The organism is Paraburkholderia sp. RAU2J (assembly GCF_003634845.1).
Taxonomy (GTDB): Bacteria; Pseudomonadota; Gammaproteobacteria; order Burkholderiales; family Burkholderiaceae; genus Paraburkholderia; species Paraburkholderia fynbosensis.
The window spans coordinates 3,671,209-3,836,450 of the sequence record NZ_RBXG01000001.1 but is presented as its reverse complement, the minus strand read 5'-3'; the positions used below and the strand labels follow the sequence as shown (position 1 = coordinate 3,836,450).

126 protein-coding genes, 1 tRNA gene and 6 pseudogenes (1 of these 133 running past the window's edge) are annotated in these 165,242 nt (G+C 64.6%); 96 read left to right on the top strand and 37 right to left on the bottom strand.

What is annotated here, in order from left to right:
• Window positions 1-193: 193 nt before the first annotated feature.
• Entirely contained in the window at window positions 194-1,087 is an 894-nt protein-coding gene (locus B0G69_RS17355) for a DMT family transporter (RefSeq protein ID WP_121318962.1), read from the bottom strand.
• A 537-nt stretch (window positions 1,088-1,624) separates the two neighbouring features.
• On the opposite strand from B0G69_RS17355, the pseudogene acs reads away from it, so the two are divergent.
• From acs to B0G69_RS17335, 4 genes and pseudogenes are all read left to right on the top strand, one after another.
• Window positions 1,625-3,606 (top strand): annotated as a pseudogene (gene acs, locus B0G69_RS17350) (acetate--CoA ligase).
• A gap of 167 nt (window positions 3,607-3,773) precedes the next feature.
• The gene (locus B0G69_RS17345) at window positions 3,774-4,184 is read left to right on the top strand and encodes a DUF4212 domain-containing protein (RefSeq protein WP_121318960.1); all 411 of its coding nucleotides are present in this window, start codon (window positions 3,774-3,776) and stop codon (window positions 4,182-4,184) included.
• 4 nt (window positions 4,185-4,188) lie between these two features.
• Entirely contained in the window at window positions 4,189-6,207 is a 2,019-nt protein-coding gene (locus tag B0G69_RS17340; RefSeq protein ID WP_121319511.1) for a sodium:solute symporter family protein, read from the top strand.
• A 60-nt stretch (window positions 6,208-6,267) separates the two neighbouring features.
• Window positions 6,268-6,358, top strand: a tRNA-Ser gene (locus B0G69_RS17335).
• 386 nt (window positions 6,359-6,744) lie between these two features.
• Here B0G69_RS17335 and B0G69_RS17325 read toward each other — a convergent pair.
• Window positions 6,745-8,400: a hypothetical protein gene (locus B0G69_RS17325; protein ID WP_147440735.1), complete on the bottom strand. Its 1,656-nt coding sequence runs from the start codon at window positions 8,398-8,400 to the stop codon at window positions 6,745-6,747.
• Window positions 8,401-8,472: 72 nt separating this feature from the next.
• Between B0G69_RS17325 and B0G69_RS42745 the strand changes: the two genes are divergently transcribed.
• The 5 genes from B0G69_RS42745 (at window position 8,473) to B0G69_RS17305 (ending at window position 13,923) form a co-directional block, all read left to right on the top strand.
• Window positions 8,473-8,601 (top strand): hypothetical protein, encoded by a 129-nt coding sequence (locus tag B0G69_RS42745; protein WP_277873545.1) that lies wholly within the window; start codon window positions 8,473-8,475, stop codon window positions 8,599-8,601.
• Window positions 8,602-8,664: 63 nt separating this feature from the next.
• On the top strand, window positions 8,665-9,927 hold the full coding sequence (locus B0G69_RS17320; RefSeq protein WP_121318954.1) for an MFS transporter: 1,263 nt from the start codon (window positions 8,665-8,667) through the stop codon (window positions 9,925-9,927).
• 284 nt (window positions 9,928-10,211) lie between these two features.
• A complete protein-coding gene (locus B0G69_RS17315; RefSeq protein WP_121318953.1) occupies window positions 10,212-11,129 on the top strand; it encodes a LysR substrate-binding domain-containing protein in 918 nt (305 codons plus the stop codon).
• 177 nt (window positions 11,130-11,306) lie between these two features.
• Window positions 11,307-12,614: an MFS transporter gene (locus tag B0G69_RS17310; protein WP_121318951.1), complete on the top strand. Its 1,308-nt coding sequence runs from the start codon at window positions 11,307-11,309 to the stop codon at window positions 12,612-12,614.
• Window positions 12,615-12,675: 61 nt separating this feature from the next.
• Window positions 12,676-13,923 carry an amidohydrolase family protein gene (locus B0G69_RS17305; protein WP_121318949.1) on the top strand — a complete coding sequence of 416 codons (1,248 nt, stop codon included), beginning with the start codon at window positions 12,676-12,678 and terminating at the stop codon, window positions 13,921-13,923.
• A gap of 189 nt (window positions 13,924-14,112) precedes the next feature.
• Here the strand turns inward: B0G69_RS17305 and B0G69_RS17300 are convergent, their stop codons facing one another.
• Window positions 14,113-15,027 (bottom strand): DMT family transporter, encoded by a 915-nt coding sequence (locus B0G69_RS17300; RefSeq protein WP_121318946.1) that lies wholly within the window; start codon window positions 15,025-15,027, stop codon window positions 14,113-14,115.
• A 131-nt stretch (window positions 15,028-15,158) separates the two neighbouring features.
• Here B0G69_RS17300 and B0G69_RS17295 point away from each other — a divergent pair.
• Window positions 15,159-16,089, top strand: a pseudogene (locus B0G69_RS17295) (LysR family transcriptional regulator).
• A 48-nt stretch (window positions 16,090-16,137) separates the two neighbouring features.
• On the opposite strand, the gene B0G69_RS17290 reads toward B0G69_RS17295, so the two are convergent.
• Window positions 16,138-17,109 (bottom strand): chemotaxis protein, encoded by a 972-nt coding sequence (locus B0G69_RS17290; protein ID WP_121318945.1) that lies wholly within the window; start codon window positions 17,107-17,109, stop codon window positions 16,138-16,140.
• A gap of 394 nt (window positions 17,110-17,503) precedes the next feature.
• Between B0G69_RS17290 and B0G69_RS17285 the strand changes: the two genes are divergently transcribed.
• The 3 genes from B0G69_RS17285 to B0G69_RS17275 all read left to right on the top strand — a co-directional run bounded on the left by B0G69_RS17285 (window position 17,504) and on the right by B0G69_RS17275 (window position 21,255).
• On the top strand, window positions 17,504-18,070 hold the full coding sequence (locus tag B0G69_RS17285; RefSeq protein WP_121318944.1) for a DUF4142 domain-containing protein: 567 nt from the start codon (window positions 17,504-17,506) through the stop codon (window positions 18,068-18,070).
• A gap of 287 nt (window positions 18,071-18,357) precedes the next feature.
• Entirely contained in the window at window positions 18,358-20,073 is a 1,716-nt protein-coding gene (locus B0G69_RS17280) for a tetratricopeptide repeat-containing glycosyltransferase family protein (protein WP_121318943.1), read from the top strand.
• A 156-nt stretch (window positions 20,074-20,229) separates the two neighbouring features.
• Window positions 20,230-21,255 carry an aldo/keto reductase gene (locus B0G69_RS17275; protein WP_121318942.1) on the top strand — a complete coding sequence of 342 codons (1,026 nt, stop codon included), beginning with the start codon at window positions 20,230-20,232 and terminating at the stop codon, window positions 21,253-21,255.
• Window positions 21,256-21,425: 170 nt separating this feature from the next.
• On the opposite strand, the gene B0G69_RS17270 is transcribed toward B0G69_RS17275, so the two are convergent.
• On the bottom strand, window positions 21,426-22,169 hold the full coding sequence (locus tag B0G69_RS17270; RefSeq protein ID WP_121318940.1) for an SDR family oxidoreductase: 744 nt from the start codon (window positions 22,167-22,169) through the stop codon (window positions 21,426-21,428).
• Between the two features lie 138 nt (window positions 22,170-22,307).
• Here B0G69_RS17270 and B0G69_RS17265 point away from each other — a divergent pair, with 138 nt between their 5' ends.
• Entirely contained in the window at window positions 22,308-23,219 is a 912-nt protein-coding gene (locus B0G69_RS17265) for a LysR family transcriptional regulator (protein ID WP_121318938.1), read from the top strand.
• Window positions 23,220-23,627: 408 nt separating this feature from the next.
• The gene (locus B0G69_RS17260) at window positions 23,628-24,566 is read left to right on the top strand and encodes a LysR family transcriptional regulator (RefSeq protein ID WP_121318936.1); all 939 of its coding nucleotides are present in this window, start codon (window positions 23,628-23,630) and stop codon (window positions 24,564-24,566) included.
• 431 nt (window positions 24,567-24,997) lie between these two features.
• Here the strand turns inward: B0G69_RS17260 and B0G69_RS42740 are convergent, their stop codons facing one another.
• Window positions 24,998-25,126 (bottom strand): hypothetical protein, encoded by a 129-nt coding sequence (locus B0G69_RS42740; protein WP_277873544.1) that lies wholly within the window; start codon window positions 25,124-25,126, stop codon window positions 24,998-25,000.
• 224 nt (window positions 25,127-25,350) lie between these two features.
• On the opposite strand from B0G69_RS42740, the gene B0G69_RS17255 reads away from it, so the two are divergent.
• A complete protein-coding gene (locus B0G69_RS17255) occupies window positions 25,351-25,668 on the top strand; it encodes a single-stranded DNA-binding protein (protein WP_121318934.1) in 318 nt (105 codons plus the stop codon).
• Here B0G69_RS17255 and B0G69_RS17250 read toward each other — a convergent pair.
• Window positions 25,638-26,564 carry a LysR family transcriptional regulator gene (locus tag B0G69_RS17250; protein WP_121318932.1) on the bottom strand — a complete coding sequence of 309 codons (927 nt, stop codon included), beginning with the start codon at window positions 26,562-26,564 and terminating at the stop codon, window positions 25,638-25,640. The two genes, B0G69_RS17255 and B0G69_RS17250, sit on opposite strands and share 31 nt — an antisense overlap.
• Before the next feature lie 109 nt (window positions 26,565-26,673).
• Here B0G69_RS17250 and B0G69_RS17245 point away from each other — a divergent pair, with 109 nt between their 5' ends.
• The 5 genes from B0G69_RS17245 to uvrA all read left to right on the top strand — a co-directional run bounded on the left by B0G69_RS17245 (window position 26,674) and on the right by uvrA (window position 38,953).
• Entirely contained in the window at window positions 26,674-28,440 is a 1,767-nt protein-coding gene (locus tag B0G69_RS17245) for an acyl-CoA dehydrogenase family protein (protein ID WP_121318931.1), read from the top strand.
• Window positions 28,437-29,681, top strand: a complete 1,245-nt coding sequence (locus B0G69_RS17240; protein WP_121318929.1) for a CoA transferase — start codon at window positions 28,437-28,439, stop codon at window positions 29,679-29,681. Before B0G69_RS17245 ends, B0G69_RS17240 begins: the two co-directional genes overlap by 4 nt.
• A gap of 72 nt (window positions 29,682-29,753) precedes the next feature.
• On the top strand, window positions 29,754-31,067 hold the full coding sequence (locus tag B0G69_RS17235) for an MFS transporter (RefSeq protein WP_121318927.1): 1,314 nt from the start codon (window positions 29,754-29,756) through the stop codon (window positions 31,065-31,067).
• 162 nt (window positions 31,068-31,229) lie between these two features.
• Complete coding sequence (locus B0G69_RS17230) at window positions 31,230-32,732, top strand: amino acid racemase (RefSeq protein ID WP_121319509.1); 1,503 nt, start codon at window positions 31,230-31,232, stop codon at window positions 32,730-32,732.
• Window positions 32,733-33,064: 332 nt separating this feature from the next.
• Window positions 33,065-38,953, top strand: a complete 5,889-nt coding sequence (gene uvrA / locus B0G69_RS17225; RefSeq protein ID WP_121318926.1) for an excinuclease ABC subunit UvrA — start codon at window positions 33,065-33,067, stop codon at window positions 38,951-38,953.
• 338 nt (window positions 38,954-39,291) lie between these two features.
• Here the strand turns inward: uvrA and B0G69_RS17215 are convergent, their stop codons facing one another.
• Window positions 39,292-39,666, bottom strand: a complete 375-nt coding sequence (locus tag B0G69_RS17215; RefSeq protein WP_121318922.1) for a hypothetical protein — start codon at window positions 39,664-39,666, stop codon at window positions 39,292-39,294.
• Between the two features lie 753 nt (window positions 39,667-40,419).
• Between B0G69_RS17215 and B0G69_RS17210 the strand changes: the two genes are divergently transcribed.
• The 3 genes and pseudogenes from B0G69_RS17210 to B0G69_RS17200 all read left to right on the top strand — a co-directional run.
• Window positions 40,420-41,415: a helix-turn-helix domain-containing protein gene (locus tag B0G69_RS17210; protein WP_121318920.1), complete on the top strand. Its 996-nt coding sequence runs from the start codon at window positions 40,420-40,422 to the stop codon at window positions 41,413-41,415.
• A gap of 107 nt (window positions 41,416-41,522) precedes the next feature.
• Window positions 41,523-42,074, top strand: a complete 552-nt coding sequence (gene rfbC / locus B0G69_RS17205) for a dTDP-4-dehydrorhamnose 3,5-epimerase (RefSeq protein ID WP_121318918.1) — start codon at window positions 41,523-41,525, stop codon at window positions 42,072-42,074.
• Window positions 42,075-42,164: 90 nt separating this feature from the next.
• Window positions 42,165-42,437, top strand: a pseudogene (locus B0G69_RS17200) (GNAT family N-acetyltransferase); the annotation flags it as partial.
• 203 nt (window positions 42,438-42,640) lie between these two features.
• Here the strand turns inward: B0G69_RS17200 and B0G69_RS17195 are convergent.
• Entirely contained in the window at window positions 42,641-42,802 is a 162-nt protein-coding gene (locus B0G69_RS17195) for a DUF1328 domain-containing protein (protein ID WP_007182451.1), read from the bottom strand.
• 297 nt (window positions 42,803-43,099) lie between these two features.
• On the opposite strand from B0G69_RS17195, the gene B0G69_RS17190 reads away from it, so the two are divergent.
• Complete coding sequence (locus tag B0G69_RS17190) at window positions 43,100-43,639, top strand: DUF523 domain-containing protein (protein ID WP_121319507.1); 540 nt, start codon at window positions 43,100-43,102, stop codon at window positions 43,637-43,639.
• Between the two features lie 81 nt (window positions 43,640-43,720).
• Here the strand turns inward: B0G69_RS17190 and B0G69_RS17185 are convergent, their stop codons facing one another.
• Window positions 43,721-44,137 carry a diacylglycerol kinase gene (locus tag B0G69_RS17185; protein WP_121318916.1) on the bottom strand — a complete coding sequence of 139 codons (417 nt, stop codon included), beginning with the start codon at window positions 44,135-44,137 and terminating at the stop codon, window positions 43,721-43,723.
• A gap of 354 nt (window positions 44,138-44,491) precedes the next feature.
• Between B0G69_RS17185 and bcsB the strand changes: the two genes are divergently transcribed.
• From bcsB to B0G69_RS17140, 9 genes are all read left to right on the top strand, one after another.
• The gene (gene bcsB, locus B0G69_RS17180) at window positions 44,492-46,912 is read left to right on the top strand and encodes a cellulose biosynthesis cyclic di-GMP-binding regulatory protein BcsB (protein WP_121318914.1); all 2,421 of its coding nucleotides are present in this window, start codon (window positions 44,492-44,494) and stop codon (window positions 46,910-46,912) included.
• A gap of 123 nt (window positions 46,913-47,035) precedes the next feature.
• Window positions 47,036-48,322: a cellulose synthase complex periplasmic endoglucanase BcsZ gene (bcsZ, locus tag B0G69_RS17175; protein ID WP_241991380.1), complete on the top strand. Its 1,287-nt coding sequence runs from the start codon at window positions 47,036-47,038 to the stop codon at window positions 48,320-48,322.
• Window positions 48,301-52,275 (top strand): cellulose synthase subunit BcsC-related outer membrane protein, encoded by a 3,975-nt coding sequence (locus B0G69_RS17170; protein ID WP_121318912.1) that lies wholly within the window; start codon window positions 48,301-48,303, stop codon window positions 52,273-52,275. The genes bcsZ and B0G69_RS17170 overlap by 22 nt, the downstream gene beginning before the upstream one ends.
• Before the next feature lie 92 nt (window positions 52,276-52,367).
• Window positions 52,368-54,401: a cellulose biosynthesis protein BcsE gene (bcsE, locus tag B0G69_RS17165; protein WP_241991379.1), complete on the top strand. Its 2,034-nt coding sequence runs from the start codon at window positions 52,368-52,370 to the stop codon at window positions 54,399-54,401.
• Window positions 54,398-54,607 carry a hypothetical protein gene (locus B0G69_RS17160; protein ID WP_121318910.1) on the top strand — a complete coding sequence of 70 codons (210 nt, stop codon included), beginning with the start codon at window positions 54,398-54,400 and terminating at the stop codon, window positions 54,605-54,607. The genes bcsE and B0G69_RS17160 overlap by 4 nt, the downstream gene beginning before the upstream one ends.
• A complete protein-coding gene (gene bcsQ, locus B0G69_RS17155) occupies window positions 54,604-55,392 on the top strand; it encodes a cellulose biosynthesis protein BcsQ (protein ID WP_121318908.1) in 789 nt (262 codons plus the stop codon). The genes B0G69_RS17160 and bcsQ overlap by 4 nt, the downstream gene beginning before the upstream one ends.
• Window positions 55,389-58,004, top strand: a complete 2,616-nt coding sequence (gene bcsA, locus B0G69_RS17150) for a UDP-forming cellulose synthase catalytic subunit (protein WP_121318906.1) — start codon at window positions 55,389-55,391, stop codon at window positions 58,002-58,004. The genes bcsQ and bcsA overlap by 4 nt, the downstream gene beginning before the upstream one ends.
• Window positions 58,005-58,045: 41 nt before the next feature.
• Window positions 58,046-59,596 carry a cellulose biosynthesis protein BcsG gene (gene bcsG, locus B0G69_RS17145; protein ID WP_121318904.1) on the top strand — a complete coding sequence of 517 codons (1,551 nt, stop codon included), beginning with the start codon at window positions 58,046-58,048 and terminating at the stop codon, window positions 59,594-59,596.
• Window positions 59,597-59,622: 26 nt separating this feature from the next.
• A complete protein-coding gene (locus B0G69_RS17140) occupies window positions 59,623-59,910 on the top strand; it encodes a hypothetical protein (RefSeq protein ID WP_241991340.1) in 288 nt (95 codons plus the stop codon).
• Window positions 59,911-59,985: 75 nt separating this feature from the next.
• On the opposite strand, the gene B0G69_RS17135 is transcribed toward B0G69_RS17140, so the two are convergent.
• A complete protein-coding gene (locus B0G69_RS17135) occupies window positions 59,986-60,603 on the bottom strand; it encodes a LysE/ArgO family amino acid transporter (RefSeq protein ID WP_121318902.1) in 618 nt (205 codons plus the stop codon).
• Between the two features lie 99 nt (window positions 60,604-60,702).
• Between B0G69_RS17135 and B0G69_RS17130 the strand changes: the two genes are divergently transcribed.
• A complete protein-coding gene (locus tag B0G69_RS17130) occupies window positions 60,703-61,596 on the top strand; it encodes a LysR family transcriptional regulator ArgP (protein WP_121318900.1) in 894 nt (297 codons plus the stop codon).
• 45 nt (window positions 61,597-61,641) lie between these two features.
• On the opposite strand, the gene B0G69_RS17125 is transcribed toward B0G69_RS17130, so the two are convergent.
• Window positions 61,642-62,592: a LysR substrate-binding domain-containing protein gene (locus B0G69_RS17125; RefSeq protein WP_121318898.1), complete on the bottom strand. Its 951-nt coding sequence runs from the start codon at window positions 62,590-62,592 to the stop codon at window positions 61,642-61,644.
• Between the two features lie 118 nt (window positions 62,593-62,710).
• Between B0G69_RS17125 and B0G69_RS17120 the strand changes: the two genes are divergently transcribed.
• A complete protein-coding gene (locus B0G69_RS17120) occupies window positions 62,711-63,883 on the top strand; it encodes a M20 aminoacylase family protein (RefSeq protein WP_121318896.1) in 1,173 nt (390 codons plus the stop codon).
• An 85-nt stretch (window positions 63,884-63,968) separates the two neighbouring features.
• Window positions 63,969-64,622: pseudogene (locus B0G69_RS17115) on the top strand (MFS transporter); the annotation flags it as partial.
• A 68-nt stretch (window positions 64,623-64,690) separates the two neighbouring features.
• Here B0G69_RS17115 and B0G69_RS17110 read toward each other — a convergent pair.
• Together B0G69_RS17110 and B0G69_RS17105 are read right to left on the bottom strand one after the other, a co-directional pair.
• The gene (locus B0G69_RS17110; RefSeq protein WP_121318894.1) at window positions 64,691-65,944 is read right to left on the bottom strand and encodes an MFS transporter; all 1,254 of its coding nucleotides are present in this window, start codon (window positions 65,942-65,944) and stop codon (window positions 64,691-64,693) included.
• On the bottom strand, window positions 65,941-66,906 hold the full coding sequence (locus B0G69_RS17105; RefSeq protein WP_121318892.1) for a PRC-barrel domain containing protein: 966 nt from the start codon (window positions 66,904-66,906) through the stop codon (window positions 65,941-65,943). The genes B0G69_RS17110 and B0G69_RS17105 overlap by 4 nt, the downstream gene beginning before the upstream one ends.
• A 483-nt stretch (window positions 66,907-67,389) precedes the next feature.
• Here B0G69_RS17105 and B0G69_RS17100 point away from each other — a divergent pair, with 483 nt between their 5' ends.
• Together B0G69_RS17100 and B0G69_RS17095 are read left to right on the top strand one after the other, a co-directional pair.
• Complete coding sequence (locus B0G69_RS17100) at window positions 67,390-68,772, top strand: NCS2 family permease (protein WP_121318890.1); 1,383 nt, start codon at window positions 67,390-67,392, stop codon at window positions 68,770-68,772.
• Window positions 68,773-69,133: 361 nt separating this feature from the next.
• Window positions 69,134-69,871, top strand: a complete 738-nt coding sequence (locus B0G69_RS17095; RefSeq protein ID WP_121318888.1) for a thioredoxin family protein — start codon at window positions 69,134-69,136, stop codon at window positions 69,869-69,871.
• 72 nt (window positions 69,872-69,943) lie between these two features.
• Here the strand turns inward: B0G69_RS17095 and B0G69_RS17090 are convergent, their stop codons facing one another.
• Both B0G69_RS17090 and B0G69_RS17085 read right to left on the bottom strand, forming a co-directional pair.
• Complete coding sequence (locus B0G69_RS17090; RefSeq protein ID WP_121318886.1) at window positions 69,944-70,126, bottom strand: hypothetical protein; 183 nt, start codon at window positions 70,124-70,126, stop codon at window positions 69,944-69,946.
• 109 nt (window positions 70,127-70,235) lie between these two features.
• Window positions 70,236-71,150 (bottom strand): NAD-dependent epimerase/dehydratase family protein, encoded by a 915-nt coding sequence (locus B0G69_RS17085; RefSeq protein WP_121318884.1) that lies wholly within the window; start codon window positions 71,148-71,150, stop codon window positions 70,236-70,238.
• A 441-nt stretch (window positions 71,151-71,591) separates the two neighbouring features.
• Here B0G69_RS17085 and hutH point away from each other — a divergent pair, with 441 nt between their 5' ends.
• The 7 genes from hutH to hutG all read left to right on the top strand — a co-directional run bounded on the left by hutH (window position 71,592) and on the right by hutG (window position 79,830).
• Complete coding sequence (gene hutH / locus B0G69_RS17080) at window positions 71,592-73,112, top strand: histidine ammonia-lyase (protein ID WP_199731240.1); 1,521 nt, start codon at window positions 71,592-71,594, stop codon at window positions 73,110-73,112.
• Window positions 73,113-73,136: 24 nt separating this feature from the next.
• On the top strand, window positions 73,137-73,832 hold the full coding sequence (gene hutC / locus B0G69_RS17075) for a histidine utilization repressor (protein ID WP_121318880.1): 696 nt from the start codon (window positions 73,137-73,139) through the stop codon (window positions 73,830-73,832).
• Between the two features lie 53 nt (window positions 73,833-73,885).
• Complete coding sequence (gene hutU / locus B0G69_RS17070) at window positions 73,886-75,574, top strand: urocanate hydratase (protein WP_121318878.1); 1,689 nt, start codon at window positions 73,886-73,888, stop codon at window positions 75,572-75,574.
• A gap of 20 nt (window positions 75,575-75,594) precedes the next feature.
• Complete coding sequence (locus B0G69_RS17065; protein ID WP_121319499.1) at window positions 75,595-76,212, top strand: HutD family protein; 618 nt, start codon at window positions 75,595-75,597, stop codon at window positions 76,210-76,212.
• An 88-nt stretch (window positions 76,213-76,300) separates the two neighbouring features.
• Complete coding sequence (hutI, locus tag B0G69_RS17060; RefSeq protein ID WP_121318876.1) at window positions 76,301-77,524, top strand: imidazolonepropionase; 1,224 nt, start codon at window positions 76,301-76,303, stop codon at window positions 77,522-77,524.
• Between the two features lie 35 nt (window positions 77,525-77,559).
• Window positions 77,560-78,954 carry a formimidoylglutamate deiminase gene (locus B0G69_RS17055; RefSeq protein WP_121318874.1) on the top strand — a complete coding sequence of 465 codons (1,395 nt, stop codon included), beginning with the start codon at window positions 77,560-77,562 and terminating at the stop codon, window positions 78,952-78,954.
• A 63-nt stretch (window positions 78,955-79,017) separates the two neighbouring features.
• Complete coding sequence (gene hutG, locus B0G69_RS17050) at window positions 79,018-79,830, top strand: N-formylglutamate deformylase (RefSeq protein WP_121318872.1); 813 nt, start codon at window positions 79,018-79,020, stop codon at window positions 79,828-79,830.
• 295 nt (window positions 79,831-80,125) lie between these two features.
• Here the strand turns inward: hutG and B0G69_RS42735 are convergent, their stop codons facing one another.
• Window positions 80,126-80,260, bottom strand: a complete 135-nt coding sequence (locus B0G69_RS42735; protein WP_255219733.1) for a hypothetical protein — start codon at window positions 80,258-80,260, stop codon at window positions 80,126-80,128.
• Between the two features lie 334 nt (window positions 80,261-80,594).
• On the opposite strand from B0G69_RS42735, the gene B0G69_RS17045 reads away from it, so the two are divergent.
• Window positions 80,595-81,260 (top strand): hypothetical protein, encoded by a 666-nt coding sequence (locus B0G69_RS17045; protein ID WP_121319497.1) that lies wholly within the window; start codon window positions 80,595-80,597, stop codon window positions 81,258-81,260.
• A 24-nt stretch (window positions 81,261-81,284) separates the two neighbouring features.
• Here the strand turns inward: B0G69_RS17045 and B0G69_RS17040 are convergent, their stop codons facing one another.
• Window positions 81,285-81,881, bottom strand: a complete 597-nt coding sequence (locus B0G69_RS17040; RefSeq protein ID WP_121318870.1) for a hypothetical protein — start codon at window positions 81,879-81,881, stop codon at window positions 81,285-81,287.
• 107 nt (window positions 81,882-81,988) lie between these two features.
• Here B0G69_RS17040 and B0G69_RS17035 point away from each other — a divergent pair, with 107 nt between their 5' ends.
• Window positions 81,989-82,912, top strand: coding sequence for an AraC family transcriptional regulator (locus tag B0G69_RS17035; protein WP_121318868.1), 924 nt, complete (start codon window positions 81,989-81,991; stop codon window positions 82,910-82,912).
• Window positions 82,909-84,852, top strand: coding sequence for a DUF3857 domain-containing protein (locus B0G69_RS17030; protein WP_121319495.1), 1,944 nt, complete (start codon window positions 82,909-82,911; stop codon window positions 84,850-84,852). Before B0G69_RS17035 ends, B0G69_RS17030 begins: the two co-directional genes overlap by 4 nt.
• A 72-nt stretch (window positions 84,853-84,924) precedes the next feature.
• Here the strand turns inward: B0G69_RS17030 and B0G69_RS17025 are convergent, their stop codons facing one another.
• The 5 genes from B0G69_RS17025 to glgC form a co-directional block, all read right to left on the bottom strand.
• Window positions 84,925-86,076: a branched-chain amino acid ABC transporter substrate-binding protein gene (locus B0G69_RS17025; protein ID WP_121318866.1), complete on the bottom strand. Its 1,152-nt coding sequence runs from the start codon at window positions 86,074-86,076 to the stop codon at window positions 84,925-84,927.
• A 440-nt stretch (window positions 86,077-86,516) separates the two neighbouring features.
• A complete protein-coding gene (locus tag B0G69_RS17020) occupies window positions 86,517-86,978 on the bottom strand; it encodes a hypothetical protein (protein WP_121318864.1) in 462 nt (153 codons plus the stop codon).
• Window positions 86,979-87,131: 153 nt separating this feature from the next.
• The gene (pdxY, locus tag B0G69_RS17015; protein ID WP_121318862.1) at window positions 87,132-87,998 is read right to left on the bottom strand and encodes a pyridoxal kinase PdxY; all 867 of its coding nucleotides are present in this window, start codon (window positions 87,996-87,998) and stop codon (window positions 87,132-87,134) included.
• A gap of 348 nt (window positions 87,999-88,346) precedes the next feature.
• On the bottom strand, window positions 88,347-89,807 hold the full coding sequence (gene glgA / locus B0G69_RS17010; RefSeq protein ID WP_121318860.1) for a glycogen synthase GlgA: 1,461 nt from the start codon (window positions 89,805-89,807) through the stop codon (window positions 88,347-88,349).
• A gap of 104 nt (window positions 89,808-89,911) precedes the next feature.
• A complete protein-coding gene (gene glgC / locus B0G69_RS17005) occupies window positions 89,912-91,180 on the bottom strand; it encodes a glucose-1-phosphate adenylyltransferase (RefSeq protein ID WP_121318858.1) in 1,269 nt (422 codons plus the stop codon).
• 458 nt (window positions 91,181-91,638) lie between these two features.
• Between glgC and B0G69_RS17000 the strand changes: the two genes are divergently transcribed.
• On the top strand, window positions 91,639-92,760 hold the full coding sequence (locus tag B0G69_RS17000) for an alpha/beta hydrolase (RefSeq protein WP_121318856.1): 1,122 nt from the start codon (window positions 91,639-91,641) through the stop codon (window positions 92,758-92,760).
• A 105-nt stretch (window positions 92,761-92,865) separates the two neighbouring features.
• On the opposite strand, the gene B0G69_RS16995 is transcribed toward B0G69_RS17000, so the two are convergent.
• Window positions 92,866-93,861, bottom strand: a complete 996-nt coding sequence (locus tag B0G69_RS16995) for an LLM class flavin-dependent oxidoreductase (RefSeq protein WP_121318854.1) — start codon at window positions 93,859-93,861, stop codon at window positions 92,866-92,868.
• A 278-nt stretch (window positions 93,862-94,139) separates the two neighbouring features.
• Here B0G69_RS16995 and B0G69_RS16990 point away from each other — a divergent pair, with 278 nt between their 5' ends.
• The 4 genes from B0G69_RS16990 to B0G69_RS16975 all read left to right on the top strand — a co-directional run bounded on the left by B0G69_RS16990 (window position 94,140) and on the right by B0G69_RS16975 (window position 98,537).
• Window positions 94,140-95,219: an LLM class flavin-dependent oxidoreductase gene (locus B0G69_RS16990; protein WP_121318852.1), complete on the top strand. Its 1,080-nt coding sequence runs from the start codon at window positions 94,140-94,142 to the stop codon at window positions 95,217-95,219.
• Between the two features lie 12 nt (window positions 95,220-95,231).
• The gene (locus B0G69_RS16985) at window positions 95,232-96,068 is read left to right on the top strand and encodes a class II aldolase/adducin family protein (RefSeq protein WP_121318850.1); all 837 of its coding nucleotides are present in this window, start codon (window positions 95,232-95,234) and stop codon (window positions 96,066-96,068) included.
• 211 nt (window positions 96,069-96,279) lie between these two features.
• Window positions 96,280-96,939, top strand: coding sequence for a cysteine dioxygenase (locus tag B0G69_RS16980; protein WP_121318847.1), 660 nt, complete (start codon window positions 96,280-96,282; stop codon window positions 96,937-96,939).
• A complete protein-coding gene (locus B0G69_RS16975; RefSeq protein ID WP_121318845.1) occupies window positions 96,936-98,537 on the top strand; it encodes a rhodanese-related sulfurtransferase in 1,602 nt (533 codons plus the stop codon). The genes B0G69_RS16980 and B0G69_RS16975 overlap by 4 nt, the downstream gene beginning before the upstream one ends.
• 49 nt (window positions 98,538-98,586) lie before the next feature.
• Here B0G69_RS16975 and B0G69_RS42960 read toward each other — a convergent pair.
• A pseudogene (locus tag B0G69_RS42960) lies at window positions 98,587-98,826 on the bottom strand (LysR family transcriptional regulator); the annotation flags it as partial.
• 333 nt (window positions 98,827-99,159) lie between these two features.
• On the opposite strand from B0G69_RS42960, the gene B0G69_RS16965 reads away from it, so the two are divergent.
• The 14 genes from B0G69_RS16965 (at window position 99,160) to B0G69_RS16900 (ending at window position 114,198) form a co-directional block, all read left to right on the top strand.
• Complete coding sequence (locus B0G69_RS16965) at window positions 99,160-100,062, top strand: ABC transporter substrate-binding protein (protein ID WP_121319493.1); 903 nt, start codon at window positions 99,160-99,162, stop codon at window positions 100,060-100,062.
• 652 nt (window positions 100,063-100,714) lie between these two features.
• Window positions 100,715-101,266, top strand: a complete 552-nt coding sequence (locus tag B0G69_RS16960) for a hypothetical protein (protein ID WP_121319491.1) — start codon at window positions 100,715-100,717, stop codon at window positions 101,264-101,266.
• A 24-nt stretch (window positions 101,267-101,290) separates the two neighbouring features.
• On the top strand, window positions 101,291-102,244 hold the full coding sequence (locus tag B0G69_RS16955; protein ID WP_121318843.1) for a patatin-like phospholipase family protein: 954 nt from the start codon (window positions 101,291-101,293) through the stop codon (window positions 102,242-102,244).
• Between the two features lie 280 nt (window positions 102,245-102,524).
• The gene (hisQ, locus tag B0G69_RS16950; protein WP_121318841.1) at window positions 102,525-103,214 is read left to right on the top strand and encodes a histidine ABC transporter permease HisQ; all 690 of its coding nucleotides are present in this window, start codon (window positions 102,525-102,527) and stop codon (window positions 103,212-103,214) included.
• 5 nt (window positions 103,215-103,219) lie between these two features.
• Entirely contained in the window at window positions 103,220-103,933 is a 714-nt protein-coding gene (locus tag B0G69_RS16945; RefSeq protein WP_121318839.1) for an ABC transporter permease, read from the top strand.
• Window positions 103,934-104,008: 75 nt separating this feature from the next.
• Window positions 104,009-104,800, top strand: a complete 792-nt coding sequence (locus B0G69_RS16940; RefSeq protein WP_121318837.1) for an ATP-binding cassette domain-containing protein — start codon at window positions 104,009-104,011, stop codon at window positions 104,798-104,800.
• A 34-nt stretch (window positions 104,801-104,834) separates the two neighbouring features.
• Window positions 104,835-105,884, top strand: coding sequence for a GlxA family transcriptional regulator (locus B0G69_RS16935; protein ID WP_121318835.1), 1,050 nt, complete (start codon window positions 104,835-104,837; stop codon window positions 105,882-105,884).
• 98 nt (window positions 105,885-105,982) lie between these two features.
• Window positions 105,983-107,218, top strand: a complete 1,236-nt coding sequence (locus B0G69_RS16930) for an aspartate aminotransferase family protein (protein WP_121318833.1) — start codon at window positions 105,983-105,985, stop codon at window positions 107,216-107,218.
• A 67-nt stretch (window positions 107,219-107,285) separates the two neighbouring features.
• Window positions 107,286-108,347, top strand: a complete 1,062-nt coding sequence (gene aruF, locus B0G69_RS16925; RefSeq protein ID WP_121318831.1) for an arginine/ornithine succinyltransferase subunit alpha — start codon at window positions 107,286-107,288, stop codon at window positions 108,345-108,347.
• On the top strand, window positions 108,344-109,381 hold the full coding sequence (gene astA, locus B0G69_RS16920) for an arginine N-succinyltransferase (protein WP_121318829.1): 1,038 nt from the start codon (window positions 108,344-108,346) through the stop codon (window positions 109,379-109,381). Before aruF ends, astA begins: the two co-directional genes overlap by 4 nt.
• Before the next feature lie 2 nt (window positions 109,382-109,383).
• Window positions 109,384-110,847, top strand: coding sequence for a succinylglutamate-semialdehyde dehydrogenase (gene astD / locus B0G69_RS16915; RefSeq protein ID WP_121318827.1), 1,464 nt, complete (start codon window positions 109,384-109,386; stop codon window positions 110,845-110,847).
• Between the two features lie 9 nt (window positions 110,848-110,856).
• Window positions 110,857-112,197, top strand: a complete 1,341-nt coding sequence (astB, locus tag B0G69_RS16910; RefSeq protein WP_121318825.1) for an N-succinylarginine dihydrolase — start codon at window positions 110,857-110,859, stop codon at window positions 112,195-112,197.
• Complete coding sequence (gene astE, locus B0G69_RS16905; RefSeq protein ID WP_241991339.1) at window positions 112,181-113,242, top strand: succinylglutamate desuccinylase; 1,062 nt, start codon at window positions 112,181-112,183, stop codon at window positions 113,240-113,242. The genes astB and astE overlap by 17 nt, the downstream gene beginning before the upstream one ends.
• A 161-nt stretch (window positions 113,243-113,403) precedes the next feature.
• Window positions 113,404-114,198 carry an ABC transporter substrate-binding protein gene (locus B0G69_RS16900; RefSeq protein ID WP_121318821.1) on the top strand — a complete coding sequence of 265 codons (795 nt, stop codon included), beginning with the start codon at window positions 113,404-113,406 and terminating at the stop codon, window positions 114,196-114,198.
• Window positions 114,199-114,304: 106 nt separating this feature from the next.
• Here B0G69_RS16900 and B0G69_RS16895 read toward each other — a convergent pair whose 3' ends face one another.
• The gene (locus B0G69_RS16895; protein ID WP_121318819.1) at window positions 114,305-115,063 is read right to left on the bottom strand and encodes an acetoacetate decarboxylase; all 759 of its coding nucleotides are present in this window, start codon (window positions 115,061-115,063) and stop codon (window positions 114,305-114,307) included.
• A gap of 264 nt (window positions 115,064-115,327) precedes the next feature.
• On the opposite strand from B0G69_RS16895, the gene B0G69_RS16890 reads away from it, so the two are divergent.
• Window positions 115,328-116,692: an EAL domain-containing protein gene (locus B0G69_RS16890; protein ID WP_121318816.1), complete on the top strand. Its 1,365-nt coding sequence runs from the start codon at window positions 115,328-115,330 to the stop codon at window positions 116,690-116,692.
• Window positions 116,693-116,886: 194 nt separating this feature from the next.
• Here the strand turns inward: B0G69_RS16890 and B0G69_RS16885 are convergent, their stop codons facing one another.
• Window positions 116,887-118,344 carry an HDOD domain-containing protein gene (locus B0G69_RS16885; protein WP_121318814.1) on the bottom strand — a complete coding sequence of 486 codons (1,458 nt, stop codon included), beginning with the start codon at window positions 118,342-118,344 and terminating at the stop codon, window positions 116,887-116,889.
• 91 nt (window positions 118,345-118,435) lie between these two features.
• Window positions 118,436-120,250, bottom strand: coding sequence for a sensor domain-containing phosphodiesterase (locus B0G69_RS16880; protein ID WP_121318812.1), 1,815 nt, complete (start codon window positions 120,248-120,250; stop codon window positions 118,436-118,438).
• A 305-nt stretch (window positions 120,251-120,555) separates the two neighbouring features.
• Between B0G69_RS16880 and B0G69_RS16875 the strand changes: the two genes are divergently transcribed.
• The 3 genes from B0G69_RS16875 (at window position 120,556) to B0G69_RS16865 (ending at window position 123,263) form a co-directional block, all read left to right on the top strand.
• Entirely contained in the window at window positions 120,556-121,893 is a 1,338-nt protein-coding gene (locus tag B0G69_RS16875; protein ID WP_121318810.1) for an EAL domain-containing protein, read from the top strand.
• A gap of 176 nt (window positions 121,894-122,069) precedes the next feature.
• The gene (locus tag B0G69_RS16870; RefSeq protein ID WP_121318808.1) at window positions 122,070-122,630 is read left to right on the top strand and encodes a peroxiredoxin; all 561 of its coding nucleotides are present in this window, start codon (window positions 122,070-122,072) and stop codon (window positions 122,628-122,630) included.
• Between the two features lie 168 nt (window positions 122,631-122,798).
• Window positions 122,799-123,263: a hypothetical protein gene (locus tag B0G69_RS16865; protein ID WP_121318806.1), complete on the top strand. Its 465-nt coding sequence runs from the start codon at window positions 122,799-122,801 to the stop codon at window positions 123,261-123,263.
• A gap of 70 nt (window positions 123,264-123,333) precedes the next feature.
• Here the strand turns inward: B0G69_RS16865 and B0G69_RS16860 are convergent, their stop codons facing one another.
• From B0G69_RS16860 to B0G69_RS16840, 5 genes are all read right to left on the bottom strand, one after another.
• Window positions 123,334-126,663, bottom strand: a complete 3,330-nt coding sequence (locus tag B0G69_RS16860; RefSeq protein WP_121318804.1) for an efflux RND transporter permease subunit — start codon at window positions 126,661-126,663, stop codon at window positions 123,334-123,336.
• Window positions 126,664-126,666: 3 nt separating this feature from the next.
• Entirely contained in the window at window positions 126,667-129,801 is a 3,135-nt protein-coding gene (locus B0G69_RS16855) for an MdtB/MuxB family multidrug efflux RND transporter permease subunit (RefSeq protein ID WP_121318802.1), read from the bottom strand.
• An 18-nt stretch (window positions 129,802-129,819) separates the two neighbouring features.
• Window positions 129,820-131,217 (bottom strand): MdtA/MuxA family multidrug efflux RND transporter periplasmic adaptor subunit, encoded by a 1,398-nt coding sequence (locus B0G69_RS16850; RefSeq protein ID WP_121318800.1) that lies wholly within the window; start codon window positions 131,215-131,217, stop codon window positions 129,820-129,822.
• A gap of 370 nt (window positions 131,218-131,587) precedes the next feature.
• Complete coding sequence (locus B0G69_RS16845; RefSeq protein WP_121318798.1) at window positions 131,588-132,424, bottom strand: IclR family transcriptional regulator; 837 nt, start codon at window positions 132,422-132,424, stop codon at window positions 131,588-131,590.
• A 1,062-nt stretch (window positions 132,425-133,486) separates the two neighbouring features.
• A complete protein-coding gene (locus B0G69_RS16840; protein ID WP_158608942.1) occupies window positions 133,487-134,773 on the bottom strand; it encodes an amino acid permease in 1,287 nt (428 codons plus the stop codon).
• A 214-nt stretch (window positions 134,774-134,987) separates the two neighbouring features.
• On the opposite strand from B0G69_RS16840, the gene B0G69_RS16835 reads away from it, so the two are divergent.
• Window positions 134,988-136,136, top strand: a complete 1,149-nt coding sequence (locus tag B0G69_RS16835) for a helix-turn-helix transcriptional regulator (RefSeq protein ID WP_121318794.1) — start codon at window positions 134,988-134,990, stop codon at window positions 136,134-136,136.
• 216 nt (window positions 136,137-136,352) lie between these two features.
• On the opposite strand, the gene B0G69_RS16830 is transcribed toward B0G69_RS16835, so the two are convergent.
• Window positions 136,353-138,005 carry a Na+/H+ antiporter gene (locus B0G69_RS16830; RefSeq protein WP_121318792.1) on the bottom strand — a complete coding sequence of 551 codons (1,653 nt, stop codon included), beginning with the start codon at window positions 138,003-138,005 and terminating at the stop codon, window positions 136,353-136,355.
• A gap of 438 nt (window positions 138,006-138,443) precedes the next feature.
• Between B0G69_RS16830 and B0G69_RS16825 the strand changes: the two are divergent.
• A pseudogene (locus B0G69_RS16825) lies at window positions 138,444-138,608 on the top strand (cation transporter); the annotation flags it as partial.
• 87 nt (window positions 138,609-138,695) lie between these two features.
• Here B0G69_RS16825 and B0G69_RS42730 read toward each other — a convergent pair.
• Complete coding sequence (locus B0G69_RS42730) at window positions 138,696-139,094, bottom strand: DUF3331 domain-containing protein (RefSeq protein ID WP_277873548.1); 399 nt, start codon at window positions 139,092-139,094, stop codon at window positions 138,696-138,698.
• Between the two features lie 865 nt (window positions 139,095-139,959).
• Here B0G69_RS42730 and B0G69_RS42725 point away from each other — a divergent pair.
• The 8 genes from B0G69_RS42725 (at window position 139,960) to B0G69_RS16785 (ending at window position 146,283) form a co-directional block, all read left to right on the top strand.
• Window positions 139,960-140,088: a hypothetical protein gene (locus tag B0G69_RS42725; RefSeq protein ID WP_277873543.1), complete on the top strand. Its 129-nt coding sequence runs from the start codon at window positions 139,960-139,962 to the stop codon at window positions 140,086-140,088.
• A 264-nt stretch (window positions 140,089-140,352) separates the two neighbouring features.
• Window positions 140,353-140,724 (top strand): response regulator, encoded by a 372-nt coding sequence (locus B0G69_RS16815; protein WP_121318788.1) that lies wholly within the window; start codon window positions 140,353-140,355, stop codon window positions 140,722-140,724.
• Window positions 140,725-141,100: 376 nt separating this feature from the next.
• A complete protein-coding gene (locus tag B0G69_RS16810) occupies window positions 141,101-141,769 on the top strand; it encodes a c-type cytochrome (RefSeq protein WP_241991376.1) in 669 nt (222 codons plus the stop codon).
• Between the two features lie 82 nt (window positions 141,770-141,851).
• The gene (locus tag B0G69_RS16805; RefSeq protein WP_241991375.1) at window positions 141,852-143,066 is read left to right on the top strand and encodes a cytochrome c; all 1,215 of its coding nucleotides are present in this window, start codon (window positions 141,852-141,854) and stop codon (window positions 143,064-143,066) included.
• Between the two features lie 7 nt (window positions 143,067-143,073).
• The gene (locus B0G69_RS16800) at window positions 143,074-143,265 is read left to right on the top strand and encodes a hypothetical protein (protein ID WP_121318784.1); all 192 of its coding nucleotides are present in this window, start codon (window positions 143,074-143,076) and stop codon (window positions 143,263-143,265) included.
• Window positions 143,266-143,307: 42 nt separating this feature from the next.
• The gene (locus tag B0G69_RS16795; protein WP_121318782.1) at window positions 143,308-143,877 is read left to right on the top strand and encodes a cytochrome C oxidase subunit II; all 570 of its coding nucleotides are present in this window, start codon (window positions 143,308-143,310) and stop codon (window positions 143,875-143,877) included.
• Window positions 143,867-145,489 (top strand): cbb3-type cytochrome c oxidase subunit I, encoded by a 1,623-nt coding sequence (locus B0G69_RS16790; RefSeq protein WP_121318780.1) that lies wholly within the window; start codon window positions 143,867-143,869, stop codon window positions 145,487-145,489. The genes B0G69_RS16795 and B0G69_RS16790 overlap by 11 nt, the downstream gene beginning before the upstream one ends.
• Window positions 145,486-146,283, top strand: coding sequence for a c-type cytochrome (locus B0G69_RS16785; protein ID WP_121318778.1), 798 nt, complete (start codon window positions 145,486-145,488; stop codon window positions 146,281-146,283). Before B0G69_RS16790 ends, B0G69_RS16785 begins: the two co-directional genes overlap by 4 nt.
• Window positions 146,284-146,297: 14 nt before the next feature.
• Here the strand turns inward: B0G69_RS16785 and B0G69_RS16780 are convergent, their stop codons facing one another.
• Window positions 146,298-147,281, bottom strand: a complete 984-nt coding sequence (locus tag B0G69_RS16780) for a helix-turn-helix domain-containing protein (protein WP_121318776.1) — start codon at window positions 147,279-147,281, stop codon at window positions 146,298-146,300.
• A 547-nt stretch (window positions 147,282-147,828) separates the two neighbouring features.
• Between B0G69_RS16780 and B0G69_RS16775 the strand changes: the two genes are divergently transcribed.
• From B0G69_RS16775 to B0G69_RS16715, 13 genes are all read left to right on the top strand, one after another.
• The gene (locus B0G69_RS16775; protein ID WP_121318773.1) at window positions 147,829-149,781 is read left to right on the top strand and encodes an ATP-binding protein; all 1,953 of its coding nucleotides are present in this window, start codon (window positions 147,829-147,831) and stop codon (window positions 149,779-149,781) included.
• 296 nt (window positions 149,782-150,077) lie between these two features.
• Window positions 150,078-150,752 carry a response regulator gene (locus tag B0G69_RS16770; RefSeq protein WP_121319487.1) on the top strand — a complete coding sequence of 225 codons (675 nt, stop codon included), beginning with the start codon at window positions 150,078-150,080 and terminating at the stop codon, window positions 150,750-150,752.
• Between the two features lie 698 nt (window positions 150,753-151,450).
• A complete protein-coding gene (locus tag B0G69_RS16765) occupies window positions 151,451-152,254 on the top strand; it encodes an enoyl-CoA hydratase-related protein (protein ID WP_121318771.1) in 804 nt (267 codons plus the stop codon).
• Window positions 152,255-152,345: 91 nt separating this feature from the next.
• Window positions 152,346-153,575 (top strand): CoA transferase, encoded by a 1,230-nt coding sequence (locus B0G69_RS16760; RefSeq protein WP_121318768.1) that lies wholly within the window; start codon window positions 152,346-152,348, stop codon window positions 153,573-153,575.
• Between the two features lie 81 nt (window positions 153,576-153,656).
• Window positions 153,657-154,394 (top strand): acetoacetate decarboxylase, encoded by a 738-nt coding sequence (locus tag B0G69_RS16755; protein ID WP_121318766.1) that lies wholly within the window; start codon window positions 153,657-153,659, stop codon window positions 154,392-154,394.
• A gap of 30 nt (window positions 154,395-154,424) precedes the next feature.
• Window positions 154,425-155,630 (top strand): acyl-CoA dehydrogenase family protein, encoded by a 1,206-nt coding sequence (locus B0G69_RS16750; RefSeq protein WP_121318763.1) that lies wholly within the window; start codon window positions 154,425-154,427, stop codon window positions 155,628-155,630.
• A 21-nt stretch (window positions 155,631-155,651) separates the two neighbouring features.
• Window positions 155,652-156,587, top strand: coding sequence for a 3-hydroxyacyl-CoA dehydrogenase NAD-binding domain-containing protein (locus tag B0G69_RS16745; protein WP_121318760.1), 936 nt, complete (start codon window positions 155,652-155,654; stop codon window positions 156,585-156,587).
• Between the two features lie 253 nt (window positions 156,588-156,840).
• Window positions 156,841-157,515: an NAD(P)-binding protein gene (locus tag B0G69_RS16740; RefSeq protein ID WP_241991338.1), complete on the top strand. Its 675-nt coding sequence runs from the start codon at window positions 156,841-156,843 to the stop codon at window positions 157,513-157,515.
• A complete protein-coding gene (locus tag B0G69_RS16735; RefSeq protein WP_121318756.1) occupies window positions 157,512-157,727 on the top strand; it encodes a hypothetical protein in 216 nt (71 codons plus the stop codon). The genes B0G69_RS16740 and B0G69_RS16735 overlap by 4 nt, the downstream gene beginning before the upstream one ends.
• Before the next feature lie 68 nt (window positions 157,728-157,795).
• Window positions 157,796-158,080: a YtcA family lipoprotein gene (locus B0G69_RS16730; protein ID WP_121318754.1), complete on the top strand. Its 285-nt coding sequence runs from the start codon at window positions 157,796-157,798 to the stop codon at window positions 158,078-158,080.
• 19 nt (window positions 158,081-158,099) lie between these two features.
• On the top strand, window positions 158,100-159,158 hold the full coding sequence (gene mdtN, locus B0G69_RS16725) for a multidrug transporter subunit MdtN (RefSeq protein ID WP_121318752.1): 1,059 nt from the start codon (window positions 158,100-158,102) through the stop codon (window positions 159,156-159,158).
• Window positions 159,159-159,167: 9 nt separating this feature from the next.
• Window positions 159,168-161,267 carry an FUSC family protein gene (locus tag B0G69_RS16720; protein ID WP_121318749.1) on the top strand — a complete coding sequence of 700 codons (2,100 nt, stop codon included), beginning with the start codon at window positions 159,168-159,170 and terminating at the stop codon, window positions 161,265-161,267.
• On the top strand, window positions 161,264-162,751 hold the full coding sequence (locus tag B0G69_RS16715; protein WP_121318747.1) for an MdtP family multidrug efflux transporter outer membrane subunit: 1,488 nt from the start codon (window positions 161,264-161,266) through the stop codon (window positions 162,749-162,751). The genes B0G69_RS16720 and B0G69_RS16715 overlap by 4 nt, the downstream gene beginning before the upstream one ends.
• Before the next feature lie 18 nt (window positions 162,752-162,769).
• Here the strand turns inward: B0G69_RS16715 and B0G69_RS16710 are convergent, their stop codons facing one another.
• The gene (locus B0G69_RS16710) at window positions 162,770-163,219 is read right to left on the bottom strand and encodes a hypothetical protein (RefSeq protein WP_121318744.1); all 450 of its coding nucleotides are present in this window, start codon (window positions 163,217-163,219) and stop codon (window positions 162,770-162,772) included.
• A 413-nt stretch (window positions 163,220-163,632) separates the two neighbouring features.
• On the opposite strand from B0G69_RS16710, the gene B0G69_RS16705 reads away from it, so the two are divergent.
• Window positions 163,633-165,242, top strand: partial view of a fatty acid--CoA ligase gene (locus B0G69_RS16705; protein ID WP_121318742.1) — the 5' portion only. It continues 34 nt past the right edge of the window; the window shows 1,610 of its 1,644 coding nt (coding positions 1-1,610); its start codon is at window positions 163,633-163,635; its stop codon lies beyond the right edge, outside the window.

The window sequence follows — 165,242 nt, the reverse complement described above, 5'->3', positions numbered from 1 at the left end:
CATCAGGCGCGCTATTGTACAGCGTCGGGTGAATTTGCTGCGGCGCGGCGGGCAGGGTGGGCCCGGTGAACCGCATGGGCCGCATGGGCCGCATGGGCCGCATGGGCCGCATGGGCCGCATGGGCCGCATGGGCCGCATGAGCCGCATTGGCCACATGAGCCACATGAGCCACGTCCTGGCCGGGCGGCGTGCTCAGGACGCCACCGGCGGCACCCGCCTCGTCTTCAGGCTCGCGAGCCCGATGCCCGCGACCACGCAAGTGAGCGCGAAACCGTGCGCGAGGGTGGGCCGTTCGCCGAGAAACGTGATGCCATAGATCGCGGCGGCCACCGGCAACACCGCGCTGAACACGCCCGCGAGACTGCCCGGCACATGGCGGATGCCCTTCATCCATAGCCAGAACGAGAAGATGCTGGCCGACAGCCCGTACCACAGCACCAGTGTCCAGAGGCCGACTGGCACCGCCTGATAGTCGAAGTGCACGAGCGCGCCGGCGCCGAGCGGCAGCATCAGCAGCAGGCCGAACAGGTGCGTGTACGCGCAGATGTCGATCGGCGCGAGCGTTTGCGTGAGGCGGCGTGACAGGATGATGTAGAGCGATTCGCAGCACACCGCGCCGAGCACCATCAGATTGCCGACGAACGAGGTCTCGCCGGCCGCGTTCTCGCCAACGTGCGCGAGATTGATCACGACGACGCCGACGATCGCCAGCGCGATCGACGCGAGCGCCCGGCCGTTCGGCCGCTCCTTGAGGATCAGCCAGGACAGCAACGCGACGACCGCGGGGATCGTGCTGGTGATGACGCCGGCCGCCACCGCGCTGGTGCGCTGCACGCCATTGAGCATCAGCAACGTGAACCCGAAGGTGCCGAACAGCGCCTGCAGAAACAGGTTGACCCATTCGTCGCGTTTGACGCGGCGCAGCTTCGCCACACGCAGGAGCGGCCAGAGCACCGCCATCGCGATCACGAAGCGCAGCAGCGCGAACAGGGGGACGGGGACGAACTCGACAATCGATTTACCGATGCCGACATTGCTGCCGACCAACAGCATCGAGGTGATGAGAAGAAGGGCGTAACGATTCAAGCTGGAGTCCGGGCGACTAGTTCAGTTAGCATTGTAAGAGGCCGTGCGAACCAGCGTAAGGGCACCCGGGCGGACACAAGGGCGGATGCCCGACGTCGCAACGCGTACGATGTGCAACACGGTATGCGAGTTCGAATACATAAACGTGGTGTAACGCGTAGCATGCGCGCTTGGACTTGCGTAGTGTCGAGTGCGCCGCTTGTACCTCATGTGCGTCACACTTGAGGCCTACGCGGTACGTCGCATGTCTGCTCGGCTAAGGGTTTTCGCGGGCACGCCGATGCGGCTCGCGTAAGTGGCTGGTAAGTTGCAACGCTTATGTTTGACCATGAGAGCAGCGAGCTCGTCGCACGCATCCATGCTGCAGCGCCGCATGGATAGATAGTACCGACAGGCTGCGGCGCGGCGCCCGGCGTTTCGCTGCGCGAGGGTTGGAGACAGCGCGCGTCGATCATCGAGGTCCGCGCCGACAGGACAGGGTGCGCCACGGGCGCGCCGGCACAGGTTTTACGTTTCATCTTCACCAAGGGGTTGTCGATGTCTGCGATTGAATCGGTTCTTCAGGAACGCCGTGTTTTCCCGCCCTCCGCTGAAGCAGCGGCAGGCGCGACCATCTCCGGCATGGACGCGTACCAGGCGCTGGCCGCCGAAGCGGAACGCGATTACGAAGGCTTCTGGGGGCGCCTCGCTCGCGAGACGCTGAGCTGGAACACCCCCTTCACCAAGGTGCTCGACGAATCGAAGGCACCGTTCTACACGTGGTTCGAAGACGGTCAGCTGAACGCGTCGTATAACAGCATCGACCGTCATGTCGAAGCCGGCAATGGCGGGCGCGTCGCGATCGTCTTCGAGGCCGACGACGGCACCGTCACCAACGTCACCTATCAGGATCTGCTGCAACGCGTGTCGCGCTTTGCGAACGCGCTGAAGAAGCGCGGCGTGAAGAAGGGCGACCGCGTGGTGATCTACATGCCGATGTCGATCGAAGGCATCGTCGCGATGCAGGCTTGCGCGCGGATCGGTGCGACGCATTCAGTGGTGTTCGGCGGCTTCTCGTCGAAGTCGCTCAATGAGCGGCTGGTGGACGTGGGCGCGGTCGCGCTCGTCACGTCCGACGAACAGATGCGCGGCGGCAAGGCCTTGCCGCTGAAGAACATCGCCGACGAAGCCCTCGCGATGGGCGGCTGCGAAGCGGTCACGAGCGTGATCGTGTATCAGCGCACCGGCGGCAAGGTCGCGTGGAACGAAGGCCGCGACCTGTGGATGCATGAACTCGCGCAAGCCGAGTCGGATCAATGCGCGCCCGAGTGGGTCGGCGCCGAGCACCCTCTCTTCATCCTCTACACGTCCGGCTCGACCGGCAAGCCCAAGGGCGTGCAGCACAGCACGGGCGGCTATCTGCTGTGGGCCGCGCTGACCCTGAAGTGGACCTTCGACTGGAAGCCCACCGACGTGTTCTGGTGTACCGCCGACATCGGCTGGATCACCGGCCATAGCTACATCGCATATGGTCCGCTGACGCTCGGCGGCACCCAGGTCGTGTTCGAAGGCGTGCCGACCTATCCGAACGCCGGGCGCTTCTGGGACATGATCGCGAAGCACAAAGTCACGCTTTTCTACACCGCGCCGACCGCGATCCGCTCGCTGATCAAGGCCGCCGAGGCCGACGCGAAAGTGCATCCGAAGAGCTATGACCTGTCGACGCTGCGCATCATCGGCACGGTCGGCGAGCCGATCAATCCGGAAGCGTGGGTGTGGTATCACGAGAATGTCGGCGGCGGCCGTTGCCCGATCGTCGATACGTGGTGGCAAACCGAAACCGGCGGGCACATGATCACGCCGCTGCCGGGCGCCACGCCGCTCGTGCCGGGTTCGTGCACGCTGCCGCTGCCGGGCATCATGGCGGCGGTTGTCGACGAAACCGGCCAGGACGTGCCGAACGGGCAGGGCGGCATTCTGGTGGTGAAGCGTCCGTGGCCGTCGATGCTGCGCAACGTATGGGGCGACCCGGACCGCTATAAGAAGAGCTACTTCCCGAAGAACTCGGCGGTACGCTGTATCTCGCCGGCGACGGCGCGGTGCGCGACAAGGAGACCGGCTACTTCACGATCATGGGCCGCATCGACGACGTGCTCAACGTGTCGGGTCACCGGCTAGGGACGATGGAGATCGAGTCAGCGCTGGTGTCGAATCCGCTCGTGGCCGAGGCCGCGGTGGTGGGCCGGCCCGATGCGACCACGGGTGAGGCCGTGTGCGCGTTCGTCGTGCTCAAGGGCGCGCGTCCGCAAGGCGAGGCGGCCGTGAAGCTCGCCATCGAACTGCGCAACTGGGTGGGCAAGGAGATCGGTCCGATCGCGAAGCCGAAGGACATCCGCTTCGGCGAAAACCTGCCGAAGACGCGTTCGGGCAAGATCATGCGCCGCCTGTTGCGCTCGCTCGCGAAGGGCGAGGCCATCACTCAGGACGTGTCCACCCTGGAAAACCCGGCGATTCTCGATCAGCTCGGCGAGTCGCTCTGAGCGGTGGTTGGTCCGGGTCGTGACAAGCGCGTGTCGAACGATACGTGCTTGACCTGACGCAAAGGGCGATCACTTGTCGTCTGCTTGGACCACTTAGACCACACCGTCGATGCCACCGCGCGGACAATCCCGATTGCCTGCCCGGTGGCTTTTTGTTAAATAGGCGCATGGCCGCGCCGCACCACTCCTCTCACGCTACGCTTCATCCCGCGCCCGAACCGCCCGCGGTCTCGGCGGCGATGGCGCGTGCGCATCAAACGTACTGGCGCTTCAATCTCGCGCTGATCGCGACGCTCATGACCATTGGCTTCGTCGTGTCGTTCGTGCTGCCTCTGATCGCCCTCAGGTTGGCGCACGTGCGCATCGGCGGTTTCAGTCTGCCGTTCTATTTCGGCGCACAGGGCGCGATCCTCGTCTACCTCGCGCTAATCGTCGTGTATATCGTGCTGATGCAGCGTGCCGACCGGCGCCTGCAACGTGCGTTCGATGCCGATGCCGATGCGAATGCGAGCGCGAGCGCCGCAGCCAGCGCAAGCACGAATGCCGATGCCAACGCGTCGACCGGGCGCGGACGCTGAGCCGATGAAACTCACGCATCGGCTGATCCGCTCCTACGCGCTATATACGCTTGGCTTCCTGCTGTTTATCTACGTGATGTGGCGTATCGAGCGCAACACCGGCCCGGGTGTATGGATCGGCTATGTGTTCCTGTTCGTGCCGATCGCGGTGTACGCGGTGATCGGCGTGCTGTCGCGTACGTCCGATCTGGTCGAATACTACGTGGCGGGGCGGCGCGTGCCGTCCGCGTTCAACGGCATGGCGACCGCGGCCGACTGGTTGTCGGCCGCGTCGTTCATCGGACTGGCCGGGTCGATCTATGCAACCGGATACGACGGTCTCGCGTATCTGATGGGCTGGACCGGCGGCTATTGCCTTGTCGCGTTCCTCCTTGCGCCCTACGTGCGCAAGCTCGCGCGCTACACGATTCCCGATTTTCTCGGCACGCGCTTTTCGAGCAACGCGGTGCGCGGGCTCGCCGCGCTGGCCGCGATCCTGTGCTCGTTCGTCTATCTGGTCGCGCAGATCCAGGGCGTCGGACTGATCGCGACGCGTTTTATCGGCGTGGATTTCGCGATCGGCATTTTCTGCGGACTCGCGGGCATTCTCGTGTGCTCGTTTCTTGGCGGCATGCGTGCCGTCACGTGGACGCAGGTCGCGCAGTACATCATTCTGATCGCGGCGATCCTGATTCCCGTGTCGATGATCGCGCATAAGGACGGCCTCGGCTGGGCGCCGCAAGTCAGTTATGGCCGTTTGATGGAGCGCATGGAACGCCTCGAGCAGCAGGTGCGCGACGAGCCGCTCGAACAGACCGTGCGCGACGACTATCGACGCCGCGCGACGCTGATGCAGATGCGCCTCGACGCGTTGCCGCAATCGTTCGTCGACGAGAAGCAGCGGCTCACGCAGGAAGTCGCCGATCTGCGCCGCCACAATGGTCCGCTGCGCGACATCAAGGAGCGCGAAAGGGCGCTCGAACAGTTCCCCCGCGACGCCGCCGCCGCGCAGATCGTCTGGACCCAGCATCGCGACGAAATGCTGATGCGCGCGGCCGCGCCGGTGCCGATGCACGAGCCGTTTCCCGCGGTCAACGACGAGGATCGGCGCATCCACGAGCGCAATTTTCTTTCGTTGCTGCTGTGTCTGTCGCTCGGCACGGCGAGCCTGCCGCATATCCTGACGCGCTATAACACGACGACTTCGGTGGGCTCCGCGCGCCGCTCGGTCGGCTGGACGCTGTTTTTCGTCGCGCTGTTCTATCTGACGGTGCCGGTGCTCGCGGTGCTGATCAAGTACGAGATGCTGAGCAACCTGGTCGGCCATCACTTTGCCGATCTGCCGCAATGGCTGATGCAATGGCGCAAGGTCGAGCCGAGCCTGATCAGCCTCGCCGATACGAACGGCGACGGCATTGTGCGGTGGAGCGAGATCCAGATGCAGCCGGACATGGTGGTGCTCGCCGCGCCGGAGATCGCGGGGCTACCGTATGTGATGTCGGGTTTGATCGCGGCCGGCGCGCTGGCCGCGGCGCTGTCGACCGCGGACGGATTGCTGCTGACGATCGCCAACGCGTTGTCGCACGACGTGTACTACCACATGGTCGATCCCGGCGCGTCGAGCCAGCGGCGTGTGACGATCTCGAAGATTCTGCTGTTGGGGGTGGCGCTGTTCGCGTCGTATGTGGCGTCGCTGAACACGGGGAATATTCTGTTTCTGGTGGGTGCGGCGTTTTCGCTGGCGGCGTCGAGTCTGTTTCCGGTGCTGGTGCTCGGCGTGTTCTGGAAGCGCACGACGCGGCTCGGCGCGGTGGCCGGCATGGTGGCGGGGCTCATGGTGTGCATCTATTACATCGTCTCGACCTATCCGTTCTTCACGCAGATGACGGGCTTCACGGGCGCGCGCTGGTTCGGCATCGAGCCGATCAGTTCGGGCGTGTTCGGCGTGCCGGCGGGGTTCCTGGTGGCGATCGGCGTGAGTCTGATCGACCGCAAACCGGATGCTTATACGATCGCGCTGGTGGATTATATCCGGCATCCTTGAGCGGGTTTTCGCATGGGTGTGGCGCACGGCGTGAAGTTTGCTATAATTCGGCTCCCCGCCGGAGAGATGGATGAGCGGTTTAAGTCGCACGCCTGGAAAGCGTGTATAGGTTAATAACCTATCCGGGGTTCGAATCCCCGTCTCTCCGCCACCCTTCCCATAAGGCTTTGCGGCCGATTCAAAATCAGAGCTGCGCCATAAAAGTAGGCTTTCGTCGAGGGCCAATCCTGACACGCGAAGGGAATCGGCCGGCCCATGCCCGACCACAACCTCGCCAGCACCATGCTAAACCGCTTGCGTAGTCTCGCATCCTGAAATTCGCTCGCCTGGACCTCCTTGTCGAACCCCGCTCGTTCGTCCGCCTGTCGGTTGCCGGCCATCTCGCTCGCACACGAAATATGACGAAGGCCAGGTTACCAGGTTTCGCAACAGAGTTGTGGGTAATTGCAAGGTCCGCAACACGCTTACTGTTCAACTAAATCCGAGGCAGCCTTTCACTCGCAGCAAATGAGACGACCGCGCAATGCGGCTCGCATGCTAGTGCTGAATTACTTCGATCATGGCGGGGTAGCCTGCACTGGCTGGTAACAGTCCACCTTCAACATAGACGTTACGACCATCGATCTCGACGATTCCGCGGACCGTGCCGTCGGCCAGCTTGACGACGTCGCACGGCTTCAAATCCGCCACTACCGAAGCATTGCTGACGAAGAAGCCCGCTCGCGTTCTCGATATGCCCCGGCTCCAATTCACGTCGGAGAAGTCGGCGGGTTGCACGCTGATGACGTGTTCCAGTATCGAGTCCCGCGAAAACTTGGTTTGCGCTCCTCCAACACAGGCGTTTTCGCTGGGAAGATTCGATACGCCGACTTCCCGCTGCCACCCGAATACCCTCGCGCTCCATGGACGAACTGAATCGACCGGCAGGCTCACGGCGCGCGAAAGCACACATGCGGAAACTTTCTCCAGACAACCGAAATTGTCGAGGACGGCGACTCGCGCGGAGAAGTCCGCGTTAGTCCGTTGAATCGCGGGAATTGAGCCAATGACGAGAAAGACGGCCGCCACCGCGGAGATCGCAGGCGCCACAACGCACACCGAGCGGGCGGCACTAATTGAATTCGCAAATGTTCCGATCCAGAAGAGGGCAGTCCACGGCAGATACCGAACCGCGAAAAAATAGCTGAAGTTCACATTCGCATTGCGCAAGTCCTCGTAGGCGATGTTGAGTGTGACACTCGTCAAACAGGCGAGCAGGCCGAGGGTCGAAATAAACACGAGGTGCGCACTGCCCTGTTTGAAGCGTACAAACCGGACGATCGAAAAGAAATAGGCGCAGAGTCCAACAGCACCCAGGATCGCATCGGCGGCAGTGCTCAGCGCTCCGAACGCCACTCCGTGTCCGAGCAGATACGAGACGTATGCCGGGATCCCGAGCCAGGCAGACGGCGCGTGGATCATTTTCGCTAATATCGCCGCCAGGTGGATATGAGGTGTCGTCGGATAGTGAGCCGCGTACACCGAAAATTCCACCGTCAGCAAAACCGCAATAACGGCGAAGCTCTTTCTGCGCATTATTAAAGCGAATGCGATCAGAACAGGAATCGCCAGAACGCCAGCCCCATGACTGATGATCGCGACAGCGAAGAGCAGCCCGGCGACGAATGACTTCGACACAGTTTGATCGCGCGTGAGTAAATACGAGGCTACTGTTATCAGAGACGCGGTGCCGATCAATGTGACCTGAAACGGCCACTCAAGGATGCCTATGTTTTGAGGGCCAAGCAGAAGGAAGGTTGCAAGACCAATCAGCGCGAAGCGTGTCGCGCGATCCCGTTCAGATTCAAAGATGGACACTGAGATTGTTGCGATGGTCGCCAAACAAAATGCAAAGCTGGCCGCGTACAGCAACCATGCGCGCCCCCCGAAGAACATGACATCCAGATACGCCAAGCTGAAGACAATGAAATGTGGGTGGTCAACCTGTCGGCGAAACACGAAGTCCGCGACGCTGATCTCTCCGTGCTTCAATTGAGCGGCGCGAAAAAAAACCTGCTCGTAATCGCTGGAGAAGAGGGGGAGATACGTCCGGGCGATTACCGCCAGGGTGATAGTTGCCGCCGCTATCCCCGCGAGAAAGACGAGGAACGATAGCAATTCTGTTGTACGATTTGTGGATTTAATTCTGTGCACTGGCGGCGGTCTCCGGTTCGAGCCGAAAGTGTAACGCACGGCAAATATCTACAGTTCAGGAGTATGCGCAGAATGGCCGCAGCCGGCGTGATCGCGGGCCTTTTCTACACCACGATGCCCCTTGCGATGAGCCGCCGCGACGTCGTCGTCGAGTCGGCCGGCAAGGTTCACGAGATAGCCGCAGGCGGTTCGACATCGTAGTGATGCGCATCTTGCACTAAACTAGCGCCCGCCCAAGCCCGCTACGTAAAGAGCAACCCACCGATGCCCCCGTCTCCCGCCGACCCCGCCGATTCCCCGACCTTCAGCCTCCCGAAACACCCCCCATTCCAGCGCTTCTGGTGCACGCGCATCCTGTCGTCGCTGTCATTCCAGATGCTCGCCGTGGCGATGGGCTGGCACATCTATGCGCTCACGCATAGCGCCTTCGCGCTGGGTCTCGTCGGCCTCGCACAATTTCTGCCGATGTTCCTGCTGACGCTGGTGGTCGGCCACGTCGCCGACCGCTACGACCGCCGCCGCATCGCAGCCATCTGCCAAAGCCTCGAAAGCGTCGCTGCGTTGCTGTTCGCTTTCGGCACCTTCGGCGGCTGGATCAGTGCGCCGGTCATCTATGTGCTGGCCGCCTGCGTCGGCGCGGCGCGCGCGTTCGAATCGCCCGCGGTCGCCTCGCTATTGCCCGCCGTCGTGCCGCGCGGCTATTTGCCGAAAGCGACCGCATGGGCTACCTCCGCGAATCAGACGGCGCAGATCGCCGGTCCCGCGCTGGGTGGTCTGCTGTATGGCATCGGTCCGGGCGCTGCCTACCTCGCGTGCACGCTGTCGTTCGCGGCCGCCGCCGCATCCGTGTGGAGCATCCCGCTGCAAACGAAACCCGCGAGCCGCGCGCCCGTGACGCTCGAGTCGATCTTTTCGGGCATCGCGTTTATCCGCAAGGAGCCAGTGATTCTCGGCGCACTCTCGCTCGATCTGTTCGCCGTGCTGTTTGGCGGCGCGACCGCGCTGTTGCCGATCTTCGCGCGCGACGTGCTGCACACTGGGCCGCTCGGTCTCGGTCTGCTGCGCTCGGGCACCGCGATCGGCGCGCTCGCGGGCACCATCTGGCTTGCGCATTTCCCGTTACGCAACCGGCCCGGCGCGGCGATGTTCGGCGGCGTGATCGCGTTCGGCCTGGCCACGGTGGTGTTCGGTCTGTCGCATCAATTCTTCGTGTCGCTGTTTGCGCTGATGGCGTTGGGTGCGTCGGACACCATCAGCGTGGTGGTGCGCCTCTCGCTCGTGCAATTGCGCACGCCCGACGAAATGCTCGGCCGTGTGAGCGCGGTCAATTCGCTTTTCATTGGCACCTCGAATCAACTCGGCGAATTCGAATCGGGCGTGACGGCGGGCTGGTGGGGTGCGCGGACGGCGGTGCTGGTCGGCGGCATCGCGACGATCACGGTCGCCTTGCTGTGGATGAAGCTGTTTCCGGCACTGCGCGACACCCGCTCGCTGGAGCGTGGAGAGGAACTGGCGCCAAGCAGTTGATCGAGAGTCGTGACAGCGTTCACCAGGATCGGCCGCGTGGCATGCAAATGCGCGCCTCGCGCGATTGAGGCCACCTCGAGTCCGCGCCAGGGCCGCATGACGCGCGACGATTTCGCGAGGCATCCGTGCGCGTGACACCTGCATGCTCCGCTGGAGCGCCACGAAGGGCAACCAGAGCCGGTGTGACGCGCATACCCCATCTGCCCATCGTCACACAACGACGACCCTGGAGCCGATGCCGGCACCCGCTATGATGGTGCGATCGTCACTCGGCCATCATCATCATGCGCATCGCCCCTTTACCTCCGCTCCAGTGTCTGGTCGCGTTCGAATCGGCCGTGCGGCATGCGAGCTTCACCAAGGCCGCCGCCGAACTGCATTTGACGCAAAGCGCGGTGAGCCGGCAGATCGCCCAGCTCGAAGACTTTCTTGGCCGCTCGCTATTCGTGCGCGAGCATCGGGCGTTGCGTCTGACGATCGCCGGCGAAGGCTACGCAAAGCACGTGCAGTGGCTGCTCGCCACCTGCTCCGAAGCCACGCTCGACGTGATGAAGCGCTACGGCGATCTCGAACTGACGATTGCGTGCTCGTCCGGCGTCGCGGTATTGTGGCTCACGCCCCGGCTTGGCGCGTTTCGTGCGGCGCATCCGAACGTGAAGATCAGAATGATCGTGCGTGACGGTCTCGCGTCGCTGTCGCCCGCGGAATTCGACGTGGGTCTGTACTACAGCCGTCAGCGTGCCGAACCGCATTTCACCGCACGCCGTATCTTCGACGAAGAGGTGTACCCGGTATGTTCGCCCGGATATCTCGCCGGGCGTGTGCTCGGACCCGCGGACCTCGCGCACGAAACCCTGCTGATGCAGGAGGACGGCCAGCGCCAATGGATGTCCTGGCCCGAATGGTTTCGTCTGAATGGTGTGCAGATGCCGACCGCGCCGCAGTCGGTCGTCGTCAATCACTATCCGCAGCTCGTGCAGATGGCGATTCTCGGCCAGGGCGTGGTGCTCGGCTGGCGGCATATGATCGACGCGTGCCTGAGCGAGGGGCTGCTGGTGCGCGCGACGCAGGCGTCGGCGAGTCACGGCGGCGGCTATTACGTGGTGTCGCCGAACGATCGCTCGCAGAACCAGGCGGCGCGCCTCTTCACGCGCTGGCTGTTCGAGCAGGCCGAAGCGCAGATGGGCAGGACGGCCTTTTAATTCCCTGAATCCCGCTTCGCATGCGCTACGCGCATGCGTGCATGCGAATCTTTCGTTTCGAAAACAAATCAGGTGTCTCTAGGATCGGTGTTATGCCTGCGAAGGCGCCGCTCGCTCATGGCGCGGCGCGTTGCCGACACTTTCGCCTGACAGGGCAGCCAGATGAGGAAAGAGACCATGCAGGGAACGCTTTCATCCAACGTCGCACTCTGCGTCGACTCGCTCGCGCGGCAACGGCGCCGCGCCATCATCGCCACCGTGCTCGGCAACGGGCTCGAGTGGTTCGACTTCACCGTGTACAGCTTTTTCGCGGTCATCATCGCGAAGCTGTTCTTTCCGACCGGCAATGAACTGAGTTCGCTGCTGCTCGCGGTCGCGACCTTCGGCGTGGGCTTTTTCATGCGGCCGGTGGGCGGCATCGTGCTCGGCGTGTATGCGGACAAGGTCGGCAGAAAGGCGGCGCTCTCGCTGACCATTCTGCTGATGGCGGGCGGCACCGCGTTGATCGGCCTCGCCCCGACCTACGACCAGATCGGCCTGTGGGCGCCGGTGCTGATCGTGATCGCGCGTTTGCTGCAAGGCTTCTCGGCGGGCGGCGAAATGGGCACCGCCACCGCCTTCCTCACGGAATACGCGCCGTCGAATCAGCGCGCTTTCTATTCGAGCTGGATTCAGTCGAGCATCGGCTTCGCCGTGCTGCTCGGCGCGGCGGTCGGCACCTTCGTGACCACCAACCTGAGCGCGGACGCGTTGCACTCGTGGGGTTGGAGAATGCCGTTCCTGATCGGCATTCTGATCGGACCGGTCGGCTATTTCATCCGCAGCCGCATGGATGAAACGCCGGCGTTCAGCGCGGTGGCCGACGAAGCGAAGAACGATTCGCCGCTCGCCGAAGTGTTCCAACGCTTTCCGCGCGAGACGTTCGCGAGCTTTTCGATGGTGATTCTGTGGACCGTCTGCACCTACGTGCTGCTGTTCTATATGCCGACCTACTCGGTGCGCACCTTGCATCTGCCGCAATCCACCGGCTTTTTCGCGGGCATGTTCGGCGGCCTGATGATCATGTGCTTCTCGCCGGTGGTCGGCAAGCTGGCCGACCGCTTCGGCCGCCGCGTGTTCCTGTCCGGCGCGGCCGTCTCGATCCTGCTGCTCGCATGGCCGATGTTCGCCTACATCAATCACACGCCGGGCCTCGCGTCGCTGATGGTGTTCCAGGGCGTGTTCGGCTTGCTGATCGCGGCGTACACCGGCCCGATTCTCGCTGCGTTCTCCGAACTGTTTCCGACCAAGGTGCTGTCGACCGGCTTGTCCGTCGCCTACAACTTCGCCGTGACGATTTTCGGCGGCTTCGCACCGTTCTTCATCACGTGGCTGATCGCCTCGACGGGCAGCAACATGGCGCCCGCGATCTACGTGATGATCGCCGCGGCCATCAGCCTCACCGGTACCTTCTTCGTGCGCGATTCGCGCCGACGCCGCGCCTGAAGCGGCGCGTGCGGCCCGCCGAGGGCCGGACGGTTTCCTTCATCCAGTCAGGAAGATATCAATGAGCATTACGGTAATCAGTGGCGGCAGCGTACTCGATCTCGCACAGGGCGTGTTGCTCGAACATCATCATGTCGTGATCGAAAACGGCCATATCGTCGAAGTCACCGATCGTCCCGTCGACCTGCCGAACGCGCGCGTGATCGACGCGCGCGGCAAGACGGTGATGCCTGGCCTGATCGACTGTCACGTGCACGTGCTGGCTTCACGCGCGAACCTCGGCGTAAACGCGGCGCAGCCGAACATCCTCACCGCGATTCGCGCGTTGCCGATTCTGAAGGCGATGCTCGGGCGCGGCTTCACGAGCGTGCGCGATGCGGGCGGCGCAGATTGGGCGCTGACGCAGGCACTCGAAAGCGGCCTGATTCCGGGGCCGCGAATTTTCCCGTCGGGCAAGGCGTTGTCGCAGACCGGCGGTCATGGCGATTTCCGGCCGCGCGGCGACGTGCTCGAACCGTGCTCATGCGCGTTTCGCGCGGGCGCGATTGCGCGTGTGGTCGACGGCGTGGACGCGGTGCGGCTCGCCGTGCGTGAAGAGATCCAGAAGGGCGCCACGCAGATCAAGATCATGGCGTCGGGCGGCGTCGCGTCGCCGACCGATCCGATCAGCAACACGCAGTATTCGGAGGACGAAATCCGCGCGATCGTCGCCGAAGCCCAAGCGGCCAACACCTACGTGATGGCGCACGCGTACACGGGCCGCGCCATCTCGCGGGCGATTCGCTGCGGTGTCCGAACGATCGAACACGGCAACCTCGTCGACGCAGCCGCCGCGCAACTGATGCGCGAGCATGGCGCGTTCGTCGTGCCCACGCTCGTCACCTACGACGCGCTGGCCAAACACGGCGCCGACTACGGCTTGCCGGCCGATTCGATCGCGAAGCTCGAAACCGTGCGCCAGGCAGGGCGTGATTCGCTGCAGATCTATGCGAATGCGGGCGTGCCAATGGGTTTCGGTTCGGACCTGCTTGGCGAGATGCACACGTTCCAGAGCGACGAGTTGCGCATTCGCGCCGAGGTGCTCGGTAATCTGGAAGCGCTGCGTTCGGCCACGACGATCGCTGCGGACATCGTCGAGTTGAAGGGCAAACTCGGCATCATCGAGGCGGGCGCGATTGCGGACGTGCTGGTGGTCGACGGCGATCCGCTGAAGGATATCGGCGTGCTGACCGGGCAGGGCGAGCGTCTCGCGTATGTGTTGCAGCGAGGCGAAGTGGTGAGCGAGCGGGGCGTCGTCGCGTCGCACTGATTCGCCATCGGGCGCCGCTTCGCGCAAGCTGCGCCCGGCTGTCATGGCACCGGCGCTTTCCCAGCACGGTGACGCTGCGGGCACGCAGCGTCAGTTTCTCCACGCCCAAGCGGGCGTTCGTGCCAGACGTGCGAGATGCGCCAGACCGGCCAGAGTGCCGTCGCCAGCATCGCGCCGGGACAGTTCCCGTCACGCCCGCGCGACGCTCGTGCGCCAGGCGCTCCAGCGCACCGTCGCCAGAATCGACGCGGCGACGATCAGCGCGCCACCGATCCACGCGGTCGCCGAAATCCGTTCACCTAACCAGATGCTCGCGAACAGCGCGCCGAACGCGGGCTCGCTGCCCATCAGCAGCGACACGCGCGTCGGACTGCTGCGCTTGATCGCGAAGTTCTGCGCGAAGAACGCAAACAACGTGCAGGCCAGCACCAGATACGCGACGTAGGCCCAGAACGTCGCGTGGCCGTTCAGCGTCGGCACCGCTTGCCATTGCTGATGCGGCGCAAACAGCCACGCCGCCGCCGCGCTGCCGAACGCCACCACACCCGACTGAACGGCAGTCACCGACAAGGGCGGCAGCGCCGAATCGCGCATCACGCGTTTGGTCACGCACACAGTCAATGCGCGCAGCAACGCGGCGAGCAGGATCAGTGCGTCGCCCGGATTGAAGCTCAGCGCGCCATCGCCGGCCAGCAGCCACGCGCCGAGCAGCGACAGCGCCACCGCGGCCCATTCGATGCGGCTCGGCCGGCGCTTGAGCAGCCACCATTCGACGAGCGGCGTCAACACCACGCACAGGCTGATCAGAAACGCGGCGTTGGCCGCACGCGTCATCAGGATGCCGAAGGTTTCGCACAGGAAGATGCCGAGCAGCAGCATGCCGGCGATCAGCACGCCGCGCAGCGTGCGGGCGTCGGCGGCGCGCAGGTGGCGCAACGCGGGCGACAGGATCACGAACGTGATGCCGAAGCGCAATGCCAGCAGGCCCAGCACCGGATAAAACACCAGCGCGCTCTTCACGACACCGTAACTGGTCCCCCATACCACTGCGACCGCGAGCAGCATCAGATCGGACTGCAGGAGCAGACGTTCTTGTTTCGACATTGAAAGACCTCGACCGCGAACTACGGAGCGCGTATTGTCGAGCTTTGCGCGTAAGGCGATAATCAGGTCGTCACGCACATCTTATATGTCGCAAACGCATTAATCGATGCCCCGCCGAGAGAGCCTCCCCAATGACCACCACCGAGCTTTTCGCGCTGCTGCCGGACATGGCAGTGTTTGCACGCGTCGTCGATGCCGGCAATTTCTCGGTGGCCGCGCGTCAGTTGGGCAGCACGCCGTCCACGGTCAGCCGGCAGATCAAGCGGCTCGAGGACGCGCTCGCGACCCGTCTGCTCGAACGGTCCACGCGCACGGTCCGGGTCACGGAATCGGGGGCGCAGGTGGTGCGGTTCTGCCGCGACATGGTGAGCGCCGCGTCGGGTGCGGTCGACGCCGCCGGGCAACTGGCTGGACGGCCGCAAGGCAAGGTGAGCGTGAGCGCGCCGACCCAGTTCGCGAAGGCGGTGATTCATCCGCTGATCGCCGGCTTCCTGCGTGCGTATGACGAAGTGGATCTGCAACTGCTCTTCACCGACCACGACGTCGATCCGCTCGCCGACGACGTCGATCTGGTGATCCGTCTGACCGAGCATCCGCCGCAAGGTCTGGCGGGCCGGCGGTTGGGCGCGGTGCGCTGGTTGCTGGTGGCGTCGCCCGGGTATTTGCGCGAGCGTGGCGCGCCTGCGCAGCCGCGCGATCTGCAGAAGCACGACTGCATCTATCTCGGCGAAACCGCCGACGACAACCGCTGGCGCTTTCGCCGCGGCACGGAAACGCAAAGCGTCGATGTGAAGGGGCGTTACATCGCCAACCATGCGCTCGCGCGGCTCGAAGCCGCGCAGCAGGACTTCGGCATCGCGAGCGTGCCGGAGTTTGCCGCCGTGCGCGCGTTGCAGAGCGGCGAACTGGTGCAGGTGCTGCCGGACTGGCGTCTCGAAGCGCGCGCCTACGAGGGCACGGTGTGGCTGCTGTATCCGCCGAACCGTTTTTTTGCCGCCGAAGGTGAGGGCATTGATCGATTACCTGGTCGAGCATCTGCGCGAGCGCCTCGATGCAAACTGACGCACCGGGCGCACGAGCGTAATCGACCTCGCGCCACCTCTTACAACCTCAGGCGGCCGCCGGCACCGCCCCCAGCGCATGCCGAATCGCATCGGCCAGTTCAGCCGCGGCGAACTTCGCCACGTACCCATTCGCGCCGGCATTCTTCACGTGCGCTTCGTTCGCCGCGCCCGTCAACGATGAATGGATGATCACCGGAATATCGCGGGTCCGTTCGTCGGCTTTGATCTGGCGCGTCAGCATGAAGCCGTCCATCTCCGGCATTTCGAGGTCGGTCAGCACGAGCGCGATATGGTCCTTGGCCCGCGCGCCGCTCGATTGCGCTGCGCACGCGACCTGCTGCAAGGTATTCCACGCTTCTTCGCCGGTCTTGGTCATCACGTAGTCCGCACCGATCGCGCTCAAGGCCTGCTCGATCAGCTTGCGCGCGAAACCGGAATCGTCGGCGGCGAGAATCTTCGCGCCAGGGCGGATGCCCAGCGCCTCACCGACCGAGGTGGGATCGACGCTCGGGTGCTGTGACGGAAACACGTCGCGCAACACCTGCTCCACGTCGATCACCTGCGCGAGCCGCGAATCGCCCGTATTGCCGTCGATGCGCGCGATGCTGGTGACGAGATTGCCGCCCGCGGTGCCGTCGGCGGACAGCACCTGGTTCCACTCCAGCCGCACGATATCGTCCACTTCCTCGACCGCGAACGCCTGCGTCGAACGCGCGAATTCCGTGACCAGCAGGATGTTCAGACCGCGGGTCGGCTCGCAGCCCATCAGACGCGGCAAGTCGATCACCGGGATGATCTGCCCGCGAATATCCACCGCGCCCATCACGAACGGCGACGAACCGGCGATCGGCGTGACCGGCGGCATGGTCGAGATTTCCCGCACTTTGAAGACGTTGATTCCATACAGCTCGTGTGCGTCGCTGCCCGGCACGCTGCCGAGGCGATACAGCAACAACTCGAATTTGTTGGAACTGGTCAGGTTGCTGCGTTCGTGATTGGCTCGCTGTTCTTCCGCCATCGAATCTCTCCAGGATTGCGCCGTGTGTCGTGCGCCATGCAGTGTTGCGTCGGCCCCTGGCGCGTGGCTTACCTTCGGGTTATCGGCGCGGTCTGAGAAAAATTCAGGGGTTCCGCGCTGTTTTAATCGCATCGTCCGGTTAACACGCACGCGTCGGGCCGAACGCGTGAAATGCGTGCGATACCTGCATGTCAAGGCATTGTTATGAAGGTTACCTAAGGTTACAGAAGCGACAGCACCGTTTCACATGGTCTTTCGCGCGCCTCCTAGAATCGACAGCGATAAAAGCGTGACGCCGTCGGCGGCCCCAGGTGGGGCTGCAATTTTGCCCGCAGTGTGTTGTTCGACGCGCACACGCATCGCTGTTGTTTCGCTTCCACCTCAAGGAGAACATATGATCCGCTTGCCTCTCGCCACCCTCGCCAGCGCCTGCATGACCGGCCTTCTGGCTGTCGCCACCGCGGCCAGCGCTCAGACCACAACAGCCGCACCGGCAGCGGCGGACACGGGCCGTCTGCATGCCGCCGACCAGACCTTCATCGCGGACGGCACCCAGGCCATCGCGACGCAGCGCGACGCCGCGCGCATCGCCACGTCGCGTTCCACCGACCGCGACGTGGAGGCATTTGCCGAACGCGTCTCGACCGATAACGCGAAGATCTCGGACGCGCTGCGCGCAGCGAGCCCGCGCGGCGTCGACGTGCCGAAGAACGATCCCGACGCGGCGGTGCTCGCGAGCATCAACAATCTGCGCGGCGCGGAGTTCGACAAGACGTATATCGAACAGGTCGCGCTTGCCGGCGAACAGAAAACGTTGTCGGCGTTCCAGGCGGAAATCGCCTCGGGTCGCGACGAGCAGTTGAAGGACGCGGCGAAGAAGGCGTTGCCGACCATTCAGCAGCACTACGCGATGGCGCAGGATCTCGCGAAGCGCAAGCATCTGTCGGGCACGGCGCAGTAAGGGGTTTGACGCGTGTTGCGTCATGTCTCGTCGCCGGTGCGTGACGCGTAAAACGTAATGCGCGCGGCGCGGGCCGGACGGCGGGAATGTCCGGCCCGGCGCAAAACCGGCGTGCCACGCATGCACGCCGCACGCCGCGCTTCGCGTGGCAGGCCAGCAGTGGTTCGAAGCGGTGCTTTCGACGATAATCGCTCTTTTCTTGCGTGCTACGCGCAGCGTCTCGCCCGACGCCTTGCGCATCGGCACCGCACCGGCGATTTCTCGCGCATCCCATCGAAGCTGACCGTATGAACAAGCCCGGCAATCTGCCGCAACAGTTGGAGTACATGCTTCGGCAAGCCGTCGCGCTGCAGCGGAACGGCGCGATCGTCGAGGCCGAAGAACTCTATCGCGAGATTCTCGAACTCAAGCCGCGCCATTTCGATGCATTGACATGGCTCGGCGAACTCGCGCTGCAAACGGGCCGTCCGCAAGAGGGCAGCGATCTGCTCAAAAAGGCGCTGGCCGTCAACGCGAAACAGGCGCCGGTTCATTCGAACCTGGCCTACGCGCTGAATGCATTGCAGCGCTACACCGAAGCCCTTGCCAGCGCCGATCGCGCGCTCGCATTGCAGGCGAATTTCCCCGACGCATTGAACAATCGCGGCAACGCGCTGGCCGGTCTGAACCGGCCGCTCGATGCGCTTGCCGCTTTCGATCGCGCCATCGCGTCGATGCCGCAGGCCGCGCCGTTCTGGAACAATCGCGCGTGCCTGTTGCGCGACATGGGCCGCGCCGGCGACGCGCTCGCAGACCTCGATCACGCCCTCGCGTTGCGCCCCGACTATGCCGCGGCGTGGAGCAATCGCGGCAACGTGCTCACCGACATGAACCGGCCGCAGGAAGCGGAGCACAGCTACCGGCGCGCGTTGGAACTGGCGCCGGCATTCGTCGACGCATGGAACAATCTCGGCCTTGCACAGACCGATCTCGATCAGCATGCGCAGGCCCTATCGAGTTATGAGCGCGCGCTCGCGCTCGATCCTGAATCGGTGGAAACGCGCTGGAACCAGTCGCTGTGTCTGCTGCGAATGGGGCGGTTCGAAGCCGGCTGGCGGCAATACGAATCGCGCTGGGAGCGCAGTCGTATCAAGGCGGCGAGGCGCGGTTTCGCGCAGCCGCTGTGGCTCGGTGATTTTCCGCTCGACGGCAAGACGATTCTGTTGCACGCGGAGCAGGGGCTTGGCGACACGCTGCAGTTTTGCCGCTATGCCGCGCTGGTGTCGAAGCTCGGCGCTAAGGTCGTGCTCGAAGTGCCGTCCTCGCTGATGCGCCTGATGACCACGCTCGACGGTGTCGGCCAACTGGTCGAAGCGGGGCGGCCGTTGCCGACGTTCGATTGCCACTGTCCGCTGCTGAGTTTGCCGCTCGCATTCAGGACCGACGAGGCGAGCATTCCGGCGTTCACGCCTTATCTGTTCGCGGATGCCGAGGCCGCGCGCGCATGGCGCGAGCGTATCGACACCCAGGCCGGTCGCCGTCTGAAAGTGGGCCTCGTGTGGGCGGGCGAAAACCGCTCGCACGTCGCGGAGTTGCGCAGGATCGACGAGCGCCGCTCGATCGCGCTCGAACGCTTCGCCCCCATCTTCGAGGTGCCGGACGTGTGCTTTTTCAGCCTGCAGAAAGGCGCAGCGGCGTCTCAGTTGCGGGTTAGCGCGCTGAGCGGGCGCGTCGTGGATTACACGGAAGACTTGCACGATTTCGCGGATACCGCCGCACTCGTTGCCAACCTCGATCTGGTGATTTCGGTGGATACGTCGACCGCGCATCTGGCCGGCGCATTGGGCAAGCCGGTCTGGATTCTGAACCGCTTCGACACCTGCTGGCGCTGGTTGCTGGAGCGCAGCGATACGCCGTGGTATCCGGGCGCGCGGCTGTTCAGGCAGCCTGCGTTGGGGGATTGGGACAGTGTGATGCGGGCCACGCGGGAAGCGTTGAGCGCGTCGGCGGGAGGGAGAGAGTAGGGAAGCCGGTTGCGCCTGTTCGTGGACGGTGAGGTTGATTCGCTCGTCGTGCATCGCGTTGCCGCCAATCGCCAGCCATCCCATCGACGCATTTATTCAGACACGCGTAGACTGAACGTCCGTTTTATCGACGGCTAGGCCACGGGAGAGTCAACAATGGAATACAGACATCTGGGTGCATCCGGTTTCAAGGTGCCGGTTCTGAGTTTCGGCACGGGCACGTTTGGCGGCAAGGGCGAACTTTTCGAGGCGTGGGGCGCCACCGACGTCGCCGAAGCGCGCCGCCTGATCGACATCTGCTTCGACGCGGGCGTCACGATGTTCGACACCGCGGACATCTATTCGAAGGGCGCATCTGAGTCGGTGCTCGGTGAAGCGCTCAAGGGCAAGCGCGACAAGGCGATCATCTCGACCAAGGCGACCTTCCGTTTCGACGACGACCCGAACGGCGTCGGCTCGTCACGCTTCCATTTGATCCAGGCGGTCGACGCCGCGCTCAAACGCTTGCAAACCGATTACATCGACCTGTTCCAGTTGCACGGCTTCGACGCCAGAACGCCGGTCGCCGAAGTCCTGTCGACGCTCGACGATCTCGTGCGCGCCGGCAAGATCCGCTACACCGGCGTGTCGAATTTCTCCGGCTGGCATCTGATGAAGTCGCAGGATGTCGCGGACCGCTACGGCTATCCGCGCTATGTCGCGAATCAGACCTACTACTCGCTGGTCGGCCGCGACTACGAGTGGGAGCTGATGCCGCTCGGCATCGACCAGGGCGTGGGCGCGGTGGTGTGGAGCCCGCTCGGCTGGGGGCGTCTGACCGGCAAGATCAAGCGTGGCCAGCCGCTGCCCGATTCGAGCCGGCTGCACAAGACCGCCGACATGGGCCCGCCGGTGCCGGACGAATATCTATTCCGCGTGCTCGATGCCATCGACGAGGTCGCCGCCGAAACCGGCAAGACGGTGCCGCAGATCGCGTTGAACTGGCTGCTGCAACGGCCGACGGTGTCGACGGTCCTGATCGGCGCGCGCAACGAGGAGCAATTGCGGCAGAACCTCGGCGCGGTCGGCTGGAACCTGACGCCCGAACAGGTTGCGAAACTCGACGCGGCGAGCGCCGTGCGCCCCGCTTATCCCTATTGGCACCAGGAAGGGTTCGAGGAGCGCAATCCGAAGGCGGTGTGAGCGCGCCGATGCCCGTACCGGCGCCCGTGACCAGGACGATGTTCTTGCCCATTTTTTCCTCCGATTCGATTCAGTTCAATTGAAAATGCGATGCCCGTGAAGGCCGCGCGAGGCGCGCTCGCGACGCGCTTGCCGCATGCGTCGCGGGCGCCCGCAGCGAGTCGGTCGCCTCAAGCGAGGCCGCCGTTCGCGCGCAGGATCTGACCATTGACCCAGCTCGCATCCGCGCTTGCGAGGAACGCCACCACCGAGGCGATATCGTCCGGCTGGCCGAGGCGTTGCAGCGGCGGCATCTTCGCGAAGTTCTGGATCTGTTCTTCGGTCTTGCCGTCGAGGAACAGCGACGTCGCGACCGGGCCCGGCGCCACCGCGTTGACGGTGATGTTGCGGCCGCGCAGTTCTTTCGCGAACACGTGCGTGAAGGCTTCGACGGCCGCCTTGGTCGCGTTGTAGATCGCGTAGCCCGGCATGTTCAGCGCGAGCGTGGTGCTCGAGAAGTTGACGATGCGCCCGCCGTCGTTCATCCGCGCGGCCGCTTCGCGCAGCGTATTGAAGGTGCCGCGTACGTTGATGTCGAAGGTCTGGTCGTACAGCGCGTCGCTGGTGTCGGCGAGCGGCACCGTCTTGAGCACCCCGGCGTTGTTGACCAGCACGTCCACCTTGCCGAGCTGCTGTTCGGTGACTTCGAACATGCGGCGCACGTCGTCGGCGTTCGATACGTCCGCTTGCACCGCGATCGCCTTTGCGCCTGCGGCGGTGAGTTCGGTGACCAATGCATCGGCTTCGGCCGCGCTGGATGCGTAGTTGATGGCAACCGCGAAACCGTCCTTCGCGAGACGTTGCGCGACCGCCGCGCCGATACCACGGGATGCGCCGGTCACGATGGCGACTTGAGCGTTGTTGAGCGTGTTCATGATTCGTTTCCTTCGAGGTGGTGAGTTAGCGAGGTGAATCATGGACGCTTTTGCGGCGTAGATAATCGGGTTAGACTGGGCATAATCATTCCATTTACTTTAATAATCGGCGGCATCTAACCGCCCGGGATGCCAACCATGGATCGCTTCGAGGAAATGCGGGTTTTCGTGCGGATCGCCGAGCGGCAGAGCTTCACGCGCGCGTCGGACGACCTGCAGATTCCGCGCGCGACCGTCACCAATCTGATGAAGCGCATGGAGCAGCGGCTCGGCGCGCGGCTGCTGGAGCGCACCACGCGCACGGTGCGGCTCACGCATGACGGCGAGGCGTATTACCGCCGCTGCGTACGGTTGATCGCCGACATGGAAGAGGCCGAGGGTTCGTTCTCGAATCTCGCGCCGAAGGGGCTGTTGCGGGTGAATCTGCAGGGCACGCTGGCGCGGCACTTCGTCGTGCCGGCGCTGCCGGCGTTTCTCGCGCGCTATCCCGAGATCGAACTGACAATCGGTGAGGACGATCGCCTCGTCGATCTGGTGCGCGAGGGGATCGACTGCGTGCTGCGCGCGGGCAATCTGCAGGATTCGTCGATGGTGGGGCGGCGCGTCGCGCAACTGCCGCAGGTGACGGTGGCGAGTCCGGCGTATCTCGCGAAATATGGCGAGCCGGCCGATCCGGCGGCGCTGTCCATGCACCGCGCAGTAAATTACGTATCGAGCGCGACCGGCAAGCCGGTGCCGCTCGAATTTCGCATCGACGGGCGGGATAGCGCGATGGTGCTGCCGTCGGCGGTGTCGGTGACGGGCGCCGAGCTTTATGCCGGGTCGGCGCTCGCCGGACTGGGGATCGTGCAGGTGCCGCAATACCGGGTCGCGGGGGAACTGGCGGCGGGGCGGCTGAAGGTCATCCTCGCGGATTTTCCGCCGCCGCCGATGCCGGTTTCGGTGCTGTATCCGCAGAATCGCCAGTTGTCGTCGCGTGTGCGGGTGTTTGCGCAGTGGCTGCGGGATATTTTCGAGGCGGCCGGCGGGGCGGCGCGGGGCGGCGTGTGAATGAGGCTGCGCGGACGGCTTGGTGGCGATACGGGGAGCGTAGGCGCGAGGCCGTCAGTCGGTGGCTCGCATGGATGCCTTATGGTGAGGCGATGCGAGCGCCACATTATCGACGCGCAGACCAGCCACGGACGAAGGAGCGACGGAATCTGTTTGCATGAGCGTCACGTCTTCACCAACTGCAGTTGTGACGCGGCCGCTGTAGCGAGGATCGGCGCCGCGCAATGAATGTTCCACCTTCCTGTACCGCCGTCGGGTTAAAGCGGGGCGGCGTTGTTCATGCGATTTTTCCGAAGGCACATCGCGCGATCTATTCGGCCCTTTGCCGGCCGCCATATCGCTATAGTGGACGCCCAGCAGCGCGTTGCCGTACCATCTTTTCGTCAAACTTGTTCGAAGGAATGGGACATGTTGTCCGAAGACGAACTGGCTTTGCTCGACGCGATTCGCGAGACCGGCAGCCTGTCGCGCGCGGCGGCGCGCCTCGGCAAGGCGCCGTCCACGGTGTCGCATGCCGCGCGGCAACTCGAAACCCGCTTTGATGCGCTGCTGTTCGACAGGCGTCGCTACCGGCTGCAACTGACGCCCGCCGGCCAGCTTCTCGCCGACGAAGCCGCGCGCCTGATGCTCGACATGGCGCGCATGACGCAGCGCGTGAAGCAGATCGCGAGCGGCTGGGAGGACCGGCTGTGGGTGGTCACCGATGAGATCCTCGAGTTCGAGCTGCTGATGCCGGTGGTGCGCGCATTCGATGCGCTCAACTCGGGCGTCAAGTTGCGCTTCACGCACGAAGTGCTGAGCGGCACATGGGAAGCGTTGCGCGACGGCCGCGCGGATCTGATCGTCGGCGCGACCAATGAGCCGCCGGCGATTCCCGGCCTGCGCTGGTTCGAACTCGGGGTGATGGACTGGGTGTTCGCGGTGTCGCCGCGTCATCCGCTGGCGGCTGTCGAAGGGCCGCTCGGCCGCGAGCGGATCCTCGAACATCGCGCGGTGGTGGTGGCCGATTCGTCGCGCACGACGGCGGGGCGGGCCTATGGCGTGATGGGCGGGCAGGCGTCGCTGGCGGTGCCGAGCATGCGGGCAAAGATTCTCGCGCAGCGCGACGGCTTGGGGGTGGGGTGGCTGCCCCGTCAGCGGGTGGCGTCGCTATTGAAGCAGGGCGAGCTGGTCGAGAAGACGACCGCCGATCCGCGCGAGCCGAACGTGTTGTACGTCGCGTGGCGTGGCGATCATGAGGGGCGCGCGTTGCAATGGTGGCTCGAACAGTTGCGGCAACCGCGGCTGGCGAAGCGGCTCGTGCGCGGGGTGGATATGACGCTTGGGTTGGGAGGCGTTCAGCGTTGAAGTGGGTGTGGGGGTGTTGCCGTTGCGGGGGCTCCTTGGCCGCGTTGGTCGTTTAACGTTGAGCCGGTATTCCGTTTGAGTTGCGAGCTGTCTGCGATCTGGTTCGCTTGACGTTGCGTCGAGCGTTCCTGCCGGGCCGTATTCCCTTGCGACTGGGGCAAAGCACGATCCGGTGACGGCAGCGAGTGACAGAGTGCAGATGGCGAAGACTATTCCAGGCGCGACGTTGCTGATGCTGCCCGCGGTACATCTGCCGAACGTTGAGTTTCCGCGCGGGAATTCGTCGACGCGCTCGTGTCGTTTGTACTATCGCCAACGGCCTGAGGTTTTGCGGCGGGCAGTCGGACTGGCAGATTTACCGCGATGCGATGGTGAGGCGCGCGAAGTGACTGCCCGCGATCAATCCACCTTGCGGCCTTCAGTGCGTGTCATCAGCAGAGGTCAACGTCCAGCGTGTCTCGACAAGTCGGCGCATGATGGTTGGCGATTGATGCGCGACGGCGCATGATGAACCGCTGACCGAAAGCGGCAAATCGCTGACAGGCCAGCAACAGGTCCATGGCGAGCGCGTCAGCGAGGCGCCATCCCTGCGGCAATCTGCCGACACCTGTTTTTCTGCGTGGGCCGCGCGGCTTCTCATGGGATCATACGCACCGCGTCAGGCGACAACCCTTTCGCACGATACACCCGAAGGAATGGCCCTTGAGGTGCGCCCGACAGCAGTATCCTCGGAACACGCCCAAAGAAAAACTCCCTCGGAACACGCAATAACTGGAGCGACACAATGATAGAAGGACTGGTGGGAGGACGTTTATACGGCGAGGCTCAGATCCGCACGGGGCAGAACGGCAGGCGCTTCGTCACCTGCAAGGTGCGCGCGGCCACCAACGACGGCGACACGATCTTCGTCAACGTGATTGCATTCGATGACGACGTGCAAACCGCGCTGCTCGCCTTGGGCGACGCCGACAGCGTCGCCCTGAGCGGCACCTTGACGCCCAAGGTCTGGACCGACAAGAACGGCCTCGTCAAACCGGCCATCGACATGATCGCCCACAAGCTGTTGAGCGCTTACGACGGGCGCCTCGACGGCGGCGAATGAGGCGCTTTGGCGGACTTGCCGGCGGCGTCGTCGAGGTACTCGACGAAGCGGTCGGCGACCGGCTCCGCATCGCCGCTCCTGCGCAACAGCAGCACTTGCGATAGCAGCGTCTCGCCGCGCAGCGGCAAAAAGCACACGCGCGGGTCCTGCACCTGCCGCAAGGTGTACGGCACCAGCGCGACCCCCATGCCGAAGCCGACCATCGTGACGACGGTCTGCCACAGGCGCGCCTCATGGCGAATCAACGGACTGAACCCCGCGCTCACGCACTGCGCGATGATCAGATCGTGATAATGCGGTGACACGGTGCGCGGAAACAGAATGAACGGCTCCTGTGCGAGCGCGCGCAGATCGACCCGGCGCTTGCGCGCGAGCGGGTGATCGGCCGGCAGGCAGCACAGGAACGGCTCGGCAAACACCGGCGTGGACGTGACGTCGGACGGGAAGTTGCCCCAATGCGCGCAACCCATGTCGATCTGCATTCGCTGGAGCGCATGCACCTGCTCGCTGGTGTTCATCTCCTTCAATTCGATTTCGACGCCCGGATAGTCGGCCTCGAAACGGCTCACCGCGTGCGGCATGCCGCGGTACAGCATCGAATTCACGAAGCCGATCCGCAGGCGGCCAGCGAGGCCGTGCGCTGAGCGCATCGTGATGCGTTCGGCTTCGCCTGCCTGCAATAGCAGGCGGCGCGCTTCGCCGAGCAGCACCTGACCGGCGTTGGTCAGCGCGACCGACTTGTTGGTGCGCGCGAGCAGTTGCACGCCGAGCTGTTCTTCGAACTTGCGGATGTCGAAGCTCAAGGCCGGTTGCGAGATGAACAGCCGCTTGGCCGCGCGGCCGAAATGCAGTTCCTCGGCGACCGCCACGAAATAGCGCAATTGCTTCAGGTCCACGGCAGTCTCCGTCGTTATCGATAAGCGGCGTCTATCGTACCGGATATAAGTTGTATTAGACGATTATCGAAGCCGCTTCTATGCTCCTCCCACAAGACAGGAGACAAGCATGAGCGAAATCATCGCGCAGCCGGCGCACGGCTCGTCCAACATTCCCGATAGCCGCGGCATCAACTTCTTCACGAGCGACCCGGATTTCGCGCGCCTCATCAGGCTGCATCTCGGCGACGAGCTGTACCACGAACTCGAAAGCCAGCTCGTTGAGCTAGGCCAGCGCGCATCCGGCGAACTCGACATATGGGCGCTATCCGCCGACCGGAACCCGCCGCAATTGCGTCATCGCACGCGCCGTGGCGAAGCGCTGCAGAGCATCGACAAGCACCCCGATTACGTCGCGCTGGAACGCGTCGCGTATTCCGAGCTGGGGCTCGCGTCGCTGAGCCACGACACCCGCGACGGCAGGACACCGCCACCGCCGCTCGTCAAATACGCGCTGACCTTCCTGTTCGTGCAGGCGGAATTCGGCCTGTGCTGCCCCGTCAGCATGACCGATTCGCTCACGCGCACGCTGCGCAAATTCGGCGCGCCCGAACTGGTCGCGCGCTTTCTGCCGATGCTGGCCTCGCGCGATTTCGACACGCTGTTTCAAGGCGCGATGTTCATGACCGAACAGGCGGCCGGCTCCGACGTCGCGCGCATCGCCACGCGTGCGGCGCTCGAAACCGATGCGAACGGCGACGCGGCGTGGCGCCTGTACGGCGACAAATGGTTCTGTTCGAATGCCGACGCCGATCTGGCGATGGTGCTCGCGCGTCCCGACAATGCGCCGCCCGGCATCAACGGCCTCGGCCTGTTCCTGCTGCCGAAGACGCTGCCCGACGGCTCGCGCAACCGCTACCGGATCGTGCGTCTGAAAGACAAGCTCGGCAGCCGTTCGATGGCGAGCGGCGAGATCGTGCTGGAAGGCGCGCTCGCGTATCTGATCGGCGAAGTGGGGCGCGGCTTTCATCAGATGGCCGACATGATCAACATGTCGCGCCTGTCGAATGGCGTGCGCGCGGCGGGGCTGATGCGTCGTGCGCTGACCGAGGCGCTGCACATCGCGCGCCATCGCGAAGCGTTCGGCCGCAAGCTGATCGACATGCCGTTGATGCAGCGGCAACTAATGAAGATGATGCTGCCCGCCGAGCAGGCGCGCTCGATGTTCATACGCATCGCGCTGCTGCTGCCGCGGGCCGACGCGGGCGATCGCGAGGCGGCGAAGTGCGTGCGCATCCTCACGCCGCTGATCAAGTTCCGCGCCTGCCGCGACGCGCGCCGCGTCACCGGCGACGCGATGGAGGTGCGCGGCGGCACCGGCTATATCGAGGAATGGAGCGACGCGCGGCTCGTGCGCGATGCGCATCTCGGCTCGATCTGGGAAGGCACCAGCAACATCGTCGCGCTCGACATCGCGCGGGCTGCGAAGCGCGACGGTGCGCTTGAACCGTTGCGTGCCTACTTGCAAGACCTGCTCGGTGCGGCTGCTTTGCCTGCGACCAGCCTTGCGCTGCTGCGCTCGACCCTGACGCGCGCTTGCGACGCGCTGGCGAGCGTCGCCGAGTCGGGTCGCGACGAATGGGTTCGCCAGGCCGGCTCGGCGCTGTATCACGCGAGCACGGCGGTGCTGATGGCCTGCGAAGGCGCGCGCCTCGCGCCCGATTACCGGCGTCTCGCGCTCGCGCATCTGGTGGTGCGGCACAAGCTGTTGCCGTCCGATCCGCTCGACGCTCGCAGTGCGACGGACGACAGCGAAGTGATCGGCGCGCTGGTCGACGGCCGCGACGTGACGCTCGACGAGGCGCTGCAACTGCTGCCGGCCGGAGGCGCGCAATGACCGCATTCGTGAACCATGCAACGCAAGACAAGCAAGCCACCCAAACCACCCAAGGCGCACTACAAGGCATCAAGGTCATCGACCTGAGCCGCGTGCTCGGCGGTCCTTACTGCACACAGGCGCTCGCCGATCACGGCGCCCAGGTGATCAAGCTCGAACCGCCCGACGGCGACGAAACGCGCGGCTGGGGCCCGCCGTTCTACGGCGACACCGCGTGGTACTTCGCGGGCGTGAACCGCAACAAGCAGGGCATCGCGGTCGATCTGTCGCGCGACGAAGGACGCGCGATCCTGTGGCGGCTGCTCGAAGACGCCGACGTGCTGGTCGAAAACTTCAAGCCCGGCACGCTCGCGCGCTGGGGCATGGACTACGAGCGCGACTTGCGCGAACGCTTTCCGACACTGATTCACTGCGCCGTATCGGGCTTCGGTCCGGACGGTCCGCTCGGCGGCTTGCCCGGCTACGACGCCGCGATCCAGGCGATGACCGGCCTGATGAGCATGAACGGCGAGCGTGACGGCCCGGCCACGCGTGTCGGCCTGCCGGTCGTCGACATGGTGACGGGTCTGAACGCGCTCGCCGGCATTCTGCTCGCGCTCGCCGAGCGTGCGAAAAGCGGGCGCGGCCAGTCGATCGACATCGCGCTGTACGACTGCGGCGTGTCGCTGCTGCATCCCCATCTGCCGAATTATTTCGGCTCGGGCCGCACGCCGCAGAGAAGCGGCAACGCGCATCCGAACATCACGCCCTACGACAGCTACCGCACCGCGAGCGCGCCGATTTTTCTCGCAGTCGGCAACGACCGGCAGTTCGCGAAGCTGTGCGCGCATCTCGGCGCGCCCGAACTCGCCGACGATCCGTGCTACGCCGACAACCGCAGCCGCTGCGCGCATCGCGAGCCATTGAAGGCCGCGCTCGAAAGCCTGCTCGCCACGCACGACTGCGAACCGCTCGCGCAGGCGCTGATCAACGCAGGCGTGCCGTGCGGCCCGGTGCAAAGCGTCGATGTCGTCGCCAGGCATCCGCATACGTTGCATCGCGGCATGGTGATCGAAATGGGCGAGTACCGCGGCACCGCGTCACCGATCAAGCTCTCGCGCACACCGGCGACCTATCGCAATGCGCCGCCGTCGCTCGGCGCCGATACGCGCGACGTGCTCGACGCGTTGGGTATCGACGCGGCGACCCAGCAGCGTCTGTTCGAAGCGGGCGTACTCAAGGCCGACATGGTCCAAAGCTGACGCGCGCGTTTTTCCGGCGACGGCACGCAGAAGCCGCGCTTCTCACACAAGAACGATCTCGGAGACACAGACATGCATCGCGAGCCAGACGATCACGCAGCAACCCGGCAACCCAGGCGCGCGGCGGCCGCCGCGTTCGTCGGCACCACCATCGAGTGGTACGACTTTTACATCTACGCCACCGCGTCCGCGCTGATATTCGGCAAGCTGTTCTTTCCCGGCAGCGATCCGTTCTTCGCGACGCTCGCGTCGTTCGGCACCTTCGCGGTGGGTTTCTTCGCGCGGCCGTTCGGCGGGCTGGTGTTCGGCCATCTGGGCGACCGCATCGGACGCAAGAAGGCACTGGTCGCGACGCTCGCGATCATGGGCGTGGGCACCGTCGGCATCGGCTTCCTGCCCACTTACGCGAGCGCTGGCACCTGGGCGCCGGTGCTGCTGGTGCTGCTGCGCGTCGCGCAGGGCATCGCGATCGGCGGCGAGTGGGGCGGCGCGGTGCTGATGGCGAGCGAGCATGCCCCCCAAGGCAAGCGCACGTTCTTCGCGTCGTTCGCGCAACTTGGCAGTCCGGCCGGTCTGATCCTGTCGCTGCTGGCGTTTCGCGCGGTGGCGTCGATGGACAAGGACGCGTTTCTCGCCTGGGGCTGGCGCCTGCCGTTTCTCGCCAGCGCGGTGCTGCTGGTGGTCGGGCTGCTGATCCGCTCGGGTGTCGGCGAATCGCCGGAATTCGACGCGCTCAAGGCGCAGCGTCGCGTCGCCGCACTGCCCGTCGCCGAAGTACTGCGCGACGCGTGGCGCACCGTGCTGCTGTGTCTGGGTGCCAACGTGATCGGTGTGGCGGGCGCGTGGTTCGTCAACACGTTCATGCTCAACTACACGACGCAGACGCTCGGGCTCGATCGTTCGCTGATTCTCGATGCCCTGTTCGTGGTCGCGTTCATCCAGTTGTTCACGCAGCTGGGTTCGGGCTGGTTCGCGCAACGCATCGGCACCGGACGCTTCCTGAAGGGCGCGGCGGCGCTGGCAATGCTGTCGCCGTATCCGATGTTCGCGCTGGTCTCGACCGGGCGGCCGGTGGCGATCGTGATCGGCATCGCGCTGGCGGTGATGTGCATGTCGAGCTCGTATGCGGTGATGGCAGGCTTCATGTCGACCGCGTTCCCGGTGCGCGTGCGCTATTCGGCCATTTCGCTCTCGTACCAGATGTGCGCCGCGCTGGCCGGCGGCCTGACGCCCTTGATCGGCACCGTGCTCGCGCATCACTATCCGGGCGCGTGGTGGCCGCTGGCGGTGTTTTATAGCTGTCTCGCGGGCGTGTCGCTGGTCAGCATCGGCACGCTCGAACGCCGCAAGCGGGGCGCGGCGCATGGCGTCGCCGAAGCGGCCTAGGCGGTTTTCCGGCACACGGCCCGGCAGGCGGGCCGCGAACCAAGGCAAAGAAATCGGATTTTCGTGGTTAACCCCACGTCATGCGCGGCCGACATAATGTCATCCTCAAGCGCAAAAGCCGCCTGCCATCAAGGCGGATAGACCATGACGGGGGAAGTCATCATGCATCGCTTTCGATCGCTGGGCGTGGCGGCGGGCGCGGCCCAGTTCGCCGGCGCCGACATCCTGAGCAGAATCAGCACCGCCGCACGCCGGCCCGGCGCGGCGGGGGCCGTCGATCTCGTGTTCGAGCCGCGCTGCTGGCAGGGCGCGAGCGCGCCGGACACAGCGAACGTCCAGTTCAAGATCCACATGTTCGACACGATGCGCGAGCTGGAAAAGCGCGGCGTCGATGCGATCGTGCTGCCGTGCTTTCTCAGTCATACCTTCATCGACGAACTCTCGTCGAATCTCGCCGTGCCGGTCGCCAACATCATGACGGCGCTTACCGCGCACGTGCGGCGGACGTTTCCGTCGGCGCGACGGATCGGCGTGCTCACCAGCGGGGTGATCCGCGAAAACGGCCTTTTTGAACGCCATTTCGATGCCGCGCGGTTCGACGTGCTGCATCCGCGTCACGGCGCGGGTGTCGACTGCGTGACGAACGCCGTGTATGGCGACGAGGGCATCCGCACCGGCCGTCTGCATGGCCGGCCGGTGGAATTGCTGCGCGCGGCTTGCGCCGATCTGCTCGCGCAGGGCGCCCAGATCATCCTGCCGGGGCTGGCGGAAATCGGCCTCGTCCTGCGCGCGCTCGGGCCGCTCGGCGTGCCGCTCGTCGACACCAATCAGGTCTACGCGCGCCATGTCGCGGCGGCCCGCTATGCGCGAGCGGCGCGGCGCTTCAAGCTGGGCGTGGTGGGCGGTATCGGCCCCGCGGCGACCGTGGACTTCATGGCCAAGCTGGTGCGCAACACGCCGGCCGAGCGCGACCAGGATCACATCAAGGTGATGGTCGAACAGAATCCGCAGATTCCGGACCGCACCGAGGCCCTGCTCGACGGCGGCGACGATCCGACGCTCGCGTTGTATGCCGCCTGCAAGACGCTCGAAGAAGGCGGCGCGGATCTGATCGCGATTCCGTGCAATACCGCGCACGCGTTCGTCGAGCAGATCCAGCCGGCGCTGGGTGTGCCGATCGTGAATATGCTGACCTGTACCGCCGATTATCTGCGCGAGACCTTTCCGGGCCTGCGCGAAGTCGGCGTGCTGGCGACGTCGGGCACGCTGGCGAGCCGTGTCTACGAACAGGCGCTCGAGACGCGCGGCTTCACGCAGATTGCGCCGGCCGCGCCCGCGCAGGCGCGGCTGATGAACGCCATCTACGGACCGCGCGGCGCCAAGGCGGGCTACACGTCGGGCGAGTGCAGCGACGACCTCGCGGCTGCGGTCGACGACCTCGTCGCGCAAGACGTGCAGGTAATCGTGCTGGCCTGCACTGAGTTGCCGCTGCTGCTGCGCGACGCGGTGCTGGCGTGTCCCGGCGGACGGGTCGTGCGGCTCGTCGATCCGACCGAGGTACTGGCGAGACGGTGCGTGGCGTATGCGCTTGGCGAGGGTGGTGCGCGAACGCAAGCCGCGGCACCGGCGGCGGGGACGGTTCGCGTAGAAAGCGCGTACGGGTAGGGAGGCGAGGCACGCCCCAACCCTGGTTGCCGCTCCTCGCGCGCTCGAATCCTCGTTCCCAGATCGGCACAACGCTTGCTGTCGGGTCCAGCAGCGCGCGTGCTTCGCCGCCCTTCACGTCAGGACGCGGCTTGACCGCGCATCTTGGCGTGTGTCATGGAAAACTGTATAGATATACAGTATAGTATCCCGCTGCAACCTGAGGGCTTCAATGCACGCGCGGCGTTCGTCGCGCGTGCGTGCCGCCGTTCCCGGCTGCACCGAACTTGCGCGGTCGCGAGGCGTCCGTGAGAGGTGGCCCACTCATTCAGACATTCAGACGGTCGGAAAAATTGTCATCTAACGGCACTATCAAGATTCGCGGCGCGCGCCAGCACAACCTCAAGAACGTCGACCTCGACGTGCGAACCGGCGAAATGACGGTCGTCACCGGGCCGTCAGGCTCCGGCAAGTCGAGTCTCGTGTTCGACACGCTGTACGCGGAAGGCCAGCGGCGCTATGTCGAAACCTTCAGCGCATATGCCCGGCAGTTTCTGGATCGCATGGACCGGCCGCAAGTCGACCGGGTGGACGGTGTGCCGCCCGCCATCGCGATCGACCAGACCAACCCGGTGCGCAGTTCGCGCTCCACCGTCGGCACCATGACGGAACTCAACGACCATCTGAAGCTGCTCTACGCGCGCGCGGCCGAACTGTTCGACCGCCAGACCGCGCAGCAGGTGCGTCACGACACGCCCGAAACGATCTACGCCGAGCTGCTCGAGCGCACCGCGCAGCACGAGCCGCGGCTGGTCGTCACGTTCCCGGTCGAACTGCCGGAATCGGCCTCCGAGCAGGAAGTCGAGCAGTGGCTGTCGGCGAGCGGCTACACGCGCGTGCAGGCGCAGCGCGAAGTCGATTCGCCCACCGGCAAGCGCAAGCTGCTCGACGTGGTGGCCGACCGTTTCCGGCTGCGCTCGGTCGACAAGCAGCGGGTGGTCGAGGCGATCGAGGCGTCGCTCAAACGCGGCGGCGGGCGCGTCAATATCTACGTGTTGCCCGCCGGGTCGGAGGGGCCGCAGAGTCAGGACGCCGAACCGCAAATCTGGCGTTTCTCCACCGGTTTGCACAGCCCGGAAAGCGATCTGCGCTACGCCGACCCGCAACCCGCGCTGTTCTCGTTCAACTCGGCCTACGGCGCGTGCGAAGTCTGCCGCGGTTTCGGCCGCGTGATCGGCGTCGATCTGGGCCTCGTGATTCCCGACGCGCGCAAGACGCTGCGCGAGGGCGCGATCAAGCCGATGCAGACGCCTGCGTGGAAGGAGTGCCAGGACGACCTGATGCGTTACGCGGCGAAGGCCGACATCCGCCGCGGCACGCCGTGGGGCGAACTGACGGAGGCCGAGCGCGACTGGGTCATCAACGGTTCGCCGGACTGGAACGGCAAGTGGCAGAGCCATTGGTACGGCGTCAAACGCTTTTTCGAGTACCTCGAGTCCAAAGCGTACAAGATGCATATTCGCGTGCTGCTGTCGAAGTACCGCAGCTATACGCCGTGCGAAACCTGCGGCGGCGCGCGTCTGAAAACGGAATCGCTGCTATGGCGTCTGGGCAGCAAGGCGAATGCAGACGACGTGCTGCCGGCCGCTCGGCGCTTCATGCCGCGCGGCGTGCAGTGGACCCGCGCGCAGCTCGAAAGGCTGCCGGGTCTGACCGTTCACGACCTGATGCTGATGCCGATCGAGCGCATCCGCCGTTTCTTCGACGAGATCAGCCTGCCGAGCGCATTGCTCGACGACGCGCTGAAACTGCTGCTCGCCGAAGTGCGCACGCGCCTTAAATATTTGTGCGACGTCGGCCTCGGCTATCTGACGCTGGACCGGCAAAGCCGCACGCTGTCGGGCGGCGAGGTGCAGCGGATCAACCTGACCACGGCGCTCGGCACGTCGCTCACCAAGACGCTGTTCGTGCTCGACGAGCCGAGCATCGGCTTGCATCCGCGCGACCTGAACCGGATCGTCGAGGCGATGCATCGGCTGCGCGACGCGGGCAATACGCTGGTGGTGGTCGAACACGACCCGTCGGTGATGCTCGCGGCGGATCGCCTGATCGACATGGGGCCGGGGCCGGGCGAGCGCGGCGGCTCGATCATTTTCGACGGCGCGCCCGAGGCGATCCGCTCGTCCGGCACGCTGACCGGCGAGTACCTCGGCGGCCGCCGCCATGTCGCCGACGCGGCGCACTGGTCGCAGCGCGCCGTCGATGCAAGCACGCCGCGCATCGTGCTCCAAGGCGCGACGCAACACAACCTGCGTGACGTGACGGTCGAGATTCCGCTGCAGCGGCTCGTCTGCGTGACGGGCGTGTCGGGCTCCGGCAAATCCACGCTGCTGCAGGACGTGCTGTATCCGGCGATGGCGCGGCACTTCGGGCTCGCCACGGAATCGCCGGGCGCGTTCAAAAGCCTCACCGGCGCCGATCAGGTTACCGACGTCGTATTCGTCGACCAGTCGCCGATCGGCAAGACCGCGCGTTCGAATCCGGCCAGCTACGTCGGCGCGTTCGACGAAATCCGCAAGCTGTTCGCCAGGGCACCGCTCGCGCAGCAGCGCGGCTACGGCCCCGGCATGTTCAGCTTCAACTCGGGGGACGGCCGCTGCCCGACTTGCGGCGGCTCGGGGTTCGAGCACATCGAGATGCAGTTCCTGAGCGACGTGTATCTGCGTTGTCCGGATTGCGACGGGCGCCGTTATCGCGCGGAACTGCTCGAAGTGAAGATCGAGCGCAGTGAGCCGGCGCGTGCGTTGAGCATTGCGGACGTGCTGGAGCTGACTGTCAGCGAAGCCACCGCCTATTTCGCAAAGGATGCCGAAGTATTGCGCGTGTTGCAGCCGATCGTCGACGTCGGTCTGGAATACGTAAAGCTCGGCCAGCCGGTGCCCACGCTGTCCGGCGGCGAAGCGCAGCGCCTCAAGCTCGCGGGCTTCCTCGCGGAATCGGCGCAGGCGCGCGGTGCCCGCAGCGCGAAGCAGCCGGTCGCAAAGCGCCTCTTCATGTTCGACGAGCCGACCACCGGCCTGCATTTCGACGACATCGCCAAGCTGATGCAGGCGTTCGGCAAACTGCTCGCGAGCGGGCATTCGCTGATCGTGATCGAACACAATCTCGACGTGATTCGCGCGGCCGACTGGCTGATCGACCTCGGTCCCGAAGGCGGCGACGGCGGCGGCCGGGTGCTGTGCGCGGGCACGCCGGAAGACGTCAAGCAATGCGCGGAGTCGCATACCGGCGAGGCGCTGCTGCAGTACGACCGCGCAATGAGCGCGGCGGCCGAGCCGGAGTCGCAAGGCATGCCGCTGCAGAAGGCGCTGAGCGCGGCGCGCGCGCGCCGGGCGATCGAAGGCGAGGACGTGGTACGCATCGTCAATGCGCGCGAGCACAACCTGAAAGCGCTCGACGTGGACATTCCACACGGCAAGTTCAACGTGATTACCGGCGTGTCCGGTTCGGGCAAGTCCACGCTCGCGTTCGACATTCTGTTCCACGAAGGGCAGCGCCGTTATCTCGAATCGCTGAACGCGTACGCGCGCTCCATCGTGCAGCCCGCCGGGCGCCCCGAGGTCGACGCGGTGTACGGCATTCCGCCGACCGTCGCGATCGAGCAGCGCCTCTCGCGCGGCGGCCGCAAGAGCACCGTGGCGACCACCTCGGAGGTGTGGCACTTCCTGCGGCTGCTGTATGTGAAGCTCGGTTTGCAGCACTGCATTCACGACGGCACGCCGGTCACGTCGCAAAGCGTCGAATCGATCGCGGCACAGTTGCTGCGCGATCACAAGGGGCAGCATGTCGGCTTCCTTGCGCCGCTCGTCGTGAACCGCAAGGGCGTCTACACGGACCTCGCGAAATGGGCGAAGGCGCGCGGCAATACGCATCTGCGCGTCGATGGCGAGTTCGTGCCGGTGGACCCGTGGCCGAAGCTCGATCGCTTCCGCGAACATACGATCGAATTGCCGGTCGCCGACCTCGTCGTGTCGGCGGACCATGAAGCCGAATTGCGCGAGGCGCTCGAGCGCACGCTCGAAGTCGGCAAGGGCGTGATGCATCTGCTCGCGCCGCTCGACGGTCTGCACGACGCGCTCAACGGCGGCCATCCCACCGCGCCGCTCGGCACGGTGAAGGTGTTGTCCACGAAGCGCGCGTGCCCGGTGTGCGGCACCAGCTATCCCGAACTCGATCCGCGCATGTTCTCGTACAACAGCAAGCATGGCTGGTGCACGACCTGCGTGGGCACGGGCCTGTCGCTCACGCGCGAACAACGCGCCGCGTACGACGACACGATCGTCGTCGACGACAATCGCGGCCGCGAGCAGAGCTTGCCGTCCGAGGAGCAGGAACCCGAAGGCCTCGTCGACGAACCCTGTCCGGATTGTTCGGGCACGCGTCTGAACCCGACCGCGCGCGCGGTCACGTTCGACGCGCAGGCGATCGTCGACGTCGCGCAGTGGACCGTGTCCGATACGCGCGCGTGGATCGACAGCGTCGAGATGAGCGGCCGCGACGCGGAAATCGCGCGCGACGTGATCAGCGAAATCGGCAGCCGCCTGCAGTTTCTGGAAGAGGTCGGGCTCGGCTATCTGAGCCTCGATCGGGCGGCGCCGAGCCTGTCGGGCGGTGAAGCGCAGCGCATCCGGCTCGCCGCGCAGCTCGGTAGCAATCTGCAAGGCGTGTGCTACGTGCTCGACGAGCCCACCATCGGGCTGCATCCGCGCGACAACCAGATTTTGCTTAACGCGTTGCGCAAGCTCGGCGAGAAGGGCAATACGCTGGTGGTCGTCGAGCATGACGAGGACACGATCCGGCGCGCGGATCACATCATCGACATCGGGCCGGGTGCGGGCAAGCGCGGCGGCACGTTGATCGCGCAGGGCAGTGTGGCCGATCTGTCGTCGCAGCCCGATTCGCTCACCGGGCAGTTTCTCGCGAATCCGATCGTGCATCCGTTGCAGCCGCGCCGTGCAGTGGTCGCACCGGGCAAGCGCGCGGCCACGGTGCCGGAAAACTGGCTGACCGTGCATGGCGGCAAGCTGCACAACCTGCGCAACGTCACGGTGGGCATTCCGCTGTCGCGGCTGGTCGCGGTGACCGGCGTCAGCGGTTCCGGCAAGTCCACGCTCGCGCGCGACGTGCTCATGACCAATCTGCTGGATGCGGTCGGGCGCTCGGTGCTGTCGTCGCCGGCCACGCGGCGGGCGCGCGCCGCGGCCGAGGAGAAGCCGGCCGCGAACCGGCGTTCCAGCGTGCTGGCGCGCACGGCGCCGCGCGCGCCGCTGAACGTCACGCATGCGTGGCAAGGGTGCGAGTCGATCACCGGCTGGGAGAGCATCGACCGCGTGCTCGAAGTCGATCAGACGCCGATCGGCAAGACGCCGCGTTCATGCCCCGCCACTTACATCGGCGTGTGGGATGCGATCCGCAAGCTGTTCGCGGGCACGCTCGAAGCGCGTGCGCGGGGCTATACGGCCTCGCGGTTCTCGTTCAACACCGGAGACGGCCGCTGCCCGGCGTGCGAGGGGCAGGGCGTGCGCACCATCGGCATGAGCTTCCTGCCGGACGTGAAAGTGCCTTGCGATGTGTGCCACGGGCAGCGCTTCAATCCCGAGACGCTGGCGGTCACATGGCGCGGCAAGAATATCGGCGACGTGCTGACCATGGAAATCGACGAGGCTGTCGAGTTTTTCGCGTCCATCACGAACATCGGGCATCCGTTGCAATTGATGAAGGACGTCGGGCTCGGCTATCTCACGCTCGGCCAGCCGTCACCTACGTTGTCGGGCGGCGAAGCGCAGCGGATCAAGCTCGTCACCGAATTGAGCAAGGTGCGCGACGACATCACGCGGCGCGGTCAGAAGCCGCCTCACACGCTGTACGTGCTGGACGAGCCGACTGTCGGGCTGCATATGGCGGACGTCGCGAAGCTGATTCGCGTGCTGCATCGTCTTGCGGATGGCGGCCATAGCGTCGTCGTCATCGAGCACGATCTCGACGTGATTGCCGAGGCGGACTGGATCATCGATCTCGGTCCGGAAGGCGGCGTGGGCGGCGGGGCGATTGTCGCGGCGACGGACCCCGAAGGCCTGGCGCGTGTCGCGGCCAGCCACACGGGGGCGGCGTTGCGGACTGTGCTCGCGCGAACGCAGCAGGGTACGGCGGCCGTGGTGGCGGGCGAGGGAACGAACGGGTGACGAGCGGAAGTGGCGCAAACCGTGTTTGCGCCACACTTCGCAGTGTTTGTTCACGCGAAGCTTGCTGATCAGCGTGCCACGTTGTGCGGTCAAAGCGCGATCATGCGCGACTCATGGCCCATCATGATCAAGCCGCACTCATCGAGATACTTGGGCCCATGTCGGCCGGCGAAAAATTGCGTACGGTGCGATTCAGCACGCGCAGGTTCAGACGTGCGCTGTCCTTTTGGCGCTTGAATTGCCGTCGGCTAGCATCACGCGTTGCGCTCGACCTGAATCGCAGAATCGCAGAATCGCAATGCATGCGCGACATGCAACGGTCATCGCCCTGCGGCGTTTCAGTTGATCATGCCGTGTACTTCGAGCGAAGCTTCCAGATGCTGCGTGAGCGCGTGATGCAGTTTGGCGAGACTTTCCGTTGGCAGCGCGAAGCCCGCCCAGCCTAGACCGGAATGTCTCAAGAACATGACCGCACCGTCGTTCAGCGCAGGTTTTTCCGTGTGCCAGCAAGGATCGACCTCGATCACATACCGATGCGAGCGCAACGGCGCCGCAGGCACTTCCGGGCGCATCGTGGCGCGCAACACGGCGAGGTGCTCGATCAGCGCGTCCACATCGGCCGCTTCGAGCAGCGCCGCGCTGCCGTCGATGTCGATACGGACCGCGTTGCGTCCATACTCGTTGACTCTCTCGATGCTCATCAGGCGCGACATGGTTCAGCTCCTTACCACAATCACATTGCGCAAATTGTCGGGCGGGGCCGGCGGGCCTGTCCTTAAAGATCACGATCCGCGGATGAAACTTTTGTTTAAAAAAACATGTGCCCGATTGCTGCAACGCGTTAAATCATCTGACGTATAAATGGTCCGCGCATTGAAGGGACGTATCAGACCATGCGCAAGGAACCCAATGTTTCAATATAGAAACATTTCTGGACACCTGCAAAAACATGCTTGTGAATATTAATTACGTTGAATTAAGGATATCGGTGATCAGGCTGGAGTTCCAGTCGATAAATTCCCGATTTGCGAATAAATCAGGTATTGAGTGGCCATTATCCGGGCGATTTCGATTTTCACGTTTGAAACACTTTGAACTCGCGCGATGACGGATAGGTTCGCAAATCGCTTCTTCGCAGAATCGGAAAGTGCGGTGGAGAGCAGTCGCAAAGTGAGGCCGGATATGGTCCGGCGGCCTGCGGGTGCCGGTGGGCGAGATGCGCACGCTGTCCGGCCGCGGCTCGCCGGGTTGTCATATGAAACGGCGGATAATCGTTTTCTTCATACATTCTATTTTCTGATGTAGATTTGATTTTCAAATTTACTCGGGCGATTCATTCCGCTAACATCACGCTTAATCCGTTAAGCGGCGTTCCCGGCTATTCCAGTCCTAATAAATCATTCGCTCGTGCCGGCCGTCTGACGGGGCATCGGGGTTCACACCGTATGACCGTTTGGGGAAAGATCATGCCGCAAATGCATCTTGATACCGCGAGAATTACGTGGCTTCACACGCCGACTTTGAACGTCCGTACCGCAGCGCGGCGAATCGGCATATTGCTGTTCGACGGCTTCTGGCTGCTAGGGCCCGGTACGGTGGTCGAGATGTTCCAGAGCGCCAACGAACTATCCGGTTCGCGAGCCGGCGAAGAGCCGCCTTATGAAGTGCAGTTTCTGTCGATGGAGGGCGGCAGCGTCGCCAGCTCCTCGTCGGCACGCATCTGGACCGATCGCATCGACACGCGCTTCGGCAGCGGATTCGACGTGCTGTTCATCGCGGGCGGCTACGGCGCGCTGGCGGCCGCACGCGACGAGCGGCTGCTCATCTGGCTGCGCGCGGTGCAGGCGCGTACGCGGGCGATCGAAACGATCGGCGAGGGCCGGCTCGTGCTTGAGGCCGCCGGTCCCACCGACCATGACGGCCTGCAGATGAACCGCTATCCCGGCGGTGCGTCGAGCGAAGCCGCGCTCAGCGCCTCGAACGACCGTCACGACTGCGCGCGCGCCGCGCTGATGTTCATCAAGCGCGACCTGGGCGCCGAACTCGCGCGCAGCGTCGCCGACCGCGTGATGCCGGGGATGGCGGCGACGTGGGTGCCGCTGCCCGCCGAAGGGGGCACGCTGAGCGTCGCTGAAAAAATCCGCGCCGCGGCGCGCTGGATGGAGGCGAACTGCGATCGTCCGGTGTCCGTGGCCGATGCGGCGCAGGTCGCGGCGATGAGCGAGCGCAATTTCCTGCGCCGCTTCAAGCACGAAATGCAGGTCACACCATCGGACTATCTGCTGCAGGTGCGGCTGCGCATTGCGTGCAACTTCCTCACCGAAACCGAATTGCCGGTCGACAAGATTGCGCGGCGCAGCGGCACCGGCAATGGCGATCGTCTCGCGAAGATCTTCCGCAAGCGCATGGCGCTTTCGCCCACGGAATATCGCGCGCGAAGCAGGGTGGCGAACGAGGCGTAGCATGTCAGGAAGGCGCCCGTGCCGACGGGTGCGCCTCATCACTGTTGAACACGGCCACAGCGGCGGCCGTATTCTCGCCGGCCAGCCTTCTTACGAGCATAGTGGCAATGGGCAACAAGGTAACGGCGACGGCATTGCCGGATGTGAAGCTCATCGAGCCCGAGGTGTTTTGGGACGACCTCGGCTTCTGCTTCGAGAGCTTTAGCGCGGACGAGTTTGCCAATGACGTCGCGCAAGGTTTCAATTTCGTGCAGGACCGGCATTTGCGCGCGGTGCGCGGCGTGCTGCGCGGGCTGCACTATCAGGTCCAACGTCCGCAGGGCCGCTTGATACGCGTCGTGCAGGGCGAGGTGTTCGACGTCGTCGTGGACGTGCGGCTCAATTCGCCGCACTTCGGCAAATGGAGCGGTGTATACGTGAGCGCGGCCAATCAACGGCAAATCTGGGTGCCACCGGGCTTCGCGCATGGCTTCGTGGTGCTGTCCGACGTCGCCGAGTGCGTTTGGAAGACCACCGAGTACTGGTTTCCGGAACTCGAGCGCTGCCTCCTGTGGTGCGATCCCGACATCGGCATCGAGTGGCCGATCGACTTCGAGCCGATCCTCGGCGCGAAGGATGCGGCGGGCCGGCGACTTTATGAAGCGGAAAACATCGCCTGACTCCCCTGTGAGTTTTTACGACATTTTTTCTTGAGACGCGCCGAGGCGAACTCCACACTTCGAGCATCGTGAATGTTCGAGGTGCTCGACGTGAAGCGACGTGTAACCCGGCAAGCCGTTCGTATCGACTACGTGTGTCATGGCATCGGCCACGTCGAATTGCGCCGCCTTGATGCGGCGCGCGATTCGTTCGTCGCGTTGACGGCCATGCTGCATCGGGCCTTCGCGCCGTTCGGCGCAACGGGGCTGAACTGCACGTGTGTGGATCAGAGCGTCGAGATCACGCGCTTGCGCGCGACGCGCGGCGATTGCCACGTGGCGGTCTGCGAAGGAGGCATGGTCGGCACGATGACGCTCTACGCTCAGACGATGCGACCAGTTGGCAAGCGTGCGCGTCGCGACCAGCGGCTTGCTCAGCATCGCCGCGCGCGAGGACGGCGCATGTCGAACGAATGAAGCCCGACGCGGGCGGCAACTATTGCAATACCGTGTGGCAAGTATTGCATCGACGCCTGGCTGCTCGCATCGGGGCAGGGTCTGTTTCCGGCTGTCTGCCGAAGCGGCTGTCAGCGTCGCATCACGCCCATCAGCAAGGTGACGAGGAAGATCACCACGAAGATGAAGAACAGGACTTTGGCGATTTCCGTTGCGCCGGCGGCGATGCCGCCAAAGCCGAACACAGCGGCGATGATGGCGATGATGAAGAAAATTGCAGCGTATCGAAGCATGGGGCCTCCCATCGATGGATTGCTGGATTGAAGTAACGAACGGCGACCCGTCGCGGGCATGACAAGCTTCGACGGGTTATTTGCCGGTGAGCGGAATGGAGCAATGGGTGTGCCCACGGACGCGCCCGCGCGCGTGGGGCGCAGCGAATCATCGAAGCGGAGCGGTTTCGCGCGATGAAAGGGCGGTGAGGCGAGGAGTGCGTGGCCGCCTGGTCGAGATTGATCGCGGCGCAGCGGGCCATTCACATTACAATCTTCTGCCCAAAGCCGCCCGCCCGCGAAGGCGCATTCATCGTCATGTTGAAGATTCTGGTCAGCGCGTGTCTGGCCGGCCACCCGGTCCGCTATGACGGCGCCGCCAAAACCGCACACCATGCCTGGTTCGCGCGCTGGCGCGACGAAGGCCGTCTGGTGATCGTGTGCCCGGAAGTGGCCGCGGGATTGCCGACTCCGCGGCCGCCCGCGGAAATCCAGTTGCACCGCAGCGGCGCCGACGTGCTGAAGCACGCAGCGTCGATCCTCGACGACACCGGCGCAAACGTTACCGCGCTATTCATTGCCGGCGCCGAGCATGCGTTGCGCTGCGCGCAAGCGGAAAACTGCCGCTACGCGTTGCTGGCCGACGGCAGTCCCTCGTGCGGCAGCACCTTCATCTACGACGGCGAATTCAGCGGTGCCACGCACGCCGCCGCAGGCGTCACCGCGACGCTGTTGCGACAGCATGGCATTCGCGTTTTCGCGCAATCGCAGATTGCCGAACTGGCCGCGCTGATTGCGCACGACCCGAACGACCGATCCGCCGCAGCCGAATCACACCAAGCAAAGCGGCGCGGTTGATTCACCCGCTAACGTTTGCGAGCAGGCGAATCGCTCACGCAAAGCACGAAATGGAACGGCTAGCGTGAAAACCGCGCCGCGCTATCCACGCATCCAGTGATAAACAATCGGCCCGCACAATACACCCCACGTCACCGCGCAAATCAGCAGCGCGATCGTCACGGCCGCACTGCCGCAATCTTTCGCGCGCTTCGATAACTCGTGGCGTTCGAGCGAAATCCGGTCGATCGCAGCCTCGATGCTCGAATTGAGCAACTCCACGAGCAGCACCAGCAACACCGACACGATCAGCAGCACGCGCTCGATCGCGCTCACCGGCATCAGCAACGCCGCCGGCACCAGAATCGCCGCGAGCGCGGCCTCCTGACGGAACGCGCTCTCCTCACGCAAGGCCGCGACGATGCCATCGCACGAGTGCCGCAGCGCGAATAGCGCACGCAGAGGACCGCTACGTTTTACGGGCGCACGGGGCGCGGGTGATTCGGTCGGATTACTCATGATCGGCACTGCGTTGGAAAGGCGGCAGCATGCCTTAAATGTCACAAATTGTCACAGCTTTGTGCTATCTTTGCGCCGCCCTTCGGCGCGGGGATGCCGCAGCCGACAGACGACGGAATACAAAACCGAGCTTCCTGCATGCCATGCCGGACCGCTCCCATGTGTGACCACGCCCGTCGCCTCGCTTGTTCATTCAAGGTTTCGCCAGATTTTCCGTAATACAAGGGCAAAGGACCGCATCGCGGTCGAGTCGCAATCCGTTTCCATTCCCGCGCGCTCGTGCGGCAGACCGAAATCGCACAGCGCCCAATGTAGTCAAGGGCGGACGGCCGAGGTCCAACAAGCTGATCTGTCATGAAACCTGTCGTATCGTTTTGCCTTTCGCTGACCGCTGCGTTCGGCGCTCTCTATGCCGCGGTATCGGCCGCTGCGCCGTCCGTGCCAGCTGGATCGATTGCATCGGCTGCACGCCCGGCGTCATCGGTCGCGCTCGGGTCGATGTCGGCGTCGGCGTCGAACGCCGCGATAGCGGGCCTCGCCGCTGCCAACGCGGCGAACGGAACGCATGCGGCTAACGCCGCGACTGCATCCGCCAACGCCAGTGCCGCTGACACGGCCAACGCCACCGCGAGCGCAGCCAAGTCCACCACCATCCACCTGTCATTCGCCGCACTAGGCGCCTATCAGCCGCTGAACCTGCGCGGACTCGACGACGCACGCACCGTCAATGTCGGCGTGCGGCTCGATCGGGTGGTCACCGCGGCACGGCTGCGCCTGCGATATACGTATTCGCCGGCGCTGGTCTTTCCGCTCTCGCATCTGAAGGTGTCGATCAACAACGAAGTGGTCGCGACCGTGCCGTTCGATCGGGAGCACGCCGGACAGATCGTGACGCAGGAAATCGCGCTCGATCCGCGCTTTCTTACCGACTACAACCAGCTCGACCTGCGCCTGATCGCGCATTACACGCTCGACCATTGCGAGGACCCGGACAACTCGGCGCTGTGGGCCGACGTCAGTCCGACTAGCGAGCTGATTCTCGACAGCTCGCCGATCCGCTTGCCCAACGATCTCGCGCTCTTGCCCGCGCCGTTTTTCGACCGGCGCGACGTGAGCCGGCTGACGCTGCCGTTCGTGCTGCCGGCCTCCGCCGACAACGCGACGCTGCGCAGCGCCGGCGTGCTCGCCTCGTGGTTCGGCGCGCAGGCCGATTACCGGCAGGCGCGCTTTCCGTCCTTGTCCGCGTTGCCGTCCGATGCGCACGCGGTGGTGGTCGCGCGCAGCGCGCAGTTGCCCGCCGGTCTGAAGCTGCCGACGGTCAACGGGCCGATGCTGCTCGTCGCCGACAATCCCGTCGCGCCGGGCAAGAAGCTGCTGATCGTGACGGGCCGCACCGCGCTGGAAGTCGACCAGGCCAGCGCCGCGCTCGTACTCGGCAAGACGGCAATGGCGGGGCCCGCCGTGCGCATCGGCCAGATCGACATCGGCGCGCCGCGCAAACCGTACGATGCGCCGCGCTGGGTGCCGGTGGATCGCCCGGTCGCGTTCAAGGAACTGATCGACACGCCGAACCAGTTGCAGGTGCAGGGCAGCGCGCCGGACGCAATCCGGCTGAATCTGCGCGTGCCCGCCGATCTGTTCTCGTGGAACGGCGCGGGCGTACCGCTGAACCTGAAATACCGCTATACCGCGCCGACGGTGCAGAACAACTCGGCGCTCGCGGTGCAAATCAACGACCAGCTCGTCAAATCGTACCGGCTCGCGCCGGCCAGCGCCGACGACGCGCAAGGCCGTCTGCAACTGCCGGTGCTGTCGAACGGCGGCAACCGGTCGAGCAGCGCGCTCGACATTCCCGCCTTCCGCGTCGGCAGCTCCAACCAGTTGCAGTTGCGCTTCAATCTGGATTCGCAGAAGACCGGGCTGTGCCAGTCGGTGGCCTCGAATCCGGTGCAGGCCGCGGTCGACCCCGATTCGACGATCGACTTCTCCGGCTTTGTCCACTATGCGCAGATGCCGAACCTCGCGTACTTCGCGAATAGCGGCTTTCCGTTCACCCGCTACGCCGATCTCTCGCAGACAGTCGTGGTGATTCCCGAGCACCCGGCGCCGCAGGAAATCGAAAGCATGCTGACGATGCTCGGCCACATGGGGCAGTGGACCGGCTATCCGGCGCTACGCGTGCAGATCGCGCGGCCTCGCGAGCTGGCGCTCCTGACCGGCAAGGATCTGCTCGTGATCGGCGGCAGCGGCTCGGCGCCGCTGCTGGCGCGTTGGCGCGACGCGCTGCCGCTGAGCATCGGCGCGGCATCGAACGAGGGCGCTTCCGACGGTCCGATTATGCGCGCGTCGTTTTCGGTGAAGGAGCAGTGGCGCAACGGCGCGCATCTGCCCGACGGCAGCGCGCGTATCGATCGAGACGGCGCGCTTGCCGCGCTGATGGGTTTCGAACTGCCGGGCAGCAAGGGACGCAGCGTGGTCGCGCTGATGGCCACCGATCAGCAGCAGTTATCGCAGTTGCTCGACATGCTCGAGAAGCCCGGCCGCGTCGCGCAGGTGCAGGGCGACGTCGCGTTGCTGCGTGGCGGCGAAGTGGACAGCATGCGCGTCGGCGACGCGTATCTGGTCGGCTATGTGCCGTGGTATGCGCAGTTGTGGAGCCGTGCGATCCAGCACCCTGTCCTGCTCGGCGTGCTCGGCGCGCTGGCCGGGCTGCTGCTGGCGATCGGCGCGTTCACCGCGTTGCAGGAACTGGCCGCGCGCCGCCGGGGAGTCTGATCGATGACGCGGGTGATGGGCAAGGCGCCGCCGGGGTGGGGGCGGGCTGACGCACGGGGCGATGCGGGTTGGGGTTTGGGCCTGAAGGTGGCGGGGGCTGTCGTGCGGGCGGTTGGCGTGGCGATGGCCTTGGCGGGTGCGTCGATGGCGATGGGGATGGGGATAGGCGTGCAAGAGGCGGTTGCGCAAGAGGTGACGCAACGGGGCGGCGGGGCGAATGCGGTTATTGCATCGAGTGCTAACGCCGCTCACGCCGTTCTTGCGACTAGCGCAACCGACGCAACCAGCACAGCCAACCCGTCGAACGCGACTACCACGCCGCCCGCAAACTGCGCACTCTCCCCTTGGCCGCGCTGGCAACAATTCAAGCGCGATTTCATGTCCGCCGACGGTCGCGTGATCGACGTCGGCTCAACCGATTCGCGTACCGTCTCCGAAGGCCAGTCGTACGCGCTTTTCTTTGCGCTGGTCGCGAACGATCGCGCGGCCTTCGACGCGATCCTGCAATGGACCGAACAGCATCTCGCGCAAGGCGACCTGACCGCGCATCTGCCGGCCTGGCTGTGGGGCCGCGCGGACGATGGGCAGTGGAAGGTGCTCGACGCGAACGCATCGTCGGATGCGGACCTGTGGATCGCGTATGCGTTGCTCGAAGCCGGTCACGCGTGGCACGAACGCAGTTATACGGCGCGCGGCGCGGTGCTCGCGAAGCGCGTGCTCGACGAGGAGACCGCCAGCATGGCGGGGCTCGGCCTGACGCTGCTGCCCGGGCCGGTCGGCTTTCATCCGGCGGCTGACGTGTGGCGCGTCAATCCGAGCTATTCGCCGCCACAAGTGCTTCGCGGCATCGCCACGCGGCTGCCGGACGACGCGCGCTGGGAGCGTCTTCTCGCGAGCAGCCGCCGTGTGTTGACCGATACCGCGCCGCGCGGCTTCGCACCGGACTGGGCGCTGTATCGCACGAAGCAGGGTTTCGCGCCGGACCCGCAGACCCAGGCCGAGAGCGCGTATAACGCGATCCGCGTGTACCTGTGGGCCGGCACGCTCGACCCGCGCGATCCGCTTGCTTCGACGCTGCTTGCGCACTTCGCGCCGTTCGCGGACTTCATCGCCGCGCATGGCGCGCCGCCGGAAAGAGTCGATACGACGACCGGCGCCGTCGGCGCGAACATGGGCAATGCCGGCTTCTCGGCGGCCGCCGCGCCATTTCTCGACGCGCGCGGCGAGCACACGCTCGCCGATGCGCAGATCGCGCGCGTGGCGCAACTCGACCGCGAGACGCCCACCGGTTATTACAGCAGCGTACTGAGCCTGTTCGCGCTGGGCTGGCGCGACGGCCGTTACCGGTTCGCCGCCGACGGCACCCTCGAGCCACCATGGAGTTCGCCATGTCGCGCCTCGGCTCAGTGAAGCGCGCGGCGCGGCTGGCCGCGCTCGCGTGGATGGGCGTCGCGGGCAGCGTGTGGGCGCAAGCCGCGCAAGCGGCGCAAGCGGCGATGGCGCGCGCCGTGACAGCGCATGCGGCTTCCGACGCGGCTTCCGCCGCCGTGATCAATGCGAGGCCCGGCGCGTCGGCCCAGCAGTACGCCGCCACCCAACGCCTCTTCGCCACGGCCCGCATGTGGTCGACCAAACATCGCGACGACCTCGCGTCGCAGGCGATCCAGAAAGCGCTGCTGATCGCCCCCGACGATCCGTCGTTGCTCGCCGAGCAGGTGCGCATCCAGTTGCGTCTCGGCCACGCGCAAGCCGCGCAGGCCACGCTCGCGCGGCTGCGGTCCGTCGCGCCGGGTACAGCCGCGACGCAGCAGATCGAAGACGAGTTCCGCGTCGCCACCAACGGCCGCCAGGAACTCGCGACCGTGCGTCTGCTCGCGCGCAGCGGCCAGTCCGCCGAAGCGACGCGCCGCCTGCTCGCGCTGTTTCCGCACGGCGCGCCGTCGGGCTCGCTCGGCGCCGAGTACTACCAGATCATCGCCGGCACGCCCGAGGGCCGCACGCAGGCCATCGGCGCGTTGCGTCAGCGGCTTGCCGCCGACCCGTCCGACGTCGATTCGGCGCTGGTGCTCGCGAACCTGCTGAACGCGCGTGGTGAGACGCGTGCCGAGGCCAACCGCATCGCGTGGAATCTGGCGACGCGGCCCGACTCGGATCGCTCGGCCTCGCTCGACGCGTGGCGTCACGTGCTGCAATCGGCGGGCGCGGACCCGGCGTATGTCGACGCGCTGCGCGCCTATCTGCAGCTCGTGCCGGACGACACCGAATTCAGGGAGCGGGTCGCCGCGATCGAAGCGCGACTCGACGCGCAGCGGCAACTCGAACGCAACCCCGACTACATCGCGCAGCAACGCGGTTTGCAGGCGCTCGCGCGCAACGATCTGACGAGCGCGCAAGCGCTGCTCGCGCGCGCCGCGCAGGCGCGTCCGGACGACGCCGAGGCGGTCGGCGGCCTGGGTCTCGCACGCATGCGGGCCGGGCGGCGTGACGAAGCGCACGCGCTGTTTCTGCGTGCGGCCGCACTCGCGCCAGACAATCGCGCGAAATGGGAGAGCCTCGCGCGCGCCGCGCAGTTCTGGGGCACGCTCGCGCATAGCCGCGACGCGGCGGCGGCAGGCCAGCCGCGCGACGCGGAGCGGTTCGCGCGCGCCGCGCTCGCGATGGAGCCCGGCAACCCGGACGCGACGCTGATGCTGGCCGATGCGCTGCTCGCGCAGCACGACTGGAGCGCGGCCGAACCCCTGCTGCGCGAACTGCTCACCGCGCGCGAGCCGAGCATCGCGGCGCTGCGCAGCACGCAGACGCTATTCGAGAACACCGGCCGCGCGGCCCAGGTCGAGCCTTTGCTCGACGCCTTGCAAAGCCGCTTCAGCGCCGCCGACGATCGCCAGAGCCTCGCGCAACTGCGCGCCGATCTGCTCGCGAGCCAGGCCGACAGGCTGCTGGCCGCGGGTCAGCGGGGGCCTGCGGCGCAGCGCTACGAAGCGTCCTTGCGGGCCGCGCCCGACGCGCCATGGACGCGCTTTGCGCTTGCGCGTCTGTATCGCGATCTGGGCTTGCCGCAACTCGGCCGCGTCGTGATGGACGACGGCCTCGCGATCTCCGCCTCGCCCGAAATGCGCTACGCGAGCGCGCTGTACCGCAACTCGCTCGACGACATCGGCGGCGCGCAAGCCGTGCTCGCGCCGATCGCCGAGCGGGACCGCACCGACGGCATGCGCGCGCTCGCGCGCAACCTCCAGGCGCAGCAGTGGCTCGTCAAGGCGCGCGCCGCGTTTGCGCTCGACGATCGCGCGGGCGCAAGCCAGGCGCTCGACGAAGCGCGCACGCTGGCCGCCGACGACCCGAATCTGCTCGCGGCGGTCGGCGCGATGTGGATCGAGCAGGGCGAAGCGCAGCGCGGTCTCGCGCTGCTGCGAAACTGGATGGACACCCACCCGCAGCAGACCGATGCCGACGTGCGCCTGCGCTATGGCGATCTGCTCGGCAGCGCCAGCGCGAAGATCGGCAACGCCGGACTCGACGCGTGGCTGACCCGCTTGCGCGCCGATCCGCAAGTCAAGCTCAGCGCCGCGCAAAGCGCGCGTCTCGAAGACCAGGCGCTGCGTCTCGTGCTGCGCGAAACCGACGAGGCGCTCGATCGTCAGGATGGCCAACGTGCGCGGCAGTTGCTCGCCCACGTGAGCCCGGCGGGCCGGCGCGACAAACGCTACGCACTCGAAGTCGCGGATCTCGAACGCCTGCAAGGGCACTATGCGGCCGCGCGCGCCGCACTAGGTCCGGTACTGGCCGCCACGCCCAACGATCCGGATGCGCAACTGGCGCTCGCCCGCGTGCTGGAGCAGAGCGGCGAGCGGCGCAGCGCGCTCGACCTGGTGCGCAGCGTGCTCGACGACGCCGCGCCCGACGATGTCGACACACGGCTCTCGGCGGCGCGCCGGCTCGCCGCGCTGCGTCAGCCGCAGGAAGCGCAGCGGGTCACCTCGGCGTTGCGCGTCGCGTATCCGGCTCGCCCGGACGTGACGGTGCAAAGCGGGCGCGTCGCGCAGGATCTCGGGCAATACGAGGAGGCCGCTTCGCTGTACCGTCTGTCGTTCGCGCAGGAGCGCGCGGCGGGCGTGAGCGCCGGTCCCGACGGCACCCCCGCGCAAGCGGCGCTCGCCGATCTCGAGCAGCGCCGTAATCCGGAGATCGAGACCGGCTGGCTGCCCGCGTATAAATCGGGCGATGCCGGCATCTCGCAGCTGCGCGCGTGGCAGGCGCCGGTGTACCTGCAGATTCCGTATCGCTACGACGGCCACTTTTTCGCTCACATCGACACCGTGCATCTGGATGCCGGCACGCTCGACCCGAGCGAAGGCAACGCGTTCACGCGCGATACGTTCGGCACCATCGGCGCGGCCGACAATCTCGCGGCCTCGCTCGGCATTCCGGCGCAGACCCGCGCCGCGCTGCTCGCGAGCTCGCCGTATCTGCATCAATCGGTGACCGGCGTGGCGCTCGGCGCGGGCTATACGTCCGACGCGTGGCGCTTCGACATCGGCACGACGCCGCTCGGGTTCCCGGTGCATTACCTCGTCGGCGGCGCGCGCTATGAATTCGACGCCGGACCGGCGAGCTTCTCCGTCAGCGGCTCGCGGCGTCCCGAAACAGGCAGCCAGCTTTCGTACGCCGGCATGCACGATCCGGTGACTGGCACCGTGTGGGGCGGCGTGCGCCGCGACGGCATCGATCTGCATTCGGCGGTCGATGTCGGCATGACGAGTCTCTTCGCCGATCTCGGCGTGGGCATGCTGACTGGCCGCAACGTCGCGAGCAATCAGGCGGTGACGTTGCGCACGGGCTTCACGGTGCCGGTCTATCGGCGCGTCGACACGCTCGTGAGCACCGGTCTGATCGGCAACGTGTGGCACTACACGAACAACCTGCGCTTCTATTCGTTCGGCCAGGGCGGCTACTACAGTCCGCAGCGCTATCTGTCGCTCGGCGTGCCGATCGAATGGGCCGGGCGGCATGACGCGCTGAACTGGGATCTGACCGCGACGCTCGGTGTGTCCAACTCGTATGAGAAGAATTCGCCGTACTACCCGAACGGTTTGCCTGCCGGGCTCGGTGCGGCGCCCGGGCTCGGCACGCTGGTGAACACCGCGAGCTCGACGCGCGGCGTCGCGTTTTCGTATGGGCTCGCAGGCATCGTGCAATACCGCTTCAACCCGCATCTGCTGGCGGGCGCGCAACTGAGCATCGATCGTTCGCACGACTACGCACCGAGTTCCGCGCTGGTCTATCTGCGCTATACGTTCGACGCGCGCAAGCAGGACAACAGTCTGTCGCCGCGCCCCGTGCGTCTTTACTCCAGCTATTGACCGGCGATGCAATCAGATCAGGGAATCCACGCGTGAGCACCGTTTCGAATCCACTCAAGCCTGCGGCGCCCGGCGCCTTCTTGCGCCGCTGGCTGCAAGCCTTCGGCCGCGCGGGCTCGCGGGCGGCCGCGCGCAAGCTCGGACGGCTCGCGCTCGACGCGTTGCCCGACGAATGGGCCTCGCTCGAAGCCGGCAAGCTCTACGCGCTCTATGCCGCGCCGCGCACCTCCGGCGCCGATGCGCTGATCTGGCAGAGCGCGCGCGCGGCGCAAACGCGCGATGTCACGGTCGTGCTCGCACGGGAGCGCGCCGAGGTGGCGCAGCGTCTGCGCGAACTCGGCTTCAGCGCGAACGCACCGGCCTCGGGCTGGCCGCGCAATCTGAGCGTGCTGGCGATGCCGCGGACCGTCGGCGAGGCGGCCGATGCAGCCGATGCGATCGATGCCACGCAAGCCACCGTGCCGCGCGCCGCACCCGTCGAACTCGCGAGGGTGTTCGGCGGTCTGCGCGCGCTCAAGCGCTTCGGATTGCGCTCGCGTTCGCTGTATTTCATTGAAGGCGCCGAGCGCTGGTTCAGCTGGGACGACGCCCGCGCGCTCGCACGCGAGGGCCGGATGCTGGCGAACTGGTGCGCGGCGCGCAACGTCACGCTGGTGCTGCTGCTCGGTGCGCCGTCCGGCGAGGCAGAACTCGACGACAGCGCTTGGCTCGTTACGCGCACGTCCGCGGACAACCCGGCCGCGCAGCACGACCGCAACGAATTTCACGCCGCGTGCGCCGGCGTCGCGCGCATGGAGCACACGCACGGCGAGTTGTTGTGGCACGTCGACTTCTGGCGCTCCGACCGCACGCTCGTGACCGGCGAGCTTCGTGCGCTGCGGTTCGCCGAGAGCGGCCGCCTGGGCGTCGCGGCCGATGCGCCAGGCGGCCTGATCGCACGCGGCGACGGGTTGCTGGCGCGCGACGAACAGCGGGTCGTGGTGAGCCGCGCGGTCGTGCGCGGCCAGGAGGCGTGGGTGCCGCCGCACTGGGAAGTGCTGGCCGATCAGGCGGCGGTGCTGGCCGCCTGCGCCGATGCCCAGGCGGCAACCGTGGTGCTCGACTACGCGGGCAGCGCGCAGCTCGACGCGCTGTGCGCGGCGGTCCATGCGCTGCGCCGGCAGGCGGGACGCGCGCTGAAAATCGTGATTGTCGAACGCGGGGAGGTGCTGCGTCATCAATACGAGCTGCTGGTGCTGACGCTCGGCGCCAACCTCGTGCTGGGCCGCGATCTGCCGTTTTCGCGCATGCAGTCGCTGCTGCAATCGTTGCAAGGGCAGCTTCATGCGCGGCCGGTCGCCGCCGACTATCGCGCCGCGCTCAGCGCTGCGTTGAGCGACGCCGTGCTCGGCTATTTGCCTGCCGGCGCGTTCTGCGAGCGCGTGCACACCGTGCTCGAACGCAGTGCCGTGCTGCAGTTGCCGCATGTGCTCGTCAAGTTGTCGGTGCTGCCGCAGTGCGCGCATGTCGACGCGTTGAGGCACTGCGTGCCGCGTCGCGAGGGCGACGTGTTTACCGCCGACGCGTCGCATCTGTACGTGTTCCTGTTCGCGTGCCGGCTGGCCGATGCGGATGCCGCGCTGGCGCGCATCTTCGATGTGCCGGTCGAGCGGATTGCGGATGCGCTCGTGCATCTGGCGGAGCAGAGCATCGGCGATGAACTGGCTGCGCTGGAAGCGGCGAACCGGCGCGCGCGGATTGCCGACTACAGCGATCTGTTTGCGGCGCCGGTGCGTGCCAGTGGTGCCGAGGGACTGAGGCAGAGCTTGCGGGTCGAACGCAGGCCGTTGGGAGCGGCTGAGCTGGCGGCAGCGGAGCAACTCGCGACGGTGGAAGAGGCGCTGAAGCGGGCACGCAGTGAGGCGCAGGAGGGTGCCGCTGCGTTTGCTGACAACGGCGCCGCGGATTCCGCGAACACTGCGAACACCACGAACGCCGAGGTCGCGCAGACGACCGCAGCGACGAAACGCAACGCAGCGCACCCAGGGGCGTCGCCACAGAAAAGCCAGGCCTCGCCCCGCGCAACGCCGCCGCGCCGCCACGCCGAACCTTACGCGATGCCGTTGCGAAACAAGGAGCACGAGTGATGGAATTTCTACTGACCTGTTTCGCCGCGGGTGTGGTCATCGCGGTACCGGTATGGATCGTCTGGCAGCGCGGCGGCGCGCGTCGCGGGCTCACGGCGATGCGCGGCTTCGATCCGCGCGACGCGGTGCGCTGCGACATCGAACCGGTCGCGCTGCGTGCCCGGCTGCTGCCCGAGGCGCAGCGCGTCGACGAGGCCGCACGATGAAAACGATCGCCGTCGTTTCCACCGCCGGCGGCACGGGCCGCACGACGCTGAGCGCCGCGCTCGCGGTATTGCTCGCGCGGCGCGGCCGTCAGGTGGTCGCGCTCGACTTCGATCCGCAGAACATGCTCGGCGCGCATCTCGGAATCGACGGCCTCGCGCCCACCGGGCTCGCGCAAGCGCTGCTCGATGAGACTTGCGCCTGGCATGCGCATACGTGGCGCAATGCCGAGGGCGTGCTGTTCGTGCCGTACGGCGAGGTCTCGCTCGCGCATGGCGCGCGCTGCGATGCACGGCTTGCCGCCGAGCCGCGGTGGCTCGCGGGCGCGCTCGCGCAACTCGATCTGCCGCGCGATGGCGTCGTGCTGATCGACACCGCCCGCTATCCCTCGCAGCAGGCCGCCCAAGCCCTGCGTTGCGCCGACCTGGTGCTCTGCGTGACGCCGCCCGAGCCGGCCGCCTGCGCGACGCTCCTCGCGCGGCTCGATGACTTGCGGCGCGGCGGCGCGAATCTGAGGATCATCGTGAACCGCCTGAATCCGGCGCGCGACATGCAGCGCGACGTGCTCGCGATGCTCGCGGCGGCGCTCGGCGATGGCCTGCCGCTCGCGCAGCGCGTGCATCTCGATGTAGCGATGCCGGAGTCGTTCGCGCGCGGTACGTGGCTGTTCGACGATGCGCCGCGTTCGCAGGCATCGCACGATCTGCATGGGCTAGCCAACTGGCTCGACGCGTGGGTCGGCGGGATATCGGCGATCGGCGCGCGCCGCGAAGGTGACGCGGCATGAACAGGCCGATCAACGGGGGCGCGGGTGAGCGTGGCGAGGCGCCCGGCAAGGCGCCCCAAACCGCCCCCGCCGCCACTGACGCCACTGGCGCCACCCCCCGCACTCCACGCCAGCGCACCCTCGACTGGCTTGCCCGCAACCTGGGCGTCCCCGTCGATCGCACGCCACTCGACTGGTTCGTACGCCTGTTCTTCCAACCGCCTTCAGCGGGCAAGCCCGACTACCCGCGCCGCTGGATCAGAGCCGCCGTGCTGCATCTCGCGCTGCAATGGGGCGTGCTCGAACCGCACCGCCTGCGCGCCTGGCTGTGGCGCGCCTTCGTCCGCGCGCCGCGCCTGTCCGGGCGAAGCGCCGCCGCGCAGGTGCGCGCCGTGCTCGCGTGGATCGACCGCTGGCTGGTGCCGGTGCTATTGCGCTGGCGCCGCCTGCACCGCCGTGTCGAAGGGATGCTGCCGCGCCTGCCGTGGCAGCGCTGGGGCGCGCAACTCGAAAGCGGCACCCAGCGCGTCGGCCACATTCGCTGGTTGCTGCCGCTCATCGTGCTGGCGGGCGCAGTCCTGTGGACGGTGATCGGTACCTCGCCGTTGTCGTCGGATGGTCAGTTCGAATTCTTCGCAGTGCTGGTGGTCGTCGCGTTGATCTTGCGCCGCTTCCCTGGCCGCATGCCGGTGCTGATCCTCACGACGCTCGCGTTGCTCGCGATGGCGCGCTATGTCTGGTGGCGCGTCACGCAGACGCTGTCGTTCCAGACGCCGGGCGAGGCGATTCTCGGCTATCTGCTGTTCGGCGCCGAAGCGTATACATGGGTCATTCTGCTGCTCGGCTTCGTGCAGACCGCGTGGCCGCTGAACCGCGCGGTCGCCGAACTGCCCGCCGACACCGCGAACTGGCCGAGCGTCGACATTTATATTCCGACCTATAACGAGCCGCTGTCGGTGGTGCGGCCGACCGTGTTCGCCGCCCAGGGCATCGACTGGCCGGCGCACAGGCTGCGCGTCTATCTGCTCGACGACGGCCATCGCGAAGAATTCAGACAGTTCGCGCACGACAGCGGCATCGGCTACCTGACTCGCGACGACAACCGGCACGCGAAAGCCGGCAACATCAACCGCGCCCTGGAAAAGACCCACGGCGAGTACATCGCGATCTTCGATTGCGATCACGTGCCGACGCGCTCGTTTCTGCAAACCACGATGGGCACGTTTCTGCGCGACGCCCGCTGCGCGATGGTGCAGACGCCGCATCACTTCTTCTCGCCCGATCCGTTCGAGCGCAACCTCGGCACGTTCCGCCGCGTGCCGAACGAAGGCAACCTGTTTTACGGGCTCGTGCAATCCGGCAACGATCTGTGGAACGCGTCGTTCTTCTGCGGTTCGTGCGCGGTGATCAAGCGCACGGCGCTCGAAGAAGTGGGCGGCGTCGCGGTGGAGACGGTCACGGAAGATGCGCATACCGCGCTCAAACTGCATCGGCGCGGCTATACGACCGCTTATCTGCCGACCGTACAGGCCGCCGGTCTCGCCACCGAAAGCCTCGCGAGCCATATCAAGCAACGCACGCGCTGGGCGCGCGGCATGGCGCAGATTTTCCGCATCGATAATCCGTTTCTCGGCCGCGGCCTGAGCTTTTTCCAGCGGCTCTGTTACGGCAACGCGATGCTGCATTTTTTCTACGGCATCCCGCGGCTGATTTTCCTGACCATGCCGATGGCGTATCTGTTTTTCCAGATGTATTTCATCAACGCGTCGGCGACCACCATCGCCGGGTTCGTGCTGCCGTACATCGTGCTCGCCAACATCGCGAACTCGCGGATGCAGGGCAAATTCCGCCACTCGTTCTGGGCCGAAGTGTACGAATCGGTGCTCGCCTGGTATATCGCGCTGCCGACCACCATCGCCTTCTTCAGTCCGAAGCACGGCCAGTTCAACGTGACCGACAAGGGCGGAAGCATCGACGAAGGTTACTTCGACTGGGCCGTGTCGAAGCCGTATCTGGTGTTGCTCGGACTGAACGCGTGCGCGTTGCTGGCGGGCGCGTACCGGTTGATGTTCGGCCAGAGCGGCGAGACTGCGACGATCCTCATGAATGTGTTCTGGACGCTCTACAACCTCGTGATGCTCGGCGCGGCGGCAAGCGTGGCGCGTGAGGCGAAGCAGGTGCGCGTGACCCACCGTATCGCGATGCGCGCGGCGGCCACGCTGCTGCTCGCGGACGGCACGACGCTCGCGTGCACCACCAGCGACTATTCGACCGGCGGACTCGGTCTCGAAGTCGATCCGGAGTTGAAGCTCGCGCCCGGCGACAGCCTCGGCGTATGCCTGAGCCGAGGCGACCGGCAGTTTCATTTTCCCGTTTATGTGAGCCGTTTCGTCGGCAAGCATCTGGGCGTGCGCTTCGACGGCCTGACGCTCGAGCAGGAACGGCAGATGGTGCAATGCACGTTCGGCCGCGCCGACGCATGGCTCGACTGGGGCGAGCAAACCGTCGAGGACACCCCGCTGCGCGGCCTGAAGGACGTGCTGACGATGGGCATCGAAGGTTATTCGAGGCTGCTGACCGGCGTGCTGCGCGTAGGCCAGTCGCTGCTCGCGCTGGACCGTACACGCTATTAATGCCGCGGCGTGCGCGCCGGGCCCATGTGAGAACTCTGTTCATGACTTTGTGGAACCTGTACTTCATCGTCAAGCTGTACCTGTTCGCGGGCGGCCATCTTCAACCGCTGTGGCTCGTCAACCTCGGCTTCGCGTTGCTGCTCGCCGCGAGCGCGACGCTCAGGCATCGCGGTCTTCGCGTGTTGCGCAACCTGCTCGGACTCGCGATCGGCATACCGCTGATGTACCACGAAGCGAACGTGCCGCCGTTCGCGCGTCTCACGGAAGAATTCGGCAACCTCACCACCTTCAGCTTCGGCTACTGGCTGGAGCTCGCGCAGCGTTTTCTGCCGCCGATGCTGCTGCTCGGCGCGCTCGGTGGTCTGATCGCGTACCTGATCGTGAACCGCTGGCTGCGCGTCGCGACCTTCGTGCTGATCGCGCTGGTCGCGATTCCGGTGTGGCAGGAGGGCAGCACGGTACTCGCGCAATTGCGCAGCGCACCCGTGGTGGCGGCATCGGGCAATGCGCTCGCCGCGCAGCCGCTCGACCACAACGCGGCGCTCGCCGCATTCCGCACGCAGGAGTCGCAGCGGCAGGTCACGTTCGGCCATCTCGGCGCCGATCCGAACACGCAGTTCGACGTGATCGTGCTGCACATCTGCTCGCTGTCGTGGGACGACCTCGATGCGGTGAAGGCGCGCAATCATCCGATGCTGAGCCATTTCGACTATCTGTTCACGAACTTCAGCACGGCGGCGAGCTATAGCGGACCGGCCGCGATTCGCGTGCTGCGCGCGAGTTGCGGGCAGGAGGCGCACGCGGACCTTTACAAGGACGCGCCGCAACAGTGCCATCTGCTCGCCGATCTCGCCCAGGCGGGTTACACCCCGCAGACGATGCTGAACCACGACGGCCACTTCGACAACTTCCTGCAACTGGTGCACGACAACGCCGGCGTGCCGAACGTGCCGATGATTTCGAATACCAGCGTGCCGGTCGCGATGCACGCGTTCGACGGTTCGGCGATTCGCGACGATTACGCGACGCTCGCCAACTGGTACGCGCAGCGCGCTAGCACGCCGGGACCGGTCGCGCTGTACTACAACACGATCAGTTTGCACGACGGTAATCGTTTGCCGAACAGCAGTCTGTCGAGCCTCGATTCGTACCCGCAGCGGGTGAACAGGCTGATGAGCGACTTCGACCGGTTCGCGGATCTGATCGCGGCATCGGGCCGGCGCGCGGTGATCGTGTTCGTACCCGAACACGGCGCGGCCTTGCGCGGCGACGCGAACCAGGTGGCCGGCCTGCGCGAAATTCCGACGCCGCGCGTCATCCATGGTCCGGCGGGTGTGCGGCTGGTCGGCTTCCAGGGCAACCATGGGCCGACTACGGTGATCGACAATCCGTCGAGCTTTCTCGCGCTCGCGCAACTGCTGTCGAACCTCGTGTCGAATAGCCCGTTCAAGCCGGGCGTGACCTTGTCGCAGTACGCGATGAATCTGCCGCAAACGCAGATGGTCGGCGAAAACGAAGGGACCGTGACGATGAAGACGGCATCGGGCTATGTCGTGAAGACGCCGGACGGCGTATGGGTGGATGGCAAATGACGGCGGCGACGACGAAGGATGGCGGCATGGCTGCTTCGAAGGCGGCAGTGAAGACAGCAGTGAAGACAGCAGGGAAGGCCGTCGGGAGTGTCGCGGCAGATGCCGGCGGCTGGCCGGTGGATGACATCACCGGACTCGCGCGCCGTCTGCCCGAAGTCGATCCGGCGCGTTACTTCGACGGGCAGGCGAAGGAGGCGTTTCAGCAGTCTTTGATCAGGTGGCCGCTGCTCGCGCGGCTCATGAAGCTCGTGCCGGCCGGGCAAGCCGATACGCTCGCCGGGCACGACCCGGCGCAGAAAGCGGAAGTGGAGTAACGGCGGTTCCTGGAAGTTGTCGAATGCAGCGCACGGCGGCGCTTTGAACCGCGCCTTTCCTGCCGCGGGTCGTGATTAGCGCAACTGGGTCACTGCAAGCAGCAACACCATGCCGCCGATCGCGCCATCCAGCACGCGCCATGCGGTCGCCCGGCGAAACAGCGGCGCCAGCGCCCGCGCTCCGTAGCCGAGACCGATGAACCAGATCCCGCTCACCGCCATCGCGCCGAGCGCGAACGCGAGCCGTGCGTCTTGCGGCTCGCGCGCGCCGGCTGTGCCGATCAGCAGGAACGTGTCGAGATACACGTGCGGGTTGAGCCAGGTGAGCGCGAGCGTCATCAGGATGATCGGCATGGCGCGTTGCGTGGGCGGCGCGCCGTTCGCCTGGGCGTCGAGCACCGCATGCCCGGGGCGCACCGCGCGGCGCAGCGCGTTGATGCCGAACCACGCGAGATAGGCGAGCCCGATGTAGAGCATCGTGTGGACGAACACCGGGTAGCGTTCCACCAGCACCGAGGCGCCGCCGACGCCCGCGCCAATCAGAATGAAATCCGACAGCGCGCACAGCACGACGATCTTGCCGACATGCGAGCGCATGATGCCCTGACGCAGCACGAACGCGTTTTGCGCGCCGATCGTCACGATCAGCGATGCGCACAGGGCGGCGCCGTGAGAAAAGGATAGCCAGTTCATAAAACGAATCCAGTAGACGGAAGAAGCGAACGGGGCTAGTCTGCGGATTTGCTGCTCATAAGAGAAGCTAATTTGCTTAATGCCGATTAAGGAACGCTAATGCTCGACTATGCATTGCTCGACGCGCTGGCCGCCGTGGTGCGCCACGGTTCGTTCGACCGCGCGGCCGGCGAACTGAATGTCACGCCGTCGGCGGTGTCGCAGCGGGTCAAGCTGCTGGAGGAGCGGGTCGGCAGCGTACTGGTCAAGCGCGGCCAGCCGTGCGTCGCGACCACCTCGGGCGCGCTGTTGTGCCGGCACACCGAGCGCGTGCAATTGCTCGAAGCAGAGTTGAATGGCCGCCTGCCGGCGCTGCCCGGCGCGCTGGTCGAACCGTGGCCGGCATTGCGCGTGGCGGTCAACGACGACAGCGTCGGCACCTGGTTCATCGACGCCGTGGCGCCGTTCTGCTCGGAGCGCGAGATGCTGCTCGATCTCGTGATCGACGATCAGGACCACACGGCCGAGCGGATTCGCGACGGCAGCGTGCAAGGCGCGGTCACGACCCAGGCCGAACCGGTGCAAGGCTGCCGCTCCACGCGGCTCGGGCGGATGCGTTATATGGCGGTCTGTTCGCCTGCGTTTTTCGCACGCTATTTCGCCGACGGCGTCACGCGTGACAGTTTGCGGGGCACGCCCTGCGTCGATTTCAATCCGAAGGACCAGTTGCAAAAGCGCTTCATGCGCCGCATCACGCGCGCGGAACTCGATCCGCCGCTGCACTGGATTCCCCACGTCGCCGGTTTTTTGCGGGCCTGCGTGACGGGTCTCGGCTGGGGCACGTGTCCGGAGCGGATGATCGCCGCGCATCTGGCGAGCGGCGAACTCGTGGAGATGGCGCCGGGCAAGCACATCGACGTCGATCTGTACTGGCAGAGCTGGCGCCTGTCGATCGGCTGGCTCGACGACTTCGGCGTGGTGTTGCGCAAGCGGGCCGCGGAGTTTCTCGATTGAATCATCGCGTACGGGGCGCGTCGCGCCGAACCGCGCATGCCCCACTCAAAGCAGCAACTCGATCGAATGAAACAGCCGGCGCTGCTCCGGGTCCTGCGAGCTCGCCCCTTCGTCGATCACTTCGCGCAGGCAGTCGAGAAAGCACTGAGCCGCCGGACTGGTCGGCGCGCCGCGCCGTGACGTGATGCTGATGATGGTTTCATCGACCGTCTCGCGCAAGGGCAGCGCCCACAGGTTCTCTTTCGCGAGCGTCACTTCGACGAGCGGCCATGGAAAGATGCTGAGCATGTCCGTGTGCGCAAGCAGCCCCAGCACGATCGACAGCGAATGCGCGAGGTGAATGGTGTGCGGCACGCGCATGCCGCGCTGGCGGAACAGGTTGTCCGAGATCGACTCTCGGCTCGCGGGGTCCCAGTTCAGCACCCACTCCGCGTCTTCGAGTTCGAGCAGCGTGCGGCAACCGGCGAGCGGATGATCACGCCGCGCGACCACCGCCGAATGCGTCGAAAAGAGCGGCACGTGGTGAAACTCCGATTGCGGCGACGCGGGCGGCAGCCGGCCGATCGAAAAATCGAGGCTGCCGTCGCGCAGGCGCGGCTGCACCACCGCGAGCAGGCCTTCGAAAAACTCCAGCTGAACTTCCGGCATGCGTTGCCGGAACCGCTGCACGGCGGGCGGCAGAAAGGTCAGCGCGACCCATGGCGTGATGCCGATCGACAGCTTGCCGGCCGCCGCGCCGCGCAACGCTTGGATCTCCGCTTGGGCGCGCTGCAACTGCCCGAGCACGAGGCGCGCATGCACGACCAGCGCGCGGCCGAACTCGGTGAAGGCGACACCGCTCGCGCTGCGCACCAGCAGCGGCGCGTGCAGATCGGCTTCCAGTTCGCGCATCGCCTTGGTCACCGCGGCCGGCGAAAGCCCCAGCGTGCGTGCCGCAGCCCGGATACTTCCGGTATCCGCAATGGCGGCCAAGGTACTGAGCTGATGCAGTTTCATCTGGAGAAGGGGCGCCGAGGGTGGCAACCAGGAGTTGCTGGCGCAACGATTCTACGCCTGCCGCCGGACAATCGGCGTCGCTATGCTGGGTTCACGCTTTCATCAACGGAGACGACACGTGAACACCATGGCCATCCCGGCGGGCATCGCCGAACTCGAAGACGAAATGATCGCGCTGCGGCGCCGGATTCACGCGCAGCCGGAGCTGGCCTACGAGGAATTCGCCACCGGCGGCCTCGTGGCCGAACGCCTGCGGGAGTGGGGCTACACGGTGCATCGCGGGTTGGGTCAGACGGGCGTGGTCGGGCAGCTGAAGGTCGGCAACGGCACGCGCAGGCTGGGTCTGCGCGCCGACATGGACGCGCTGCCGATTCACGAGACCACCGGCTTGCCGTACGCGAGCACGGTGCCCGGCAAGATGCACGCGTGCGGCCACGACGGACACACCGCGATGCTGCTGGCCGCCGCCAAACATCTCGCGCAGGCAAAGGGCTTCGACGGCACCTTGAACCTGATTTTCCAGCCGGCCGAAGAAGGCCTGGCCGGCGCGAAAAAGATGCTCGAAGACGGCCTGTTCGAGCAGTTTCCCTGCGACGCAGTGTTCGCGATGCACAACATGCCGGGCTTTCCCACCGGCAAATTCGGCTTCCTGCCGGGCTCGTTCATGGCCTCGGCGGACACGGTGACCATCACGGTGACGGGGCGGGGCGGCCACGGCGCGGTGCCGCACAAGGCCGTCGATCCGGTCGTGGTGTGCGCGCAAATCGTGCTGGCGCTGCAGTCGATCGTCTCGCGCAACATCGCGCCGCTCGACATGGCGATCATCACCGTCGGCGCGATTCACGCGGGCGAAGCGCCCAACGTGATTCCGGAGACCGCCGAGATGCGCCTGTCGGTGCGCGCGCTCAAACCCGAGGTGCGCGACTACCTGCAGGAGCGCATCACGGCGGTGGCCACCGCGCAGGCCGTCGTGTTCGGCGCGCGTGCCGAGGTGGACTATCAGCGCCGCTATCCGGTGCTCGTCAACGACGTGCAGATGACCGGTTTCGCGCGCCAGGTCGCGCTCGACTGGCTCGGCGAAGACGGATTGATCACCGACATGCAGCCGCTCACCGGCAGCGAAGATTTCGCATTCCTGCTCGAGCGTTGTGCGGGCAGCTACCTGATCATCGGCAATGGCGATGGTGAAGGCGGCTGCATGGTCCACAACCCGGGCTATGACTTCAACGACGATTGCCTTGCCACCGGCGCAGCCTACTGGGTGCGACTCGCGCAGACGTTTCTGGTTTGACGCGGGCCACGGCATGTCATAGCAGGCCATGCGGTCGCTGGCGCGAGTGCGCGGCGTCAGCAGGAAGCACATCACGGAGAGACAGATGGACTATTCTGCTACACCGCAACCCGCGCGCGCCGACGCGCTCGGCAGATAGAACGTCGGCCGCAGCACAGGCCGCAGCACAGGCCGCAGCACAGGCCGCAGCGCCGGCCGACCGCATGCATCACGCGAAAGCGATTGCCGCGATCACGCTCGGCAACGGTCTCGAGTTTTTCGACTTCACGATCTACAGCTTCTTCGCGACGATCATCGGCAAGCTGTATTTCCCGGTGGAAGGGCAGCTCGCGCAATTGATGCTGGCGGTCGGCACGTTCGGCGTCGGTTTCATCCTGCGGCCGGTAGGCGGCGTCGTGCTCGGTGCCTACGCCGATCGCGCGGGCCGCAAGGCGGCAATGAGTCTGACGCTGTGGCTCATGACGCTCGGCTCCGCGCTGATCGCGTTCGCGCCGACCTATGCGGCGATCGGCCTGGCCGCGCCGCTGCTGGTGATCCTCGCGCGGCTGATTCAGGGTTTTGCGCTGGGCGGCGAGATCGGCGCGTCGACCTCGCTGCTGCTCGAATACGGCAGCGACAAAACGCGCGGGTTCTACGCAGCTGGCAGTTCGTGAGCCAGGGCTTGAACACGGTGTCCGGCTCGCTGCTCGGCGTCGCGCTGGCGGCGTGGCTGTCCACCGAGGCGCTCGAAAGCTGGGGCTGCCATCCCCAACGAGCAACCCAAGCGGCCCGGCCCCGCATTCGCGTGCGCCGGCCACCCGCCCGCCATCACCTCGCCGCTGATTTTTCTCCGTCAGCCAGCGGCGCATCACCGGCCGCCGCCGCATCACGCGTTTCGGGCATGGCCGCCCACACGAGCAGTACGGCAAGCGCACCCGCCGCGGCGAGACCGAAGAAGCTGACCGCGTTGCCGAAATGATCCGCGACGAAGCCCGCAGCCGTCGTGCTCAACGTCGCCCCGATCCCCGCCGCCAGCCCGAAGAGTCCGATACACAGGTTGTAGCGGCCCTTGTCGCCGGCGACGTCGGCGGCAATCAGCGGCAGCATCACGCCGAACACCGCGGCGCTCAGACCGTCCAGCATCTGCACCGGCACCAGCAGATACGGGCTGCTGATTCCGGCGAACAGCAACGCGCGGATCGGCAGCGCCGAAAAGCCGAGCAGCAGGATCGGCCTGCGTCCCCAGCGTTCGGCGGAACGCCCGACCCACGGCGACATCATCGCGACGATCGCCTGCGGCACGATGATGCACGCCGCGATCACGAGCTGCACGTTGTCGCCCATGCCGGCCGTCACTTCGCCCGCGGCCAGATTCAGCATCGCCGCGTTCGACAGATGGAACAGCACGATGCACGCTGCGAACAGCAGCATGCGCTTATCGCGCAGCAACTCGCGCAGGCTCTCGCGCCGTTCGAGCTGCTGCGGCGTGGGCGCGGCCTTCGGCAACTCGACGGTATCGGTGCGCTGGATCATCGACAACGCGATCAGCGCGGGCACCGCGAGCCCGGCGGTCAGCCAGAACACCGCGCGTGGCGAATAGTATTCGCCGAACACGCCCATCAGGCCGGCCGCCACCGCACTGCCGATCGACGCCCAGCGAGCATTGCGCCCGAGCCGGTCGCCGAGATTCGCGCGGCCCACCAGCGCGAACGAAATCGCGGCGAGCGCCGGCGTCAGCATGCAGCTGGCGAAGCCGTGGAAGACCTCGGCGGCGATGACCGGCAGCACCGTCGGACTGGCGGCCAGCAGCACCGCGCTCAGGATGATCGCGATGATCGCCCACGCGGCCGCGCCTTTCTTGTTGCGCAGCGCGTCGACCGCGGCGCCGCCCGGCACCTGGCTCACCATTGCGCTGATGGTGCCGACCGAGAGCGCCATGCCGATCTCGCCCTGGGTCCACTTATGCGACGCGAGATACGACGCGATGAACGGCCCGAAGCCCGTCTGCACGTTGGCGACGAAAAAATTAAGCCAATCGAGCGCGCGCAGACTGCGCGCCGTGACCATCGTGCGGCCGATCATCGGGCCGCCCGTGCGTTGGATACCGCGACGGCCGTCGACGCGGCGGGCGCCGACGCGGCGGCTGGCGCAGGCGTTGCTGCGGGCGCGGGCGGCGGCGGCGGAGACACCGCGCGAATCGGCTTGTCGTTGGCGTAGGGCGGCGTCGCGTTGATCTGCGCGTCGCTCAGATCGATGAGCGGACGCAGTTCTTTATCGCGCGTGACGAAGTGCAGCGCCGACCAGTTCGCGGCAATCGTGCGCCGCTCGGTGCTGATTATGCCGTTGACGTCGAGCACGACGGCCTGCGGCTGCGCATTGCCGTCGATCAGCACGTCGATCACGCGGCCGACCTTGGCGCCGTTCGCACGCTCGACGGTGGCGTCGATCAGCGGCAACTGAACGACATTGGATTTGGCCGGCCCGGTGGGCACCGCCGCGGCGTTGAGCGTGATCGGCGCGGATTTGGCGGTGGGCGTGAAGCGGAACGCGCCCCACGGGAAGTTCACCTTGCGGTCGCCCACGCCGAGGAAGCCTTGCAGATTGACGACCATCTCGCGCGGCTTGCCGAGCGCATCGGCGGTCATGTCGACGGCGCGGCCGACCACTTTGCCGTCAGGCTTCTGCACTTCGCTGTCGAGCAGCCCGTGCGCCTCGTTGCGCTCGATCGTGCGCAGCACGATCAGCGGCGCGGGAGGCGGCGGCGCAGGCGCGGGCGCCGCGACCGGCGGCGCAGGCTCGACCTTGTGCGGCTTGACGACCGGCTTCTTCGGCTTTTTCGGCTGCTCGGGTTCGTTCGCCTCGGTTTCGACGGGCTCGGGCGCGGAGGCCGCCGCCGGCGCGCTGGCGGGTTCGACGGGCATGATCGTCGCTTCGACGATCGGCGCCTGCTGCGGGCCCCACAACAGGCTGCAGCCGGACAGCGCGAAAAGCGCGACAGCGAGAATCAGCACGCGCCAGGCAGGACGCGAAAAACCGCCAGTCATCGGGGCAAACTCCATGGGCCGGTGCGGACGGGCGCGAGAGGCCGCCGCGGTTATCACAGGTACGGGCGAGAGTGTAACCCGCGAGCCCGGGCGGCCCCGATTTTGCAGGCATCCGCGAGCGTGGTCGCAAGCATGCTTCGTGCCGTGCGCCGCGCGTTCGCCAGGGGCTGGCGGGGCGCGAAAGCGCCGCAAAGCCGCCAGAAGCCTTTCACCTCCTCATGACAAGCCGTAGGTGTAAACGCGCGGCGCGCCGGCGGCCGTGGCGTCTGCTGAACGATATAAGCGTCGCGACATGTCCGGCATGCCATCCATGCGATTGGAGACATATTTGTGTTGGCCTACATTTCGATGCAACAAACCAAAGGCAGCAAAAGCGAAGCAGGCTGAGCGAAGCACCCACACATCAATCAATTCAACGAGACGAACCCTGACGACGGCCGTATCGACGGCTGTTTCAGCATGCTGATAAAGGAGGCACTCATCATGATGGAACCCCACGCCCAGGCGATTTCCGAAGTCGCGACCGAGTCGTTCGACGGAAAGGGCTTACTCGACCGCTATTTCGAAATCTCGTCGCGCGGCAGCTCGCAGCGTCAGGAGATCGTCGCGGGCATCACGACCTTTCTCGCAATGGTCTATTCCGTGTTCGTCGTGCCGGGCATGTTCGGCAAGGCGGGCTTCGACACCAGCGCGGTGTTCGTCGCCGTGTGCCTGACCACCGCGTTCGGCTCGCTGCTGATGGGCGTGTGGGCGCGTCTGCCGATCGCGATCGGCTGCGCGATTTCGCTGACTGCGTTCACCGCGTTCGGCCTCGTGCTCGGCAAGGGGCTGCAGCCGAACGTCGCGCTCGGCGCGGTGTTCCTGATGGGCGTGGTGTTCACCGCGATCTCGGTGACCGGCGTGCGCTCGTGGATTCTGCGCAATCTGCCGACCGGCATCGCGCACGGCACGGGCATCGGCATCGGCCTCTTCCTGTTGCTGATCGCCGCCAATGACGTCGGGCTGGTCGTGAAGAATCCGGGCGCCGGCCTGCCGGTCGCGCTCGGACAGATCACGGCGTTGCCGGCGCTGATGTCGGTGGCGGGGCTCGCGGCGATCTTCGGGCTCGTGCGCCGCCGCGTGCCGGGCTCGATCCTGATCGTGATCGTCGCGATTTCCGCGATCGGGCTTGCGGTCGATCCGGCCGTCGCGTTTCACGGCGTATTCGCGGTGCCGTCGTTGAGCGCGCCGGGCCATGCGTCGCTGATCGGTGCGATGGACATCAAGGGCGCGCTGTCGATGGCCGTGCTGCCGAGCGTGCTCGCGCTCGTGATGACCGCCGTGTTCGATGCGACCGGCACGATCCGCGCGGTGGCGGGACAGGCGGGCCAGCTCGATGCGAACGGCCGCATCATCAACGGCGGGCGCGCGTTGACCGCCGATTCGCTGAGCTCGGTTTTCTCGGGTCTGCTGGGCGGCGCGCCGGCGGCGGCGTATATCGAATCGACGGTCGGCGTCGCGGCCGGCGCGAAGACCGGGATGGCGGCGGCGGTGGTCGGCCTGCTGTTTCTCGGCGTGATGTTCTTCTCGCCGCTGGCCGGTCTGGTGCCTTCGTATGCGACAGCGCCGGCGCTGATGTATGTGGGGCTGCTGATGCTGTCCAACGTCAGCAAGCTGCATATGGACGACATGGTCGACGCGATGTCGGGGCTGATGTGCGCGGTGTTCATCGTGCTGACTGCGTACATCGTGACCGGCATCATGCTCGGCTTCGCGACACTCGTGATCGGCCGCGTGGTGAGCGGCGAGTATCGCAAGCTGAACGTGGGGACGGTGGTGATCGCGCTCGTGCTGGCCGGATTTTATCTTGGCGGCTGGGCGATCTGAGCGCAAAGACAGGCAGGGTCGTGCACGACGTTCGCCGGATCTTTTCGTGGCAGGGAACGCAGGAGAAAGACGGGTGTGAGGCGGGGCCGCTTCACGTTGAACAGGTAGTCGGTTGTTCTCCACCTTGACGCGGTGCGTCGCAGTGACCGATCTGCGGCGCACCGCGTATTTTTTGGCCGCATGCCTGAGCGGCGCGGCTGCGTCGCTGCTTGCGCGCGTGGCGAATGCGCGTACTCTGTCATTGATATCCCGGTGTCCGTTTTCGATGCGGCGCGCAGGATAATCCGAACTGCCAGGGACGCGTGATGGAATCGTTCGAGCGTACCTGACCCACCTGCATGCAGCAGGGAAGGAGACGCAAATGGAACCGCAACACCGCATTGGCACGAGAGAGGAGTGGTTCGCCGCGAGCCGCGCGCTACTGGTAGAAGAAAAAGCGCATATGCGCGCCGGCGACGAACTCGCCCGCAAGCGTCGCGCGTTGCCATGGGTCGAAGTCGACAAGACCTACTGGTTCGATACGCCGCAGGGCCGCAAGACGCTGGCCGAACTGTTCGGCGGCCGCAGTCAGTTGATCGTCTATCACTTCATGATGGGCCCGGATTGGGAAGAGGGCTGTGTCGGCTGCTCGTTCCTGTCGGACCACATGACGGGGATCGTTACGCACCTGGAGCATCACGACGTGTCGTACGTGACGGTATCGCACGCACCGCTCGCGAAGATCGAGGCGTTCAGAAAGCGGATGGGATGGACGTTTCCGTGGGTGTCGTCGAGCGGCAGCGATTTCAATTTCGACTATCACGTATCGTTCACCCCCGAGCAGCTAGCCAGCAGGAAGGCCTGCTACAACTTCACCGAGCAGGACGTCGGCATCGACGAGCAGCACGGCCATAGCGTGTTCTATAAGGACGGCGACGGCGTCGTGTATCACACGTATTCGTGCTACGGACGCGGCGACGAACGCTTCATCAACACGTACGCACATCTGGACGTCACGCCGAAAGGGCGCAACGAAGCCAACAGTCTGACCGACTGGGTCAAACATCACGATCGTTACGAAGACGAAACGCGCGGCGGTGGTGACGCGTGCGGTTGCTGAACGGTGCAATACCCGTTTGGAGTGAAGGGCGCAGGCGAAGCGGCTTGCATGTCTTGCCGCATTGTTCGCCCATCAAAGCGCCATGTCGAAGGCGGGCTTGAGGAAAAACTCGATCGCCATCACGACGAGCCCCATCGCGGCCGCGCTCAGCGTCAAGACGCCGTATTCGTCGTAGCGTGCGTCGTACAGGCACGCTACGACGAACAGAATCGCCAGCAGGTTGGTCAGCCAGTCGAAGTTCAACGCGAGGTTCATCGATAAAATCCGGGCTCGTGTGCGACCCTGATGGTCGAATCGCACGGTCAGGTGAGCGCGATTTTATCGGGACGAGCTTACGGATTCGCAACGGCCGTGCTTACACGGCTTACGATGTCTTGTCGGCGGCCAGCATGTCGTGCTCGATCCACTCGATCACCGACGTGCGCTTCGGTTGCCAGCCGAGCAGCGTGCGCGCGCGCTCGCCGCGCACGCGGCTGTTCGAGCCGAGGCCGTACGAAGCCATCTCATAGCCCCATTCCTTTTGCGCTTCATCGAGCGGCCAGTCTTGCGGTTCGCCGAGCTTCATTACGCGTGCGATCGCGGCGCTCATGTCGCGGAACGACGCTTCGCCGCTTTCGACGAAATAGAACGTGCCCGCCGGCGTCTTCTCCAACGCGAGGCGATAGAGTTCAGCGACGTCGTCGATATGCACGTTCGACCAGACGTTGCCGCCGCTGCCGACGTGACGCACCACGCCGCTCTTTTGCGCCTGGCGCTGCAGGCGCGGCAACTGCACGCTCGCGCTGCCGGCTACTGCGCCGTGACCGTAGATCAGCGTGTTGCACAGCACGGCCGAGCGGATGTTCTGCTGCGCGGCGGCGAGCACCCGTTGATCGATTGCGACGCGCGCCGCTTTATCGGCGGTCGGTGTGGGCAGCGCGTCTTCGTGATAGATGCGCGCCTCGCCGGCTTCGCCGCCCGACGCATCGCCGACGATGCTCGAACCGCTCGTATGCAGAAACGGCTTGCCGGAACCGGCGAGCCCTTCGATCAGCGCCTTCACCGCGCCTTCATGGTCGCTGCTCGCGGCGTTGATGACGGCGTCGACGGCCTGCGCTTCGGCGATCAGCAACGCGCGGTCGTCGAGCGTGCCGATGACCGGTTCGATGCCGAGACGTTGCAACTCGGCACTGTGTTCGGGTTGGCGGATCAGACCGCGCACCTGATGGCCGGTTCGTACGAGATACGCCGCGATCGAACCGCCGATAAACCCGCTTGCGCCCGTGATGAAAATTTTCAAGACGTTCTCCCTGGTGGAAACACGATGACAGGCGTGCAGTATCCGCCGTCCTGATTTTCGCAAAAAGCGTGTTGGTCTCAAATCAATCTTGATTTGAAATCAACAATGAACACACAGCGGGCGAGTAACTGGGGTTCGCGGGGCCGGGTCTCCTATAACTCTCTTATCGGTCCAGCCGGCGATGCGTGGGGCATGGCCGTCGCCAACGCCTTTTTGTCCGGATGGCGCGGCTTATTATGGACGTGTATATACAAGTTGATCGCCGGGGAGCGGCGAGCCCGTCGAACGAATCCGCGCTGGAAAATCGCTTCCAACGTCAGGCAGCCCCGCTCGATCGGCCCTTAATGGAAATCCCCAGGGCGAATCCCTGAAAAAGAAGTTGTATATACAAGGCGCCGCCGCTAGACTTCTCTGAAATTGTATAGACAGGACAACGACACCATGATTCTGACACCCGGCCACCTGACTCTCCCGCAACTGCGCCAGATCGCGCGTGAGCACGTCGCGTTGCAACTCGATCCCGCCAGCCACGCCGCCATCGACGCCTGTGCGCAAGCCGTCGCCGACATCGCCGCGAAGGGCGAGCCGGCCTACGGCATCAACACGGGCTTCGGGCGCCTCGCGAGCACGCATATCCCGCGCGACCAGCTCGAACTGCTGCAACGCAATCTGGTGCTGTCGCACGCGGTCGGCGTGGGTGAGCCGATGTCGCGTCCGGTCGTGCGTCTGTTGATCGCGCTGAAGCTGTCGAGCCTCGGCCGCGGCCACTCGGGCATCCGCCGCGAAGTGATGGAAGCGCTGATCACGCTGTATAACGCCGACGTGCTGCCGGTGATCCCGGTCAAGGGTTCGGTCGGCGCATCGGGCGACCTCGCGCCGCTCGCGCATATGTCGGCGACGCTGCTCGGCGTCGGCGAAGTGTTCGCGAAGGGCGAGCGCATGCCGGCCACCGAAGGCCTCGCGCTCGTCGGCCTGAAGCCGCTCACGCTGCAGGCGAAGGAAGGTCTCGCGCTGCTCAACGGCACGCAGGCATCGACCGCGCTCGCGCTCTACAACATGTTCGCGATCGAAGACCTGTACCGTACCGCGCTGGTGGCGGGAGCGTTGTCGGTGGACGCGGCAATGGGTTCGGTCAAGCCGTTCGACGCACGCATTCACGAACTGCGCGGCCATCGAGGCCAGATCGACGCGGCGGCGGCTTACCGCTCGCTGCTGCAAGGCTCGGGCATCAACGTCTCGCACGCCGACTGCGACAAGGTGCAGGACCCGTACAGCCTGCGCTGCCAGCCGCAAGTCATGGGCGCGTGTCTCGACCAGATGCGCCACGCGGCCGACGTGCTGCTGCTGGAAGCCAACGCGGTTTCCGACAATCCGCTGATTTTCCCGGACACCGGCGAAGTGCTGTCGGGCGGCAACTTCCACGCCGAGCCGGTCGCGTTCGCCGCGGACAATCTCGCCTTGGCCGCCGCCGAAATCGGCGCGCTGGCCGAGCGCCGCATCGCGCTGCTGATCGACGCGACGCTCTCGGGCCTGCCGCCGTTCCTCGTGCGCGATGGCGGGGTCAACTCCGGCTTCATGATCGCTCACGTGACGGCCGCCGCGCTCGCCTCGGAAAACAAGACGCTCGCGCATCCGGCCTCGGTCGATTCGCTGCCGACCTCCGCGAACCAGGAAGACCACGTGTCGATGGCGACGTTCGCCGCGCGCAAGCTCGGCGACATCGCGGAGAACACCGCGAACATCCTGTCGATCGAACTGCTCGCCGCCGCGCAAGGCGTCGATCTGCGCGCGCCGCACAAGACCAGCCCGAGCCTGCAGAAGGTGATGGACGCGGTGCGCCACGACGTCGCGCACTACGAGCTCGATCACTACTTCGCGCCGGACATCGCGGCGGTCACGAAGCTCGTGCAGGACGGCACGGTGGCGAAGCTGAGCCCGTTCTCGTTCGTGTCCGAGCAGTAAGTTGTGAATACGCGGACGAGGCCAATGAACGCACCGGCTTATCAGGGCATCAAGGACTTCATTCTCGCGCGCATCCATGCGGGCGAGTGGGGTGAAGGCGACCAGGTGCCCTCCGAAAACGAGCTCGCACGCGAATTCAATGTCGCGCGCATGACGGTCAACCGCGCGTTGCGCGAGCTGACCTCGGAGCAGGTGCTCACCCGTGTGCAGGGCTCGGGCACGTTCGTGGCGCGTCCGAAGTACGAATCGACGCTGGTGGCGATCCGCAGCATTTCCGATGAAATCGTCGCGCGCGGCCATCGCTATCAGGCGAAGGTGCTGCACATCGGCGCGAGCATCGCCGACGCGGCGCTCGCCGGGGAGATGCAGGTGAGCGCGGGCAGCCCCGTGTTTCACTCGCGCGTGCTGCATTTCGAAAACGACGAGCCGGTGCAGCTCGAAGAGCGCTGGGTCAACCCGGCCGTCGCGCCTGACTACGCGTTGCAGGACTTCACGAACACTACGCCGAACCAGTATCTCGTGCGCGTCGCGCCGTTGCAGCGGGTCGAGTACCGGATCGAGGCGCTGGCGGCGGATGCCGACACGCGCGAACTGTTGACGATGGACGAACTGGAGCCGTGTCTCGTGCTGCATCGGCGCACGTGGTCGCAAAGCCAGGTCGCCTCGATTGCCAATCTGTGGCACCCCGGCAGCCGTTACCGCTTCACCGGGCATTTCTGATTTCGTTTTTTTCGAATCTCTCCCGAACATCTTCAAGCCTTCCGAGGGCCACCATGAACAACCCGAAACACATCGATCCGCGACTCGACCCGACCCGTACGATCCGCGCGCCGCGCGGTGCGGAAAAGACCTGCAAGACGTGGATCGCAGAAGCCGCGTACCGGATGATCCAGAACAATCTGGATCCCGAAGTCGCCGAGCATCCGCACGCGCTCGTCGTGTACGGTGGCATTGGCCGCGCCGCGCGCAACTGGGATTGCTTCGATCAGATTCTCGCGTCGCTGAAAGACCTGAACGAAGACGAGACGCTGCTGATTCAATCGGGCAAGCCGGTCGGCGTGTTCCGCACGCATGCGGACGCACCGCGCGTGCTGCTCGCCAATTCGAACCTGGTGCCGCATTGGGCGACGTGGGAACACTTTCACGAACTCGATCGCAAGGGTTTGATGATGTACGGTCAGATGACCGCGGGCAGCTGGATCTACATCGGCAGCCAGGGCATCGTGCAGGGCACCTACGAGACGTTCTTCTCGGTGGCGAACCAGCACTTCAACGGCGATCCGACGGGTCGCTGGATTCTGACCGGCGGTCTCGGTGGCATGGGCGGCGCGCAGCCGCTCGCAGGGACCATGGCGGGCTTCTCGATGATCGCGGTCGAATGCGACGAGACGCGCATCGACTTCCGTCTGAAAACGCGCTACGTGGACGAGAAAGCAAAGACGCTCGATGAAGCGCTTGCGATGCTCGACGCGGCGAAGCAGGCCGGCAAGCCGGTCTCGATCGGTCTGCTCGGCAATGCCGCCGACGTGTTCGCCGAGTGCGTGGCGCGCGGCATCACGCCGGACTGCGTGACCGACCAGACCAGCGCGCACGATCCGATTCACGGCTACCTGCCGCAAGGCTGGAGCGTGGAAGACTGGCGCGAGCGCATGAAGACCGCGCCGGACAGCATCGTCATGCCGGCCAAGCAATCGATGGCCAAACAGGTGCAGGCGATGCTCACGCTGCAGGAGCGCGGCGCGGCCACGCTCGACTATGGCAACAACATCCGTCAGATGGCGCTGGAAATGGGCGTCGAGAACGCTTTCGATTTCCCGGGCTTCGTGCCCGCGTATATCCGCCCGCTGTTCTGCGAAGGCAAGGGCCCGTTCCGCTGGGTCGCGCTGTCGGGCGATCCTGAGGATATCTACAAGACCGATGCGAAGGTCAAGGAACTGATCCCCGACGATCCGCATCTGCATAACTGGCTCGACATGGCGCGCGAACGCATCGCGTTCCAGGGGCTGCCGGCGCGGATCTGCTGGGTCGGCGTGAAGGATCGCTATCGTCTCGGCCAGGCGTTCAACGAGATGGTGAAGAACGGCGAGCTGAAGGCGCCGATCGTGATTGGCCGCGATCACCTCGACACCGGTTCGGTGGCGAGCCCGAATCGCGAAACCGAATCGATGAAGGACGGCTCGGACGCGGTCAGCGACTGGCCGCTGCTCAACGCGCTGCTGAATACGGCGGGCGGCGCGTCGTGGGTGTCGCTGCATCATGGCGGCGGGGTCGGCATGGGCTTTAGCCAGCACTCCGGCGTCGTGATCGTCGCGGACGGCACGGAGGCTGCGCGCGAACGCCTCGGCCGCGTGCTGTTCAACGACCCGGCCACCGGCGTGATGCGTCACGCGGATGCAGGCTACGAACTCGCGCAGGAAACCGCGCGCGAGGCGGGCCTCAATCTGCCGATGCTGGGCCGCTGATCGTGACGGACGTGGGCAGCATGGCGACGCTCACGCTGATTCGCGGCGCCGGGCTCGTGGCGGCGCCGTGGAAAAACGGCGGCGGCGTCACGCGTGAAGTGGCGGTGTTTCCCGAGCGCGCCGGCATGAACGATTTCGTGTGGCGCGTGAGCATCGCCGATGTCGCGCAGGCCGGGCCGTTCTCGCGTTTCGAGGGCATCGACCGTACGCTGGTGTTGCTGTCCGGCGCGGGGATGGTGCTCGACGAAACCGGCGCGCGCGCGGCGAAGTCGCACGCGCTGACGCGGGCACTCGATATTGCGCGTTTCGATGGCGAAGCGCAGATCGACGCGCGTCTGGTTGACGGCGCGACGCGCGACTTCAACCTGATGGTGCGGCGTGACGCGGCGCGGGGCGAACTCGACGTGTGGCGTGGACAATCGCCACCACGCACGCAACACAGCGTGTCGGCGGATGTCGCGCTGCTGTACTGCGCAAGCGGCCAGGTTACGCTCGCTGCCGGCGACGCCGAAGCGCTGTCGCTCGACACAGGCGATACCCTGCGCATCGACATGCAGGATCCGTCGAACGCGCTGTCATGCACACTCGAAGGCGCGGGCGCGGTGCTCGCGATCAGCATCCGCTACACGCAACGATGACGACGCTTCGCGTGTGCGCCTCGACGCAGCAGAAAAGCGCGCGCACGCGAACCAACACGGACACCCAACGAGCTGCAACGGGCACGCGATGAAGCAAACCGTCTGGCATCACCTGAAACTCTGCCCGCAGGGCGACCCCCGACACACGCGCGCCGATGCCGCGATCGCCGTCGAAGACGGCCGCATCGCATGGCTCGGCGCAGCCCCCGAATTACCCGCTCACTACGCCGCGTGGCCGCGCGAAGATTTGCACGGCGCATGGGTGACGCCGGGCCTCGTCGACTGTCATACGCATCTCGTGTACGGCGGGCAGCGCGCGGACGAGTTCGCGCAGCGCCTCGCGGGCGTCAGCTATGAAGAGATCGCGCGGCAGGGTGGCGGGATCGTTTCGACGGTGCGCGCCACGCGCGCCGCGGACGAAGCCTCGCTGTTCCGGCAAGCAGCCGCGCGGCTCAAGCCGCTGCTCGCCGAAGGCGTGACGGCCATCGAAATCAAATCCGGCTACGGCCTCGATCTCGCCAGCGAGCGCAAGATGCTGCGCGTCGCGCGGCAGTTGGGCGAGCGCTATCCGGTGACGGTCTACACGACATTTCTCGGCGCGCACGCGTTGCCGCCCGAATTCGCCGGCCGGGCGGACGCGTATATCGACGAAGTCTGCAATACGATGTTGCCCGCGCTCGTCGATGAAGGCCTCGTCGATGCAGTCGATGTGTTTTGCGAGCGCATTGGTTTTTCGCTCGCACAAAGCGAGCGCGTGTTCAACGCGGCAGAGCGCTACGAACTGCCGGTGAAGATGCACGCCGAGCAGCTGTCGAACGGTGGCGGCACCGCACTTGCCGCGCGCCATCGCGCGCTGTCCGCCGACCACCTCGAATTCCTCGACGAAGCCGGCGTCGCCGCGATGAAAGCAGCGGGCACGGTGGCGGTGCTGTTGCCGGGCGCGTACTACTTCATCCGCGAAACGCAATTGCCGCCGCTCGAATTGCTGCGCCGCTACGAGGTGCCGATCGCGATTTCGACCGACAGCAACCCCGGCACGTCGCCTGCCACGTCGCTGCTGCTGATGATGAACATGGCGAGCACGCTGTTTCGCATGACCGTACCCGAAGTGCTGCAAGGCGTGAGCACGCATGCGGCGCGCGCGCTCGGCAAAGCGGACACGCACGGCGTGCTCGAAGCCGGACGTATGGCCGATTTCGCAGTCTGGTCGGTCGATTCGCTCGCGGAGCTGGCGTACTGGATCGGGCGTCCGTTGTGCGCGAAGGTCGTGCGCGCGGGCGAGACCGTTTATACACGACGTGACCTGAGCTAAGACCCCGAGCCAGGACCTGAGAGACGACTTAAGCGATGACACAATCGAATCGAACGCTGTTCGCCGGGTACGCCTATCTGCCGGATGGCTGGCGTCGCAACGTACTGCTGGAGTGGGACGCGCACGGCACGCTGACGGCGGTCACGCCGGATAGCACCGCGCCCGCTGGTGTGAGCCATGCCGCCGGCCCAGTATTGCCTGGCATGCCGAACCTTCATTCGCACGCATTCCAGCGCGCGATGGCCGGTCTCACCGAATATCGCGCCGCTTCCGCAAGCGGCGCCACCGACAACTTCTGGAGCTGGCGCGACCTGATGTATCGCTTCGCCGCGCGCATCACGCCCGAGGGCCTTGCAAGCGTCGCGCAATGGCTGTACATCGAAATGCTGAAGGCGGGCTATACCTCGGTGTGCGAGTTTCACTACGTGCATCACGCGCAGGACGGCAACCGCTACACGAATCAGGCGGAGCTGGCGCAACGCGTGGTGGATGCCGCGTCGGCGAGTGGGATCGGCATGACGATGCTGCCGGTGCTGTATCAGTACAGCGGCTTTGGCTCGCGCGCGCCGCGCGACGATCAACGGCGTTTCATCAACACGCCTGAGAGCCTGCTCGATCTGCTCGGCACGCTGCGCGCGGCGCGTCCCGAGAGCGCTGCGTTGCGTTACGGCGTGGCGCCGCACTCGCTGCGTGCGGTGTCGGCGGATTCGTTGCGTGCGCTGCTCGGCGGCATCGACGCCGATGCGCCGGTGCATATCCATATCGCCGAACAGACCGCCGAAGTCGACGCGTGCGTCGAGACCGAAGGCGCGCGGCCGGTGCAATGGCTACTGGATCGTTTCGAAGTCGACAGCCGCTGGTGTCTCGTGCATGCGACTCACGTCGACGCAAACGAAACGCTCGCGCTCGCGAAGCGTGGCGCGGTGGCCGGCTTGTGCCTGACCACCGAAGCCAATCTCGGCGACGGCATTTTCCCGGCGCAGGAATATCTCGACGCGCAAGGGCGCATCGGCGTGGGCTCGGATAGCCATATCGGCGTCGATTGGCGCGCCGAATTACGGCTGCTCGAATACGGCCAGCGTCTGACGCGCCGGCAGCGCAACGTGCTGGCGTCGGCAGCGGCCCCGCATGTCGCGGACCGCCTGTTCAACGCCGCGCTCGATGGCGGCGCGCAGGCGACCGGCCGCGCGGTCGGCGCGTTGCAGGCGGGCCGCCGGGCGGACTGGCTGGTGCTCGACGCCGATCACGCGAGCATCGCCGAGCATGCGCCCGCTGCGTGGCTCTCGGGCGTTGTATTCTGCGAACATGGCGAGACGCCGATTCGCGACGTCTACGCGGGTGGCGACAAGGTCGTCGAGAACCGCAGGCATCGCGACGAAGAGGGCGCTTACGCGCGCTATCGCGCAGCGCTCGCCGAATTGCTGACGTGAAGAGCTGAAGTCGATGACTTGCCGAACCGATGCTTTCGATCTAACTGATTCTTCCGGATTGACATGACTGCATTGAACACACCGCCGGTTTTCTCGCTGCATCAGGGAAGCCTGCCGCTGCTGATCTCGATCCCGCATCTGGGCACGCAGATTCCCGCCGACATCGCCGCGACGATGACCCCGGCCGCGCAACGCACCGACGATTGCGACTGGCATCTGGACCGCCTCTATGCTTTCGCCAAACGCATGGGCGCCTCGATTCTCGCGCCTACGTACGCGCGCTACGTGATCGATCTGAACCGGCCGCCCGATGGCGCGAACCTCTATCCGGGGCAGGACACGACGGGGCTGTTGCCGGTCGACACGTTCGACAAGGAACCCTTGTATCGCGACGGGCATCTGCCGGACGACGCCGAAGTCGCGCGCCGCCGCGACGCGTACTGGAAGCCCTATCACGAAGCGTTGAGCGGTGAGCTCGCAGCGCTCAAGGCGAAGCACGGCAAGGTGCTGCTGTGGGAAGCGCATTCGATCCGCTCGCGGGTGCCGCGCTTCTTCGCGGGACGTCTGCCGGATTTCAACTTCGGCACGTCGAACGGCGCGAGCGCGGTGGCGGGCATGGGCGAGGCCCTGGCTGCTGTCGTCGAGCGGCATGGCGGCTATACGGCGGTCGCCAACGGCCGCTTCAAGGGTGGCTATATCACGCGGCAATACGGGCAACCGGCGCAAGGCGTGCATGCGGTCCAACTCGAGTTGTCGCAGATCACGTATATGGAAGAACAGCTTCCCTACGCGTATGACGAAACCCTGGCGGCGAAGGTCGAGCCCTTGCTCGAAGCGCTGGTGACGACGGCGTTGCAGCGCGTCGCAGCGGCTTGAAAGGCGACGTGTGAGCGCCTGATGGCAGCATCGCCGCTGCCGTCAACTCAACGCTTCATCACACGGGTCACGCCGCCGCGCTGTCCACGCGAGGTCTCGCCCGTGTCGGCTCGCACCGCAAAGGTGTAACAGCATGTGTCCGTGATTGCGCGGCGGCGCTTTCGCGCGGAATGTAGGACGCGTCGAACACGTCCGTTCGCGCTGTGCCGCATCAAACCCGTCTGCAATAAAAAAGCCCCGCTTTTTGCGGGGCTTGCGACGCGTGCCGTGCCTGTCGGGCGCGGCATCGCCACCATTAGTGGCAGCGCTTTTCCCAGTGATGGTGAACACGCACCTTGTGGCATTCGCGATGATGCTCATACGCTTGTGCGGGAGCGATCGCGCTCAGGGTAACGACGGCCGCGGCCATGGCGAGAACGATTTTCTTCATTACAAAACCCTTAAGTCAATGTTGTGGAGCTACCGATGCAGCACCGGACGTGCCGCATCGGCACGCAAGCATGCCACATTGCGGGCGTCGCACGTAGGAACACCGTGCGAATGCGTGTGTCAATGCAACACGCGGCCCGTCGCGAGGCGCATGCAACAAGGCGGAGCGCGCGGTACCGTGTATTTTCGACACAACGGCGCAGGTGTGGGGCAATGAATACACGGGTGCGCACGCCGGGATTGCGTGTCGCGCGGTGAAGCGGCTACCCTTTCAAAACGATGACGTGCGCGAGCGTGTCGTCACTACATCGGGCAACAAGGTGGAAGACCCAGCGATGGAAGATTCCGGCGAATTGCTGCTCCCGGTCTGGCGAGCAAACCTGGTGCTGCTGACCCGCGAGGTCGGCGCGGCGACCCGGCTCGCGCGCATGATGACCTTTTCCGCGAGCTACCTGAAATTGATGCTGTCCGGGCAGCGCGAATTCAGCGAGGAATTCGTGCGTGGCATCGAAGCGGTCACCGGTTTGCCAGGCGGCTGGATGAACGTGCCGCACACCGAGCACGAGATACCGCCGAACGCGCGCGAGGCGATCGACAACGAACAGCCGCTCGCGCGTTTTCGCGGCACGGCGCATCCGGTGCGAAAGAAAACCGTGTTGCGGCCGCCCGAGCCGATCTTCGGCCAGCCGGCGCCGGCCAAGCGTGTCGAGGAAGAAACGCTCGACGTCGAGGCGCATCGGCGTCACGCGCATTTTCGCAAGGTCCGTGATCTGGCGATTCAGGACGTGCGGCGTTTGGAGCGGCATCTGAGTCATGCGCCGGTGGAGTTGTCGGTGATGCGTGCGAAGGTGGAGGAGGTGATCGCCGCCGCCGAGCTCGACGACCCGATTCAGGCCGATCTCGCGGGCCGGCTCGAACAGATCGAGAAGCATCGCCATTTGCTGCTCAGGCATGTGGAGAGGCTGCAGGCGCTGCTCGCGCATCTGGGCGACGGGGAGTGAGACGCGCGAGCCGCAGCACTTCGATCACACCGATCCGGTTGTGGACCAAGCTTTGCTCCGCGCGTGAAACTCGGCTTCGAGCGTCCACGTCACGCCGTCCGCGGCGAGCGCCACGCCGGTCCAACGGAAGGCATCGCGCGTGATGTCGGTGAAATTCCAGCGAATCGGCGTGCCATCGGCGTGCGTGCCGATCTGCACGAGATCGTCGCCGATGCGCCGGCCGGTCAACTCGTCGCGCTGGCCGGTCCGCGGGTTGAAGTAGGTGACGCGCCACGCGCGCAGCGCCGGGTCCCAGATGCGCAGCGTGGTGCCGTACATCGCATCGGTTGCCGGATTCGTCGCGTCCGTATCATTCCTCGCGGCGATCGCGAGTTCGCGTGCGCCGCGCGGCGGCATGATCCACACGTCCTGCACGGCGCGGCCTTCCAGCACCCAGCCGAAATGAATCTCGCCGCGCCGCGGCGCGTCGCGCAGGTCGACGCGGTAGTGCACCACGTCCATCTCCCAACTGCCGATCAGCCAGCCGTAGAGGTCGTCGGCGGCGTCGATATCGGCGGCGCGCGCCGGTGCGTTCAATGCGGCGACGAAGCCGCCTTCGAAGGGGTTCTCCAGTCGATTCATGCTGTGTACTCCATGGGTCGAGAGTCGGATGGACATCGGCGGGCGGGCCGAACCGCGCCGCCCGCCGATGTGCTAAAACCACGATACGGACTCTGCCGGGGTGCATCTTGGGGAAAATTGCCGTCACGTTGCAGCAGGCGTTGGCTCAGCGCGAGCGGGACGGCGTACGCGGCGCCGTGGCCGCGCGTGCGCTCGCCCGGGGCGCGGGCTGGGAGGCCGCGGACCTGCTGTGCACGTACGGCCCGCGCGACAGGCCCTTCGAGGAGCGGCACGCCGGCGTGTGCATCGCGATGGTGGTGGCCGGCTCGTTCGACTACCGCGCCGCGCCGGGCCGGGAATTGCTCACGCCCGGCGCACTGCTGCTCGGCAACACGGGCGAATGCTTCGAGTGCGGGCATCGGCATGGAGCCGGCGACCGCTGCATCGCGTTCCACTATGCGCCCTCGTACTTCGAGCGGCTCGCGGCCGATGCGGGCGTCGCGAGCGGCCAGTTGAATTTCAGGCGTGCGCGCATTCCGTCGCAGCGTGCGTTCTCGCCGCTGCTCGCGCGGGCTTGCGGCGGCGCTCGCGTGGACTCGGACGACGCCAACGAAGGCCTCTGGGCCGAGCTGGCCATCGAGCTCGCAGCCGCGACGCTGCAAGCGGCCGGCGCCGTGACGCGCGCCGACGCGTGCGCGAAGGGCGCGGCCAGCAGCATGGCGAAGTCGCGCGTCGCGCAGATCGTGCGCCTGATCGACGACACCCCAGGTGCACCGCACACGCTCACGAGCCTTGCCGACGCCGCGGGCCTGAGCGAGTTCCACTTCCTGCGCACGTTCAGGCGCGTGAGCGGCGTGACGCCGCATCAATACCTGTTGCGGGCGCGTTTGCGAGCGGCGGCGCTGCGTCTTCAGGACGGCGGCGCGAAGATCGTCGACATCGCACTCGATTGCGGCTTCAACGACCTGTCGAATTTCAATCACGCGTTTCGCGCGGAGTTCGCCGCGAGTCCGAGTGCGTGGCGCGCGCGGGGCAGGGCGCACCGTTCATGACGGACCACGTCGCGCTGCCGGGGCAGGCTGCTGCTTCGACGCTGGGTGCGTATGCCGCCTTCACCGTCCTTGTTTGGTTTGCCGCCTTCACGTTCTCTGCGCCCGTTCACGCCGACGACAACCCATCGACCGCCGCCTTCGACGACCGCGCGCCCTCCACGATGGAAAGCGACGTCCACGTGTTCACGATCCAGAAAGACGGTTCGATCGAAGAACACGATGACACCATCCTGCGCGCCAACACGACGAGCGGTGTCGACGACATCGCGCAACGCTATGTGTGGTTCAACAAGGACATCGAACAGGTGCAACTGCTGGTGGCGGAAACCGTCGACCGCGACGGCGTCGCGCATCCGGTCGGTCCCGAGGCGATTCGAGACGTGCAGGAGCCGCGCTCGGCCGGTGCACCGAGTTTCGAGGACGGCGTGCTGCGCACGGTGATCTTCCCCGGCGTCGAACCCGGCGCGCGCGTGCATCTGGCGTTTCGCAAGACGCGCGCGAAGCCGTTGCAGGCGGGCACCTTCGCGTACCTCGTCGAACCGACGCGCGAGCCGGTCGAACTGCAACGGCTGATCTTCGATCTGCCCGCCGACGTACCGCTCTACGCCGACGCGCGCGGCTATACGGCCGTGCCGCCGGTGACGGCCAACGGCCGCACGCGCTATGAGTTCGACTACCGGCACGGCCCGTATGCGCGGCTCGAAGCGGGCGCCGTCGGCTACGCGAACTGGGGCGACCGGCTGATGGTGTCGACGGTGCCGGACTTCGCGAGCTTCGCCGCGCGTTATCGCGGACCCGCCACCGATGCGACCATCGACGATCCCGCCATCGTGCGGCTCGCGCAGAGCCTGACCGCCAACGCCGCCGATCCGCGCGCGAAGGCGCAGGCGCTGTACGACTGGATGCGTCTGAACATCCGCTACGTCGCGTTGTTTCTCGGCGAGACGGCGGCAATCCCGCACAAGGCGAGCGACATCCTGCGCAACCGCTATGGCGATTGCAAGGATCACGTCGCGTTGTACGGCGCGCTGCTGGCCGCGGTGGGCATTCGCAGCGAGGCGGTGCTGCTCAACCTCGGGCCGTACTACAGCTTGCCGGACGTGCCCGGCTACGGTGCGAGCGCGATCAATCACGCGATCATCTGGATTCCTGAGCTGTCGCTGTTCGCCGATACGACGGCGGGCGGCACGGCCTTTGGCTATCTGCCGTCGGGCGTGATGGACCGGCCCGTGCTGCTGGTCGGTGAAGGCGTGTTGTCACGCACGCCGGCCACACAAGTGCGCGGGCGCAGCGCGCGCCTGCAGATCGATGTCGACGAAAGCGGCACGGCGAATTACGCGTACCGTGTCGAGGACACAGGCTTCACCGCGGAAGTCGAGCGCAATACGTTCCGGCGCGCGACGCGGCAGCGCACGCAGCAGATCGCGGCGAACCGTCTGTTGCAGACGGGCTTGCATGGCACGGCGCAGTTGCGCGCGGACGACGTGGCCGCGACCAATGGGCCGTTCGCCACGGCGATGCAGGGGACTGTCGCGCATTTCGTGTGGCAGGACGGCACGACGGCGGTGCCTGCGCTGACGAGTCTGTCCGGCGGGATGGGCTCGCAGGTGCAGAGCTGGCTCGCGGAGCCGGCGCGGACCCAGCCGTGGGCGTGCATCGGTGGAGAGTTCGACGAGACGCTGGAGATGACGCTGCCGCGCTTCGTGCACGTAACGGATCTACCCGCCGATACGGCAGTGCAGGACCGCTTTCTCACGTTTTCATCGCGCTACGTATTCGATCCCGCGACGCGGACGTTGCAGGTCAGCCGGCATCTGCGCGCCGCGTTCGGCCATCAGATGTGTTCCGCTGACGAATTCGCGGCAATGAAAGACGACCTCGTGCGGATCGAGCGCGATCTCGATGCCGAACTGGTGGTGAAGGTGATGAATCCGACGTAGCGGCCCTGGCCGTTCGGGGCCCAGGGCCGCACACGCTTGACCGTGCTGCGATCGATGTTACCGGTGACCCCCTCAGGTCCCGCTCTTCGTCACGATCGGCACCCAGCCGCCGTTCTTGACCTGATACAGCGTGGACGCGCCGCTCTTCAGCGCGCCGGTGTTATCGAACGAAATCTTGCCGGTCACGCCTTCGAAATCGATCGCCTTCAGCACCGGACGATAATCCGCCGGCGAACTCGATTTGGCCTGCTGCATCGCCTTGATCGCGGCCCACGCGCCGTCATAGCCGAACGGCGCATAGGACAGGATGTCTTCGCCGAAGCGCTTCTTGAACTTCGCGGAGAAATCCTTGCCGCCGGGCAGCTGCGCAAGCGGGCGGCCGTATTCCCAGGCCATCACGCCGTCCGCCGAATCGCCCGCGAGCTTGATGAAGTCCGGGTCCATCACGCCGCCGCCGCCCACCAGTTGCGCGTTCAGGCCCAGTTGCTTCATGCGCCGCGCGAAACCGGCCGCCTGGTTGTCCAGTCCGCCGAAGAACACCAGGTCCGCATTGGTCCCCTTGATCTTGGTGATCTGCGTGCTGAAGTCCACCGCGTGATTGTCGGTGTACTCGCGTGCGACGATCGTGCCGCCGTGCGCCTTCACCGCCTTCTCGAACTCGTCGGCTTCGCCCTGGCCGAACGCGGTCCGGTCGTCGATGATCGCGATGCGTTTGGCCTTGGTCACAGCCACCGCGTACGCGCCCGCGTTGCCGGCGTTCTGACCGTCGGTGGAAATCACCATGAAGGTGTTCGCAAAGCCGCGCCCGGTGATGATCGGATTGGTGGCGGCGGGGTCGATCACCGGAATGCCGGCCTGTTCGTACACCTGCGAGGCGGGAATCGTCGTGCCCGAATTGAAGTGGCCCACCACCACCGACACGCCCGAATCCACGAGCTTCTGCGCGGCCTGCACGCCGATGCGCGGGTCGGCCTGGTCGTCCTGCGAGATGAGCTGGAATTGCGCCACCTTGTCGCCGATCTTGAGCTTCTGCGCATTGGCTTCCTCGATCGCGAGCCGGACGCCGTTTTCCAGATCCTTGCCGTAGCCGGCGTTGGCGCCGGTCAGCGGCGCGGCGAAGCCGATCTTCACCGGCAGGTCGTCGGCAAAGCTGCTCAGCGGTGCGACTGCGAAGAGGGCGCCCGCGAACAGGGCAAGCGGTTTCAGCGTGTTGCGAAGACTCATGGTCTCTCCTTCCGTCGACGGTTCAGGTTATGAAAGCGGCAAGGCAAGTAACGCTGGATCGACACGCGAGTTGAAGCCTGGCATCGCGCGTATCGACAGACTACGAATGATCGAACGCCATAAACAATGCTGGAATACGCGCAGTGGCGCTCAGCCGTGTTGATGCGTGTCAATCTGGCGCGAATATAGAAAGCCAATTTGCCGCCGTCTTGGCAGTTCGAGGCGTTTTGAATGAGCATTTCGGCACAGGCCGCGCGGCGTGTCGGCGGCAAGCCGTGCGTGCCGGCTTGTGAGGTGCGGATTGCGGCACATGCTTAAGAAGCCGGCGCGAGCGCGCCGGCTGTGCTGCTCGATGATTGCTTCGGATGGGGAACGGCAATGATGCGTGGCGCTGCGTGATGGGCGAACCCGCCAGCGTCGGCGCCAGGCCGGATCGACGTTTAACGCTCGCCTTGCTGGCGCAGCAACTCTTCACGCAGACGCAGCAGCGGCGCCCTGGTTTCTTCGTCGGCCCAGGTGTCGAGATCGTCGATCGCGCGCTGGCAGCCGTCGAGCACGAGGTCGAGGTCCACCGGCACGCCGTTGTTCAGCGCGAACTCGATGGTTTGCGCAAACTGCTCGCACTCGTCCTCGCCGTACGAGATGTCGAGGTTGTCGGCGATTATTTCGGCGATGTTGCTGCGCGCCTTGTCGTCGGGCGTGACCATGTCGACGATGCCGCGCGCGACGGCCGGCGAGTAGTAAAGGGCGATGTCGAGCCACTGCGCCGGATCGAAATCGGCCTGATCGAACTGGTTCTCGAAGTACTCGATCGCTTCCTGCTCGTGCGCTTCGTCGGCGTCGACGCTCATGCACAACTGCTCAAAAAATTCTTCCCGCTCGCTGCGGATATAACCGTCCATCGATGCCTCGTCTGCTGAATGCCGGATGCGTGTGAAATGCCATGTGGACGGGAGGGTGCCTCGTCCACGCGGCACGCATTATAGGACGGCCGGCTGACAGACGCCCTGAGGGACGCCCCTAGCACACCCCTAAGCACGCCCCTAAGCACGCCCCTAAGCCGTCTCCGCCACCCACGCATCGAACCACTCGCGCGGCTGCGCGATATCGTTCTGCGCGGCGACCAGTTCCAGCTCGTAACGTCCGGCCTGCCAGGTCGTCTTGACCACTGCGTTCACGGCGGCCAGCGTGTGCTCGAAGGCCGCGCGAATCGAATCGCCAAGCAGCGTACGCGCGACGAACACCGCGCTAGTCAAATCGCCGACCCCGACCGGTTGCCGTGCGAACGGATAGAGCGGGCGTTGCCCCATCCACGCCTCGCGCTCGGTGACGACCAGCATGTTGAAGCGGTCGGCGGGACTGTTGCGGTCGAGCAGATGCTTGACCAGCATGAGCTTCGGCCCGCGCGCGATGACTTCGCGGCAAGCGGCCACTGCTTCTTCGAGCGTCTCGATCTCGCGGCCCACGAGCCGCTGTAGTTCGGTGTGGTTCGGCGCCATCGCGTCGGCCGCTTCCGGCATGGTGCGCACCAGGAATTCCTGGATGCCCGGCTCGACCTTGTAGCCGCTCGCGGCGCCCATGACCGGGTCGCAGAAGAACCATGCGCGCGGATTGGCGGCCTTCACGGCCTTGACGATCTCCAGCACCGACTGCGCCTGCTCGGGCGTGCCGAGATACCCGGAAAGCACGGCGTCGCAGCGCGGCAGCATGCCGATTGCGCCAATGCCTTCCACCAGATCTTCCATCTGCGGTGCACCGATCGCGCTGCCGGTCCAATGGCCGTACTGCGTGTGGTTCGAGAACTGCACGGTGTTCAGCGGCCAGACATTGACGCCGAGCCGACGCATCGGAAACACGGCCGCGCTGTTGCCGGTGTGCCCGAAGACGACATGTGACTGGATGCTCAGAACGTTTTTCGTCATGGTATGGCCGCGCGCAAGCGGTGTTGCGCGTTTCAAGGGTCTCTGGAACGATGCGCCGCACCGGCGTGACCGAGGTTGGCCGGTCGCCGCGTGCGGCAGGACTGCTTTAGATGGTGCAAGAAAAATGCGCAGTCTGCATTGTCAGGAAACAATACATGAGTTTGCCGCGCGCGAGTCGATCCGTCCCCGTGTTGTTGCGCCGAACCATCAGAATGGCGGGGCAACGGCTTGGGACGCGTGGGAAGGGGCGCACGGGGATGCGGCGGTGCGGGGGCAAGTTGAACAAAACGGGGCAAACGCTCGGCATCTGTCAGCCGCTGCCCCGACCCCTCGCCAGATCAAAGCAGATCAAACCAGTTCCCGATACAGCGCCAGATAGCGCTCCGCCGACGCCCCCCAGCCGAAGTCCTGCCGCATCGCGCGCCGCTGCGCCGCCTTCCATTCGGTGCGTCGGCCATACAGCGCGAACGCGCGGCGAATCGCGGCGGCGAGCCCCTTCGGCTCGAAGCGTTCGAACACGAAGCCGGTGGCGAGATCGTCGGCGAGATTTTCGAGCGACGCGTCCGCCACCGTATCCGCGAGGCCGCCGACGCAATGCACGAGCGGCAGCGAGCCATACGCGAGCGCATAGAGCTGCGTGAGCCCGCACGGCTCGAAACGCGACGGCACGGCGATCACGTCGCTGCCCGCGACGATCGTATGCGCAAGCGTTTCGTCAAAACCGAGTTCCACGGCGACCGACTCCGGATGCGCCTGCGCGACCCGCTTCAGGCCGTTCTCCAGCGCCGGGTCGCCGGTGCCGAATACCACCAGCTGCCCGCCGCGCTTGACGATCTCGGGCACCGCGCCGAGCAGCAGATCGAGGCCCTTCTGTTCGGTCAGACGGCTCACCACGCCGAACAGCAGCGCATCGCTTTTCTGCGCGAGGCCGAAGCGCTTTTGCAAGGCCTCCTTGCACGCGAGTTTGCCGGCGAGGCGCGTGGCGCTGTAGTGGGTGTCGAGCAGCGCATCGTCGGCGGGGTTCCAGACTGCGTAGTCCACGCCGTTGAGAATGCCGCTCAGATCGTGCGAGCGATGGCGCAGCAGTGCGTCGAGCCCGCCGCCCTGGGCGAGCGTCTGGATTTCGCGCGCATAGGTCGGGCTGACGGTCGTGATGCGGTCGCTGTAGAAGAGCCCCGCCTTCAGAAACGACAACTGCCCGTAGAACTCGATGCCGTACATGCTGAAAAAATCGTCCGGCAGCCCGAGCTGGCCGAACTGATGCGCCGGAAAAACCCCCTGATACGCGAGGTTGTGCACCGTGAACACGCTGCGCGCGAGCGCGCGGCCATGCTGGCGCTCGGCGGCTTTCAGATAGGCGGGCGCGAGCCCGGCATGCCAGTCGTGCGCGTGGACGATCTGCGGCGACCACGCCGGGTCCAGCTGCTGCGCCAGTTGCGCGGCGACCCAGCCGAGCAGCGCGAAACGCTGCGCGTTGTCGCCGTAGGGCACGTGTTCGTCGTCCAGGTACGGGTTGCCGGGCCGGTCGTACAGCGTAGCGGCGCGAATCACGTAGACGACGAGGCCGTTCGACGGTAGCGTACCCCGTTCGAGCGTCACGCCCGGCGTGTCGAAACGGCGCCCCAGCTGCGCGACCGGATGCAGGTCGGCGAGACCCGCGAGCACCGTCGGAAAGCCGGGCAGCAGCACCCGCACGTCGGCGCCGCGCTCGATCAGCGCGGGCGGCAGCGCGCCCGCGACGTCGGCGAGACCGCCCGTTTTGAGGAGGGGATACAGCTCGCTTGCGACGTGCAGGGCGCGAATCGTCATAGGCCGGGTCTCGTTCCTGAGTGAGGGTTGTGCGCCAGGTCATGCCGCGAGAAGCAAGGCCAGGCTGGCGATGTTCGGCGCACGGCCGCGCGCCGTGCGCGTCCCTACGCCGTCTGCTTCTGGTGCAGCGCTTCGGGCGTGACCAGCACGACGCCATCGTCGGTGCGATAGAAGCGCTCGGCGTCGGCCACCGGATCTTCGCCGATCACCGTGCCATCCGGTATCGCGCAGCCGCGGTCTATCACCACCTTCTGCAGCCGGCAGCTCGCGCCGACCGTGACCTGCGGCAACAAGACTGCCTCATTGATATTACAGAACGAACTCACCTTCACGTTAGACGACAGCACCGAGCGCGAAATCTGCGAGCCCGAGATCACACAGCCGCCGCACACGAGCAGATTGTTGCCCGAGCCTTGCAGCCCCTTCATGTCGCGTACGAACTTCGCGGGCGGCAACTGCTCCTGATACGTCCAGATCGGCCAGTTGCGGTCGTACAGGTCGAGTGTCGGGATCGTCGACGCGAGGTCGAGGTTGGCGGCCCAGTACGCGTCGATCGTGCCGACGTCGCGCCAGTACGGCTCCACGTTCGGGTCCGACGATACGCACGACATGCTGAACGGATGCGCGATCGCCGTGCCTTGCGTGACGACGCGCGGCAGGATGTCCTTGCCGAAGTCGTGATCGGTATCGATGCTGGAGATGTTCTCTTCGAGCAGCGTGTACAGGTAGTCGACGCTGAACACGTAGATGCCCATGCTGGCGAGCGCCGTATCCGGGCGGCCGGGGATCGCGGGCGGGTCGGCGGGCTTTTCGACGAAGCCGGTCACGCGGCGGTTTTCATCCACCGCCATCACGCCGAACGCGACCGCGTCCATGCGCGGCACCTCGATGCAGCCGACGGTGCAGTCCGCGCCGCTTTCCGCGTGGTCGGCGATCATGCGCGTGTAGTCCATCTTGTAGATGTGGTCGCCCGCGAGCACCACCACGTATTTCGGCCGGATCGAACGGATGATGTCGAGGTTCTGGAACACCGCGTCGGCGGTGCCGCGATACCAGTGCGCGCCTTCCACGCGTTGCTGCGCGGGCCACAGGTCGATGAACTCGCCGAATTCGCCGCGCAGGAAACTCCAGCCGCGCTGCATGTGCCGCAAGAGCGAATGCGCCTTGTACTGCGTGACCACCGCGATGCGCCGGATGCCCGAGTTCAGACAGTTGGACAGCGCGAAGTCGATGATCCGGTATTTGCCGCCGAAGTGCACCGCCGGCTTGACGCGCTTGCTGGTGAGCGGCCCGAGCCGCGTGCCCCGTCCGCCCGCGAGGACGATGGCGAGGGTGGTGCGCTGAATGTCGGTGAGCCGCGCCGGCGTGTCCATGTCTGTCTCCTTTGTCGACCGCGGTGAGTGCAAAGCACTGACGCCGGTCGCCTGCAAGATAGTTGCTGAGTTATATGCCCGGATGGTGTAGTCACTTGCTCCGCGCTGATGATTCGGGCTGCCAGGCGCTCCGTCGACACGGAGCCCGTCAGCTAGTTCTAGCACCGATTGGTCCCGGGCGAGAGTGCGAATTGCCCGCAGCCCGCGCGCGCGTGCATCTTGCGCACGATCGACTCTTGCACGGCGCCCATCCGTGCGGCACTGCACATAGAGCGTGAAGTGAGCCGGCGCAATATGCATGCCAAACCGGCCGACGCGACGGGCGGCCTGCGCGATTGACGGCACAGTCCGGCGGCGCGTCGTAGAATCGTGCGGTCTCACGCCGGAGATCGAAGGGCGGCGATCCGCCGTTCGGTCCTTGCAGGTTCCCTGCTGCGTCTTTTTTGCAAGAAAATCCGATGAGTTTTCGCCGCCATTCACTGCTTGCCCTGTTGAGCGTCTGCGCATGGGCTGCTGCATCCGCCGTTTCCTCTGCTTCAGCCGCCACGTCGCAGAACGCCGCCGCTGCGGCGGTGAGCGAGGCCAGCCCGGCAGCCGCGAGCGCCGCCGCCGTGCCCGTAGCCGATAGCGGCGGTCCGGCTTACGGGCCAGAGTTGCAGGGCTTCACGTACCCCGCGCCGGTCGAGCGCTTCGAGTTCACGTCGCAAGGCGTGCCGCTGCAGATGGCCTACATGGACGTCGAACCCGCCGAGCCGAACGGCCGCACGGCGGTGTTGCTGCATGGCAAGAACTTCTGCGCAGCGACGTGGGACGCGACCATTCATCGGCTGAGCGATGCCGGCTATCGCGTGATCGCGCCGGACCAGATCGGCTTCTGCAAATCGAGCAAGCCCGAGCACTATCAGTACAGCTTTCAGCAGCTCGCGCGCAACACGCATGCGCTGCTGGAATCGCTGGGCGTGAGCGACGTGACGATGATCGGTCATTCGACCGGCGGCATGCTGGCGATCCGCTATGCGCTGATGTATCCGCGCGAAACGCAGCAACTGGTGCTGGTGAACCCGATCGGTCTCGAAGACTGGAAGGCGAAAGGCGTACCGTCGCTGTCGGTGGACCAGTGGTATGAGCGCGAACTGAAGACGAGCGCCGACGGCATCCGCCGCTACGAGCAGGCCACCTATTACGCGGGGCAGTGGCGCCCGAACTACGAACCTTGGGTGCAGATGCTGGCGGGGATGTACCGCGGGCCGGGCAAGCAGATCGTCGCGTGGAATTCCGCGTTGCTGTACGACATGATTTACACGCAGCCGGTCGTGTATGAACTGGGGCAGTTGAGCATGCCGACGCTGTTGCTGATCGGGCAGAAGGACACCACCGCGATCGGCAAGGATGCGGCGCCGCCCGCGGTGCGTGCGCAGATCGGCCATTACCCGGAACTGGGCAAGGCGGCCGCGAAGGCGATCCCGCATGCGACGCTGGTCGAGTTCGCGGAGTTGGGGCACGCGCCGCAGATGCAGGATCCGCAGGCGTTTCATCAAGCACTGCTGGACGGGATGGCGGCGGTGCCGGCGAATCGCTGAATGCGCACTTCAGTGGGCAACCCGGTCAGCACCTGACTGACCGGTTGCCCGAAGCAAAAAACAAGGGCGGCCAAGGTGGCCGCCCTTTTTCATACGCCGGCGCGATTACTTCCCGGCACTCAACTCGTCACGCACTTGCGCGCCGATCTCGAACGACCGCAGCCGCGCTGCGTGATCGTAGATCTGCGCGGTGAGCATCAATTCGTCGGCACCCGTCTGATCGATGATCGACAACAGGCCTGCGCGCACCGCGTCGCGATCGCCGAGCACGGTGCACGCGAGCGAGTGCGCGACGCCGTTCAATTCCATCTCCGACGCATCGATCCGCTCGACCGGCGGCTGCAACTGGCCGGGCGTGCCTCGCCGCAGATTGATGAACTGCTGCTGCAGCGAGGTGAACAGACGCTGCGCTTCCTCGTTGGTGTCGGCAGCGAACAGGTTGACGCCGACCATCGCATGCGGTTTGTCGAGCGTCGCCGACGGCCGGAACTGCGAGCGATAGACCTGCAGCGCGGTAAGCATGTAATCGGGCGCGAAGTGCGACGCGAACGCGAACGGCAGGCCAAGCGCCGCGGCGAGTTGCGCGCTGAACAGCGACGAGCCGAGCAGCCACAGCGGCACGTGCAGCCCCGCGCCCGGCACCGCGCGAATGCGCTGGCCGGGCACCGGATCGGCGAAATAGCGTTGCAACTCGACGACGTCGTCGGGGAAAGAATCGGCGCTGTTCTGCAGATCGCGACGCAGCGCGCGCGCGGTGCTCTGATCGGTGCCCGGCGCGCGGCCGAGACCGAGATCGATCCGATCCGGGTAGAGCGACGCGAGCGTGCCGAACTGCTCGGCGATGACGAGCGGCGCATGGTTCGGCAGCATGACGCCGCCGGAGCCGACGCGGATCGTCTTCGTGCCGCCCGCCACGTAACCGATCACCACCGACGTCGCCGCGCTGGCAATCCCTGTCATGTTGTGATGTTCCGCGAGCCAGAAGCGGCGGTAGTGCCACTTTTCCGCATGCTGCGCGAGATCGAGCGTATTTCTGAACGCGTCCGCCGGCGTGGCGCCCGCGGTGACTGGCGAAAGGTCGAGGACCGAGAAGGGGATCATTGTCTGTTCGTTTGCTGTTTCCGGCGCTCTCGCGCGATGGGGCATTGTGGCAAAGCTTGAGTTTTTCTGCTGACGGTGCGCGGATGTCCACGTTCACCGAAGGGGGTTTGGGCCCCAGCCGGCCCGCTCAAACGTTACATGCAAAGCCGATATAGATATGGCCGATCAATATTTAACAAGCGCATGTCGCGCTGCTACCTTAAGCCCCTCGAACAGCGTCATGCAGCCGGCGCAACACGCCGCCGCCCCGCTAGGCAACCATTCAGGGAGACACCGACGTGTCCATCGAATTCATCGGTATGATCCAGACCCGCAAGGTGTCTGAAACCCACGCGCCTCAAGGTCCCACGGTCGACCTCGGCTACGTTGAGCAATTCGCCCGCGCACATGAAGCCGCGGGCTTCGACCGCATTCTCGTGCCGCATCATTCGACCAGCCCCGACGCGCTACTCACTGTCGCCCATGCGGCGAACGTGACGAGCCGCGTGCACTTCATGCTCGCGCACCGGCCGGGCTTTGTCGCGCCGACGCTCGCCGCGCGTCAGCTGGCGACGCTCGATCACTACTCGGGCGGACGCCTCGCGGTGCACATCATCTCCGGCGGCGACGATGCCGAACAGCGCCGCGATGGCGATTACCTGTCGCACGACGAACGCTACGCACGCACCGACGAATACCTGCATATCCTGCGCCGCATCTGGACCGAGACGAAGCCCTTCGATCATGCGGGCAAGTACTATCGCTTCGAACAGGGCTTCTCCGAAGTGAAGCCCGTGCAGCAGCCGCATATTCCGGTGTACTTTGGCGGCGCGTCGGCGCCCGCGCTCGAAATCGCCGGCCGTCACGCAGACGTCTATGCGCTGTGGGGCGAGTCTAAAGCCCAGGTGTGCGAGCAGGTGGCCCGCGTGCGCGAGCAGGCCGCGAAGCACGGCCGCAGCGTGCGCTTCTCGGTGTCGTTCCGGCCGATTCTCGCGGCCACCGAAGCCGCCGCGTGGGAGCGCGCGGAGCACATCCTCGCCGAAACACGGCGGCTGCGCGCGGCGCAGGGGCTCGGCGTCGGCGCTCCGGCGCAAAGCGAAGGCGCGCGGCGTCTGCTCGCGGCATCGGGCGAGTCGGATCGCGCCGACGAGCGCTTGTGGACCGGCATCGCGCGCGAAATCGGCGGACGTTCGAATTCGACCGCGCTGGTCGGCACGGCAGAACAGGTCGCCGATACGCTGGCCGAGTATCACGCGCTCGGTGTGTCGACGTTCCTCGTACGCGGCTTCGATCCGCTCGAAGACGCGATCGAGTACGGCCGCGAATTGATTCCCGCGACCCGTGAACGCATCGCGCGCGTCGAGCGCGTGGCGGCCTGAACGGAGGCGCGCGTGACCGAACTTTCTCTCGCCGCATCCGACTCCCCGCACGCAGTCGAGCCGCCGACGCTCGCGCGTCACGCGCCGCTGCGCAAGTTCTGGTTCGACGATGTGCCGCCGCGCGAGAGCATCGCGGCCGAACGCCGTCATCGGCAGGAACGGCTGGCCGTCGCGTTTCGTCTGTTTGCGCGCCATGGCTTCGATCAGGGGCTCGCCGGTCATATCACCGCGCGCGACCCCGAGTGGCCCGATCACTTCTGGGTCAATCCGCTCGGCAAGCATTTCAGCCGTATCCGCGTGTCCGATCTGCTGCTGGTGAATGCCGAGGGCGAGATCGTGGTCGGCGAAGGGCCGTTGAATCAGGCGGCCTTCGCGATCCACGCGGCGATCCACGAAGCGCGCCCCGACGTGATGGCGGCGGCTCACACGCATTCGCTGTACGGCAAGGCGTGGTCGACGCTCGGCCGCACGCTCGACCCGCTGACTCAGGATGCGTGCGCGTTCTATCAGGACCATGCGCTGTTCGACGATTTTCGCGGCGTCGTGCTCGACACGGAGGAGGGCGCGCGGATCGCGGCCGCGCTCGGCGAGCGCAAGGCGGTGATCCTGAAGAATCACGGCATCCTCACGGCGGGCCCAAGCGTCGAAGCGGCGGCCTGGTGGTATATCGCGCTCGACAACGCGTGCCATGCGCAACTGCTCGCGCAAGCCGCCGGCAGCCCGCAAGCGATTGCGCACGACGTCGCCGCGCTCACGCACGAACAGGTGGGCCGTCCGGGTGGTGCGCTGTTTGCATTCCAGAGCCTGCTGGAAGGGCTCGTGGAGGCGGAGCCCGACGTGCTCGCTTGAGCGCATCTCAACGACGCCGCACGCTTGGCGGTTCGCGGCGCTGATGGCACGCGGATCGCAAGCGGATCGGCGGGCGCCGCTCGCTGCGCGCACGCCGCGCTGCGCGAACGGCGTGCCGCGATGGACTGGCGTCTGCGTCGCGTCGCGTCGCGGCGCTCGCGCGGATCGCATGAGCGCCTGACGCAACCCTATCCCTTTTTCAAACCCATCCATGACCCAGATGCTGAGGCCGGACCGGCTGCGCGTGTTCGTCGGCCGGATTGCTTCGCTTGTCGACGAAGCCGCGCATGACGACGCGACCCATGAATCTCACGACGCATTCCAAAACGAAACCCGCAAGGAAGCGCGGCTGCTCGAAGCCGGCGCCGCCCCATTGCGCGAACTGATCGCCCACGACGACTGGCTGCCCGATACATTCGCGCAGCCCCATCCCGAGCGGTACCAGCAATTCCTGTTGCACGCGGACTCGCGGCAGCGTTTCTCAATCGTCAGTTTTGTGTGGGGACCCGGCCAGGCGACGCCCGTGCACGATCACACCGTCTGGGGGTTGATCGGCGTGCTACGGGGCGCGGAAATTGCTCAACCCTATCGTGTCCGCGAGGACGGCGCGCTCACCGAACACGGTGCGCCGCAGCGCCTCGAACAAGGGGACGTGGACGCGGTGTCGCCGCGTATCGGCGACATTCATCGCGTGAGCAATGCTTTTGACGACCGTGCGTCGATCAGCATTCACGTGTACGGTGGAAACATTGGCGCGGTGACGCGCTCGGTGTATACCGGCGACGCGGGCCGTAAGACTTTCATCTCAGGTTACTCGAACGACGTGTTGCCGAATATCTGGAATGTCTCGAAGGAGTCTCTTACCCCATGAGTGTCATCAACGAATTCCGTACCCGATCATTTGAAGACGTGCGCGGCGCGCTTATCGCCCGTGAAGAAATTGCACTTGTCGACGTGCGTGAGGAAGACCCGCACGCGCGCAGTCATCCGTTGTTTGCCGCCAACCTGCCGCTGTCGCGGCTCGAGCTGGACGCGCCGGTGCGCCTGCCACGCGTGGCGGTGCCGATTGTCGTGTTCGACGCCGGCGAAGGCCTTGCCGAACGGGCCGCGCGGCGTCTGAGCGAACTCGGCTATACCGACGTCGCCTTGCTCGAAGGCGGTCTACAGGGCTGGCGCGAAGCCGGCGGCGAACTGTTTCAGGACGTCAACGTGCCGAGCAAGGCGTTCGGCGAACTGGTGGAAAGCGTGCGCCACACGCCGTCGCTGTCGGCGCCGCAGGTGCAGGCGCTGCTCGATAGCGAAGCCGACGTGGTGGTGCTCGACGCGCGCCGCTTCGACGAATACCAGACCATGAACATTCCTGGCAGCATCAGCGTGCCGGGCGCCGAACTGGTGCTGCGCGCGCGGCAACTCGCACCGAACCCGGCCACGCGGATCATCGTCAATTGCGCGGGGCGCACGCGTAGCATCATCGGCGCGCAGTCGCTAATCAATGCGGGCGTGCCGAATCCGGTCGCGGCGCTGCGCAATGGCACGATCGGCTGGACGCTGGCGGGGCAGGCGCTCGCGCACGGCAGTTCGCGCCGCTTCGAGCCGGTCGTCGACGACGCGCTGCGTCTGGCCGCCGCGGATGCCGCGCGCGCGGTCGCGGATCGCGCGAAGGTGGGCCGCACATCGCGCGACGAAGCGCGCCGCTGGGCCGACGAGGCGGTGCGCAGCGTGTATCGCTTCGACGTGCGCACACCGGAGGAATACGAAGCGGGCCACGTGCCCGGTTTTCGCAGCGCGCCGGGCGGCCAGCTGGTGCAGGAAACCGACATGTTCACGCCGGTGCGCGGCGCGCGCGTGATTCTCGCGGACAACGACGGCGTGCGTGCGAATATGAGCGCGTCATGGCTCGCGCAGATGAACGTCGAGGTGTACGTGGTCGACGGTCTGAGCGCTGCCGACTTCGCCGAGAAGGGCGCGCCGCCGCCCGCGCGTCTTGCGCCCACGCCGCCCGAGGCCGATGAAATCACGCCAGCCGAGCTGCGCACGCTGCTGCAGTCGCCGGGCACGGTCGTACTCGATTTCACGACGAGCGCGAACTATGTGAAGCGCCACATTCCGGGCGCGTGCTTCGCGATTCGCGGCCTGCTCGATGCGGCCGTGCGCAAATTGCCGGATGCGCAACGCTATGTCGTGACCTGCGGCAGCAGCCAGCTTGCACGCTTTGCCGCGCCCGAACTGGCGGCGCTGACGGGCCGCCCGGTGCAGGTGCTCAGCGGCGGCACGGCGGCGTGGATCGAAGCGGGCTTTCCGCTCGAGAGCGGCGAGACGCGCATGGCGTCGCCGCGCATCGATCGTTACCGGCGTCCGTATGAAGGCACCGATAACGCCCACGAAGCGATGAACGCGTATCTGGAGTGGGAGTATGGGCTCGTCGCGCAGTTGGGGCGCGATGGCACGCATGGGTTTCGCGTGCTTTGACTTTGATTTGAGTTGAGTTCGTCCGAGGCGGCGCGGGGCAGCGTGCGGTTCACGCCGCGCGCTGCTTGCGCGTCTCCTTGAACGCTCGCTCGATGACCGCGCCGAATGGCTCGACCGGCTATTGCAGATTGGCGAGCATGCGCGGCTGCACGAGCCAGATGTCGCTCAGCGGCTTGAAGTCGCTGAGCGTGACGATGTCGAGCGCGTCGGCGTGCGCGCTCGCGTGCAGCAGCGGTAGCGGCACGAGGCCGACCCCGTTGCCGCCCGCTACCAGTTGCAGTTGCAACTCGGCCTGTTGCAGCGACTGGCAGCGAATGACAGTGAGGTAGGCGTCGATTTCGTCGATCTTCATGATGAGCGGTGCGGGGGACCAGAGCGCAAAAGAATGCGTTCGATGATACCCGCCGCGCTGCGCACGCCCGCATCGGCGCTCAATATAGTTCGCCTATTTGCTTAGAAGAATAATGCGTTTGTCTTATACGGAGGCGTCCCTTATCGTCGATGGCAAATCACTTCGTGCCATCGGGCAAGCATCGCCATGACGACTCTGCGTTTTTCGTTCGACCTCCTCTCTGTTTCGAAGCGTGCGTGGTCCGCACCGGTTGGCGCCGTCACGCTGACGATGGCGGCGCTGCTGTGCGCCGCGCCCGCTCACGCGGCCGATCTGCCGGTGCTGAAAGTCGGCGACCAGTCCTTGCAGACGCGCGGCATTCTCGAAGCGTCGGGCCAGTTGAAAGACCTGCCGTACAGGATCGAATGGTTCAACTTTCCGGCTGCGCAACCGCTCGGTGAAGCGTTGAACGCGGGCGCGGTAGATGTCGGCGGGCTCGGCGATGCACCGCTCGTGTTCGCGCTGGCAGCGGGCGCCCAGGTGCGGGCAGTGGCCGCGACGCGCTCGACGCCGCGGGATCTCGCGATTGTCGTCGCTGCGAATTCGCCGCTCAACGACGCGGCGAGTTTGAAGGGCAAGCGCATCGCGACGACACGCGGCTCGATTGGCCACTATCTCGCGCTTGCCGCCTTGAAGAAGGCCAACGTGCCCGTGAGCGAGGTCACCTTCGTGTTTCTCGCGCCCGCCGATGCCAAGGCGGCACTCGCGTCGGGCAGCGTCGACGCGTGGTCGGTGTGGGATCCGTATACAGCGCTGGGCGAAGCGCGTGATCACGACCGCATCATCGCGAATGGCGTCGGTCTGTCCGAGGGGCTTAGCTACCAGGTCGCGACGGATCGCGCGATCGCCGGCAAACGCGCGCAACTCGCCGATTTCCTGCGGCGCGTGGCGCTCGGTCAACGCTGGGCGCTGTCGCATCCCGACGAAGTCGCGGCGATGCAGTCGCGCGTGACCGGCCTGCCGGTCGGCGTGCTGAAGACGGTTTATCAGCGCGGCCAGGTGCATCCCGTGACGATCGACGACAGCGTCGTCAGCGCGCAGCAGCGCACCGCCGATACCTACGAAGCCGCCAACGTGATCCGCGCGCATCTGGACGTGCGCACGAGTTTCGACCGCAGCTTTCCGTTGCCTTGAGGCGGCGGGCGGGCGCCTGAGCATGAACGCCATTCGCTCGCGCCGCGCAAATCATCTGCCAATTCGGTGTAAACGCGCTCTCGTCTAAACCGTCCAATGCGATTAGATTATCTGGACTTGGAAGGCTTATCGAGGGACCAGGGCGGCCAAACAAGCAGCGGTTTGCCATTCCGGCGATGGCGCAAGGTGTGCAGCCAAGGTTGTTCACCGCTTCGACGGAACCGGACCGCTGCGCGTCGTCCACGGTGCTTCGTAACTGGCGGCCAGTGGCCGCTTTCACTTCCGGTTGACTCTATCGACCGACCTGGCGACGCTTTTTTCTAGCGTCGCCTTTTTGCTTGTGGTCGTGCTGTGTCGTGCTTCTCTGCGATGAGCCGCGCACTGCGGCTTTCAGCTCGCCACCGCTCCCGCGGCCTTCACGCCACTGCGGCGCCGCTTTCGTCGCGCTTTTGCGACGTGCCGCGCAGACGCGCGCGAATTCCCGGTTTTCAATCGACTTGCATCACGAGGGCCCCCGTGCCGCCGTGTCGACCTCGCTCGCGGTTTGCGCCGGGTGCGGTTATCCTGTAGCTCGCTCCGAAGGAAGCCCCCTTGGGAAGCACTACATACCGGAATGCGCGTTTTGACAGCGCATCCGCACAGGGAATTCGCCGTGAGCCTGAAACTGCTTAGCGTCGCGATGTTGACCACGTGCGTCGCACTCACCGGCTGCGACGATCGACAGAGCGACTACGCCGTGCAAAAACTCAAAGACTTCTTCAACGCCGTCAAACCCGATGCGTTGCTGCTCAGAAACCTGACGCCGGGCGTCACGACCGAGGCGCAGATCCGCGAGCAGATGGGCAAGCCGGAAACCGAGCGCACCTTCACCGATGGCTCGAAGCGCTTCGAATATCCGCGCGGCCCGCAAGGGCTGAACACGTACATGGTCGACATCGACCGTGACGGCAAACTGCAGGCCATTACGCAGGTGCTGACGGCGGCCAGCTTCGCGAAGATCCGCATGGGCATGAGCGAGGACGAGGTGCGCCGGCTGCTCGGTAAGCCCGGCGAGGTCGCGGTGTTTCCTCTGAAGCCGGAGACCGTGTGGAGCTGGAAGTGGCGTGAGGGCGGCGTGACCGAGGAAGGGATTTTCAACGTGCACTTCGACCGGAATCTGAAGGTGTACACGACCTCGCGTTCGGACGTGATACGAGGGCGATAGAAAATAAGAAGCGGGGTGATGACAATGATACGTCGACGTCGGTACAGCCGGATCGGGCTGGTGTTGGGGGGCGGTGCGGCGCGCGGCTGGGCGCATATCGGGGCGATTCGCGCGTTGCATGACGCGGGCATCAAGCCCGACGTGGTGTGCGGCACGTCGATCGGCGCGCTGGTGGGCGCGGTGTACGCGAACGGCGACCTCGACTGGCTCGAGGAGTGGGTCGCGCGGCTCACGTGGCAGACCGTGGTGCGTCTGCTCGATCTGCGCATCTCGGGCGGTCTGCTCGGCGGGCGCAAGGTGATCCAGCTATTCGCGGACAAATTCAACGGCCGCTCCATCGGGCAGTTGAACCTGCCGTTCGCCGCGGTCGCCACCGAGCTCGATACGGGCCGTGAAATCTGGTTGCAGGAGGGCAGCACGATCGATTCGGTGCGCGCCTCGATTGCGATTCCCGGCATCTTCACGCCGGTGTGGCACAACGGCGTGTGGCTCGTGGACGGCGGCCTGAGCAATCCGGTGCCGGTCTCGGTGGCGCGCGGCATGCGCGCGGACTGTGTGATCGCGATCGATCTGAACAACGACATTCTGAACGGCCGCGACTTCGGCGGCGGGGTGGTCGAAACGCCCTCGCTCGATCCGGGCGCGCCGCCGCCCGTCGCGCTGCGCCGCAACGGCAAGCCGTGGCCGCGCTGGCTGGCGCCCGCCGACGCCAGCGTCACCGACGACGTGCGCGTGGCGCCCGCGCCGAGCGCGCGCGTGCCGTCGATGCTGAGTTCGATCGCGCAGAGCATCGACATCATGCAGGTGCGGATTTCGCGCAGCCGCCTTGCCGGCGAACCAGCGGATATCCTGATTCAGCCGCGCCTGGGCGGAATGGGCATTTTCGATTTTCACCGCGCGGCGCCGGCGATCGAGGAAGGGCGCGCGGCGGTCGAATACATGCTGCCGGCGATTCGGGCGCGCCTGGGGATGGAATAAGGGCGCGCGGCCTATCGAAAAAGCGACCGGAAACTTGCTAAATCGCGGCGGCGCCCGCCGCCCGCGCCGGACATTTCAAACGCATATCTCCTGCAAAACCAAGCGCTACCGGCATTGCGCCGCGCTACGGCGCGTTTTGTTGCGTCGCAACAGAACCCATGCCCTCCATTTGAGAAATTGATTTTCGCTTGCGAGACTCCGCGCCATGCCGGATGAGTCGGGCGGGCCGGGAGGCCGCCGCCGTCCGCGACATTCTCAATAAACCTGGATGGAGACACGCGTGTTCCTATACGGCTTTGGCCCGGTGTTGCTGGCCGGCACGATCCAGACGATCGAGCTGTCCGTCCTGTCGCTGGCGGCCGCCGTGCTGCTCGGCCTCGCGGGCGCGGCGGCGAAACTCTCGTTCAACCGCCCGCTGCGGGCGCTGGCGACCGGCTATACGACGCTGATCCGCTCGGTGCCCGATCTCGTGCTGATGCTGCTGCTGTTCTACAGCATCCAGATCGCGGTCAACGATCTCACCGATGCGTTGAATCTGCCGCAGTTCGACATCGATCCGTTCGTCGCCGGCGTACTGACGCTCGGCTTCATCTACGGCGCGTACTTCACCGAGACCTTTCGCGGCGCGTTTCTCGCGGTGCCGCGCGGCCAGCTCGAAGCGGGCAGCGCGTACGGCATGAGCGGCGTACGCGTGTTCACGCGCATCCTGTTCCCGCAGATGATGCGCTTCGCGCTGCCCGGCATCGGCAACAACTGGCAGGTGCTGGTCAAGGCGACGGCGCTGGTGTCGATCATCGGTCTCGCCGACGTGGTCAAGGCCGCGCAGGACGCGGGCAAAAGCACCTTCAACATGTTCTTCTTCATCCTGGTCGCCGCGCTCATCTATCTGGCGATCACCACGGTATCGAATCTCGTGCTGATCTGGCTGGGCCGGCGCTATTCGATCGGCGTGCGCCACGCGGAGCTCTGAGCGACATGATCGACATCATCAATCAATTCTGGCGCGCGTTCCTGTTCTGGGACGGCCAGCGCATCTCGGGTCTCGCGGTCACGCTATGGCTGCTGGTGGCGTCGATCGGCATCGGCTTCGTCGTGTCGATTCCGCTCGCGGTCGCGCGCGTGTCGAAAAAGCGCTGGCTGTCGACGCCGGTGCGCATCTACACCTACGTGTTTCGCGGCACGCCGCTCTATGTGCAGCTGCTGCTGATCTACACCGGCATCTACAGCCTCGCGTTCGTGCGCTCGCACAGCCTGCTGGACGCGTTCTTCCGCAGCGGTTTTCACTGCGCGATTCTCGCGTTCGCGTTGAACACCTGCGCGTACACCACCGAGATTTTCGCCGGCGCGATCCGTTCGACCTCGCACGGCGAAGTGGAGGCGGCTCGCGCGTACGGCATGAGCTGGTTCACGATGTACCGGCGCATTGTGATACCGTCCGCGCTGCGCCGGGCGCTGCCGTTGTACAGTAACGAAGTGATCCTGATGCTGCACGCCACGACGGTCGCGTTCACGGCCACCGTGCCGGACATCCTGAAGGTGGCGCGCGATGCGAACTCAGCCACGTACCAGTCGTTCAACGCATTCGGCCTCGCGGCGCTGCTGTATCTGATCGTGTCGTTCGCGCTGGTGGCGCTGTTTCGCCGCGCCGAGCGTCACTGGTTGGCTTACCTGGCGGTGCGCACGCACTGAGCGCGCGCTGTTGGCACCGGCGGCGCTGCATCGTCACCGTCACAGATCGATCCGTCTTTTCACAGGGAGAGCATCTTGCTCCACACCACTCAGACCGAAGCTTGCAAGCTCGCCGTACAGGACATCCACAAGCGCTACGGCGATAACGAAGTGCTCAAGGGCGTGTCGCTCAACGCGAACAAGGGCGACGTGATCAGCATCATCGGCGCGAGCGGGTCGGGCAAAAGCACCTTTCTGCGTTGCATCAATTTTCTCGAGCGGCCGAATGCAGGGCAGATCGTCGTAGACGGCGAAGCGGTCAAGACCAGAACTGACCGCGCCGGCAATCTCGAAGTCGCCGATCACAAGCAGCTGCAACGCATCCGCACGAAGCTCGCGATGGTGTTCCAGCACTTCAACCTGTGGGCGCACATGAACGTGATCGAGAACATCGTCGAAGCGCCGATTCACGTGCTCGGCATGTCGCGTCGCGAAGCGGAAGAGCGCGCGCGCGAATATCTCGAGAAAGTGGGTCTCGCGCCGCGTCTGGAAAAACAGTATCCGTCGCATCTGTCGGGCGGCCAGCAGCAGCGCGTGGCGATTGCGCGCGCGCTGGCGATGAACCCCGACGTGATGCTGTTCGACGAGCCCACCTCCGCGCTCGACCCCGAACTGGTCGGCGAAGTGCTCAAGGTCATGCAGAAGCTCGCCGAGGAAGGCCGCACGATGATCGTCGTCACGCATGAGATGGGTTTCGCCCGCAACGTGTCGAATCACGTGATGTTCCTGCACCAGGGCCGCACCGAAGAAGAGGGCCTGCCCGCCGAGGTGCTCACCGCGCCCCGCAGCGAACGGCTCAAGCAGTTCCTGTCCGGCAGCCTGAAATAACGCGCGGCCCGCGCTCGCGTTTTACTGACTAGCGATGCCTCGACCGTCCAGCCCGGCTCGCACCACCCAGGTCGCGATCGTCGCTTTGCCGCCCGTGTCGATGTCGGGTGTCGGGCCGATTGTCGACGCGCTCAATCTTGCCAACGAAATCGACGGCCGCGCGCTGTACCGCGTGCAGGTGTGTTCGTGGGACGGCCGCGCGGTGCCGCTCGCGGGCGGCGCGCAATGGCCGGCCGACGCCGCCTTCGGCGACGCGATCGCCTGCGACTGGCTGATCATCGTCAGCGAACGGTTTCAGCAATTCGCCGACTATCGGCTCTTTCTCGCGAGCCTCTCGCGCGTCGGCCAGCGCACGCCGCTCGTCACCGGCATTCACCACGGCGTCTGGTGGCTCGCGATGGCCGGGCAGTTGTCCGGCTATCGCGTGAGCGTGAACTGGGAAACCTATCAGCAGTTCTCCGAGCAGTTCGAGCGCTCGATCGTCACGCAGCAGATCTTCGAAATCGACCGCGATCGCGCCACCTGCGCGGGCGGTCAGGCGAGCGTCGATTTCATGCTGGCGATGATCGGCCGCGAGCACGGCCCCGAACTTGCCGACCGGATCGCCGACGCGCTCGGCGTGGGTGTGTTGCGCGCGGGCGAAGAGCGTCAGCGCATTCCGTTCGTGACCGCGCCGGGTGAGCGTCATCCGCGTCTGAACGATGCGCTGCTGCTGATGGAAGCGAATATCGAAGACCCGCTCACCACCGATGAAATCGCCGCTCTCGTGGGCGTCTCGCGGCGGCAGCTGGAGCGGCTGTTTCGCCAGTATCTCGGCTCGATGCCGTCCAAATACTACCTGGGGCTGCGCCTGTCCAAAGCGCGCACGCAATTGCAGCGCACCAGCAAGTCGGTGGTGCAGATCAGCCTCGCGTGCGGGTTTGCGTCGGCGGCGCATTTTTCCAATGCCTATCGCGAACGCTTTGGTGTCACACCGCGAGAGGATCGTCGCAACTGGATCGACAGGCAGACCGGCGCGAGTGGCGCCGCAGCCAGCGAACCGCGCCCGGCCGCGCTGATCGAGCGGCCGGATCTGGCGGATTGAAGCGGAACCTCATAGAAAGCGTCGCGTATGCGCAAGACGTATCGCGTGCGGTTTCCTACACTACCTGTATTACCTCTCACCTGTAACGAGGATTTGCCATGAACGACCTGACAGTGACACGCAAGACCTTCGACGAAGTCATGGTGCCGGTGTTTTCGCCCGCCGCCTTCGTACCGGATCGTGGTCTCGGCTCACGCGTTTGGGATACGCAAGGCCGCGACTATATCGACTTCGCCGGCGGGATCGCCGTCACCGCGCTCGGTCATGCGCATCCGGAGTTGCTCAAGGTATTGCACGAGCAGGGCGGCAAGCTGTGGCACATCGGCAATGGCTATACCAACGAGCCGGTGCTGCGTCTGGCCAAACGTCTCGAAGACCTGACCTTCGCGGACCGCGCGTTCTTCGCCAACTCGGGCGCGGAAGCGAACGAGGCGGCGTTGAAGCTCGCGCGGCGCGTCGCATTCGACCGTCATGGCCCAAAGAAGGCCGAAATCATCTCGTTCACACAGTCGTTTCATGGCCGCACGTTCTTCACGGTGAGCGTGGGCGGGCAGCCGAAGTACTCGGAAGGCTTCGGCCCGGTGCCGGCCGGCATCACCCACTTGCCTTACAACGACATCGAAGCGGCGAAGAAAGCGATCGGCGCGCAGACCTGCGCGGTGATCGTCGAGCCGATCCAGGGCGAGGGCGGCGTGATTCCCGCCGATCCGGCCTTCCTGAAGGCGCTGCGCGAAGCCTGCGATCAGCACGGCGCGCTGCTGATTTTCGACGAGGTGCAAACGGGCGTGGGCCGCAGCGGCTACTTCTACGCGTATCAGGACACCGGCGTCACGCCGGACATCCTGACCACGGCGAAGGCGCTCGGTAATGGTTTCCCGATCGGCGCGATGCTGACCACCACCGAACTGGCCGCGTATTTCAAGGTCGGCGTGCACGGCACGACCTACGGCGGCAATCCGCTCGGCTCGGCGATCGCGGAGAAAGTGGTCGAGCTCGTCAGCGATCCGAAGCTGCTCGAAGGCGTGCGTGCACGCGGCGAAGCGCTGAAGGACCACCTCGCGAAAATGCACGAGCGCTTTGGCCTCTTCACGCAAGTGCGCGGCAAGGGCCTGCTGATCGGCGCGGAACTGACCGACGCGTTCAAGGGCCGCGCGAAAGACTTCGTTACCGCGGCGGGCCAGCACGGCGTGATCATGCTGATGGCCGGTCCGGACGTGCTGCGTTTCGTGCCGTCGCTGATCATGCCGCTCGAAGACATGAACGAAGGCTTCGAACGCCTCACGAAGGCCTTCGGGGAAATCGTCGGCGCGAACGCGCAAGCGGCGGCGCGTTGATTCAGGCCAGCGCGCTCATGATCCGGCTCCAGCACCGAACCATGCGTCACATTCAACAGGATCGATGATGCTCTTCGTACGTCCAGGCCGCCTGGCCGATCTCGATGCGCTCGAACATATGGCGCGCACCGCGCAACCGGTGCTGCATTCGTTGCCGCACGACCGGCGCGCGCTCGAAGCGCGCGTCGCCTTGTCGGAAGACTCGTTTCGCGCGGATGTCGATTTTCCGGGCGAGGAGTTCTATCTGTTCGTGCTCGAAGACAGCGAAAGCGGCAAGCTGATGGGCACCGCGAGCATCGTCGCCGCGGCCGGCTATTCGGACCCGTTCTACGCGTTTCGCAACGACGCGCTGATTCATGCGTCGCGCGAACTGCACGTGAACCGCAAGATTCACGCGCTGACCATGTCGCATGAACTGACCGGCAAGAGCCGGCTCGCGGGCTACTACATCGACCCGTCGCTGCGCGGCGAGCCCGCCGCGCATCTGATGTCGCGCGCGCGGATGATGTACATCGCTGCCAATCGCCGGCGTTTTACGCCCGAGGTGTTCTCGCTGCTGCTCGGCGTCACCGACGAGAACGGCGTGTCGCCGTTCTGGGAAGCGGTGGGGCGCAAGTTCTTCGGCCGCGATTTCGCCGACATCGAAATCGAATCGGGCGGGCGCAGCCGCACTTTCATCGCCGAAGTGATGCCTACCTACCCCGTGTATGTGCCGCTGCTGCCGGAAGCAGCGCAGCGCGTGCTCGGCGAGCCGGATTCGAAGGCCCTGCTCGCCTATGAGATTCACCAGGAAGAAGGCTTCGAGACGGACCGCTTCATCGATATTTTCGACGCGGGGCCGGTCGTGACCGCGCAGGTGGATCGCAGCGTCTGCGTGACGCGCAATGAGACGCGGGTGGTCCACGAGTCGGCTGCCGCCGCGGCGAACGCCGCGACGTATCTGATCGCGCATAACGGCGCCGACGGCGAATTCCGCTGCGTGCTCGGCGAACTGGCCGCGGGCAAGGACGCGGGCGCGTCGCTGCCGCACGCGGCGCGCGCGGCGCTTGGCGTGCAGGAGGGCGATACGGTGCGTTGCGTACCATTGCATGCGCCGCGTCAGGATGAACATTCGGGAGAGGCGCAATGATCGTCGTTCGCGTTGTGCAACGAGGCGATGTGGACGCGCTGATGCGGCTCGCGCAGGAAACCGGCCCCGGCCTCACCACGTTCAAGCCCGACCGTGATGCGCTGGCGGCGCGTGTCGAACGCGCGCGCCGCACGATGGAAGACAAGGCCGAGCCGCATGAGGCCGGCTACTTCTTCGTGATGGAAGATACGGACACCGGCGACGTGGCGGGTGTTTGCGGCATCGAAACAGCGGTCGGCCTGCAGCAGCCGTTCTACAACTATCGCGTGAGCACGGTGGTGCACGCGAGCCAGGACCTCGGCATCTGGACGCGCATGAGCGCGCTGAACATCTCACACGACCTGACCGGTTATGCCGAAGTGTGTTCGCTGTTCCTGAGCCCGCGCTATCGCACGAGCGGCGTAGGCGGCCTGCTGTCGCGCTCGCGCTTCATGTTTCTCGCGCAGTTTCGCGAGCGTTTTCCGCAGCGTCTGTGCGCGGAACTGCGCGGCCACTTCGACGCGGAAGGCACCTCGCCGTTCTGGCGCGCGGTCGGCTCGCATTTCTATCAGATCGATTTCAACGCGGCGGATTATCTGAGCTCGCATGGCCGCAAGGCATTTCTCGCCGAGCTGATGCCGCGCTATCCGGTGTATGTCGAGCTATTGCCGGAGGAAGCGCAGCAATGCGTCGGCCTCACGCATAGCGACACGATTCCGGCGCGCCGCATGCTCGAAGCGGAAGGCCTGCGCTACGAGAATCACGTCGATATCTTCGACGCGGGTCCGGTGCTCGAATGCCATATCGCCGACTTGCGCACGGTGCGCGAGAGCGTGCTGGTGCCGGTCGAGATCGCCGATGCGCCCGCTCACGCGCCGCAGGATGGGCCGAAATCGATGGTGTCGAATACCTCGCTGGGCGATTTTCGCGTCGGCGTGGTGGCGGGCGTGCCGCAGGACGGTGTGTTCCGACTGAGCGCGACAGAAGCCGCCGCGCTCGACGTCAAGGCCGGCGACCTGGTGCGGGTGCTGCCGCAGAAACACAAACAAGGATGATCATGAGCGAGCTTTTCATCGACGGCGAATGGGCCGCCGGCACAGGACCCGCATTCGCGTCGCGCAACCCGGGTACGGGCGCGACGGTGTGGGAAGGCAACAGCGCATCGGCGGACGACGTCGATCGGGCCGTGCGCAGCGCGCGCCGTGGCTTCGCGGCGTGGTCGGCGTTGAGCCTCGACGAACGGTGCGGCGTGGTGCGCCGCTTCGCCGCGCTCGTGACCGAACGCAAGGAAGCGCTTGCCGAAGCGATCGGCCGCGAAACCGGCAAGCCGCTGTGGGAAGCGCGCACCGAAGCGGCGTCGATGGCCGCGAAGGTCGAGATCTCGATTCAGTCGTACAGCGAGCGCACCGGCGAGAAGCGCTCGGCGATGGCCGACGGCACGGCAGTGTTGCGGCATCGCCCGCATGGCGTGGTGGCCGTGTTCGGACCGTATAACTTTCCGGGCCACTTGCCGAACGGGCATATCGTGCCGGCTCTGATCGCGGGTAACGCGGTCGTGTTCAAGCCGTCCGAACTCGCGCCCGGCGTGGCCGCGCTCACCGTGCAGACCTGGCGCGATGCGGGCTTGCCGGCCGGCGTGCTGAATCTCGTGCAGGGCGAGAAGGACACCGGCATTGCGCTCGCGAATCACCGGCAGATCGACGGGCTCTTCTTTACCGGTAGTTCGGACACCGGAACATTGCTGCACAAACAGTTCGGCGGGCGGCCGGAGATCGTGCTCGCGCTGGAGATGGGCGGCAACAATCCGCTCGTGATCGGCCCGGTGGCCGATCTCGACGCCGCCGTGCATCACACGATTCAATCGGCGTTTCTGTCGGCGGGGCAGCGCTGCACGTGCGCGCGCCGTATCTTCGTGCCGAACGACGCATTCGGTGCGCGCTTCGTCGAACGCCTCGTCGATGTCACCTCGCGCATCAGCGTCGGCGAATATAACGCCGATCCGCAGCCGTTCATGGGCGCGGTGATTTCTGCGCGCGCCGCGTCGCGTCTGGTGGCGGCGCAAGAACGATTGCTCGCCGATGGCGCTCAAGCGCTGCTGAAAATGGAGCAGCGCGATCCGCAACTCGGCTTCGTCACGCCGGCGATTCTCGATGTGACGAACGTGAAAGATCTGCCCGACGAGGAGCACTTCGGCCCGCTCGCGCAGATCGTCCGCTACGGCGGGTTCGACGAAGCGCTGGACAAAGCCAACGACACCGAGTTCGGCCTCTCCGCGGGCCTCCTCGCCGACGACGAAGCGCAGTGGACGCACTTCCAGCGCACCATCCGCGCGGGCATCGTCAACTGGAACCGGCCGACCAATGGCGCGTCGTCGGGCGCGCCGTTCGGCGGGCCGGGCCGCTCGGGCAATCACCGGCCGAGCGCGTTCTATGCCGCCGACTACTGCGCCTACCCGATGGCGTCCGTCGAAAGCGTGCAACTGCAAATGCCCGCGAGCGTTTCGCCGGGCCTTCATTTCTAAGGATCGACGATGCAAGCCACTGAAGCCAATTTCGACGGCCTGGTCGGCCCGACCCACAACTACGCGGGGCTCTCGTTCGGCAACGTCGCGTCGCAGAACAACGAGAAGTCGATCGCGAATCCGAAGGCGGCCGCGCGCCAGGGTCTGCGCAAGATGAAGCAGCTGGCCGACCTCGGTTTTCACCAGGGCGTGCTGCCGCCGCAGGAGCGTCCGTCGATGCGCCTGTTGCGCGAACTCGGCTTCTCCGGCGACGAAGCGACGGTGATCGCGCGCGTCGCGAAAGACGCGCCGGAGTTGCTCGCCGCCGCGAGTTCGGCCTCGGCGATGTGGACCGCGAACGCGGCGACCGTGAGCCCGTCCGCCGACACACACGACGGCCGCGTGCATTTCACGCCGGCCAATCTGTGCAGCAAGCTGCATCGTGCGATCGAGCATGCCTCGACGCGCCGCACGTTGAGCGCGATATTCGCGGATAACGATCGCTTCGTGGTGCACGAGGCGTTGCCCGGCACGCCCGCGCTCGGCGACGAAGGCGCGGCGAATCACACGCGCTTTTGCGCGGACTATGCGGCGCGCGGTGTCGAGTTCTTCGTGTATGGCCGCAGCGAATATCGTCGCGGGCCGGAGCCGAAACGCTTTCCCGCGCGTCAGACCTTCGAGGCGAGCCGCGCGGTTGCGCATCGTCATGGGCTGGCGGACACGGCCACGGTGTTCGCGCAGCAGAACCCCGACGTGATCGACGCGGGCGTGTTCCACAACGACGTGATCGCGGTCGGCAATCGCAACACGCTGTTTTGCCATCAACTCGCGTTCGTCGAACAGAACGCCGTGTATGACGAGTTGCGCACCAAACTCGCGAGGATGAGCGCGGGCCTTGACGTGATCGAAGTACCGGATGCGCAGGTGAGCGTGGCCGACGCCGTCACGTCGTATCTGTTCAACAGCCAGTTGCTGACGCGCCCGGACGGCAAGCAGGTGCTGGTGGTGCCGCAGGAATGCCGCGAAAATCCGCGCGTCGCGGCCTACCTCGACGAACTGGGCTCGCAGGCGGGCCCGATCGACGATGTGCTGGTGTTCGATCTGCGCGAGAGCATGAAGAACGGCGGCGGCCCCGCATGTCTGCGTCTGCGTGTGGTGCTCGACGACGCGGAACGCGCCGCGGTCACGCCGGGCGTGTGGATCGACGACAAGCTGTTCGGCCGTCTGGATACGTGGATCGAAAAGCATTATCGCGACCGTCTCGCACCGGCCGATCTGAGCGATCCGCAATTGCTGCGCGAGTCGCGCACCGCGCTCGACGAACTGACGCAGATTCTCGGCCTTGGTTCGCTGTATGACTTCCAGCGCTGAGCACGCAATGCCGGTGCCGCTGATGCTCGACGATTTCCTCGCCTATACGCTGGCGGGCACGCACCCGGCCGTGAACGAAACGCAGGGCGTGTGCGCAAACGGCGTGCGCTGGTCGTGGCTCGACGACGGCGTGCTCGTGCTGGAGCCCGCCGCGCGTGAGCGGGGCACGCGCAGCGTGCTGGTGTCGGCCGGCGTACACGGCGACGAAACCGCGCCGATCGAATTGCTGGCGTTGCTCGTGCGCGATATCGCGCACGGCAGCGCCGCGCTGACGTGCCGCCTGATGGTGATTCTCGGCAACGTCGATGCGATGCGCGACGCGCTCCGCTATCGCGACGACGATCTGAACCGGCTCTTCAGCGGGCGTCATCTGCAAGTGCCGCAGAGCCACGAAGCGCCGCGCGCCGCGGCGCTGGAGCAGGCGGCGGTGCAATTCTTCGCGGCGGCGCCGGATGCGCCCGGCGCGCGTTGGCATATCGACATGCACACGGCGATCCGCGCGTCCGCGTTCGAGCAATTCGCACTGTTGCCGCATACCGGCAAGCCGTTTTCGCGCGCGATGTTCGAATGGCTCGGGCAAGCGCGCATCAGCGCGGTGCTGTTGCACACGACCAAGGGCACCACGTATTCGCACTTCACGGCGCACGCTTGCGGCGCCGATGCCTGCACGCTGGAACTGGGCAAGGTGCGCCCGTTCGGCGAGAACGATCTGACGCGCTTCGCGGGCGCCGATCTCGCGTTGCGTCATCTGCTGGCCGGCACGCAGGGCGAAGCCGACGCCGACGCCGCGCTGCCGCGCGTGTTCACCGTGATCGATCAACTCACCAAGCAGAGCGAAGCGTTCGAGTTGCTGTTCGCGGCGGACGTCGCGAATTTCACGCCGTTCGCGAAAGACACCGTGCTCGCGCGCGACGGCGACTATCGCTACACCGTGCGCCACGACGAAGAGCGCATCGTGTTTCCGAACGCGACGGTCAAGCCTGGCTTGCGCGCGGGTCTGCTCGTGGTCGAGACCACGGAGCAGACGCTGGCGCAACTTGTCTAGACAGATGGGGTAGGTCTCCCCGGAACCCTGTACAATCCCGGCCTCGCGGCTGGTCCACTGCACCAAGCCGGCCGCACGAGTCTGGATCGCATTCCGGCGCAGCAAGCCTCGCCGCCCTGATCTGGCTCCGTTTTATTCAATACCGTAGAGGAACACCCGTAATGAAGATGAATTGGCGAAACATGGCTGCGCTCGCGCTGTTCGCGACGGCGACGGTAACGACAGGCGCCGCGTCGGCCGCGGAGATCAAGGAAGTGCGCTTCGGCGTCGAGGCGTCGTATGCGCCGTTCGAATCGAAGTCGCCGTCCGGCGAGTTGCAAGGGTTCGACATCGACGTCGGCAACGCCGTGTGCGCGAAGCTGAAAGCCAAATGCGTATGGGTCGAGAATTCGTTCGACGGCCTGATCCCGGCACTGCAGGCGCGTAAGTTCAACGCGATCAACTCGGACATGACGATCACCGAGCAGCGCCGCCAGGCGGTCGAGTTCACCGATCCGATCTACACGATCCCGAACCAGATGATCGCGAAGAAGGGCAGCGGCCTGCTGCCGACACCGGCGTCGCTGAAGGGCAAGCACGTCGGCGTGCTGCAGGGCACGATCCAGGAAACTTACGCGAAGGCGCGCTGGGCGCCGGCGGGCGTCGACGTCGTGCCCTATCAGACGCAGGACCAGATCTACGCCGACCTCGCATCGGGCCGTCTCGATGCGTCGTTCCAGGACGCGGAAGCGGCCTCGAAAGGCTTTCTGAAGAAGCCGCAAGGCGCGGGCTTCGAATTCGCGGGTCCGGCCGTCACCGACGAGAAGCTGCTCGGCGCGGGCGTAGGCTATGGCATCCGCAAGGGTGACACGGCACTCAAGGATGCGCTCAACCAGGCGCTGAAAGACCTGAAGGCGGACGGCACGATCGACCGCCTCGCCGCGAAGTACTTCGACGTGAAGGTCGTGCTGCGCTAAAACGCGACGAAACTGTCGATGCAAACGGCCGCTATCGCGGCCGTTTGCATTCGGCCTGCGGCAAACGGAGGCTCCGGTATCGGCCCACGCCCGCCGCCGCCACCGCTCAGCGCACGTTCGCCTCGGGCTGATCGAGATAGTCGAACGCCACTTCGCCGAGCCCGAGCGTCAGATCGGCGACCAGATGGCGCGCCTCGACGATCTCGAGCACGGGCAGCTCCGCGACCGGCGCGAGCGCGTGCGGCGCCAGTTCGAGCGCGGCCGGTCCGGTCCAGGCGCCTTTCAGCTCGATATCCTGCAGGTAGTAGCGCACCAGCTCGCAGATGCGCGGCGTGCCGTCGACGTGCGGAATCACCTTGAGCAGAAAGTTCGGCGCTTCGAGGCGTTTCTTCTGCTGCGCGAGATCGAGCTGCCGGTGCTTGTAGCCCATCGTGCCGGTGGCGATACGCACCGGGCCGTAATCGAGCGTGCCGACCAGCGTGTCGGTGTGGACCGCCAGCACCGGGTTCGCGAGCTTCTTCGGAAAGCCCCACAATTCGCGGCCGCCGGCGATTGGCGGGTGATCGTCCAGATACATCGCCAGCGTGTAGCCGCCCGCGACGCCGTTGAGCGACACCGGAATCACCTGGCCGCTTTCCGTGTAATCGCCGAAGCCGGTCGAGTCGGGCATGCGGATGAATTCGTAATGCACCAGCGGTTCGCCGATCTCGAGCGGCTCGGGCACGACCGCGCGCAGTTTGTCGGGGTCGGTGCGGTAAGTGATGATCAGGAATTCGCGGTCGATGAACCGGTACGGACCCATCGGGAATGCCGGGCTCGTGATCGGCATCGCGAAGGCATTTGACAGCACGCTTTTGACGTCCATGTTTTTCCTTGCTGGTTAAAGGCGGTTGGAACGCTTTTGCACTCCACCCGAGTATCGTCGATTCCTTGACCGGCATCCCCGCCGACCGTTCGTCAATTATTTCGAGATATTGCGTCGTTGACATGTCGAGGGCTGACGGCCTGCGCTAAAATCGGCCGGACATTGTCGGCGCCACGGGTTTGAGCGGCTCGACGAACGCGCGCCACGGCGCGGCTAAAACCAAAATACAACGGGAAGCGCCAAAGGCGCTGCGCGGGGATCGCCATGACCACCATCGCCATCGAGACTCTGAGCCAGACCGGCGCAACCGACGAAGCGCCTCTGCTGGCCAGCTTTGCCCGCCAGCCGATTCTGACTCGGGACGGCATGCTGTGCGGCTACGAGATCAAGGTGCGGGCACCGGCGTTGCCGGTGGACGAAGCGGACGAGGCCGAAGCCAGCCACGCAGCCCATCCCGATGCATTGCCGGGCCGCCCGCCCACGCCGGCGCAACGGGTGGCGCGCGCCGTCGTCCGCGGTCTGCTGCAGAGCGACGTGCGCGGTGCGCTCACCGGACATCCGGCCTATGTCGACGTCAGCCGCGAGATGCTGCTGGACGATTCCCTTCTGCGGTTGCCGGCCGAGCGATTCATGCTCGAACTGTCACCGGCGCTCGAGGTCGACGACGCACTGATCGCAAGGCTCGTGCAATTGCATACGCGGCGCTACCGCTTCGTGCTCGACGAGGTGACGCAGCCCAACGAGACCTTCGCCAAACTGCTGCCCTACGTCGACGTGGTCAAGATCGACGTCATGCGCGCGCCGCGTGCGCTGCTGCCCAAGCTCGCGAGCGTGCTGAAGTCGGCGGGCAAGCTGCTGCTCGCTTGCGGGATCGACGCGCAGGCCGACTTCGAAGCGATGCACGGGCTCGGCTTCGACCGCTTTCAGGGCTATTTCTTCGCACGTGGCCAAAGCTCGGCGACGCGGCGTGTCAGCGCGCCGCGCCATGCGCTGCTGAATCTGCTGCAATTGCTGGCCGGCGACCCGACCGTCGCGCAACTCGAAGCCGAACTGAAGCTCAATCCCCTGCTGGTGATGCACCTGATGAAGCTGGCGAATTCGAGCGGGCTCGCCGTCGGTCACAAGGTGACGACGCTGCGCGATGCGATCAACGCGACCGGCACCGACCGCATCGCGCGCTGGACGCAGTTGCTGCTCTATGCCGACGGCCGCAAGGTCGCACTCGAGGACGATCCGCTGCTGCAACTCGCGGCGACCCGCGCGCGCTTCATGGAACTGGCGATCGAACGCTTGCCCGAAGCCGGCCGCGACGAGGCCGATGCGGCGTTTCTGACCGGCGTGTTCTCATTCGTCGACGCGGTGTTCGGCGGTTCGCTCGAAAGCACGTTGAACGTGCTGACGCTGTCGCGTCCGATTCAGGCGGCGATCCTGCGTCGCGAGGGCGTGCTGGGGGGCGTGCTGAGTACGGTCGAGGCGCTGGAGCGCGGCGAGTGGGAGCGGGCGGCCGCACTGTGCGAACACTTGCCGCCGCTGACGGTAGAGGAGGCCGCGCAGATGGGACTCGCGGCCGGCGCGTGGGCCGGCGTCGCGGATCGCAGCGCGCAAGGGTTGGAAAGGATCGAGGATTGAGGGCGATGCCCGTGCAGCGTTGAGCCTCGGGTCAAGACCAGGACCGAGGCCGCGGCGTGCAGCGCACGCGACGGATCTGGCGCCCGCGCAGAGCCTGGCAAACCGCGCATCGGTTTCGCACGAACAACCTTGAAGCAGGGCAAATGCAGAACAGTCGAGAGTGAAACGCCGCGATCAACGATCGCGCCACGTCTTCACATCATCTCCATTTCCCGCATCTGCCCCAAGCCGAAAAAACGGCCTAACTCCTTCGCGAGCTCGTTCAACACGCTCATCTCCTTCTGCGAGATGCGGCGCGGCTCCTGCGCATGCGACCAGTCGCCGTATAAGAGCGCCACCGTCTGGTCGCTTTCGTCGACGACCGGCAGCAGCACGAAGGCGCGGGTGTCGTCGAACGATCGGCGGAACCATTCCGGTAATCGCGCGACCATTTTCGGATCGCGCGCATTCTCGATGAAGATGCCGACCGAGTTCGCAATCGCGAGATGAAACACGTCGGGCTCGAACGCGGTATTGAAGGTCAGCTTCGGCAGCGCCGCGTCGATCTTCGGACCGAGGCCGAGGCGCGCCTTGAAGGTGCCGTTGCTGTGCTTGACGAACACGACCGTGCGTGCGAAGCCGAGGCCGGCCAGCACGGTTTCCGCCGCCATCGCGAGGGCCGGCGCGAGCGGGCTGTCGGCGGGCAGCTCGCGCAGATCCTTGACGCCCACCGCGATGCGCGCCTCGGGGCTGAGTGCCTCGCGCGCGATCGCATCCGCGTTGGCGCGCAACTCGACGATCTCGGCCATCACGCCATCGCCGCCTTCTTCGCGGGCGAGCGCGACGCTCATCTCGAGCAGCACGTCGGGGTCCGTATTCAGCGCGCCGCTATATTCCTGCGCCAGTTCGGCGATGCGCGCCTCGCGCTCCCAGTCGGGCATGTTCTGCTGGGTGAGCACGTCGGCGACCGCGGTCGAGTAGTTGGTGATGGCGCGCAGCCACTGCACCTGGCGCGGCTGCTCGACGTCATGCGGATCGAACTCGCCCATGCCCGAGCGGATCATGTCGGGCAGACGCCAGCGCACTGCGGCTTCCGCGCCGATCTCGTCGAAGGTCACGCCGAGCACCAGCACGCACGCATCGGCTTCGAGCGTGCCGTCGTCGATATGACGGCGAATCTGATCCCACTCGGCGTCCAGATAGAACACCACCAGCAGCTTGCCGATCTGCCGCATCAGCGTGCAGACCACCGCTTCCTCGCCGGCGCGCAGGTCGCCGCGCTCGGTCAGCTTGCGCGCGACACAGCCCGACAGCAGCGTGCGGTTCAGTTCGAGTTTCGCGTCGATGCGTCGCGGCGCGCTTTGATGAAAGTGATCGACGATCTTCAGACCGACGACGAGATGGCCGACCGCGTCCATGCCGAGCACCATCAGCGCGCGCGACACGGTCGTGATGTTGCCGCCGAACGCCATGTACATCGCCGAGTTGGCAAGGCGCAGCACCTTTTGCGTCAACGCGAAATCCGACAGCACCACCTGCACGAGACCCGTGAAATCGAGATCGTCGTTGTTCATTGCCGACATGGTGGTACGCAGCGACTGCGACAGCATCGGGAAATCGCCGCGCTCGCTCATGCGCGTCCAGAGCCGGTCGAGCACTGTCGCCTTTACCATGTGAGTCCCGCAAAAACCATACATGTTCCAATGAGTGCCACGCCGGCCTCGGGCCGGCTTGTTCCACCGCGTAAGCGCCGCGCCTGCATGGCTAGGCGGTGTGCAGGTGAAGCGTGCGCATTTCGAAACGCTGCGCGAGTTCGTCGGAGGGCAATGCCTTGCAGACGAGCCAACCCTGAATGTGATCGCAGCCCATCTCGGTGAGCAGCGTGCGTTGCGCTTCCGTTTCGACGCCTTCGGCAACCAGTTCGAGGTCGAGCGTCTGGGCCAGCCCGACGACCGCGCTAACGATTGCCTGATCGTTTCGCGAGGTTAGCAGATTCTCGACAAAACTCCGGTCGATCTTGAGTTTGGCGAGCGGAAACCGTTGTAGATACGCGAGGCTCGAATAGCCGGTGCCGAAATCGTCGACGGCGAAGCGGATGCCCATCGCCGTCAGTTCTTCGAGCAAACCCTTCGCGTGCGCCGGGTCGTGCATCAGCAGGCTCTCGGTAATCTCGAACACGACGCGGCGCGGATCGATGCCGGTCAGCTCGATCGCCTCGCGCACGGAGTCCTTGAAGCGCGGGTCGCGGAACTGCTGCGGCGACACGTTCACAGCCACGTATTGCAGGGAGATGCCTTTGGCGTCCCACTGGATCAGTTGCATGCACGCGACCTTCAGCACCCAGTTGCCGAGGAAGTTGATGAGCCCGATCGACTCCGCGAGCGGAATGAACATCGACGGCGGCACGAGGCCATGCACCGGATGCGACCAGCGGATCAGCGCTTCGACGCCGACCACGCCGTGCGTGCGGCTGCTCGTGATCGGCTGGAAATGCAGCGAGAACTCGCCGTTGCGCACGCCGTCGTAGAGATCGGCTTCGAGCTTCAGGCGTTCGGCATCGGCGGGGTTGTCGTCGGGCACATAGAACGCGAGCGTGTTGCCGCCGGCCGCCTTGGCTTGCAACAGCGCGTGGTCGGCCCAGCGCAGCAGGTGCGTGTCGTGGGCGGCGGTGTCGTTGGCGTGGCGCACGTCGGGATAGAGCGCAATGCCGATGCTCGCCGACAGATGCACCTGCTGGCCCTTGAACACATAGGGCTGCTGGATCGCGGTCAACAGGCGCCGCGCCAGCGCCTCGGCGGCGGCGGCCGCGTCGGTGCGGCTGGCGGCGGGCTTCACGAGGATCGCGAACTCGTCGCTCGCGACGCGCGCCACGGTCTCGCTCGCGCTCGTCATGTTCATGAGACGCCGCGACGTGTCGCGCAGCATCTCGTCGCCGGCGTCGTAGCCGAGCGCGCGGTTCACGCGCTGATAGTCGTCGATGTCGAGCAGCAGCAGCGCGACCGGCGTGCCGTGCGCGTCGGCCTGATGCTGCGCGTCGAGCAACGCGGGCAGCAGCGCCGACTGGTTGGCCAGATTGGTCAGGCGGTCCAGATGCAGCGCCTGGGTCAGACGTTCCTCGGTGGCGCGCCAGGCCGACACGTCGAAGCCGGCGATCGCGTAGCCGTCGATGCCGTCGTGGCTGCTGCGCACGACGCGCAGTTCGACGGTGATCGGATAGGTCAGCGACTTGATCAGGCTCAGCGTCGCCTTCTCGACGTTGCCGGAGGTCGCGGCGCGCGTGAGCAACGCGTCGAGACGCGGCACGTCGGCCGGTGCGACGAGTTCGTGCAGCGTGATCGTTTCCAGATACTCGCGGTGATAGCCGATGAAGCGCAGGCTCGCGTCGGACACATAGATGAAGCGCTGCGCATCGTCGACGTGCGCAAGCAGATCGACGGCGCCGACCACCTGTTCCAGTTGCGCCGCGCGGCTTGCGCCGCGCCTCGGTGCGCTGTCCGCGCCGCGGCCGAACGCACGAAGCCGGTCGATGACCGTGCGCAAGGAGCCCCGGCGGGGCGCGATGATCCTGTTCGCTTCCATGTTTGTCGCTGGCAACCTGTGTTCGTCTGGCAGGCGGGGCGGCGCGTTGTTCCGCGGGTTCGGGCGGTCGAGAGGTATCAGGCCGCCCCATCAGAACGAGATAACGACCCGCTCCGGAGAATCTTTAGCGGCTGACGCAAAAAACATCAGGTAAGAATGCGCGTGGACGCGCTGGCGACGGTCTTGCCGCGATTCGGTTAAAGTGGCGCCGCTTGCCGTCCGTTAATAGAACAAATCCCCGTTGTGCAGTTCCGGCCATGACGTCGCTGCTGCGTAGCCTTTCCGAATACTTGCACGGTTGATCCATGTCCGAATGTCATACTGCTGCGGCGCCTGTCCGGCGCATCGAGGTGCGTGACGCATTCGCCGACGCGGCGCCGCCTGGCTGTGCCGCGCAGTTTGTCTACCTGGGCCGCCAACCGATCCTTGATCGCGCCGGTGCGCTCAACGCTTATGAGTTGCTGTTCCGCACCGGCGCACACAACTACGCCGAGGTCGGCGACGACGCGCAGGCCACCGCCCAGGTGGTCGCGCATACGCTCGGCGGCATCGGCGTGCCGGCGGTGCTCGGGCCGCACCGCGGCTTCGTCAACATCGATCGTGCGCTGCTGTTCAACGACATCGTCCATCTGATGCCGCCCGAGTGCTTCGTGCTCGAAATCCTCGAAACCGTCACGTTCGACGCGCCGCTTGCGCGCCGGCTCAGCGAGTTGCGCCGCGTGGGCTTCCAGGTGGCGCTCGACGACGTCAGCGAGCTGTCGGACGAGCTGATCGAGGCGCTGCCGTACTGCGACATCGTCAAGATCGACTTTCTCGAGACGCGCCGCGCCGCGCTCCCCGAACTGGCCGCCACCGTGCGCGGCCACGGCAAGACGCTGCTGGCCGAGAAGGTCGAGACGCGCGAGGATTTCTCGCTTGCGCGCGAGCTCGGCTTCGATCTGTTCCAGGGATACTTCTTCGCGCGGCCGCAGGTGCTGGCCGCGCCGCGCAGGCGCTCGCTGCGCCCGGGGCTGTTGCGGCTGCTCGCACTGCTTTCTTGCGATGCCGGCATCTCCGAACTCGAGGCTGAACTCAAGCTGAATCCGAGCGTGGTGGTGCAACTGCTGCGGCTCGTCAATTCGAGCGCGTTCGGGCTGGGGCGCAACATTGCGTCGCTGCGCGAGGCGATCATCGCCACCGGCACGCGGCAGATTGCGCGCTGGGCCCAGCTGCTGCTGTACGCGGACAGCGGTGATCTGTCCTGGCGCGCCGATCCGCTGGTGCAACTGGCCGGCACCCGCTCGCGTTTCATGGAGCTGGCCGCGAACTGGCTGCGTCCATCCGACGACGAATTTGCCGACGCCGCCTTCATGACCGGTATTTTTTCGCTGGTCCACGTGGTGGTCGGCAGCACGCCGCGCACGGTGCTGGAGAAGCTCGGTCTCGCGCCGCAAATTCGCGAAGCGATCGTGTCGGGCGGCGGCGAACTCGGCGTGTTGCTGCGGATCGCCGAAGTGGCGGGCGAGGGCGGCGATGCCGCGTCGATTGCTTCAGCGCCCGATGCGCCGGCCGGTTTCGCGACGCTGACGCCCGACGTGCTGTCGGAGTTGAATCTGTCGGCGGCGGCGTGGTTCGGCGCGCACGTCGCGCAAGCATCCACCTGAGACGGCTGGGCGCGGCGCGCCGCTCGGATGTCTGTCGGTGGCATGACGGACTCCGTGCGTACGTGTTCCAATAGAGCGCGAAGGGGGGCCGGGGCTGCGTTGAAACCGCTGCCCCCGACTCGTCAAACTCATTTCGACTCATTGAACGACGCGTGCAGTCACGCCTGGAGGAGCAGATGAAGAGGACATTCGTATCGGTGGCGCTGGCCGCCGTCATGTCGGCCGGATTCGCCGTGTACTCGTTGAGCGCCTGCGCGACGCTCAAGCCTGGCGACACGGCGCCGCCGTTCACCACGCAGGCGTCGCTGGGCGGCAAGACCTACACCTATTCGCTTGCCGACGAGTTGAAGAAAGGGCCGGTGGTGCTGTACTTCTACCCGGCTGCCTTTACCAAGGGCTGCACCATCGAGGCGCACGAGTTCGCCGACGCCGTCGACGAGTACAAGAAATACGGCGCGACGGTGATCGGCGTGTCGCACGACAACATCGACACGTTGACGAAGTTTTCGGTGAGCGAATGCCGCAGCAAATTTCCGGTTGCGGCGGATGCCGATTCGAAAGTGATCGGCGCCTACGATGCCGGCATGCCGATGCATAGCTCGATGGCCAATCGCGTGTCGTACGTGATCGCGCCCGATGGCAAGGTCATCTACGAGTACACGAGCCTGTCGCCGGAGAAGCACGTCGAGAATACGCTCAAGGCGGTGAAGGACTGGGCGCAGGCGCATAAGCAGTAAGCGGCGCCCGGCGCCAGTCAGCGGACAACCCGGCAGTCGATCTGTCAGGCGGTCAGCCGCCCTCGGCGCGGTTTGCTCGCGGGAGGCGCGTTATTCGCAACGGTCCTTTGCGCTTAGAAACCGGCATTGCTTGTGCTAGGCTGGATTTTTTTGCCGGGTGAGTTTGCGATGCCGATTGTAGTTGCGTTGATTGCGCTGATCGCGCTGGTGTACGGGGCGGTGCGGGCGTTTCATGCGTTGCAGGCGGCCTTCGGGCTGGCCGTGGCGGTCGGTGTGGCGGCGCTGGTTGCGTTGCTGCTGATTGCCGCCGCCGTGTATGGGTGGCGCCGCCGCCAGGAGGTCGCTGCGAATGTTCGCGACGGCGACTGGACGCACGAGCTCAAAGGAAGCTGGGGTTCGGTGCGGCTTGCTGCGGCCAAGCGGTTCTGCGAGATTCAGGTCGGCGACGAGCGGGGGGCGTACATTTTCGCCGATTTGCTGGGAGCCGAAGTACGGGGCCGCGAAGGGCAAGCGCAGGTGGCTGTGAAGGTCAAGGACGCGAAGCACGGCGAATGGCTCGTGCCGATGTCGGGTGAGAAGCAGGCGAGGCAATGGCAGCGGATTTTTTCGCTGGCAGTGGAGCAGAAGCTCTGAGCTTTATCGTGCAGCCCGCCGTGGGTCGTGCATATGAAGGCACGACCCACGGCACAGCAGTTCAATCCAATTATGACGACGACGGCGCCACGCCCGTTCTGCGCGCCTTTCTCGCTTCCCACCGCACGCGCAACCGGTCCATATACAGATACACGACCGGCGTGGTGTAGAGCGTAAGCATCTGACTGACGATCAGCCCGCCGACGATCGCGATGCCCAGCGGCGCGCGCAACTCCGCCCCTTCGCCGTGGCCGAACGCGAGCGGCAACGCGCCGAGCAGCGCCGCGAAGGTGGTCATCATGATCGGCCGGAAGCGCAGCAGACATGCCTGGAAAATCGCGTCGCGCGACGACATGCCTTGCCGCGACGCTTCGATCGCGAAGTCCACCATCATGATCGCGTTTTTCTTCACGATGCCGATCAGCAGAATCACGCCGATCAGCGCGATGATGCTGAACTCCGTTCCGAACAGCAGCAACGCGAGCAATGCGCCCACGCCTGCCGACGGCAGCGTCGACAGAATCGTCAGCGGGTGGATGTAGCTCTCGTACAGCATCCCGAGCACGATATACACCGCCGCGAGGGCGGCCAGAATCAGGATCGGCTGGTCGGACAGCGACTGCTGGAACGCCTGGGCGGTGCCCTGGAAGCTGCCGTGGATCGTCGCCGGCATGCCGATCTCCGCCATCGTGTCGTAGATCACCTGAGTCGCCGTGGACAGCGACACGCCCGGCGGCAGATTGAACGAAATCGTCGAGGCCACGAACTGGCTCTGGTGATTCACCGACAGCGGCGTGGTACCCGGCCCGAAGCTCGCCATCGCCGACAACGGCACCATGGTTTCCTTCGATGTCGACACGGCCGCGCCCGACGACGCGCTCGACTTGCCGCTCGTCGCAATCGAGTTGATCGCCTGATTGCGTGCCGAGTCAGCGGCAATGCTCGCGGTGCTCGATGCGGTCGTGCCCGCCGTGCCGCCGGTCGTCGCGCTGGTGGTCGTGCTCGTGGCCGCGGCAGTCGCCGCCGACGTGACCGTGCCCGCTGGCGCATTGGTGGTCTGCGCACCGCTCGCACTGCCGCCCGACGTGCTGATATAGATCTGCTTGAGCATCTCCGGGCTCTGCCAGTATCGCGGCGCGACTTCCATCACGACGTGATACTGGTTCAGCGGGTTATAGATGGTCGACACCTGGCGCTGGCCGAACGCGTCGTACAAGGTGTTGTCGATCTGCGCCGGCTTGATGCCGAAACGCGCCGCGCTCGCGCGGTCGATCGTCACCATCGCTTCGAGGCCGCCTTGCTGCTGGTCGGAGTTCACGTCCGCGAGTTCTTTGCGCGCCTGCAGCGCCTCGGTGAGCTTCGGCCCCCACAGGTACAGATCCGGCGTGGAGTCCGCCAGCAGCGTGAACTGGTATTGCGCGTTCGATTGCCGCCCGCCGACGCGAATGTCCTGCACCGGCTGCAGGAAGGTGCGTGCGCCGGCCACGTCGCCGAGCGGGGCGCGCAGTTGCTGGATTACCTGATCGGCGGACAGGCTGCGTTCGCTTTTCGATTTCAGCGAGACGAACATGAAGCCCGCGTTGGTTTGCCGGCCGCCGGTGAAACCGACCACGCTTTCCACCGCCGGATTCTTGCTGACGATGTCCATCATCTGCGAGAACTTGCCCTTCATCGCCTGGAACGACGTGCTCTGATCGGCCTGAATGCCGCCGATCATGCGTCCGGTGTCCTGTTGCGGGAAGAAACCCTTCGGCACGATGATGTAGAGCCAGATGTTCAAACCGATAGTCAGCAGCAGAATCGTCACGATCAGGCGCGGATGCAGCAGCGCCCAGCCGAGCGTGCGCTCGTAGCTTCGCTGCATCGACGTGAAGCCGCGTTCGAGCCAGCGCCCGAGGCGGCCTTCTTCCTTCTGCTCGTGCTTCTCGCGCAGCAGGCGCGAGCACATCATCGGCGTGAGGGTGAGCGAGACGATCAGCGACATCGCAATCGCGAGCGACAACGTCAACGCGAATTCGCGGAACAGCCGGCCGACGATGCCGCCCATCAACAGGATCGGCAGGAACACGGCGACCAGCGAAATGCTGATCGACAGCACCGTGAAGCCGACCTCGCGCGCGCCGAGAAACGCGGCCTTCATGCGCGGCACGCCGTTCTCGATATGCCGGGAAATGTTCTCCAGCACCACGATCGCGTCGTCGACCACGAAGCCGGTCGCGATCGTCAAGGCCATCAACGACAGATTGTCGATCGAAAAGCCCAGCAGGTACATCGCGCCGAACGTGCCGATGATCGAGATCGGCACGGCCACGCTCGGAATCAGCGTGGCGCGCCAGTTGCGCAGGAACAGGAACACCACCATCACCACCAGCGCGACTGCGATCACCAGCGTGCGCCCGGTGTCGCGCAGCGACGCGCGGATCGTGGGGGAGCGGTCGGCGGTGGGCGAAATGTCGACGTCGGCGGGCAGCGACGCGTGCAGTTGCGGCAGCATCGCCTTCACGCGGTCGATGGTCTCGATGATGTTCGCGCCCGGCTGACGGTACAGGATCACCAGCACCGCGCGCTTGCCGTTGAAGAGGCCGAGGTTGCGCAAATCTTCGACCGAGTCGACCACCTCGCCCATGTCCGAGAGCTTCACCGCGGCGCCGTTGCGATACGCGATGACGAGGTCCTTGTACTGCGCCGCCTTGGTTGCCTGGTCGTTGGTGTAGATCTGCACGCGGTTCTGGCCGAACTCGATCGAGCCTTTCGGGCTGTTCGCATTGGCCGCGGCGAGCGCCGCGCGCACGTCCTCGAGACCGATGCCGTAATGCGCGAGCGCATGCGGCTCCAGTTCGACCCGCACAGCCGGGTTGGCCGAGCCGCTCACGTCCACCTCGCCGATGCCTTCCACCTGCGACAGCGACTGCTGCAGCACGGTGGCCGCCGAATCGTACAACTGGCCGGCGGGCAAGGTATTCGACGTGAGCGCCAGAATCAGGATCGGCGCGTCGGCGGGGTTGACCTTGTGGTACGTCGGGTTGCTGCGCAGGCTGGTCGGCAGATCGGCGCGCGCGGCGTTGATGGCGGCCTGCACGTCGCGCGCGGCGCCGTTGATGTCGCGGTTCAGGCCGAACTGCATCGTGATGCGCGTCGAGCCCACCGAGCTCGTCGAGGTCATCTCGGTGACGTCGGCGATCGAGCCGAGATGCCGTTCGAGCGGACTCGCGACACTGGTGGCCACGGTCTCCGGGCTTGCGCCCGGCAACGACGCCTGAATCGAAATGGTCGGGAAATCGACCTGCGGCAGCGGCGCGACCGGCAGCTTCGTGAACGCGAAAATACCCGCCAGCGCGACGCCGATCGCCAGCAACGTGGTGGCGACCGGGCGGGAGATAAACGGACGCGACAGATTCATCGCTCAGGTCCCTGCATCGGTCGCAGGCGGCGTCGTGCCGCTGGACGGCCCACCGCGATTGAAGCGCTCACGCGCGCGGCGGCCGAGCGAATCGAACGCGAGGTAGATCACCGGCGTGGTGAACAGCGTCAGCAACTGACTCACGATCAACCCGCCTGCAATGGCGATACCGAGCGGGCGGCGCAGCTCCGAACCGGCGCCGGTGCCGAGCATCAGCGGCAGCGCGCCGAGCAGCGCGGCGAGCGTGGTCATCAGGATCGGCCGGAAACGCAGCAGACACGCCTGGTAGATCGCTTCGCGCGGCGGTTTGCCTTCCTCGCGCTCCGCATACAGCGCGAAGTCGATCATCATGATCGCGTTCTTCTTCACGATACCGATCAGCAGCACGATGCCGATGATGCCGATGATGTCCAGATCGTGCCCGGTGAGCAGCAGCGCGAGCAGCGCGCCGACTCCGGCCGAGGGCAGCGTGGAGAGAATCGTGATCGGATGGATGAAGCTCTCGTACAGCACGCCGAGCACGATGTACATCGTGACGATGGCCGCGAGAATCAGGAACAGCTCGTTCGTGAGCGACGCCTGGAACGCCAGCGCCGCGCCCTGGTAGCGCGTCTGGAACGACGCCGGCAGGCCGACGTCCTGCTCGGCCTGGGTGATCGCCTTGACCGCCGCGCCGAGCGATGATCCCGGCGCGAGGTTGAACGACACCGTGGTGGCCGGGAACTGGCTCAGATGCGTGACCAGGAGCGGCGCGGGCTTCTCGATGAACTTCGCGATCGACGACAGCGGCACCTGGCCGCCCGACGACGTGGAGGAGGGCAGGTAGATCGAGTTCAGCGACTCGACGTAGTGCTGCATTTCCGGCTGCGCTTCGAGAATCACGCGGTACTGGTTCGACTGCGTAAAGATGGTGGAAATGATGCGCTGGCCGAACGCGTTGTACAGCGCGCTATCGATGGTGGCCGGCGTGATGCCGAAACGCGACGCAGTGGCGCGGTCGATTTCGATGAACACCGAGCGGCCGTTGTCCTGCAGGTCGGTGGCTACGTCCGCGAGTTCGGGCGCCTGCTTCAGGCGGTCGACGAGCTTGGGCACCCAGGTCGTGAATTCGCTGATGTTCGGATCGGTCAGCATGAACTGGTACTGCGTCGGGCTCACGGTCGAGTCGATCGTCAGGTCCTGCACGGGCTGCATGAACAGCGTCGCGCCGGCGATATGCGCGACGTCCTTCTGCAACTGGCGGATCACTTCGCTCGCCGTGTGGCTGCGATCGTCGCGCGGTTTCAGGTTGATCAGCATCCGGCCGCTGTTCAGCGTGATGTTGCTGCCATCCACGCCGATGAACGACGTGAGGCTGTCCACGTCCGGATTCTTCAGGATTTGCGCGGCGAGTGCCTGCTGACGCTCGGCCATCGACGCAAACGACACCGACTGCGGCGCCTGCGTGATCGCCTGGATCACGCCGGTGTCCTGCACCGGGAAGAAGCCCTTCGGAATGTACACGTACAACAGGGCGGTCAGCACCAGCGTGAGCACCGCGACGACCAGCGTGGAGCGCTGACGGTTGAGCACCCACGTGAGCGCGACCGCATAGCGGGCGATCACCCAGTCGATGAAACGGTGCGCCTTCGCTTCGAAACGGTGGCTCTCATGCGGCGGCGTGTGGCGCAGTAGCTTCGCGCACATCATCGGCACCAGCGTGAGGGATACGATTGCCGAGATCACGATGGTCACGGCGAGTGTAATCGCGAATTCGTGGAACAGCCGGCCCACCACGTCGCCCATGAAGAGCAGCGGGATCAGCACGGCGATCAGCGACACCGTCAGCGAAATGATCGTGAAGCCGATCTGTTTCGAGCCTTTCAGCGCGGCTTCGAGCGGCGCTTCGCCTTCCTCGACGTAGCGTGCGATGTTTTCGATCATCACGATCGCGTCGTCGACCACGAAGCCGGTCGCGATGGTCAGCGCCATCAGCGAGAGGTTATCGAGTGAAAAGCCGCACAGGTACATTACTGCGAGCGTGCCGATCAGCGACAGCGGCACCGACAGACTCGGGATGATGGTCGCGTAGACGTTGGCGAGGAACAGGTACATCACGAGCACCACCAGCACGACCGACATCGCCAGTTCGAACTGCACGTCGCGCACCGAAGCGCGGATCGTGGTGGTGCGGTCGGTGACGATCTGCACGTCGAGCGCGGCGGGCAGCGACTGCTGCAATTGTGGCAGCAGCTTCTTGATGCTGTCCACTACCTGAATCACGTTCGCGCCCGGCTGGCGCTGCACGTTCAGAATGATCGCGGGCGTGTTGTCGACCCACGCGCCGAGCTTGGTGTTCTCCGCGCCCTGCACGATGTTCGCGACGTCGGTCAGCATCACCGGGCGGCCGCTCTTGTACGCGATCACGGCGCTCTTGTACTGCTCGGCGTCGGTCAGCTGGTCGTTCGAGTTGATCGTGTAGTTGCGCGTCGGACCGTCGAAGTTGCCCTTCGGCGTGTTGACGTTCAGGTTCGAGATGGTGGTGCGCAGGTCGTCCAGATTCAGACCGTACGCGGCGAGCGCGCGCGGGTTCGCCTGAATCCGCACGGCCGGGCGCTGGCCGCCCGACAGGCTCACGAGACCGACGCCCGCGACCTGCGAAATTTTCTGCGCGAGACGCGTGTCGGCCATGTCCTGCACCTGGGTCATCGGCAGCGTCTTCGACGTGATCGCGAGCGTGAGGATCGGCGCGTCGGCCGGGTTGACCTTCGCGTAGATCGGCGGCGCGGGCAGGTCCGACGGCAGCAGGTTGCCCGCCGCGTTGATGGCGGCCTGGACTTCCTGCTCGGCGATGTCGAGCGGCAGGTCGAGGCTGAATTGCAGCGTGATGATCGACGAGCCGGCCGAGCTTTGCGACGACATCTGGTTCAACGACGGCATCTGCCCGAACTGCCGCTCGAGCGGCGCGGTCACCGACGACGTCATCACCTCGGGGCTCGCGCCCGGATAGAAGGTCTGCACCTGGATCGTCGGATAGTCGACCTCGGGCAGCGCGGACAGCGGCAAAAAGCGCAGCGCGACGAGGCCGACCAGCATGATCGCCGCCATCAGCAGCGCGGTGCCGACGGGACGCAGAATAAAAGCGCGGGATGGATTCATGCGGTAAGTGCCGTGCCTTTATGACGAAGCTTGCGATGCATGTCGGCCGTGACGCGCGTGGGCGCCCGATGCGCCCGATGCCGCGGCCGCGCCGCTCGCGCCATGCGTGCCGGAGGCGGCGCGCGGACGCTCCGCCGGAATCGTGATCTTCGAGCCTTCGCGCAGCCGGTCCGAACCGTCGGTCACGACGCGCTCGCCGACCTGCAGGCCGGATTTGATACTGGTGCGTTCGCCGTCGACGGGGCCGATCTTGACCGGGCGCACCGTCACCGTGTTGTCCGGCTTCACGACGTACACGAACTGGCCCATCGAGCCGTTGAGCACGGCGGTGGTCGGCACGATGACCGCGTCCTTGATCGTATCGACGAGAAGGCGCGTGTTGACGAACTGATTCGGGAAGAGACGCGTGTTCTCGTTCTGGAAGACCGCACGCAGCCGGACCGTGCCGGTGGTCGTGTCGATCTGGTTGTCCATGGTCTTCAGCGAGCCGGTTTCGAGCGGCACGGTGTTGCTGCGGTCATACGCGGTGGCCGAGAGCTGCTCGCCGTTGAGCGTGTGCTGGATGACCTGCTGCAGGTTGTCTTCGGAGGTGGTGAAGATCACGCTGATCGGCTGCAATTGCGTAATCACGACGATGCCGGTGGAGAGGCTCGACGTCACGTAGTTGCCCGGATCGACCTGGCGCAAGCCGACGCGGCCCGACACCGGCGCGGTGATGCGCGTATAGATGAGGTCGAGCTTGAAGCTGTCGATGTTCGCCTTGTCGGATTTCACCGTGCCTTCGTATTGCCGCACGAGCGACGCCTGCGTGTCGACCTGCTGGCTCGCGATCGAGTCCTGCGTGAGCAGCGTCTGATAGCGTTTCAGGTCGAGGCGGGCGGTTTGCAGCAGCGCCTCGTCGCGCACCAGGATACCTTGCGCGTTTGCCAGCGAGATCTGATAGGGGCGCGGGTCGATCTGGGCGAGCAGGTCGCCCTTCTTGACCATCTGGCCTTCCTTGAAATACACGTCCTGCAGCACGCCGCTCAGCTGCGGCAGCACCGTGACGGTGGCGAGCGGCGTGACCGTGCCGAGCGCGGTCAGCACCACCGGCATCTCGCCCTGGCTCGCGGTCGCCACGTGGACCGGCTGCGGCATATTGGCCATCGCGCCGCGCCCGCCGCGGCCGCCCGGAGCGCGAGCGCCCGACGCACCGCTGGCCGCTCCGGCGCCGCTCGCGCCGCCAGGCCCGCCCCACGGATGCCAGCGCCACAGCACGACGCCGAGAATGACCAACGCCGCGATGGTCAGTGCGATGTTGCGGCCACGATGACTTTTCACCACGCCGGGCGCGCCACTCGGGGCGCCGCCGGAGGACGGTTGGGAAGCCGGAGCGGCGGGGCGTTGGGATTCCGGGTGCTTTTGTTGTTCGTCCATCGGTTCGGTCAGGTGGCTGGCTTTTGATGTGAGCCGTTCGCGCGCTTGCGCCGCTACGGGGGTTCGGCGAATCGGCACGCGGGGCGGCATGACAGGCGGTTTCGACGGCGGGTGCGCCGCGCTGGTTCTGCGCGATGCTACCCGAGGCGCGGGACAGAGATGTTAACGCAATGCGGCATCTTCACAGGTTTGCCGAGCCGTTCCCGATGCCAGGAAGCGCTCGCCCGGCGAGCGCCCCGCGCGGGAATGCATGATCCTACGTTGCGCGGTCTGTAACAGTCCACCCGGCTATTTTTCTTTTGATTACGAAGGTTACAGGTGGACGGGCGGTTGCCGCGGGTGTGAGGCGGCGAGTCCTCGCGTTTGCGGCTCAGGTGTCGAGCCGCCGCCCCGGCGTGCCGCCGATCTCGAGCACGATTTTGCCGATGCATTCGAGCAGCGCCGGCGCCGCGCGTGAGATCAGCCAGTCGTGCGGACATTGGTCCGCCGAGCCCCCGCAATTGACCGCATAGCGCTCGCCCGACGGTCCGACGAAACCCAGCGCGATCGCGTTCAGGCCGGCATACCACTCGCCGCTGGCGATCGCGAAGCCGCGCTCGATGCTGTCTTGCAGCGCGCTTTCGAGCCGGCTGCCGATGAAGCTCCAGTCGTCGCCCTCGGCCACCTGCAGGGCGGCCAGCAGCGTGTCGCGCTCCGGTTGGGCGAGCGCCGCGAGGTAGGCGCGGCCCACCGCGGTGCGGCTCAGATTCATCCGCGAGCCGATCTCGAGACGCGACACCAGCACCGCCGAGCGCGGCCGGATCGCGTCGATCACCACCATCTCGAGCCGGTCGCGCACGGCCAGATGCACGGACAGTGCCGTGCGTTCGGCGAGTTCGATCAGGAAAGGCCGCGCGCGCGCCCGGATGTCGAAATTGCGCAGGAAGCCGTTGCTCAGTTCCAGCACCGACGAGGTCAGCACGAAGCGCTCGCTGTCGGGCAGGCGGAACAGGAAGCCGGTCCCGACCAGCGTGGCGGTGATGCGCGAGACAGTCGGCTTGGGAATGCCGGTCAGTTCGGTGAGTTCGCGATTGCTGAGCGGCGAGTCTGCAGCGGCGATCGAGCGCAGCACGGTCAGTCCGCGTGCGAGCGCGGTGACTTCATCGCCCGGGCCGTCTTTGTCTTTGACTGGGTTTGCTGTCGTTCTGGAGGACGTGGGTCGGGTCATGTAAATTTTTGGAACTATATTTCGATTTCTGCGTTTTGGCTTGCAGGCCACCGTGCCACACCGAACTGTAGGAGGCCCCAAAAGAGGGCATGCAACGGATTCTAATTATAAGATTCATTGCGCCGGAATATTTTTCCGAGGCGAAAGAACCTCTTTAGATTTTGCTTGACTTAGTCAGCATAACCATAAAAAATGGAACCTCATTTCGAAAGACGATTTCGGACCCTGTATTCCCCAGTCTGAATTCAGCCAGATTCGCGCAGTCGCTGTCGACGCCGTAGCGGTCGATTCTCGCAGTCCACGGTCATCAGTCCGCATCGGGTTTCGCAGTAGCGCCCTATCTTTCGAATACCGTCTCTCAGGTTCTAGCACGGCCCTCGGAATGGCTAGAACTTTTAAGGCGTCACGGCAACGTGACGCCTTTTTTTCGTCCTATTTTCGGCCACAACCAAGTCTCGGGAATGTAAGGTTCGCTGGTCGGGTACAACAAAGTCTGCAGCACCGCGAAAATTCGATGTGTGGCGCACATTATCGGGATATAACGCCTCCTATCGTCAAGTCGTTGCCGGAGTAAGCGGATCGAGGAAACGATGCAAAGGCCGCGACCTCGTGATCGAGGCAAGTGAACGCGGACATTACTGACCTGACGCGGACACAACGAAGTATCTTCGAGTCTTACGGAAAATACTGGATATGGTGGGCATGCCGCCGTCAGGAAAAAGAGTTCAGCCCCTTGCTCGCAAACCTGCGCACTGGCAACGAGCCTATCGTGAGGCTATATAAGGCCCGGCGCGGGGGCAATGAATTCTGCGAAAACCTATTTCGTGGCTACGTGCGGGGACCGTTACGGAATGCGTCCGATCGCCGCGCTAACTCCTTTGATTGACCCACGGCTACTGTGATCTGTCCGTGTCAGGCACGCACTGACTTTGACCAAACGTGCCAGATGGACGCCGCAGCTGCAAGACTCGAAGTGCAACGCAGCGGACTTCAGGGCAAACGCCACCGCTCTTCCGCGATACCTGCTTTTCAGGCATCGCGACTTAAGGCTTTCGGATCCGCTTAGCCTGGCGGTGGATCGTTTCCCGCCATGTGCGCAATCTGACGTGCGTCGCGTGATCGCCAGCATGCGCTGCCCAGCGCCAGAAGGGCGATCGGATACAAGACCTGGTAGTTGAACCCGGCGAGCAGGAAACCGCATGCCAGAAGCGCGACTGGTGTCAAAAGCCAGCGGGAGAGTCCGTGCCCGATCTTCCACGAACAGCAGATGCACACCAGATAAAGAATCAGGAAGTTCTGATTCGAGAGCAGCACAAGATCCGACGCGCTCAGGTGAAGGAACGTCGCTGCGGCCAATACAACCGCGAAACACGCGGCCACGAGAAACACCGCATTGCGCGGGCTGCCTTTAGGATCCAATCTGGCGAAAACCTCAGGTAACAGGCCGTTGCGCCCGGCGGCATAAAACAGGCGGCTTGCACTGAAAACCCAAGCGTTTGCGGTTGCCAGAATAACGGCGACTGTCATGAGAGAAAACATGATCCGCCAGCGTGGTGAGACCAGATTCGCAATGCCTTCCGTCACGTTCACGCTGGGGTCTCCGACTGACGCACCGTTCATGGTTGCAGCCAACAAAAAATAAAGCACGATCACCACGATATAGCTTGAAATATAGATGCGTTTGATCGTTCGCTGAGGATCCTTAACCTCCTCGAGGCAAAACGACACGTTCTCCCAGCCGAGAAACGCCCAGAAAATCAGCGCGCTTACTTTCCATAGCTGAGTGAACGTGACGCTGGACCAGTCGGGGCGAGCCCATAACCGCATACCGCGAAGAAGATCGGATGGGTGCATTGCACCAAGAGCGAGCACGGTCGCAACGATTAACACCAACGCAGTAGTGTTGATCAGTGCGGCCGTCCGAATGCCACCAAGGTTGAACAACACGGCAACCAGCAAAAAAGATTCTGCGACTGGAAGCAATGCCTCGTGCTTGAGCCCGAACGCGATCAGTGCATAACTCGCCCCAATCAGCGACTGTGCTGGCACCGTCAGGGGGAAGGTGCCACATAGAACGGCTGTGACTGCATATTCGGCTCGCGGGCCAAGCGCGACCTCGGCATATCGCGAGATACCTGCGGCTGAAGCATAGCGGGTACCTAAAATGGCGAAAATGCATAACAACGGAAAGCATGCGATGGTGCATGCCAACCAGCCAAGCGCTGCGACCTGAGGTGAACTGAGCTGCAATGCCAATCCCGGCAGTCCGAATATGCCCGAACCGACAACCATACCGACTGCCAGCGCCGTTCCACCGGACAGTGAAATTCGACGACGTAATCCAGCCATCGTTTTTCTCCTCGAGCTACAGCGTCTCGCCACTCCGAAATCGCAGAAAGAACCGGCAACGGCCATATGGACGCGTCCGCGATCCGTTTTCGAGGCGTGAGCTGCAACTCGTTCAATCAAGGCGCAGCTGGAATATTTGCCTATACTTTCGACTAACCTACGTCCGCCCGACACTCCCGTTTGGGAGGGAAATCCGTCTTGGAAGGGAGCGAGCATGACGCGCGTCGAGACCATTCATCGAGCGATTCGACACGTTTATGAGGCAGCGCTCGAGCCGCACGGTTGGACGAGCGCCATCGACTCTGTCGCAGAGGTATGTGGTGCGCACAAGGCGATGCTGCATGCACAGGCAGTCGAGATGCCATTTCTTGCGATCTCGGTTGGCTTTGATGGCGATGAGGCTCGGCGCCTGCAGCGGGAATTCGAAACCCGCCTGCCCGACTGGATCAAGACCATCCCGGTGGGCAAGGCGCTGCGCCAAACTTCGGCGATATCGGATGCGGACTTCAGACGTTCGGATATCTATAGGGAAGCAATCCGGCCAGCCGGCGGCTTTTACGGCATAGTCGCGCCGCTAATTCGCGATCCGGATCAACAGGTTCTGTTTTCGATGGGGCGTGATCTGGGGAAGGCGGACTTCAGTGACGACGATCTCGCCGCTGCCAGCCTGATCGTCCCGCATTTGACGACAGCGCTGCAGGTCCGAAATCGGCTTGCCGCAGCGGACCTTCGAGCGAAGGGCGCGTACGACGTGATTACACAATTGAATATCGGCGTGATCCTGCTCGATGCGGCAATGCGCCTCATCTTTGCCAACCATTGCGCGGAAGCGCTGGCTCGCTCCTGCGATGGCCTGCTGCTCACCGGACAAGGTGTATCGGCAGCCCGCCCTTCCGATGCTAAAAACCTGCGAGACGCGATCGCAACGGCGATCGGCCTGAACAACTCCGGCCGAGACGTTAGCGAAGCTGCCATGCGAGCTCAGGTGCCGATGCGCTGTTATCTGGCTCGCAGACCACCACGTCTGCCCCTTGTCGTGCGCGTCTTGCCTGTCAGTGAATCAGACGTGCGGGAAGGAATCAGCGCGGGCACCCGTGCGGCTCTGTTCGTGATTGAACTGGACAAGCCGGCAGGGATCGAGCCGATTGTCCTCGCCGCGACTTTTCATCTCACGCGACGTGAGGCGACGCTGGCCGCGCTGCTCGCTCAAGGGATCGAACTGGCCGAAGCAGCCTCGCGATCCGGCATAGGCATCGGAACGGCGCGCGGATATCTTAAGCAGATTCTGGCGAAGACCGACACCCACCGGCAGGCTGAACTCGTATCTCTGTTGTTACGCGGCGGCCTGCAAATGACGCGTTGATCAGCACAGCGGTATGGATGGCCGTCGGTATCCAGATAGCTGCCGTTGAACTCGCTTCGGCTCGAAGGCCAGCTCAGGGTCGTGAGTGTGAGTTCGCTGATCCATGAAGCTGTCGTTCCTCCGCTCGATGCTAATAACGTCGGCAGTCCGCCATATTGCTCACGAAGAATCTAATCCGCTCCTCCAATGTCGGCTCACGCCGACAGGCCCAAAACCTCAGTTTCGGGAACTGCGGACACTAAACCGTGACTCCTGCAGATCGACCTCGCGAACCAGGTCTCGAACCAGTTCGTCCGTCAGCTTGCCCGACTCGGCAATACGATACAGCTCTTCCCGTTCGGCACTGAGGGCAAGGAGGCGCATCTTGCGTTCGATTTCGTCGATCTGCATGCCGTGCCTCGCGTGCGCCCCGGTATGGCACCGCGATTCGATCTGCTCGCGATAGTGTGCGATGAGACGCGCACCGGCCTGCGAGAAAAGGTCGGCGTCTTCTACCGCCTTCCCCGTCTTATGAAGGGCACGCTCAACGGCAATAATCGCCGCCCGAGCCGCAGCGGATCGAGCCTCATCCTCCTGCTGCTGCTCAAGCGTGCCGGGCGGCACCCTGATGCCGCTCAACACATAGGGCAGCCCGACATTCGCAGCGACCAGGGTAACGACAATCACGCCGGCGGCGAGCAATATGGCGAGGTCTCGCGCCGGGAACGGCGAGCCGTCTTCGAGAAACAACGGCAGGGTCATCACGCCGGAGAGCGAAACCGCGCCGCGTACTCCAGCCAACGACGTCGCCGCGATCAAACGCCAGTCTGGCGAGTTGATCGTCCGGGCGCTGCGACCGCCGCGAAACAAGATCAGGCGCAGGGCAACCCACGTCCACAGAGACCGTACAACGAACAACGCGCAACTGATTACGGTGACATAGAAGAGCAGCCATCCTTCCTCGTCCCTCCCGGTTTGGCGAATCGCTTGTCCGGCTTGCGCAACGACGCCCGTAAGCTGCTGGCCGAGAAGAACAAAAATCACGCCGTTGCCGGCAAATTGAAGTGCATCCCAAACGGCGGCCCGGCGGATACGCGTGCCTGCCAACGCCCTTCCCGAGAACTCCTCGTAGCTCATCACGATGCCCGCCGTCGCGGCTGCCAAAATACCCGATGCGGCGAGCCGGTCGGCCACGATATACGAGCCAAACGGCAGCAGCAAGCTGATAAGAATCTGTGTGCCAGTCTCTTCGCCAAAAAGTCTCGCCGTCCAGTCCTTCGCCGCGCTCGCCAACAACGTCACCGCTGCGCCGACGGAAACACCGCCGACCAATAGCCACAGGAAAGTACCACCCGCTTCGACAAGTGAAAATGAGCCGGTCACGGCAGCCGCAATCGCGAAGCGAAGGCAGACGAGACCCGAGGCGTCGTTCAGCAGAGCCTCCCCTTCCAGCACGTGCATTAACCGCTTCGGAATAGGTACACGTTCGGCGATTGCCGACACCGCGACAGCATCAGTCGGAGAAAGTGTTGCCGCTAACGCAAAGGCGACGGACAGCGGCATCATCGGAATCAGCCAATGAATGAAGAAACCTGCTCCCATCACCGTGAACAGGACCAGACCGAGCGCGAACGCGCCGATCGTCCACTTGTCGCGAAAGAGCCCTTCCTTTGAAATGCGCCAACCATCAAGGAAAAGTAATGGCGCGACGAACAACAGCAAGAAGACGTCTGGAGCGAGCGAAACCCGGAAGCCGAACACCTGGGCAATCAGGGCGCCTATCGCAATCTGGACAAGAGCAAGGGGAAGCGGAATCCTGGCGACACGTTTAACGAAACTGCTGGCAATGACGCACGCGAGCAGTTCGAGAGTGATTGTTATCGTTTCCAAAACTCAGTCCCCAAGGTTCCAACCCGCGTCTTGCTTCACGAACGATGTTGCCAGGCGGACATATCGTCGTCAACTGCATCTCCGACGCCTGCGCCAACCCGTCTGACCAAGCTGCTCTGCTACACATTCCCGATCGACGCAATCTTCGTATTCTCTGCATCCCTTTCTGCGCTGGCTCGCCCTTCGAATCGGGCATCGATTTTGACGCATCGATTTTGACGTTTACACGACCTTGCACTTTCACTTTTGAAACGCTGTTGCGAGAAACGAAAGTAATGTTTAGGAGAGGCTGCGGAACAGTCCTATCGCCGGTCCCGCCAGTGGGCCGTCGCGGGGCGCTCGCGAATAGCATGTGGGAACCCTTCCAGCCCGACGACTGGGGCGACATGCTCAAGGTCGCTGACCTGAGTTCCAGACACGACGTTGCGCCCGACATCGGACCTTCACATGTGGCGACTTGGCCTGGGTCACATGAGTGCAGTCGTGTCACTTGCAACCACCGAGCTGCAGCGCAGCCCCGAGTTTTTTCACGCGGCTCTCAAGCGCTTCAAGGGCTTGTCGCACGTGACGGTCGAAGTGAACCCAAGTCACGCGGCGGCCTAACCGATGGCAGTTAGAATCGCCGTGTATCGACGTATGTGCGTCGACGGCAAGACCCGCCTGTGTGTCGGCTGGCCGTCAAGACAAAGGCTATGGCAAGCTCGTTGAGCAAGAAGCAGCATGGTCGATCACCGAGAAAAGTATCATCGCGTCAGCGTTGACCGGGTGCACCAAGCGGGATGTTCTTGGTCTGTATATCGCATCCCCCCGCCTGATACGCATGCCGCTTATCGCACAGACACCGGAATTTCTCGCTACGCATGCACCCCAGATCTGGTCGCCATAGTGGCAGGATGTTGGATCGCACCAAGCGATCATGAGGGTATTCGGATCAGGTCGTTCTATGACCTTGACCGGAAATGTCACTCGTTTGGTTAATACGCATGAGGAGGGCGCGCGCCGACATGCGTTTTGGCCGAGTGAGGCGAGCACCTCGTTTCGCTCGGAGTCGAGACCCGATAGCAGTTTCAACAAGCCGATCGTCTTCATCCATGGATCGCTTGGATTGGCACTTGAACGCATTCTTTCGCTCTCCTTCAGAGAATTTGCAGCGATTGTTTTCCTTGACGAAAACAGCCGAAGCCTGTGTTCGCGCAGAAACGCCCGCATACGAATGGCTGCGTTTTCAAAGTACTCCAGTAACGGGACGGTTGCAAACCTGCAAGAGGATGACGATTTCACGCGATGGTTTTAGATACCTATATTCTCGTATGTAGGCCGGGGATATACACACACGTGCTCATGACGCGGCATGCCATTTCGTCATGTCTATCGACGACTAGCTTGCCCGTTCATCCCACCTGTGAGCGTCGGTTGAGTCCTTATTCGATTACAGGTTGTCGGATGCTCTTCACTGCGTCTCCCAGCCCGTGGGATATACCCACGTATGAGTCGCCGACGCCAAGGCGGGAACCATGTCAACCGTTCGTAGAATAGTTTTGCCCGCCCCGTTTGCCTAACCTGATTGCATGGCCGTTACGGTTGCCCGGTTCAATTTCCATGAACCGTCTTTCGGGAAGGCCAAACGACTTCAGAAGGGGTGAACTGATGATCGGGCAAGACAAAAGGTGCGAGTGGGGCGACGCCGATGTGGCACGAGCGTGATAGCCATCGCGCCGATGTTGTCATTAAAGTTCAGAGATTCAGGATTGGTTGCGCTCATCTCATTGGTCGAATGCGTAGGAAAAGCGGCGTTTGTTATTCGCGCTTGTGCCCAACCCGTTCGCGCAACGCCCTCAGAGGAATCGCACACCGAGGACGTATTCAAAAGCTGTTTTTTGCGGCGGCATGACGCGACGTAGGTGTCGCATGCGCGGTTAGCCACGCCGGGATGGGTTGATTGGAGGATGCCGTCATGCTGAACGCTCTGCACAACTGGATTTTTGTCGGCAGCAACGCATACGACGAGTACACGTTCGTGCCATGGCTGAACAAGAACGTCTATAGAAGGACAGTCGATCTGCGCCGCGTCTGCATTCAATAGCGAGGGACATGACGATGAGATCGGATGCTCGATTATCGCGTAGCGTCCGGGTGATCGGTTCGAGCACCCACACTAAAGTATGAGTGGACCATACCTATCGATCAGTGAGCGTGCCCGTTTTTCGGGTAACGGTCAAATTTGCGATGCGCTATACGTTCGTATGATTCTCGTTTGGTTTTCTCCGAACTACGCTTGCTGTAGTGGACGTGCTCGTAATTGATCGCGCTTTTGTGTCCCGTTTTCTGAAAAGCCGGGGTCCTCCGTTTGGATACGTCCCAGATAGTTACGATAGTCGATGACGATGAGGCGGTTCGTCTGGCGACTTCAAGCCTCGTGCGTTCACTGGGCTGGAGTGTGCGCACTTTTGCGTCGGCGGAGGAATTCCTGCGATCCGGCCACGTCGCTGACACGTCATGTCTGATTTCGGATGTGCGGATGCCCGGCATGTCGGGGGTCGACATGTACACGTACCTTCTCGGACTAGGAACTGCGCCGCCGGTCATTTTCATCACTGCGTTTCCGACCGCTTCGCTGCAGGCGGAAATCCAGGCGAACGGCGCACTGGTTTTGCTCGAGAAGCCGGTCGACGCCGCTGCCATGGCTCATTGGCTCAATCTCGCGCTGGGCCAACCATAGGCCGTGCAATGCTCGCAAGTGGGGGCGATGGAAGTGGAGTACTTCACGCTAGTTGCCATAGCGCTTGTTGCGTATGCAGAGTGCTGAGTCGTCGGTCTTACGCTGCAGGGTACGCGGGACATATTTAAGTATGAGTTTGTCGCAGCTATGCGTGGGTTTGCCAACCGTTCGTAGAGCGGCTTTCCTTTTCATGCAGACGTAAGTTGATTTTGTGGTGGCGCAGACGTGCAAGTGTAGTGGGGGGCGACGCTCGAAGAAAGGCGATCAAGCAAACGCAGCGAGGGCCAACTTTGCTCCAGCTATGGCAATCCGTACGAGGAAACTGGTGACGAATCGCATCGCATTGTTCATCGTCGCGCTGTATTCGGCGTGCGCGATGTCCGCTGAACCGACGCTCGTATCGAGGCCCAACGCCGAGGCGGCGCCCGACACTATGCAGGCCCGTGTCATGGGTTGCGCGGCCTGTCACGGCGCGCACGGTGAAGGCACCGACAACGACTATTTCCCGCGCCTCGCCGGCAAGCCGGCCGGCTATCTGTACAACCAGTTGCTGGCGTTTCGCGATGGCCGCCGCAAATACCCGCCGATGAATTATCTGCTGGCCTATTTGCCCGACGCCTATTTGCGCCAGATCGCCGACTACTTTGCCGCCGAGCGTCCGCCTTATCCCGTGCCGGCCACCGCGAGCGTCGGTGCGCAGGCGCTCGCGCTCGGCAAGGCACTCGTGAACGACGGCGACCGAGCGCGTGGCGTGCCCGCCTGCGCCAGTTGTCACGGCGCGGCGCTGACCGGCATGGAGCCGACGATTCCAGGACTGCTGGGGTTGCACGCCGACTACATCAGCGCGCAGCTGGGCGCGTTCCGCTACGGCACGCGCCGCACCGTCGCGCCCGACTGCATGCACACGATCGCCACGCATTTGAGCGACAGCGACATCACCGCGATCGCGGCGTGGCTCGCCGCGCAGCCCGCGCCTGCCGATCCGCAGCCCGCCGCCGCGGGCACCTTGAAGATGCCGCTTGCTTGCGGCAGCGTTTCTCACTAGCCGAGGCTGCGAAGTGCCCAGTTTCCGAAAGCTCACCCCCGTCACCGCACTTGCCACGCTGCTGCTTCGCGCCGCGACGCTGGTGGGCGTCTCCACCGCGCAGGCGGGCACACTCGCGGACAGCCACGCGGACGTCATTGCGCGCGGCGAATATCTTGCCCGTGCCGGCGATTGCATCGCCTGCCACACGCTGCCCGCCGGCAAGCTGTTCGGCGGCGGCCGTCCGATGGAAACGCCGTTCGGCACGCTCTACTCGCCCAATATCTCGTCGGACAAGGACACGGGCATCGGCAAGTGGAGTGCCCGTGAGTTCTACCGGATGATGCATACCGGCAAGTCGCGCGACGGCTCGCTGCTCTATCCGGCCATGCCGTTTGCTTCCTATACGAAGATCACTCGCGCCGACTCGGATGCGATCTACGCGTATCTGCAATCGGTGCCGCCGATCCATCAGCCGAACCGTCCGCACGAACTGCGCTTCCCGTTCAACCAGCGCCAGTTGCTGCGCGGCTGGCGCTCGCTGTATATGCACGAGGGTGAGTATCAGCCGGACCCGACGCAGTCGGTCGAATGGAACCGCGGCGCCTACCTTGTCGAAGGGCTTGGCCACTGCACGATGTGCCACACGGCGATCAATGCGCTGGGCGGCAACTCTCCCTCGAAGCAGTTCGAAGGCGGCCTGATTCCCATGCAGAACTGGTATGCGCCGTCGCTGACCTCGAACAAGGAAGCCGGCCTCGGCGACTGGAGCATCGACGACATCGTCGACCTGCTGCACTCGGGTGTGTCGCGCCGCGGCGCGGTGTACGGGCCGATGGCCGAAGTCGTCTACGACAGCTTCCAGTACCTCTCCGAAGACGACGTGCGCGCGGTCGCGGTCTACCTCAAGGCGCTGCCGGCGCGCTCCGGCGAAGCGCAGCAGAGCCCGCCCAGCGTCGCGGTGACCGAGGAACAGAATCGCCTGACGCCGCTCGGCAAGAAAATCTACGATGCCCAGTGCTCGATCTGCCACGCCGCGCAGGGGCAAGGGAAGTTGCCGAACTTTCCGCCGCTCGCCGACAACCAGTCGATCCAGATGAGTTCGTCGGTCAATCCGATCCGCATGGTCCTGAACGGCGGCTATGCGCCGGGCACCAGCAAGAATCCCATGCCGTACGGCATGCCGCCGTTCGCCCAGACCCTGTCGGACGAAGAGGTAGCCGCCGTGGTGACCTACATCCGCACCGCATGGGGCAATCACGGCACGCCCGTGACCGTGAAGGAAGTCAACGAGTTGCGCTCGGCGCCGATCTTTTGAGGCAGCGATGATCCAATCCCCCCTCCCTTCGGGCGACGGCAACGCCGCTTCCCACGACGAAGCAGAACGCGTCGACCAGATCGTCGGCAGCGGCCCGCGCGGCGCGATCGCGGTGGCCGGCACCGCGACGGCCATCGTGATTGGCATGTGGTACGCGTTCTACTTCCTGGTGTTCCTGCCGCGCGGCGTCATCCAATAAGCGAATCACTCGAGCGAACCCCTCATCGAACCAGACGGCGCTATGTCGAACCCTATCGTTCCCGATCCGCACGCCTCCGCTAAAGTCGCCGAAAACGTCGAGCGGCGTTGGGCGATCCTCGCGGTGATGCTCGTCGCGAGCACCGTCGCGGTGGTGATCTTCACCGGCCTGCATTGGTCGTGGATGCCGCCCTCGCGCGTCGAGACCATTCGCCCCGAGACGCTCAACGTGTCGGGCGAGTTCATCGAGAGCAACCTCGGCAGCGCGGTGGAGCCCGACGGTTCGGTGACGCTGCGCATTATCGCGCAGCAGTACTCCTTCACGCCGCAGTGTCTGCTGGTGCCCGCCGGCGTGCCGATCACGTTTCGCGCAACGAGCGCGGACGTCGTGCACGGCTTTCTCGTTACCCATACCAACATCAACTCGATGGTCGAGCCCGGCTATATCTCCACGTTCAGGACCACCTTTGCGCAGCCGGGCGATCATCTGATGCCGTGCCATGAGTATTGCGGCACGGGCCACCAGGGGATGTGGGCGCATGTGAAGGTCATCGACAAAAACGCGTTCATGCAGATGACCGCCCATTCGCGGAGACTCAGCTGTGTTAAATAACAAGCGACTCGTGCTCGCGCATTTCTGGCTGGCGTTCGGCGTCTTCGGCGCGGCGCTATTGCTCGGCGCCTGGCAGATGTATGTGCGCAGCCCGCTGCACGCGTGGCTGCAGGACTCCGAAATCTACTACCGCTCGGTGACCGAGCACGGCACCGTGATGGGCTACGTGTTCCCGACGCTCGTGGCGATGGGCTTCGGCTATGCGGTCACCGAGCTTTCCCTCAAGCGCGCGCTCATCGGCGTGCGCTGGGCGTGGGCCGGGTTCGTGCTGGTGGCGGCGGGCGCGGTTATGGCCTCGATCACGGTCGCGCTCGGACTGGCCTCGGTGCTCTACACGTTCTATCCGCCGATGATCGGCAACGTCTTCTATTACCTCGGCGTGGTGCTGGTGGTGGTGGGCTCGTGGATATGGGTGGCGCTGATGTCGGTGAACCTCGCGGCGTGGAAGCGCCACAACCCCGGCATGCCGGTGCCGCTGCCGATGTTCGCGAGCGTGGCGGGTGCTTATCTGTGGGGTTGGACCGCCGTGGGCGCGGCGCTCGAAATCATCTTCCAGATCCTGCCGGTCGCCTTCGGCTGGAAGACGACGATCGATGCGGGCCTCGCGCGCGTGTTCTTCTCGTGGACGCTGCACGCGATCGTCTATTTCTGGCTGATGCCGGCCTACATCGCGTTTTACACGATCGTGCCGCGCGCGATCGGCGGACGGCTCTACAGCGATATGATGGGGCGCATTTCGTTCATTCTGTTTCTCGTGGTGGCGATGCCGATCGGCATTCACCACCTGTTCGCCGATCCGCAAGTGGGCTCGGGCTTCAAGTTCCTGCAGTCGGTGTTCACGGCGCTGGTGGCGGTGCCCACGCTTCTGACGGTGTTCACGATCTGCGCATCGGTGGAGATCGCCGCGCGCCTGCGGGGCGGCAAGGGCGCGTTCGGCTGGCTTCGCGCGCTGCCGTGGGACAACCCGCAGATGCTGGCGCTCGCGCTCTCGTTCGTGATGCTGGGCTTCGGCGGCGCGGGTGGCCTCATCAACATGAGCTACCAGCTCGACTTGACGATCCACAACACGCAGTGGATCACCGGGCACTTCCACCTGATCTACGCCGGCGCGATCGTGATCATGTACTTCGCCATTGCCTACGACTTGTGGCCGCAGATCACGGGCCGCGTAATGACGAACTGGAGGCTCATGCGCCTGCAACTGTGGCTGTGGTTCATCGGCATGATCGTGCTGACGTTCCCGTGGCACTGGGTCGGCATTCTGGGCATGCCGCGCCGCATGGCGTACTACGACTACAGCGACCCGGAGATCGCGGCGCAGGCGATCTGGGTGGCGATGTCGGCGATCGGCGGCTTCATCCTCGTGCTCTCGGCGATCGTGTTCTTCGTGGTTCTGATTCAAGGGCATCGCAGCGAAGCCGCCGCGCCCGAGGAATACCGCTTCAGTACCGCGGTGCACGAGCCGCGTACGGTGCCGGTGGCGCTCAACGGCTTCGCGCTGTGGCTCACGCTGATGGTCGCGCTGACGGTGCTCAACTACGGCTATCCGATCGCGCAGTTGATGGCAAGAGGCGACACCGTCCCGGTAATTCCGATTGGAGCCCGGCGATGAGCGAAGAGCGCCTGTTCTCGTGGAGCAATCGCTGGTTCAAGGCGAGCGTCGGCGTCACGGCCGCGGTGTTCGTGTTCGGCGTGGCGGTGGGTTTCGTGTGGCTGCCGTCGGTGCAGCGCGATGCGCAGTTCCAGGGCCTCTGGAATGCGATTTGCAGCGCGGCGGGGGTGCCGCAGCGGTGGCTCGGTAACGAGCCGCCGGTGGCGCCGCAAGTGCAGGTGAGCAAAGTGGAAGTGACCCCCCAATTGCTCGCGGGGGCGACGCAGCTATCGATCGGACGCGGCGCCACGCTCGCGCTGCGCTGCACGATGTGCCACGGCGAGCGTGGCATGAGCGGGGCGAATTCGCCGAATCTGGCAGGTCAGTACGCGATCGCGATCTACAAGCAGTTGCAGGACTTCCAGAGCGGCGCACGCGCGAACGCCGTGATGTCGCCGATGGCGGCGAACCTGAGCGACCAGGACATGCGCGATCTGGCCGCCTACTACGCGTCGCTGCCGCGACCGAGGCTGGCGCAGGGCCTCAATGCGGCGGCCGCCCCGGGGATCGTCATGCACGGCGCGCCGCTGCGCAATATTCCGGCGTGCGCGACGTGCCATGGCGGGATCGACAACAAGGCGGGCAGCCCCTGGCTCGACGGTTTGCCGGCGGCCTATACGCAGGCGCAGTTGCAGGCGTTCGCGTCGGGCGAGCGGCATAACGATATCTCGGAGCAGATGCGCAACATTGCGCGCAATATGACGCCGGATGAGATCGCCGCTGCCGCTTCTTACTACGCAAACCTGGCGCGGTAATGAAGCCGCGCGCGCTAGCCTGCGCCTTCGGCGACCTTTCGGCCTTGCCGAAGCTGCAGGGGAGTCCGGCCGGTCCTCTGGCGAATCACGCGGACGAAATGCGAGGCATCCGAGAATCCGGCGCGTCGGCCGATTTCAGCGGTTGTTACGTGATCAAATGTCCGTGACTCGAGCATACGCACGGCCGCTTCCATCCTGGCTTTCAGCAACTGTTGACCGAACGTCTCGCCGCTGCTTGCCAGCACCCGGTGCAAAGTGCGACGCGACACATTCAACACTGCTGCAATGTCGCTTGCAGTCAACTGCGACTCAGTCCGACGCTGCATGATGCACTCGTGAATCCGTTCGAGCAGGGAGCGCTCCGCAGGCGATGTCTTGAGCGATTCGCCCGAACGCTCGTGGGCCGTCAGCGCAAGCAATGCACCGAGCTGATCGGCGAGAACGGATTCAGCCAGCGGCGCGCGAAGGGCGAACTCCGGCGAGAGTTGGCTTACATAGCTTGACAGCACCCGCCCCCATCCGGAGTCTGCTGCAATTACCCGACCTGTCAGTCCCTCCACGTTCGAGCCCCAAGTGGCCAGCCATTCTGGCGGGAGCGTCAAATTCAGGAAGTCGTAGGTGTCCGGACAATTCATCTCGAACTCAAGCTGCGAATCAAAAAGTGCCAGCTCGCCAGGCAGAAGCCGCGCCTGACCGCGGTGCGTCATTGTCCACGCGAGGTTACGGCTCGTCACGAGGTGAAACGAACGACCCCGACTCCGCGCAATCTCCCGTGGCGTGGTCAGGGCGGCGTGTGCTGATCCACATTGGGCGGTTACCATAATCGCACCGAGCGGGGCGCTCAAAAGGTTCGACTCGAACTGGCGGGGCGACTGGCAACCGATCACCATCGGCACGAGGGAAGAGGCGAGAACGTCGGCCCAGTAGTCGAGCCGCTGCGCCGGCGGCACATCTTGCGTAGACAACCGCGCAATCGAAGGTGGCTCGATACTCGGCATATCCTCGCCCTCCTTATGGTGAGGAAACAAAGGATAGGTCGCTGAGGTTGCCAGGTCAATCAGCGTTCATGGAAGTGTAGGAATCCGAACTCGAGATGAGAGCCTTTGTGAATCATTGAGCCCATGATGGATGCCCTTCGCCGAGCGTTTTAGCGCGGAGACGACTTTATCTGAGGCAAGGCGCACATCAGTCAAGTCATGCACCCCGTTCGGCTGTCACGCTGGCACCGGCCGGCCCTGGCACTTACAGACCATATTTCTCGTATGAATGGCACGATCAGTCAATCCGGAGGGCGAGGCCGCATCTAAACTGCAGACCGTAAGGAGCATAGTCGGGGAATTGGGTAAGCGAAGAAGGCTTTCTTCACATCGTACGGATCGTTGTGGCACGGCGTGCGGTTGTCCAGTCGCAATGCCGAAGCAAAGCCCGGCAGAAGAGTGAAAGCTAGAACGTGTGTGCGTCGCTTGAAAGCTGAGCCGCGCCTCGATCTACCGGCTCAAGCCATCAATAAAGATCCGTTAGCCCGGCTGATATCACGATACCCCCATGAATTTCTTCGCGGAATTGGCCGAGCAGTCGGAGCGGCTCCGTTACCTTCCAACTCGTCGGCTGTTTCAATCAGATACCCGGGTCGAGCAGATTGCCCGACTACGTTATCTGGCTTGGCTTTGGTTAGCCGGTGGCGTTGCGATGGCGACTGCGACCAGGATCTGCTTTCACCTTGAAGCTCGCCTTGGCACAGCGGGATTTGTCTACCTGATTGTCATTGTGCTGCTGTCATTAATGGACAGCTTCGTTACTTCTGCAGTCTTTTCGATAACCGCCGTTGGCTGTCTTGCTTTTTTCTTTACGCAGCCGATCTTCACCTTTCGGGTAGGTGAGTTACGCGATCTTGCAGCGCTGATTGCTTTTCTAACTACGTCACTCGTCATCACAACACTGGTGAGACGCGTACGTTGGCTCGGCAAAGCAGCGTGCGAGCAGGCCAGGCTCCTCGATCTGTCTCACGACACCGTCTTTGTTCGCGACATGAACGCCGTCATCACGTACTGGAATCACGGTGCGGAGGAGCTCTATGGATGGAAAAAGGCGGAGGCACTCGGCAAGACTTCCCATCAACTCTTGCAAACCCGCTTTCCCGTTTCTCTTGACGACACCATGAGCACGTTGCTCACGACCGGACGCTGGGAAGGCGAACTCATTCATACCACGCGGGACGGGTCGCAAGTCGTGGTAGTCAGCCGCTGGTCATTACAGCGCAGCGCGAACGGACACCCAATCTCGGCGCTCGAAACCAACAATGACATCACGCTGCGCAAGCGCGCCGAAGACGCGCTGCGCCGAAATCAGGCCGCCTACCTGGCTGAAGCCCAGAAACTGAGTCTCACCGGCAGTTTCGGCTGGGACCCCGCGAGCGGGGAAATCTTCTGGTCCGAGCAAAGCTTCAGAATCTTTGGATACGAGCTGGACGTCACGCCCACGGTCGAGCTAACGCTCCAACGCGTGTATCCCGACGATGTTGCTCTTTTCAGGCAGGTGATCGACAAGGCGACGAGCGGCGAACAGGAATTTGATTGTGAATATCGTCTGCTGATGCCGGACAGGTCGGTCAAGCATCTCCACGTCGTTGCCCATGTCGTGACCGATGAGCCTAACAAGCGGCGGTTCGTGGGCGCGATAATGGACGTGAGCGCGGCGAAGCTGGCGGCGCAAAAGTTGCACGAGGCACAGACCGAACTCGCGCGTGTTACGCGTGTGACAACACTGGGAGAACTAAGCGCTTCGATCGCTCACGAAGTCAGCCAGCCGCTCGCCGCAATTGTCACAAACGGCGAAGCTTGTCTGCGATGGCTGGGGCACCCGACCCCGCAACTGACGGAGGTGCAGAACTGCGTTACGCGCATGATTGGCGAAGGCCGGCGCGCGAGCGAAATTGTTCACCATATCCGCACGCTGGCCAAAAGGGATTTTCTGCAGAAGACGCGGCTGGACCTCAACGACGTGATCCATGACGTTGTCGGCCTGACGCAGCGTGAAGTTTTGAGTCACAAGGTATCGCTCTGCCTTAGACTGACGTCTGAGCTGCCCCCGTTGCTGGGCGATCGGGTTCAGCTTCAGCAAGTGATCATCAATCTTATGATGAACGCAATCCAGTCCATGGACGGCATTCATGGCCGGCCCCGTGACCTGCTCATCGAGTCGCACATGGACCAAGGTGGAAATCTGGTCGTCGCAGTTCAGGACTCAGGATCGGGGATTGATCCAGAAAACGCCGATCGACTATTCGATGCCTTCTTCACGACGAAACCCAGCGGACTCGGTATGGGATTGTCGATCTGTCAATCGATTGTCGAAGCTCACGGAGGACGGATGTCGGCGGCCAGCAGGCAGGGCCACGGCGCGACATTCCAGTTCGGCCTGCCTGCGATCATCGAGCGTCCGGATGACGCACGAGGACAAAGCGAATTCCGGGAGTTGCGCAAAGTTGCAGCGCAATAGGTGCGCCGCGGCATCTACAGGGGCCACATTCGCACAGCACTGTCAGCTTTTGATTCCGGAGCATAGAATTATCTTCATCGATTGCGTGCGCTCCACGGCATACGCCAAGCACAGATCTGCAGACCGACTCGAGCTTCAGAAATCCTCGTCCTGATCACGAGCGAGGTGCGCCAGCCGATTTTGCGGTGTCCAGAAGAAAAACAGATTGAGCGAGAAGCGTTCGCTGCGGCATGAGGGAGGGAACCGGTGTCGGTATGCCGAGCCTCGCCGCGCATTCTGCCGCCAGGGAGACTCTGATGAGTGCGGGACAAAATTCGACTTCGATCAAAGGTACTGGCGAAGGCGTGCCATCGGTAGTTTACATTGTCGACGACGACGAAGCGATAAGGCTCGCGCTAGGCGCGCTGCTGCGTTCCGTTGGGCTGCGTGTTGAGACGTTCGCTTCCTCTCGGGAATTCCTGGCGTTTCCGAAGTATGACGCACCGAGTTGCCTGGTTCTCGATGTCAGGCTGCGAGGCGAGAGCGGTCTTGCATTTCAGGAAGAGGTTGCAAAGAGCGCGCTTCGCATGCCGATCGTTTTCATGACCGGGCACGGTGACATCGCCATGTCGGTCAAGGCCATGAAAGCTGGCGCTCTCGATTTTTTTGCCAAACCTTTTCGCGACCAGGACATGCTGGATGCAGTCACTTATGCGTTGACCCGTGACCGTGAGCGCCTCCTGGCCGAGCAATCAATTGCTGCGCTCCGCATTTCCCACGATTCATTGACGCCGCGAGAAAAGCAGGTCATGGAATTCGTCGTGGCCGGCCTGCTGAACAAGCAGATTGCCGCGGAAATGAACCTCAGCGAAATTACGGTAAAGGTTCATCGGGGACAAGCGATGAAAAAAATGGCCGCGCGCTCGGTAGCGGATCTCGTCAGAAAGGCAGAAGTGCTCGGCGTTAAGCCGCATTCGGCAGGATCGGTTTGACAGCGTGGGGCCCAGCAGTTGCAATGTTTCGTGTGTCATCTGCATGGTATATGCGCGTTGGCGCGGGCTGTTCCGCATTCCGCCGTTTAGGTAAGCCATTGGGATCAGCGCTGGAATAGCACGTTTCTACGACATAGTCGCGCGCGTCCCACTGTGCGCTTACAAGGCGCTCAAAAGACCCGTGATCCTGTACCGAGCGACCGATAACGCAGCACACCGCGAGTGCAACCAGCGCGACAGAAAACCTTATGTGGGGAGACCGGAACCTTCGCCGGTGTGGTCGTCGCAATTCGGGATTCAGCTCCGGGACTCGCTCTTGCGAACCTGGACCAACTCTTTGAGGCCTTTTACACAACCATACCAAGAGGCCGCATCGGCGAACTTCGGCCGTTCGAAACCGCAGTTAGACCGTTATTCCTGGTCGGGTACATATACAAGTGTATGAGAAGCCCATGCCAATTCGCTAGTAAAGCTAGCCGTTCGTAGCATGGCTTTAAGCGCCACGAGTTTCTAACCTAGTCTCATGGACGCTCCCGCGCATCTCCGAAAAATTCTCAATGGTCTGCGGCAGGCTCAACGGCATGCGCGCGATAACCAGGACTGGAACCCAGAAAAGTGAAAGAAGGATTTTGCAAAAATACGGGCTTGGAATGCTTGTCGCAAATGATTAGTCACGTTCATGAGGAGTGTTGAGATCCATGGTGCCGTCACTTACCCCGAAATCGTTTGAAACGATTGTCTATGAAAGGAAAGGTGCTGTCGCCTACATCACGCTGAATCGCCCCAAGGTTCTCAATGCATTGAACCAGAGAGCCATCAGCGAATTGAAAACAGCTCTCGAAGCCGCTCGGGATGATTCCCAGGTCAGCGGCGTCATCGTCACGGGCGCGGGTGATCGCGCATTTATTGCGGGAGCGGATATCGGCGAACTTGCGAACGCGATACCGGTCGAGGCCGAGCAGCACACGCGTGACGGGCAGGCTTTGCTTAATCTGGTCGAAAGCCTCGGCAAGCCAGTCATAGCAGCGGTCAACGGTCTCGCGCTTGGCGGCGGATGCGAGACTGCATTGGCGTGCACGATTCGGCTCGCAGCATCAACCGCGAAATTCGGGCAACCCGAAATCAAACTCGGCCTCATTCCGGGCTTCGGCGGAACACAGCGTCTGGCACGCCTTGTCGGCAAAGGAATCGCGCTGCAGCTCATTCTCACTGGCGAGATGATCACCGCCGAAGAAGCGCTTCGCATTGGCCTTGTTAATGAAATCGTCGAGCCGTCGAAGCTTCTCGCGCGGGCAGAGGAGCTTCTCGCGCAGATCGCCGTGAATGCACCACTCGCGGTGCGTTACGCCATTGCAGCCGTCAACCGCGGACTCGACGGTTCGCTGTCCGAGGGGCTCGCCCTCGAAGGAGCCCTGTTTGCGCTGTGCGCATCCACTGACGACAGGACGGAAGGCACGAAAGCATTCCTCGAGAAACGGCCACCAAAGTTCACCGGCCGATGAATAGCGACCGTCGATACGACCGTCGTCGCTGCCTGAAATACGGCGCGTAATCAACGCGACGAGGTTAGTCCCACCGCATGGAGATGATTAGATGACTACCGGCAATCACGTCTTCTCGGGTCTGAAGGTACTCGATCTGGCAAGCTATATTGCAGGGCCGGCCGCGACGACGATCCTTGCCGATTTCGGCGCCGACGTCATCAAGGTGGAACCGCCCGGTACGGGTGACGCCTATCGATTCTTCTCGGCCATGCCACCGAATCCGACTAGCGATGTCAACTACGCGTGGCAGCTGACGAACCGCAACAAGCGCAGCATTGCCATCGATCTGAAGTCTCCCCATGCGAAAGAAGTGGTGCAGCGCCTCGTGCGCTGGGCCGATGTTGTCGTCGTCAATTTTCCACCTCGCGTGAAGGCTTCTCTGGGCGTCACTTATGAAGATCTCTCGCCACTGAACGAGAAGATGATCTATGCGGATATCACAGGGTACGGTTCCGAGGGGCCGGAGGCCGATACACCAGGGTTCGACGTAACCGCCTATTGGGCACGCTCGGGCCTGATGGAAGTGACGCACGATGCCGGAAGCCCGCCGACGCTTCCGATACCCGGCATCGGCGATCACGCGACGGCGACAACGCTCTATGCGGCGATCGTCACAGCGCTTTATGTGCGCGCGACGACGGGCAAGGGCAGCCACGTCTCGACTTCGCTGATCGCAAACGGTATCTGGGCCGCGGCAGCGTGGGTCGAAGGCGGCCTTAATGGCGGCCATTTCTTCGCGCAACATAACCGTAAGTCTCCACCCAATGCGCTGCTCAATCCGTACCAGACGTCGGACAATCGCTGGATTCTGCTTGTTGCTGCGCAGCGCAAGGACTGGCCCGGCTTCGTGAAGACGATCGGCAGGCCCGAGCTACTCGAAGATCCGCGTTTCACCGACGACAAGCGCACGGCCAATGCTGCGCAGCTTGTTGAGATTCTTGATCCGCTGTTTGCAAGCCAGCCGCTTTCCCACTGGAAGGAAGTGCTGACGGCGGGCCGCGTGATTTTCGGCGTCGTGCAGATCGCGCAAGAGATCATCGACGATCCTCAACTGTCGGCCAACGGCATCGTCGTGCCGCTGGAAGTTCCCGGCAGAGCAGGCGCCCGTACCGTCAGCAGCCCCATTCAGATCCACGGCGCACCGAAGGTCAAGCCCTCGGTCGCGCCCCGGCTCGGCGAACACGGTGCGGGCATCCTGAAGGAACTGGGATTCGACGACGACGATATTGCGAGGCTGACCGATGGCGGCGCCGTTGCCCGCTTCGACGATAAATCATGAGGTAGCGCATGCGGGCGCCGGACCAGGCAAACCGCCGCCCGGCTTCGCATACGTCGTGCCGCAGCACACATGGAGATGCACATGACTGAAGACGAAGTACGCTCGACCGCCTACACCATGCCGTTGACGAGTCCCGCCTATCCTAAGGGGCCGTTCCGGTTCGTCAACCGGGAATTCGTGATCGTCACGTATCGCACCGATCCGGAGGCGCTTGCCCGCGTGGTGCCGGCACCGCTGAAGCCGACCGAGCCGATTGTCAAATACGAATTCATCAACATGCCCGACTCGAGCGGACTCGGCTCGTACACTGAATCCGGCCAGGTCATTCCCGTGACGTTCAACGGCGTGGCGGGCGGGTTCACGCACGCGATGTATCTCGACAGCGAAGCGGGCATTGCCTCCGGCCGCGAATTGCTGGGTTTTCCGAAGGTGTTGGCGCAACCGAAGCTTGAGGTGCGCAAGGACGCCCTGGTCGGCACGCTTGACTATAACGGCGTACGCGTCGCCACCGCGACGATGGCCTACAAATACGCCGAGCTCGATCTCGCCGGCGTCAGGAAGTCGCTCGAAGCGCCAGGCTTTTTGCTGAAGATCCTGCCGAATGTGAACGGCACCGCGCGGGTCTGCGAGATCGTCAAATACCACGTCGACGATCTGACAGTGAAGGGCGCCTGGTCGGGACCCGCGTCCCTGGAGCTGCACCCACACTGCTTTGCGCCCGTCGCGAAGCTTCCCGTTCTCGAGGTGCTGTCAGCCGTCCATATCCTGACGGATCTGTCTCTCGGGAATGCCGAGGTCGTCTACAACTACCTTGCGTAGACGTTATCAGACTCACTGTGCGAGATCGCCATGCCCGAGACGAAGACCTCCCAACCGTCGCTGCCTGCACCCGACAGCGACTTCTATCAGATCCACGACATTCTGAGCGAGAAAGAGCAGGCCATCCTCAAGAAGGTGCGCCATTTCATGGAAACGAGCGTCGCCCCTGTCATCAACCAGTACTGGGCCGAGGACCGGTTTCCGTTCGATCTGATTCCCGGTGTCCGCGAGCTGAACATTGCCGGTATCGGCTTCGAGGGCTACGACTGCCCGGGCGGCAGCACCTTGCTCGACGGCTTCATCGCAATGGAGATCGCGCGGGTCGATGCATCGATCGCGACGTTCTACGGCGTGCATAGCGGCCTCGCGATGGGCTCGATCTACCTGGGCGGATCGGAAGAGCAGAAACAGAAGTGGTTGCCACCGATGGCGCGGATGGAGAAGATCGGCTGCTTTGGGTTGACCGAGCCGCTCGTCGGTTCCGGTGCCGGCGGGGGCCTGCTGACGACGGCCAAACGCGAAGGCGATACATGGATCCTCAACGGCCAGAAGCGCTGGATCGGTAACGCGCCGTGGTGCGACGTCTCGATCATCTGGGCGCGCGACGTCGCGGACAATCAGGTGAAGGGCTTTATCGTCGAGAACAAGACCACGCCGGGATTTTCCGTCGAGAAGATCGAGCGCAAGGTCGCGCTGCGCGTGGTGCAGAACGGCGTCATCACAATGGATAACTGCCGTGTGCACGAAGAGAACCGCTTGCAGGGCGATCTGTCGTTCCGCGACACCGCGCGCGTGCTCCGCCTGACCCGGCAGTATGTCGCGTGGGAATCGGTCGGTTGCAGCATGGGCGCGTACGAACATGCGCTGAAATATGCGCAGACGCGTGAGCAGTTCGGCAAACCGATCGCTTCTTTCCAGATGATCCAGGATCACCTCGCGAAGATGCTGGGCAACATCACCGCGTCGCAGTGCATGGTCGTGCGGCTGGCGCAGTTGCAGGACCAGGGCAAGCTCAAGGACCAGCATGCATCGCTTGCCAAGGCCTTCTGTACGGTGCGCATGCGCGAAACGGTGGCGTCGGCCCGTGAGATTCTGGGCGGCAACGGTATTGTGCTCGACTACGACGTCGCCCGCTTCTTTGCCGATTCCGAAGCGCTGTACTCCTATGAAGGTTCGCGCGAGATGAATTCACTGATCGTCGGCAAGGCGGTCACCGGTTTCAGTGCGTTTGTTTAAAATTAACGGAGCTCATCTGTCATGGCCAAGCCAATCAAACGCGTCGCGATCATTGGGACAGGTGTTATCGGTGCGAGCTGGGCCGCGCTGTTCCTTGCGAAAGGCCTGGAGGTGGTCGCCACCGACATCGCCCCCGACGCCAAGAAAAAGCTCGACGATTTCGTCTCGGCCGCCTGGCCTGCACTGGAGCATCTGGGCCTCGCACCGGGAGCTGCGCCGTCGAAGCTCGAATTCACTGACAACCTCGATGCCGCCATCGCCGGCAGCGATCTGGTTCAGGAAAACGGCCCGGAGCGAATCGACTTCAAGAAGGATCTCTACCGGCGTCTCGATGAGGCCTTGGCGCCGGACGTGATCATCGCATCGAGTTCGTCCGGCTTGACGATGAGCGAGATTCAGTCGGCTTGCCCGAACCACCCTGAGCGGTGCGTGATCGGCCATCCATTCAATCCACCCCATCTCATTCCGCTTGTCGAGATTGTCGGCGGCGCAAAGACGTCGGAAGAGACGATAGAACGCGTCAGCGCGTTCTATCGCGGTCTGGGCAAGCGGACGATACGCCTGCACAAGGAGGTGCCGGGCCACGTTGCGAATCGTCTGCAGGCAGCGCTTTTTCGCGAGGTGGTCCACCTGATCGCGGAGGGGGTGGTCAGCGTGGCCGACGCCGATGCCGCCGTTTCGTGGGGCCCGGGCTTGCGCTGGGGAATCATGGGGCCGAGTCTTCTGTATCACCTCGGCGGCGGTCAGGGCGGCATCGAGCATTTCTTTGAACAGTTCACCGGCCCGTTGACGGCATGGTGGCATGTGCTAGGTACGCCGGAACTGACGCCCGATGTTCGCGCGACCATCATCAAGGGTGTCCATGATGAGATCCAGTCACGCTCCTTACAGGAGGATCTTGCGACGTATCGCGACGAGGTTCTGATGGGCCTGCTGCGTCTGCGAGGAAAGGAATGACGCTTTGTGCCACAGGTGCGGCGTGTCCAGGGACGCTTGACTATTGGCCACTGATCCAGAAGACGAGCGTAATTGTCTGGCATCGGGTTGGTTCTGGTCTCTTTGAGAATATGTACCCGGGGTAACGATGTGGATATTCCGTGTCGATGAGCCTCGTCTCGGGGGCATCCGCATTCGTGAATGGCACCGCCGTGCGCGTCATACGGTCGGCCTGCTCGTTCTGCTGCTGGGCGTCGCCGCCACCGGCCTCGTCTTGCTCGATCAGACCCATGCCTCTTTTCCCACCAAAGTGTTCGCGGCCCTTTGGGATGGGGTCAACCTCGTCTCGACACTCGGTGACTTTACCGAGTTCAATCAGCCTCAAAAAATCTTCATGCTGCTGGCCATGTTCGCGACGCTGCTGATCGGCGGATTCGCGGTGTCGAGGCTCACCGGCATGCTATCGGGCGACGATGTAATGGCTTATCGGGAGAACAGGGTCATGGAAGGCAAGCTCGCACATCTCGCCAATCATGTCGTAGTGGTTGGATTTCATTCGCTCGGGGAACTGGTCGCACACAGCTTGCGCGAAGCCGGACAGACGGTGCTCATCCTCGTGGGCGATCAGGATCAGGCCAATCGGGCGGCGGATCGCGGCCATATGGTCGTGCTCGGTTCGCCGGGCGTGTTCGACGACGTGCTCAAGGGGGCGCGGCTGGACAGCGCCAAAGCGCTGGTCGTGACGACGCCCGACAGCAATAACAATCTGGCGATCACCCTGTTGGCGCATACGCTGAATGCCTCGCTTACGATTGTCGTCCCTGGCGAAAATCCCTTGAGAAAGGGGCTGTTCGAGAGCGCGGGGGCATCCGGCGTGGTTATCGTCGATGAGATCGTGGCGAATGCGCTGGTCGGCAAGCTCACGGCGCGGGTGGAAGAAGCGCCATGAAACCAGCGGATTCCGCGCCGTCTCATCTGCATCGCATGCCCTTCCTGCAGCGACTTCTGCCCGTCAATCCCGCACAACTGCGGCACGACATCATTACCGGGATCACGCTGGCGGCCTTGGGCACTCCCGAGGTGATGCGGCACACGAAGATCGCCGACATGCCCATCGTCCATCAGGCATACCGCAATGCCCAATTGTTTGCAATTGGGTAGAATCGATCGCGAAAGGCTCAGGTTGGTGATACAAATGCTGATGACGCGAGCGACCTTGGAGCGATCACATGCCGGTCTTCAGAACAAAACGTGTGCCGCGTTCCGTCGTCATTGCCGTGGCGGCGGTTCCTCTGGCGGGCGGGTGTGCCAATGCGCCGTCTATCGGGGTGCTCGGTGCGTACTTTCCTGACTGGCTGTTCTGTATCGTCGCGGGCGTTGTGCTCACGGTCGCCATCTATCTGATTCTCAAGCGTTTGCAGGTCGACCGTCTGCCGGGGCCTTCAGCCGTGGTATATCCCGCGTTAGTCACCTTCCTTTCGCTCGCTGCGTGGTTGTTGCTGTTCCAACATTGAATCTCCTTAGGTGGATGCGATGGCGACAACTGTCAGCACGACATCGAAGAGAAAGTGGCCGGCCGTCATCCTGGTTGTGGTGACGCTGTTGTTGCTGCTGTTCGTCATCAGGCTGCTCGACCGCGCGCCGCGCACCGACGACGCCTACGTCTACGCAGATACGATCGACGTCGTGCCCGAGGTCAACGGGCGCATCGTCGAGCTGGCGGTGCGCGACAACCAGGCAGTGAAGCAGGGCGATCTGCTGTTCAGCATCGATCCGCGTCCTTATCAGGATGCGCTGACGCGAGGCAAGGCATCCCTCGTCGCGCTCGATCGCCAGATCGAGCTGACCCAGCGCACCGTCAATGCGCAGCAGTACAACGCGCAGTCGGTGCGTGCGGCCGTCGAGCGCGCGCGCGCTGCCGCGGGCCAGGCGTCCGATACGCTGCACCGCATGGAGCCGCTGCTGTCGCACGGCTATGTGTCGGCGGAGGACGTCGATCGTGCGCGCACCGCGCAACGTGCGACGCAGGCCGAACTCAGCGCCGCGCAACTGCAGGCGCAACAGGCGGCAGCGGCCGTGAGCGGCGTCGACGCGCTGGTTGCGCAGCGTGCCGTCGTCATGGCCGAGATCTCGATTGCCGAGCTGAACCTCGAATATTCGACCGTGCGGGCGCCGTTCGACGGACGTATCGTGTCGTTGAAAACATCGACGGGGCAGTTCGCGTCCGCGCTCAAACCCGTCTTCACATTGATCGACACGCGCCACTGGTACGTGGTCGCGAACTTTCGCGAGACCGAGCTCAAAGGCATCCGGACGGGCACGCCCGCCACGGTCTATCTGATGAGCGATACGGGCCAGCGCTTCCAGGGCAGGGTCGATTCGATCAGCTATGGCGTGGCGCCGGACGAAGCCGGCTTTGCATTGCCGGGCGGGTTGCCGCGCATTCAACGCACGCTTAACTGGGTCCGCGTCTCGCAGCGCTTCCCGGTAAAGATCCTCGTCGACCATCCGAACCCCGAGCTGTTTCGCGTCGGGACATCGGCGGTGGCTGTTCTGCACCCCGGGCGCGGCGACGACGGCGAGCGCCATTGAGGACCGCCCATGGCCGCCGCCGACTACCTGCCTGTCACGCTGCGCGATGCAGGCGCGTTCCTCAGCCGCGAGCTTGCGTCTTTCCCCGGCCGCGTCAACGTGATGTTGCGTTGCATGTTGACGAGCGCCATCGTGATCGTCGCGTCGATGACGCTCGAAGTGCCGGAGCTTGCACTGTCGTTGCTGGTGGTGTTCTATGTGACGCAGGCGAACGTCGTGCTCACGCGGCTGGTAGGCCTGATGTTCATCGTCGGATCGACGCTTGGCATCGGTCTGTCGATCCTGCTGATGAAATTCACATTCGACTACCCGTTGCTGCGCATCGTTATGGCGAGCCTGCTGTTCTTCGGCAGCGTGTATCTGCTACGCGTTCTCAAGATCGGTGTGGTGTTCTTCATCGTAGCCATCATTGTGATTTACGTGCAGAGCTTCGTCGACCGGACCGATCAGGCCGACCTGCTGATCCGCGCGGTGTTATGGGTATGGGTCGCCGTCAACTATCCGATCGCGCTGACGCTCGTGGTCAACACGCTTTTGTTGCCCGTCGAGCCGCAATTGCAGCTCAAGGCGGAAATTCATCGACAACTGGCGGCGCTGGACGCGCGCCTGACGCAACTGATCGACGGCACCACCCACGCCGAGCCGATCACGCTGGCGGCCGTCCAGCAAGGCGCGCTGACGCTGCAGAAGCTGCTGCGGTTTACGACGATGCGTGACGCCCACTATCGCGAGCATCAGGCGCGCCAGCTTGCGTGCATTGCAACAGTGTCGCGTCTTTATCGCGGAGCGAGTGACCTGCCACCCAGGTGGCCGGGCGCGTCGGCAGCGCAACTCGGGATGTTGCGCGAGTTGCACACGAACTGCCGTGCGCTCGACGAAGCGGTGCTGACAGACGAGCCGTATCGCTACGTGAGCACGGCAACAGCAGAAGAACGCGCTGCCGCCGATACGTTTCCCACCGCGGCCGAATTGCAACGGGCGCTGCGCGCATTCGCCGATCTCACCGCAAGCGATGTCGAACCCGGCAAGCCGCCCGCGAGCGAGCCGCTGCTCGCGCCCGACGCATGGACCAATCCCGCGTACGCGCGCTTTTCGCTGAAGACGCTGCTCGCCGTGCTGGCCTGCTACGTGTTCTACAACGCCGTCGACTGGCAGGGCGTCCACACGATCATGCTGACGTGCGTGATCGTCGCGCTGCCGAGCCTCGGCGCATCGGCGCAGCGCGCGTTGCTGCGGGTGGCCGGTGCTGCCATCGGAAGCGCGCTGGCGCTGTTCATGGTCGTGTTCGTCGTTCCTCATCTCGACGACATTGTCGGTCTGCTGCTAATGACGCTGCCTGTCGTCGCGTTCGGAGCATGGATCTCGGCCGGTTCGGAACGGATCGGCTACGCGGGCGTCCAGCTGATCTTCACCTTCTCGCTCGCCTTGTTCGAACGGTTTGGCCCAACCGTCAATCTGACTGAAATACGCGACCGGCTGGTCGGCATTCTGCTGGGCGTCGCTGTGGCGACTTTTGTGCAGATGTCGTTCTGGCGCGAGGGCGAGGGCGACGTGTTGCGGCAGAAACTCGCAACGATGCTGCGTGCGATTGCCGCCCAGCTACGTGCGCCAGAGGCTGGCAGCGACGAACGGGATGAGTTGCCGTATGCGCAGCGCCAGTTGCAGGCGTGGGCCGTGCTGACCGATTGCGAAGCGACGCTGTCGCGCGTCGCACTCGAGCCCGGCTGGCAAGAAGCGGAACAGGCCCAACTGACGCTGCGCGCACAAACCGTCCTCGCGCAGGGGCGCGAGATCATGCTCGCTGGCGATGCGCTGCACAAGGCGCTGGCGGCTCAAGCGGGATCGTCGAGCCCGCAGGCCGTGGGCGCTGCTCGGGCGGCTCAGGTAGCGGCTTGCGCCGAGGTCAACCGATACGCGGACCAGCTTGCCGTCAGCCCGCCCGAGGCGTACGCTCCGCAACGCATCCGGATTGCGGCCCAGGTCGTCGAACCAGCCGATCAGCCGCTCATCGTTGCCGCGGAAGATCTGTCGCGGCAGGTCGCAGGGCTGCCGGACTGGCGCATCGAGGCACCCGTCGCGACGAGTTCTTCACAGGCCGTGCGAACATGAATACGCGATCAGGTTTGCAGGCCTCGCGATGGCGCCGATGCCTTGTATGCGTCGCGTGGATATCGTCCGTGCTGTCGGGGTGCGCGCTGATCCATCACAACGGCAAGCCCTATACCGAGATCGCGCCCGAGCAGATCAATCTTGCTGAGGACATCCATCTTGCACGAGAGGGTTGGCCCGCGGCGCGCTGGTGGGACCGCTATCGCGATGCACAGCTCGACGCGCTCATCGATCAGGCGCTCGCCGATGCGCCGACGATGGTGATCGCGCGAACCCGCGTCGCGCAGGCGAAGTCGGACGTCGAGCTTGTCAGGACAGGGTCGAGCCTTCAGGTAGTGGCGCTTGGCCTGCTGGATCGCCAGCACGTTTCCGCGAACGGCTTTATCGGCCCGTTCGCGATGAACGAGCCGGCCTTGGGACTGACGGGCCCCTGGTACACCGAAGGCATCGTCGGACTTGGCGCAAGTCTGAACGTCGATATCTGGGGCAAGCAGCGCGCGCAGGTCGCCGCGTCGCTCGGCGTGAGCAATGCGCGGCTCGCCGAGACGTCCGCCGTCGAGCTCGAAATCTCGACGGATGTCGCGCAGCTGTACTACGGCATTCAAACGACTTATCAGCTCATCGATCTGCTGAGCGAATCGCATGAGGTAGCGGAGTTCGCAGTGCAAGCACACGAAGCGCGCGCGGCGCGCGGCCTCGAAGCCCGCACCCTGCTCGAAGAAGCACGAGCGCAGCAACTGGCCATCGAAGGGCAGATCGTGTCGGCGCAAGGGCAGATCAAGCAGTTTCGCGAATCGATGCGCGCGCTGGTCGGCGCGGGCGCCAACGGCTTGCCGGCGATCGAGCCCGTCGCGCTGCCGCGCTCAAAAGCGGCCCTGCCGGCGACGCTTTCCTATGAACTGCTCGCCCGGCGGCCCGACCTACAGGCGATGCGATGGTATGTAGAGTCATCGTTCGACCGGATCGACGCAGCGAGAGCGGCGTTCTATCCGAGCTTCGACATCAAGGCGTTCTTCGGCTTCAACGCGTTGCATCTCGCGGACCTCTTCACGCATGCCAGCCAGCAGATCAACCTGATTCCGGGCCTGTACTTGCCGATCTTCGACGGCGGCAGGCTCAACGCAAACCTGAGCGGCGCACGCGAGGGGAGCAACCTGTTGATCGAGCAGTACAACCAGGCCGTCCTCAACGCGGTACGCGATGTCGCGCAGACCGGCAGCCGTTTGCAGACCCTCGATGCGCAGACCGGGTTGCAGAAACAACGGATCGAATCGGTTGCGTTCGCGAGGGACAGCGTCGAAGCATCCTATCAACGTGGACTGACGAGCCGGCTCGCGGCGCTTGAAGCGCGCCAGCCGGTCATCGCCGAACAAGTTGCGCTGCTCACACTCAACGCTCAGACGCTCAGTCAGGAGATTGCACTGACGAAGGCGCTCGGCGGCGGTTATCGCGCCGATCAGCCCGTCGAACTGAAACCGCGTTGAACGGCGCATGCATAGGATTCAGAACTGCTGCGCCCGCAGCGATTCGAATTCCGTGCGGCACGCGTCGCCGAACGTGGCGAGGATGTCGATCGAGCCATCCGCGAGCATCTCGCGAATCTCGACGAAGGTTTTGTCCGGCGCAAGGTAGGTGTCCACGATCTTGCGTCCGATCACGTCGGCTTCATCTGCGACTTCGCGCGACGAATGGACGCGCATAAGGCCGATCTTCCCGTGGAGATTGCCGAGCGAGGAGAGGTCGGGTTCATTGTGTTGCAGCGCGTGGACATAGCACTTCGTCGCTTCCTCGATGAACTCCTTGTAGAGCTCCTGCCGCCGCACGCGGTCATTCGCTCGCCACTCCGCGCGAACCCGGGTGCGTTGGGTCAGCCATGTTGCAAAAACGGAAGTCAGGGCGCCGACGGCGGCGCCGACGAGCGCAGACAGTGCGGGGATGACCGATGGGTTCATAGCGCATTTTCTCTCTGCCAATCACCGTCATCCATATTAGCGCCGGTGCGTGCATTTTCCACGATACGTGTGGGATGCAAGCTTCGCGTTTGCGCCGGCTGCGCTAGGGTTTTTGTTCAAGGACTGAGAAAGCCGCGCAGACCGCCCGCAGAGAAAAAATCCAGTCCGCGTTGCGCGGCAGCAGTGAGGGACGTTTCCAGGTAAAAACCCTTAGTCACCCAATGCCGGCGGCGATTAGCCGTTGCCGAACAGCCGTGCTCCCTCCCGCATCACCCTCTCTCGCTCCCCCGTTCAGGGGATATTTCCGGATCGCGTTCGCGCCGATCATTTGTCTATTGGGACGACACAGTACGCCAGCGCAACGATGAAGCCGTGTCTGCCCGTCATCCAGTTCAGGACTTAAGGAGATTCAGATGCGGGACGATGTCCAGGCCGCCGCGCCCTCGGCTTATGCCTATCCATTGCTAATCAAGCAACTGCTGCACACGCCATTCGTTCAGGCGCCGGACCAGGAGATCGTGTATCGCGCACAGGTGCGGATGACCTATACGACGCTGCGCGAGCGCATCGCGCGCCTCGCCAATGGACTGAGCCGACTCGGCACGCGACACGGCAGCACCGTCGCAGTGATGGACTGGGATAGTCACCGTTATCTTGAATGCTATTTCGCGGTTCCGATGATGGGTGCCGTCCTGCAGACGGTCAATGTGCGCCTGTCACAGGCTGAGATCGCTTATACGATCAATCACGCTGGCGCGCAGATACTGTTCGTTCACACCGATTTTCTGCCCGTCGTCGAGGCGATCAAAGACCAGCTCGAAACGGTGCGCACCTTCGTCTGGATCGACGAAGAGGGCAGCGAGGTCTGTGCACACTCCATTCCGTTTTCCACCGAATACGAAGCAATGCTTGCCGCAAGTTCGGAGCACTACGAATTTCCCGACTTTGACGAGAACACCCGCGCAACGACGTTTTACACGACGGGGACGACGGGCCTGCCCAAGGGTGTCTATTTTTCGCATCGTCAACTGGTCCTGCACACCCTGACGGTCATGGCGGCATTGTCGAGCCCCGAATCCGGGCAGCGTTTTCATCGCGGCGACGTCTATATGCCGCTCACGCCGATGTTTCACGTGCACGCATGGGGCATGCCCTACATCGCCACCGTACTGGGTGTGAAGCAGGTCTATCCGGGCCGCTATATGCCGGACCGGCTGGTGCAACTCGTGCGTGACGAAGGTGTGACGTTTTCGCATTGCGTCAGCACGATTCTGCACATGCTGCTCAGCTGTGGCGAAGCGAAGTCCGCCGACTTCAGCAACTGGAAGATCGTCATTGGAGGCGGGGCGCTGACGCGCGGGCTCGCGCGTGCGGCACTCGATCGCGGCATCGACATCTTTGCGGGCTACGGCATGTCCGAAACGTGCCCCGTGCTGAGTCTCGCGCAACTGCGGCCCGGCGCCGAGGCGCTGGACGCGGATGAGCAGGTGCGCCTGCGCTGCAAGACGGGAACGCCCGTACCGCTTGTCGATCTGCGCATCGTCAATGAAAGCATGGAGGAGGTCGTCCATGACGGCAAAGCCTATGGAGAAATCGTCGTGCGCGCGCCCTGGTTGACCCAAGGCTACCTGGACAACCCTGAGGCTTCCGCTCACCTTTGGAGCGGCGGTTACCTGCACACGCAGGACATCGCGAACATCGACCCGACGGGAAGTATTCAGATCACGGACCGTGCCAAGGACGTGATCAAGTCGGGAGGCGAATGGATTTCGTCGCTCGAAATCGAAAGCCTGATTTCGTTGCACCCGGGCGTGGCCGAAGTCGCCGTCATCGGAATCAGCGATGAGAAATGGGGCGAGCGGCCGGTGGCGCTGGTGGTGCTCAACGAGGGCGTCGTCACGACCGAAGACGATATCAAGCGTCATGTTCTGACGTTCAGCGTGTCGGGACGGATCTCGAAGTACGCGGTGCCGCAAATGGTCAAGTTCGTCGAGGCGCTGGAGAAGACAAGCGTCGGCAAGAT

Coding starts and splice junctions, on each gene's coding strand:
- B0G69_RS17345 (WP_121318960.1), top strand. CDS start 3,774: ATGGCCGCGCCGCACCACTCCTCTCACGCTACGCTTCATCCCGCGCCC.
- B0G69_RS17340 (WP_121319511.1), top strand. CDS start 4,189: ATGAAACTCACGCATCGGCTGATCCGCTCCTACGCGCTATATACGCTT.
- B0G69_RS42745 (WP_277873545.1), top strand. CDS start 8,473: ATGGCCGCAGCCGGCGTGATCGCGGGCCTTTTCTACACCACGATGCCC.
- B0G69_RS17320 (WP_121318954.1), top strand. CDS start 8,665: ATGCCCCCGTCTCCCGCCGACCCCGCCGATTCCCCGACCTTCAGCCTC.
- B0G69_RS17315 (WP_121318953.1), top strand. CDS start 10,212: ATGCGCATCGCCCCTTTACCTCCGCTCCAGTGTCTGGTCGCGTTCGAA.
- B0G69_RS17310 (WP_121318951.1), top strand. CDS start 11,307: ATGCAGGGAACGCTTTCATCCAACGTCGCACTCTGCGTCGACTCGCTC.
- B0G69_RS17305 (WP_121318949.1), top strand. CDS start 12,676: ATGAGCATTACGGTAATCAGTGGCGGCAGCGTACTCGATCTCGCACAG.
- B0G69_RS17300 (WP_121318946.1), bottom strand. CDS start 15,027: ATGTCGAAACAAGAACGTCTGCTCCTGCAGTCCGATCTGATGCTGCTC.
- B0G69_RS17290 (WP_121318945.1), bottom strand. CDS start 17,109: ATGGCGGAAGAACAGCGAGCCAATCACGAACGCAGCAACCTGACCAGT.
- B0G69_RS17285 (WP_121318944.1), top strand. CDS start 17,504: ATGATCCGCTTGCCTCTCGCCACCCTCGCCAGCGCCTGCATGACCGGC.
- B0G69_RS17280 (WP_121318943.1), top strand. CDS start 18,358: ATGAACAAGCCCGGCAATCTGCCGCAACAGTTGGAGTACATGCTTCGG.
- B0G69_RS17275 (WP_121318942.1), top strand. CDS start 20,230: ATGGAATACAGACATCTGGGTGCATCCGGTTTCAAGGTGCCGGTTCTG.
- B0G69_RS17270 (WP_121318940.1), bottom strand. CDS start 22,169: ATGAACACGCTCAACAACGCTCAAGTCGCCATCGTGACCGGCGCATCC.
- B0G69_RS17265 (WP_121318938.1), top strand. CDS start 22,308: ATGGATCGCTTCGAGGAAATGCGGGTTTTCGTGCGGATCGCCGAGCGG.
- B0G69_RS17260 (WP_121318936.1), top strand. CDS start 23,628: ATGTTGTCCGAAGACGAACTGGCTTTGCTCGACGCGATTCGCGAGACC.
- B0G69_RS42740 (WP_277873544.1), bottom strand. CDS start 25,126: ATGGACCTGTTGCTGGCCTGTCAGCGATTTGCCGCTTTCGGTCAGCGG.
- B0G69_RS17255 (WP_121318934.1), top strand. CDS start 25,351: ATGATAGAAGGACTGGTGGGAGGACGTTTATACGGCGAGGCTCAGATC.
- B0G69_RS17245 (WP_121318931.1), top strand. CDS start 26,674: ATGAGCGAAATCATCGCGCAGCCGGCGCACGGCTCGTCCAACATTCCC.
- B0G69_RS17240 (WP_121318929.1), top strand. CDS start 28,437: ATGACCGCATTCGTGAACCATGCAACGCAAGACAAGCAAGCCACCCAA.
- B0G69_RS17235 (WP_121318927.1), top strand. CDS start 29,754: ATGCATCGCGAGCCAGACGATCACGCAGCAACCCGGCAACCCAGGCGC.
- B0G69_RS17230 (WP_121319509.1), top strand. CDS start 31,230: ATGCATCGCTTTCGATCGCTGGGCGTGGCGGCGGGCGCGGCCCAGTTC.
- B0G69_RS17215 (WP_121318922.1), bottom strand. CDS start 39,666: ATGTCGCGCCTGATGAGCATCGAGAGAGTCAACGAGTATGGACGCAAC.
- B0G69_RS17210 (WP_121318920.1), top strand. CDS start 40,420: ATGCCGCAAATGCATCTTGATACCGCGAGAATTACGTGGCTTCACACG.
- rfbC (WP_121318918.1), top strand. CDS start 41,523: ATGGGCAACAAGGTAACGGCGACGGCATTGCCGGATGTGAAGCTCATC.
- B0G69_RS17195 (WP_007182451.1), bottom strand. CDS start 42,802: ATGCTTCGATACGCTGCAATTTTCTTCATCATCGCCATCATCGCCGCT.
- B0G69_RS17190 (WP_121319507.1), top strand. CDS start 43,100: ATGTTGAAGATTCTGGTCAGCGCGTGTCTGGCCGGCCACCCGGTCCGC.
- B0G69_RS17185 (WP_121318916.1), bottom strand. CDS start 44,137: ATGAGTAATCCGACCGAATCACCCGCGCCCCGTGCGCCCGTAAAACGT.
- bcsB (WP_121318914.1), top strand. CDS start 44,492: ATGAAACCTGTCGTATCGTTTTGCCTTTCGCTGACCGCTGCGTTCGGC.
- bcsZ (WP_241991380.1), top strand. CDS start 47,036: ATGGCCTTGGCGGGTGCGTCGATGGCGATGGGGATGGGGATAGGCGTG.
- B0G69_RS17170 (WP_121318912.1), top strand. CDS start 48,301: ATGTCGCGCCTCGGCTCAGTGAAGCGCGCGGCGCGGCTGGCCGCGCTC.
- bcsQ (WP_121318908.1), top strand. CDS start 54,604: ATGAAAACGATCGCCGTCGTTTCCACCGCCGGCGGCACGGGCCGCACG.
- bcsA (WP_121318906.1), top strand. CDS start 55,389: ATGAACAGGCCGATCAACGGGGGCGCGGGTGAGCGTGGCGAGGCGCCC.
- bcsG (WP_121318904.1), top strand. CDS start 58,046: ATGACTTTGTGGAACCTGTACTTCATCGTCAAGCTGTACCTGTTCGCG.
- B0G69_RS17140 (WP_241991340.1), top strand. CDS start 59,623: ATGGCTGCTTCGAAGGCGGCAGTGAAGACAGCAGTGAAGACAGCAGGG.
- B0G69_RS17135 (WP_121318902.1), bottom strand. CDS start 60,603: ATGAACTGGCTATCCTTTTCTCACGGCGCCGCCCTGTGCGCATCGCTG.
- B0G69_RS17130 (WP_121318900.1), top strand. CDS start 60,703: ATGCTCGACTATGCATTGCTCGACGCGCTGGCCGCCGTGGTGCGCCAC.
- B0G69_RS17125 (WP_121318898.1), bottom strand. CDS start 62,592: ATGAAACTGCATCAGCTCAGTACCTTGGCCGCCATTGCGGATACCGGA.
- B0G69_RS17110 (WP_121318894.1), bottom strand. CDS start 65,944: ATGATCGGCCGCACGATGGTCACGGCGCGCAGTCTGCGCGCGCTCGAT.
- B0G69_RS17105 (WP_121318892.1), bottom strand. CDS start 66,906: ATGACTGGCGGTTTTTCGCGTCCTGCCTGGCGCGTGCTGATTCTCGCT.
- B0G69_RS17100 (WP_121318890.1), top strand. CDS start 67,390: ATGATGGAACCCCACGCCCAGGCGATTTCCGAAGTCGCGACCGAGTCG.
- B0G69_RS17095 (WP_121318888.1), top strand. CDS start 69,134: ATGGAACCGCAACACCGCATTGGCACGAGAGAGGAGTGGTTCGCCGCG.
- B0G69_RS17090 (WP_121318886.1), bottom strand. CDS start 70,126: ATGAACCTCGCGTTGAACTTCGACTGGCTGACCAACCTGCTGGCGATT.
- hutH (WP_199731240.1), top strand. CDS start 71,592: ATGATTCTGACACCCGGCCACCTGACTCTCCCGCAACTGCGCCAGATC.
- hutC (WP_121318880.1), top strand. CDS start 73,137: ATGAACGCACCGGCTTATCAGGGCATCAAGGACTTCATTCTCGCGCGC.
- hutU (WP_121318878.1), top strand. CDS start 73,886: ATGAACAACCCGAAACACATCGATCCGCGACTCGACCCGACCCGTACG.
- B0G69_RS17065 (WP_121319499.1), top strand. CDS start 75,595: ATGGCGACGCTCACGCTGATTCGCGGCGCCGGGCTCGTGGCGGCGCCG.
- hutI (WP_121318876.1), top strand. CDS start 76,301: ATGAAGCAAACCGTCTGGCATCACCTGAAACTCTGCCCGCAGGGCGAC.
- B0G69_RS17055 (WP_121318874.1), top strand. CDS start 77,560: ATGACACAATCGAATCGAACGCTGTTCGCCGGGTACGCCTATCTGCCG.
- hutG (WP_121318872.1), top strand. CDS start 79,018: ATGACTGCATTGAACACACCGCCGGTTTTCTCGCTGCATCAGGGAAGC.
- B0G69_RS42735 (WP_255219733.1), bottom strand. CDS start 80,260: ATGAAGAAAATCGTTCTCGCCATGGCCGCGGCCGTCGTTACCCTGAGC.
- B0G69_RS17045 (WP_121319497.1), top strand. CDS start 80,595: ATGGAAGATTCCGGCGAATTGCTGCTCCCGGTCTGGCGAGCAAACCTG.
- B0G69_RS17040 (WP_121318870.1), bottom strand. CDS start 81,881: ATGAATCGACTGGAGAACCCCTTCGAAGGCGGCTTCGTCGCCGCATTG.
- B0G69_RS17030 (WP_121319495.1), top strand. CDS start 82,909: ATGACGGACCACGTCGCGCTGCCGGGGCAGGCTGCTGCTTCGACGCTG.
- B0G69_RS17025 (WP_121318866.1), bottom strand. CDS start 86,076: ATGAGTCTTCGCAACACGCTGAAACCGCTTGCCCTGTTCGCGGGCGCC.
- B0G69_RS17020 (WP_121318864.1), bottom strand. CDS start 86,978: ATGGACGGTTATATCCGCAGCGAGCGGGAAGAATTTTTTGAGCAGTTG.
- pdxY (WP_121318862.1), bottom strand. CDS start 87,998: ATGACGAAAAACGTTCTGAGCATCCAGTCACATGTCGTCTTCGGGCAC.
- glgA (WP_121318860.1), bottom strand. CDS start 89,807: ATGACGATTCGCGCCCTGCACGTCGCAAGCGAGCTGTATCCCCTCCTC.
- glgC (WP_121318858.1), bottom strand. CDS start 91,180: ATGGACACGCCGGCGCGGCTCACCGACATTCAGCGCACCACCCTCGCC.
- B0G69_RS17000 (WP_121318856.1), top strand. CDS start 91,639: ATGAGTTTTCGCCGCCATTCACTGCTTGCCCTGTTGAGCGTCTGCGCA.
- B0G69_RS16995 (WP_121318854.1), bottom strand. CDS start 93,861: ATGATCCCCTTCTCGGTCCTCGACCTTTCGCCAGTCACCGCGGGCGCC.
- B0G69_RS16980 (WP_121318847.1), top strand. CDS start 96,280: ATGACCCAGATGCTGAGGCCGGACCGGCTGCGCGTGTTCGTCGGCCGG.
- B0G69_RS16975 (WP_121318845.1), top strand. CDS start 96,936: ATGAGTGTCATCAACGAATTCCGTACCCGATCATTTGAAGACGTGCGC.
- B0G69_RS16965 (WP_121319493.1), top strand. CDS start 99,160: ATGGCGGCGCTGCTGTGCGCCGCGCCCGCTCACGCGGCCGATCTGCCG.
- B0G69_RS16955 (WP_121318843.1), top strand. CDS start 101,291: ATGATACGTCGACGTCGGTACAGCCGGATCGGGCTGGTGTTGGGGGGC.
- B0G69_RS16945 (WP_121318839.1), top strand. CDS start 103,220: ATGATCGACATCATCAATCAATTCTGGCGCGCGTTCCTGTTCTGGGAC.
- B0G69_RS16935 (WP_121318835.1), top strand. CDS start 104,835: ATGCCTCGACCGTCCAGCCCGGCTCGCACCACCCAGGTCGCGATCGTC.
- B0G69_RS16930 (WP_121318833.1), top strand. CDS start 105,983: ATGAACGACCTGACAGTGACACGCAAGACCTTCGACGAAGTCATGGTG.
- aruF (WP_121318831.1), top strand. CDS start 107,286: ATGCTCTTCGTACGTCCAGGCCGCCTGGCCGATCTCGATGCGCTCGAA.
- astA (WP_121318829.1), top strand. CDS start 108,344: ATGATCGTCGTTCGCGTTGTGCAACGAGGCGATGTGGACGCGCTGATG.
- astD (WP_121318827.1), top strand. CDS start 109,384: ATGAGCGAGCTTTTCATCGACGGCGAATGGGCCGCCGGCACAGGACCC.
- astB (WP_121318825.1), top strand. CDS start 110,857: ATGCAAGCCACTGAAGCCAATTTCGACGGCCTGGTCGGCCCGACCCAC.
- astE (WP_241991339.1), top strand. CDS start 112,181: ATGACTTCCAGCGCTGAGCACGCAATGCCGGTGCCGCTGATGCTCGAC.
- B0G69_RS16900 (WP_121318821.1), top strand. CDS start 113,404: ATGAAGATGAATTGGCGAAACATGGCTGCGCTCGCGCTGTTCGCGACG.
- B0G69_RS16895 (WP_121318819.1), bottom strand. CDS start 115,063: ATGGACGTCAAAAGCGTGCTGTCAAATGCCTTCGCGATGCCGATCACG.
- B0G69_RS16890 (WP_121318816.1), top strand. CDS start 115,328: ATGACCACCATCGCCATCGAGACTCTGAGCCAGACCGGCGCAACCGAC.
- B0G69_RS16885 (WP_121318814.1), bottom strand. CDS start 118,344: ATGGTAAAGGCGACAGTGCTCGACCGGCTCTGGACGCGCATGAGCGAG.
- B0G69_RS16880 (WP_121318812.1), bottom strand. CDS start 120,250: ATGGAAGCGAACAGGATCATCGCGCCCCGCCGGGGCTCCTTGCGCACG.
- B0G69_RS16875 (WP_121318810.1), top strand. CDS start 120,556: ATGTCCGAATGTCATACTGCTGCGGCGCCTGTCCGGCGCATCGAGGTG.
- B0G69_RS16870 (WP_121318808.1), top strand. CDS start 122,070: ATGAAGAGGACATTCGTATCGGTGGCGCTGGCCGCCGTCATGTCGGCC.
- B0G69_RS16865 (WP_121318806.1), top strand. CDS start 122,799: ATGCCGATTGTAGTTGCGTTGATTGCGCTGATCGCGCTGGTGTACGGG.
- B0G69_RS16860 (WP_121318804.1), bottom strand. CDS start 126,663: ATGAATCTGTCGCGTCCGTTTATCTCCCGCCCGGTCGCCACCACGTTG.
- B0G69_RS16855 (WP_121318802.1), bottom strand. CDS start 129,801: ATGAATCCATCCCGCGCTTTTATTCTGCGTCCCGTCGGCACCGCGCTG.
- B0G69_RS16850 (WP_121318800.1), bottom strand. CDS start 131,217: ATGGACGAACAACAAAAGCACCCGGAATCCCAACGCCCCGCCGCTCCG.
- B0G69_RS16845 (WP_121318798.1), bottom strand. CDS start 132,424: ATGACCCGACCCACGTCCTCCAGAACGACAGCAAACCCAGTCAAAGAC.
- B0G69_RS16840 (WP_158608942.1), bottom strand. CDS start 134,773: ATGGCTGGATTACGTCGTCGAATTTCACTGTCCGGTGGAACGGCGCTG.
- B0G69_RS16835 (WP_121318794.1), top strand. CDS start 134,988: ATGACGCGCGTCGAGACCATTCATCGAGCGATTCGACACGTTTATGAG.
- B0G69_RS42730 (WP_277873548.1), bottom strand. CDS start 139,094: ATGAAGACGATCGGCTTGTTGAAACTGCTATCGGGTCTCGACTCCGAG.
- B0G69_RS42725 (WP_277873543.1), top strand. CDS start 139,960: ATGCTGAACGCTCTGCACAACTGGATTTTTGTCGGCAGCAACGCATAC.
- B0G69_RS16810 (WP_241991376.1), top strand. CDS start 141,101: ATGTCCGCTGAACCGACGCTCGTATCGAGGCCCAACGCCGAGGCGGCG.
- B0G69_RS16800 (WP_121318784.1), top strand. CDS start 143,074: ATGATCCAATCCCCCCTCCCTTCGGGCGACGGCAACGCCGCTTCCCAC.
- B0G69_RS16795 (WP_121318782.1), top strand. CDS start 143,308: ATGTCGAACCCTATCGTTCCCGATCCGCACGCCTCCGCTAAAGTCGCC.
- B0G69_RS16785 (WP_121318778.1), top strand. CDS start 145,486: ATGAGCGAAGAGCGCCTGTTCTCGTGGAGCAATCGCTGGTTCAAGGCG.
- B0G69_RS16780 (WP_121318776.1), bottom strand. CDS start 147,281: ATGCCGAGTATCGAGCCACCTTCGATTGCGCGGTTGTCTACGCAAGAT.
- B0G69_RS16775 (WP_121318773.1), top strand. CDS start 147,829: ATGAATTTCTTCGCGGAATTGGCCGAGCAGTCGGAGCGGCTCCGTTAC.
- B0G69_RS16770 (WP_121319487.1), top strand. CDS start 150,078: ATGAGTGCGGGACAAAATTCGACTTCGATCAAAGGTACTGGCGAAGGC.
- B0G69_RS16765 (WP_121318771.1), top strand. CDS start 151,451: ATGGTGCCGTCACTTACCCCGAAATCGTTTGAAACGATTGTCTATGAA.
- B0G69_RS16760 (WP_121318768.1), top strand. CDS start 152,346: ATGACTACCGGCAATCACGTCTTCTCGGGTCTGAAGGTACTCGATCTG.
- B0G69_RS16755 (WP_121318766.1), top strand. CDS start 153,657: ATGACTGAAGACGAAGTACGCTCGACCGCCTACACCATGCCGTTGACG.
- B0G69_RS16750 (WP_121318763.1), top strand. CDS start 154,425: ATGCCCGAGACGAAGACCTCCCAACCGTCGCTGCCTGCACCCGACAGC.
- B0G69_RS16745 (WP_121318760.1), top strand. CDS start 155,652: ATGGCCAAGCCAATCAAACGCGTCGCGATCATTGGGACAGGTGTTATC.
- B0G69_RS16735 (WP_121318756.1), top strand. CDS start 157,512: ATGAAACCAGCGGATTCCGCGCCGTCTCATCTGCATCGCATGCCCTTC.
- B0G69_RS16730 (WP_121318754.1), top strand. CDS start 157,796: ATGCCGGTCTTCAGAACAAAACGTGTGCCGCGTTCCGTCGTCATTGCC.
- mdtN (WP_121318752.1), top strand. CDS start 158,100: ATGGCGACAACTGTCAGCACGACATCGAAGAGAAAGTGGCCGGCCGTC.
- B0G69_RS16720 (WP_121318749.1), top strand. CDS start 159,168: ATGGCCGCCGCCGACTACCTGCCTGTCACGCTGCGCGATGCAGGCGCG.
- B0G69_RS16715 (WP_121318747.1), top strand. CDS start 161,264: ATGAATACGCGATCAGGTTTGCAGGCCTCGCGATGGCGCCGATGCCTT.
- B0G69_RS16710 (WP_121318744.1), bottom strand. CDS start 163,219: ATGAACCCATCGGTCATCCCCGCACTGTCTGCGCTCGTCGGCGCCGCC.